At 61.4% G+C, this 224910-nt stretch carries 224 protein-coding genes, 1 tRNA gene, 1 other RNA gene, 3 pseudogenes and 2 riboswitches (1 of these 231 cut by a window edge); of the genes and pseudogenes, 138 read left to right on the top strand and 91 right to left on the bottom strand.

Annotated elements, in window-relative coordinates; genetic code table 11:
• Positions 1–24: 24 nt before the first annotated feature.
• The 14 genes from rnpB (at position 25) to nagE (ending at position 15697) form a co-directional block, all read left to right on the top strand.
• Positions 25–385, top strand: an RNA gene (rnpB, locus tag JNO51_RS16045) — RNase P RNA component class A.
• Between the two features lie 147 nt (positions 386–532).
• The gene (gene dusB / locus JNO51_RS16040) at positions 533–1549 is read left to right on the top strand and encodes a tRNA dihydrouridine synthase DusB (protein WP_215779285.1); all 1017 of its coding nucleotides are present in this window, start codon (positions 533–535) and stop codon (positions 1547–1549) included.
• Positions 1550–1570: 21 nt separating this feature from the next.
• The gene (fis, locus tag JNO51_RS16035) at positions 1571–1822 is read left to right on the top strand and encodes a DNA-binding transcriptional regulator Fis (protein WP_305798421.1); all 252 of its coding nucleotides are present in this window, start codon (positions 1571–1573) and stop codon (positions 1820–1822) included.
• Between the two features lie 69 nt (positions 1823–1891).
• Complete coding sequence (gene purH / locus JNO51_RS16030; protein ID WP_215779283.1) at positions 1892–3469, top strand: bifunctional phosphoribosylaminoimidazolecarboxamide formyltransferase/IMP cyclohydrolase; 1578 nt, start codon at positions 1892–1894, stop codon at positions 3467–3469.
• A gap of 123 nt (positions 3470–3592) precedes the next feature.
• On the top strand, positions 3593–4870 hold the full coding sequence (gene purD / locus JNO51_RS16025) for a phosphoribosylamine--glycine ligase (RefSeq protein WP_215779280.1): 1278 nt from the start codon (positions 3593–3595) through the stop codon (positions 4868–4870).
• Between the two features lie 262 nt (positions 4871–5132).
• Positions 5133–5786 (top strand): ABC transporter substrate-binding protein, encoded by a 654-nt coding sequence (locus JNO51_RS16020; RefSeq protein WP_215779277.1) that lies wholly within the window; start codon positions 5133–5135, stop codon positions 5784–5786.
• An 18-nt stretch (positions 5787–5804) separates the two neighbouring features.
• Positions 5805–6536 carry an ABC transporter substrate-binding protein gene (locus JNO51_RS16015; protein WP_215779275.1) on the top strand — a complete coding sequence of 244 codons (732 nt, stop codon included), beginning with the start codon at positions 5805–5807 and terminating at the stop codon, positions 6534–6536.
• A 162-nt stretch (positions 6537–6698) separates the two neighbouring features.
• The gene (gene tolQ / locus JNO51_RS16010; RefSeq protein WP_371822935.1) at positions 6699–7358 is read left to right on the top strand and encodes a protein TolQ; all 660 of its coding nucleotides are present in this window, start codon (positions 6699–6701) and stop codon (positions 7356–7358) included.
• A gap of 103 nt (positions 7359–7461) precedes the next feature.
• Entirely contained in the window at positions 7462–8322 is an 861-nt protein-coding gene (gene yedA / locus JNO51_RS16005; protein ID WP_215779270.1) for a drug/metabolite exporter YedA, read from the top strand.
• Between the two features lie 308 nt (positions 8323–8630).
• Positions 8631–9365: a GntR family transcriptional regulator gene (locus JNO51_RS16000; protein WP_215779269.1), complete on the top strand. Its 735-nt coding sequence runs from the start codon at positions 8631–8633 to the stop codon at positions 9363–9365.
• Positions 9362–10471: an N-acetylglucosamine-6-phosphate deacetylase gene (nagA, locus tag JNO51_RS15995; protein WP_215779266.1), complete on the top strand. Its 1110-nt coding sequence runs from the start codon at positions 9362–9364 to the stop codon at positions 10469–10471. The genes JNO51_RS16000 and nagA overlap by 4 nt, the downstream gene beginning before the upstream one ends.
• A complete protein-coding gene (locus JNO51_RS15990) occupies positions 10452–11474 on the top strand; it encodes an SIS domain-containing protein (RefSeq protein WP_252346119.1) in 1023 nt (340 codons plus the stop codon). Before nagA ends, JNO51_RS15990 begins: the two co-directional genes overlap by 20 nt.
• Positions 11475–11505: 31 nt before the next feature.
• The gene (ptsP, locus tag JNO51_RS15985; protein WP_215779264.1) at positions 11506–14016 is read left to right on the top strand and encodes a phosphoenolpyruvate--protein phosphotransferase; all 2511 of its coding nucleotides are present in this window, start codon (positions 11506–11508) and stop codon (positions 14014–14016) included.
• A 28-nt stretch (positions 14017–14044) separates the two neighbouring features.
• On the top strand, positions 14045–15697 hold the full coding sequence (gene nagE / locus JNO51_RS15980) for an N-acetylglucosamine-specific PTS transporter subunit IIBC (protein WP_252346118.1): 1653 nt from the start codon (positions 14045–14047) through the stop codon (positions 15695–15697).
• Positions 15698–15767: 70 nt separating this feature from the next.
• On the opposite strand, the gene JNO51_RS15975 is transcribed toward nagE, so the two are convergent.
• Positions 15768–16211 (bottom strand): Lrp/AsnC family transcriptional regulator, encoded by a 444-nt coding sequence (locus JNO51_RS15975; RefSeq protein WP_215779261.1) that lies wholly within the window; start codon positions 16209–16211, stop codon positions 15768–15770.
• 433 nt (positions 16212–16644) lie between these two features.
• Here JNO51_RS15975 and phoB point away from each other — a divergent pair, with 433 nt between their 5' ends.
• From phoB to tal, 3 genes are all read left to right on the top strand, one after another.
• Complete coding sequence (gene phoB / locus JNO51_RS15970; RefSeq protein ID WP_215779259.1) at positions 16645–17334, top strand: phosphate regulon transcriptional regulator PhoB; 690 nt, start codon at positions 16645–16647, stop codon at positions 17332–17334.
• 18 nt (positions 17335–17352) lie between these two features.
• Positions 17353–18681, top strand: a complete 1329-nt coding sequence (gene phoR / locus JNO51_RS15965) for a phosphate regulon sensor histidine kinase PhoR (RefSeq protein ID WP_215779256.1) — start codon at positions 17353–17355, stop codon at positions 18679–18681.
• 88 nt (positions 18682–18769) lie between these two features.
• Positions 18770–19828 carry a transaldolase gene (gene tal / locus JNO51_RS15960; protein ID WP_215779254.1) on the top strand — a complete coding sequence of 353 codons (1059 nt, stop codon included), beginning with the start codon at positions 18770–18772 and terminating at the stop codon, positions 19826–19828.
• A 72-nt stretch (positions 19829–19900) separates the two neighbouring features.
• Here tal and JNO51_RS15955 read toward each other — a convergent pair whose 3' ends face one another.
• Positions 19901–20428 carry a hemerythrin domain-containing protein gene (locus tag JNO51_RS15955; protein WP_215779252.1) on the bottom strand — a complete coding sequence of 176 codons (528 nt, stop codon included), beginning with the start codon at positions 20426–20428 and terminating at the stop codon, positions 19901–19903.
• Between the two features lie 171 nt (positions 20429–20599).
• Between JNO51_RS15955 and ampD the strand changes: the two genes are divergently transcribed.
• Positions 20600–21157: a 1,6-anhydro-N-acetylmuramyl-L-alanine amidase AmpD gene (ampD, locus tag JNO51_RS15950; protein WP_215779250.1), complete on the top strand. Its 558-nt coding sequence runs from the start codon at positions 20600–20602 to the stop codon at positions 21155–21157.
• 52 nt (positions 21158–21209) lie between these two features.
• Here the strand turns inward: ampD and JNO51_RS15945 are convergent, their stop codons facing one another.
• On the bottom strand, positions 21210–23069 hold the full coding sequence (locus JNO51_RS15945) for a potassium transporter Kup (protein ID WP_215779248.1): 1860 nt from the start codon (positions 23067–23069) through the stop codon (positions 21210–21212).
• A gap of 287 nt (positions 23070–23356) precedes the next feature.
• Between JNO51_RS15945 and JNO51_RS15940 the strand changes: the two genes are divergently transcribed.
• A complete protein-coding gene (locus JNO51_RS15940; protein ID WP_215779245.1) occupies positions 23357–25066 on the top strand; it encodes a proline--tRNA ligase in 1710 nt (569 codons plus the stop codon).
• A gap of 96 nt (positions 25067–25162) precedes the next feature.
• Here the strand turns inward: JNO51_RS15940 and JNO51_RS15935 are convergent, their stop codons facing one another.
• Complete coding sequence (locus JNO51_RS15935; protein WP_215779242.1) at positions 25163–25660, bottom strand: MarR family winged helix-turn-helix transcriptional regulator; 498 nt, start codon at positions 25658–25660, stop codon at positions 25163–25165.
• A 120-nt stretch (positions 25661–25780) separates the two neighbouring features.
• Between JNO51_RS15935 and guaD the strand changes: the two genes are divergently transcribed.
• Complete coding sequence (gene guaD / locus JNO51_RS15930; RefSeq protein ID WP_215779240.1) at positions 25781–27085, top strand: guanine deaminase; 1305 nt, start codon at positions 25781–25783, stop codon at positions 27083–27085.
• 3 nt (positions 27086–27088) lie between these two features.
• Here guaD and JNO51_RS15925 read toward each other — a convergent pair whose 3' ends face one another.
• The 3 genes from JNO51_RS15925 to JNO51_RS15915 are packed head-to-tail and all read right to left on the bottom strand — an operon-like array spanning position 27089 to position 28863.
• Positions 27089–27601, bottom strand: coding sequence for an RDD family protein (locus JNO51_RS15925; RefSeq protein WP_215779237.1), 513 nt, complete (start codon positions 27599–27601; stop codon positions 27089–27091).
• A gap of 13 nt (positions 27602–27614) precedes the next feature.
• The gene (locus JNO51_RS15920) at positions 27615–27989 is read right to left on the bottom strand and encodes a DUF3106 domain-containing protein (RefSeq protein ID WP_215779235.1); all 375 of its coding nucleotides are present in this window, start codon (positions 27987–27989) and stop codon (positions 27615–27617) included.
• The gene (locus JNO51_RS15915) at positions 27982–28863 is read right to left on the bottom strand and encodes a hypothetical protein (RefSeq protein ID WP_215779233.1); all 882 of its coding nucleotides are present in this window, start codon (positions 28861–28863) and stop codon (positions 27982–27984) included. The genes JNO51_RS15920 and JNO51_RS15915 overlap by 8 nt, the downstream gene beginning before the upstream one ends.
• Positions 28864–29096: 233 nt before the next feature.
• Between JNO51_RS15915 and ilvB the strand changes: the two genes are divergently transcribed.
• The 5 genes and pseudogenes from ilvB (at position 29097) to pssA (ending at position 34022) form a co-directional block, all read left to right on the top strand.
• Positions 29097–30857, top strand: a complete 1761-nt coding sequence (gene ilvB, locus JNO51_RS15910; protein ID WP_215779232.1) for a biosynthetic-type acetolactate synthase large subunit — start codon at positions 29097–29099, stop codon at positions 30855–30857.
• A gap of 9 nt (positions 30858–30866) precedes the next feature.
• Complete coding sequence (gene ilvN, locus JNO51_RS15905; RefSeq protein WP_215779231.1) at positions 30867–31358, top strand: acetolactate synthase small subunit; 492 nt, start codon at positions 30867–30869, stop codon at positions 31356–31358.
• A 46-nt stretch (positions 31359–31404) separates the two neighbouring features.
• On the top strand, positions 31405–32421 hold the full coding sequence (ilvC, locus tag JNO51_RS15900; RefSeq protein ID WP_215779224.1) for a ketol-acid reductoisomerase: 1017 nt from the start codon (positions 31405–31407) through the stop codon (positions 32419–32421).
• 176 nt (positions 32422–32597) lie between these two features.
• A pseudogene (locus JNO51_RS15895) lies at positions 32598–33236 on the top strand (phosphatidylserine decarboxylase); the annotation flags it as partial.
• An 18-nt stretch (positions 33237–33254) separates the two neighbouring features.
• The gene (gene pssA / locus JNO51_RS15890; RefSeq protein WP_371822852.1) at positions 33255–34022 is read left to right on the top strand and encodes a CDP-diacylglycerol--serine O-phosphatidyltransferase; all 768 of its coding nucleotides are present in this window, start codon (positions 33255–33257) and stop codon (positions 34020–34022) included.
• Between the two features lie 54 nt (positions 34023–34076).
• On the opposite strand, the gene thrS is transcribed toward pssA, so the two are convergent.
• Positions 34077–35315, bottom strand: a complete 1239-nt coding sequence (gene thrS, locus JNO51_RS15885; protein ID WP_215779219.1) for a threonine--tRNA ligase — start codon at positions 35313–35315, stop codon at positions 34077–34079.
• Positions 35316–35713: 398 nt separating this feature from the next.
• Here thrS and JNO51_RS15880 point away from each other — a divergent pair, with 398 nt between their 5' ends.
• Entirely contained in the window at positions 35714–37501 is a 1788-nt protein-coding gene (locus JNO51_RS15880) for a 2-isopropylmalate synthase (RefSeq protein WP_215779217.1), read from the top strand.
• A 104-nt stretch (positions 37502–37605) separates the two neighbouring features.
• On the opposite strand, the gene JNO51_RS15875 is transcribed toward JNO51_RS15880, so the two are convergent.
• Positions 37606–37752, bottom strand: a complete 147-nt coding sequence (locus JNO51_RS15875; RefSeq protein ID WP_215779215.1) for a hypothetical protein — start codon at positions 37750–37752, stop codon at positions 37606–37608.
• Between the two features lie 265 nt (positions 37753–38017).
• Here JNO51_RS15875 and JNO51_RS15870 point away from each other — a divergent pair, with 265 nt between their 5' ends.
• Positions 38018–39070: an FUSC family protein gene (locus tag JNO51_RS15870; protein WP_215779213.1), complete on the top strand. Its 1053-nt coding sequence runs from the start codon at positions 38018–38020 to the stop codon at positions 39068–39070.
• 15 nt (positions 39071–39085) lie between these two features.
• Here JNO51_RS15870 and JNO51_RS15865 read toward each other — a convergent pair whose 3' ends face one another.
• The gene (locus JNO51_RS15865) at positions 39086–39538 is read right to left on the bottom strand and encodes a hypothetical protein (protein ID WP_215779210.1); all 453 of its coding nucleotides are present in this window, start codon (positions 39536–39538) and stop codon (positions 39086–39088) included.
• Between the two features lie 90 nt (positions 39539–39628).
• Between JNO51_RS15865 and bioD the strand changes: the two genes are divergently transcribed.
• The 4 genes from bioD (at position 39629) to JNO51_RS15845 (ending at position 41761) form a co-directional block, all read left to right on the top strand.
• Complete coding sequence (gene bioD / locus JNO51_RS15860; protein WP_215779208.1) at positions 39629–40258, top strand: dethiobiotin synthase; 630 nt, start codon at positions 39629–39631, stop codon at positions 40256–40258.
• Between the two features lie 106 nt (positions 40259–40364).
• The gene (locus tag JNO51_RS15855; RefSeq protein WP_215779205.1) at positions 40365–40997 is read left to right on the top strand and encodes a class I SAM-dependent methyltransferase; all 633 of its coding nucleotides are present in this window, start codon (positions 40365–40367) and stop codon (positions 40995–40997) included.
• Positions 40998–41038: 41 nt separating this feature from the next.
• Positions 41039–41350: a cupin gene (locus JNO51_RS15850; protein ID WP_215779201.1), complete on the top strand. Its 312-nt coding sequence runs from the start codon at positions 41039–41041 to the stop codon at positions 41348–41350.
• A gap of 153 nt (positions 41351–41503) precedes the next feature.
• Positions 41504–41761 carry a hypothetical protein gene (locus tag JNO51_RS15845; protein WP_215779199.1) on the top strand — a complete coding sequence of 86 codons (258 nt, stop codon included), beginning with the start codon at positions 41504–41506 and terminating at the stop codon, positions 41759–41761.
• A gap of 131 nt (positions 41762–41892) precedes the next feature.
• On the opposite strand, the gene JNO51_RS15840 is transcribed toward JNO51_RS15845, so the two are convergent.
• Positions 41893–42426 carry a GNAT family N-acetyltransferase gene (locus tag JNO51_RS15840; protein WP_215779196.1) on the bottom strand — a complete coding sequence of 178 codons (534 nt, stop codon included), beginning with the start codon at positions 42424–42426 and terminating at the stop codon, positions 41893–41895.
• 64 nt (positions 42427–42490) lie between these two features.
• Complete coding sequence (locus JNO51_RS15835; RefSeq protein WP_215779194.1) at positions 42491–43354, bottom strand: GyrI-like domain-containing protein; 864 nt, start codon at positions 43352–43354, stop codon at positions 42491–42493.
• Between the two features lie 205 nt (positions 43355–43559).
• Between JNO51_RS15835 and JNO51_RS15830 the strand changes: the two genes are divergently transcribed.
• From JNO51_RS15830 to JNO51_RS15755, 16 genes are all read left to right on the top strand, one after another.
• The gene (locus tag JNO51_RS15830; RefSeq protein WP_215779192.1) at positions 43560–44141 is read left to right on the top strand and encodes an SCO family protein; all 582 of its coding nucleotides are present in this window, start codon (positions 43560–43562) and stop codon (positions 44139–44141) included.
• Positions 44142–44185: 44 nt separating this feature from the next.
• Complete coding sequence (locus tag JNO51_RS15825) at positions 44186–44947, top strand: flagellar brake protein (protein ID WP_215779190.1); 762 nt, start codon at positions 44186–44188, stop codon at positions 44945–44947.
• 154 nt (positions 44948–45101) lie between these two features.
• Positions 45102–45752: an ATP phosphoribosyltransferase gene (hisG, locus tag JNO51_RS15820; RefSeq protein ID WP_215779187.1), complete on the top strand. Its 651-nt coding sequence runs from the start codon at positions 45102–45104 to the stop codon at positions 45750–45752.
• 5 nt (positions 45753–45757) lie between these two features.
• Complete coding sequence (gene hisD, locus JNO51_RS15815; protein ID WP_215779184.1) at positions 45758–47059, top strand: histidinol dehydrogenase; 1302 nt, start codon at positions 45758–45760, stop codon at positions 47057–47059.
• Between the two features lie 60 nt (positions 47060–47119).
• Positions 47120–48190 (top strand): histidinol-phosphate transaminase, encoded by a 1071-nt coding sequence (gene hisC, locus JNO51_RS15810; protein ID WP_215779182.1) that lies wholly within the window; start codon positions 47120–47122, stop codon positions 48188–48190.
• Between the two features lie 3 nt (positions 48191–48193).
• Positions 48194–48787 carry an imidazoleglycerol-phosphate dehydratase HisB gene (gene hisB, locus JNO51_RS15805; RefSeq protein WP_215779179.1) on the top strand — a complete coding sequence of 198 codons (594 nt, stop codon included), beginning with the start codon at positions 48194–48196 and terminating at the stop codon, positions 48785–48787.
• Entirely contained in the window at positions 48787–49434 is a 648-nt protein-coding gene (gene hisH, locus JNO51_RS15800; protein ID WP_215782756.1) for an imidazole glycerol phosphate synthase subunit HisH, read from the top strand. The genes hisB and hisH overlap by 1 nt, the downstream gene beginning before the upstream one ends.
• 17 nt (positions 49435–49451) lie before the next feature.
• On the top strand, positions 49452–50201 hold the full coding sequence (gene hisA, locus JNO51_RS15795) for a 1-(5-phosphoribosyl)-5-[(5-phosphoribosylamino)methylideneamino]imidazole-4-carboxamide isomerase (protein ID WP_215779176.1): 750 nt from the start codon (positions 49452–49454) through the stop codon (positions 50199–50201).
• A 1-nt stretch (position 50202) separates the two neighbouring features.
• The gene (gene hisF, locus JNO51_RS15790; protein WP_215779174.1) at positions 50203–50970 is read left to right on the top strand and encodes an imidazole glycerol phosphate synthase subunit HisF; all 768 of its coding nucleotides are present in this window, start codon (positions 50203–50205) and stop codon (positions 50968–50970) included.
• 11 nt (positions 50971–50981) lie between these two features.
• Positions 50982–51368 (top strand): phosphoribosyl-AMP cyclohydrolase, encoded by a 387-nt coding sequence (gene hisI / locus JNO51_RS15785; RefSeq protein ID WP_215779172.1) that lies wholly within the window; start codon positions 50982–50984, stop codon positions 51366–51368.
• Positions 51369–51451: 83 nt separating this feature from the next.
• A complete protein-coding gene (locus JNO51_RS15780; protein WP_252346117.1) occupies positions 51452–51781 on the top strand; it encodes a phosphoribosyl-ATP diphosphatase in 330 nt (109 codons plus the stop codon).
• A gap of 31 nt (positions 51782–51812) precedes the next feature.
• Positions 51813–52145, top strand: a complete 333-nt coding sequence (locus tag JNO51_RS15775) for a histidine triad nucleotide-binding protein (protein ID WP_215779170.1) — start codon at positions 51813–51815, stop codon at positions 52143–52145.
• A gap of 1 nt (position 52146) precedes the next feature.
• Positions 52147–52356 carry a Sec-independent protein translocase subunit TatA gene (gene tatA, locus JNO51_RS15770; RefSeq protein WP_215779168.1) on the top strand — a complete coding sequence of 70 codons (210 nt, stop codon included), beginning with the start codon at positions 52147–52149 and terminating at the stop codon, positions 52354–52356.
• Between the two features lie 15 nt (positions 52357–52371).
• Entirely contained in the window at positions 52372–52875 is a 504-nt protein-coding gene (locus tag JNO51_RS15765; RefSeq protein WP_215779165.1) for a twin-arginine translocase TatA/TatE family subunit, read from the top strand.
• Entirely contained in the window at positions 52872–53600 is a 729-nt protein-coding gene (gene tatC, locus JNO51_RS15760; RefSeq protein WP_215779163.1) for a twin-arginine translocase subunit TatC, read from the top strand. Before JNO51_RS15765 ends, tatC begins: the two co-directional genes overlap by 4 nt.
• Complete coding sequence (locus tag JNO51_RS15755) at positions 53600–53932, top strand: DUF2069 domain-containing protein (RefSeq protein ID WP_215779160.1); 333 nt, start codon at positions 53600–53602, stop codon at positions 53930–53932. The genes tatC and JNO51_RS15755 overlap by 1 nt, the downstream gene beginning before the upstream one ends.
• Positions 53933–53946: 14 nt before the next feature.
• On the opposite strand, the gene JNO51_RS15750 is transcribed toward JNO51_RS15755, so the two are convergent.
• Positions 53947–54441 (bottom strand): hypothetical protein, encoded by a 495-nt coding sequence (locus JNO51_RS15750; RefSeq protein ID WP_215779159.1) that lies wholly within the window; start codon positions 54439–54441, stop codon positions 53947–53949.
• A gap of 55 nt (positions 54442–54496) precedes the next feature.
• Positions 54497–55327: a TatD family hydrolase gene (locus tag JNO51_RS15745; protein WP_215779158.1), complete on the bottom strand. Its 831-nt coding sequence runs from the start codon at positions 55325–55327 to the stop codon at positions 54497–54499.
• Between the two features lie 108 nt (positions 55328–55435).
• On the opposite strand from JNO51_RS15745, the gene JNO51_RS15740 reads away from it, so the two are divergent.
• The 3 genes from JNO51_RS15740 (at position 55436) to JNO51_RS15730 (ending at position 59497) form a co-directional block, all read left to right on the top strand.
• Positions 55436–56299, top strand: a complete 864-nt coding sequence (locus tag JNO51_RS15740) for a DUF6502 family protein (RefSeq protein ID WP_215779157.1) — start codon at positions 55436–55438, stop codon at positions 56297–56299.
• Entirely contained in the window at positions 56259–58193 is a 1935-nt protein-coding gene (locus JNO51_RS15735) for a FecR domain-containing protein (RefSeq protein WP_215779156.1), read from the top strand. Before JNO51_RS15740 ends, JNO51_RS15735 begins: the two co-directional genes overlap by 41 nt.
• Before the next feature lie 194 nt (positions 58194–58387).
• Positions 58388–59497 carry a tetratricopeptide repeat protein gene (locus JNO51_RS15730; protein ID WP_215779155.1) on the top strand — a complete coding sequence of 370 codons (1110 nt, stop codon included), beginning with the start codon at positions 58388–58390 and terminating at the stop codon, positions 59495–59497.
• An 8-nt stretch (positions 59498–59505) separates the two neighbouring features.
• On the opposite strand, the gene JNO51_RS15725 is transcribed toward JNO51_RS15730, so the two are convergent.
• On the bottom strand, positions 59506–59757 hold the full coding sequence (locus JNO51_RS15725) for a hypothetical protein (protein ID WP_215779154.1): 252 nt from the start codon (positions 59755–59757) through the stop codon (positions 59506–59508).
• Between the two features lie 1080 nt (positions 59758–60837).
• Between JNO51_RS15725 and yjeM the strand changes: the two genes are divergently transcribed.
• Positions 60838–62424 (top strand): glutamate/gamma-aminobutyrate family transporter YjeM, encoded by a 1587-nt coding sequence (gene yjeM / locus JNO51_RS15720; protein WP_215779153.1) that lies wholly within the window; start codon positions 60838–60840, stop codon positions 62422–62424.
• A gap of 212 nt (positions 62425–62636) precedes the next feature.
• Here yjeM and JNO51_RS15715 read toward each other — a convergent pair whose 3' ends face one another.
• On the bottom strand, positions 62637–62963 hold the full coding sequence (locus tag JNO51_RS15715; RefSeq protein ID WP_215779152.1) for a PAAR domain-containing protein: 327 nt from the start codon (positions 62961–62963) through the stop codon (positions 62637–62639).
• Positions 62964–63166: 203 nt separating this feature from the next.
• A riboswitch (cobalamin riboswitch) is annotated at positions 63167–63379 on the bottom strand.
• Positions 63380–63653: 274 nt separating this feature from the next.
• Here JNO51_RS15715 and JNO51_RS15710 point away from each other — a divergent pair.
• The 4 genes from JNO51_RS15710 (at position 63654) to JNO51_RS15695 (ending at position 66917) form a co-directional block, all read left to right on the top strand.
• A complete protein-coding gene (locus JNO51_RS15710) occupies positions 63654–65093 on the top strand; it encodes a cation:proton antiporter (RefSeq protein ID WP_215779151.1) in 1440 nt (479 codons plus the stop codon).
• 37 nt (positions 65094–65130) lie between these two features.
• The gene (locus tag JNO51_RS15705) at positions 65131–65601 is read left to right on the top strand and encodes a hypothetical protein (RefSeq protein ID WP_215779150.1); all 471 of its coding nucleotides are present in this window, start codon (positions 65131–65133) and stop codon (positions 65599–65601) included.
• Positions 65602–65736: 135 nt separating this feature from the next.
• Entirely contained in the window at positions 65737–66321 is a 585-nt protein-coding gene (gene bamE, locus JNO51_RS15700; RefSeq protein ID WP_215779149.1) for an outer membrane protein assembly factor BamE, read from the top strand.
• A 71-nt stretch (positions 66322–66392) separates the two neighbouring features.
• The gene (locus tag JNO51_RS15695; RefSeq protein WP_215779148.1) at positions 66393–66917 is read left to right on the top strand and encodes a cysteine hydrolase family protein; all 525 of its coding nucleotides are present in this window, start codon (positions 66393–66395) and stop codon (positions 66915–66917) included.
• An 86-nt stretch (positions 66918–67003) separates the two neighbouring features.
• Here the strand turns inward: JNO51_RS15695 and JNO51_RS15690 are convergent, their stop codons facing one another.
• Positions 67004–67732 (bottom strand): ABC transporter substrate-binding protein, encoded by a 729-nt coding sequence (locus tag JNO51_RS15690; protein WP_215779147.1) that lies wholly within the window; start codon positions 67730–67732, stop codon positions 67004–67006.
• A 160-nt stretch (positions 67733–67892) separates the two neighbouring features.
• Between JNO51_RS15690 and JNO51_RS15685 the strand changes: the two genes are divergently transcribed.
• The 5 genes from JNO51_RS15685 (at position 67893) to JNO51_RS15665 (ending at position 72942) form a co-directional block, all read left to right on the top strand.
• Complete coding sequence (locus tag JNO51_RS15685) at positions 67893–68588, top strand: SHOCT domain-containing protein (protein ID WP_215779146.1); 696 nt, start codon at positions 67893–67895, stop codon at positions 68586–68588.
• Positions 68588–69238, top strand: a complete 651-nt coding sequence (locus tag JNO51_RS15680; protein ID WP_215779145.1) for a hypothetical protein — start codon at positions 68588–68590, stop codon at positions 69236–69238. Before JNO51_RS15685 ends, JNO51_RS15680 begins: the two co-directional genes overlap by 1 nt.
• A gap of 261 nt (positions 69239–69499) precedes the next feature.
• Positions 69500–70108, top strand: a complete 609-nt coding sequence (locus tag JNO51_RS15675; protein WP_215779144.1) for an energy transducer TonB — start codon at positions 69500–69502, stop codon at positions 70106–70108.
• Between the two features lie 48 nt (positions 70109–70156).
• Positions 70157–72334: a TonB-dependent receptor gene (locus JNO51_RS15670; RefSeq protein ID WP_215779141.1), complete on the top strand. Its 2178-nt coding sequence runs from the start codon at positions 70157–70159 to the stop codon at positions 72332–72334.
• A 212-nt stretch (positions 72335–72546) separates the two neighbouring features.
• Positions 72547–72942, top strand: coding sequence for a DUF805 domain-containing protein (locus tag JNO51_RS15665; RefSeq protein WP_215779138.1), 396 nt, complete (start codon positions 72547–72549; stop codon positions 72940–72942).
• A gap of 300 nt (positions 72943–73242) precedes the next feature.
• Here the strand turns inward: JNO51_RS15665 and JNO51_RS15660 are convergent, their stop codons facing one another.
• Positions 73243–73656, bottom strand: a complete 414-nt coding sequence (locus JNO51_RS15660; protein ID WP_215779135.1) for a nuclear transport factor 2 family protein — start codon at positions 73654–73656, stop codon at positions 73243–73245.
• Positions 73657–73790: 134 nt separating this feature from the next.
• Between JNO51_RS15660 and JNO51_RS15655 the strand changes: the two genes are divergently transcribed.
• The 9 genes from JNO51_RS15655 to JNO51_RS15610 all read left to right on the top strand — a co-directional run bounded on the left by JNO51_RS15655 (position 73791) and on the right by JNO51_RS15610 (position 84128).
• Positions 73791–74636, top strand: coding sequence for a LysR substrate-binding domain-containing protein (locus JNO51_RS15655; protein ID WP_215779132.1), 846 nt, complete (start codon positions 73791–73793; stop codon positions 74634–74636).
• A 39-nt stretch (positions 74637–74675) separates the two neighbouring features.
• On the top strand, positions 74676–75767 hold the full coding sequence (locus JNO51_RS15650; RefSeq protein ID WP_215779129.1) for a hypothetical protein: 1092 nt from the start codon (positions 74676–74678) through the stop codon (positions 75765–75767).
• 118 nt (positions 75768–75885) lie between these two features.
• Positions 75886–76581, top strand: a complete 696-nt coding sequence (locus JNO51_RS15645) for a transcriptional regulator (protein WP_252346116.1) — start codon at positions 75886–75888, stop codon at positions 76579–76581.
• Positions 76582–76950: 369 nt separating this feature from the next.
• Positions 76951–78243, top strand: coding sequence for a pyridoxal-phosphate dependent enzyme (locus JNO51_RS15635; RefSeq protein ID WP_252346115.1), 1293 nt, complete (start codon positions 76951–76953; stop codon positions 78241–78243).
• A gap of 197 nt (positions 78244–78440) precedes the next feature.
• Positions 78441–79595 (top strand): hypothetical protein, encoded by a 1155-nt coding sequence (locus JNO51_RS15630; RefSeq protein WP_215779126.1) that lies wholly within the window; start codon positions 78441–78443, stop codon positions 79593–79595.
• Between the two features lie 720 nt (positions 79596–80315).
• Entirely contained in the window at positions 80316–81554 is a 1239-nt protein-coding gene (locus tag JNO51_RS15625) for a hypothetical protein (protein ID WP_215779122.1), read from the top strand.
• A 264-nt stretch (positions 81555–81818) separates the two neighbouring features.
• Positions 81819–82724 carry an Rpn family recombination-promoting nuclease/putative transposase gene (locus JNO51_RS15620; protein ID WP_215779119.1) on the top strand — a complete coding sequence of 302 codons (906 nt, stop codon included), beginning with the start codon at positions 81819–81821 and terminating at the stop codon, positions 82722–82724.
• Between the two features lie 430 nt (positions 82725–83154).
• Positions 83155–83418, top strand: a complete 264-nt coding sequence (locus JNO51_RS15615) for a hypothetical protein (protein WP_215779117.1) — start codon at positions 83155–83157, stop codon at positions 83416–83418.
• 122 nt (positions 83419–83540) lie between these two features.
• A complete protein-coding gene (locus JNO51_RS15610; RefSeq protein WP_215779113.1) occupies positions 83541–84128 on the top strand; it encodes a DUF429 domain-containing protein in 588 nt (195 codons plus the stop codon).
• A 36-nt stretch (positions 84129–84164) separates the two neighbouring features.
• Here JNO51_RS15610 and JNO51_RS15605 read toward each other — a convergent pair whose 3' ends face one another.
• The 14 genes and pseudogenes from JNO51_RS15605 to JNO51_RS15540 form a co-directional block, all read right to left on the bottom strand.
• Positions 84165–84812, bottom strand: coding sequence for a GIY-YIG nuclease family protein (locus JNO51_RS15605; RefSeq protein ID WP_215779110.1), 648 nt, complete (start codon positions 84810–84812; stop codon positions 84165–84167).
• 74 nt (positions 84813–84886) lie between these two features.
• Positions 84887–85822, bottom strand: coding sequence for an HNH endonuclease (locus JNO51_RS15600; RefSeq protein WP_215779107.1), 936 nt, complete (start codon positions 85820–85822; stop codon positions 84887–84889).
• Positions 85823–85968: 146 nt separating this feature from the next.
• Positions 85969–86223: pseudogene (locus JNO51_RS15595) on the bottom strand (integrase core domain-containing protein); the annotation flags it as partial.
• An 86-nt stretch (positions 86224–86309) separates the two neighbouring features.
• Positions 86310–86537 carry a hypothetical protein gene (locus JNO51_RS15590; protein WP_215779105.1) on the bottom strand — a complete coding sequence of 76 codons (228 nt, stop codon included), beginning with the start codon at positions 86535–86537 and terminating at the stop codon, positions 86310–86312.
• Positions 86538–86704: 167 nt separating this feature from the next.
• A complete protein-coding gene (locus JNO51_RS15585) occupies positions 86705–87205 on the bottom strand; it encodes a YMGG-like glycine zipper-containing protein (RefSeq protein ID WP_215779103.1) in 501 nt (166 codons plus the stop codon).
• Positions 87202–87603 carry a hypothetical protein gene (locus tag JNO51_RS15580; protein ID WP_215779100.1) on the bottom strand — a complete coding sequence of 134 codons (402 nt, stop codon included), beginning with the start codon at positions 87601–87603 and terminating at the stop codon, positions 87202–87204. The genes JNO51_RS15585 and JNO51_RS15580 overlap by 4 nt, the downstream gene beginning before the upstream one ends.
• A gap of 189 nt (positions 87604–87792) precedes the next feature.
• On the bottom strand, positions 87793–87996 hold the full coding sequence (locus JNO51_RS15575) for a hypothetical protein (RefSeq protein WP_215779097.1): 204 nt from the start codon (positions 87994–87996) through the stop codon (positions 87793–87795).
• An 87-nt stretch (positions 87997–88083) separates the two neighbouring features.
• Complete coding sequence (locus tag JNO51_RS15570; RefSeq protein ID WP_252346114.1) at positions 88084–89871, bottom strand: methyl-accepting chemotaxis protein; 1788 nt, start codon at positions 89869–89871, stop codon at positions 88084–88086.
• 152 nt (positions 89872–90023) lie between these two features.
• Positions 90024–91205: a response regulator gene (locus JNO51_RS15565; RefSeq protein WP_215779091.1), complete on the bottom strand. Its 1182-nt coding sequence runs from the start codon at positions 91203–91205 to the stop codon at positions 90024–90026.
• Positions 91206–91476: 271 nt separating this feature from the next.
• A complete protein-coding gene (locus tag JNO51_RS15560; RefSeq protein ID WP_215779089.1) occupies positions 91477–93090 on the bottom strand; it encodes a methyl-accepting chemotaxis protein in 1614 nt (537 codons plus the stop codon).
• Between the two features lie 117 nt (positions 93091–93207).
• Positions 93208–95391, bottom strand: a complete 2184-nt coding sequence (locus JNO51_RS15555) for a methyl-accepting chemotaxis protein (protein ID WP_215779086.1) — start codon at positions 95389–95391, stop codon at positions 93208–93210.
• A gap of 100 nt (positions 95392–95491) precedes the next feature.
• On the bottom strand, positions 95492–96955 hold the full coding sequence (locus tag JNO51_RS15550; protein ID WP_215779084.1) for a methyl-accepting chemotaxis protein: 1464 nt from the start codon (positions 96953–96955) through the stop codon (positions 95492–95494).
• Between the two features lie 177 nt (positions 96956–97132).
• A complete protein-coding gene (locus tag JNO51_RS15545; protein ID WP_215779081.1) occupies positions 97133–97573 on the bottom strand; it encodes a DUF3757 domain-containing protein in 441 nt (146 codons plus the stop codon).
• 173 nt (positions 97574–97746) lie between these two features.
• Positions 97747–98628 carry an EamA family transporter gene (locus JNO51_RS15540; RefSeq protein WP_215779078.1) on the bottom strand — a complete coding sequence of 294 codons (882 nt, stop codon included), beginning with the start codon at positions 98626–98628 and terminating at the stop codon, positions 97747–97749.
• 111 nt (positions 98629–98739) lie between these two features.
• On the opposite strand from JNO51_RS15540, the gene JNO51_RS15535 reads away from it, so the two are divergent.
• The 3 genes from JNO51_RS15535 (at position 98740) to JNO51_RS15525 (ending at position 100611) form a co-directional block, all read left to right on the top strand.
• Positions 98740–99261 (top strand): MarR family winged helix-turn-helix transcriptional regulator, encoded by a 522-nt coding sequence (locus JNO51_RS15535; protein ID WP_215779074.1) that lies wholly within the window; start codon positions 98740–98742, stop codon positions 99259–99261.
• 1 nt (position 99262) lies between these two features.
• The gene (locus tag JNO51_RS15530; protein ID WP_215779071.1) at positions 99263–100030 is read left to right on the top strand and encodes an alpha/beta fold hydrolase; all 768 of its coding nucleotides are present in this window, start codon (positions 99263–99265) and stop codon (positions 100028–100030) included.
• 410 nt (positions 100031–100440) lie between these two features.
• Positions 100441–100611 carry a hypothetical protein gene (locus JNO51_RS15525; RefSeq protein WP_215779067.1) on the top strand — a complete coding sequence of 57 codons (171 nt, stop codon included), beginning with the start codon at positions 100441–100443 and terminating at the stop codon, positions 100609–100611.
• Positions 100612–100701: 90 nt separating this feature from the next.
• Here the strand turns inward: JNO51_RS15525 and JNO51_RS15520 are convergent, their stop codons facing one another.
• Together JNO51_RS15520 and JNO51_RS15515 are read right to left on the bottom strand one after the other, a co-directional pair.
• Entirely contained in the window at positions 100702–101202 is a 501-nt protein-coding gene (locus JNO51_RS15520; protein WP_215779063.1) for a hypothetical protein, read from the bottom strand.
• 131 nt (positions 101203–101333) lie between these two features.
• The gene (locus JNO51_RS15515) at positions 101334–101957 is read right to left on the bottom strand and encodes a response regulator transcription factor (RefSeq protein ID WP_215779060.1); all 624 of its coding nucleotides are present in this window, start codon (positions 101955–101957) and stop codon (positions 101334–101336) included.
• 225 nt (positions 101958–102182) lie between these two features.
• Between JNO51_RS15515 and JNO51_RS15510 the strand changes: the two genes are divergently transcribed.
• From JNO51_RS15510 to JNO51_RS15495, 4 genes are all read left to right on the top strand, one after another.
• On the top strand, positions 102183–102833 hold the full coding sequence (locus JNO51_RS15510; protein ID WP_215779058.1) for a DUF2589 domain-containing protein: 651 nt from the start codon (positions 102183–102185) through the stop codon (positions 102831–102833).
• Between the two features lie 88 nt (positions 102834–102921).
• Entirely contained in the window at positions 102922–103515 is a 594-nt protein-coding gene (locus tag JNO51_RS15505) for a DUF2589 domain-containing protein (RefSeq protein WP_215779055.1), read from the top strand.
• Positions 103512–103961 carry a lysozyme gene (locus tag JNO51_RS15500; protein ID WP_215779052.1) on the top strand — a complete coding sequence of 150 codons (450 nt, stop codon included), beginning with the start codon at positions 103512–103514 and terminating at the stop codon, positions 103959–103961. Before JNO51_RS15505 ends, JNO51_RS15500 begins: the two co-directional genes overlap by 4 nt.
• A 15-nt stretch (positions 103962–103976) precedes the next feature.
• Positions 103977–104453, top strand: a complete 477-nt coding sequence (locus JNO51_RS15495) for a ribonuclease domain-containing protein (RefSeq protein ID WP_215779050.1) — start codon at positions 103977–103979, stop codon at positions 104451–104453.
• An 86-nt stretch (positions 104454–104539) separates the two neighbouring features.
• On the opposite strand, the gene JNO51_RS15490 is transcribed toward JNO51_RS15495, so the two are convergent.
• The 12 genes from JNO51_RS15490 to JNO51_RS15435 all read right to left on the bottom strand — a co-directional run bounded on the left by JNO51_RS15490 (position 104540) and on the right by JNO51_RS15435 (position 118923).
• Positions 104540–105340 carry an energy-coupling factor ABC transporter ATP-binding protein gene (locus JNO51_RS15490; protein WP_215779045.1) on the bottom strand — a complete coding sequence of 267 codons (801 nt, stop codon included), beginning with the start codon at positions 105338–105340 and terminating at the stop codon, positions 104540–104542.
• Positions 105333–106178 carry an energy-coupling factor ABC transporter ATP-binding protein gene (locus JNO51_RS15485; RefSeq protein ID WP_215779043.1) on the bottom strand — a complete coding sequence of 282 codons (846 nt, stop codon included), beginning with the start codon at positions 106176–106178 and terminating at the stop codon, positions 105333–105335. Before JNO51_RS15485 ends, JNO51_RS15490 begins: the two co-directional genes overlap by 8 nt.
• On the bottom strand, positions 106175–106942 hold the full coding sequence (locus tag JNO51_RS15480; RefSeq protein ID WP_215779041.1) for an energy-coupling factor transporter transmembrane protein EcfT: 768 nt from the start codon (positions 106940–106942) through the stop codon (positions 106175–106177). Before JNO51_RS15480 ends, JNO51_RS15485 begins: the two co-directional genes overlap by 4 nt.
• 21 nt (positions 106943–106963) lie before the next feature.
• On the bottom strand, positions 106964–107563 hold the full coding sequence (locus JNO51_RS15475; protein ID WP_215779039.1) for an ECF transporter S component: 600 nt from the start codon (positions 107561–107563) through the stop codon (positions 106964–106966).
• 53 nt (positions 107564–107616) lie between these two features.
• The gene (locus JNO51_RS15470; protein ID WP_215779037.1) at positions 107617–108360 is read right to left on the bottom strand and encodes a nucleoside phosphorylase; all 744 of its coding nucleotides are present in this window, start codon (positions 108358–108360) and stop codon (positions 107617–107619) included.
• A gap of 7 nt (positions 108361–108367) precedes the next feature.
• The gene (locus tag JNO51_RS15465; protein WP_215779035.1) at positions 108368–109066 is read right to left on the bottom strand and encodes a Crp/Fnr family transcriptional regulator; all 699 of its coding nucleotides are present in this window, start codon (positions 109064–109066) and stop codon (positions 108368–108370) included.
• A 729-nt stretch (positions 109067–109795) separates the two neighbouring features.
• Positions 109796–110737 (bottom strand): COG2958 family protein, encoded by a 942-nt coding sequence (locus tag JNO51_RS15460; protein WP_215779033.1) that lies wholly within the window; start codon positions 110735–110737, stop codon positions 109796–109798.
• Between the two features lie 34 nt (positions 110738–110771).
• The gene (locus JNO51_RS15455) at positions 110772–113810 is read right to left on the bottom strand and encodes a type I restriction endonuclease subunit R (protein WP_215779030.1); all 3039 of its coding nucleotides are present in this window, start codon (positions 113808–113810) and stop codon (positions 110772–110774) included.
• 35 nt (positions 113811–113845) lie between these two features.
• Entirely contained in the window at positions 113846–114448 is a 603-nt protein-coding gene (locus JNO51_RS15450; protein WP_215779028.1) for a hypothetical protein, read from the bottom strand.
• A gap of 16 nt (positions 114449–114464) precedes the next feature.
• Entirely contained in the window at positions 114465–115733 is a 1269-nt protein-coding gene (locus tag JNO51_RS15445; RefSeq protein ID WP_215779026.1) for a restriction endonuclease subunit S, read from the bottom strand.
• Positions 115733–117952 (bottom strand): class I SAM-dependent DNA methyltransferase, encoded by a 2220-nt coding sequence (locus JNO51_RS15440; RefSeq protein WP_215779024.1) that lies wholly within the window; start codon positions 117950–117952, stop codon positions 115733–115735. Before JNO51_RS15440 ends, JNO51_RS15445 begins: the two co-directional genes overlap by 1 nt.
• Before the next feature lie 65 nt (positions 117953–118017).
• Positions 118018–118923: a WYL domain-containing protein gene (locus JNO51_RS15435; RefSeq protein ID WP_215779021.1), complete on the bottom strand. Its 906-nt coding sequence runs from the start codon at positions 118921–118923 to the stop codon at positions 118018–118020.
• A 361-nt stretch (positions 118924–119284) separates the two neighbouring features.
• On the opposite strand from JNO51_RS15435, the gene JNO51_RS15430 reads away from it, so the two are divergent.
• Positions 119285–119794 (top strand): DDE-type integrase/transposase/recombinase, encoded by a 510-nt coding sequence (locus JNO51_RS15430; protein ID WP_215779018.1) that lies wholly within the window; start codon positions 119285–119287, stop codon positions 119792–119794.
• 198 nt (positions 119795–119992) lie between these two features.
• On the opposite strand, the gene JNO51_RS15425 is transcribed toward JNO51_RS15430, so the two are convergent.
• From JNO51_RS15425 to rsmI, 3 genes are all read right to left on the bottom strand, one after another.
• Positions 119993–120077 (bottom strand) — tRNA-Leu (locus tag JNO51_RS15425).
• Between the two features lie 234 nt (positions 120078–120311).
• Positions 120312–121385, bottom strand: coding sequence for a porin (locus tag JNO51_RS15420; RefSeq protein WP_215779016.1), 1074 nt, complete (start codon positions 121383–121385; stop codon positions 120312–120314).
• A 406-nt stretch (positions 121386–121791) separates the two neighbouring features.
• A complete protein-coding gene (gene rsmI / locus JNO51_RS15415) occupies positions 121792–122691 on the bottom strand; it encodes a 16S rRNA (cytidine(1402)-2'-O)-methyltransferase (protein WP_252346113.1) in 900 nt (299 codons plus the stop codon).
• Between rsmI and JNO51_RS15410 the strand changes: the two genes are divergently transcribed.
• Genes JNO51_RS15410 through JNO51_RS15395 form a run of 4 tightly spaced genes read left to right on the top strand, consistent with a single transcriptional unit; the run spans position 122686 to position 125419 of the window.
• Positions 122686–123858 carry a penicillin-binding protein activator gene (locus JNO51_RS15410; protein WP_215779011.1) on the top strand — a complete coding sequence of 391 codons (1173 nt, stop codon included), beginning with the start codon at positions 122686–122688 and terminating at the stop codon, positions 123856–123858. The two genes, rsmI and JNO51_RS15410, sit on opposite strands and share 6 nt — an antisense overlap.
• Complete coding sequence (locus tag JNO51_RS15405) at positions 123855–124193, top strand: YraN family protein (RefSeq protein WP_215779009.1); 339 nt, start codon at positions 123855–123857, stop codon at positions 124191–124193. Before JNO51_RS15410 ends, JNO51_RS15405 begins: the two co-directional genes overlap by 4 nt.
• Positions 124194–124214: 21 nt before the next feature.
• Positions 124215–124805, top strand: a complete 591-nt coding sequence (locus JNO51_RS15400) for a phosphoheptose isomerase (protein WP_215779006.1) — start codon at positions 124215–124217, stop codon at positions 124803–124805.
• Positions 124805–125419, top strand: coding sequence for a BON domain-containing protein (locus JNO51_RS15395; protein WP_215779004.1), 615 nt, complete (start codon positions 124805–124807; stop codon positions 125417–125419). Before JNO51_RS15400 ends, JNO51_RS15395 begins: the two co-directional genes overlap by 1 nt.
• A gap of 27 nt (positions 125420–125446) precedes the next feature.
• Here JNO51_RS15395 and JNO51_RS15390 read toward each other — a convergent pair whose 3' ends face one another.
• The 4 genes from JNO51_RS15390 to JNO51_RS15375 form a co-directional block, all read right to left on the bottom strand.
• Positions 125447–126658, bottom strand: coding sequence for an EAL domain-containing protein (locus JNO51_RS15390; protein ID WP_215779001.1), 1212 nt, complete (start codon positions 126656–126658; stop codon positions 125447–125449).
• Positions 126659–126874: 216 nt separating this feature from the next.
• Entirely contained in the window at positions 126875–127831 is a 957-nt protein-coding gene (locus JNO51_RS15385) for a Tim44 domain-containing protein (RefSeq protein WP_215778999.1), read from the bottom strand.
• Between the two features lie 55 nt (positions 127832–127886).
• Positions 127887–128627, bottom strand: coding sequence for a tRNA (N6-threonylcarbamoyladenosine(37)-N6)-methyltransferase TrmO (gene tsaA, locus JNO51_RS15380; protein ID WP_252346112.1), 741 nt, complete (start codon positions 128625–128627; stop codon positions 127887–127889).
• 37 nt (positions 128628–128664) lie between these two features.
• Positions 128665–129417, bottom strand: a complete 753-nt coding sequence (locus JNO51_RS15375) for a GNAT family N-acetyltransferase (protein WP_215778997.1) — start codon at positions 129415–129417, stop codon at positions 128665–128667.
• 223 nt (positions 129418–129640) lie between these two features.
• Between JNO51_RS15375 and JNO51_RS15370 the strand changes: the two genes are divergently transcribed.
• The 28 genes from JNO51_RS15370 to glmS all read left to right on the top strand — a co-directional run bounded on the left by JNO51_RS15370 (position 129641) and on the right by glmS (position 155644).
• A complete protein-coding gene (locus JNO51_RS15370; protein ID WP_215778995.1) occupies positions 129641–131629 on the top strand; it encodes a carbohydrate-binding protein in 1989 nt (662 codons plus the stop codon).
• 269 nt (positions 131630–131898) lie between these two features.
• Entirely contained in the window at positions 131899–132336 is a 438-nt protein-coding gene (gspG, locus tag JNO51_RS15365; protein ID WP_215778993.1) for a type II secretion system major pseudopilin GspG, read from the top strand.
• On the top strand, positions 132337–132786 hold the full coding sequence (locus JNO51_RS15360; RefSeq protein WP_215778990.1) for a lytic transglycosylase domain-containing protein: 450 nt from the start codon (positions 132337–132339) through the stop codon (positions 132784–132786).
• Between the two features lie 4 nt (positions 132787–132790).
• Entirely contained in the window at positions 132791–133987 is a 1197-nt protein-coding gene (locus JNO51_RS15355; protein ID WP_215778988.1) for a type II secretion system F family protein, read from the top strand.
• Positions 133987–135534, top strand: coding sequence for a GspE/PulE family protein (locus JNO51_RS15350; protein WP_215778977.1), 1548 nt, complete (start codon positions 133987–133989; stop codon positions 135532–135534). Before JNO51_RS15355 ends, JNO51_RS15350 begins: the two co-directional genes overlap by 1 nt.
• Positions 135515–136189: a hypothetical protein gene (locus JNO51_RS15345; RefSeq protein ID WP_215778974.1), complete on the top strand. Its 675-nt coding sequence runs from the start codon at positions 135515–135517 to the stop codon at positions 136187–136189. The genes JNO51_RS15350 and JNO51_RS15345 overlap by 20 nt, the downstream gene beginning before the upstream one ends.
• Positions 136186–136638 carry a hypothetical protein gene (locus JNO51_RS15340; protein WP_215778972.1) on the top strand — a complete coding sequence of 151 codons (453 nt, stop codon included), beginning with the start codon at positions 136186–136188 and terminating at the stop codon, positions 136636–136638. The genes JNO51_RS15345 and JNO51_RS15340 overlap by 4 nt, the downstream gene beginning before the upstream one ends.
• A complete protein-coding gene (locus JNO51_RS15335; RefSeq protein WP_215778969.1) occupies positions 136635–137132 on the top strand; it encodes a hypothetical protein in 498 nt (165 codons plus the stop codon). The genes JNO51_RS15340 and JNO51_RS15335 overlap by 4 nt, the downstream gene beginning before the upstream one ends.
• On the top strand, positions 137117–137623 hold the full coding sequence (locus JNO51_RS15330) for a hypothetical protein (RefSeq protein ID WP_215778967.1): 507 nt from the start codon (positions 137117–137119) through the stop codon (positions 137621–137623). The genes JNO51_RS15335 and JNO51_RS15330 overlap by 16 nt, the downstream gene beginning before the upstream one ends.
• A complete protein-coding gene (locus JNO51_RS15325; protein WP_215778965.1) occupies positions 137620–139611 on the top strand; it encodes a secretin N-terminal domain-containing protein in 1992 nt (663 codons plus the stop codon). Before JNO51_RS15330 ends, JNO51_RS15325 begins: the two co-directional genes overlap by 4 nt.
• Positions 139608–140063, top strand: a complete 456-nt coding sequence (locus tag JNO51_RS15320; protein ID WP_215778963.1) for a type II secretion system protein — start codon at positions 139608–139610, stop codon at positions 140061–140063. The genes JNO51_RS15325 and JNO51_RS15320 overlap by 4 nt, the downstream gene beginning before the upstream one ends.
• A gap of 2 nt (positions 140064–140065) precedes the next feature.
• Complete coding sequence (locus JNO51_RS15315; protein ID WP_252346244.1) at positions 140066–140440, top strand: type II secretion system protein; 375 nt, start codon at positions 140066–140068, stop codon at positions 140438–140440.
• Positions 140427–140909 carry a type II secretion system protein gene (locus tag JNO51_RS15310; RefSeq protein WP_215778960.1) on the top strand — a complete coding sequence of 161 codons (483 nt, stop codon included), beginning with the start codon at positions 140427–140429 and terminating at the stop codon, positions 140907–140909. The genes JNO51_RS15315 and JNO51_RS15310 overlap by 14 nt, the downstream gene beginning before the upstream one ends.
• Positions 140910–141017: 108 nt before the next feature.
• The gene (gene mnmG, locus JNO51_RS15305) at positions 141018–142910 is read left to right on the top strand and encodes a tRNA uridine-5-carboxymethylaminomethyl(34) synthesis enzyme MnmG (protein WP_215778958.1); all 1893 of its coding nucleotides are present in this window, start codon (positions 141018–141020) and stop codon (positions 142908–142910) included.
• A gap of 87 nt (positions 142911–142997) precedes the next feature.
• Entirely contained in the window at positions 142998–143624 is a 627-nt protein-coding gene (gene rsmG, locus JNO51_RS15300) for a 16S rRNA (guanine(527)-N(7))-methyltransferase RsmG (protein WP_215782750.1), read from the top strand.
• A complete protein-coding gene (locus tag JNO51_RS15295; RefSeq protein ID WP_215778956.1) occupies positions 143621–144412 on the top strand; it encodes a ParA family protein in 792 nt (263 codons plus the stop codon). Before rsmG ends, JNO51_RS15295 begins: the two co-directional genes overlap by 4 nt.
• 6 nt (positions 144413–144418) lie before the next feature.
• Complete coding sequence (locus JNO51_RS15290; RefSeq protein ID WP_215778953.1) at positions 144419–145264, top strand: ParB/RepB/Spo0J family partition protein; 846 nt, start codon at positions 144419–144421, stop codon at positions 145262–145264.
• A gap of 90 nt (positions 145265–145354) precedes the next feature.
• Positions 145355–145714: an ATP synthase subunit I gene (locus JNO51_RS15285; protein ID WP_215778951.1), complete on the top strand. Its 360-nt coding sequence runs from the start codon at positions 145355–145357 to the stop codon at positions 145712–145714.
• Positions 145715–145729: 15 nt separating this feature from the next.
• Positions 145730–146536 carry a F0F1 ATP synthase subunit A gene (gene atpB, locus JNO51_RS15280; RefSeq protein WP_215778949.1) on the top strand — a complete coding sequence of 269 codons (807 nt, stop codon included), beginning with the start codon at positions 145730–145732 and terminating at the stop codon, positions 146534–146536.
• 66 nt (positions 146537–146602) lie between these two features.
• Complete coding sequence (gene atpE, locus JNO51_RS15275) at positions 146603–146890, top strand: F0F1 ATP synthase subunit C (RefSeq protein WP_215778946.1); 288 nt, start codon at positions 146603–146605, stop codon at positions 146888–146890.
• A 48-nt stretch (positions 146891–146938) separates the two neighbouring features.
• A complete protein-coding gene (locus tag JNO51_RS15270; RefSeq protein ID WP_215778944.1) occupies positions 146939–147409 on the top strand; it encodes a F0F1 ATP synthase subunit B in 471 nt (156 codons plus the stop codon).
• 7 nt (positions 147410–147416) lie between these two features.
• Positions 147417–147953, top strand: coding sequence for a F0F1 ATP synthase subunit delta (locus JNO51_RS15265; RefSeq protein ID WP_215778941.1), 537 nt, complete (start codon positions 147417–147419; stop codon positions 147951–147953).
• Between the two features lie 8 nt (positions 147954–147961).
• Complete coding sequence (gene atpA, locus JNO51_RS15260; protein WP_215778939.1) at positions 147962–149506, top strand: F0F1 ATP synthase subunit alpha; 1545 nt, start codon at positions 147962–147964, stop codon at positions 149504–149506.
• Positions 149507–149552: 46 nt separating this feature from the next.
• Complete coding sequence (atpG, locus tag JNO51_RS15255; protein ID WP_215778937.1) at positions 149553–150419, top strand: F0F1 ATP synthase subunit gamma; 867 nt, start codon at positions 149553–149555, stop codon at positions 150417–150419.
• 39 nt (positions 150420–150458) lie between these two features.
• Positions 150459–151856 carry a F0F1 ATP synthase subunit beta gene (atpD, locus tag JNO51_RS15250; protein ID WP_215778935.1) on the top strand — a complete coding sequence of 466 codons (1398 nt, stop codon included), beginning with the start codon at positions 150459–150461 and terminating at the stop codon, positions 151854–151856.
• 11 nt (positions 151857–151867) lie between these two features.
• Positions 151868–152290, top strand: coding sequence for a F0F1 ATP synthase subunit epsilon (locus JNO51_RS15245; RefSeq protein WP_215778933.1), 423 nt, complete (start codon positions 151868–151870; stop codon positions 152288–152290).
• 102 nt (positions 152291–152392) lie between these two features.
• Positions 152393–153757 (top strand): bifunctional UDP-N-acetylglucosamine diphosphorylase/glucosamine-1-phosphate N-acetyltransferase GlmU, encoded by a 1365-nt coding sequence (gene glmU, locus JNO51_RS15240; protein WP_215778931.1) that lies wholly within the window; start codon positions 152393–152395, stop codon positions 153755–153757.
• 57 nt (positions 153758–153814) lie between these two features.
• A complete protein-coding gene (glmS, locus tag JNO51_RS15235; RefSeq protein ID WP_215778929.1) occupies positions 153815–155644 on the top strand; it encodes a glutamine--fructose-6-phosphate transaminase (isomerizing) in 1830 nt (609 codons plus the stop codon).
• 117 nt (positions 155645–155761) lie between these two features.
• On the opposite strand, the gene JNO51_RS15230 is transcribed toward glmS, so the two are convergent.
• Entirely contained in the window at positions 155762–157132 is a 1371-nt protein-coding gene (locus tag JNO51_RS15230; protein WP_215778927.1) for a TcdA/TcdB catalytic glycosyltransferase domain-containing protein, read from the bottom strand.
• A 394-nt stretch (positions 157133–157526) separates the two neighbouring features.
• Between JNO51_RS15230 and JNO51_RS15225 the strand changes: the two genes are divergently transcribed.
• Entirely contained in the window at positions 157527–157760 is a 234-nt protein-coding gene (locus JNO51_RS15225; protein ID WP_215778925.1) for a hypothetical protein, read from the top strand.
• A 72-nt stretch (positions 157761–157832) separates the two neighbouring features.
• On the opposite strand, the gene JNO51_RS15220 is transcribed toward JNO51_RS15225, so the two are convergent.
• The gene (locus JNO51_RS15220) at positions 157833–158303 is read right to left on the bottom strand and encodes a hypothetical protein (RefSeq protein WP_215778923.1); all 471 of its coding nucleotides are present in this window, start codon (positions 158301–158303) and stop codon (positions 157833–157835) included.
• Positions 158304–158650: 347 nt separating this feature from the next.
• On the opposite strand from JNO51_RS15220, the gene JNO51_RS17570 reads away from it, so the two are divergent.
• Positions 158651–158851 (top strand): bacteriocin, encoded by a 201-nt coding sequence (locus JNO51_RS17570; RefSeq protein ID WP_215778919.1) that lies wholly within the window; start codon positions 158651–158653, stop codon positions 158849–158851.
• A 91-nt stretch (positions 158852–158942) separates the two neighbouring features.
• On the opposite strand, the gene JNO51_RS15210 is transcribed toward JNO51_RS17570, so the two are convergent.
• On the bottom strand, positions 158943–159884 hold the full coding sequence (locus tag JNO51_RS15210; protein ID WP_215778917.1) for a hypothetical protein: 942 nt from the start codon (positions 159882–159884) through the stop codon (positions 158943–158945).
• A 218-nt stretch (positions 159885–160102) separates the two neighbouring features.
• On the opposite strand from JNO51_RS15210, the pseudogene JNO51_RS17435 reads away from it, so the two are divergent.
• The 3 genes and pseudogenes from JNO51_RS17435 to JNO51_RS15195 all read left to right on the top strand — a co-directional run.
• Positions 160103–160328: pseudogene (locus JNO51_RS17435) on the top strand (transposase); the annotation flags it as partial.
• Between the two features lie 75 nt (positions 160329–160403).
• On the top strand, positions 160404–161906 hold the full coding sequence (locus tag JNO51_RS15200) for a hypothetical protein (RefSeq protein WP_215778913.1): 1503 nt from the start codon (positions 160404–160406) through the stop codon (positions 161904–161906).
• A gap of 47 nt (positions 161907–161953) precedes the next feature.
• A riboswitch (yybP-ykoY riboswitch) is annotated at positions 161954–162125 on the top strand.
• 5 nt (positions 162126–162130) lie between these two features.
• Positions 162131–162721: a TMEM165/GDT1 family protein gene (locus JNO51_RS15195; protein WP_215778911.1), complete on the top strand. Its 591-nt coding sequence runs from the start codon at positions 162131–162133 to the stop codon at positions 162719–162721.
• Between the two features lie 4 nt (positions 162722–162725).
• Here the strand turns inward: JNO51_RS15195 and JNO51_RS15190 are convergent, their stop codons facing one another.
• From JNO51_RS15190 to JNO51_RS15180, 3 genes are all read right to left on the bottom strand, one after another.
• Positions 162726–163250, bottom strand: coding sequence for a GAF domain-containing protein (locus JNO51_RS15190; RefSeq protein WP_215778909.1), 525 nt, complete (start codon positions 163248–163250; stop codon positions 162726–162728).
• Positions 163251–163280: 30 nt separating this feature from the next.
• Positions 163281–163499 (bottom strand): hypothetical protein, encoded by a 219-nt coding sequence (locus JNO51_RS15185; RefSeq protein ID WP_215778907.1) that lies wholly within the window; start codon positions 163497–163499, stop codon positions 163281–163283.
• 128 nt (positions 163500–163627) lie between these two features.
• Positions 163628–165316 (bottom strand): GGDEF domain-containing protein, encoded by a 1689-nt coding sequence (locus JNO51_RS15180; RefSeq protein WP_215778904.1) that lies wholly within the window; start codon positions 165314–165316, stop codon positions 163628–163630.
• Positions 165317–165689: 373 nt separating this feature from the next.
• Here JNO51_RS15180 and JNO51_RS15175 point away from each other — a divergent pair, with 373 nt between their 5' ends.
• Positions 165690–170180 carry an EAL domain-containing protein gene (locus JNO51_RS15175; protein WP_215778894.1) on the top strand — a complete coding sequence of 1497 codons (4491 nt, stop codon included), beginning with the start codon at positions 165690–165692 and terminating at the stop codon, positions 170178–170180.
• Between the two features lie 20 nt (positions 170181–170200).
• Here the strand turns inward: JNO51_RS15175 and JNO51_RS15170 are convergent, their stop codons facing one another.
• The 3 genes from JNO51_RS15170 to JNO51_RS15160 all read right to left on the bottom strand — a co-directional run bounded on the left by JNO51_RS15170 (position 170201) and on the right by JNO51_RS15160 (position 173362).
• A complete protein-coding gene (locus JNO51_RS15170; RefSeq protein ID WP_215778891.1) occupies positions 170201–170938 on the bottom strand; it encodes an ABC transporter substrate-binding protein in 738 nt (245 codons plus the stop codon).
• Positions 170939–171034: 96 nt separating this feature from the next.
• Complete coding sequence (locus JNO51_RS15165; protein ID WP_215778887.1) at positions 171035–171403, bottom strand: cupin domain-containing protein; 369 nt, start codon at positions 171401–171403, stop codon at positions 171035–171037.
• Between the two features lie 81 nt (positions 171404–171484).
• Positions 171485–173362 (bottom strand): diguanylate cyclase, encoded by a 1878-nt coding sequence (locus JNO51_RS15160; protein ID WP_215778885.1) that lies wholly within the window; start codon positions 173360–173362, stop codon positions 171485–171487.
• Between the two features lie 189 nt (positions 173363–173551).
• Here JNO51_RS15160 and JNO51_RS15155 point away from each other — a divergent pair, with 189 nt between their 5' ends.
• From JNO51_RS15155 to JNO51_RS15145, 3 genes are read left to right on the top strand one after another with little or no spacing between them, the layout of a single operon-like run.
• The gene (locus JNO51_RS15155; protein ID WP_215778883.1) at positions 173552–173860 is read left to right on the top strand and encodes a cysteine-rich small domain-containing protein; all 309 of its coding nucleotides are present in this window, start codon (positions 173552–173554) and stop codon (positions 173858–173860) included.
• A 52-nt stretch (positions 173861–173912) separates the two neighbouring features.
• Complete coding sequence (locus tag JNO51_RS15150) at positions 173913–174398, top strand: GNAT family N-acetyltransferase (protein ID WP_215778880.1); 486 nt, start codon at positions 173913–173915, stop codon at positions 174396–174398.
• 3 nt (positions 174399–174401) lie between these two features.
• Positions 174402–174800, top strand: a complete 399-nt coding sequence (locus JNO51_RS15145; protein WP_215778878.1) for an OsmC family protein — start codon at positions 174402–174404, stop codon at positions 174798–174800.
• Between the two features lie 9 nt (positions 174801–174809).
• On the opposite strand, the gene JNO51_RS15140 is transcribed toward JNO51_RS15145, so the two are convergent.
• Both JNO51_RS15140 and JNO51_RS15135 read right to left on the bottom strand, forming a co-directional pair.
• Positions 174810–175352 (bottom strand): GNAT family N-acetyltransferase, encoded by a 543-nt coding sequence (locus JNO51_RS15140; protein WP_215778875.1) that lies wholly within the window; start codon positions 175350–175352, stop codon positions 174810–174812.
• A gap of 16 nt (positions 175353–175368) precedes the next feature.
• Complete coding sequence (locus JNO51_RS15135) at positions 175369–176844, bottom strand: PLP-dependent aminotransferase family protein (RefSeq protein ID WP_252346111.1); 1476 nt, start codon at positions 176842–176844, stop codon at positions 175369–175371.
• 80 nt (positions 176845–176924) lie between these two features.
• On the opposite strand from JNO51_RS15135, the gene JNO51_RS15130 reads away from it, so the two are divergent.
• Both JNO51_RS15130 and JNO51_RS15125 read left to right on the top strand, forming a co-directional pair.
• A complete protein-coding gene (locus JNO51_RS15130) occupies positions 176925–177314 on the top strand; it encodes a rhodanese-like domain-containing protein (RefSeq protein WP_215778873.1) in 390 nt (129 codons plus the stop codon).
• A gap of 2 nt (positions 177315–177316) precedes the next feature.
• Complete coding sequence (locus JNO51_RS15125) at positions 177317–178003, top strand: GNAT family N-acetyltransferase (protein WP_215778870.1); 687 nt, start codon at positions 177317–177319, stop codon at positions 178001–178003.
• A 64-nt stretch (positions 178004–178067) separates the two neighbouring features.
• Here the strand turns inward: JNO51_RS15125 and JNO51_RS15120 are convergent, their stop codons facing one another.
• From JNO51_RS15120 to pflB, 3 genes are all read right to left on the bottom strand, one after another.
• A complete protein-coding gene (locus tag JNO51_RS15120) occupies positions 178068–179270 on the bottom strand; it encodes an acetate/propionate family kinase (protein ID WP_215778868.1) in 1203 nt (400 codons plus the stop codon).
• 54 nt (positions 179271–179324) lie between these two features.
• Positions 179325–180077, bottom strand: a complete 753-nt coding sequence (gene pflA / locus JNO51_RS15115; RefSeq protein WP_215778866.1) for a pyruvate formate-lyase-activating protein — start codon at positions 180075–180077, stop codon at positions 179325–179327.
• Positions 180078–180145: 68 nt separating this feature from the next.
• The gene (gene pflB / locus JNO51_RS15110; protein ID WP_215778864.1) at positions 180146–182404 is read right to left on the bottom strand and encodes a formate C-acetyltransferase; all 2259 of its coding nucleotides are present in this window, start codon (positions 182402–182404) and stop codon (positions 180146–180148) included.
• 708 nt (positions 182405–183112) lie between these two features.
• Here pflB and JNO51_RS15105 point away from each other — a divergent pair.
• From JNO51_RS15105 to JNO51_RS15080, 6 genes are all read left to right on the top strand, one after another.
• Positions 183113–184423, top strand: coding sequence for an HAAAP family serine/threonine permease (locus JNO51_RS15105; protein WP_215778862.1), 1311 nt, complete (start codon positions 183113–183115; stop codon positions 184421–184423).
• 57 nt (positions 184424–184480) lie between these two features.
• Positions 184481–185878 carry an L-serine ammonia-lyase gene (locus tag JNO51_RS15100; RefSeq protein WP_215778860.1) on the top strand — a complete coding sequence of 466 codons (1398 nt, stop codon included), beginning with the start codon at positions 184481–184483 and terminating at the stop codon, positions 185876–185878.
• A gap of 103 nt (positions 185879–185981) precedes the next feature.
• Positions 185982–186680, top strand: coding sequence for an AzlC family ABC transporter permease (locus JNO51_RS15095; RefSeq protein WP_215778857.1), 699 nt, complete (start codon positions 185982–185984; stop codon positions 186678–186680).
• Positions 186677–187003 carry a branched-chain amino acid transporter permease gene (locus JNO51_RS15090; RefSeq protein ID WP_215778855.1) on the top strand — a complete coding sequence of 109 codons (327 nt, stop codon included), beginning with the start codon at positions 186677–186679 and terminating at the stop codon, positions 187001–187003. The genes JNO51_RS15095 and JNO51_RS15090 overlap by 4 nt, the downstream gene beginning before the upstream one ends.
• Before the next feature lie 210 nt (positions 187004–187213).
• Positions 187214–187597, top strand: a complete 384-nt coding sequence (locus tag JNO51_RS15085; protein WP_215778853.1) for a hypothetical protein — start codon at positions 187214–187216, stop codon at positions 187595–187597.
• Positions 187598–187761: 164 nt separating this feature from the next.
• Positions 187762–187962 (top strand): transposase, encoded by a 201-nt coding sequence (locus JNO51_RS15080; protein WP_215782748.1) that lies wholly within the window; start codon positions 187762–187764, stop codon positions 187960–187962.
• Positions 187963–188179: 217 nt separating this feature from the next.
• Here the strand turns inward: JNO51_RS15080 and JNO51_RS15075 are convergent, their stop codons facing one another.
• The 3 genes from JNO51_RS15075 to JNO51_RS15065 all read right to left on the bottom strand — a co-directional run bounded on the left by JNO51_RS15075 (position 188180) and on the right by JNO51_RS15065 (position 192553).
• Positions 188180–189994: a carbon starvation protein A gene (locus JNO51_RS15075; RefSeq protein ID WP_215778851.1), complete on the bottom strand. Its 1815-nt coding sequence runs from the start codon at positions 189992–189994 to the stop codon at positions 188180–188182.
• 121 nt (positions 189995–190115) lie between these two features.
• Entirely contained in the window at positions 190116–190838 is a 723-nt protein-coding gene (gene btsR / locus JNO51_RS15070) for a two-component system response regulator BtsR (protein WP_215778848.1), read from the bottom strand.
• The gene (locus JNO51_RS15065; RefSeq protein ID WP_252346110.1) at positions 190835–192553 is read right to left on the bottom strand and encodes a sensor histidine kinase; all 1719 of its coding nucleotides are present in this window, start codon (positions 192551–192553) and stop codon (positions 190835–190837) included. Before JNO51_RS15065 ends, btsR begins: the two co-directional genes overlap by 4 nt.
• A 137-nt stretch (positions 192554–192690) precedes the next feature.
• Between JNO51_RS15065 and JNO51_RS15060 the strand changes: the two genes are divergently transcribed.
• Together JNO51_RS15060 and JNO51_RS15055 are read left to right on the top strand one after the other, a co-directional pair.
• Positions 192691–193662: an endonuclease/exonuclease/phosphatase family protein gene (locus JNO51_RS15060; RefSeq protein ID WP_215778846.1), complete on the top strand. Its 972-nt coding sequence runs from the start codon at positions 192691–192693 to the stop codon at positions 193660–193662.
• 71 nt (positions 193663–193733) lie between these two features.
• Positions 193734–194750 (top strand): nucleoid-associated protein, encoded by a 1017-nt coding sequence (locus JNO51_RS15055; RefSeq protein WP_215778844.1) that lies wholly within the window; start codon positions 193734–193736, stop codon positions 194748–194750.
• A gap of 339 nt (positions 194751–195089) precedes the next feature.
• Here the strand turns inward: JNO51_RS15055 and JNO51_RS15050 are convergent, their stop codons facing one another.
• Both JNO51_RS15050 and JNO51_RS15045 read right to left on the bottom strand, forming a co-directional pair.
• Entirely contained in the window at positions 195090–196280 is a 1191-nt protein-coding gene (locus tag JNO51_RS15050; protein WP_215778841.1) for an amino acid aminotransferase, read from the bottom strand.
• Positions 196281–196359: 79 nt separating this feature from the next.
• On the bottom strand, positions 196360–197295 hold the full coding sequence (locus JNO51_RS15045) for a LysR substrate-binding domain-containing protein (RefSeq protein ID WP_215778838.1): 936 nt from the start codon (positions 197293–197295) through the stop codon (positions 196360–196362).
• Between the two features lie 109 nt (positions 197296–197404).
• Between JNO51_RS15045 and JNO51_RS15040 the strand changes: the two genes are divergently transcribed.
• A complete protein-coding gene (locus JNO51_RS15040; RefSeq protein ID WP_215778836.1) occupies positions 197405–198013 on the top strand; it encodes an FMN-dependent NADH-azoreductase in 609 nt (202 codons plus the stop codon).
• A 143-nt stretch (positions 198014–198156) separates the two neighbouring features.
• Here the strand turns inward: JNO51_RS15040 and JNO51_RS15035 are convergent, their stop codons facing one another.
• The 10 genes from JNO51_RS15035 to JNO51_RS14990 form a co-directional block, all read right to left on the bottom strand.
• Positions 198157–198681, bottom strand: coding sequence for a DUF2247 family protein (locus tag JNO51_RS15035; RefSeq protein ID WP_215778833.1), 525 nt, complete (start codon positions 198679–198681; stop codon positions 198157–198159).
• 65 nt (positions 198682–198746) lie between these two features.
• On the bottom strand, positions 198747–199214 hold the full coding sequence (locus JNO51_RS15030; RefSeq protein WP_215778831.1) for a hypothetical protein: 468 nt from the start codon (positions 199212–199214) through the stop codon (positions 198747–198749).
• A gap of 120 nt (positions 199215–199334) precedes the next feature.
• On the bottom strand, positions 199335–199748 hold the full coding sequence (locus JNO51_RS15025) for a hypothetical protein (RefSeq protein ID WP_215778829.1): 414 nt from the start codon (positions 199746–199748) through the stop codon (positions 199335–199337).
• Between the two features lie 128 nt (positions 199749–199876).
• Complete coding sequence (locus JNO51_RS15020) at positions 199877–200263, bottom strand: hypothetical protein (RefSeq protein WP_215778827.1); 387 nt, start codon at positions 200261–200263, stop codon at positions 199877–199879.
• A 137-nt stretch (positions 200264–200400) separates the two neighbouring features.
• Positions 200401–200787 (bottom strand): hypothetical protein, encoded by a 387-nt coding sequence (locus tag JNO51_RS15015; protein ID WP_215778825.1) that lies wholly within the window; start codon positions 200785–200787, stop codon positions 200401–200403.
• Between the two features lie 316 nt (positions 200788–201103).
• A complete protein-coding gene (locus tag JNO51_RS15010) occupies positions 201104–201490 on the bottom strand; it encodes a hypothetical protein (protein WP_215778823.1) in 387 nt (128 codons plus the stop codon).
• A gap of 1 nt (position 201491) precedes the next feature.
• Entirely contained in the window at positions 201492–203132 is a 1641-nt protein-coding gene (locus JNO51_RS15005; protein WP_215778821.1) for a hypothetical protein, read from the bottom strand.
• A 194-nt stretch (positions 203133–203326) separates the two neighbouring features.
• Positions 203327–204235, bottom strand: a complete 909-nt coding sequence (hemF, locus tag JNO51_RS15000) for an oxygen-dependent coproporphyrinogen oxidase (protein WP_215778819.1) — start codon at positions 204233–204235, stop codon at positions 203327–203329.
• Between the two features lie 57 nt (positions 204236–204292).
• The gene (locus JNO51_RS14995; RefSeq protein ID WP_215778817.1) at positions 204293–205654 is read right to left on the bottom strand and encodes an ATP-binding protein; all 1362 of its coding nucleotides are present in this window, start codon (positions 205652–205654) and stop codon (positions 204293–204295) included.
• Complete coding sequence (locus tag JNO51_RS14990; RefSeq protein WP_215778814.1) at positions 205651–206355, bottom strand: response regulator; 705 nt, start codon at positions 206353–206355, stop codon at positions 205651–205653. The genes JNO51_RS14995 and JNO51_RS14990 overlap by 4 nt, the downstream gene beginning before the upstream one ends.
• Before the next feature lie 140 nt (positions 206356–206495).
• Here JNO51_RS14990 and JNO51_RS14985 point away from each other — a divergent pair, with 140 nt between their 5' ends.
• Entirely contained in the window at positions 206496–208562 is a 2067-nt protein-coding gene (locus JNO51_RS14985; protein WP_215782746.1) for a carbon starvation CstA family protein, read from the top strand.
• Complete coding sequence (locus JNO51_RS14980; protein WP_215778812.1) at positions 208555–208752, top strand: CstA-like transporter-associated (seleno)protein; 198 nt, start codon at positions 208555–208557, stop codon at positions 208750–208752. The genes JNO51_RS14985 and JNO51_RS14980 overlap by 8 nt, the downstream gene beginning before the upstream one ends.
• A 64-nt stretch (positions 208753–208816) precedes the next feature.
• On the opposite strand, the gene JNO51_RS14975 is transcribed toward JNO51_RS14980, so the two are convergent.
• Complete coding sequence (locus tag JNO51_RS14975) at positions 208817–209302, bottom strand: GNAT family N-acetyltransferase (RefSeq protein WP_215778809.1); 486 nt, start codon at positions 209300–209302, stop codon at positions 208817–208819.
• Between the two features lie 82 nt (positions 209303–209384).
• Entirely contained in the window at positions 209385–210407 is a 1023-nt protein-coding gene (locus JNO51_RS14970; RefSeq protein ID WP_215778807.1) for a YeiH family putative sulfate export transporter, read from the bottom strand.
• Positions 210408–210503: 96 nt separating this feature from the next.
• Between JNO51_RS14970 and JNO51_RS14965 the strand changes: the two genes are divergently transcribed.
• A complete protein-coding gene (locus JNO51_RS14965) occupies positions 210504–211367 on the top strand; it encodes a LysR family transcriptional regulator (protein WP_215778805.1) in 864 nt (287 codons plus the stop codon).
• Between the two features lie 32 nt (positions 211368–211399).
• Here JNO51_RS14965 and JNO51_RS14960 read toward each other — a convergent pair whose 3' ends face one another.
• The 3 genes from JNO51_RS14960 to JNO51_RS14950 are packed head-to-tail and all read right to left on the bottom strand — an operon-like array spanning position 211400 to position 213451.
• A complete protein-coding gene (locus JNO51_RS14960; protein WP_215778802.1) occupies positions 211400–212335 on the bottom strand; it encodes a homoserine kinase in 936 nt (311 codons plus the stop codon).
• 10 nt (positions 212336–212345) lie between these two features.
• Entirely contained in the window at positions 212346–212702 is a 357-nt protein-coding gene (locus tag JNO51_RS14955; protein ID WP_252346109.1) for a DUF2782 domain-containing protein, read from the bottom strand.
• A 20-nt stretch (positions 212703–212722) separates the two neighbouring features.
• A complete protein-coding gene (locus JNO51_RS14950) occupies positions 212723–213451 on the bottom strand; it encodes a TIGR00730 family Rossman fold protein (RefSeq protein ID WP_215778798.1) in 729 nt (242 codons plus the stop codon).
• Between the two features lie 13 nt (positions 213452–213464).
• Here JNO51_RS14950 and polA point away from each other — a divergent pair, with 13 nt between their 5' ends.
• Positions 213465–216239 carry a DNA polymerase I gene (gene polA, locus JNO51_RS14945; protein ID WP_215778795.1) on the top strand — a complete coding sequence of 925 codons (2775 nt, stop codon included), beginning with the start codon at positions 213465–213467 and terminating at the stop codon, positions 216237–216239.
• Between the two features lie 69 nt (positions 216240–216308).
• Here the strand turns inward: polA and JNO51_RS14940 are convergent, their stop codons facing one another.
• The gene (locus JNO51_RS14940; protein WP_215778793.1) at positions 216309–217715 is read right to left on the bottom strand and encodes an amino acid permease; all 1407 of its coding nucleotides are present in this window, start codon (positions 217713–217715) and stop codon (positions 216309–216311) included.
• 646 nt (positions 217716–218361) lie between these two features.
• On the opposite strand from JNO51_RS14940, the gene JNO51_RS14935 reads away from it, so the two are divergent.
• The 5 genes from JNO51_RS14935 to JNO51_RS14915 are packed head-to-tail and all read left to right on the top strand — an operon-like array spanning position 218362 to position 221948.
• Entirely contained in the window at positions 218362–218940 is a 579-nt protein-coding gene (locus JNO51_RS14935; RefSeq protein ID WP_215782745.1) for a Tfp pilus assembly protein FimT/FimU, read from the top strand.
• A 6-nt stretch (positions 218941–218946) separates the two neighbouring features.
• Positions 218947–219357 carry a hypothetical protein gene (locus JNO51_RS14930; RefSeq protein WP_215778790.1) on the top strand — a complete coding sequence of 137 codons (411 nt, stop codon included), beginning with the start codon at positions 218947–218949 and terminating at the stop codon, positions 219355–219357.
• Positions 219354–220688, top strand: coding sequence for a pilus assembly protein (locus JNO51_RS14925; protein WP_215778788.1), 1335 nt, complete (start codon positions 219354–219356; stop codon positions 220686–220688). The genes JNO51_RS14930 and JNO51_RS14925 overlap by 4 nt, the downstream gene beginning before the upstream one ends.
• Complete coding sequence (locus tag JNO51_RS14920) at positions 220688–221116, top strand: prepilin-type N-terminal cleavage/methylation domain-containing protein (protein WP_252346243.1); 429 nt, start codon at positions 220688–220690, stop codon at positions 221114–221116. The genes JNO51_RS14925 and JNO51_RS14920 overlap by 1 nt, the downstream gene beginning before the upstream one ends.
• Positions 221117–221159: 43 nt before the next feature.
• Positions 221160–221948 carry a DUF1835 domain-containing protein gene (locus JNO51_RS14915; RefSeq protein WP_215778784.1) on the top strand — a complete coding sequence of 263 codons (789 nt, stop codon included), beginning with the start codon at positions 221160–221162 and terminating at the stop codon, positions 221946–221948.
• A 70-nt stretch (positions 221949–222018) separates the two neighbouring features.
• Here JNO51_RS14915 and JNO51_RS14910 read toward each other — a convergent pair whose 3' ends face one another.
• The 3 genes in view from JNO51_RS14910 to JNO51_RS14900 are tightly spaced (at most 13 nt apart) and all read right to left on the bottom strand, a layout consistent with a single transcriptional unit that may run on beyond the window.
• Positions 222019–223554: a DHA2 family efflux MFS transporter permease subunit gene (locus JNO51_RS14910; RefSeq protein ID WP_215778781.1), complete on the bottom strand. Its 1536-nt coding sequence runs from the start codon at positions 223552–223554 to the stop codon at positions 222019–222021.
• Positions 223555–223563: 9 nt separating this feature from the next.
• The gene (locus JNO51_RS14905; protein WP_215778779.1) at positions 223564–224709 is read right to left on the bottom strand and encodes an HlyD family efflux transporter periplasmic adaptor subunit; all 1146 of its coding nucleotides are present in this window, start codon (positions 224707–224709) and stop codon (positions 223564–223566) included.
• Between the two features lie 13 nt (positions 224710–224722).
• A protein-coding gene (locus JNO51_RS14900; protein ID WP_252346108.1) for an efflux transporter outer membrane subunit crosses the window boundary here: on the bottom strand, positions 224723–224910 show its 3' portion. It continues 1231 nt past the right edge of the window; the window shows 188 of its 1419 coding nt (coding positions 1232–1419); the start codon falls outside the window, past its right edge; it ends in the stop codon at positions 224723–224725.

Raw genomic sequence — 224910 nt, 5'->3', positions numbered from 1 at the left:
GGCTTGCTGTAGAATCCGCCGCGGGAAGTCAGACAGACAGTCGTCGCGTTCGCTGCTTGCAGCGGACGGGGAGGAAAGTCCGGGCTCCGCAGAGCAGGATGCCGGCTAACGGCCGGACGCCGTGAGGCGATGGAAAGTGGAACAGAGAGCTGAACCGCCGATGGCCCTTCGGGGATCAGGCAAGGGTGAAAAGGTGCGGTAAGAGCGCACCGCGGACGTGGCAACACGGACGGCAGGCTAAACCCCATCCGGAGCAAGACCAAATAGGGGCGCGCCAACGTGGCTCGCGTTGCGCCCGGGTAGGTTGCTTGAGCCTGCTGGTAACGGCAGGCCTAGATGAATGACTGTCCAACGACAGAACCCGGCTTATCGGCTGACTTCCCACCCTCCGTGCCGACCTGGCACACGCATGTCTCCACATGCGATTTCTTTCCGCTATCGATGCTGCCCAAAAAATAAGCAAAATGTTTTTTACCACAATGTAAAAAAGCATTACAATGGCCGCCCTTCAGCCGTAATACCTTTGTAAAACATGCTTATAGGACCTTACCGGTTAAAAAACCGCCTGATTGTCGCGCCCATGGCGGGCGTGACCGATCGTCCTTTCCGCATGCTTTGCAAAAAGATGGGGGCGGCGCTGGCGGTGTCGGAAATGATTACAGCCAACAAGGCCCTGTGGACCACGACCAAGACCCTGCGTCGTGCCGACCACAGCGGCGAGGCAGAACCGATTTCGGTGCAGATTGCCGGCTCCGACCCGGCGCAGATGGCCGAAGCGGCTCGCCTGAATGTGGCCCATGGCGCCCAGATCATCGATATCAACATGGGTTGCCCGGCCAAGAAGGTGTGCAATGTGGCGGCCGGCTCGGCCCTGTTGCGCGACGAGGCGCTGGTCGGACGCATTCTCGACAGCGTGGTGCGGGCCGTCGATGTGCCGGTGACGCTCAAGACGCGCACCGGCTGGTCGCGCGACCAGCGCAATGCCCTGCGCATTGCCCGCCTGGCAGAGGATTGCGGCATTGCCGCGCTGGCCATGCATGGCCGCACCCGGGAAGACATGTACCACGGCGAGGCCGAGTACGACACCATTCGCCAGGTCAAGGCGGCCGTCTCGATCCCGGTGATTGCCAACGGTGACATCGACTCGCCGCAGAAGGCCCGCCGGGTGCTGGAAGAGACCGGTGCCGATGCCATCATGATCGGCCGTGCGGCACAGGGACGCCCGTGGATCTTCCGCGAAATCCTGCACTACCTGGCGCATGGCGAGCTGTTGCCGGCCCCCAGGGTCGGGGAGATCCGCGACATCCTGCTGGCGCACCTCGACGATCTCTACGGGTTCTACGGCGAATACTCGGGCTGTCGCATCGCCCGCAAGCACATCGCCTGGACCACGCGCGGGTTGCGGGGGGCCAATGCGTTTCGCGAGGCCATGTATCAACTGGAAAGCACGTCCGAGCAACATGCCTGTGTCGCCGCCTATTTTGCCGGCCTGGCCGCCGACTCGGAACGACTGGTATACCAAGAACATTCCCTGCCCGGGCAGGATTGAAACCAACAAGAGCAAAAGTCGATGAAGACGCAAACCATCCAGGACAATGACCATATTTCGCAATCGGTGCGCCAGGCCATGGAACGCTATTTCCAGGACCTGGACGGCGAAACGCCGTCTGCCATCTACGATATGGTGTTGGCTTGTGTGGAAAAGCCCCTGCTGGAAGTTGTACTGATACACACGCAGGGAAACCAGACCAGGGCAGCGGAGTTGCTGGGATTGAACCGCAACACGCTGCGCAAGAAGATGAAATCCTATGATTTGATCTGAAGATAAAAAGGCCGCCCGACAGGGCGGCCTTTTGTTTGTCCCGTCCTTACTCATTTGGCGCAAAACATCATGAGCAAAATCGAACGTGCATTGATCAGTGTTTCCGACAAGAGCGGCATTGTGGCATTCGCCCGCGCATTGCATGCACAAGGTGTGCAGATCCTGTCGACCGGCGGCACCGCCAAACTGCTGGCAGAGGCCGGCATCGCCGTGACCGAGGTCTCCGACTACACCGGGTTCCCCGAAATGCTGGACGGCCGGGTCAAGACCCTGCATCCCAAGGTGCATGGCGGCATTCTCGGCCGCCGCGACTTGCCGGAGCATGTCGCCAAGATGACCGAGTACGGCATCGGCAACATCGATCTGGTCTGCGTCAATCTCTACCCGTTCGAAGCCACCATTGCCAAGAGTGATTGCACGCTGGAAGACGCCATCGAGAACATCGACATCGGCGGGCCGACCATGGTGCGTTCCGCCGCCAAGAACTGGGCACACGTCGCCGTGGTGACCGACGCGGCCGACTACCCGGCGCTGATCGACGAGCTGCAGGCAGGGCAGGGCAAGCTGTCGCGTCAGACCCGCTTTGCGCTGGCCAAAAAGGCCTTCACGCACACCGCCGCCTACGATGGCGCCATCTCCAATTACCTGACCGCGCTGGTCGATGCCGAACCCACCGGTGTGCTCGAGCGCTCGCTGTTCCCCAACCGCCTGAACATGCAGTTCGTCAAAGTGCAGGACATGCGCTACGGCGAAAACCCGCACCAGTCTGCCGCCTTCTACCGCGACCTGGATCCGGCCGCCGGTTCGATTGCCCACTATCGCCAGTTGCAGGGCAAGGAGCTGTCCTACAACAACATCGGTGATGCCGACGCTGCCTGGGAGGCGGTCAAGACCTTCGACCAGCCGGCCTGCGTCATCGTCAAGCATGCCAACCCCTGCGGCGTCGCCGTGGCGGATACCCCGCTGTCTGCCTATCGTCTGGCCTTTGCCACCGACAGCACCTCGGCCTTCGGCGGTATCATCGCCTTCAACCGCGAAGTCGATGCCGAAACCACCGAGGCGGTGACCGGGCAGTTCCTCGAAGTACTGATTGCCCCGTCCTTCACCGCCGAAGCCCGGGCGCTGATCGCCGCCAAGAAGAATGTGCGCGTGCTGGAAGTGCCGCTGCAGGAAGGCGCCAACCGCTTTGAGCTCAAGCGTGTCGGCGGTGGCCTGCTGGTGCAGACCCCGGACGTACGCAATGTGCTGCCGGCCGAATGGCGCCTGGTGACCCGTCGCCAGCCGAGCGAACAGGAAAAAGCCGATCTGCTGTTTGCCTGGCGCGTGGCAAAATTCGTCAAGTCCAATGCCATCGTGTTTGCCCGTGGCCAGCAGACTGCCGGGATCGGTGCCGGCCAGATGAGCCGCGTCGACTCCACCCGTATCGCGGCACGCAAGGCCCAGGATGCCGGGCTCTCCCTGATCGGCGCCGCAGCCGCTTCGGATGCCTTCTTCCCGTTCCGTGACGGCGTGGACGTCATTGCCGAACAGGGTATCCGCGCCATCATCCAGCCGGGTGGCTCGATGCGCGACGAAGAGGTCATCGCGGCAGCCGATGAGCATGACATCGCCATGGTTCTGACCGGCGTTCGGCACTTCCGCCACTGAGCTGGCGCAAATGACTGGTGACGACATGTTCTTGCACCAGTCGACCGCGTTATCATATTGTCATCGGGAGTGGCGTACGGTCGCCCTCCCGCTGACTGACCCGATTCGAGCAAGGAACACAGCATGAAAGTGATGGTTATCGGTAACGGTGGTCGTGAGCACGCCATGGCGTGGCGCATTGCCAAGTCGCGGCGCGTCTCCAAGGTCTTCGTCGCGCCGGGCAATGCCGGCACGGCCCTCAATCCGGATCTGACCAATGTCCCGATCACCGGCATCGACGAATTGGTCGCCTTTGCCAAAAGCGAGAAAGTCGAACTGACCGTGGTCGGTCCCGAAGCCCCGCTGGCCGCCGGCGTGGTCGACGCCTTCCGCGATGCCGGGCTGAAGATTTTCGGCCCGACACGCTTTGCTGCCCAGCTGGAAAGCTCCAAGGACTTTGCCAAAGCTTTCATGCAGCGCCACCGCATTCCGACGGCGGCGTATCAGACCTTTACCGATGCCGCTGCCGCCCGTGCCTATGTCGACGGACGCGGCGCGCCCATCGTCATCAAGGCCGACGGCCTGGCTGCCGGCAAGGGCGTGGTGGTCGCCATGACTCTCGACGAAGCCCATCAGGCCATCGACATGATGCTGCTGGACAATCGCATGGGGGATGCCGGTGCCCGTGTGGTGATCGAAGACTTCCTGCAGGGCGAAGAGGCCAGCTTCATTGTCATGGTGGATGGCGAGCATGTGCTGCCGCTGGCCACCAGTCAGGACCACAAGCGACTGCTCGACAACGATCAGGGCCCCAACACCGGCGGCATGGGCGCCTATAGCCCGGCACCGGTGGTGACCCCCGAGGTTCATGCCCGCGTGATGCGTGAAATCATCATGCCGACCGTACGCGGCATGAAGGCCGAAGGTCATCCCTATACCGGCTTTCTCTATGCCGGTCTGATGATCGACGCCAAGGGCAACCCCTACACCATCGAATTCAACTGCCGGCTGGGCGATCCGGAAACCCAGCCGATCATGGCGCGCCTCAAGACCGACCTGACCATCCTGCTGGAACATGGCGTGCGCGGTACCCTGGACAAGGTCGAGGCCGAATGGGATCGCCGTGTGGCCCTGGGGGTGGTGATGGCGGCCGCCGGCTACCCGGATGCGCCGCGCAAGGGCGACCTGATCGACGGCCTGCCTGCCGAGAGCGAAGACGGCATCGTGTTCCATGCCGGCAGCACCCTGGACGAGCAGGGCAGGGTGCTGACCCATGGCGGGCGCGTGCTGTGCGTGGTCGGGCTGGGCGACAGTGTGCGTATGGCGCAGTCGCGCGCCTATGCCCTGGTCGATCAGATTCACTTCTCCGGCGCCCAGCTGCGGCGTGATATCGGTGCCCGCGCCCTGCACCGGCGCCATTAAGTCGCCTGGCGCGCCGACAGCCGACCTGACGCAAGTCAGCGTCGGCTTTGTTTTGCGCCCTTAAAATAGCGCCGGGCGGACCGCCGCGTTGACCCCGGCGCGCGCCGTCGTACCCAATTCCTTCATGCACCTCAGGTGCTTGACTATATTAAACCCAAGATCCACCAGAATAAGGCGGGCAAACATGGGCACCCTGCTGCGGAAATGGGCCTGCTGTCTCGGTTTGACGACCGCATCGTTGAGCTGGGCACAGACGCCGACCATGCATCTGCTGACTGAGCAATATCCACCGTTCAATATGATGACCAGCGGTGGCCAGGTCGGCGGCATGTCGACCGAGGTGGTACGCGAACTGTTCAAGCGCGCCAAAATTCCCTATCAGATCGAACTTGAACCCTGGATCCGCGCCTTCAACACCGCCATCCTGGAAAACAATACCTGCGTCTACTCCACCACCCGCACCGACAACCGGGAACACCAGTTCAAATGGGTCGGCCCGCTGGTGGAAAACACCTGGGCATTGTATGGCGGCCCGGCCAGCCCGAAGGGCATCTTTGCCCTCGAGGATGCGCGGCGCTTTACGATTGGCGGGTATAGCGGCGATGCCGAATCACAGTACCTGATCGGGCTGGGCTTCAATGTCGAACTGACCCCGACCGACGACCTCAACCTGCGCAAGCTGGTGGCCGGCCGCATCGACTTCTGGGCCACCAGCAAGCCGCGCGGCACCTACCTGATCAACCAGCAGAAGCTCGGGCAGATCAAGCTGCTGCTGAGCTTCAACAATGTGTTCCTCTATCTGGCCTGCAACCAGAATGTGCCGGATACCACCATTCACCGTTTGAACGACATCCTGACCACCATGCAGCATGACGGTTTTTACGATCAGCTGCACAAGCGCTATTTGAATGAGTGACCCGGAGGGGGAGACGCCATGAGGCCCGTGCTGCTGCGCTGTCTGTTCTGCCTGATGCTGCCTGCGCTGGCCGTGGGCGCAGCCCGCGCCGGCGGGCTGCGTCTGCTGACCGAGGACTACCCCCCGTTCAATATGGCCCTGCCCAACGGCCAGGTCGGCGGACTGTCCACCGACATCGTGCGCGAGCTGTTCCAGCGCGCCAAACGGCCGTACACCATTCAGCTGCAACCCTGGATCCGCGCCTTCAACACCACCATTCTGGAGAACAATACCTGCGTGTACTCCACCACCCGCACCGACAACCGCGAACACCAGTTCAAATGGGTCGGTCCGCTGCTGGAGAACCCCTGGGTGCTGTATGCCGGCCCGTCCAGCCCGAAAGTCGGCCTGGATCTGGAAAGCGTGCGGCGCTACAAGATAGGCGGCTACAACGGCGATGCCGTGGCGCAATACCTGATTGCCCGCGGCTTCAACGTTGAACTCACGCCGACCGATGACCTCAACGCCCGCAAACTGATGGCCGGGCGCATCGACTTCTGGGCGACCGGCAAGTACCTCGGCAACTACCTGACCAAAAAAGAAAAACTGCCACAGCTCAGACCGGTGCTGGTGTTCAATACCGCCTTCATGTATCTGGCCTGCAACCCGCATGTCGACAACCAGCTCATCTTCCAGCTCAACAGCGTGCTGCAGGGCATGCAGCAGGACGGCAGCATGAGCCGCATCGCCCATGCTTATCTGGCCCCCTGAGTCGCGATGTCGGGGGCGACACATCGCGTTACAATCCATCTGCTCGGCCATGGAACTTGGGTGGCATAATACTGGTCAATACACATTCTTCATGAAATGATGCCAGGCTGTACCGTGCCTTCGCGCACGCGGCAACCTCGTCAAGGAAACCCTGTGCAACCGATTTCGTTTATCTCCCTGATCCTGAATGCCAGTCTGGTGGTCCAGCTGGTGATGGCTGGCCTGGTCCTGACCTCCATTCTGTCCTGGACACTGATTTTCAATAAAACCTTTGTGCTGAAGAGCGCACGTCGCGACAGCGACGAATTCGAGCGCCAGTTCTGGAGCGGCACCGATCTGAGCCGACTGTTCGAAGACGCCTCGCGCCGTCAGCACCGCAGCGGCATGGAGCGCATCTTCCAGGCTGGGTTTGCCGAGTTCCTCAAGCTGCGCGGCCGCAGCGGCACCGAACTGTCCGACATCATGGATGGCTCGCGCCGCGCCATGCGTGCCGCCGCTCAGCGTGAACTCGATACCCTGGATCGGCACAATTCCTTCCTGGCCACCGTCGGTTCGGTCAGCCCCTACGTCGGCCTGTTCGGCACCGTCTGGGGCATCATGCACGCCTTCATCGGTCTGGGTAACACCGGCCAGGCCACCCTGGCGACCGTCGCCCCGGGGATTGCCGAAGCCCTGGTGGCCACGGCCATCGGTCTGTTTGCAGCCATTCCTGCCGTGGTGGCCTACAACCGCTTCGCCACCGATGTCGATCGTCTGGCCACCCGCTTCGATGCCTATATGGAAGAGTTTTCCAACATCCTGCAGCGTCAGGCTACGCGCTGACAGCCCATCGGGATGCCCGGACCCGGGCACCCCGGCAAGAATCTCCTTGTCCTGAATGATTATCAACCAATAGAATGATCAGCCAACCCTTCTGGCTGATCTGATGACTTCCTCCAACCGTCTGCCCGTCCTGCTGTCCCTGCTGGCGCTGTATATCATCTGGGGCTCGACCTATTTCGCCATTCGCGTCGGCGTTCAATCCTGGCCCCCCTTCATGATGGCCGGCGTACGCTTTTTGCTGGCAGGACTGCTGATGTACGGTTGGCTGCGCTGGCGCGGCGCCCCCAACCCGAACCGGCGAGAACTGGCCGGTGCAGCGCTGTTGGGGTTTCTGATGCCGGCGATCGGCAATGGCCTGGTGACCATGGCCGAAACCCGCGTCTCCTCCGGTGTGGCGGCACTGATGGTGGCCACCGTACCACTGTTTACCACCCTGTTTGCCCGCCTGCTGGGACAGCCGACCCAGCTGCGCGAATGGCTGGCTCTGCTGCTGGGTTTCTGCGGCATCGTGCTGCTCAACTTTGGTGCCAACCTGGCCGCCAGTCCCTTTGGGGCCGTGTTGCTGATCCTGGCCTGTATCGGCTGGGCGCTCGGATCGGCGCTCAACAAGCGGGTGACCCAGCCCAAGGGCATGATGGCCAGTGCCATGATGATGCTGTGCGCCGGCCTGCAACTGCTGCTGGCCAGTGCGCTCACCGGCGAGCATCTGCAAACCATGCCGCCGCTGGCCGGCTGGCTGGCCATGCTCTATCTGGCCGTCTTCGGCTCGATCATCGCCTACAGCGCCTATATCTATCTGTTGGCCCATGTGCGGCCGTCGCTGGCCACCAGCTATGCCTACGTCAACCCGGTGATCGCCGTGCTGCTCGGCATGGGCCTGCTGAATGAGCAGGTCGGTGGCATGGAGGTTGCCGGCATGGCGGTGATCGTCTCGGCCGTGGTCATGCTGGCCTGGCGGCGTTAACCACCTGTCCCCTGCAACCAACAGGCCGACCCATGCCGGGTCGGCCTGTTGGTTTTTTTGTCCTTGTCCCCTCTGCCTGGCGTTTGCGATCTGCATCGCGCGGTCTGTGCTGACGCAAACGTTTGCGTACGACTTTAATACCACTTTTTGCTTGTCTATCTGCCACTCATTCAGCATCAACTGTTTAATATGAAGGCTTTTGCTGCCATGCAGCAAGTTGTTCTGACGCAATGTTTTAAAAAATTGGTATTGACGTGGTATTTAAGTGGTATTAATTTTCGGTGACACCAAACAGACGGAACGCGGAAATGGATAGTCGCTGGACGGCCCTGCAGTTGGACGAATCGGACAACACCCCGCTGTATCTGCAACTGGCTCGCAAGCTGGCCGAGGCCATCAATGCCGGCTGGTGGCAGGCCGACGAGGCCCTGCCCTCGGAGCGGACCCTGTGCGAGGCACTTGCCATTTCCCGTGTCACCGCGCGCAAGGCGCTGGATATCCTGCTGGACCAGGGTCTGATCAGTCGCCGCCACGGTTCCGGTACCTTCATCACACCCAAGCTGGAACAACCCCTGTCGCGCCTGAACGGCTTTACCGAAGTCCTCAAGGCCAAGGGTTTCAAGCCGGAATCACAATGGCTGATGCGGGTCAGAACCACGCCGTCTTCGGAAGAGATCATCAAGCTCGGGTTGTCACCCAATGCCGAAGTCAGCCGACTCAAGCGCAAACGCCTGGCCGACGGCGTGGTGATGGCGATCGAAATCAGTACCCTGCCTGCCAGCTGCCTGCCGGATCCGCTGCAAGTCGAAAGCTCACTCTATGCCTATCTCGACAGCCACGGCCACTCGGTGGTGCGCGCCCTGCAACACGTGCGGGCCATCAATGCCACCCCGGAGCTGGCCGCCCTGGCCGGCATTCCTGTCGGAGAAGCCATGCTGATGATGTCGCGTATCGGCTATGACGCCGCCAACAACGCCATCGAGCTGACCGATACCTACTGCCGCAATGATTACTACGACTTTGTCGCGGAGCTGAAGCGATGAGCAAGCTGCAACAACTCAGTGGTCGCATCCTGACCCCGGAAGGCTGGGTGTCCGGCACCCTGACCTTTGATGAAAAAATCCGTCATATCGAAGCCGGTCCGGTCGCTGCCGATGCCCCGACCATCCTGCCCGGCTTCATCGATACCCACGTCCATGGCGGCGGTGGTGCCGACACCATGCAGGGCGGCGATGCCGTGACCACGCTGGCTCGGCTGCATGCCCGCCATGGCACCACCTCGCTGCTGGCTACCACCATGACCGCGCCGGAGGCCGATATCCGCCACGCGCTCGAAGCGCTGGCCGCTGCCTGTCACACCCGCCCGAGCGGCGCCGCCCGCGTGCTCGGCGTGCACCTCGAAGGCCCGTATATCAACCGCGGCAAGCTGGGCGCCCAGCCTGACAATACCTGTCATGCCGCCCTGACCCAGTTCGACGCCTTCAACCAGATTGCCCCGATTCGTCTGGTCACCATCGCCCCGGAAATCCCCGGGCACCTGGACATCATCGCTGCCCTCAAGGCGCGCGGCGTGCGCGTTCAGCTTGGCCACACCCTGGGCAGCTATGAAGACGGCGTGGCTGCGCTGGCGCATGGTGCCAGTGGCTTTACCCATCTGTTCAACGCCATGACCGGCCTGCATCACCGCGAACCCGGCATGGTCGGCGCCGCGCTGGCTCATGCCGAATACGCCGAGCTGATTCCCGACCTGCTGCACATCCATCCAGGGGCCATGCATGCAGCCATCCGTGCCATCCCGCACCTGTTCTGCGTGACCGATTCCACGGCTGCCGCCGGCATGCCCGACGGCCAGTACCGTCTCGGTTCGCATACCGTGACCAAGTGCCTGGGCGGTGTTCGCCTGGCCGACGGCACCCTGGCCGGCAGCACGCTGACCATGGATCAGGCGCTGCGCAATCTGGTGTCCATCGGTCTGGAACTGGCGGATGCCTCGCACCGTCTGTCGCGTAACCCCGCCGATTACCTCGGCGTGAGTGACCGCGGACGCCTGGCCCGTGATTGCTGGGCCGACCTGAATGTATTGGATGCCGATCTCAATCTGACCCGGGTTTATGTTGAAGGAGAGTCCCTTGTCCTCGCTGATGCTTGAAGAAGCGCAGAGCGCCGCCGAAGCGGTTGCTGCGCAGCACATGTATGCCGACGAACGCCTGGCTATGCTCGGCCGCCTGCTGGTGCAGCAGCCGCCGCAACTGGCGCTGACCGTGGCGCGCGGCAGTTCTGACCATGCCGCCAACTACTTTGCCTACCTGGCCATGCAGCGCCAGGGGGTGCCGGTGGTCTCGCTGCCGATGTCGCTGGTCACGCTGCACCATGCCCCGCTGCACGTCAAAGGCGCGCTGGCCGTCGGCTTGTCGCAATCCGGCCAGAGTCCGGACCTGGTGGAAACCATGAGCGCGCTCGGGCGAGCCGGGGCCATCACCGTCGCCCTGGTCAACCAGCATGAGTCACCGCTGGCCGACTGCTGCGAATGGGTTGTTCCCCTGTGCGCCGGCCCGGAAAAAAGCGTCGCTGCCACCAAGAGCTACATCACCTCGCTGTCGGCTGTGGCGCGTCTGGTGGGGCACTGGCAGGGAGATGTCAATCTGCTGGCGGCCCTGGAAACCCTGCCGGAACGACTTGGCGATGCCTGCCGTCAGGACTGGTCCGCCGCCATCGACGTGCTGGCGCCCGCCGACCGCATTATGGTGGTGGGGCGCGGCCTCGGGTTTGCCGTGGCACTGGAGTCGGCGCTGAAGTTCAAGGAAACCTGCGCCCTGCAGGCAGAAGCCTTCAGCAGTGCCGAAATCAAGCATGGCCCGATGGCACTGATCGACGAAGGCTACCCGCTGCTGGTCTATGCGCCGCGCAGCCCGGAGCAGGCCGGTCTGATCGCCCTGGCTGGCGAAATGCGTGAGCGTGGTGCCAATGTATTGCTGGCCGCGCCGCAAGACGTGGCAGAACGACAGCTGACGCTGGCCACCGCCGATGACGAGGTCCTGGACCCGCTGCTGGCGATCCAGAGCTTTTACCTGATGGCAGCCCGGTTGTCGGAGGCTCGCGGCTTGAACCCCGACCAGCCGCGCCATCTTTCGAAAGTGACGCGTACCGTCTGACGGTCGCGTGCAGTCAAGACAGGAAAACATCATGATCCAAGCGCTCGAACTCAAGGCGCCGCTCTCCGGCAAGGCGCTCTCCCTCGACCAGGTGCCGGACCCGGTCTTTGCCGGCCGCATGATGGGCGACGGCCTGGCCATCGACCCGGCCAGCAGCACCCTGCTGGCACCCTGTGACGGCGTGGTGTCGCAGATCGCGCGCACCGGTCATGCCCTGACCCTGAGGGCAAGTAACGGCGCCGAGATCCTGATGCATATCGGCATCGACACCGTCAGTCTGCAAGGCCAGGGGTTCAAGCCGCTGGTGGCGCAGGGTGACAGCATCCGCTGTGGCCAGCCGCTGATCGAAGCCGACTTCGACTTCATCCGCGGCAAAGCCCCGTCGCTGGTGACGGTGGTGGTGATTGCCAACAGCGATGCCTTCGAGCCAGCCGCGCGTGCCGACGGCGAGCTCAGTGCCGGGCAGTCGATGTTCATGCGTATCGTGCCGCTGGGCATGGCCGCCGCCGAGCCGACCGTCGCGCGTGACGACCAGACCCTGCAAGGCCAGGCGCTGGTCGGTCATGGTGATGGCATCCATGCCCGTCCGGCGGCCATGATCCAGGCCGCGGCCAAGGCATTCAATGCGCGTGTCAGCCTGCGCTTCAATGGCCAGGAGGCCAATGCCCGCAGCGTGGTGGCCCTGATGGGCCTGGGCATCGGCAAGGGCGATCAGGTACAGGTGCTCGCCAGCGGCGAACAGGCAGCCGAGGCCCTGGCCGCGGTGATTGAGGCATTGCAGGCGCACAGCCCCAGTGCCCAGGCAGAGGCCGCCCCGGCTTCCGCCGCCGCCCCGGCCATGCTGGCCGATGGCAAGATCGGCGGCGTGCTGGCGGCCCCGGGCCTGGCCATTGGTCCGGTGGTGCAGTTTGCCGCTGCCGAGCCATGGGTCGAAGAACAGCCCGGCCTGCTGGCCGACGAATACCGCGCCCTGGCCAGGGCGCTGGCCACCGTGCGCAGCGAAATCATGGCGCAGATGCATGCTGCCCTGAAGCGCGGCGACAAGGCCCTGCAGGCCATCTTCGATGCCCACCTGGCCTTGCTGGACGACCCGGAGCTGATCGGTGCCGCCGAACGCAGCGTGGGGCAGGGCCAGAGTGCCGGCGTGGCGTTCCGCGACGCCGCTCGGGCTCAGCGCCAGATGCTGTCCGCCATGAACAACCCCCTGCTGGCTGAACGTGCCAATGATCTGAAAGATCTGGAGCGCCGCGTTCTGCTGGCCCTCAGCGGTGAAACCGCCGACAAGCCCAGCGTGCCGCCGCAGTCCATCCTGATCGCCGATGACCTGACGCCCTCCGATCTGGCCACCCTGCCGGCCGATGCCCTGGCCGGCGTCGTCCTGGCTCGCGGTGGTGCCACCTCGCATGTGGCCATTCTGGTGCGCGCGCGCGGTGTCCCGGCCATGGTGGCCGCGGGTCCGGCCGTGCTGGAAATTGCAAATGGCCGCGAAGTGCTGCTGGATGCCACGGCCTGCGTGCTCGACCCGAAGCCGGACAGCGCCAGCCTGCAGGCTGCCCGCGCCCAGATCGATGAGCGGCGCGCCATGCTGGCCAAGGTCCGTGAGGCAGCGTCGCAGCCGGCACAAACCCGTGACGGTCACCCGGTCGAGGTGGCGGCGAATATTGCCAATGAACGCGATGCCCGCGAAGCCGTGCGCTGCGGTGCCGACAGCGTCGGCCTGCTGCGCAGCGAATTTCTGTTCATCGAGCGCGAGGCGGCACCGACCCGCGAAGAACAGCATGCGGCCTATCAGGCGGTGCTGGATGCATTACAGGGTCGCAGCGCCATCATGCGCACCATCGACGTCGGCGGCGACAAGGAAGTGCCGTATCTGACCCTGCCACATGAAGACAATCCGGCGCTGGGACTGCGCGGCATCCGCAGCGGCTTTGCCCGTCCGGCGCTGCTCGACGACCAGCTGGCGGCCCTGCTGGCCACCCGGCCGGCCAGCAAGTTGCGCATCCTGCTGCCCATGGTGGCCGATGTCGACGATCTGCTGCGCGTCAAGATCCGGCTGGCGGAACTGGCTGCCGAGCTGGGGGTGAGCGAGTTGCCGCAACTCGGGGTGATGATCGAAGTCCCCTCGGCCGCCATGCTGGCCGACCAGCTGGCCGAACATGCCGATTTCCTGTCCATCGGCACCAACGACCTGACGCAATACACCCTGGCGCGTGATCGCTGCAATCCAGATCTGGCTGCCGGTCTCGACCACATGCATCCGGCGCTGTTGCGCCTGATCGCCCAGACCACCGCCGGCGCCGCCAGACATGGCCGCTGGGTCGGCGTGTGCGGTGCCATGGCTTCCGATCTGGAGGCCGCCCCGGTATTGCTGGGCCTCGGCGTGACCGAACTGTCGGTCAGCCCGGGGCTGGTACCTGAACTCAAGGCCAGGGTACGTGCCCTGGATCTGGAGATGTGCCGGCGTGAAGTGCAGCCCCTGCTGCAACTCACCTCGGCAGCGCAAGTCCGCGCGCGTGCGCGCGAAATCTGGCCGCAAGTGTAGGCGGCTTCTCAACACAGGAGAGAGTGTGATGTCGATGAATAAATTCGCTGGCATTCAGCAGCTGGGGCGTGCCCTCATGCTGCCGATTGCCGTGCTGCCGGTCGCGGGTTTGCTCCTGCGTCTCGGTCAGCCGGACTTGTTGAACATTGCCTGGCTGGCATCTGCCGGGGGGGCCATCTTTGACAACCTCGCGCTGATCTTCGCCATTGGCGTGGCAGTCGGGTTTGCCAAGGAAAACAACGGGACCGCCGGTCTGGCTGGGGTGGTCGGCTATCTGATCATCACCGCCGTCCTCAAGGCGCTGGATGACAAGATCAATATGGGCGTGCTCTCGGGCATCATCATGGGTCTGATTGCCGGTGGCCTGTACAACCGCTACAAGGACATCAAGCTGCCGCCTTACCTGGCCTTCTTCGGCGGCAAGCGCTTCGTGCCGATCGTCACCGGTCTGACCAGCGTGGTGCTCGGTCTGGTATTCAGCGTCATCTGGCCGCCGATCCAGGGCGGGATTGATGCCATCGGCCACTGGCTGATCAACGCCGGCAGCATCGGCCTGTTCGTCTATGGCGTGCTGAACCGTCTGCTGATCGTCACCGGGCTGCATCACATCCTCAACTCGCTGGTGTGGTTTGTCTTCGGCAGCTTCCCGGCCGCCGCCGGCAAGATCGCCACCGGCGACCTGAACCGCTTCTTTGCTGGTGACCCGACCGCCGGCGCCTTCATGACCGGTTTCTTCCCGGTGATGATGTTCGGTCTGCCGGCTGCCTGCCTGGCTATGTACCGTTGCGCCAAGACCGAGAACAAAAAGGCCGTGGCCGGTCTGCTGCTGTCGATGGCCCTGACCTCCTTCCTGACCGGCGTTACCGAGCCGGTGGAATTCGGTTTCATGTTCCTGGCGCCGGCCCTGTATGCCGTACACGCCGTCCTGACCGGTCTGTCGCTGGTGATTACCCACCTGCTGCACATCCGTCTCGGCTTCACCTTCTCGGCCGGTCTGTTCGACTACCTGCTGTCCAGCGGCAAGGGTGAGAACCCGCTGCTGATGCTGCCGGTGGGTGCGGTGTACTTCGTGGTCTACTACGTGGTGTTCACCTTTGCCATCCGCAAATTCAACCTGATGACCATGGGGCGTGAAGAAGATGCTCCGGTTGTCCCGGTGGCACAAACCAGCGGCAGCGACCGTGCACGTGGCTATATTGCCGCGCTGGGCGGCGCCGCCAACCTGAAGTCGGTCGATGCCTGCACCACCCGTCTGCGTCTGGAAGTCGCCGATGGTCAGGCGCTGGATGAGGCCGCCCTCAAGGCGCTGGGCTCGCGTGGTCTGATTCGCCCGGCACCGGGCAGTGTGCAGGTGGTCATCGGGCCGGAAGCCGACCTGATTGCCGATGAAATTCGTCAGGTGCTGCGTCAGTCGGCCAGTGCTCCGGCAGCGGCTGCGAGTACGCCAAATTTTGATCGCGCCCGCTGGACGGCAGCATTGGGCGGCGAAAGCAACGTTTTCAATGTCGAGCAGGTGGCCGGTACCCGCCTGCGCATCGAAGTGGCGGACAGCGGTCGCATCGATGAGACGGCACTGAAGGGATTGGGCGCGGTAGAAGTGGTGCCGTTCTCCAGTACCTTGCTGCACGTGGTCCTGGCCGGAGATGCCGAGCAGGCACTGGCCGCGCTGGGTCACAAATGATCAGATAAGGGACGACCTCTGATCCACTCCCCCGCAACCGGGCACCTCAGGGTGCCCGGTTTTTTTGCTGTTACTCCGTCTCCACCACATCCGGCATGCGCAGCGGCACCGGCACATCAATCACGATCGAGGTCTTGGTATCGCCGTACTGCATCAGCCGAGCGATCAGGGCCTGCAGGTCCGGCATGGAACGTACCGCCACCTTGAGCAGCAGCCCGCTGGTACCGGTGACCGAAAAGCATTCGAGGATTTCCGGCAGCGTCGCCAGCTGTTCCATCACGATGTAGTAGTCCTGATGCTTCACCGTCAGTTCGATCAGGCACTGGATCGGATAGCCGATCTTGGCTGGATTGATGCGCGCGTGATAGCCGGTGATCACGCCGGCATGCTCGAGTTTTTCCACCCGATCCGCCACGGCGGGCGCGGACAGGTTGACCCGCCGCGCCAGTTCGGCGTAGCTGATGCGTGCGTTTTCGTGCAGCGCAGTGAGGATTTTCTTGTCAAACTTGTCCATGGCTTCGAATCGAAGGTAAAACCTGATTATAAACGAGCATTCGAAATAATTGCCCCATTATTATCAGGGGAACCCCATTAATCTCTCACCGGGGCAGCCGTAGAATACGGGCCTTCAGCGGTGCTTTGCTCCGCTACCGGATCTGTTGCAGAAAACTGTCCTGTCCCGTTATGACTTTTTTCCCGCAACTGTCCTGGTGATCTCTTTGTCCCTGGTCACAAGTCATTGTCTTGTAATGTTGACGGCGACCCTTTATCCGAGCCTGTTTCCTTGACAGGCTCGTTTTTTTTGCCTTTTTTTGCTGCCAGACGTGGCGTATTCGGTCTCAATGACAAATAACTAGCAATAGGCACCGAAAACCCGAATACTTGTCATATTTCTGCAATTTTTAGTTTTTATCCTTGCCACAATTGCTTAACAAGGATGGACCTCAATGGCGGCAAATATTCTGCTGGTCGAAGACGAACCGGCAATTCAGGAGCTGATCGCTTTCAACCTGACTCAGGCCGGGCATCACGTGCTGCGTGCCAGCACGGCTGAAGCGGCGATTACCCTGGTCAGGAATGCTCTGCCGGATCTGGTCTTGCTCGACTGGATGCTGCCTGGTGCCTCGGGAATCGAAGTCGCCCGCAAATTGCGCAGCGACGAACGCACCCGCAGCGTACCGATCATCATGCTGACGGCCCGCTCCGATGAACAGGACAAGATCTCCGGCCTGGAGGCCGGCGCCGACGACTACATCACCAAGCCCTTCTCGCCACGCGAATTGCTGGCGCGCATCAAGGCCGTGCTGCGCCGTCGTGCCCCGCAGATGACCGATGATGCCGTCGAAGTGCAGGGCCTGCGTCTCGACCCGATCACCCACCGCGTGACCGGCAACGAGCAGCCCATTGATCTGGGACCGACCGAGTTCCGTCTGCTGCATTTCTTCATGACCCATGCCGAGCGGGTTCACTCCCGTGCCCAATTGCTGGATCATGTCTGGGGCGATCATGTGTTTGTCGAGGAGCGCACGGTGGATGTGCATATCCGTCGCCTGCGCAGTGCGCTGGAGGCAACCCGGCATGATCATCTGATCCAGACCGTGCGCGGCACGGGCTATCGTTTTTCCACACAGCGGTAAGGTTTCAGTGAGGCGGTTTTGCGCGAATTTCTGCAGCGGGTGTTGGGGTGGCTGGCCTGTATCGTGCTGGTCAGTGTCGGTTTCTGGCTGTTTTCCGGGCCGCAGGATGGCCTGATTGCCCTGGCGATCTGCCTGGGCGGCATGCTGGGCTTTCACCTGTTCCACGTCGCGCTCCTGCTGCGCTGGCTGAAAAACCCGATTGCCGCCCGCGTGCCGGATGGCCTGGGTGCCTGGCACACCGTCTTCATGACACTCTACCGCCAGGTGCGCACCCAGGATCAGAGCAAGCGCAAGCTGACCCATGTCCTCGAACGTTTCATCAATGCCGGCGAAGCCATGCCGGACGGCGTGATCGTGCTGGATGAAAATGATCGCATCGAATGGATGAATCCCACGGCCGTCGAGCATTTCGGTCTCGACCGCCAGCGCGATGTCGGCAACCTGCTGCTCAACCTGATCCGCCAGCCGTCGTTTCATGCCTACATGAAGGCCGACAACTTCAGCCAGCCGCTGGTCCTCAAGTATTCGCAACCGCGCGAGATCGTGCTGACCATCCAGCTGGTGCCGTTCGACTCCACCCGCAAGCTGATGCTGTCCCGCGACATCACCCAGCTGGAGATGGTGCATACCGTGCACCGCGATTTCGTTGCCAATGTCTCGCACGAGCTGCGCACCCCGCTGACCGTGATCGGCGGCTTTCTGGAAACCCTCAGCGACATGCCGGAAGACAATCCGGCCGCCCTGCGCCAGTTCCTGCCAATGATGATGGAACAGTCGCGCCGCATGCAGACCCTGGTGGAAGACCTGCTGACCCTGTCGCGACTGGAAAACAGCCCGGCGCCGCTGACCTCGGAAAAGGTCGATATGAACCAGATGCTGGAGACGCTGATGGTGGAAGCCGAAGGCCTGTCCCAGGGCCGCCACGAAGTCAGCCTGCAAAAGCAGACCGGCCTGTGGCTGTGGGGCAGCAGCCGTGAACTGCACTCTGCCTTCAGCAATCTGGTGTCCAATGCCATTCGCTACACCCCGGAAGGCGGCCGCATCTCGCTGTGCTGGCGCGAAGAAGCCGAGAGAGTGGTGTTCAGCGTCTCCGACACCGGCATCGGCATTCCCCGCGAGCACATCCCGCGCCTGACCGAGCGCTTCTACCGGGTTGACCGCGGCCGCTCGCGCGGCAACGGCGGCACCGGGCTGGGCCTGGCCATCGTCAAGCACGTCGTGGCACGCCATCATGCCAAGCTGGACATTCACAGCGAACCCGATATGGGCAGCACCTTCAGCGTGGCATTCGGCCGTGAGCGGATGGCCGAACCGGCAGCGCCTGACAACGCGGTCAACCAGGCCTGACAAGCACATCGTTTCATTTATAAATACTTGGCTTGCGCGCCGTCTGGCGCTACGATGCAGTTTTCCCCTCGCTTTATCGGATCACACCATGAATCGTTTGCAAGCCATCCGCCCATTTGGCCAGCGTATCTGGCTCGACAACCTCTCCCGCGAACTGCTTTTTTCCGGTGAACTGGCGCGCCTGATCAAACAGGACGGCATTGCTGGCGTGACCTCCAATCCGACCATTTTCCACAAGGCCATCAGCACCGATCCGCGCTACCGCGACGATCTGGTTGCCCTCAAGGCACGTGGCATGGGCGCGGAAAAAACATACGAAGAACTGGTGATTCCCGATGTGCGCACCGCCTGCGACATGATGTTGCCGGTGTACCAGCAAAGCGAGCGAGACGACGGCTACGTCAGCCTGGAGGTTTCGCCCCTGCTGGCCAACGACGTGGAAGGTACCCTGCAGTCGGCCCGCGACCTGTGGCAATCGGTCGGCCGTCCCAACCTGATGATCAAGATTCCGGCCACCCCGGCCGGGATCGAAGCCTTCGGCGTCCTGATCCGCGAAGGCATCAACGTCAACATCACCCTGCTGTTCAGCCTCAAGCAGGTCGAAGCCGTGTGGGATGCCTACATCGCCGGCCTGAGCGCGCGCCATGGCGATGGCCATGCACTGGCACACGTCAAGGCCGTGGCCAGCTTCTTCCTGTCGCGCGTCGATTCGCTGCTTGACCCGCAACTGCCGCCGGCCCTGCAGGGCAAGGGTGCCATCGCCCTGTCCAAGGCCGCCTATGCGCGCTATACCGAACGCTTCCACGGCGCCGAGTTCGCCGAGCTGGCGCGTGCCGGGGGCCGTCCGCAATACCTGCTGTGGGCCTCGACCGGCACCAAGAACCCGGCTTACTCCGATGTGCTGTATGTTGAAAGCCTGATCGGTGCCGAAACCATCAACACCGTGCCGGATGCCACGCTGGACAAGTTCCGCGACCATGGCGAAGCCGCCGCGACGCTGCGTCAGGAACCGGAAGCGGCCCGCGAAGTGCTGGCCGGCATCATGGCCGCCGGCATCGACCTGGATGCCGTGGGTGAAAAGCTGCAGCAAGATGGCCTGAAGATGTTCGTCGACTCCTTCAATGCCCTGATGGAACTGACGGCCTGAGACGGCCGCGCGCGTCACCGCAAAACAAAAGCCGCCCGGACAGGCGGCTTTTTTGTTGACCGGCGCGCGGGACTACAGCGACGGCGTGCGTTTGGCGGCCATATGCTTGCCGGCTTCACGCTTTTCCTCTTCGGTCATCACCTTGTCGGCGGTCGGAATCAGCCAGGCTTCCTCAATCGCGGCATGCATGCGGTACTGGCGCACGAACTCCTCGATCTCGATGCGGCTGATCACCGAGATATCGCCATTCTTCAATGCCAGCAGATCATCGCGGATGGCATTCCAGCGCGAATGCAGATAGCCGTGCTCGGCGCTCAGCTGCTCCAGCTTGGGCGGCGCCGACGGCACGCGTGCCTCGAGAATCGGAAACAGCTCGTCCTCTTCATCCGCATGGTGCGAGGGTCCGGCCACATCGAAATAGCGCACGATGGATTCGATGGTGGAACGCGCGGCGTCATCCACGCCATGCTCGCTGATATGCGGTACCAGCTTGTCCAGCAAATCACAGAAACGGCGGATCTGGTCATGACAGGCCAGCAGCATGTCCAGCGGTTGGTCAAAGGATGGCGCCGGGTGGGTCAGACTCTCGAGGGTCGGCATGATTCTTTCTCCAGCAATGCGTTTGGTATGCAGCAGTATGCAGCTATCGGCATGACCGTCATTCGATCTTGCTCAAGCCGGGTGTATTTATTTGGGATGTTCAGAATAGCACGAGCAGATCGGGGCAACTGCCCTAAAATAGGCAAATTCCTCCAAGCACGGTGATCAAGCATGCTGTCCCTCAACGCCGGGGGCTGGGTCGAACCCGCCCGCCACATCGTTTCGCCCAACTGCAATGACCGGCCGGCGGGCACGGCCATCGAACTGCTGGTGATCCACAACATCAGCCTGCCGCCCAACCAGTACGGCGGACCGGGCGTGGAGCAACTGTTCACCAACACCCTCGACCCGCAGGCCCACCCCTACTATGCCGACATTGCTCACCTGAAAGTCTCGGCCCACTTCTTTATCCGTCGCGATGGCCAGCTGCTGCAGTTCGTGCCGGTACAGTCGCGCGCCTGGCATGCCGGCGTCTCCAGCTGGCAGGGCAGGGAAGGCTGCAATGACTTCTCGCTGGGCATCGAACTGGAAGGCTCGGACTTCGAACCGTTCACCGAGGCGCAATACGCCTGCCTGAGCGAGCTGGCCAGCCTGTTGTTCACCTGCCTGCCCCTCAAGGCCGTCACTGGGCACGCCGACATCGCCCCGGGCCGCAAGACCGATCCCGGCCCATACTTCGACTGGTCGCGCCTCCGGGCCAGCTTGCCCATCGGCGCGCAACAGGCATGAAAAAAGGCCTGTGCATGGTGTGCACAGGCCTTCTGCAATACAGCGCAGAGGCTTACAGCTCGATCTGTGCCCCCAGCTCGACCACGCGGTTGGTCGGAATCTGGAAGAAATCGGTGGCGCGCAAGGCATTCTTGCTCATCCACAGGAACAGCTTTTCGCGCCAGCGTGGCATGCCCGGACGATCGGTCGAAATCAGCGTCTCGCGCGACAGGAAGAACGAGGTGTCCATCAGGTCGAACTCGAGATGGTGCTTCTTGCCGGCCTCGACAATATCGTCGATATCCGGGGTCTCCATGAAGCCGTAATGCGCGACCACGCGCCAGAAACTGTTCGACAGCTGGCTGATTTCCACCCGGTTGGTGACATAGGGAATGTCCTCGGTGCTGATGGTCATCAGCACCACACGCTCATGCAGCACCTTGTTGTGCTTGAGATTGTGCAGCAGGGCATGCGGCACACCATGGGTGGTCCCGGTCAGGAACACCGCCGTGCCCTGCACCCGGGTCGGCGGGTAGTGTTCGATGTTCTCAATGAATTCTTCCAGCGGCAGGGCATGCTCCTGAATGCGCTGGAACAGCAGCTCGCGCCCGAGCTTCCAGGTATTCATCACCAGGAACACGATCAGGCCGATCGTCAGTGGCAGCCAGCCGCCATGCAGCAGCTTGAGCAGGTTGGCGCTGAAGAAGGTGAAGTCCAGCACCATGAACACCCCGGTAATACCCAGCGCCAGCGGCAGCGGCCAGCGCCAGTTCACCCGTGCCACCACGAAGAACAGCAGGGTCGTGATCACCATGGTGCCGGTCACGGCAATGCCGTAGGCCGCCGCCAGGCTCTCGGAGGAGCCGAACGACACCGTGACCACCAGCACTGCCACCAGCAGCGCCCAGGTGACGAACGGCAGATAGATCTGGCCGATCTCGCGCGCCGAAGTATGCAGAATGGTCATGCGCGGGCAGTAGCCCAGCTGGATCGCCTGACGTGTCAGCGAGTAGGCGCCGGAAATCACCGCCTGCGAAGCAATCACCGTCGCCATGGTGGCCAGGATGATCAGCGGCAGCAGGGCCCACTTCGGCGCCAGAATGAAGAACGGATTGGCCACGGCTTCGGCATGACGCAGCAGCAGGGCGCCCTGGCCGAAATAATTCAGCACCAGCGCCGGCAGCACCAGGCAGAACCAGGCATGCTGGATCGGCTTGCGGCCGAAGTGGCCCATGTCGGCATACAGCGCCTCGCCACCGGTCAGCGCCAGCACCACCGCGCCCAGCGTCAGGAAGGCCCCGTAACCGTGCGTCAGCAGGAATTGCAGCCCATACCAGGGGTTGACCGCCGCCAGAACCTGCGGACTTTGCACGATGCTGTGCAGGCCGAGCAGACCGATCACCAGGAACCACACCACCATCACCGGGCCGAACAGGCGGCCGACACTGGCCGTGCCGAAGCGCTGCAGCAGGAACAGGCCGATCAGCACCGCCACCGCCATCGGCAGCACGAACTCCGCCATCGCCGGGCTCAGCACCTTCAGGCCCTCACTGGCCGACAACACCGATACCGCCGGCGTGATGATGGCATCGCCATAGAACAGCGCCGCGCCGAACAGGCCGAGCACCACGATGCGCTTCTTGGCATTGCCGTTCAGATAACGCCGCGCCAGCGCCATCAGCACCATGATGCCGCCTTCGCCATTGTTGTCGGCACGCAGAATGAAGGCCACATACTTGATGGTGACCACCAGCAGGATGGCCCAGAAGATCAGCGACAGAATACCCAGCGTATTGGCATGAGTCGGCGCCAGACTGGTGATCGAAAAGCAGACGCTCAGGGTATAAAGCGGGCTGGTACCGATGTCACCGTATACCACGCCGATGGCGCCCAGCGTCGTGGCCGCCATGCTGTTTTTATGATGTTGCTGCATGTTGATGATGAGTGTGATTTTTCAGTGATTGACGGGGTTGGCCGACGGCGCAGATCGTGTGCAGACAGGCCCAAGTCAGGACTGCAGAAGCATTTGGCATGCGCGCAGCTTACCTGAAGCGACTCCTTCACGGCAAAAATAAACCGGAAATCCCGTTGTTGGTATAGCGCATTTTGTCAGTCATAGGCGACACTGCCGGCGCGAAACAGCCTGGGGCCGAGGTTCCAACCGGCGCGGCAAAACGGTACAATCGACTATATTTTGCCGAATTTTCAAGGACGTTCTCCATGCGTGCTGCGCAGTTTTTCATTTCCACCCTCAAGGAAGCCCCGGCCGAAGCCGAACTTCCCAGCCACAAACTCATGTTGCGTGCCGGCCTGATCAAGCGCCTGGCTTCCGGTCTGTACTCCTGGATGCCGATGGGCCTGCGGGTATTGCGCAAGGTCGAAAACATTGTGCGTGAGGAAATGAACCGCGCCGGTTCCATCGAACTGCTGATGAACAACGTGCAGCCGGCCGAACTGTGGCAGGAGTCCGGCCGCTGGGAGTTCTATGGCAAGGAACTGCTGCGCATGAAGGACCGCCACGAGCGTGATTTCTGCTTCGGTCCGACCCACGAGGAAGTCATCACCGACATCGTGCGCAAGGAAATCAACAGCTACAAACAGCTGCCGAAAAACTTCTACCAGATCCAGACCAAGTTCCGCGACGAAGTGCGTCCGCGTTTCGGCGTCATGCGCTCGCGCGAATTCATCATGAAGGATGCCTATTCCTTCCATACCGATTTCGACAGCCTGGTCGAAACCTACAACACCATGTACCAGGCCTACAGCAACATCTTCCGCCGCCTGGGCCTGAAGTCGCGCGCCGTGGCCGCCGACACCGGCTCGATCGGCGGAACCGGCTCGCACGAGTTCCAGGTACTGGCCGATTCCGGCGAAGACCTGATCGCCTTCTGCCCGGACTCTGACTACGCCGCCAACATCGAGCTGGCAGAGGCCCTGGCCCCGGCTACCCCGCGTCCGGCTGCCGGCGCGGCCATGCAGTCGGTCAGCACCCCGGCCATCAAGACCATCGCCCAGCTGGTCGACTTCCTCAAGGTCGACATCCGCCAGACCGTCAAGGCCGTGGTGGTGGAAGGCGCCGAAGGCGAGCCGGTACTGATGCTGGTACGCGGTGACCACGAACTCAACGAGATCAAGGCCGAAAAGATTGCCGGCATCAAGAAGCCGCTGACCATGGCCAGTCCGGCCGCCATCCGCGACGCCTTCGGTGCCGAACCCGGCTCGTTGGGTCCGGTCGGCTTCAAGGGACGCGTCATCGCCGACCGTACCGTGGCCGCCATGGCCGACATGATCACCGGTGCCAACCGTGATGACGAGCACCTCACCGGCGTCAACTTTGGCCGCGACTGTGCCGAGCCGGAAGTCGCCGATCTGCGCAACGTGGTCGAAGGCGACCCGTCGCCGTGCGGCAAGGGCACACTGCAACTGTGCCGCGGCATCGAAGTCGGCCACATCTTCCAGCTGCGCACCAAGTATGCCGAACCGATGGGGTGCAACTTCCTCGACCGTGACGGCAAGCTCAAAGTGATGGAAATGGGCTGCTACGGTATTGGCATCACCCGTATCGTCGGCGCGGCCATTGAGCAGAACTTCGACGAGCGCGGCATCATCTGGTCCGACGCCATGGCACCGTTCAACGTGGTCATCGTGCCGATGGGCTATGGCCGCAGCGAACTGGTGCGCGAAGCTGCCGACAAGCTGCATGACGAACTGGCCGCCCTGGGCATCGACGTGCTGCTCGACGACCGCGACGAACGTCCGGGCGTGCTGCTGGCCGACTCCGAACTGCTGGGCATCCCGCACCGCGTGGTGATCGGCGAGCGCGGCCTGAAGGAAGGCAAGGTCGAGTACCAGGCCCGTCGTGACGACAGCGCCACCAGCATCGAGCTGGCGCAGATCGTCGCCCACCTGCGTGCCGCGATGACTCACTGACGCGGATCAAACGCCGGTATGGCAAAGTGTGGTGAAAATCACACCATATCAAGAAAAAAGCCCCGGATCGGGGCTTTTTTTCTGGCTCGCTGCGGCTTAGTCTTCCTGGGTAGACAGCAGTTTTTTCAGCAGACCGGCCAGCTGGGTACGCTCTTCCGGTGACAGGATCTCCACCAGCTCCGCCTCGGCCGCCAGATGATGACCGGCTGCCTCCTCAATGATCTTGAAGCCCTTTTCGGTCAGCGAGACATTCACACCACGGCGGTCATCCTGATCCGGCGTACGCTTCACCAGCCCGGCACTTTCCAGCCGATTGATGCGATTGGTCAGGGCGCCGGAGGAGATCAGCACCATCTCCTGCATCTGGTTGGGCGACAGCTGGTAAGGCTCTCCCTGGCGGCGCAGCGCGGCCAGGACGTCGAATTCACCGACGTTGATCGAGTAGCGTGCCAGATCCTGCAAGACCCGCCGGGTAATGAAATATTCCATCCGCACAATGCGGCCGATGACTTCCGTCGAGGAGGGGTCGAGATCCGGGCGGACACTTCGCCACAGGGCAACGATGCGGTCGATTTGATCTGCGTGGTCGAGCATGGCAGTGGAGTTCACAAGTGATTGGAAATGAGTGGAGATAAGGGTAACATGCACAGCTAATGAAATATCTTCATCTGAAGATATATAATCGCTGCATCACCGCCAGATTTGGGGAGTTCGATGAAAACGGCAATCCGTGGCGCGACCCTGACCTTCGTCGCCGATCCGTTCCTGCATGATGCCGAGCAGGCCATGCGCTATTGCCAGGACGGGCTGGTCCTGATGGAAGACGGTCTGATCGTGGCGCACGACCAGGCCGACAGACTGCTGCCGGCGCTGGACCCCTCGGTGGTCGTCATCCACTACCCGGATGCCCTGATCCTGCCGGGCTTCATCGACACCCATGTGCACTACGCCCAGATCGAGATGGTCGCCGCCTTCGGCGAGCAACTGATCGACTGGCTGCACCGCTACACCTTCTGCACCGAACAACGTTTCGCCGACCCCGACTACGCCCGCGGCGTGGCCGAACTGTTCCTCGACGAGCAATTGAGAAATGGCGTCACCACGAGCAGCGTGTTCTGTACCGTGCACCCGCAGTCCGTCGATGCTTTGTTCGAGGCGGCCGCGCGCCGCAACGTACGCCTGCTGGCCGGCAAGGTCTGCATGGACCGCAATGCGCCGGCCGAGCTGCTCGATTGCCCGCAGCGCGCCTATGACCACTCCAGGGCCCTGATCGAGCGCTGGCATGGACGAGGCCGCGCCGAGTATGTGATCACCCCGCGATTCGCGCCGACCTCCAGCCCGGCGCAGCTGGAAGCCCTGGGGGCGCTGGCCGCCGAATACCCTGACGTCGCCATCCAGTCCCACCTGTCGGAAAACCTGGCCGAAGTCGCCTGGATGCGCGAACTATTCCCCGAGTGCAGCAGCTATACCGATGTCTATCGCCGCTACGGCCTGCTGCGACCGCGCGCCATCTATGGCCACGGCATCCATCTGGCCGAAGACGAATACGCCATGCTGGCGGAAAGCGGCAGTGCGCTGGCGCATTGCCCCACCTCCAACTTTTTCCTCGGCTCCGGCTGTTTCAACATTCGCGAAGCCAAGCGGCGCGAGCGCCCGGTGGCCGTCGGTCTGGCTAGCGACCTCGGCGCCGGTACCAGCTTTTCCATGCTGCGTACCATGGGGGCTGCCTACCAGGCCGCCCAGCTCAACGGCTATCCGCTCACGGCACCGCAGGCCTTCTATCTGGCCACGCGCGGTGGCGCCGAAGCCCTCGGCCTCGGCCATCGGCTCGGTTCACTGGAAGCAGGGAAGGAGGCAGACCTGGTGGTGCTCAACCGCAAGCCGACCCCCTTCATCGACTTCCGCATGAGCCACGCCCGCGATCTGCAGGAGGCATTGTTCATTCTGATGACGCTGGGTGATGACCGGGCAGTCAGCGCCACCTGGGTTGCCGGCCAGCCGGTGTGGCAGGCCGGCTGAGACTCAGGCGCCGGGTATCGCGCGGCGCGGCTTGACCCGCAGCCGCGTGCCGCACAGGCGGTCATGCAGTGTCTGTCCCTGCGGGTCGAACCAGCGCCAGACAAACGGCACCGCACACCACAGCAAGGCCAGCCGCGCCGTATGCGGATTGCCGCCGCCCATACCGAGATAGGCCGCGATCGGCACCCCGACAATCAAAATCAGCGCCACGGCAAAGCGGAAAATCGCCAGCCGCCAGCCGAGGGCCTCGCCATCCGCCCGCGTCACCTGCAGACGCCAGGCTTTCATTGCCACCGTCTGCCCGCCGCGCACCCAGGACAAACCAAAGTAGGCAAACAGCACCGCCAGCAACGTCAATTGTTCCAGCGCCCGCAACCAGGCTGGCTGACCCAGCTTGACCATCGGCACGGTGAACAACGCCGAAGTGGTCAGCAACAAGGCCGTCATCAGCAGGCATTCATACAGCAGGCAGGCCAGCAGTCGTTTCAGGCCGGGGCGATCAGTCTGGTCGGTCATGTTGCATCCTGTATCAGGGAGCGCTGGCGCCGGGGGCCGCTGTCGCCTGCAGTTTCGCCAGGACATCAGCACGTTGTGCCGGCGTCATGGCCTGCAGGCTCAGCCAGTTCAGACGCGCCAGCGCCTGTTGTTCTTCGGGCAGTTCCGCCCAGCTCTTGAGTCGCCGCTGCAGCCGCTGCTGCGCGGCGGGCGACAGGCGGTCATATGCCGGCACCATGGCCAGCAGACGCTGCTTGTGCGCCGGGGCAAAACGGTTCCAGTCACTGCTGACCGGTGCCAGTACCGTCTGCTGGTGGGCGGTCAGCTCACTCCATTGCGGCGATACCGGCTGGGCGCCACAGAGGCCGGCCCAGAGCAGCCAGACCAGCAGCAGAGAACGCTTAATCATGGCTGGCCTCCGCAAAATGCGGATCCAGCAAGATGCCCAGCGGCACCTCACCGGACAGGATCTGCACATCCAGTTCTGCCGGATCACTGGCACTGCGCCACTGCTGCAGCCAGACTCCCCCCAGCGCCAGACTGCCCAGCAACGCCAGACCGGCCAGACGGGTCGCCAGCGGGTGACGCAGCGGCAGCAGACGCCAGCGAGGCAGCTTGCGCCGGCCTGGCACCGGCGCGGTCAGCGCCGGTCCGGCCTGTGTCGCCAACTCGGCCTGCCAGCCTGCCAGCGCCTGCAATGCCTGCCCGACCACCTGCTGGCGCTCGTCCGTTTCCGCCACCGCGTCCTTCAGCGCCAGAATCGTCGCCAGCATCGCCGTGGCGCGCGCCGCATCCTTGCGCACCCCGTAGCGGCTGCGAGCCAGGGCCCGTGCCGCCAGCCTGAGCGGCAGGCGCTCCACGGACAGCAGCCAGAACGCCTGACGCTGCGACGACGGCAGCAACCGCAACACTTCGCGCAGCAATGCCCGACCTTCCGGCAATTCATACCAGGGACCGGCATCGGCCGGCAGCTGCAAGGTTTCCAGCGGACCGGGCGTCAGCGGTTCCACACGCGGCGGAATCAGCCTGGCCAGCAGATCCGGCAACAGATGACTCATCGCCAGGCGAAATTTTGTCCGATGGATATTGCGCTGCAATAAACGCTGAAATACCGGATCAGACGTATCTTTGATGGCGTCATCATAGAACATCTGCCAGTCATCAAGCGTCTGCTGAACCACGTCTTGTCCGGCCCGCACATCGTCCAGTGCCAAAATCGCCTGTTGCCAGGCGCGCAGCACGACGTTTGCAACCGGGTGAGGCGTGGAAGGGGGAGTGGCCATTCTGAAGTGCATAAATAATGCCAACACAGCATCTTAACAGAGCTGAGTACGCAAAAACAGCACCGCAAAAATGCTTGAATTTACCGTGGCTTAGCCGTTTTTGCGACTGCACAAAATTGCTTGCCGCTGACTGGCAGATAAGATAAGGTCTTACGACAACTGCGGAATATTCTTTATACAGAATGTCCAAAGTGACATAACAACGGGACAAAAAACAGATTACAGAGGCGAAAATGCAGATCACGGGCGCGGAGATTGTAGTCCGATGCCTGCAGGAAGAAGGAGTCGAGTTTGTTTTCGGCTACCCCGGCGGCGCGGTGATTGAAATATATGATGCCATCTTCAAGCAGAATCATTTCCGGCATGTGCTGGTCAGGCACGAACAGGCAGCAGTACATGCAGCAGATGCCTATTCCCGTTCCAGCGAGAAGGTGGGTGTGGCCCTGGTAACTTCCGGCCCTGGCGCGACCAACGCCATTACCGGTATTGCCACGGCTTATATGGATTCCATTCCCCTGGTGGTGTTGTCAGGACAGGTGGCCACCCCGGCCATTGGCCTGGATGCCTTCCAGGAGGTCGACATGGTCGGCATTACCCGGCCATGCGTGAAGCACAATTTCCTGGTCAAGGACATTGCCGAACTGGCCGAAACCATCAAGAAGGCCTTTTACCTGGCCAAGTCCGGCCGGCCCGGCCCGGTGGTGGTGGATATCCCCAAGGACGTCACCCAGCAGCTCGGCGACTTCAGCTATCCGCAGAGCATGAGCATCCGCTCCTATGTGCCGGTGACCCGCGGCCACAGCGGCCAGATCAAGAAAGCCGTCAACCTGCTGGCCAGCGCCCAGCGTCCGCTGATCTACATCGGCGGAGGCGCGGTGCAGGGCAATGCCGCAGCCGAAGTGCGCGAGCTGGTGCAGTCGCTCGGCCTGCCGTGTACCAATACCCTGATGGGCCTCGGCGCCTATCCCGGCAGCGATCGCCAGTGCCTCGGCATGCTCGGCATGCACGGCACCTACGAAGCCAACATGGCCATGCAGTACTGTGATGTGCTGATCGCCGTCGGTGCACGATTCGACGACCGGGTGATCAGCGTGCCATCGCAGTTCCTGGCCCAGCCAAAGAAAATCATCCATATCGACGTCGACCCGTCGTCGATCGCCAAGCGCGTCAAGGTGGATATCCCCATCGTCGGCGACGTCAAGCTGGTGCTGCGCGACATGCTCGACCAGATCCGCCAGAGCGGGCTGGCACTCGATGCCACCGCCCTGCAGGCCTGGTGGAAGCAACTGGAGAGCTGGCGCAGCCACGAGTGTCTGAAGTACGCCCTGTCCGACACCCTCATCAAGCCGCAATTCGTCATGCAGAAGCTGTACGAGGTCACCGGCGGCGAAGCCTTCATCACCTCCGATGTCGGCCAGCACCAGATGTGGGCGGCACAGTACTACCACTTCGACCAGCCGCGCCGCTGGATCAACTCCGGGGGCCTCGGCACCATGGGCTTCGGTCTGCCGGCCGCCATGGGCGCCCAGCTGGCCAACCCGTATGCCACCGTGGCCTGTGTCACCGGCGACGCCTCGATCCAGATGAACATCCAGGAACTGTCGACCTGCAAGCAGTACCACATCCCGGTCAAGGTGGTGAACCTCAACAACCGCTACCTGGGCATGGTGCGGCAATGGCAGGAGATGTTCTACGGCAACCGCTACTCCGAAACCTATATGGATGCGCTGCCGGACTTCGTCAAACTGGCCGAGGCCTATGGCCATGTCGGCATGCGCGTCGAGCACCCTGGCGATGTCGAACCGGCGCTGCGCGAAGCCTTCGCCATGAAAGAACGGCTGGTGTTCCTCGACATCATCACCGACCAGTCGGAAAACGTGTTCCCGATGGTGCAGAACGGCAGGGGCCTGAACCAGATGGATCTGCCGCCGCACATGCGCGACGTGCAGAACGTCCCGTTTGAGAACAATCGTGACTACGGCAATATGTGTTGAGGCGGCACCATGCGACATATTCTTTCCATCTTGCTAGAGAATGAAGCGGGCGCACTGTCCCGCGTGGTCGGGCTGTTTTCTGCCCGGGCCTACAACATCGACTCGCTGACGGTCGCCACCACCGAAGACCCGACCCTGTCGCGCATGACCATCGTCACGCACGGCTCGGAAGACGTGATCGAACAGATCACCAAGCAGCTCAACAAGCTGATCGAAGTGGTCAAGGTGATCGACCTCAACGAATCGGACCATATCGAGCGCGAAATGATGCTCATCAAGGTGCGTTCCACCGGCAAGGAACGCGAGGAGATGAAGCGCATGGCGGATATCTTCCGCGGCCGCATCATCGACGTGACCGACAAGACCTACACCATCGAGCTGACCGGCACCAGTGAAAAACTGAATGCCTTTATCGAGGCCGTCGACCGTGCAGTGATCCTGGAAACGGTTCGCACCGGTGCTTCCGGCATCGGCCGTGGTGAGCGTATTTTGAAAATCTGAAGTGGCTGCAGTCAGGGCACACCAATAAAAACCAAGGACATCGAAAATGAAAGTTTTCTACGATAAAGACGCAGATCTCTCGATCATCAAGGGCAAGAAAGTCGCCATCATCGGTTATGGCTCGCAAGGCCATGCCCACGCGCAAAACCTGAAGGACTCCGGCGTCGACGTCGTGGTCGGCCTGCGCAAGGATGGCGCCTCGTGGAAAAAGGCCGAAGCGGCCGGCCACAAGGTCAAGGAAGTCGCCGAGGCAGTGAAGAAGGCCGACGTGATCATGATCCTGCTGCCGGACGAGTCGCAGCCGGACGTCTACTACAAGGACATCGAGCCGAACCTGAAGAAGGGCGCAGCCCTGGCCTTCGCCCACGGCTTCAACGTGCACTACAACCAGATCGTGCCGCGCGCCGACCTGGACGTGATCATGGTCGCGCCGAAAGGCCCGGGCCATACCGTGCGCTCCGAGTACGTCAAGGGTGGCGGCGTACCGAGCCTGATCGCCGTCTACCAGGACCAGTCCGGCAAGGCCCGTGACGTCGCCCTGTCCTATGCGGCCGCCAACGGCGGTACCAAGGGCGGCGTGATCGAAACCTCGTTCCGCGAAGAAACCGAAACCGACCTGTTCGGCGAACAGGCCGTCCTCTGTGGTGGCGCGGTCGAGCTGGTCAAGGCCGGTTTCGAGACCCTGGTCGAAGCCGGTTATGCCCCGGAAATGGCCTACTTCGAGTGCCTGCACGAACTCAAGCTGATCGTCGACCTGATGTACGAAGGCGGCATTGCCAACATGAACTACTCGGTCTCCAACAACGCCGAGTACGGTGAATACGTCACCGGTCCGGAAGTGGTCACCGAGGCCACCAAGGACGCCATGCGCAACGCCCTCAAGCGCATCCAGACCGGCGAATACGCCAAGATGTTCATCCTGGAAGGCAAGACCAACTACCCGTCCATGACCGCGCGTCGTCGCCTGAATGCCGCCCACCCGATCGAACAGGTCGGCAGCAAGCTGCGCGAAATGATGCCGTGGATCGCCAAGAACAAGCTGGTCGATCAAAGCAAGAACTGATCGTCGCGGCCTGACCCCGTTCCCTCGCGCCGTGCGGCGCGGGGGAATTTTCATTGTTGATCCTGTCGGCAGACCACCCCGGCGTGACCTGTGCGGTTTTCCCCGCAGCGCCGCGCTCGGCGTTATAATCCTTCGATTGTTTTCGGGCCCTGGCCCCATTGAATACTGGAGACTCGATGTCCGCGCATTACCCACACCCCCTGATTGCTCGCGAAGGCTGGCCTTTCCTGATCGGCTCGGTGCTTGTCGCCGCCGTCCTGACCCCGACGATTGGCTGGTGGTCGCTGCCGCTGTGGATCATCGCCCTGTTCGTGCTGCAGTTCTTCCGCGATCCGGCCCGCGAAGTGCCGGCCGATCCGCAGGCCGTGCTGTCGCCGGCCGACGGCCGCATCGTGGTGGTCGAGAAGGCCATCGACCCGTACCGCAACCAGGAAGCGCTGAAAATCAGCGTGTTCATGAACGTGTTCAACGTGCACTCCAACCGCAGCCCGGTCGATGGCACGGTGGAGAAGGTCGAATACCACTCGGGCTCCTTCCTCAATGCCGCGCTGGCCAAGGCCTCGCTGGAAAACGAGCGCAACGCCGTGCTGCTGAAAACCCCGCAGGGCACCGAGATCACCTTCGTGCAGATCGCCGGCCTGGTGGCCCGTCGCATCCTGTGCTACACCCGTGCCGGTGACCAGCTCAAGCGCGGCCAGCGCTATGGTTTCATCCGCTTCGGCTCGCGTGTCGACGTCTACCTGCCGCTGAGCGCCACCCCCTGTGTCGCCATCGGCGACAAGGTGTCGGCCACCTGCACCATTCTGGCCAAGCTGGCCTGATCGGACGCTGCCATGACCATTCCGGACATGCTGCCTGGCGGACGCGAAAAGCGTTCGCTGCGCCGCCAGGGCATCTACCTGCTGCCCAACTCGTTTACCCTCGCGGCGCTGTTCTCCGGCTTCTATGCCATCGTGCAGGCCATGAACCACAACTACGAGTATGCGGCGGTGGCCATCTTCCTCGCCATGATCCTGGATGGCATGGATGGCCGCGTGGCACGCCTGACCCACAGCCAGAGCGCCTTCGGCGCCGAGTTTGACAGCCTGTCAGACATGGTCAGCTTCGGCGTGGCCCCGGCCCTGGTGGCCTACGAGTGGCAACTGCGCGGCCTGGGCAAGGTCGGCTGGATGATCGCCTTCATCTACTGCGCCTCCGCGGCCCTGCGCTTGGCGCGCTTCAACACCATGATCGGCGTGGTCGACAAGCGCTGGTTCATCGGCCTGCCCAGCCCGGCCGCCGCCGCGCTGGTCGCCGGACTGGTGTGGATCTGCCTGTCCTACGGCTACGACACCCTGCCATACCTCGACTGGCTGACGCTCGGCTTCACCGCCTTTGCCGGCCTGTCCATGGTCAGCAACGTGCGCTTCTGGAGCTTCAAGGAAATCCACCTGCGCCGCAAAGTGCCTTTCTTCGCCCTGATGGTGCTGGTGCTGGTCATCCTGCTGCTGGTCGCCTCGCCGCCGCTGGTCCTGTTCGGCTTCTTCGTCTGCTACGGCCTGTCCGGCTATGTCGGTGCCGCCCTGCGCCGCCTGCGTCGCCAGCGCGAACAGCACACCTGAGTACGGCCTTGTACACGAAAAGCCGCCGGCACCATGCCGGCGGCTTTTTTTGCGTCAGTGCGCCCGTAACCATTCGACAATCGCCGCCGGGGCATGAGCGCCAAGCCGCTCGCCGCGGCACGAGCGCACCGCCAGCGTGCCGTCCGCCACCTCCTGATCGCCGATCACCAGCATCAGCGGAATACGTTGCAGACTGTGTTCGCGAACCCGCAGGGCGATGGTCTGAGCGCGCGCATCCAGCGCCACCCGCAGACCCTGTTGCTGCAACAAGGCCAGTACCCCGGCTGCATGCCCGGCATGCCGGGCGCTGATCGGCAGCAGCACCGCCTGCAGCGGCGCCAGCCAGCCAGGCAGCGTGCCGTCATGATGCTCCAGCAACACGGCCATGAAGCGCTCCAGCGAGCCGAACACCGCACGATGCAGCATCACCGGCCGCACCCGCTCGCCCTGGGCATCGATATAACCCAGATCAAACCGTTCCGGCAGGATCAAATCCACCTGCAGCGTCCCGCATTGCCAGTCGCGCCCGATGGCATCCGTCAGCACGAATTCCAGCTTGGGCCCGTAAAACGCGCCTTCACCCGGATTCATCTCGTAAGCCACGCCCAGCGCCTGCAGCGTGCCGGACAGGGCTGCCTCCAGACGGTCCCACAGCGCATCGCTGCCCATGCGCTGTGCCGGTCGCGTCGACAGCCTGATCCTGACCTGATCAAAGCCAAAATCCCGATACACCGCCAGCAACAGCTGGATCATTGCCTGACACTCGCCATCCATCTGCGCCAGCGTGCAGAAAATATGCGCGTCATCCTGGGTGAAATGGCGCAGGCGTTTCAGCCCCATCAGCGCACCAGACGGCTCGTAGCGATGCACCTTGCCGAATTCGGCCATGCGCAGCGGCAGATCACGCCAGCTCTTCAGCCCGTGGGCAAACAGCTGCACCGCCCCCGGACAGCTCATCGGCTTGAGTGCCATCTGCCGCTCGTCCTGCGTCAGGCTGGTAAACATGTGCTGGCGGAAATTGTCCCAGTGGCCCGACTGCTGCCACAGCGCCAGATCCATCAGATCCGGCGTATTGACCTCGACATAGCCGGCCGCCTGCTGATGTCGGCGCAAGTGATCGATCAACAAATTGAACAGCGTCCAGCCACGCGGGTGCCAGAACACCGCGCCGGGGGCCTGCGGCTGCAGATGAAACAGATCCAGCTGCTGGCCGAGCAGTCGGTGGTCGCGGGCATCGAGTTCGCTCGCCTCGACGGCGGCAACAGGGGAAACGGCGGGGGCGGGGACAACCATGATCGACTCCTTGTCAGTGATGTTCGGCTGACTCGCCGCAGGTCATCACCGGTCGGGAGGCAGCCATTTGGCTACCTCCACAACGTCTCAGGTAGCCGTGGTGGGGGTCTCGGTGGTGGTGGCCAGTACGCGCGACATCGCCTGGCTTGACGAGCAGGCCAGGGCGAGGACAGAGGACAGTTGGGCGCGGACGGGTTCCATGCATTTAGCCTGCGGGAGAAGCGCGGCTATGTCAATGGGGTTTTATACGCAGCGCCAGGATTAAGAATTGGACTATATGTCCAATATTGAGCGGTGTGACAGAATTTACCACAGAAAATTAGCCATCATGCAGAGCAACATTTGACGTAATGTCGGATAAACGGCAGTCTGAAGTCACATAAGCAGCGGAGTGAAACATGCAATTGGACATCGAGCGACTGATCGAAGATTTTGGTGGACCCGGCCCCCTGGCCGAAGCCCTGAGCCGAACCTTTCCCGATGAGCCGGTTTCCCGTGCTGCAATCTACAAATGGAGAGAGCGTGGCAGCCTGCCGCTCGCCCAGCTCAACAAGCTGGCGCAATGGGCGGCCAATCAAGGCAGAACCTTTAATTACAACGACTATCTGGCTGTCTCGCCGGTGTCGGCTGCAACAGGGAGAAACCACAAGATGGGCGATCGTCTGATCATTTTCGACACCACCTTGCGCGACGGCGAACAAAGCCCGGGCGCTTCCATGACCCGCGAGGAAAAAATCCGCATCGCGCGCCAGCTGGAGCGGCTCGGGGTGGACGTGATCGAGGCCGGCTTTGCCGCCGCCAGTCCGGGCGATGCCCAGGCCATCCACGCCATCGCCGAGCAGGTGCGCGATTCGACCGTCTGTTCGCTGGCGCGCGCCAACGACAATGACGTGCGCGCCGCCGGCGAGGCCATTCGCCCGGCCAACCGCGGCCGCATCCACACCTTCATCGCCACCAGCCCGATCCACATGGAGAAAAAGCTGCGCATGAGCCCCGACCAGGTGGTCGAGGCCGCGGTCCGGGCAGTCAAACAGGCGCGCAACTACACCGACGATGTCGAGTTCTCCGCCGAAGACGCCGTGCGCTCCGACATGGACTTCCTGGTCCGCATCTTTGATGCGGTGATCCAGGCCGGTGCCCGCACCATCAACGTACCCGATACCGTCGGCTACTCCATCCCCTCGCTGTGGTACCAGCGCATGCACACCCTGATCGAGCGCGTCCCCGGCGCCGACAAGGTGGTGTGGTCCACCCACTGCCACAACGACCTCGGCATGGCCGTGGCCAACTCGCTGGCCGCGGTCGAAGCGGGTGCCCGTCAGGTCGAGTGCACCATCAACGGCCTGGGCGAGCGCGCCGGCAATGCCAGCCTGGAAGAAGTGGTCATGGCGGTCAAAACCCGCAGCGACCTGTTCGGCCTGCAAACCGCCATCGACAGCAGCCAGATCGTGCCGACCTCCAAGCTGGTGTCCACCATCACCGGCTACCCGGTACAGCCGAACAAGGCCATCGTCGGCGCCAATGCCTTTGCCCACGAATCCGGCATCCACCAGGACGGCGTACTCAAGCACCGCGAAACCTACGAAATCATGTCGGCCGAAAGCGTTGGCTGGAGCGCCAACCGCCTGACGCTCGGCAAGTTGTCCGGCCGCAACGCCTTCAAGACCAAACTGGCTGAACTCGGCATCGAGCCGGGCAGCGAAGAGGCCCTCAACGCCGCCTTCGCCCGCTTCAAGGATCTGGCCGACAAGAAGCGCGAAGTATTCGACGAAGACCTGTATGCCCTGTTGTCCGACGGCATCGGTGCCGTCGAGCGCGAAGACTTCAAGTTCGTCTCGCTCAAGGTCAGCACCGAAACCGGCGAAGAGCCGCGCGCCGAAATCGTCTTTGCCGAAGGCGGCGAAGAAAAGCGCGCCGTCAGCAGCGGTTCCGGCCCGGTCGATGCCGCCTTCAAGGCCATCGAATCGGTGGTCAACAGCGGTACCGAACTGCAGCTGTACTCGGTCAACGCCATCACCAAGGGCACCGAGTCGCAGGGTGAAGTCACCGTGCGTCTGGCGCGCGACGGTACCATCGTCAACGGCCAGGGTGCCGACACCGACATCATCGTCGCCTCGGCCAAGGCCTATCTGTCGGCCCTCAACAAAATCCACGGCAAGGAGAACTGGCTCAACCCCCAGCAATAATTGCCACCTTCCCGCACCCTGTCGCTCCCGTCCCGTTGTCGGCGGGGTGCCGAGAAATCCCAGGTCCACAAGACCGACCCTTCATGCCTGCGCGTTATCGCGCGTCAGGCAAAACCGCCGACCCACAAGGTCGGCGGTTTGCATTCGTACTGCGCCTGGTCCACTGCCTTCTGGCAATAGAAAAACAACCGGGCTTCAGCTTCGGCGGCGGCTTGCTGGCCGGTGCTGTCCGAGAAGGCAGTCGATGACATGCGCAGACTCATGGCTAAATAAAGGCAGTAGATCATGCCGTATGGGTAATGCCAGTGCGTTCAAGCTGGATGGTGTGCGAATGGCACAGGTCTCTGGGCGAGTGTCGTGCGCCTGAGAGGCTGAGCTAGCCATTTGCTTTGACAGGAGAAAACCGCTGGCGCCAGATCGGCCATTACCGTCCTGAGTTGTTCTGGATCAGAGCATGCCAGCACAAAGCTGGCTATATTAGGTATTGCTAACAATCGCACAATCCGAAGGTTATCCGTGTCGTCCCTGATTTCTCCCGTGACGCAACGCCTCGACAAGGTGTTTCGCGGCACCTCCATACTGGCCGCCATCTTGTGCCTGCTGCCGTTCTTCCTGCTGGCCGAATACTGCCATGACGAAGGCTGGCAACAGGCTTCCGTCGTCACCATCTCGGCGCTGATCGTCTATCGCGAGACCCACTCCGGCCCGCTGCTGGTACTGGTACACGGCCTGGCCATGATCGGCGGCTTTCTGGCACTGTTTCTGGCCATTCCGCACCCCTGGCTGTTCGTCGCACTGTGCGCCGGCCTGGGCATCTTCCTGCTCGGCCTGACCGGCTGGGATCGTGTATTGCGCAGCTTCGGTACCTGGACCTTCATCCCCGTGCTGTATAGCGCCATCGAAAATGGCGGGCACTGGCAAGGCAACGGTCGCTGGGCCCAGGCCGTGCACTGGGTTCCCTATCTGGCCTGGGGGTTGCTGCCGGTACTGCTGCTCAGCCTGTTGCACCGCAGCCTGACACGACAGCCCGGCGTGTCGCTGTGGCGCCACCTTGGCCGCTGGCATCATCTGGAAAGAAAACTGGGTAATGGCATCGACGCCACCCTGCCGGCACTGGCCGCTGCACTGGCCGTCGGGCTGTGTGCCTGGCTGTTCGAGCGTCATGCCATTCCGCAAGGGCAGTGGTTTATCTGGTCAGCCGCCAGCGTCATCACCGGCGAGCTGCACAGCACCTCGAAAAAGATCCGCGACCGGGTGTTCGGGGCACTGGTCGGCGTGCCGAGCGGCATCGTGCTCGGGCTGTTCATCGTGCCGCACAGCAGTTTCTGGATCAATCTGGCCGGCCTGCTGACCCTGGTCACCATCGTTGCCTTCCGCGAATACCGCCCGGCCTTTGCCGCCCGCTGTGCAGGCCACTCGCTGATCATCACCCTGTTCGGCGGCAGCCTGCTGCTGGAAAGCTCGCGCCTGCTCAATGTGGTGGCGGGCGGCGTGATCGGCATCGCCATCTTCTACGCCATGCATCTCGCCCTGCGCCGGACCACGGCGCGTCAGCCGCGCACCATCTGAGCCGCTTCCTGCCCCTCAGTCGACCAACAGATAGACCGGGTCGGCCAGCAGCTTGCGATACATCGCCATGCGATGCCAGTGAATGGCCCACAGGATCATGGCCGGAAACACCACGTACAGCTGATAACCCGGCACCAGAAACAACAGGAACAACGTGACGGTGCCCATCGTCACGCCAAAGGCACCATTGCCCGGCAGATTGCGCGCACGCAGCTCTTTTTGCAGCCCGAGCGACAGCATGATGATGTACACCATGAACCACAGAATGCCGACCAGCGGCAGCAGAGATGCCCAGACCGTGATTGGCGGGAAAGGACGGCGCGACGGGTCAATCACCCGCATGGTGCGCTGCAGGGTGCGGTAATACAGCAGGTTGGCACACAGCGCGATCAGCAGGATCGCCAGCGTGCTCCACAGGGCCGGGCCATTCAGGCTATGCAGGTTGTTGATCAGGTCTTCCGGTTTCATCGTCTTCATTCAGGGCAGGGGTGGCCGACTTGCGGTACAGCCGATAATGAGTCATAACAACGCACTTTGGTTCCAGCATGAGGCGGCACTATGACCCAAGGGTATTTCATTACCGGCACCGATACTGAAGTTGGCAAGACCTATTCTACCGTCAAATTGATTCAGCTTTGGCAAAGTCAGGGCCTGCACGTCGGTGCCATGAAGCCGGTGGCCTCCGGCTGCGAGGTGGCGGCGGACGGGCGCTGGCTCAACGACGACGTCAGCCGGCTGAGCGCCGCGACCGGCCAGACCGACCTCGACCTGATGAACCCCTATCGTTTCCTGCCGCCCATCTCGCCGCATCTGGCCGCGCGTCAGGCAGGCGTCGAGATCAGCCTGCCGACCATCGTCGCACACTACCAGCGGCTGGCGGCCCAGTACGAGCGCATGGCCGTGGAAGGGGCCGGCGGCTGGTACGCCCCCCTGACCGACCAGCTATTCATGGCCGATCTGGCCCGCGCCCTGCAACTGCCGGTCATTCTGGTGGTGGGCATGCGCCTTGGCTGCATCAACCATGCCCTGCTCACCGCCCAGGCCATTCAGGCCAGTGGCCTGACCCTGGCCGGCTGGGTGGCCAACCGAGTGGTGCCGGACATGGCGGCCTATGCCGAAAACCTGGCCACCCTGGACCAGCAACTGCCCGCGCCGCGTCTGCTCGAACTACCCTACGCCCCGGAATAAACGATGAAACGACGGAAACGACGGGGTCAGGTCTTGTATTTTGCGTCCTGATGCAAAATACAAGACCTGACCCCGTCGTTTCGCTGACCCCTTGAGGAATCGATCCATGTGCCCGTCAAACGCGCTGTCTTTCGATGACAAAGCCAAAACCTGGGACGACGACCCGGTCAAAGTGGCGCGAGCCAACGCCATTGCCCAGTCCATTCGCGAGCAGGTCTCCCTGAACACCCGGATGTCCGCGCTGGAGTTCGGCTGCGGTACCGGCCTGCTCGGCTTCGCCCTGAAGGACGACCTGGGGCCGCTCAGCCTGGCCGACACCTCGCCGGGCATGCTGGCCGTGCTGCAGGACAAGATCCAGGCCAGCGGCCGGCAGGACATGCACGTCTGCCTGGTAGAGGCGGGTCAGCCGGCCTTGCCGCCAGCGAGTGTCGATCTGATTTTTACCGCCATGACCCTGCACCACATCGAGGACACCGATAAGGTGCTGCAGCAGATGTATACCATGCTGAAACAGCCCGGCTATTTGTGCGTGGCCGACCTCGATGCCGAGGACGGCTCGTTTCACGGACCGGATTTCAGCGGCCACAAGGGATTCGATCGAAGCCAGCTGGCCGAACGGGCAAAGCAGGTCGGGTTTGAGACCGTCCGTTTCACCACGGTCTTCGTGATGAACAAGGGAACCGGGCCGGGACAGACAAGCTTCCCGGTCTTTCTGATGGTAGCGGGCAAGACCGTCTGACAGAGTCGACGGCGCTCGACAACGGCACGAAAGAGAGAGTCATGCGCATCATTCGCAGTAAGACGTTCACGGCCAGCCGGCCCTGGGGCGCCGAAGAAATTGCCAACATGGGCGGGATCACCACGCGCCTGCACTGGACAGACCAACCTTACAAGTGGCATGTCAATGATGGTGAAGAAGTCTTTGCCGTGCTGGATGGCATCGTCGACATGCACTATCGCGAAGAGGGTGAAGAGCGGGTCGTGACCTTGCTGGCAGGTGATGTGTTCTATGCCGGCATCGGCTGCGAGCATGTGGCTCATCCCCGTGGCGAGGCGAGGATTCTGGTGGTGGAAAAGGCTGGCAGTGTCTGAGTGGTGTGAGCTTGTCTGACCGTTCTGGCTTGTGTATCTGTCGGGGCATTGAGTAGTGTGCTGTCTGCGGCGTTTGCCGTAACGGGCGCGGGCCCTTGGGTGCTAGCACACCCCCGGGCCCGCTAACCACACACACTCACGCAAGGAGTTTGTATGGCTGCGTATGATGGTAATTCACCCCTGGTCTATCCACCAAGTCGTCAGCAGCGCGATCTGCAGTTGTTGCAGCTGGTTTCCCGGCTTTGCCCCCCGCGTGACAGCCTGCCCGAGCAGGGCCTGTGCCGTCTGATTGTCGATAGCCGCCTGGCCTGGGCGGTCGAGGCGATCGACGGTCAGTCGTCATGGCTGTACCTGCCCAGTGCAGCGCGGGCACGGCAGGTGGCGGGTTGTACGATTCTCTCGCTGGATTAACCACTGTTCTCGGAGGCCGGGGGCCGCAAGGTCCCCGGAGGGGTTGCTTGCAACCAGAACGGGGTCAGGTCTTTCATTTTGCATCCTGACGCAAAATGAAAGACCTGACCCCTTTTGTGTGTGTCGGCGGTTTACAGGGTTTTGTAGTAAATGGCGGTGCCGTTGTACTGGCCGTTTGAGCTCAGGGCAAAGCCGGGGATGACGCCCGCACGGGTAAAACCGCATTTGGCATAGAGCGCTTCCGAGACATCCCCTTGCCGTGTGTCCAGCACCAGCAGCCGCAGGCCGAGTGCTCTGGCCTGGGCTTCGGCTGCGGCCATCAGTTGTGTGCCGATTCCGGCCGAGCGGCAGTCGGTTCTGACCATCAGTTTCTCGATTTCCCCGCGGTGCTGGCCGTTCTGCTTTTTGCACAGACCGATTTGCACACTGCCGACAATGTCACCGGCCTGCCGCGCCACCAGCAGACGACCATCCTGGCTGCGCAGCCGCTGATCGACGCCGCGCCAGTAGTCCAGCGCCACTTGCCTGTCCAGCGGGGCGATGAAGCCGACCGAGGCGCCGCCTGCCACGCTGTCGGTGAGCAAGTCGCTCAGCGCCTGGAGGATCTCTCCACAGGTGGGGAGATCCTGAATGGTCAGGGTATCTGGGCGGGCGGAATGAGGCATGATGGTTTTCCTTGGCGGGGAGCTGTCAGTGTATCCGGTGGCAGGCGGGCTGGCGACGCCTCGCTCAGGCCAGCGGCAGGTAGATGTCGGTGATCAGGGCGGCCTCCGGGGTATCCGGCAGCAGGTTGACGTAGTGGAAGAACAGCGGAAAGTCGCGCAGTTCTTCCCCGCTGGCCGGCAACCAGTCGCGATACAGCGGATAGATGCTTTCGCCGATGCGCTCATGCGCACCGAGATGGCGCACCCGGGCGCAGCGTCCGCCCGGGATGACTTTTTCGATCACGCCCTGCGGGTTGGCCGGCACCGTCTGGCGGATTTCGCCGGCGATATCGAAACGAAACTGACTGGGCTCGGTGGTATCGGGATTGTCGTAGGCAATGCCGAAGGTACGGCAGTCATCCTTGGGCGACAGGCCTGACTGTTTGCGCCATTCGATAAAGCTGGCCACGGCATGATTCAGTTGCTCGGTCGGACCGCGATGCGCCTTGACGGCAATCGGCGTGCGGGCGAAATCGACAATATCGACTTTCACGGGGTGGTTCCTTTCTGGCAGGCGGAAGCGGTAAACCTCGTGCCAGTGCGCCCAGTCGGGGGCCTTCCTGAATTCGGACGGTGACTGGCCAAAAGTCTGGCGAAAGGCACGGGCAAAGGATTCCGGCGTTTCAAATCCGGCATGCAGGGCAATATCGATCACCTTTTCCTGTGGTGCGAACACCAGGCGATAGGAAGCCTGCTTCAGGCGGCGCAGCAGGATGTAGCGCGCCACATTGATGCCGAGGTAGTCGGCAAACTGCCGGTGAAAGTGAAATTTGGAGAAATGGGCGATCTGGCACAGCTGCCCCACGCTCAGCGGTTCGTCCAGGTGCTGGTCGATGTAGTCGAGGACCTTGTTGAAACGCGTCTGGTAGGCCTGCAGTCGGTCGTTCATTTTTTCTCCGGGGTTCACCGTCCGCACTATGCGGCATCCCGTGCCCACAAGCCTGTCCAAAATTGCTGCCTTGCCGGCCAGACCCCGCACAAAGGGCAGGGTTTTTCTTGCCGCTGTCCTGCATCGTGAGTATCCTGATGCGCTCGCGTGTCGCGCTGTGCGCGACACTGTTGCTGGTGGATGACTGTCTGATGGTTGTGTGCTGATGCCCCTGTTACGTCGTTTGCTGCTGCTGGTCCTGCTCGTCGGGCTGGCCGCCTGTCAAAAGCCGATCAAGCTTGATCTCAAAGGCTCCGATCTGACCGGAACCCAGGTGGGTGGCGATTTCTCGCTGACGGATCAGCAAGGCAAGCCGCGCCGCCTGTCCGAATTCCAGGGCAAGGTGGTGGCGCTGTTTTTCGGCTACACACATTGTCCCGATGTCTGTCCGACAACCCTGCTAGAATATGCCAATGTGTATAAAAAACTCGGCAAAGATGGCGATAAACTGCAAGTGATCTTTGTTTCCGTCGATCCCGAGCGGGATACACAGGCCGTACTGGCAGGCTATGTGCCGCATTTCAACCCGACTTTTGTCGGTCTGACCGGCACGCCGGCCCAGGTTGCCGATGTCATGAAAGCCTACAAGGTGGTGGCGCAGAAAGTCCCGACGCCCGGTGGGGGTTATTCAGTCGATCACAGTGCCGGATCCTATCTGCTGGATGCCAGCGGGCAGGTGCGGGTTTACGAGCCTTATGGCACACCGGTTGCCGATGTGGTGCATGATATTCAGCAACTGTTACGCTAGAATCGTCTTATAGCTAGATACAATATTCATTGAAGGTTTGCACTGTGAGTCAAGAAAACCAGCCCAGCGTTTCAGGTGCCGGCCAGACCCTCGATCTGGCCAAGTACACGCTTGCTTCGCAGGTTGAAATCGTTCATCACCTCAAGGCCATTGCCAAGAGCGGTTTCATGGTGACCGTGTTCTCGAACAAGGGCAAAACCTTCATCCTTACCCGTCTGCTGGAAGTCGATACCAAGAAGCAGACCATGATCTTCGACTGGGGCAGCGACGAAGCCACCAACAAGCAGTTGCTGGCCAGCGAGCGCAATGTGTTTGTCTGCTCGCCCGACGGCGTCAAGACCCAGTTCATCACCGGTCAGGTGCACCAGATCAGCTACGAGGGCAAGCCGGCCTTCGAAGTGTCGCTGCCGGAGCAGGTCATCAAGTTGCAGCGGCGCGAGTTCTTCCGCATCCGCACCCCGGTCGGCAATCCGCTGATCTGTACCATCAATGATTTCCCCGGCGCCCCGGTCGAACTGGCGGTGTTTGACATCAGCCTGGGCGGCATGGCGCTGTGGCTGCCGGATCTGACCATGGCCGGTTTTGACATCGGCACCCAGTACCTCGACTGCCATCTGGATCTCAAGCCTTTCGGGCGGCTCAACTGCGTGCTGGAAGTGCGCCATCGTCTGCCCCTGCAGATGCGCAACGGTCAGGACGCCCTGCGCGTGGGCTGTAATTTCGTCGGTCTGCCGACCCAGATGGAAAACCTGATCCAGCGTTACGTCGGCCAGCTCGAGCGCGAACGTCGCGCGATGATGCGCTGACCGCCGCACCCCGACAAAGCAGTAATTTCCCGCCGCCGGCTTTTCGGTTATTCTGTCTGAATAACTCCATTCATGTGTCCGGCGGATCTGCATTCCCCCAAGCATCTGAATTTGAATTAATCTTTGGCAACTGGCCTGACAGACAACATTCATCATGACGCTGACCATTGCCCTGTCCAAAGGGCGTATTTTCGAAGAGACCCTGCCTCTGCTGGCGGCTGCCGGCATTACCCCGGCGGAAGACCCCGAAGCCTCGCGCAAGCTGATCATCGGCACCAACCATGCGGATGTGCGCCTGGTGATCGTGCGCGCTTCCGACGTCCCGACCTATGTGCAATATGGCGCGGCCGATCTGGGCATTGCCGGACGCGACGTGCTGATCGAACATGGGGGGGCCGGCCTGTACCAGCCGCTGGATCTGAACATCGCCCGCTGCCGCATGATGGTGGCAGTGCAGGACGGTTTTGATTATGACGAAGCGGTGAAACATGGTGCACGCCTGAAAGTCGCCACCAAATATCCGAAAATCGCCCGTGAGCATTTTGCCCGCAAGGGCGTGCACGTCGACATCATCAAACTGTACGGCTCAATGGAGCTGGCACCGCTGGTCGGTCTGGCCGACGCCATCGTCGATCTGGTGTCCACCGGCAACACGCTCAAGGCCAACCATCTGTCGGCGGTTGAACACATTCTGGATATCAGCTCGCGCCTGGTGGTCAACCAGGCGGCGCTCAAACTCAAATACGACACCATCCAGCCGGTGCTGGACGCTTTTGCCGCGGCGACTGCCGGCAAGCAGGAATGATGGCCATGTTGCATCTGGATACTTCCCGACAAGACTTTGCCGAACGTCTGGCGGCCCTGCTGGCCTTTGAAACCGCGCAGGATCCGGCGGTAGATCAGGGGGTGGCGGCGATCTGCGCCGAGGTGCAGCGCCGTGGCGATGCGGCGGTGATCGAATACACCAATCGCTTCGACCGGCTGTCGGCGCAGTCGATGGCGGATCTGACCCTCAGCCGCGAACAGCTGGCGGCAGCGCATGCCCGCCTGCCGCAGGCACAGCGCGAGGCGCTGGAGGCCGCGGCCGCACGCGTGCGCCGCTATCACGAACATCAGCGCCAGTCGTCCTGGTCCTACGAGGAAGAGGACGGCACGCTGCTCGGCCAGCAGGTCACGCCGCTGGACCGGGTCGGCATCTACGTGCCGGGCGGCAAGGCGGCCTATCCCAGCTCGGTGCTGATGAATGCCATGCCGGCCAAGGTAGCCGGCGTGGGCGAAATCATCATGGTGGTGCCGACGCCGGGCGGGGAACGCAATGACCTGGTGCTGGCGGCGGCCTATATCGCCGGTGTCGACCGGGTGTTTACCGTGGGTGGCGCCCAGGCGGTGGCGGCGCTGGCCTATGGCACCGAAACCGTGCCGCAGGTGGACAAAATCACCGGTCCGGGCAATGCCTGGGTCGCGGCCGCCAAGCGACGGGTGTTCGGCGTGGTCGGCATCGACATGGTCGCCGGTCCGTCGGAAATCCTGGTGATTTGCGACGGGGAAACCGATCCGGACTGGATTGCCATGGATCTGTTCAGCCAGGCCGAGCACGACGAAATTGCCCAGGCCATCCTGCTGACGCCCTCGGCCGAATTCATTGCCCGGGTCGAGGCCAGCATGGCGCGGCTGATGGCCGACATGCCGCGGCGCGACATCATCGAGGCATCGCTGTCCGGCCGTGGCGCACTGATCAAGGTGCGCGATCTGGCTGAAGCCTGCGAGATCGCCAACCGCATTGCGCCGGAACACCTGGAGCTGTCAGTGGCCGATCCGGAAGCCTGGCTGCCGCAGTTGCGCCATGCCGGGGCGATTTTCCTCGGCCGCTTCACCTCGGAGAGTCTGGGCGACTATTGCGCCGGGCCGAACCACGTGTTGCCGACCTCGCGTACCGCCCGTTTTGCCAGTCCGCTGGGGGTGTATGACTTCCAGAAGCGCAGCAGCCTGATCCGCGTTTCCGCGGCCGGCGCCGCGCGTCTGGGGCCGATTGCCTCGACCCTGGCCCATGGCGAGGGCCTGACCGCCCATGCCCGGGCTGCCGAACTGCGCATGCCGTCCGCCGACGCATAATGGTTTTATGACATATAATCAGGCAGATAAGCCTTCGCCCGTACGGGTATGAGCCAAGACATGAAACGTTCCGCCGAACACCTGATCCGACCGGAAATTCTCGACATGCCGGCCTACCATGTGGCCGACGCCGCCGGCTACATCAAGCTGGATGCCATGGAGAATCCTTTCCGTCTGCCGGAGGCGTTGCGTAACGAGCTGGGTCGTCGCCTGTCGGACGTGCTGATCAACCGCTACCCGGACCCCTCCGGCAGCGGTCTCAAGGCGCAGCTGGCCGAGGCCTTCGGGATTCCCCCCGAGGCGGAAGTGCTGCTCGGCAATGGGTCGGACGAAATCATCACCCTGATCTGCCAGGCGCTGGCGCGCCCCGGTGCCTGCCTGATGGCCTTCGAGCCGTCCTTCGTCATGTACCGGCTCAATGCGCAGTTTTCCCGGGTCGGCTATGTCGGCATCCCGCTCAACGAGGATTTCTCGCTCGACCTGCCGCGCACCCTGGACGCCATCCGCCAGCACCAGCCGGCGGTGATCTTCATTTCCTACCCCAACAACCCGACCGGCAACCGTTTTGCCCGTGCCGACATCGAGCGCATCCTGGAGGCCGCCACCGGGCTGGTGGTGCTGGACGAGGCCTATCAGGCCTTTGCCGACGACTCGTTCATGGCGCTGGCCGGCAAGCTGGAGCACCTGCTGGTAATGCGCACCCTGTCGAAGATCGGTCTGGCCGGCATCCGCCTGGGCTATGCCGCCTCGACGCCGGCCTGGATCGAGGCCATCAACAAGGTGCGGCCACCGTATAACGTCAATGTGCTGACCCAGGAAACCGCGCGCTTCCTGCTGGCACATCGCGAAGTGTTTGACGGTCAGGCCCGTGACCTGCGCCGCGAGCGTGCCCGCATGGCCGAGCGGCTCGCCCATTTTGCCGGCCTGCAGGCCTTCGACAGTCAGGCCAATTTCATTACCGTGCGCGTGGCCGATGCCGACGAGCTGCATGGTTTTCTCAAGCAGGCCGGCCTGCTGGTGAAGAATCTGCACGGCAGCCATCCGCTGCTGGCGCAATGTCTGCGCATCACCATTGGTGCGCCCGAGGAAAACGACGCGGTCCTGGCCGCCCTGACAGCCTACTTCGAATAAATCATGCGAACCGCTACCGTTACCCGCAATACCCTGGAAACCCGGATCACCGTGACGCTCGATCTGGATGGCACCGGCCAGGCCGAACTCCAGACCGGCGTGCCGTTTCTCGATCACATGCTGGACCAGATCGCACGCCACGGCCTGATCGACCTGAGCATCCTTGCCGAAGGCGATCTGCACATCGACGCCCACCACACCGTCGAGGATATCGGCATCACCCTGGGGCAGGCCTTTGCCCGCGCCATCGGCGACAAGAAGGGCATCCGCCGCTATGGCCATGCCTATGTGCCGCTGGACGAGGCGCTGTCGCGCGTGGTGATCGACCTGTCCGGTCGTCCCGGTCTGACTTACGAAGTCAGCTATACCCGCGCCGCCATCGGCCAGTTCGATGTCGACCTGTTTGCCGAGTTTTTCCATGGCTTCGTCAACCACGCCATGGTGACGCTGCACATCGACAACCTGCGTGGCGTCAATGCTCACCACCAGGCGGAAACCATCTTCAAGGCTTTTGGCCGTGCGCTGCGCATGGCCTGTGAAGCCGACGAGCGCATGGCCGGCATCACGCCCTCGACCAAGGGGACGCTGACAGCATGATCAATGTCGCCGTAATCGACTATGGCATGGGCAACCTGCATTCGGTGGTGAAATCGATCGAGGCGGTCAACGATGGCCGCGCCCGCATTCAACTGACTGCCGATCCGCACGCCGTGCTGAAAGCCGACAAGGTGGTGTTCCCCGGTCAGGGCGCCATGCCGGACTGCATGCGCGAACTGCGCGCCCACGGTCTGGCCGAGGCCGTGCTGGAGGCCACGCGCAACAAGCCGTTTTTCGGCATTTGCGTCGGCGCCCAGCTGCTGTTCGACTCAAGCGAAGAGGGCGATACCCCGGGGCTGGGGCTGTTCCCCGGCACGGTCAGGCGCTTTGCCGCCGGCCAGACCGATGCGCACGGCGATCGCCTCAAGGTACCGCACATGGGCTGGAACCGGGTGTTCCAGTGCCAGCCGCACCCGTTGTTTGCCGGCATTGCCGATGGCGAGCGCTTCTATTTCGTCCACAGCTACCATTTCGCGCCGCAGGATCCGGCGCTGACCCTGGCCGAGAGTGAGTACCCGGGGCGCTTTTCCTGCATCGTCGGCCGCGAGAACATTTTTGCCACGCAGTTTCACACCGAGAAGAGTCATGCCGCCGGGCTTCAGCTGATGAAGAATTTCCTGGCCTGGGATGGCACTGTTCAACCCTAACGAAATCAAGACTTACCATGCTGCTCATACCCGCAATTGACCTCAAGGATGGTCAGTGTGTCCGCCTCAAGCAGGGCCTGATGGATCAGGCCACGGTGTTTTCCGAAGACCCGGTCGAAGTCGCCGTCCATTGGCGTGACCAGGGGGCCCGGCGCCTGCATCTGGTGGATCTGAATGGTGCGTTTGCCGGCAAGCCGAAGAACCTGGCGGTGATTCGCGACATCCTGGCCGAAGTTGGTTCCGACATGCCGGTGCAGTTGGGCGGTGGCATCCGCGATCTGGATACCATCGAAAAGTACCTCGACATGGGCCTGCAATACGTGATCATCGGCACCGCCGCGGTCAAGACGCCCGGCTTCCTGCGCGATGCCTGCGATGCCTTCCCCGACCAGGTGATTGTCGGCCTGGATGCCAAGGACGGCATGGTGGCGATCGACGGCTGGGCCAAGATCACCAGCCACAACGTGATCGAGCTGGCCAAGCGTTTCGAGGACTATGGCGTGGTGTCGGTGATCTACACCGATATCGGCCGCGACGGCATGCTCACCGGGGTGAATATCGACGCCACGGTCAAGCTGGCCCAGGCACTGCGTGTGCCGGTAATCGCTTCCGGTGGCCTGACCAACCTGGATGATGTGCGCCAGCTGGTAGCGGTAGAAGGTGAGGGCATCGAAGGCGCCATCACCGGCCGCGCCATCTACGAAGGCAGCCTGCCGTTTGCCGAAGCCCAGGCGCTGGCGGACGAACTGTCCGACCAGGAAGCCTGACATGGCACTGGCCAAACGCATCATTCCCTGCCTCGACGTCACCGCCGGCCGCGTGGTCAAGGGGGTCAACTTTGTTGGCCTGCGCGATGCCGGCGACCCGGTCGAGATCGCCCGTCGCTACAACGAACAGGGCGCCGACGAACTGACCTTCCTCGACATCACCGCCAGCTCGGACCAGCGTGACCTGATTCTGCACGTGATCGAGTCGGTGGCCGATCAGGTCTTCATTCCGCTGACCGTGGGCGGCGGCGTGCGCCAGGTAGCGGACATCCGCCGCCTGCTCAATGTCGGTGCCGACAAGGTCAGCATCAACACCACCGCTGTCACCAACCCCGGGCTGGTGGAAGAAGCCGCCGGCCGTTTCGGTTCGCAGTGCATCGTGGTCGCCATTGATGCCAAGGCCACCGGACCGGACAACGACCGCTGGGAGGTGTTTACCCATGGCGGTCGCACCCCGACCGGGCTGGATGCGGTCGAGTGGGCGCTGAAAATGCAGCAGCTCGGCGCCGGCGAAATCCTGCTCACCAGCATGGATCGCGACGGCACCCGGGTCGGCTTCAACCTGCCGCTTACCCGCGCGGTTTCCGACGCGGTATCGATTCCGGTGATCGCCTCCGGTGGCGTCGGCAATCTGCAGCATCTGGTCGAGGGCGTCAGCGAGGGGCATGCCGATGCCGTGCTGGCCGCCAGCATCTTCCATTTCGGTGAATACACGGTACGCGATGCCAAGCTGGCCATGCAGGCCGCCGGCATCGAGGTCCGCCTGTGACGGGAACCCCCATGTGGCTGGATGAAGTGAAATGGGACGAGGCCGGCCTGGTGCCGGCCATCGCCCAGGATGAACAGAGCGGGCGTATCCTGATGATGGCCTGGATGGACCGCGAAGCCCTGCAGCTGACGGCCGAGACCGGTCTGGCGCACTACTACAGCCGCTCGCGCCGGCGCCAGTGGCAAAAAGGCGAGGAGTCCGGCCATGTGCAGCACGTCAGCGAACTGCGCCTGGATTGCGATGGTGACGTGATTGTCATGCAGATCCGGCAAGATGGCGGTATTGCCTGCCATACCGGACGTGAGAGCTGTTTCTACCGCCGATTTGCCGATGGCGCCTGGCAGGTGGTCGACCCGATCCTCAAGGATCCGGCGGCGATTTATACCCGCAACACATAAAACGGATGGCGAGCCGATGGCCGGCAGCGTTAGAATGGGCGCTGTCGCCGGCACCCGGCCGGCCGTGCCGCACAAGGAATGACATGATCAATACCGAAGTGTTGAAGTCGATTGCCGATACGCTGGAAGCGCGACGCGAGGCCAGTTCGCAAACTTCCTACGTGGCATCGCTGTTTCACAAGGGTGAAGACGCCATTCTGAAAAAGGTCGCTGAAGAGGCCGCCGAAACCCTGCTGGCTTCGAAAGATGGCGACAAGCTGCATATCGTGCGCGAAGTCGCCGACCTGTGGTTCCACACCATGGTGCTGCTGGCCTTTCACGGCCTGCGTCCCGAAGACATCCTGATGGAGCTGCACCGTCGCGAAGGCATTTCCGGCCTGGACGAAAAGGCTTCGCGGCCGCAGCAACCCTGATTCCCATCCCTGATTGCCCCGGAGAAGGCTGATGACTGATTGCATCTTCTGCAAGATCGCTGCTGGAGAGATTCCGGCCAACAAACTCTACGAAGACGACGACGTGGTCGCCTTCCACGATATCCGGCCGATCGCCCCGGTGCATTTCATGATCATCCCCAAGCGCCACGTCGAATCGCTGGCGCATTGCCAGCCCGAACACCAGGAGGTGCTGGGCAAGATTCTGCTGCTCGCGCCGAAACTCGCGGCCGAACAGGGTCTGTCAGCCGGTTTCAAGACCGGTATCAATACCGGACGTGGCGGCGGGCAGGAAGTATTCCACCTGCACGTACATGTCTTTGGTCACAAGTCGCAAGGAAACTGACATGGGTTCTTTTAGCATTTTTCACTGGCTGATCGTTTTGCTGATTGTGGTGCTGGTGTTCGGCACCAAGAAGCTGCCGAATATCGGCAAGGATCTGGGTGGCGCGGTACGCGGCTTCAAAGAGGGCATGAAGGGCGAGGCCGAGAAGCAGGCTGCCGCCGATGCCGAGAAGACCGGGCGCGTCATCGAAGGCGAAGCCGACAAGAAATAAGCCGCTGGGGATACCGTGTTCGACTTCAGTTTTGGTGAAATCCTGCTGACCTCCGTGGTGGCGCTGGTGGTGCTCGGTCCCGAGCGCCTGCCGGCCGTGGCCCGCACCCTGGGGGCGCTGGTGGCGCGCGCCCAGCGCTTTGTCGCCAGCGTCAAGGCCGACATCGGCGAGCACACCGAGCTGTCCACCCTGGTGTCGCTGAAACAGGAAGTGCAGAACACGGCCTATGCCTTCAAGGAACAGCTGACGGCCGAGGTCGACGAGGTCAGCCAGACCATCCATCAGGCCCGCCAGGAAACCGTCGAAGCCCTTGAGGCCGCCAAAGCGGAGATCGTCGCGCCGCCGGCTGATGACCTGACGCCGATGTCTGCGGCCAGCGTGGTCGTACCGACCCCGGTGCCGGCCGGCGAGCCGCCCGCCGCACAGAACGAGCCTGAGCGCCCCCCCGTTGATGACAACCAGCTTGACCTGTTTGCCGAACTGACCCCGACGCCAGCCCGGCAAGAACCTCCCCGATGACCGAACAACCGCTGCTGACCCACCTGCTGGAACTGCGCACCCGACTGGTGCGTGCCCTGATCGGCTTCTTCCTGGTCTTCCTCGGCCTGTTCCACTGGTCCGGGGCCATCTACCACCTGCTGGCCAGACCCCTGCTGCAACACCTGCCGGCCGGCAGCAACATGATTGCCATCGAAGTCACCGCCCCCTTCTTCGTGCCGATGAAGGTCACCATGCTGGTGGCGCTGCTGATCTCGCTGCCCAATACCCTGTACCAGATCTGGGCCTTCGTGGCCCCCGGCCTGTACAGCCATGAAAAAAGACTGATCCTGCCGCTGGTCGTGTCCAGCGTGCTGCTGTTCTGCCTCGGCATGGCCTTCGCCTACTTCCTGGTGTTCCCGCTGGTGTTTACCTTCATGGCCGCCGTCACCCCCAGTGGCGTGTCGATGATGACCGATATCGACAAATACCTGTCCTTCGTGCTGGGCATGTTCGTCTCGTTCGGCGCGGCCTTCGAAGTGCCGGTGGTCGTGGTGCTGCTGGTGCGCATCGGCGTGCTGACCATCGACAAGCTGCGTACCGCGCGGCCCTACGTCATCGTCGGCGCCTTCGTGGTGGCCGCCATCGTCACCCCGCCGGATGTGCTGTCGCAGACCATGCTGGCCGTTCCCCTGTGGCTGCTCTATGAAGTGGGCATCATCGCCGCGCAACTGATGGAACGTCAGCGCGCCCGGAGCGCCAGCTGATGCGCCGGCTCTGGCACTGGCTGGCCATCGGCACGCTGATTGCCCTGATCCTGCTGTCGCTGGGGTGGGAATTGTGGCTGGCGCCGCTGCGGCCGGGCGGCTCGATGCTGGCGCTCAAGGCAGTGCTGCTGCTGGCGCCGCTGTTCGGCATCCTGCGCGGGCGGCTCTACACCTTCCAGTGGTCCAGCATGTTCATCCTGCTGTTTTTCACCGAAGGCATCATGCGCGGCTGGGCCGATCACGGCCTGTCACAGCAGCTGGCCTGGGGCGAGACCGCCCTGAGCGTGCTGTTCTTCGTCGCGGTGATCGGTTTTATCCGCAGCCGACAATAACCGGCAGGCAGCGCCTAATCCAGATCGCCGTCGTGATCCGACAAATAGGCCCGCAGGGCGCGGCGTACCGCCAGCAGATGCTGGGCACCCGGTGGCAGGTCGCGCAGAGAAATCACGTCCAGGGCGATCAGCACATCAATCACGTCTTCAATAATGCGCACCGTGTTGCGGTCTGACTCCGTCAGCGTCAACAGCGCCTCGTCCTCGCTGGTCTCCACCGTCTCGATCAGCTCATCCAGCTGCTTGTGCGGAATCAACTGACCATGATCGGTCACCACCGTCTTGCCCGACAGGGTCTTGTTGCGCACCAGCAGGTCGATCAGGCTGGACAACAGCATGCGGTGGGCATCATCCGAGGCATTGAGCAAGGCTGCCGTCAGCTCCGGATCGGACGCTTGCAGAAAATGCAGCACCCGGATGTCACTCAGTGGCAGATAGGGGCGATCACTGCCCTTTTTCAGGAAAAGTGCCTCGACGTCACCCTGGGGGGTCAATTGAACGAATGGCATGATGATGTGGGATCGCAGGGTATGATTATTTAGATATCATAGAATCCAGCATAGACTATTTATCTGCCGGACAAGATGAAATCTGCGCGGGGCAATGCAGCCCCCCCAGGCTGGCGGGAGTCAGCCGCAGCGCCTGCTGCACATTCGCGCTGGTCTGCCGCGCCATCTCCTCAGGCGTCGCTGCGCGCAGCGACGCCAGCTCGGCGGCATAGCGCGCCAGATTGGCCGGCTCATTGGGCTGATCCTGCGCCCAGGCCGGACGAATATCCGGCGCATCCGTCTCCAGCACCAGACAGTCAGCCGGCAGGGTGGCGGCCAGCCGGCGAATGCGTTGCGAACCCTGATAAGTCATGGCCCCGCCGAAACCCAGCTTGAAGCCCAGCGCGACAAAAGCCTCGGCCTGCTGCTGACTGCCATTGAAGGCATGGGCAATTCCGCCACCCACCGCATACTGCCGCAGGTACTTCAGCACCCGATCCTGTGCCTTGCGCACATGCAGAATCACCGGCAAATCATAGCGACGCGCCAACTTCAGCTGCTCGATGAACAGCGCCTCCTGCCGCGGCAGATCCTGGTCCGGCAACCAGTGGTCCAGACCGATCTCGCCCACCGCCACCGGCCGATGCCGTTGCAGCTGCGCTTCAAGCTGCGCCAGATGATCATCCAGATGTTCACGGCAGTACATCGGGTGCAAACCCAGCGCAATCAGGCAGCCATAGCGCTGACGCATGGCCAGCGTGGCTTCGAACAACCGGCTGGACACCGCCGGGACGACAATCTGACCGACCCCGGCCGTCAGCGCGGTTTGCACCACCTGGTCGCGACGCGCGTCAAACACCACATCGTCCAGATGGCAGTGGCTATCGATCAGCAGGGCAGGGGACATAGGGAATGTGGCTGAAATGCTGCGGCGTGGGAAATTTACCCATTTTTTATGGGCATGGTTACCTATTCATGCTACGCTATCAGTTGTAATAGATCCAGATGGTTTTCCATGAATACCAGTGCCAGCCCGCCCGCCAAAATGCTGCAAGCGCTCCGCTATCTGCTGGAGCCCTTGGTGCGTCTGCTGCTCAACCATGGCATGGCCTATCCCTCGCTGGCAGAGCTGCTCAAGCGCGTCTATGTCGATGTCGCCGAACGCGATTTTGCCCTGCCCGGCAAACCCCAGACCGACAGCCGCATCAGCATTCTGACCGGCGTGCACCGCAAGGATGTCAAACGCCTGCGGGAAACCGACGATGCCCCGCTCAACCTGACCAAGCACAGCCATGTCTCGCTGCAGGCCCAGTTACTGGCCAAGTGGACCGGTGAAACGCGCTTCCTCGATGCCCAGGGCCGGCCGCGCCCATTGCCGCGCCAGGCCACCACGCACGAAGCGCCGACCTTTGAGGGCATGGTCTACGACATCAGCAAGGATGTGCGCGCCAGAGTGTTCCTTGACGAATGGCAGCGCGTCGGTCTGGTGCAGATCGATCAGGACGATAGGGTGCACCTGAACGTCGAGGCCTTGCTGCAATCGCCGGCGCTGGAAGAAAAAATGGATTTCTTCGGCCGCAACATCCATGACCACCTGGCGGCCGTGGTCAGCAACCTCGAAGGCCAGCAGGCCCCCTATATGGACCGCTGCGTGTTCTACCACGGCCTGAGTCCCGAACAGGTTCAGCAACTGAAGCAGCGGGCAGAGCAGATGAGCATGGATGCCCTGCTGGAAATCAACCGCATGGCACAGGAAATGGTCATGCAAAACCACAGCCAGCCAGCCGGTGCAGACAGCACCCCGCCACAACGCATGCATTTTGGTGCCTACTTCTATCATGCCGAAGACAAGCCTGCTGCGAATCCGCCTTCGGCCTGAGCTCCTGCTGCTCGCCGCCCTGAGCCTGACCCCGCTGACGGGTTGGGCCGCCGCCGTTTGTCGCTTCGACGCGCATGGCCAGCAAGTGGCGCCACTGCCGACCCCGCCCGGCCAGACACCACCCCCGACCCCCTGGGGAGGCATGGGCGGCACCGGTGTGCAAACCGCCACGGCCCAGCCCGAACCGAAAAACGGCTGGGGCGGCCTGGGGGGCACCGGCATCCAGCAGCCCGCCACGCCGGGCCAGCGCACCGTCGCGAAAAACCTGCTGCCGGACCACGAAGGCTGGGGCGGCCTGGGCGGCACCGGCATTCAGCCGCAATCAGCCAAGCCGGCCACCAGCACAGCGGACAACCAGCCCGCCGGTCACGAGGGCTGGGGCGGCCTCGGCGGCACCGGGCTGCAAACCGCCCCGATCGCGGCTCAGCCCAGGCTGGCCGGCTACATCCTGTATCGCCATGGCAAGGTGCTGGCACAGCAACCGGGCCTGCCGGCACGCGAGCTGACACGCGGCGATGCCGTGTGCGAAGGCGATGCCATCATGACCGCGGAAAATGACGGGCTGCTGCAGATCCGCATGGCCGATCAGGGCTCGGTGATGCTGTATTCCGGTTCGAAACTGCATATCAATACCTTCAACCTGCCGGAGAAAATCGACGGCAGCGAACGCCTGGCCATGACCCTGGAGCAGGGGGGCATGCGTGCCATGACCGGTGACATCGGCCATCTCAACAAGCAGAACTACCTGATCCGGACGCCGAGCGCCGAGGTCCACATCCGCGGCACCGACCACGAGCTGTTCCAGGTACCGGCCGCCGTCGGCCGCTTCAGCAGCGTGGCCCCCGGCACCTACGACCATGTGATCAGTGGCGGCACCACCCTGCTCAACCCGGCGGGCAGCGTGCGCATCGAACCCACCCAGTCCGGTTTTGCCCCGCTTGACCAGGGCGCGCCGAAGACCATCGAAGTGCTGCCGGAAGTGTTGCGCAACCTGCCGCTGCGCGGCCTGGCCCCGGCCAAGACCAGCGAGGGCAGCAGCGACAATGCCGCTGGCAGCGGCGTCACCACACCCACCGACCCGCTGTCGACGGCCTTGCCCAACCGCATCGTCAGCAACAGCGTTGTCCTTGACCTGTCGGTCGAGCCGCAAGACAGTCCGGCCAATTCGGCCTATGTCGGCGTGACCGTGGCCGATGGCCAGATCCAGCGCGGCCATCTGCAGGTCGACGAAGACAACAGCTGGCAGATCGGCGTCGATCCGCGCTCCGGACTGCCCCTGTATGTGGTGCAGAATGATGGATCGCTGCTGTTTTTTGTCGATGACGATACCCAACAGCCGGTGCAGTACCAGATCTATACCACAACGGACGGCGCCAAAATTTACTGGGGCGTTTACTTCGGTGGCGGCGCCAGCGATGCCAATGGCGACTGGCAATATGCCGACCTGCACCAGTTTGCTTTTGCGCCCGGCGGGGCAACGCCCGGCTCAGCCATCACCGCCATGAGCGGACAGACCGGCAGCTACACCATGGTTCCCGGCATGCCGGGGCCGGTGGATGAGAACGGCAAGATGGGCGGACAAATCAACAGCCTGACCGCCAACGTCACCTTTGGTGCCAACCCGACCATTGACCACTACGCCATCAATGTGACCGATGGCCAGGGCCGGATCTGGGACGCCAACAGTGGCGCGGCGGTATCGCTGCAAACCTTCCAGAGCAGCGGCATCGCGCTGAACGGCAGCTGCACCGGTTGCCAGAGCCCGACCATCAGCAACGGCTCGGCGGCGGGCGTCTTGATCGGCCCCCAGGCCGGTGGCATGATCAGCCACTATGGCTTGCAGACTAATCAGAATGAGTCCGTCTCCGGGGTGGGGATATTAAAAAAACCCTGACACTGTTTGCCCTGTGCGGTAGCGTCTTTCCGCTGATTGCCCGGGCTGCCGACGAGTGCGCGAATGCGGCGCAGGCGGGCCAGCTGGCGCTCAACCGCGGCGATGCCGCCGCCGCGCTGGCCGTACTGCAGCCGGCAGAAGCCGGATGTGCCGGTCGCGGCCGCTTTGACCACCTGCTCGGCTTTACCCTGCTGGTGAGCGGGCGCGCCGCCGACGCCTCCTGGGTACTGGAACGTGCCGCCGCGGCCAACCCGAACAGCGGCGCCGCCTGGCTCGACCTGGCCGACGCCTACCTCCAGACCGGCGATACCCTGCGTGCCGATACCGCCCTGCAGCACGCCCGTGCCCTGCAACCCCCGCCCGTCGCCCAGCGCAAGATCGACACCCTGCAGGCCGCACTCGACAAGATCCGCCACCCCTGGTCGCTGTCCTACACCGTGCGCCAGGAAATCGGCTGGGACTCCAACGTCAACTCCGCCACCGACCAACTGTCGATCGTGGCCCCCGGCTTCTCGCCCCTGCCGATCAAACTTGACCCGGATGCCCGCGCCTCGGCCAGCAGCTACGCCGACCTGGAGCTGGGCGGTGCCCTCACCGGGGCGCTGAATGACGACTGGACCTTCTATCTGCTGCCGCGCGTCAAGACACGCCACTACGAACCGCTGCGCCAGTTCGACCGCACTTTCTACAACCTGCAGAGCGGCGTATCACGCCGGGTAGGCAGTGGCTTGCTGCTGGGCATGCTGCAAGGCGAGCAACAACAAATGGCGGGCCGCGACTATCTGCGCAGCGAGGGCGGCATCCTCGAATGGCGTCAGCCGGTCGGCCGCAGCGCCTTGCTCAGCCTGACCTCGCAGTACACCAGTACCCGTTATGCCGATCGCAGCATGCGCAATTACGATAGTAACGTTGCACTGGCCGGACTGGCCTGGAAACAGGGATGGACACCGCAGGTCAACTGGAGCGTCGCCGCTTACCGCGGCGAGGATGATGGCGTGAACAATCGTGCCGGTGGCGGGCGCCGCATGGTGATTCTGTCCGGTGCCCTCAATGTGAAATGGCTGGCGGGGCTGGAGAGCGCCCTGACACTGACCCACGAAAGCGATGACTATCGGCAGAAAGACCCGGCCTTCCTGGTGACCCGGTCAGAAAGCATCTGGAACTACACCGCCAGTCTGAGCTGGCCATGGAACAAGCATTTTTCCTCCACCGTCAGCTACAGCCATATCCGTGATGACGCGAATATCGTGCTCTATGGCAGCAAACGGGATCTGGTCAGTCTGAGTGTGCGCGGCGACTTCTGAACCCGGCGCTACTGCCGTGGCTCATGCCGCTGACTGACATGCGTCCAGAACGCGGAGTGCGAATGTTTGACGATGCGCGACCAGCGCTGCAAGGTGCGCTCATGCCGGCCGTGGCTGGTGTGCAGGCTCGACAGCTTCAGCCAGCGTTGCGACTGCTCCTGCGTCGGACGTATCGCCCGACGCATGGCCAGCATGCTCAGCCAGGCCAGTGCCAACACCAGTCCCCATAGCCCCGCTTGCCATAGCCACCACCGCTCCATTGCCGTCACCCTGATTGAACAAGACAAAGATCATAGCCCCTTGTTGCCATGTCGTCCAAGTAATCAATGCCATAGGCATGACGTGCCGTCGCCAGCGGCTTTGCCGGCGCCCATGCCACGCGGGTCGGCGCCCGATCGGGTTAAATTGTTAATTTGTCTTTAGAAATCAGACGCGTAGTGCTAGAATTGCCGCCCTGGTGAAGCGCCGTCAGGGGCTTTATCAGACTGATTTGTGCAAGGCGTTGTTTTTGCGGTTGTTTGCCAGCAGTGTTGTCGCCCCGCATCGGGCGATGTGCATTCTGCAGTGCCATCCTCTGACGTCGGCAGGATCGACACAGAAACCGGCTGTCCGGGACTGTCCGATCCGCCGTCACATTGCAGCCGGCCATGCCAGCTGTCTGTCATATCAGCAAGAGGTAATGTTCCGTAACACAGGCTTTGCACCCCACGCCGGGTGCGGCGCGTGCCTGCCCGTCATTCAGGCGGGAAATCAGTGCTCAGCCAGACAGGACAAGATGATATTTATCGCGAATTCAGCGAACTAGCGCACTCTGAAAAGATTGCGGATAGATTGCCAGCTTATACCCGATAAACAGAAATCATGCCCTCCTGGTGCATTAACGCAGCATATGTATGAGATGACATGTCAAATAGTGGTTTTTTTGATAAACGACAACGTCTTGTCATTTTGTGCATGAGCATAATGTGCGCGAGCCTCCAGGACGAACAATAAAAACAGGGGTTGGCGGGTCTGACAGGCAGTTCGTGGATGGTTGTCTGTCATATCGCTGATCTTTGCCAGACCTGGATGGCCGTGTACTACACCTGAAACGCCTGATTGACCTGCCAGAGATGTCACAGTCTCTGGACCCGAAAGGGGCGCCGGCCTGCGGTCCGGCAGGCGATGCCAAGGCAGATCAGGCGTCATTGCCCACAAGGCAATAGCTCGTAGTTAGAACCGGTTTCGAACTGTTCCGCCGGATAAGCAGCAAACGGAACGCGCTCGAAATCCACTCAGGGAGATGTATCGTGTCAGCAAAGACTCCAGCTCATAAAATTACATTGGTTGGATTCGTCCTCATGTTCTTTACCTCGGTACTTGGTTTCTCCAACGTATCGCGCGGTATTTTCTACATGGGTCAATCCTCGATTCTGTTCTATGTATTCACCGGCTTCTCGTTCTTCCTGCCGTACTCCATCATCTGTGCCGAGATGGGTGCCAGCTTCAAGAGCGAAAAGGGCGGTATCTTCTCGTGGATCGAGAAGAGCGTTGGCGGCAGCTTCGGCCGCAAACTCGGCTTCATCACCATCTTCATGTGGTGGTTCTCCTACGTGGTATGGATGATGAACGTGGCCTCGATGATCACGATTCCGTTGTCCTATGCCATGTCGCCGTTCATTGATGGCGGCTTCAGCCACGCCACCAGCCTGGTCAAGGAAGCCCTTGGCCCGATCGGCATGGGCGTGATCGGTATGATCGTGATCTCGTTCGTCACCTACCTGATCACCCTCGGCGTCACCAAGCTGGCCAAACTGGCCTCCATCGGTGGTATCGCCGTGATGTCGCTGAACGTGATCCTGCTGGTTTGTGCCTTCATCATCCTGGCAGCCCACGGCTTCCATCCGGCCAGCTCCTACAGCTGGGCTGACATGACCACCGTACCGAAATTCTCCAAGTACGCTGGTGATGGCATCACCGGTCTGGTTGGCCTGTTCGGCTTCGCCGTGTACGCCATCTTCGCCTACGGTGGCGTGGAAGCCGTCGGTGGTCTGGTCGACAAACTGGAAAACCCGGAACGCAACGTCAAGCGCGGTCTGCTGATCGGCGCCGGCGTCGGCATCTTCGTCTACTGCTTCGGTATCTTCGCTGCGACCTGGTTCATCGACCGCAACTCGCCGCAAGTCCTGCATGACGTCATGAAGACCAGCCAGGGTGGTACCGGCCTGTTCTACGCCGGTAACGCCGTGTACTACTTCATGTACACCCTGGGCGCGACCCTGGCCAGCAGCCTGGGCGCTGCCGCCAGCACCTGCAACACCATGGGTAACGTCTTCGCCGCCTACACCGGCGTGTCGATGTTCTGCGCCCTGACCGGTGCCTTCTTCGTGCTGATCTACGCCCCGCTGAAGCAAATGATCGAAGGCGTGCCGCAAGGCATCTTCCCGGCCAGCTGGAGCAAGGAAAACCAGAACGGCATGCCGACCGTGGCACTGCGCTGGCAACTGGGTCTGGTGATCGTGCTGATCGCCCTGGGTACCTTCGGTGGTGACGCCGTGGCCGACCTGATCCAGAACCTGGTGACCCTGACCAACGTGACCATGACCGTACCGGTGATCTTCATCATCTACGCTTACATTCACTACCTGCGTAACGATGCTGTAGAAAAGCCGATCCGCATCTTCCGTTCCAACGGTTCGGGCATCTTCATGGCCTGGTGCGCCATGCTGACCATCGGCTTCGCCAACCTGTTCACCGTGGCCTCCCCGCTGTATCACGCCTACCTGGGTGAAGACGTCGGTGCCAACATGAAAGAAGGCATGATGTCCATCATCGGTGTGGTGGTCTTCGCACTGATCGGCTGGTTCATGGTTGCTCGCTACGAACGCCATGTTGCCCAAGGCAAGCTGCCGATGCCGGAAGCCAAGGCAGAACTGGGCGGCAAGTAAGCCCACAAGCAGAACAGGCGACGCCCTGCGTCGCCTGCCATCCCGAAAAAAGCCGTTCATCTGACGATGAACGGCTTTTTCATCGAACGGGGTCAGGTCTTGTATTTTGCATCCCGGCGCAAAATGCACATCGAACAGAACGGGGTCAGGTCTTGTATTTTGCATCCCGATGCAAAATACAAGACCTGACCCCGTTCTCTCGCTGCTGCGACTCAGGCCACCTTGCCCGGCAGATAATCCGGATCCAGGAACCCCGCTACCGACTTGTCCGACGGCATCACTGCACAACAAGACTGCGGACTGGAAATAATGTAATCGCCATTGGCCAGCGCACTGCCGACAATCGCCGCCGGCCGACCGGCCAGCAGCAACAGACTGCCGGCACCCGAAATGATCACCGTCTCCGAACCATCCGGATAACGCACCGTATCGCCCACCCGGGCAATCAACTCCATCTCCGAAGTGGCCGTCACCACCTCGCCCCCATAACGGGTTTTCGAACCGATCGTCGCGACCAGATAAGATTGCTGTTGCTTCATGATAGCTATGCTCACAAGGGTGTTTCCCCCCACCGGGGAGACAAGCGGCCACGGACACACCGCGCCGAACCAGGCGAGAACACCACCACGGGGACAGAGCAGACAAGGCGCAGACAGGCAGGCCGACACACGGCTGCAGGCAGAGCACCACTCCCCACCCCGGGGACGGATCTCGCGGGACCTCCGCACTCCCAGACAGGGGGCAGAGCACCCAGGAATCAGGCCGGTCTTCTGGCTTGCCTTCCACCTCGGCGACCGGCCTTCCCGGACAGACAACATCCAGTGGCATGGTGATCGCGTCGTCAGGCCTACAGCAGCGGGGGCTGCGCCGGCATGGCTGCAACAGCAGCGGCACCGGCTTCCCGTTTCACCCCGTTCCGAAAGGAACACAGGGCACCTGAATCCAGGGCGCCATGATCCCGCCGGGCGGAAAACACGTCAAACGATAAAAAATCAGCATGTTGTGCGCGCTTCGCAACACCCCCCGCACGGGGTCAGGTCTTGTATTTTGCATCGAAACGCAAAATACAAGACCTGACCCCGTTCTGTGCGCCGGGGCATTCAGAATCGCGACTCAATTGATCGAAAGGGGGTCAGATTGCTTTAACCCTCATGCCAGCAGGGTAGGGCGGTGCTACCATCCGCGACGAGCGCAGGGAGAAGCCCGCATTGAACGTCGGAGGGCGCTGTATGAAAAGAGTTTTTTGGCATGTACTGGGTTATGGCACCGTGCTGGTGCTGTCTGTCAGCCTGCTGTTGTGGATCCTCAGTCAGGGCCCGCAAGGCACCCCCGTCTGGCTCAGCCAGGCCGCCAACGAGTCCGACGACTGGCTGGCCTCCCTGCAAGGCACACTCGGCCACAACGCCACCCTGCCACTGGTCGGCCTGCTGATGCAGATCCTGATCATCCTGACCTTCTCCCGTCTGTGCGCCTTTGGCCTGCGAGCCATCGGCCAGCCGCCGGTCATCGGCGAAATGCTCGCCGGCATCCTGCTCGGCAAATCGGTTTTTGCCCAACTCTGGCCGCAGGGCTTTCACTTCGTGTTTCCCGAAAGCGCCATGCCGCAGCTGTACTTCTTCAGTCAGATCGGCCTGATCTTCTTCATGTTCGTGGTCGGCCTCGACCTGCGCCTGTCCAGCCTGCGCCAGCGCGCCGGCACCGCCATCGTCGTCTCCCACGCCAGCATCCTGCTGCCCTTCCTGCTCGGCACCCTGCTGTCGTTCTGGCTCTATCGCGACTATGGTCCGCGCCACGTGGCCTTCTCGTCCTTTGCCCTGTTCATCGGCATCGCCATGAGCATCACCGCCTTCCCGGTACTGGCGCGCATCATCCACGACAAGGGACTGAGCGGCACGCCGGTCGGCACCCTGTCCGTTGCCTGCGCCGCCGTCGATGACGTGACCGCCTGGTGCCTGCTCGCCGGCGTGCTGGGCATCGTCAAGGCCGGCAGCCTGCACCACGCCGTCATCGTCCTGCTGGCCTCGACCCTGTACGTCGTGCTGATGATCAAACTGATCCGGCCCCTGGCCCACCGCCTGCTGTGGCCCGCCACCCAGAGCGGCACCTTCACCAGCGCCCAGCTCGCCTTCGTCTTCTGCGTCGGCCTCGGCTCGGCCCTGCTGGCCGAAGTCATCGGCATCCACGCCCTGTTCGGCGCCTTCCTCGCCGGCGTCATCATGCCGCACGAACTCACCTTCCAGACCAGCCTGAGCGCGAAAATCGAAGACCTCACCGCCGTGGTGCTGCTGCCGATCTTCTTCGCCTACACCGGCATCCGCGCCGAAATCGGCCTGCTCGACAGCTGGCATGCCTGGCTGGTCTGCGGCGGCATCATCCTGGTCGCCACCGTCGGCAAAGTCCTCGGTGCCGCACTCGCCGCCCACTGGACCGGTGTCCGGTGGCGCCAGTCCTGGGCACTGGGCGTACTGATGAACACCCGTGGCCTGATGGAACTGGTGGTGCTCAACATCGGCTACGACATCGGCATCCTGACCCCCACCATCTTCGCCATGATGGTGGTCATGGCCCTGGTCACCACCTTCATGACCTGCCCGCTGCTCGGCCTGCTGCTGCCCACGCTGCAACCCAAGACCGCCATGCGCTACAACCCCGCTCCCGAACGCGCCTGACCCGTCAAAAAAACGGCACACATGCCATAATCCAGCCATGTGTGCCGCCATCGAATACGACCAGCAACGTTACTACTACAAAGACAGCCCGCGTCTGCCGGTACTGCGCCGCGACGGCAGCCTCCTCTGGGTCCAGTGGGGCCTGCCGCACGGCGCCGACATCAGGGGCGTGCCGGCCGGCGCCTGCGCCCGGCGCGAAAGTCTGCTGGCCGGCAAATGGACCCGCCTCAAACCGCGCCCGGTCAAAATCCCCTGCAGTGCCTTCATGGAGCGCGACAACAAGCGCGCCGAACACTGGTTTGCCATCGACGGCCAGCTGGCCATCCAGGGCGCCCTGATCCTGCTCGACAACCCCATCCAGACCCGTAGTAACGGAGATCAGCGCGCCATCGTCTACGTCGTCACCGAGCCTGCCCTGGGCGGAGTGGCTGCCATCCACGAGCGCCAGCCGCGGCTGATTCCTCTTCAGGCCGACATGCTGGAACGGCTCAGCACCCAACGCACTTAACCTATCGCAATCAATCAGACACAATCCGTCACAATGCATGTATTTGTAAATTATAATGTCATGCCGCGTCGATACCCGAGTGGTGTCAGCGCCGGGATTGATCCTAGATAGAGATAAAGTGACTAAAAAATGAAGATGACTGGCTTCGTAGCAAGTGCTTTCCTGTTGGCACTCCTGACCGGCTGTGCCGGTACCGACTTCAAGCGTCCCGGCACGGCCGACCTGGCCCTGGGCAAGTCCACCATGGCGGATGTCACCCGTGTCATGGGCAGCCCGCGCCAAACCGGCGAAATCCTCAAGAATGAGCAGAAAGTCCAGATGGCACAGTATGCCTATGCCGTCTCCGGCGGTACCGGGCATCGGCCCGGTGTCATTCCGGCGCGCTCGATGACCTTCTCGACCTTCCAGGATGTGTTGGTGGGTGAAGAATTCATCGGCTCGTTTGCCGAAGATGCCACCGACTTTGACGACAGCAAAGTCAGCGCCATTCAGAAGGGCAAGACCACCCGAGATCAAGTCACCGCCCTGCTCGGCAAACCGAGTGGCCAGGCGCTGTACCCGCTGATCAAACTCAAGACCGGCAATGCGGCCATCTACCACTACGTCCAGGTCAGTGGCACGGTCTTCAGCCTCAAACAGTATCAAAAGCTGCTGATTGTCACCTTTGACGAGAACAACATCGTCAACGACGTCGAGTACGTGAGCAACGGCACGCTGTAACAGCATGAAGCCCGGGGACGGGCAGCCTGATGCCCGTCCCACCTCCCAGCCCATGAAGAAAGCCAAGCCCCATGCCCGATACCGCCTTGCTCATCATTGACGTCCAGAACGGCGTGGTCGACGCCGAGCCGCGCGCCGCGCGCCTCGACCAGGTGCTCGACAAACTCAACCTCGCCAGCGCCAAAGCCCGCCAGCGCGGCTACCCGGTCATCTTCATCCAGCACGAAGAACCCGGCCTGGAACGCGGCAGCGACGCCTGGCAACTGCACCCCGGTCTGGTCCAGCAGGCGGGAGACCATTACCTCGGCAAGACCTATGGCGACAGCTTCTGCGACACCGGCCTGGCAGCATTGCTTGAACAGCATGGCGTCCGCCAACTGTGGATCGGCGGCTGCGCCACCGACTTCTGCATCGACAGCACCCTGCGCAACGCCGTATCACGCGGCTACGAAGTCCACGTCATCAGCGATGCCCACACCACACTCAGTGCCTTCGCCCTGACAGGCGAACAAGTCATCGACCACTTCAACGCCGCCTGGCGCGCCACCAGCGCCACCCCCAAGCCCCTGCACGTCGTACCGGCAGAGCGCCTGTAAAGCAAACACCGAACAAAACACCGGGGTCAGGTCTTTCATTTTGCATCAAGACGCAACATGAAAGACCTGACCCCGCATCGGATCACTCAAGGTTTATAGCCGTAGGCGTCGTAAATCCGCCGCACCGCACCGCGCTTGTACATCGCCTGCAGCCGCTGGTTCAGATCGGCAATCAGTGCATCCGGCATGTCCCTCTGGCAGGCCAGATACATCTCGGTCCGGTTGAAGGTCAGCACCGGCTCAATCCGGTCCTGCAAGCCCTGCCGGCGCAACCAGTACTGGCCGATCAGCTTGCCGGTAGCCCAGAAATCGATCCGCTCCAGCATCAGCTTGCGCGGGTTCAGATCATCACTATTGGCCACATCCACATTGAAACCGCGTTCGGTCAGCCAGTCGACAATCGCATCGCCCTTGTAACTGCCAATGCGCGAATTGCGCAGCGCATCCGTCAGGGTAGGGTGGCTGGACTGCTTGATGGCAAACAACACCCAGTCGTTATAAACCAGCGGACCGACCCACTTGTACAGCGCCTCGCGCTCCGGCGTGCGCGACATCGAATACACACAGGTATTCGGCTGAATCCGCGCCATCAGAATCGCGCGAGACCAGGGATACAGCCCCACACTGAAATCGATGCCGGCTGATTGCAGCAACTGGCGCACGATCTCGGTCGACACCCCGCTGACCTGACCCTTGTCATCCAGCATGTTGTAAGGCGGATAAGTTTCTGTCGCCAGCGTCAGCCGCTCCGCGGCCAGCACGGGCAGACCCGACAGCAGGCAGCACATCAGCCCGCACCGCAGCCAAAAATTCATGACATCATCACCAAAACAATCGCAGGATTCATGTATATACCATTGCGGCCCGCCAGGGCAGTGCAGACGAATAAAAACAAGATGATATGTATTGCCGTAAATCAAAGCCCGACAGAGGCGCTCTGCTAGCCTTGAACTGTCCACCACACAGGAGCAAGCCATGCGACAGAGCACCATGCTGCGCTTGATGAAACTGCTTTGCCTGTTCGGCCTGCTGGCCGGACTGACGGGCTGTGCCACCACCCAGGATGAAGAGTCGTTTGACGCCTCCGTGACACGCAACTACCAGATCCTGCTGAAAAACGTGCAGAACTCGGTCAAATACGACCCGTACTCCAATGCCATCCACTACGACATCAACCAGATACAGGCCTACTACAACAGCTACCTGAATGCCGTCAGCAACGAAACCGGCCTGATGGGGATCTGGGGCCCCATGACCGTTGCCTATCCCGAGAACTACATCAACACCACCGACCGCTACGTCGCCGCCGACTATGCCCAGGCCAACGGTGGCACGCTGGCCGCCGCCCGGCTGTTTGCCGCCAACAACGGCTGGGTCATTACCCGCGCCGGCTACAACGTCGATGGTAAAGGCTATGCCGGCTACGAAGTGCCGATCCTGTTCATCGGCAGCATCGGCTGGCGTGGCGAAAAGTGGTACCCCATGGCCACCGTTTTCAATATCACCTACAAGAGCCAGCATGGCGTGCAGGACAATGCCGTTGCCGCCCCGGCCGGCAAGACCAGCAGCAATGCCGACAAACTCAAGAGCCTGTACGAACTCTACAAGAGCGGCGTCCTGACCAAGAAAGAATACGAACAAAAGAAGAAGCAATTACTGGAGAGCTACTAATGCGCCGGCGCTGCCGCCCCGCGGCCATCCTCATGGCCTGCCTGCTGCTCGGCGGCTGCGCCAGCATGAGCGTCGACCAGGCCGTCAACCAGTCCTTCGACCGGTTTGTCGGTACCGTTAGTGACAACCTGAGATACAACCCGGCCACCGAAGGCGTCAGCTACGACGAAAGCACCCTCGACCTCGCCTACCGGCAAATGCTGTACAGCGCCCGCCAGCTCAGCAACGAAGACAGCCTGCGCGGGCGCGGCACCGGCCAGAACGACCAAACCTTCACCCGCCAGATTGCCGCCGCTCTCGACCCGGCCTACGCCCGACAACACCCGGTACTGGTCAACGCCGCCGCCCGACACCTCGATCAAACCGGCTGGGCCGTCCTGCGTGCCGGCCCCTGCGACACCCGGCAACAACCCGCCACCATGCCAGTCGCCATCCTGACCTGGATCGAAAACCCGGCGGCCAGCGGCTGGCAGACCATCCTCGCCCCCACTCGCCTTATCAAGCTGCCACTTCCCCCCGACATCGGCAGCGGCAACAAACCCGACCTGCAGGCCGCCCGACAAGCCCTGGAAGCCCTGCACGACGAAGGCGTCCTCGACGACGACGAATACGCCGCCAAACTGCGCACCCTGAACAAAACCAAACCCTGAGAGGGCGTCGCCACACGCGGCGCCTAGAACGGGGTCCGAGAACGGGGTCAGGTCTTGTATTTTGCGTCGGGATGCAAAATACAAGACCTGACCCCGTTCTCGCGCCGACACATCTGCACACACAGCGCGACAATTTGTCACATTCCACAAAATATGTATTTGTTCTAATTTCCCTGCCTGACGCGTAACAATAATGAATATCGCATGGGCAGGCCCAACACCTTACAAGCCGCGGCCTGGCCATCCCCCCCAGGCCGGCGCTTGCACTACCTCCTTCTGCTGTCAGCACTGCTGCATCTGCTGCTGATCGCCACCCTGAGCCGGCCGCATGCCGCAGGCGGGCAGGGCAGCGCCAGCAGCGCGCCGCTGAGCATCCGCCTGCAAACCCGGGTCCGGCCGCAAACCGTCGCGCCCAGCCCGCCGCCGCCCCGGTCCCGTGCCGCCACCCCGCCGGCCCGGCCCGCCCGGCACAGCGCACATCCCCCTGCCGTCAGCGTCACCCCGGTACGGCGTGCCAGCGCCGAGGCCAACCGCGCATCCCCCGCGCCCGCCGCGCCGAGCGCCCCGGCAGCCAGCCCTGCCGACCTGGCCGACGACCAGCCCCCGGCCTACCGCATGCTGGCCCAGCCACCCTACCCACTGTGGTCACGCAGCCACCGCGAGCAGGGCACCGTCCTGCTGCGCGTGCGCGTCAGCCGCAACGGCCAGGCCCTGCAGGTCGAACTCGCCCGCAGCAGCGGCTTTCCCCGGCTCGACAACGCCGCCCTGGCGGCCGTACACGACTGGCAATTTTTTCCGGCACGCCGCCATGGACAACCCGTCGACGACGAGGTCATGGTGCCCGTGCAGTTTTCCCTGCAGCGCCCCTGAGCGCTGCCAATAACAAGGGCCCAAGGCCCAATGATGTGGAGAGAGTGAATGACAACAACAAAACCATTACCCCTGGCCGTCAGCCTGGCGCTGGCCTGCCTGACCCAGAGCGGCAGCTGGGCGGCCGACAGCACCACCCTGCCCACCGTGCACGTCGAAGACAGCGCCATTGACCAGCAAGGCCAGACAGTCAAAGCCGACAAACTCAACCAGCACCAGGCACAGAGCCCGGACGCCAGCCAGCTGCTGCGCGATCTGCCCGGCATCAGCCTGCACCCTGCCGGCGGCTTCTCCGCCCTGCCAGTCCAACACGGCCTGGCCGACGACCGCCTGCAGGTACAGCACAACGGCGTGGCCCTGAACGCCTCCTGCCCCAACCACATGAACTCGCCGCTGTCCTACGTGAACCCGCACCAGGTCAGCAACGCCACCGCCTACCCGGCCACCGCACCGGTCAGCCTGGGCGGCGACAACATCGGCGGCGTCATCGTCATGAACCCGGTCGCCCCGCTGTTCTCCGACAGCAGCGCCACCGTCAGCCAGGGTGAGCTCGGCGCCTGGTGGCAGAGCAACGGCAACGGCTACGGCAGCCATGCCAGCGCCCAGGTCGCCAACGACCACCTCAGCCTGGGTTATAGCGGTAGCACCGCCCGCGCCGACAACTACATCGCCGCGCGCAACTTCAAGGCCGCCGGCCCGGCTGCCAGCGGACAGAACTGGCTCAACGGCGACACCGTTGGTTCCTCCGCCTACCAGGTCACCAACCAGTCGCTGACCCTGGCCGGCCGCCAGGCACGCAGCCAGTGGGACCTGACCATCAGCAGCCAGCACAGCCCCTACGAAGGCTTCCCCAACCAGCGCATGGACATGACCAACAACCATGCCGAACAATTTGTCCTGCACCTGCAACAGCAATACGACTGGGGTGAGCTGGACGCCCGGCTGTACAACCAGTACGTGCGCCACAGCATGCAGTTCGGCGACGACAAGCAATATCAATATGGCAGCGCCCCCGGCATGCCGATGGAAACCGCCAGCCATACCCAGGGCCTCAACCTGCAGGCCAGCCTGCCGGTCGGTCTCGACGACACTGTCAAACTCGGCGGCGAATGGCAGCACTACCGTCTGGACGACTGGTGGCCGCCCTCCGGGACCGGCGGGATGTCCCCGAACACCTTCTGGAACATCAACAACGGCCAGCGCAACCGTCTCGATGCCTTTGCCCAGTGGCAACACCAGTTCAACCCCGCCTGGCAGAGCGACCTTGGCCTGCGCTACAGCACCGTCAACAGCAATGCCGGCAACGTGCAAGGCTACAATACCGGCATTGCCTATATCGGCCATGCCAACGCCTTCAACACTCAGCCGCACCAACAGATCGACCGCAACATCGACCTGTCCGCCGCGCTGCGCTACCAGCCCGACAACCGTGCCAACTACGAACTGGCCTATGCCCGCAAGACCCGTTCCCCCAACCTGTACGAGCGCTACACCTGGTCAAGCTTTGCCATGGCGGCGGTGATGAACAACTTCGTCGGCGATGGTAACGGCTACGTCGGCAACCTCAACCTCAAACCCGAAGTGGCCCACAACCTCGGCTTCACCGCCAACTGGCATGACGCTGAACAACGCCGCTGGCAACTGCGCCTGGCCCCGTTCTACAGCTACGTCGAAAACTACATCGACGCCCGCCGCATCAGCAGCACCAGCACCAACCAGTTCATCACCCTGCAATACATCAACCAGAATGCCGAACTCTACGGCATGGACCTCAGCGCCGAACTGACCCTGGCCGACCATGCGGCCTACGGCCAGTGGCGTCTGAACGGCAAGCTCGACTACACCCGTGGCAAAAACCTGAGCACTGGCGACAACCTGTACAACATCATGCCGTTCAACGGCCTGTTCAGCCTCGAACAACGCCTGGCCGGCTGGCAAAACACACTGGAATGGCAAGTGGTGAGCGCCAAGCGCAATGTCTCGGCCGTGCGCAATGAAATCCAGACCCCGGGCTATGGCCTGCTCAACCTGCATACCCGCTACCAGTGGCGCCATCTCACCCTGGACATGGGCATCGACAACCTGCTCAACCACTTCTATACCCAACCGCTCGGCGGTGCCTACACCGGGCAGGGTGCGACCATGGGGATCAACAACATCCCCTGGGGTGTCGGCGTGCCCGGACCGGCCCGATCGCTGTATACCGCGGTGAAGTACACGTTCTGAGTAGGGTGCATTCGCCTCCGGCAATGCACCGATGGTGCCTTCGCCCCCGGCAATACACCCATGCCATGCCCCGACGGAGAACGGCGCAATGAACGATTGCGCCGTTCTCCGATGAGGTGTGATGGGTGGTTTACTGGTAATATGTCAAATGAATTATGCGCCAGCCAAGAGCGCCGACAGCACCTCACCCCCACCTTCACTCGGAGAACAAGATGTATCAACCCATGGACAACACTAACCCTCTTACCAAGCCCAAGCGGCTATCCACCCTGCTGTTTACCTTCCAGGGCAGATTAAACCGGGGACAGCTGCTCATCCGCCTGCTCGGTCTGGCCGCATTCAACCTGCTGATGTACGGCATCATCTTCGCGCTTGGGCACCTGGCTGGCAGTGACACCCTGGTGTGGGGACTCATGACCCTGGTCGCGGTCCCCTCCATCCTGGCCTCCCTCAGCCTGCATGTCCGACGCTGGCATGATCTGGATCGATCCGGCTGGCACGTTGTCCTGAACCTGATCCCCTATGTCGGCGGGCTGGTGTTTCTATACATCCTGCTGGCACCAGGCAGCGATGGCGACAACCACTACGGCAAACTCAAGCACGCCTGAAGACCCATGCCATGCCCCGGCGGCGAACGGCGCAATGAACGATTGCGCCCTACAATCGTAGGGTGCATTCGCGTAGGGTGCATTCGCCGAAGGCAATGCGCCGATGCAATGCACCGATGGTGCCTTCGCCCCCGGCAATACACCCATGCCATGCCCCGGCGGCGAACGGCGCAATGAACGAATGCGCCCTACACCGGTAGGGTGCATTCGCCTCCGGCAATGCACCGATGCAATGCACCGATGCAATGCACCGATGCAATGCGCCAATGCATGCACCCATGCCAATGCACCCATCCCGCCTCAAGCCTCCCCGGCCAGCTGAAAGCGATCCCCCAGATCCCCCCGGATCGGGTACGTGTCATACACGATCACCATCTGCCCGATCAGCCCGTCCGGGTCGAAATCAAACACATCCACACAATCAAAACTGACCTCACAGCCATCCTTCAACACCCAGTCATAACGAAAATAAGCCATGGCGCGCGGTGCCCCCTGCACACTCAGACCAATATCCCGCAGCGTGATACGGCTATTGCCCGAGGCCGCCGCCAACTGACGATAAAACGGCGCCGGACTCACCCAGCCCAGCAGCGGTGAGTAAATCCGCGCCTGTGGCGCAAACAACGCCAGCACCGCGTCGACATTGCCGAGAGCCAGCTCGCGCAGGTAGTCTTTCAGTACCCCGGCAAGCCGGGCCGGATCGAGTGCAGACATAGACAGACTCCTTGTTCAACCGAAAGCCCCAGCCTAGCCAAGCCGCCATGCCCGCGAAATCGAAAAAAACACAAGGGGGCCATGCAGACCCTGCATACCCCCTTGGCGAACTGCTCAAGCCCATGCCCTCGACGATGAGCCTGCAAGCCTTCCTCGCCGTAGCCCGGCTCGGCAGCCTGTCACGCGCCGCCAGCCAGCTCTACCGCACCCAGGGCGCCGTCAGCCGGCAAATCCAGCAACTCGAACAACACTACCAGCGCAGCCTGTTTCTGCGCAGCCCCGAAGGCATGCACCTGACCGCCGATGGTGAAGCCCTCCTGCCACTGGCACAACGGGCCCTGAGCGAACTGGCCGCCTTTGCCGTACTCAGCAGCCAGCAACAGGAAATCCTGCGCCTGCGTTTACCCTCCACCCTGGCCCTGCGCTGGTTCCTGCCGCGCCAGGCCAGCCTGCAACAACAACTGCCCGGTCTTCGCCTCGACATCACGACCTCCGTGCACGACCAGCCCGACTTCAGCCAGCGCGAACCCGACGCCATGATCGTACGCGGCCACGGCCAATGGCCCGGCCTGCACGCCCAGCGCCTGTTCGCCGAACACCTCACCCCAATGTGCAGCCCCGACCTGGCGCGCGACCTGAAACAACCCGCCGACCTGCAGCCACACTGCCTGATCCACGCCGACGCCGACCACCATGAATGGCAAACCTGGTGGCAGCAATTCGGTAGCGGCACACTGCCCGGGCAGAGCCTGATCTTCGACAGCCTCGACAGCGCCACCAGCGCCGCTGCCCTTGGCTACGGCATCGCCCTCGGCGACCCGCGCCTGTCGCAAGAAGCCCTTGCCCGCGGCGAACTCGTCATGCCCTTTGCCACCCTCGCCACCCGCGACCAGCACTACTACCTGGTCATCCCCGAAGCACGCCGAGACCAGCCCGGACTGCAACAACTGAGTGCCGCCCTGCAAAGTCTGGCCGGGTAAGACAGGGCAGGGGAGACACAGCAGAAAGCCACATCAACCATGATGAAAAATATTGCCCGACACACCCTCTATGGCTGGCGACTGTGGGAATACGTCGAACGAGAGCGCCACAGGATCGGCACCCGCCAGGTCGAACGCTGGCATCTGAGCGACATGCACTCGCAACGCCGTATCAACTACCTGGCACGCTGGCTGGCCAGCCATGTGGCGAAACAATGCCGCAACGGCCACGTCACCGTCAGCTCACAGTGGATAGACCAATACCCTCAGGCACACAGCCACTACCAGCTGCCGGGCAGCCCGGCACCCCACACCGTCAGCGTCGAACTGGCCGACTTGTTGCTGCTGGTGCAGGTCGTCAACCAACAACAAACCACCATCAGCGAACGCGCCGCGCTATTGCAGGCCAAATGCTGCCAACTGCCCGATGCCCTGGATCCGCCCCATGACACCTCCACCCTGAAAGAACGCAACCTGCTGGAGGCCTGCTGCGCCCCCCTGCGCGTGACCAGAGACAGCAGCAGCACCGCCGCCCCGATCAACCCGGCACACGCGCAATACGATCTCGGCGCCACACCACAAACCCCCGGACTCAAACCCTATGCCCGCTACCTGTTGATCCCGCTTGGCAAACTGCCCCGCACCTTGCCCTACCAGCTCCTCTGGCCCAGCCAACTGCATGCCGGGCAAGGACCGATGCTGCATCTGGCCGAAGCCATCCTGGCCATGACCGGACTCGGCCTGCCCACCCACTATGCCGGACACCCCCTGAACCCCCCGGGCGCGGCGACCGACTGGGACCACCTGGTCCGCGACCTGATCCAGTACTGCACCCGGCAACCCAACCTCAATCGCTTTGCCAGCCAGACCCAACGCACCATCCCGCGCGAGGTCTACGCCCGTTACGACCTCGGCCAGATCTCCCCCTTGCGCACCATCGTCCGCGCATTGCTCAGCAAAGGACTGCAGATGAGCGGCCTGGAGCGCTGGCTGCAAATGACGGCAATACCTGCCGGTCCGCGCCTGCCGCCGCCGGTTCCGACACCTGACAGCGAAGCCCCCAGCGGCGGATTCACCGTCCTCACCGTGCGGATCCAGGTCGATGGCCCGCTGAGCCCCCGCGCAGACTGATTGCTGCACGACACCTTTGCCCCACGCCCGGCCCGACAAAAATCAACACAATGTTGAAATATCAACAAATGGTTGATATCCTGAACAGCATGTCGAGCAACGCAGAACAGGATGCCTTGTGAGTGAGCCCAGGCAGGAAACCCAGGCCGAACGGCAACTGGTCTTCAGCGTACTGAAAGCCGCACTGCAAGCCATGGGCAGCGTCGTGGGCAAGCATACCGAGCTGGTACTGCACGACCTGAGCCAACCGGAAAAATCGGTCGTCGCCATCGTCAACGGCCACGTCACAGGCCGCCGCATCGGCAGCCCGGTGCTGGCAGGCCTGCACCATGACCAGGGCTTCGCCGCAGTACAGCAAGCCCCCGACCCGCAGGCACCCGGCCAGCCCGTCGTGACCCCGGCCTATGACACCACCGGCGCCAACGGCAAAACCCTGCGCAGCGCCACCGCCGTCTACCGTGATGCCCAGGGCCAGCCCTTTGCCAGCCTGTGCATCAACGCCGACCTCAGCGGCATCCGCACCGCCCAGGCCTGCCTGGCCCAACTGCTGGGCGATGCCCCGCAGGCAGAGCCAAGCACCGACGAACCGGCCGATATGGCGCTGATGATGAACGACATCATCCAGAGCGCACTGGGCGAAGCCTGCGGCAGCGGCCGACCGATGAACAAACAAGCCAAGCTGGCTGCCGTCCGGCAAATGCAGGAGCGCGGCCTGTTCATCGTCAAAGGCGGCATCGAAAAAGCCGCCGCCGCCCTCGGCGTCACGCGCTACACCATCTACAACTATCTGGAAGCCATCCGCCGCCCAGAGTAATGCCGCCGCCAACGGCACATCCGCCAACGGTGCATTCACGTAGGGCGCATCCATGTAGGGTGCATTCGCCGGAGGCAATGCGCCAATGCAATGCACCGAAGCAATGCACCGAAGCAATGCACCGAAGCAATGCACCGAAGCAATACCGGATGACGGCGCAATTGAAGATTGCGCCCTACGGATTGCCCGTGCCGCCGCCAACGGCACATCCGCCAACGGTGCATTCACGTAGGGTGCATTCACGTAGGGTGCATTCGCCGGAGGCAATGCACCGAAGCAATGCACCGAAGCAATGCACCGAAGCAATGCACCGAAGCAATACCGGATGACGGCGCAATTGAAGATTGCGCCCTACAAGGAAGGACCGACATGCCGGCAACCGATATCCAGCGCTATCCCAGCGAGCGGCCGTTCCCCTTTGCCCGTGCCGTGGCAGCGGGGGATTTTCTGTTTCTCTCCGGCCAGGTCGCCATGAGCGCCAGCGGCGAACCCCTGCCGGGCGACGTGGCCAGCCAGACCCACCACATCATGCAAGCCATCCAGCGCACCCTGCAGCATTGCGGGACCGACCTGGATGCCGTGGTCAAAGTCAGCGTCTGGCTCTCCGACATGCAACACTTCGCTGCCTTCAACCAGGCCTACCGCCACTACTTTCCCCGCGGATTGCCGGCCAGATCCGTCGTCAGCAGCCGACTGGCCTTCGACCTGGATGTCGAAATCGAAGTCCAGGCCTACCACCCCGCACCACGGAGCACCCCCATGCCGCTGCACATCGCCACCCCGCACTACGCATCACGCCCCTTGAGCGAAGCCGCCGGACGCACGGTCTGGCTCAAACTCGAAGCCCTGCAACCCCCGGGCTCGTTCAAACTGCGCGGCATCGGCCACGCCTGCCAAACCTACCGTGCCCGTGGTGCACAACGCTTTATCTCCTCCTCCGGCGGCAATGCCGGCCTGGCTGTCGCCTATGCCGGACGGCAACTGGGCGTCCCCGTCACCGTCGTGGTACCGCAAACCACCAGCGAACGCGCCAAACAACTACTGCGCCAGGAAAACGCCCAAGTCATCGTGCATGGCGCCTCTTGGCAAGAAGCCAACGAACACGCCCAATCCCTGCTCGGCGAACACGACGCCTTCCTGCACCCCTTCGACGACCCGCTGCTGTGGCAAGGCCATGCCACGATGATCGATGAAGTCGCACAAAGCGGCCTGCGCCCCGATGCCATCGTGCTGTCGGTTGGCGGTGGCGGACTCCTGTGTGGCGTCATCGAAGGCCTGCAGCGCAACGGCTGGCAGGACATCCCCGTACTGGCCGTCGAAACCGAAGGCACCGCCAGCTTGCATGCCGCCCTCCAGGCCGGCGAACACATCGCCCTGGAACAAATCAGCGGCATCGCCACCTCACTGGGCGCCAAACGCGTCTGCGACCGGGCCTGGCAATACACCCAAACCCACCCCATCCAGAGCCTGGTCGTCAGCGATGACAGCGCCCTCAGCGCTTGCCGGCAATTCCTCGACGACCACCGCCTGCTGGTCGAACCCGCCTGCGGCGCCAGCCTCGCCGTCGCCTACCAAAACCACCCGGCCCTGCAACCCTACCAACACCTGCTGATCATCGTCTGCGGCGGCGCCACCGCCAGCATCGAACAAATCCGCCAATAGGCAAAACAACGGGGTCAGGTCTTGTATTTTGCGTCTTGATGCAAAATACAAGACCTGACCCCGTTCTGAGCGACCATCCCGCCCTTATTTTCGACAGCCTTCCGCGGTCTGTGTGACAATCAGTTAAGGCTAATGTATTTCATTAACCCAGCCTGCAAGCCTTCCCTCATTGCCACCTTGCGCTGAAGAAAACGACCATGCAAAAACTACTGCATCGCTTGACCAAACCGCTGATTGGCCTGCTCGGACTGTTGATGCTGAGCGGCGGCGCCCAGGCCGACGCCACCCTGACGGCCGACCTGCTGCGTACCTTTGCCCGCTGTGACAGCAGCTTCTTTACCCAACTGGCCAACACCCCGGATCTGGCCAGCCTGGGGCCGCTCGACACCCAGCCGGGCTTCGCCAACTTCAAAGTCGCCAACCCCAAGGCACTGGAAGACAAAAGCAACCAGCTGGCATTCTCCCGACCGATCCAGATCAATGGCCTGACCATCCAGTCCTACTATGACCACTACAACAATCTGGGCTGGGATGGCCGCTACTGGACCTGGGGCTTCGTCCTCAAAGGCTCGCAACAAGACATCCTCAAGGCCCTGCCGGCAGAGATCCGTGCCATGCTGCATCGGGACAAAGGCGGTGACTGGGTGCGTGCCGAGCGCATCAAACTCGACGACACCCCGCGCGCCTGGCAGCCGATCAACGACGAGGCCTCCGGCACCGTCCCCGCACATGGTACCGCCGAGCGAGTGCTGAGCCTGGGACCTATTTCCGATAACTCGTCCGATGTGGCCTTGCTCTGCTCTCTGCAAGGCTTTCCGGATCAAGCATTGCTGCAAGCCATCCGACCGGATGGCGCGAAATGGCTGTTTGACCCCGCCTACCAGGAAAAGAAAAAACAGCTGGTCAGCGAGTTTCTTGATACCTACGAGCCATTTTCCAGCGAAGTCTTCAATAAGTCCGAGCAGGCCCTGCGCGATGAGGCCCATGCCTTCATCGAGAAACAAAAAGCCGCCTATGCCGCGGCGCATGTAGAACGCCCGGCCGCATTCTGGACCGAATACGAAGCGGCAGAGCTCCAGCTGAGCCGGGAGATGAGCCCGCCCACCAGAGCCAGCGCGCTGGTCAAGATCCTGATCGGCGCCTACATGATGCATTATGGCGACCTCGAGGATCTGCAAGCCGTGGTCCAGGCCGAAGAACCCAGGTGGACGCGGCTGATCATGAACGGCATTGTGAGCCAGGATGCCTACTTCGGTACCAAGTCCAGCGGCTATGTGGCTGTCTATGAGCGCCGGCAGGATGAACTGATGAAGCCGCTGGCCGAACGCTACGGCAAGATGCTGGCGCCATGACCGGCCAGGCCTCCACGTAAGGTGCATTCGCTACGTAGGATGCATTCGCCAAAGGCAATGCATCAATGCAATGCATCAATGCAATGATGTGAACGGCGCACTTGAAGCGTGCACCCTACGTAGGATGCATTCGCCGAATGGCAATGCATCAATGCAATGCATCAATGCAATGATGTGAACGGCGCACTTGAAGCGTGCACCCTACGTAGGATGCATTCGCCGAAGGCAATGCATCAATGCAATGCACCAATGCAATGCACCACACGATGAAGACGGCGCAGGGCCGCCTCCACGTAGGCATTCGTCGACTTCCTGCTTACCCAACTGCGCCAACCTGATCCCCTGCGCTGAGCAAGACACCTCGCGCAGAGGGGCAAGTCAATCCCGTTCCGCTTCAAATGGCGGACGCAGAATGCGTCTCTCCAACCTTCTGGCCTGCCCGAATGATGTGCCCATCCCCAGCCCGGCGCATGGCATGAACAAGGCTGAGGATTTTTAATGGTCTGGCGAAACAGCTATCAGAAAAAACTTGTATTACCTGTGAATATTACGTATAGCAAGTTCATATAACGAACAGAAACCGTTGATTTTCTTAAAGCAGATCAAAAACTTAACGCCAGGAGAAATTCCATGCAAATGGCTTCACTTTGGATGCGTGCAGTATTGATCACCGTGCTGACACTCGGTACCTCAGTTTGCCCCGTCTGGGCAAAAGACACCGTGAGTCCGGCCATCGCCTTCGGCGCTTCCGCGGCAGTCAGCCCGATTCTGGATGACATCAAGGCCAAATTGCAGACCATCATCTCCGAAGCCCAATCGGCTGGCACCGCCGTGAGCTTTCGCGTGGCATCCGACGCCCAGTTACTACTGCAGAATCTCAATAACATGGCCAGCGAGCTGGAAGGCAAAACCTTCAAAGATCTGAACCAGACACAGACCAATGCCATTGCCAACCTGTCGGCGGCGACCTCCGCGGCACAGCGAGAACTGGCGCAGAACCTCGACAAACTGGACATGGCCATTAAAGATGCCGGTGCTGAACTGTCGCGCGTGCCCGGGGTCTCCAAACGCCCGTTCCTCTTCCATGTCCGTCCCGCCTACATCCTCAAGGGCAGCGGCAGTTTCGAACTGGAACTCGCCGGATCGCTGCTCAACAGCAGCGAAGCCAGTCTCACCTTTGACAAAGTCAGCTGCCAACTGCGCAGCGGCACAGAAATGAACGCGCACTTCTCCTGCCCGTCCGACGTGTTCAAAGCCGCCAGTGATGGCTGGGCGCAGGGCCAACTGACACTGATCAAGCGCAACCTGGCCCTCTTCAAAAAGCGCTACACCTATCAAGTCGCGGTCCGTGCCATCGACCCGGTACTCGGGCACTACTCCCTGTCCGTGACACGACAGATCGACAGCACCAACATCGTCGCCAGAACCGCCACCAACAGCCATCAGAATGGGCATTGCGAGGGTGATCGTGCGGTGAGATGGACCTATTCACCCGGGGCGGGGTGCCAGGTGGATGTCAGCTCCGTGCTGGTTCAGGAAGGCCACTCCAGCCAGTCCAGCTATGGCGGAGTCGACAACCTGTCCGCGACCGGATTCCAGGTTTACGGCACCGTGCGCAACAATGGCCACTGCGTCGGATTCATTAAAGACGGCAGAGGGAGTCTGGGCGTGACGGTGAACTGGAAGGATTTGTGCCCGGTGCATACCGAGGTGGACGATCCGGCGGCACAGGGCGAGATTCTCTGGGCCGACCAGCACGTCTTCACCTTGCCGGCCAATACCAGCAAATTCACCCTGAAGCTGACCCAGGCCAATGGCGCAGAACGCATCGTGACCAACACCATCGATGCCGGCTGGTATACCGCCCACTATGATCCGGTGACCAGGATCCTGGTGATCAGACCGAGAGCGCTGGATGAGGCACTCAGTGGCGAGAGCCTGAACGCCGCGCCACATTAACCCCCGACAACCCATCCGCAAATGCAGGGGACGCCGTGGACGACGGTACCCCCTGCAGCCTGCGGCATCATTCGGCGTGGAGCGGGGAGGGCAAACGGGACACCTGTGCGGGATGTCCTGTCATGATCAGTACCCTGTCACCGCAAAGCCCTGCCCCCGGTTTCCACCGCACTGGACCCGCGTCACCCACCACGCCAGCTTCCCAAACCCGCTGCACCGCCCTTAGCGTTGTCGGTTTCAGTCATCACACAGGGACGCGACGGCATGACCTCTCCCACGCCGCACGACTTGTTGTTCAAACAGTTTCTGCACGACCCGGACACCGCCCGCGACTTTCTGCGCTTTCATCTGCCGCCCAACCTGCAGCGGCTGTGCGATCTCGACAGCCTGCGGCTCGCCCCCGGCAGCTTCGTCGAGCCAGGCCTGCGCAGCCATTGCTGTGACGTGCTCTATGCCCTGCAGACCGCCGGGCAGGCAGGCTATGTCTACGCGCTGATCGAACACCAGTCGACGCCTGACCGCTGGATGGCGTTTCGCCTGATGCGGTACAGCCTGGCCGCCATGCAGCAGCATCTGGAGCAACGACCACGCCATTTGCCGCTGGTCATCCCCATGTTGTTCTACCACGGTCGCCGCAGCCCCTATCCCTTCAGTACCCGATGGCTTGACCTGTTTGCGGAACCTGAGACCGCCACCGCACTCTATCAACAACCGTTTCCGTTGATCGATGTCACCGTCATCGACGACGACACCATCCTCCGGCACCGCCGCATGGCGCTGCTGGAGCTGGTGCAGAAACACAGCCGCCAGCGCGACAAGCTGATGCTGGTCAGACAGCTCGGGCAGTTGCTCAGGCAGGGGTGGCATACCCACGATCAGCTGCAGGCGTTGTTGAAATACCTGCTGAGTCTGAGCAAGGGTGGGCTGGCGAAAGACATTGTGCAAACCCTGGTGCAGGAAGCACCTCAACAGGAGAGAGACATCATGACGGCTGCAGATGAATTGAGACTGGAAGGGATGGAGCTGGGGATGCAGCAAGGGATGGAGAAGGGTCGGAACGAAACCCGTCTGGAGATGGCACTGGCCATGCTGAAAGACGGGTTAGACCTGGCAACCGTATTGCGTTACAGCGGGCTGAGCCCACAGGATTTGCAACCCCACCTGCAATAAACCCGGTTGGAAATGACATCGGCGCATTGCATCGGCGCATTGCATTGGCGCATTGCATTGGCGCATTGCATTGGCGCATTGCATCGGCGCATTGCATCGGCGCATTGCATTGGCGCATTGCCTTCGGCGAATGCACCCTACGCGAATGCACCCTACGCGAATGTGTCCTACGTGGACGTGTACTACGTGGACGTGTCCTACGGTAGGGCGCAATCTTGAATTGCGCCGTCCACCACGTGCTGCCCACATCGCGCCGCCCCTTGTTGTCCCGCAAGACACGCCATGCTGTCTGACCGCGCAAACTTGCCGATCTGTCATCGCTTTCGCTAGGGTATGTGACGCGGCACGTGTGCCGTGAAAAGGCGCGGGCCCTGGGGTGGTGGAACACCCCCGAGCCCGCTAACCAAACCAACTCGGAATAGGAGTCAGTATGGCTGCCAAGCATGGTAATTCACCCCTGTCCCACTTCACAAATCGCCGTTCTCATCCGTCGTCGTTCATGCCGCTGTTTGAGCTGGTTTCCGAGCTGTGCCCACCACGTGAAGCGCTGTCCCAGCCGGGCATGTGCCGCCTGATCGTCGATGGCCGGCTCGACTGGTCCCTGGCCAGGGTCAATGGCCAGAGCTGGCTGTATCTGCCGCAGGCGGTGCCGATGCGGCAATTGGCGGGTTGCACGGTGTTGTTGGCGGAGTAGGGCATTCAACTGGAGGCCGGGGGGTGTTAAGCCCCCCGGGGGGATGGGGAAAGTCCTGGTCTGGTCAGGCAGATTTGGATTAGCCTAATCGGCTTATTTCACCTAAAGTGTGGAGCACCACGATGTTTCTCGGTTTTGATCCGGGCGGGGCGGGGAAATTCGGCTGGGCTTGTTTGTCTGTGAGCGAGTCGGGCTCATTGGTTGATATTAAAACTGGCGTTTCATCCAGTGCTCAGAGCGCACTCAAGGGAGCGGTTGGTGGCTCAGAGATGGTCCCTGTCGGGGTTGGTATTGATGCGCCCTTATACTGGGTGACCGAAGGGGATCGCCGTGCCGATGCGCAGATCCGCCAGCGCGTTTGTGCCACCGGAGGACAGTCTGGCACGGTCGCCCACGTAAATTCTTTGCGTGGGGCGTGTTTGGTTCAAGGCGTGATGGTTGCCAAGCAAATCGCCATGCAGTGGCCCCGCACCCTGATCACCGAAGCTCATCCTAAAGCGCTTCTGCAGCTTTATCCCGCGGCCAAATTATTTCTGGATCGCCACTTTAATGCCCCTGCGTCAGAGCATGAGCGCGATGCGGTGCTTGCGGCATTTGCTGCGTGGTGTGCCGCCAACGCTCAGAGCGGTTGGCGCAATTTGTTATCGGAGGAAACCTCACAGGTGTTTGTCCCTGGGGGGCATGATGTGGGGTATTGGTTTCCTTGTTAGGGGGGCGTAGGCGATGGTGTGGTGGGTGATGCGTTATCAGCCTTCTACAGGTTGTTGTTCAAACTGGAGGGACTCCAATCGAATCCGACGCTCATCGAGTAGCTCATCTTCAAACATCCAGTAGTCCGAGCCACTCACCGAGGTTGATTTATACCCCATCTGTTGCAGTGCCTTTAGCGCCGCGGCCGAAAGGCTCATGACCTCACCTTGGAAGATGATTTTGTTGTCCTCCGCCACCGTTGCGGTGATGGTTTCATCCCGGGATAACACCAGAACATCGCCAACCTTAATGCCCAGGGCCGCTAGGTTGATGCGAGAGCGACGTTGCTCCTTGGCCTTTTCCATGGCTTTCACTTCCACCGGATCAATATCGGCTTTACCGGGGGTGATTTCCGTGAAGTTGCCGATGCTTAGTGCCAGAACGACCTTTTCTGGTTCAAGCTTGAAGAATTCGCGTTTGGGGTTAACCCGGTGCTCTGAGAATAACTGATGCAGTGTTTTTTCGATTTTCTCTAGCTTGATGTCATCCGGTATCTCTGCTGCAAAATGGCACTCAAAGGGCAGCGGAATGCCGGTGTGGCTGCTGAGATTGGCAATACGCGATTCGACGCTGTCGGTGGTTAGACCAATCTTGACTAAGCCTGGCATGGCTTCATTGGTCAGGACGTAGATGATTTTAGGCATATGAATGAGTTAGTTATTCACCAAGAGAACGTAAAGACCCTTGGCCTTTTCTAGTCTGTCTTAACGACAAATTACTAAGGCTGTTTAAACACGAAAGATCGGTGATAGTTGAGAAAGACCGCTTGTTGCGGACTAAATTTCCCAACGTTGACCGTCTCCGAAAGGCCCCACTGTGCCAGCACACGACGTTCCAGCCGTGGCGAGATCAGTAAATCCCCCTCATCGGTGAAAGAGATAAAACCCTTATCGAACAGGTGGTCGATGTGCGGTGCCAGCAGCAGCCCATTGCAGCCACTGAGCTTCTCTTCATCCGTACTGTCTTTCCAAGGTTTGATATGGCTGGCACGTAAATGCTGAAGATCCGTCACGCCGGTCATTCGGCAGCCCTTCTCATTGAGCCGCACATTGTTTTTGAATATCCCTTGCCCACGACGCGACTTAATCAGCTGCGTCTTGGCGGTTGCCCCGATGTCCGTCCGCCCGTGGATGGCTTCTTCTGCTTGATCTTCCAGCTGTTCCGTCTCGTCTGTGGCTGGTTGTATCGCCGCAAGCGTCATTGAAAAATCGGTACCAATCAGATCAATCAGTGCTGCCGCCAAAGGCTCGGGCACCGTGGTGAGGTAGACCGCCTGCAAGCCATTGCCATTCGCTTGCAACGGCGCATATTTGGCCGGCAGTAGAGGCGCCAGTAGCTGCATATGGTCTTTGGGACGAATCGGGGACGGTAAAGGCTTGAAGGCCACCGGCACCAGCCAGCCTTCTTCTGACCAACTGCTACCTGCCTTGCCGAAGGCCGGCTTGGGTGCAGTCTCGGCACGACCTTGGGCGATCCCGATGGCTTTGATTCTGGTATCGCAGAAGGAGAAGATCACGTCCCCCTCGTGCACGTCCTGCATGTAGTCGTAATACTGATTCCGGACGCCATTCGTTTTGACTTTGGGCGACCACAAGAACCCGCCAGAGACTTCGTGCTGATATGTTTGGTTTTGGTTGACCCACCAATAGCGCATAGCTTGCCTGTGTGGTTAACAGTTACCTGCGCGATTATCATAATGCAAATAGATGTTTTATTGGTTTTGATTTGTGGGGGCGTGGGGCTTGGGTTGGGGAGCGTTTTCGTGGATTTGCCCCCGTATAACAGGACACTGACCAACGCTTAAGTCGATGAAACCGCCAGGCGTCGAAACTCTCGCGGAGATCGGTATTTCAACGCGCTATGCGGGTGAAACTCGTTGTAGTGCTCAATGGCAATCGCCAGATTCCGGTAAGCCGTTTGAGCGTCCGGTTTCGGCATATGGCCGACGTAGTCCCGCTTCAACGTCTAGACCATGCTTGCTGCCATGCCCTTACTCTGCGGGCTACAAAACGGCGTGGTCAACGGATTGAGGCCGATTTCGCGCGCCATGCGACGCTGGATCCGGTTGCAGCGCCGTTTGTCTTGCTTTTCGCTCTCGGCACCGCCGTTGCCAAAGATGGGTGTTTTGCGCCGCGAGCGGCTCATGGACCGTCATCCTTTTGGATTTCAAAGCTGTCCAGTTGTCGCCGCTCTTGCATGGTACGACCGTGGTGGCGGCGGGCGTGACCACACATCCAGCAACTGCATGGCTTGGGGGTGGCTGCGGCCAGGCCGATTTGCTGCGGGCTCATGTCGTGCTGCCACCAGTGGCGGCGCTGTTGTTTGATGGTCGCCATTTTGGCCCGGCGATAGGCGATGCCTCGGGACATGGGGTACCCGCTATCAGTGACGATTGATTTCGGCAGACTAACAGAAGGGTGCGACAGGAGGTGTCGCAAGTAGTGACCGATCGAAGGGCGAGCTAACAGAAGGGGGTCAGGTCTTTCATTTTGCACGCAGCGCAAAACGAAAGACCTGCCCCCCTTTCAGCCCCCCCTCACCACCCCGGCGGCGGTGGCGGGGTCATCGCCCGCGGCGGCTGGCTGTGCTGGGCACTTTCAAAGTGGCCGTAAATCGGCACTTTCTCGCCCTTGGCATACATGCACTGGGTATAAGCCTGGTCGTAGCGGTGCTGGGTGACGTGGCCGGACTGGTCGCCGGCGCCGCTGCCGGCCAGGGTACCGCCCAGCAGGCCGATGCCGGCACCGACCCCGGCGCCCTGGTGGTTGCCGCCGATCAGTGCCCCGGCGGCCGCGCCAATCAGCGTGCCGACGGCGGCGCTGGTCAGGGCGCTGTCGGTGGCGTTTTGCTGCGCCTGGCTGCCGTGGTTCTGGTATTGCGCGTACTGGCGGCAGTTCAGGTCGTCGGCCTGGAACTGGTCAAAGGTTTTGCCCTGGCCGGGCAGGGCCATGACCGAGGGGCCTTCCGGGTAGGTGGCGCAGGCGCTCAGGCTCAGTGCCAGCGGGATCAGGGCGAGGGTGATGAGGGCGGTTTTCATGGGGTGCCGACTCCTTGCGGCGGGGTAGCGGGGACGGTTTGCCAGGGCACGGTGCAGCGCGGCACATAGGGGTAGTAGCCCCTGGGCTTGGCGCAGTAGTACCAGCTGGGCGTGGCGGGCTGGGTATTGGCCACCGGCTGTTGCTGCACATAGGCCGGTGGGGCCACCGGCACCACCACGGTGGGCGGTGGGTAGTAGTACACCGGCGGCGCGACATAGACCGGCGGGGCAACGTAGACCGGGTGGTGCCAGTAGTGGTAGCGGGGGTAGTAGCCCAGGCCGATGCCGATGTCGACATGGGCGGCCAGCGCCGGGCCGGTCAGCAGCAGGCTCAGCAGGGCCAGGCAGGGGCGGGCAAAGCGTGTCATGGTGTCACCTCGCTCATCAGTCAGATTCATCTGATGGCTTTATGACGCAAAGTCATTGCCCGCTTGTGTGCGATGGCGGCAAAGCGTGTGGCAATGTGTATGACAGCCGTGTTGGCAAAACACGGCCATCAATGGTGACAACAGTCATACGAACGGGGTCAGGTCTTGTATTTTGCATCAGGACGCAAAATACAAGACCTGACCCCGTGTTTGTGGGGCTTAGTCGGGCTGTGAGGCCAGGCGGTGGCGGTAGCCCTGCATGACCGACAGGGTGGATTCGTGCCAGTGCAGGCCTTTGGCGATGAGTTCTGCCCCGGGTGGGGTCAGGGCGGCGATGATATGCGCGGGCGGGTCTTCGTGCGGGGCGAGGTGGCCATCGCAGATGCGGAAGTACCAGGCTTTGGCTTCGTCAGTCAGGGTCATGGGCGCTTCTCCGGCGGGGTTTCTGCCAGATATAGCCAGCCTGGGCGGTGCTTGCAACCCGTCTGTCAGCAGGGTTATCTGCGTCGGCTAGTTCAGGAGTTTCACCGGGTCAAAGCCAATACGCATGCCGCCCCAGTGGCGCTGGCCGACGCTGACCGGCAGGACGATTTCCGAGACCACTTCGCCGGTGTCGCGGCAGAAGGTTTGCAGCAGGAAGGGGGCGGTGTTGCGTGCCGCCTTGAGGCTGACCGGGTCGTCGTAGCGGCGTTTGTCGCGGCTGTATTTCAGGTCGTGTTCCAGGTTGCCGGTTTGTGGCTGGCAGGCGTCGCTCATATAGGTGGGGGCGTAGCCGTTTTGGTCGAGCAGGCCGCAGTAGATGACGGCCGGGGTGTCGCGTACGCAGGCGTCGTAGCTGGCGCGCAGGGTCTGTTCCACGTGCTGGTCGTAGGCGGTGTGGAATTTGGCCGGCTGGCTGCCGGGGATGGGGCGGTATTGCTGGTCGAAGACCTGGATGCCCTGGGCCAGGCACTGGTTCAGGTAGGTTTGGACCTCGTCGCGGGCTTTTTTGGCGCGGTTGACCATGTCGTCGAAGGGGCCTTCGCCCACCACAAAGCGCGAGACCAGTTCCTGTACCGATTCGGTGTCGCTGGCCAGCGAGCTGGCGACTTGTTCGGTCTCGACCAGGCGTTCGCGGACTTCTTGTCCCAGGCTGTGGATGCGCGCGACTTCACCGTTGATCTGGCGGTTGGCGCCGGCCAGCTGGTCGAGGGTTTGTACCATATTGTCCAGGCTGTCGGCGGTTTGCTGGAAGTCGCCGATCATGTGCGAGAACTGTTGCGAGGCGCGGCCGACCACCTCGCGGGCTTCGACGGTGCCGTGGCGGATGTCGTCGGTCTCGACTTCGGTGTTGGCGACCAGTTGCAGCATGTTGTCGATGTTGCCGGAGATTTCGTTGGAGGCGGATTTGACGCGTTCGGCCAGTTTGCGCACTTCGTCGGCCACCACGGCAAAGCCGCGGCCTTGTTCGCCGGCGCGCGCGGCTTCGATGGCGGCGTTGAGCGCCAGCAGGTTGGTCTGGTCGGAGATGTCTTTGATCAGGTCAACGATGGATTTGATGCTGGCGGAGCGGGTGCTCAGGTCTTCGACGGTGAGGTGGAAGTGGCTGACCTGTTCGCTGATGTGACTGATGCGTGCCGAGACCTGGTTGAGTTCGTCGAAGGAGGCTCTGGCCAGTTGCAGGTTGGACTGGGTGGTGCTGGAGATGCCGTGGGCGTGCTGGCTCAGGTCGTCAATGCCCTGGGTGGAGCTGTCGCTGATCTGGTGGACCTGGGTGGCACTTTGCTCCTGCTGGTGGGCCAGTCGGGTGGTGGTTTGGACGTTGCGCCCGGTGCGGGCGGTGTCGACGGCCAGGCGGATGCTCATCAGCCGTACCTGGCTGATGATTTCGCGCATTTTGGTGACGAAGCGGTTGTAGGACTCGGAGAGCTGGCGGATTTCGTCGTGGGTGATGGCCGGGATGTCTTGCGACAGGTCGCCCTGGCCGGCGCCGATGTCGTCGAAGATGCGGATGATCATGCGCAGTGGCCGCACGATGAGGAAGCGCAGGTACCAGATCTGGAACACGATGGCGATGAGCGAGAACAGCCAGAAGCCGGCGCTCCACCACAGCAGGGTGCTGAGTGAGCCGGCCATGCTTTGTTGGGTGGCGGCGCTGGCGCTGCCGCTTTGCAGGACCTGGCGGATGCTGTCGAGTTGCAGGTAGAGGTAGATCAGCAGGCAGAGCTGCAGCAGGCTGATGAGCAGAAAACTGCCGAGTTTGCGGCCCAGGCTGTGCCAGAAGGTGCGTTCTACCCAGTCATAGAGTTGTCTGAGCATGCCCATGTTTTTCCCTGTGATGGTGTTTATTTATGTTTTATGCCAAAAACATATCACAGCTTCCTGCTGTCCCGGTAGTCCGGGGGCAGGGTTGGGCAGGGCGGCTGTGCAGCAGGTTTGACCGAGATCAGGGGTGGTGTGGCGTGCGGTGTTCAGTGTACCGGGCTGCCTTGCCGGGCGGGGGTCTCGCTGGTGTGCAGTTCGCACAGGGTGAGGGTGAAGCGCAGGTCCTGGCAGGCGTTGCGTGAGCGGGCGCTGGCGGCGAAGCGGGTGTGGAAGGCATCCATCGGGCCGTCGCTGGCCAGTTTGGCCAGGTCGTTCAGCAGGGCGTCGCGCTCCGGCATCGGGCCTTGCCGGGTGACGGTCAGGACGATCAGCCGGTCGCCGTGGTGCCAGCCGTGGTAGGTGCTGCTGTGCAGCAGCGGGTGGCTGCCACTGCCCAGGCGTTCGCTGTTGCTGGCGAGGCTGTGGCGTTGCCGGCCGTCCTGGCCGACCAGCAGTACCACGTCCATGTCGCCGTTCCACAGGGTCAGGGTGTGTTGGGCGGGCTGGATGTGGCACAGCAGGAAGCGCACCGGGCGGGTATGGCCGAAGCGTTCGATGTAGTGCTGGTTGAGTCGCTGCAGCAGTTGTTCCGGTTCGAGCTGCTGGTTGATCAGCTGGTGGAAGCCTTCGATCAGGCTGTAGGCGCAGATGGCGGTGGACAGGCCGTCTTGCTGGAAGTCGGCCAGCAGCAGGTATTCATCGCCATGCCGGGTGTGGCGCAGGCTGACGACGTCGCGGCAGAAGCGGCTCTGGCTGCAGTGGTATTGCTGCAGGCGGGAGGCCTGCTGCGGGTCGTGGGCCGACAGGCGCTGGATCAGTTCGGCGGCCAGGGTTTGTTCGGATTCGTTTTCGTCGAAGTAGTCGGCCAGCCGCTTTGAGTCGGCGTTGATCTGCGGGTAGGCGCGGATGATGCGGGCAAAGACGTTGACTTTGGCCAGCAGCAGGGCGGGCTGGATGGGTTTGACCAGAAAGTCGTCGGCGCCGGCGTGGTAGCCCTCGAGGATGATTTGCGGGCTGCGCGCCTCGCCCATCAGCAGCACCGGGATCCAGTAGCGGGTGGTGCTGTCGCGCAGGTGGCTGAGCGCGGCGATGCCGCCGATGCCCGGCATGACCAGGTCCATCAGGATCAGGTCGGGGCGGTAGCGTTTGCAGAAGGCAATGGCCTCTTCGCCTGAGTGCACGTAGTGCACGTCATGACCGGCTTGTTCCAGCAGGGTGGTCAGTGTTTCGCACTGGGCCCGGCTGTCATCCGCCAGCAGGATGAAGAGTCTGCGTTTGTTGAGGTTCAAGGGTCGGCATCCACGGGGCGCAGGGGCAGGGCCATGCGCTTCTTTCAGGCTATGCAAGGAGTGTGGCCGAGGCAAGAAATATCGGTCAATGGCTTTTATCTTGGGGTATTTGACGCTTATCAAGCGGCAGCTTCGGCCAAACGCGTAACAACGGGGTCAGGTCTTGTATTTTGCATCAGGATGCAAAATACAAGACCTGACCCCGTCGGTGCAAGACCTGACCCCGTCGGTGGAGCGACCCCGTCGGTGGACCCCGTCGGGGAGGGGTGGCTCAGACCTTGAAGGCGGCGAGGGTCTGGTTCTGGCGTTGTACCAGGGCATCCAGTTGCCGGGCGCTGTCGGCGGTCTGGCTGGCGGCGGCGCTGGATTGTTCGGCCATTTGCGCGGTTTGTTCGACGCGCATGGCGATGTTGTTGCTGGCAATGCCCTGTTGCTGAATGGCCGCCGAGATTTCGCTGATGCTGCCGGAGGCGCTGTTGACGTTCTCGCCGATATGGCCGATGGCGCTGTTGGCTTCGTCGGCGCGCGCCACGCCGGTGTCGACCAGGCCGCCGGCGGTTTCCATCTGGCTGGTGGCCTGTTTGGATTTGTCGATCATCGAGCTGATGGTGGTGGAGATGTCCAGGGTGGCGCGGGCGGTGCGTTCGGCCAGTTTGCGGACTTCGTCGGCCACCACGGCAAAGCCGCGGCCTTGTTCGCCGGCGCGTGCGGCTTCGATGGCGGCATTCAGGGCCAGCAGGTTGGTCTGGTCGGCAATGTCGCGGATGGTGCCGATGACCGAGCCGACTTGTGCGCTGTCGGCTTCCAGCTGGCGAATGCTGTCGACCGATTCTTTGACCACGCTGGAGATCTGGTGGATGTCGGTGATGGTCTGGTGGATGGTGCGCGAGCCGTTGTCGACCAGGGTGCGGGCATGTTCGGCGCCTTCGCGGGTTTCTTGTGCCTGGGCGGCGACGTGGTTGATGCTGACGGTCATTTCTTCGATGGTGGCGGCCATATTGGCGGAGGCTTCGCTCTGCGCGGTGGCGGCGGCGGAGACCTGGGTCGAGGTTTCCATCAGTTGCCGCGAGGCGGTGCCGACGTCTTTGGCGACGTCCAGCAGGGTGCGCACGCTGTTCTGCAGCTTGTCCAGCAGCTGGTTGAAGGCGCGGTTGGCCTGTCCGACTTCATCCTGGCTCTTGACCTCGGCGCGGATGCGGAAGTCGAGGGTTTCGCTGACCTGGGTCAGGTTGTGGCTGAGCTGGGCAAAACCCTGGCTGATGGCTCGGTAGATGGTGGCGGAGAGGAAGCCGACCACCAACAGGGCCAGGCCGATGCTGAGCAGGGACAGCAGGCGCGCGAGGGAGTAGGCGTCCTGGTTGTCGCTGGCCAGCCTGGCTGCGTTGTCTGTGTTGAATTTGTAGTGATCATCCAGTGCCTTGCTCATCGCTGCGGCGACCTGGCTGGCATTGTTGAGTGTGGCGACGGCCTTGTCGTGCTGGCCGGCGCGTTCGGCGTCAATGATGCTTTGCACGACGGGGCGGTAGGCGGCCATGGCGCTCTTGACGGCCTCGAGCAGCTGGCGGTCGGTATCGTTGGAAAGGTTGTTGGCCTGGTAATCGGCGATGGCATCGTCAAATTTTTTGTTGGCGGCGTCGATGGCGGCGATGTTCTTGTCTTTCTCTGCCTGGGTCGGCACCAGCAGCAGATTGCGTACGGCGACGCGGATGCTGGTCAGGGCTTCTTCGGATTTCTTGATGTCACTGAAGCTGGGAAAGGTGTTGTCCATCACATACTGTAAGCGCGACTGCGACTGGCTGAGATTCCACAGGCCGAAGCTGCCGACGGCGATCAGGGCCAGCATCGCCAGGCTCAGGGTGATGAGCAGTTTTTTGGAAATGGTCATGAGAGGTCCCCGTTGGTCTTGCGTGCGCCGATGTCGTGGTCAAATTTTGCCGACGCTGCATATGATGTATAGATGGGCGCTGGCGGAATGCCAATTGGCTGATTCACTGTTTTTTACTTACTCGTCTGCCACCTTGAACAGCGCCAGGTTGCCGCGCATCTTTTCTGCCTGTGTGCTGAGTCTGGCGGCGGAGGCGGCGCTGTCGACGGCGGTGCGGGCGGTTTGTTCGGCGCTTTCGGCAATGGTGGCCACTTCATCGGCCACTTCGTTGCTGTGGGCGGTTTGTTCGGCAATCGCCTGATCGATTTCGGCCACGACCGCCAGCACTTCGGCGGCGCTGTCGCGGATCCGTGCTACGGCATTGCCGGCATCGGCCACGTGTTCCACGCCTTGTTCCACACTGCTCACCATATCGCGCATGGCGTCGGCCACGATACGCGAGTTTTGCTGGATGTCGCTGATCACGCCATCGATTTCGTTCGTCGACTGGGCGGTGCGGTCGGCGAGTTTGCGGACTTCGTCGGCCACTACGGCAAAGCCGCGTCCGGCTTCGCCGGCGCGTGCGGCTTCGATGGCGGCATTCAGGGCCAGCAGATTGGTTTGCTGGGCCAGTTCATTGATGACGCCGACCATGCCGGAAATGGCGTCGGTTGAGCGCTGCAGTTGGGTGATGCGTTCGGCGGCGGTGCTGACCATGGCCGAGATCATGCGGATTTCGCTGACGGTCTGGTGGATCACGCTGTCGCTGGTGTCGGCGATGTCGGAGGACTGGCGGGTCAGTTCGCTGGCCTGGCGGGCGCGTTCGGCAATGGTGGCGATGTTCTGGGCGATGAGCGCCAGTTCGCTGCGCATGTGCTGCGCGGTCTGGCTGCCGTGTTCGGCCGAGGCTTGCAGCTGGGTGGCGGCGTGTTGCATCTGTTCGGCGGCGCTGGTCACGGGCTGCAGGTCGGCGGACAGGTCTTGCAGTTTGTGTTGCAGGACGTCGAACAGCTGGTTCAGGGCGCGGATGGTGCGTTCGGCCTTGCTCTGGCCGCGGGATTCGACCCGCAGGGTGAAGTCGCGTTGTTCGGCTGCCCGCAGGATGGTGCGCTCGACGGCGCGCAGGTCGAGCAGTTCCAGATAGGCGCGGTATTGGCGGTAGAAGAACAGCAGCAGGCCCAGATAGAGCAGCAGCATCAGGCCGGCAGCCTGCCACAGCCGGGTCTGATAGGCGGCGTGGATGGGCGCAAGCAGGCTGTCGAGCAGGGCGGGCGACAGGTAGTAGTAGAGTACCCAGGGGCTGTCGCTGTGGATGTTGAGCGTGCGGGTGTACAGGTGCGGGCCGGCGGTCTCGGGGTGTTTCAGCAGCTGGCCCATTTCCGGGTTGCGCCGGTCGTAGATGCGGATGTTGTAGGCGGCATTGACCAGGGCAAAGGGGGACAGTTGCTGCGGCATGCTCAGCCCGGCCTGACGGGCGGCTGCGCGGTCTTTGTCGGTGAGGATCAGGTAGGGGACGCCGACCAGGGCGGCTTCGTACAGATTGCTGCGCGAGATCACCGAGATGACGCCACTGAGGGTCTGGTCTCCGGCATGGTAGAAGGGCACGGAATACAGGAAGCCGTTGGCATCCAGCACGCTGCAGTTTTTGATTGAGTAGTACTGCTCGTTGTCGCAGGTGCGCATCAGGGGGGAGGCGAAGGCCGGAATGTCGTCCGGGGTCTTGAAGTCAAAGCGCGGGTAGTGCTGGCGGATCAGGGCGATCTGCTGCGGGAAGTAGGCGTATTCGAAATCTTCCAGTTCTTCCGGCTTGTCCGGGTCCTTGGCTTCGCTGGCGGCCTCGGCTTCTTTTTTGCTCGGGTCCATGCGCAGGGTATCGAACATGAAGAAGGGCACCTGGCCCTTCTTGTCATCCAGTCCGTTCAGTACGGCATAGACTTCCGATACATGGGTGTTGCTGGCCAGGTTGTTGAAGATCTGCTGCACGGTGTAGAAGCCATCCGCGGAGAATCGTCCCAGCTCGACGGCGTTTTTCTGGTCGCCCTGGCGGTTTTCTCCGCTGATGGCGCGCACGCTGGGCAGCAGCGAGATGGTGCGGGCGTTCTGGTACATGGCATTGAACATGCCTTCCAGCTGGGTTTGCTTGGCGGTCAGGTCGCGGTCAAGGCGCTCGGCGATGATGGCCTGTTCTTCCGTGGCGCGGCGCTCCTGGTAGTCGCGCTGCAGCAGCCAGCTCACCAGCAGGGAGAGCAGGCCGATCAGCAGGGTGGCCAGCAGGCAGCGAACGATCAGAAAGCGCCGGGGGGTGCGGGAGCGGGCGGTCATCACGGGGGTCCTTGGTGGAAGCCTGAGTGTTCTATCTATTTGTTCTATTGTTTATTGATATTAATTCCTGATTAAATATTTGCTTGTTATTTTCATCCCGTCAGAACAGCTCGACTTTGCCGTGGGCATCGTCCTGTTCGCCTTCTTCGGTCGGGTAGCCGATGCGGAAGCCGCCCCAGTGGCGTCCCTGGATCATGATCGGCACCGACAGGTCGTGCATCACTTCGCCGGTATCGCGTTTGTAGGTCTGGATCAGCACGGTCTGTTCGTGTTTGCCGCAGCGTGAGCCGGTGCGGTCGTTGAAGATTCGTTTGCTGCGGTTGGCCTGCAGGTCTTTGTCGCGGTTGCCGGTCAGTGGGGCGCTGTAGCGGCGGTTGTGGGTCGGCACATAGCCGCGCAGGTCGGTGGCGATGGCGTAGGCGGCTTCGGGGTGGGCCGTGAGGAAGGCTTCCTGGATCGGCGGCAGCAGTTCGTCGGTCAGGCGGTCGAAGCGCGAGTGGTATTTTTGCGGCCAGGTGTCGGGGATGGGCTCGTAGTGGTCGGAGAACAGATCCTGCAGGCTGATGCGGCCGTCCTTGACCGCCTGGTTGAGCGTGGCCTCGACCTGGTCGGCGGTGGCACGGGCGGCACGGTAGTAGTGGGTATGGTTGACGTCCATGTCGTAGTCGACCATCAGCTTGAAGGCTTTTTCCCCGGGGGTGTCGCACAGGGTGACGGCATGGCCGAGCTCGGTCTGGAAGCGGCCCATCTGGGCATAGTTGTCCTGGGCCAGGCTGGCGATGCGGCTGGCGGATTCGGCCGCCGAGCTGGCGCCGCTGGCCATGGCCGAGACCTGGGCGGAGGTGTCGATGGCGTCGCTGAGAATGGTCGACAGCTGGCCGCCGATGGTTTCCGCCACACCGGAGACCTGGTTGGCTTCCTGCGCCAGGGCCTCGATGTTTTCGACCGAGGCGATGGTCTGCTGCTGTACGTTTTCGATGATGCGGGTGATGGTGGCGGAGGAGTCGCCGGCCAGGGTGGCCAGTTTGCGTACTTCATCGGCGACCACGGCAAAGCCGCGTCCGGCCTCGCCGGCGCGCGCGGCCTCGATGGCGGCGTTGAGGGCCAGCAGGTTGGTCTGGTTGGCGATCTGCTGGATGGTGGCCGAGGCGGTGAGCACGGCGCGCACCTGGTCGGCCAGCGCCTTGAGCATGTCTTCCGACTGGCGGGTCTGCTGCGCCATGCCCCCCATGCGCGTCACTACCTGGCTGAGTGCCTCGACGCCGGAGGCGGCGCGGCTGCGCGTGCGCTCGGCGGCATCGGTGGCGGTCTGGGCGCTCTGTGCGACCTGGCTGACCAACTGGTGAATGGCCAGCGACTCGTCGGAGATGGTGTTGGATTGCTGCGCCACCTGGTCGGAGTCTTGTTTCAGGAGGGTGAGGTTGTGGCAGACATGCGCCAGGCTGACGCCCATGTCGTGCAGCGTGCCCATGAAGGAGTTGGCGCGCACGCTGCCGCTCTCTGGCGCTTCCGTGCCCGGGGCAAGGGTTTCAACGGTATTGGTCTTGGTTTTGAAGGGCCACATGTATTGTTCTCGTGATGTGGGCGCGTTGGGCCAGGGTTGATCTGCACGTTGTCACCATGACGCTGCACATGCGTACAGGTCTTTTTATGTATAGAGCATTCCTGGAAACCGGGGGTCAGGTCTTGTATTTTGCGTGGCAATGCAAAATACAAGACCTGACCCCCGGTGGTGTTGCGGTTATCGGCCGGCTGGCTGGCTCAGGGTGAAGCGGCACTGGCTGGCGAGCGGGGTGCGGCATTCGAAGTAGCGCAGGCCGAACGGTCCTTGTTGTGCCTGCCAGTCGTTGAGGTCGGTCAGCATGACCGTGGGTTCGGTGTCCTGGGGTTTGTAGCGCAGGTCGACGGGGCCGTTGGCGGTGCGGTAGCTGCACTTGCCGAATTTGCCTGTCGGCCGCGCGGCGTCGGCATCATCGGGGTAGAAGGTGGCCGATTCGAAGGTCTGGATGGCGCCGGAAATGCCCGGGGCGGCGATGCCCAGCCATTCGCCGCTGCCGGCGGTGGGGGCGGTGTAGGTCGCGCCCCGTACGGTGATGCGATGGCTGTCGGGGCAGCTTTCGCTGCGCTGGGCATAGGCGGCGGCACTGCTGGCCAGCAGGCACAGTAACAGGGTTTTTTGCATGGACGATTTCCTTTTCAGCATGGCGCCGGCGCCGCTTGCTCAGGGAGTGGCAAGCGGTCGGCGTGGGGGCTAGAGGCTGGCGGCAGGGGGAAGTTCGCGGGGGCGGGCGGCCGGGGCGGGATATCAGACAATCCTGACAGGCGGGGTGCGGTCATCGAGGCCGGGCAGCGGCTTCAGCGGGGTGCCGCGGGGGCGATCATGCTGCGCTGGACGACCAGTACGCTGCCGAGCACGGTCAGCATGCCGAGCAGTGACTGTGGCGACAGCGCCTGGCCCAGCAGTACCCAGCCGAGGAGGACGGCGGTCAGCGGGCTGAGCAGGCCGAGCGAGCTGACGGCGACCGGCGACAATCGGGTGATGCCGCGGAACCACAGCCAGTAGGCGAGCAGGGCGCCGATGCTCGACAGGTAGAGGTAGGCGGCGATTTGCAGGCTGCTCAGTGTCGGCAGGGGCGGGTCGTAGTGCAGTACCAGCGGGGTCAGCATCAGGCCGCCGAGCAGCAACTGCCAGCCGGTCAGGGCGCTGACCGGGGCGGGCAGTGCCCAGCGGCGGGTCAGGTAGGTGCCGCAGGCCATGAGCAGGGCGCCGGCTGCCGCGGCCAGCATGCCGGGGCCATCCCAGTGTGAGCCGGGGGAGAGTAGCAGGGCCGCCATGCCGAGTACGCCGAGCACGCTGGCGCCGAGGGCCAGGCGGCTGGGGGGGCGTCGTTCGCATTGCCAGATCAGGGCCATGACCAGCAAGGGCTGGCAGGCGCCGACCACGGCGGCCAGGCCGCCGGGCAGGCGATAGGCGGCGATGAACAGCAGGGGCTGGAAGGCACCGATATTCAGCGCCGACAGGATGAGCAGGCGGAGCCAGTGTCCGGGGGCGGGGCGCCAGCCGGTGGCGAGGATCAGCAGCAGGCCGGCGGGCAGGACGCGCAGCAGGGCGGCGGTGAATGGCCGGTCTGGCGGCAGCAGTTGGCTGGTGACGATGTAGGTGGTGCCCCAGATGACGGGCGGCAGGGCGGTGAGCCAGACGTCAGCCCAGCGGGGCGCGTGGTCGGTGTGGTGCATGGGCAATCCCTTTGCTTCGGCTTATAATCGTGTCGGCATAGCTTGAATTCAAGATAACAGTTGTCTTGAATTCAAGGCAAATTAATCTTGAATTCAAGATAAAGGTGCGGCATGGATGTGACAGGGCAGGGGGATGCGGTGGACCGGATTCTGGCGCAGTGGGGCCAGGAGCGGCCGGATCTGGATGTCAGTCCGATGGGGATGATCGGGCGGTTGGGACGCTGTGCTGCGCTGGTGTCGCAGCGGCTGGAGCCGGTGTTCGAGCGTTTCGGCCTGTCTGGCTGGGAGTTTGATGTGCTGGCGACCTTGCGGCGCAGCGGGGCGCCTTACTGTCTGGCGCCGACGGCTTTGTTTTCTTCGCTGATGGTGACCTCGGGCACCATGACGCACCGGCTGAAGGTGCTGGAGGGCAAGGGCTGGGTTGTGCGCGAGGCGAGCAGTGAGGATGCGCGCAGTACGCTGGTGCGGCTCAGTGCCGCGGGGCTGGCGCTGATTGACCGGGCGGTCGAGGCGCATGTGGCCAATGAGCATGCCCTGCTGGCGGGGTTGAGTGCGCGCAGTCAGGCGGGTTTGAACAAGCGGCTGGCAGAGTTGCTGGCTTTTCTGGAGCAGGCGGAATCAGGACGGCAGTGAGATGAAGACATTCCGGTGGGAAGCGGCGCAATGCACGTTGCGCTATCACGATTTGCCCGGCGCAGGCCGGCCCTTGTTGTTTGTGCATGGCCTGGGCTGTGCGGCCTCCTGTGATTATCCGCAGGTGGCGGCACAGGCGGTGCTGGCGGACCGGCGTCGTCTTTTGCCCGATCTGCCTGGTTCGGGCTTCAGTGATGCCCCGGCAGGGCTGGCTTACCGTACGACGGATCATGCCCGGGCGCTGGCGGCGCTGGTGACGTCGCTCGGGCTGGAAGCGCTGGATGTGTATGGCCACAGCATGGGCGGCGCGGTGGCGATCGAGTTGGCGAGTCTGTTGCCGGCGCAGGTGCGGCATCTGGTGTTGAGTGAGCCGAATTTCGACGCTGGCGGCGGGATGTTCAGCCGGGCGATTGCCGAGTATTCGGAGGCCGAGTATGTGGCGCGCGGCCATGAGGTGATGGTGCGGGCGGCGGCGACTGGCGGGGCCGGGACCTGGGCAGCGTCGCTGCGGCATTCGTCGCCGCTGGCGGTGCATCGTTCGGCCTGCTCGCTGGTGGCCGGGGTCGAGCCCTCCTGGCGGACGCTGCTGTTGCAGTTGCCCATGCCGCGCACGGTGATTTTTGGTGAGCTGTCGCTGCCGGATGCCGATCTGGACTGGTTGCCGGCGCATGGGGTGGCGAGTGTGGTGTTGCCACAGGCGGGGCATTCGATGGCCTGGGAGCAGCCGGCGGGTCTGGCGGCACTGATCGCGCAGTCCCTGAGTCGTTGACCGGCCTGAAAGCGCGCAGCGACTGACGTGCTTGCCACATAGGCTGCGACATGGTTTTGTATATATCAGCACTTTGTGATGGATGTTTTGGGTGCCTGTGCCACGGCGGGCGGGCTGTATTAGCGCAGGCGCCGACCCCAGGTATTGGCACCCGGCCCGCAGGCCGACGCTGAGGCGAAGTTCAGGCTGGACAATCAGTACTCATGAGGCTTTGCCCGGTTTGTTGCGCTGCAAAATTCCATGGGCGTTTCCCGGGTTGTCTGCCTGATGTCTTGCGGCCTGTTACCCGGCTGCATTCATGCATTTCGGGTTTTTTGCCGGTCTTTTCGGCCGGCCCGCGGTGCATGGTCAGGGCGGGTCGGGCGTGGCATGCTGGTCTCGATGATTATTACTTCAGGACACGGACCATCATGAAAACATTGCAAATTTTCCAGACGAGCAGCGGGTTGTGGAGTGGCAAGATTCTGGGCGCCGACGGCCATGAAATCATTCGCATCGCCGGCCTCGAATCGCCGCAGGAAGTGGAATCTGCGCTGCAGGCCAACGGTTTCGAAGCTCAGCACGTTATCGTCGAGGCCTGAGCGACACACAGTCAGAACCGGGGTCAGGTCTTGCTTTTTGCGTTCAATGCAAAAAGCAAGACCTGACCCCGGTTTTTTGCTGTTGACGGATTAGTCGACCTCAGCCAGGGCAAACAGCATGGGGGGCGGTTGGTGGGGCAGATGCGGGTGTTGGTAAAAGCTCATGAATTTGTATGAGCTATAGAGGTTGTTCTTGCCGAAGTCCGAGTAGGCAATGAACAGGATCCATTTCTTGCCCGGTTGCCGGTTCATTTCTGCGGCGCGGGTGCTCAGATTCAGGTCGTAGAGTTTGTTGTAGTCCTCCTGGAAAGCCTGGTTGAAGCTGCGGCCGGCAAAGATACCGGCATTGGTGGCCGATTCGACTTTGGTCTCGACGTAGTACAGGTTGTTGCCATGCAGGAAGGCAATGTCCGTGCGTTGTCCGGCCACCGCCTGATAGTTGAATTCCCGGACGACCTGGCAGCCTTGCTGGCTGAGACTGTTGCAGAGGAACCAGTGGGCGATGATTTCCCATTGGGCGCCTTGTCCCACCGCATTCACCATCTGGTGCTCTTCCTGTGCGGCGATCATCAAGAATTGGTCGTGATTCATGTTGTTTCTCCTTGACTGGTTGATGGGCAACGTGTGTTGCCTTGTCAGCCTGGCGCATGCCTTGTCCTGAATCGATGTGTCTGATGGATGGGGCCGCCGTCAGGGGGAGAAGGGCCGGGGTTGTCGGTGGCTCATGCCTGCAGTCGCTCCACCAGGACGGCAGCTTCGGTGCGGTTGTGTACGCCGAGCAGGCGGAAGATGGCATAGAGGTGATTCTTGACGGTGCCCTCTGCCAGTGAGAGCTGACGACAGATCTGTTTGTTGGACGCGCCCTGGGCCAGTAGGGCCAGGATTTGTGATTGTCGCAAGGTGAGTCGTGAGTGGACCGGGGGCTGGCTGCGGGGATGGCCGGTGACGTCCGGTTCGCCGGAGGTGGCCAGTTCCATGGGGATGAAGGCCAGGCCGCTGTGGACATGCCGGATCGCCTGGTACAGGCGTTCCGGCATCATTTTTTTCGGGGCGATGCCGGCGGCGCCGTGGCGCAGCAGGCGGATGGCGTCTTCCATGTTGGCTTTGTGCACTGTGATCAGGATCGGGCAGCCGGGGTATTGCTGTTGCAGGCGTTCGATCCAGTGCTGGCAAGGGGCCTGGTCGAAGTCTTCATCCAGCAGGATGACCGATGGGGAGGCGTGGGTCTCGGTGATGGCTTCTGCTTGCTGGATGGGGGTGATGCTGAGTTCTGGGGCCAGGATGGCCATGCTGTGTATGAGTCCGGTCAGATAAAGCGGGGTGCTGTCCAGCGCCAATACCTTCATGATGTGGCTCCAATAATTATGATGAATGGGTTGTTTTAAGGGTTTTGATATTGGAGCAATGCTCAGTCATTAATACATATGACGAATGAATTATGACTTGTCGTATGAGTCGTAAGGCGCAGGCTGGTCATCCGAAGGGTGCATGGGTCCGTGTTGGCAAGCGATTTAGCTTGATAGGGCGAGATGGTTCTCGCGCTTTTAATCACTTGTTAAGGAGAACGTACCATGGATCCGAATTTTATCGGCTCGGTGTTGAATGCTTTGCCGCTGGACAAAATGATCGGGGGCCCGCTGCAGGCGATGATCACGGCGCAGGTGCAGGCCAGCAAAGCCTATGCAGATTTTCTGCTGACGGTGTGTATCCAGGAGGGCAAGGCGGTCGCCGTGCAATTCGATTACGACGAGACCATCGTTGATTCGGAGGGCAATGCCAAGGGGATTCTGCAGAAAACCATGCGTATCCCGCTGATGGCGGCGGTGGTGCACCCGATCATTTGTATCGAGGAAGGCACGATTGATTTCGAGCTGGAAATCTCGCAGAGCGAGGCGTCCAGTTCGACGACCGATGCCGAGGCTTCGCTGGAGGCCCGTATTGGCTGGGGTCCGTTCAGTGTGTCGATCAAGGGGCGTGTGTCGCACAAGTCGGAGCAGACGCGCAAGACCGATACCCGCGCCAAGTACTCGATTCACACGCTGGTCAAGCGTCAGCCGATGCCGGAAGCCCTGAGCCGTGTCATTGACTTCCTCACCGATGCTGCGACCAAGCCGGTGCTGGCGCCGTCTCAGGACGCGAGCAAGCCCAAGCCCCTGCCGGACACCCCGCAAAGTGGTCTGGTCGGCGTGAAAGAAGCCGAGCAGAAGAAGAAGGTCGGCTAAGTGACGCCCCCCCCGGAACGGTGGCCCGTCCCGGGGGGCGCGGGGTACCGCCGCGCAGGCGGCGGTCCTTTCATTGGGGAGAAAGTCTATGTGGCCATTTTCCAGAAAGCGCGGTGAGGCTTCGTCGGGCGGCGGCGCCGAGCCGCCGTCCACACCGCCAGCACGCCAGGGTCCGGAGAGTCCGTCCGCCGAGTCTGCCGTCGGTCTGCAGGAAATTACCCGGGGGTTGTTGAATGCCGCTGCGGCAGCCAATCAGATGGTTGCTCATCAGTATATGCGGTTGCTGGATCAGTTTTTTGATGTTGAGGACGATGGCTCGCTCAGTGCCAAGACGGTTCAGTTGGTGCTGGATGAGCAGCACGAGATGACGGTGCCGCTGGTGACCTTGATGTCGCCCAGAGGCATGGCGATGGAGCGCATGAAGGTGAATCTGGCGGTGCGCACCGATGCGGTGGACAGTCTGCCGGCAGAGGAGGGGGCCGGGCAGGATCGCACCAGTCAGTTCCGGGTTTCGATGGCGCCGATTTCGCCGCAGGAGGCCGGTGTGCGCGATTCTCGTTTCATGAATATCGAGATTGAGTTCGTGGCGCAACAGCCTCCCGAGGGGATGATGCGACTGGTGGATGAGTACACCAACCGCGTCTTGCCGCAGGCGCTGGCAGCGAAAGGAGAGGGCGCATGAAGCTGCCGGAAAGAACGGGCGCGGCCGGGATCGGCCTGATCAAGCAGTTTGAGGGGCTGCGCCTGAGCAAATATCGCGATGCGGTCGGTTTGTGGACCATCGGTTATGGCCATCTGATTGGCCAGAGCGAGCGGTTTGACCGTCCGCTGTCGAGGGGCGAGGCGGACAGTCTGCTGCGTGCCGATTTGCGCTCGGCGGAGCGTGCGGTGCGTCAGCTGGTGCGTTATGGCGGCCTGACGCAGTCGCAGTTCGATGCGCTGGTGTCTTTTGTGTTCAATCTGGGCGCCGGCAGGCTGCGACAGTCGACGCTGTTGCGTTATCTGAATGTCGGCAATGTGCCGCATGCTGCCGAGCAGTTCATGGTGTGGGACAAGGCAGGCGGCAAGGTGTTGCCCGGGCTGACGCGCCGTCGCCATGCTGAACGCAGCCTGTTTCTGGAAGCATAGAAAGGAGAAGGGATCATGACTCATGTCTATCGTTTTGTGGCCAGCTTGCTGCTGTCGCTGTGCCTGATTTCCGGTGCCTGGGCGGAGCGCTGCCAGCAGGTGGTGGAGACACTGAACGCTTCGCTGTCAACGCCGGTGGTGAAGACGGATCAGCTGGCCGAGGTGCTGAATTCGCTTCGAACCCGCGGGGTGCTGCCCAAGCGCTATCTGAGCAAGCAGGCTGCCCGGGAGGTGTATGGCTGGCAAGACGGCCCTGTACTCTGGGAGGGTGGGTTCAGTACCTTGCGCGGCAGGATGCTGGGGGGATATGGCTTCAGGAATTCTGCCGGCCTGCTGCCCCGGGAGGTGTCCTGGCAAGTGGCTGATCTGGACTATCTGCATCTGGGTCAGCGCGGCGCCAAGCGTCTGATCTATGCCGAAGGAGAGCCGCGGCGTTACCTGACGGTGGATCACTATCGCAGCTTCGTGCTGATTCCGCCCTGCCAGGACTGAGCGACACACCATCGAAACCGGGGTCAGGTCTTGCTTTTTGCGTTCAATGCAAAAAGCAAGACCTGACCCCGGTTTTTGTTGGCGGGTTATCGCGCCTGTTTCGTCTGGACGAATTCGTCGACGGTCAGGATGGTGCCCGGCAGGCCCATGCGGGTGGAGAGCTGGGTGACATGCGGTGGTTCGAGGTGGGACTGCTGCAGGATGGTGTCCTGGCCGTACACTTCGCGGGTGGTGCCGTCGAGCAGGACTTTGCCCTGGGCGAAGACCAGGGTGCGCTCGAAGGTTTCGGCCACGAAGTCCATGTCGTGGATGATGGTGAGTACCAGTTTGCCCTGGGCGACCAGCTGGCGAATGATGGCCTTGATGCGCTCCTTGCCGGCATGGTCCTGGGCGATGGTCGGTTCATCGAAGATGATGATGTCGGTGTTCATGGCCACGATCGAGGCGATGCTGATCAGTTTGCGCTCGGACAGGCTGAGGTCGTAGGGGTTGTCGGCGACCTTGTCTTCGAGGCCGACCAGCTGCAGGGCGCGTTCGGCGCTGTCGCGGGCTTCCTGCGGGCTCTGGCCGATGTTGAGCGGGCCGAACATGACTTCGTCGATGACCTTGTTTTTGAAGATCTGGTCGTTGGGGTTCTGGAACACCAGGCCGATGTGGCGCGCCAGGCCGGCCACGGTGGCTTCGCGGGTGTTGATGCCGTTGATCAGCACGTCGCCGCTCACTGGTTTGAGCAGGCCCTTGAGCAGTTTGACGAAGGTGGTCTTGCCGGCGCCGTTCTGGCCGATGATGGCCGTGGAGCGCTGGTCGAAGCTCAGCGTGATGTCGTTGAGGATGTTTTCGCCGGCGGTGTAGTGAAACACCAGGTTGCGGATTTCGATCTTATTCATGCAGGTTCACCACTTGCTCGTAGGCGTCGTCCAGGGTCATGGGGTAGAGCCCGGTCTGCGGGTGGCGCAGGCCCAGTCCGCGGCAGATCTGGGCAAAGACCGGCGCGGCAATGCCATAGTCGGCCAGATCGTCGCGCGAGAACACGCGCTCCGGGGTGTCGAAGTCGATCAGGCGGCCCTGGTCGAGCAGCATGACGCGGTCGGAGTAGCGGGCGATTTTTTCCATCTTGTGTTCGACCATCAGCACGGTCATGCCGCGGCGGCTGAGGGCCTGGATGGCCTGGAACACTTCTTCCGAGCCTTGCGGGTCGAGCTGCGAGGTCGGTTCGTCCAGAATGATGATGTCCGGTTCCATGGCGATGATGCTGGCAATGGCCATGCGTTGCATCTGGCCGCCGGACAGGTCGAAGGGGTTGCGTTTGCCGAAGCGCGTGATGCCCAGCAGGGCCATGGCATTGTCAATGCGTTCCGGCATGGCTTCGCGTGGCACGCCGAGGTTTTCCAGGCCGAAGGCCAGTTCCTCGTAGACGGTCATTTTCGAGCCGCTGACCTGGGTGAAGGGGTTCTGGAAGACCAGACCGACCTTGCGCGCCAGTTCGCTGATCTCGGTGTCTTCGACCTTGAGGCCGTCGACGGTGACGCTGCCGCCATAGGCGCCCTTGTAGAAGTGCGGCACCAGGCCGGTCAGTGCCTGGCACAGGGTGGATTTGCCGGCGAGGTTGCGGCCGACGATGCCGATGAACTCGCCCTTGTTGATCTCGAACGAGATGTCGTTGAGGGCCAGCTCCTGGGTCAGCGGGTAGCGGTATTTCAGGCCTTCGACCACGATTTTTTTCATGCCATCACCCTCCAGACGATGGCGGCCAGCATGGCGAGCACCAGTCCGATCTTCAGCAGGCGGTCGACGCCGCTGCGCTGTTCTTCATTGAGAAAGGTTTTTTGCGCCCGCGAGCTGAAGGCCCGGACTTCCAGGGCCAGTGAGCGTTCGCGCGTGCTGATCAGCGAGTTCATGACCACCGGGCCGATCAGCGGCAGGAAGGCCTTGATGCGGACCAGCAGGCTGCCTTCGGTTTCCATGCCGCGCGAGCGTTGGGCATCGGTGATGGTCTCCATGGTGGCGGTCATCTGCGGGATGATTTGCAGCACGGAGGACAGGACATAGCCGAGGTGGGGCGACAGACCTTGCCGTACCAGGGATTCGATCAGGTCGGAGGGGCGCGTGGTCAGTACCAGGATGGCAAAGGCGCACAGGATGTTGACTACCCGGATACAGATGGCGGCCGAGAACAGCAGGCCTTCGCGGTAGAAGTGCATGCCGGCGAAGGTGAATTGCAGTTCGCGGTTCTCCGAGTGGAACATCCCCTGGATGATGACCACCGAGATCAGCACCAGCATGCTGAAGCCGATGAGCGGGATGACCTTGCGCATGACGCGGGCCTGCAGCAGGAGCAGCAGGCTGATGGCCAGCATGACCAGTCCGGGACGGAAGCCCGGCAGGATCGCCGGGATCAGGATGGCCGCCAGGATGTAGATCAGCTTGGTGATCGAATCTACCTTGTGGACGAAGGTCCTGTGGTCCTGGTAAAGGCTGAGTGCTTTCAAGATAGTCGCCCCCCGGGCTAGTTAGAGCTTTTCGGTCTGGCTGTCGTGACGGAACAGGATGGTCAGTTTTTGCGGCAGACCCTTGAAGATCCCGTAGGCCACCATCACCGTGGCGATCTTGTCCGGTACGTCGACGATGAATTCATCCACCGCAGAGGCCATCCATACCGGGAAGTGATGGGCCACCATCGAGGCATAGACCAGGTCGCCCCAGACGTTGCCGGTCTGGCCGCCCCAGAAGGCAATGTTGATCGGGGTGGAGATCACGGTGGCGACCACGGCGGCGACCAGGCCGACGACGATGGTGCTGCCGATGTTCTTGATGCGTCCCTTGTGGGCCATGACGCCGACGGCCAGACCGATACCGATGCTGGTGAGGGCGTAGATGAACGAGATCGGATCCATGGTTAGGCCATAGATGATGTTATTGATGGCGCCGCAGATGGCGCCGACCACCGGGCCGGCCAGCATGGCGGCCAGTACGGTGCCGATGGCGTCCAGCCAGAGTGGCAGTTTAAGCAGGCCGGCAAACAGTTTGCCGATGTAGTTGATGCCGACCGCTGCCGGGATCAGTACCAGCGCGGATGTTGAGAGTTTGAGGCTCCACATGCTGTTTTTCATTCGAGGTCTCCTGTGTGTGTGGCTTGCCCGTGCCAGGCACGGACGGTCGTTGCTCAGTGTGCCGCCAGGCTGGCAATGGCCTCCAGCGTGGTGAGGATTTCATTGCGTTCGCCCTGGGCGGTGCGGCCTTCGCCATCGACATAGTCGTTGATGCCGGCCTCGATATTGTCTTGTTGTTCGACCACCACGTTCAGGATGGAGGCGGCGCGCAGGCCGCGCAGACGCGCGATGACCAGCAGGGCCGAGGTTTCCATGTCGGCGGCCAGGACGCCGTGCTGGCGCCAGTGTTCGCGCGAGCGGTCTTCGTGGTCGGTGTAGAAGCTGTCGTGGCTGTGGATCAGGCCGCAGTGGCTGGTGAAGCCCTGGCGGCGGGCGCTGTCGAGCATGGCTTGCAGCAGCGTGGTGTCGGGGACGGCGGGGAAGTTGTCGCTGATATAGGCACGCGAGGCACCGTCATCGCGCACGGCGCCGCAGGCAATCACCAGGTCGCCCAGGCGCATGTCGGGCTGCAGGGCACCACAGCTGCCGATGCGGATCAGGGTATGCACGCCGATCTGGCGCAGTTCTTCGACGGCGATGCCGGCCGAGGCGCCGCCGATGCCGGTGGAGACGACCATCACCGGTACGCCTTTGTAAGTCCCGCGGCAGCTTTTGTATTCGCGGTTAAAGGCGATGTCCACCGGGTTGTCGAGAAACGCCTTGACCCGCTCGACCCGCTGGGGGTCGCCCGGCAGGATGGCATAGGGGGCGGCGTCTTCGCGCCCGCAGCGGATATGTGGCTGTTTCGTGTCCGACATGGTGGCCTCACTTTCTTTCATAAAAGTCGTAGGTTTTCTTTTCTGATTCATGTTGCAGCGCGCTGACGTCGCGGAAGATCACTTGATGACCTTCGATGGCGATCAGTCCCTCTTCGCGCAGGCTCTTCAGGATCCGGTTGATGCTGCGTGTGGCCACACCCATCAGCTCAGCCAGTTCCTCCCGATCGAGGTTGACCCGGTCCGCCCTGGCCGCAGCGGCCAGCAGAAACTGGCAGATGCGCTGGCGCAGCGGGTACAGCGTGTCGGCACCGGCTTTTTCGCTCAGCATGTAGATCTGGTTGCACAGGCTGCGCGTGAATGATTCGCTCAGGTGCCGGTCCAGATTCAGCCAGCGTAAAAAGGGCTCGCGACGCAATCTCAGCAGCACGACATCGGAAATCGCCTCGACGAAGCAGCTGTAGGGGCGCTGATCGAAGATTTCGTGCTCGCCGATGTAGTTGCCCTGCTGGTAAATGGCCAGGGTGTACTTGCGGCCGTTTTCGGTCATGACGTAAATCCGTACCAGGCCGCTGACAACAATATAAAGACTGTCGTAGACCTGACCCTGATTCAGCAGGAACTCCCCCTTGCGGCTGCGTACCACGACGAACTCTTTCAGGACTTCGTAGGGGCAGCCTTTCAGCAACTGGTAGATGCCTTTTTCCTGCTCGATGACCGAGATGACCTGGTCAATATTTCTGGCCATGAATCCCACTTTCTTTCTCCCTGCAATGATACAAGTTCCGGTTTTTGCATAAAGGACAACTGGGTAGCACCACCAAGGAATAAATCGACATTTGAGTAAAATATCAAATGTTTTCGGGACATTTGTCCCGAGCGCTGTCATGGCACGGTCACAATCGGCGGTGAGGCACCTGGGCGAGGGGGCTGACGGTATTGTCGGACATTTTGCCGGGAGGGAGCTGGAGATAGCGCAAGAAAGCACCTCATGCACGGTGCATTCACGTAGGACACATCCGCGTAGGATGCATTCACGTAGGATGCATTCGCCGAAGGCAATGCATCAATGCAATGCGCCGATGCGGCAATTGGCGGGTTGTACGGTGTGCTGGTGGCGTAGGGCATTCATCTGGAGGCCGGGGGGAAGCGCCCCGGGGATGTCGTGCCGGCTCAAAATGGACAACAAAAAACCCGCAGAGCCAATGCTTGTGCGGGTTTCTGTGTTCTTGCTGGTGCCAGGGCCGGACCGGACTGTTGATTTAAGTCTTTTAAAAACAGTGAATTGAATTCGTGTTTTTAAAATGTACCCCCTCATGTACCCCTTACACTTTGCTTAAAATTTAGACAAATCGCGGGCGTGTTTGGGACTCAAACCAGGGCAAAATGCCTTACTCAGGGCATCTCTGGCAATGCAAATGTGTTGCAAAATTACCGCATGTTATCGTTTCAAGATCGGATCCTATGCAGGCAAAAATCAGTCTGTCTCCTCATGGAAATCCCAGTCTGATAAACGCGCCTCTCCTGTCTGATAGAACTGCTTCACAAGCTTCAGGTACTCCAGAAAGTCTTTGTTCTCCATGGCTAGACGGTTGGCCATATCCCAGTCGATTTCGTCTCGCTCACGGGCAGGAATCAAGACCTGGCTTTCAGCGGGATTCTCAACGTCCAACTTAATGAGACCAATGCCGTGTGCTGCAAACAGCATTCTCAGTTCCTTAAGTGTGTCCTGGCCCACGATTTCTGCTGATACCAGATAGCCGAAATTGGTCCACGAAGAGTTGGATACAGCCTGAAAAAAGCATTCGCGCACGTTCGAACGATTGAGTAACAGCTTCGCTTCGAATGACCACAACTTGGTACGTTTATCTGCGTATTGATTAACGCAGTCCCGTACCTCCTGGTGCCACTCCGCACCCAAGTCTTCCATACCAACCACATCCGGATACAACCAGCGGTTACCGTTCGGCCCACGCTTGTTCGATGAACGCTTCTCATTGATGCGTTTAGAATAGATCCCTAGCTCTTCCCACAGATAACGCGAGAGCAGCGGGTACAGGGTGTGCTCGCCAAACTTTGCGTCGTTGGCATCTGCTACGGCTATGCTGGTGGTACTCTCCGCGGCTGCGATTTCGGCATCGTCGGTCATTGCCGAGTAATAGTATTTACGAGGTCGACCCTCGGTTGTTTTTAGCTCGGGATGCTGTTTTTGTAAGCGCGGACGCTGCGAACTGATCTCGGCAACTAGTTGCTGCATCAACTCTGCATCGGTACTGATGGATTTGCTTGTTTGCTTCTTTGCCTGGCATTCCCCTGGAAATGTCGAGAAAATCCACTCAGCAATCTGCCGTGCCGTCAGCTTCTCCTCAGGTCGTTCTTTTAAGTAATTAACGACGGTTTTCGCCAGATTTAATGCCATAACACTCTCCAGCCATATTCACTATTGCTGATCATTAATGGGTACTGCTTGCAGACCTGATCTGCTGATACACTGCTCGCATCAAATGGCTTGCCGCGATATTTTTGAAAGCTTCATCATTCATCAAACGCACGAAAATCTCCTCGTTACCATCCATGCGTTCAATAAATAAGTTCTCGAGCTGTTTGTTGAACACTGGTTCGAAGTTTTCGATACTGTTGGCCATGACCGCTTGGCGCAAATGCTCATTGGCCACAGCGGTTTCACGGACTTGATCAAAGAAGAGCTGATCGGCTGGGGTGAATTCTGTTCCGAAGCGCTCATTGAGCTTGCCAACCAAGGTCGAAAGCTGCACATCCTCGTCTGCTTGACCTGTGCCCACATCGGTCGGGCCTTCAAGCGCATCCGCCTCGCCCGCCTTGAGATCAATTGCCCCCTCGCTGATTTTTTGCAGGCGGTAGTATTTGAGCTCGACGTCATCGTCGACCTGCACCGTCCGGTTGTCCGTCGTGCGCGGCAGCTTGGTCAGCAGGAAACGGGCATAGGTGTATAGCTTTTCGTGATCGGAGTCCTGGTAAGGCACGATCTGAGAAACAAAGCTGTACAGATTGCGGAAGCTGACCAGCTGCCCCTTGAACAGGTTCTGGTCTTCTTCCCCGAGCTTCTTGAATCGCTCAATCGCCAGATCGAGTAAGCCATTCAATTTCTTGTGCTCGCCGCCTGTGGGGTTCAGCCGGTTGCGGAACCAGATTTCGCACCAAGCACTGACCTCGGCTTCGGTATAGATTTTCCAGTTGGCTAGTGCGTGCGCAAGCGTGTTGAGCTGTTGTGGGTCGGTATCGTCGCCCTTGTCTGTCGCTTCGTAATACGGCTTGAAGGCGGTGTAAATGTCTGCCGGCTCGTTTACAAAATCGAGTACGAACGTGTCGGTCTTGCCTCGTGTCGTTCGGTTCAGGCGCGAGAGTGTCTGTACCGCCTGGATGCCAGACAAGCGCTTGTCGACATACATGCTGTGCAACAGCGGCTGGTCAAAACCCGTCTGGTACTTCTCGGCCACCAGCAAGACTTGGTATTCCTCAGTGTTGAACTTCTCCGGCAGCTCGGATTCCTTGATGCCGTTGTTCATGCTCACTTCGGTGTATTTCTTGTCAGCGAACTCTTTGAGCGTGATCTCGCCCGAAAAAGCTACTAGCGATTTGACGTCGGTGTAGCCCTTGTCCTTGATGTACTTGTCGAACCCCAGCTTGTAGCGCACGGCGTGCTCGCGCGAGCCGGTCACCACCATCGCTTTAGCTCGACCGCCAATCTTGTGGCGGGTATGGGTACGGAAGTGCTCAACGATCACTTCGATCTTCTGCGCGATCTCGTAGTCGTGAAACTCGACGAACCGCGCCAGTGCGCGGGCGGCCTTGCGGCGCGGCACCTCTGGATCTGCCTCCACCTTCTGGATCAGCTTGTAGTAGCGCTTGTAGCAGGTGTAGTGGGCCAGCACGTCGTGAATGAAGCCTTCCTCGATGGCCTGCCGCATGCTGTAGTGGTGAAAAGGTGCTTTACCGTTGGGGCCAGGTTCATTGAAAACAGCCAGTGTCTTGAACTTGGGCGTAGCGGTGAAAGCAAAGAAACTCAAGTTGGGTTGTTTGGCTCGCTTGAGTTGTTCGCGTAGCAGCTCCTTCTTTGCCTCTTCGCTCAAGGCATCGTCATCCATGTCCAACAACTGCTCGGCAATCGCGGATTCAATGCCGTCCTTGTTCAGGATCTTGCGCAACTCCATTGCGGTTTCACCGCTTTGCGAGCTGTGCGCCTCGTCCACGATCACCGCGAAGCGCTTGCCAGCCGTCGAGATGGCCACCCCTTTGCCGTTGGCCTCCATCGTGCGAATGGCTTGGGTGATGAACGGGAACTTCTGGATGGTGGAAATGATGATCGGCACGCCATCGGCCAGCGCCTTGGCCAACTGTTGTGTGTTTTCGTCGATCTTTTGCACCACGCCCAGCTTGTGCTCAAACTGAAAGATCGTGTCTTGTAGCTGTTGATCCAGCACGCGCCGGTCGGTGATTACCACCACCGAATGAAAGATCTTCTCGTTCTTGGCATCGTGCAGGCTGGAGAGGCGGTGCGCCAGCCACGCAATCGAGTTCGATTTGCCTGAGCCAGCGGAATGCTGGATCAAGTAGTTGTGCCCCGAACCATGCGCCTGCGCGTGGTCGGTCAGTGCGCGCACTGCATCCAGCTGGTGGTAGCGCGGGAAGATCATCGTCTCTTTGCGGTGGCGCTTGATACCCTTTTCAGTAACGACCGTCTTTTCCTCGACATCCAAATGGATGAAACGGGCCAAGATGTCCATCAGGCTGTCACGGGTCAACACCTTGTGCCACAGGTAGGTGGTGCGCACATCGCCCGCTGCAGGCGGGTTGCCCGCGCCGTGGTCATGCCCCAGGTTGAAGGGCAGAAAAAACGTGTCCTTGCCTTCCAGCTTGGTGGTCATGAACACCTGCTCGGTATCCACGGCGAAATGCACCAAGCAACGCTGCTTGAAAGCGAACAACAATTCCTTGGGGTCTCGCTCAAAGCGATATTGGTACTTTGCGTTTTCCACGTTCCATCGCGTGGCCGACATCGGGTTCTTGAGCTCCAGCGTGGCCACGGGCAAACCATTCACCGCCAACACCACATCGGGGATGGCCCCGCTCTTGGTGTTCACCTGCCGCACGACGGTCAAGCGGTTGTCGTCGTAGCGTTCAGTACTCGCGGGGTCTAGCCCAGTGTTGGGTGCAAAGTAGGCCAATCGCACCGTTTTGCCCACGCATTTAAAACCCCCGCGCAAAATTGCTAGGGCTCCCTTGACAGCGAGCTCTTTCACCAAGCTGTCCAATAGCATCGCGGGCGCTTTGGCTGCGTCCAGCTGGGTCAGGCGCGTCCATATCTTGGGTTGCGTCTTCTGCACAAAGGCAACGACATCTGCTGGAAACAGTGCCGCTTCCGGGTCGTAGGTGTTGGGATCACCTTTTTCGTAGCCGCCTTGGCTTACCAGTGCGTGCTCGATGTCGTTTTCGAAGTCGATTTCTTTGTGCATCTTTCTCACCCTTTAAATGCGTCGGATTCGGCCTGTTAGCGAATCACCTCGATATTGCTGTTGTCCAAATCCGCCAGCGCCATGCCATTGAGGTCGGCATAGCGGTAGTGGCGTATCGTGTGATCGCGCTGCAGGTACTTGCCATCCGCATCCAGATATGGCGTCGGGTCGGGATGGTTGCTCAGCACATACTTGGTCGCGTGAATTGCGTAGCGCTTGGTTGTGTACGCATTGATGGTGGCGTGTAGCGCCTTGAGCCAATCCACACTGGCTTTCAACTGGTCTGGTACGTCGTGCGGAATGCTCTCTGACTTGAACTCAAGGCAGTACACATACAGCTTGCCTTTGCGCAGGTTGAACACCACGAAGTCACAGCGCTTTGACCAGGGCTTGGCGGTATCGTCCAGAAAGTGAAACAGCGGCAACGATGAGCCGTTCTTCTTGGTGTCCAGCTTGATCACCAAGGTCTCGCCCGTGGTTTGCAAGCTAACCTTGTATTCGATGGGCTTGTTGCCGCTTTGGCCGAAAACCTTCTCCTTCAACACTACCTCACTGGCGCTTGCTTGCGGCTCGCCGTAATGGTTGGTATTTAGATAGGACTTCAGGCAGTTGAAGTAGCCTTGTGCGTTCAACGCCATTGGGGGCTGCCTCCGTTCATGAGGCAATCCCTTCGGCGATATGTGGAATCGCAAAATCACGCACGTCAATCTTCCCGGTGACGGCGTTAGTTATCAGCGCGCTACGATACTCGGTCAACCGATCGATGACGGTTTGCGCTTTTCTGCATTGAGCATCAATTGCCGCAGCAGCTTTATCGAGATGATTGACGATTTCTGCTTGCGTTTCTTCAGGCGGCAACGCAATTTCAAAATCCCCAAGTGTTTGCGTAGTTAGCTGATTAATTGTTGATGTGAGAAATCGGCCAGACTGGAATTTGAACAGGGTTGAATTGAGAACGTAATACAAGAATCGAGCATGTCTAGACCGCAAAACTGTCATGAATGCACCGAAGGCTTGATTGCTTACTTCCTCGGTTAGTAGTGCGCACTTTCCAATAAGCGCGCGACTCCCATTTCGCGAGCAAATCAGGATGTCGTCGGCTTTTGTTATGACCTTCTTTGGTATGTCGCAACTGACATAGACACAGTCGTCAAGGGATATTTTTCCTTCTTGGACGTTGGAGGAACGCAGAACGAGGGTGCCACCATCACTTACGACGTCATCTGGCGAATAAGTTAACCCAAGGATCAAATCCCCCAAAAATTTGACCCTTGTTTCCTTCCAATCTTGCGGAATTGAGCCTAGCCACTCAACCTTCGACTCCTTCATCGCCACGGACGGATCAAGCCCCTTGGTGACGGCATGGCTGATAAGCGCTGTGCGCTTTTCGGCCAGCTTGTCGAGCAGCGTTTTTTTCTTTGCGATCAGGGCATCAATTTGTGAGGTTTTGAAATCGAGGAAACGGGCGATGGCTTGTTGTTCGTCATGCCTTGGTAGAGCAAACGGAATTGCACCGAGATCTTGTTGGGTCATACTCGGTAATGCTGTGCTAGTCGCATATTTCAGGAAGTTGATGGTCAAAGCACAGTAATACAAATACTTTGCTGAAACATCGTTAGCAACTTCCGTATAGAACATCGTATCAACGGTCCAGAATGGGCCATTGATGTATAGTGGCCTATCAATAGTCCCTTTTCTTCCAAGCAATACGGACTCACCGTTGTACAAATAGGCGCTCGCTTTTGCAAACTCGCCACCAGATCCAATGACTGGAAAGCCATCATCTGCTACGACTTCCTTATAGTCTTTGCCATTCTGAATTCTCGCCATGAATTTCAGACGGCGAACAGTCCAATGCTCAGGAATCGAGCCTATTGTCTTGATGCCAGTCGGCTTGTAATGTTCATAGGCGCTGTAAGCCATCAGACCACCTCACTCAGCATGGCCATGATCTCTTTTTCCAGTTGGCTGATTTCGCCAGCAATTTCATCCAGCGGGCGCGGTGGCTGATAGACGTAGAAATGCCGGGTCAGCGGGATTTCGTAGCCCACCTTGGTCTTGCTGTGGTCGATCCAGGCATCTGGCACGTGCGGCAGGACTTCAGCCTTGAGGTAGTCCTCGCAGTGGTCTTTCACCAGCGCCAACAACTTGTCGTGGCCGGTTTCGTTGTCGTAGCCCAGTGGCAGCGGCAATTCAATGTCATTCGGCAGGGCCACGATTTCGGTATCGCGTAGATCGGCATCCGGTTCCGGGTTGCCCTTTGCATCCAGACAGATGTCTGCCTTGGGGTCGCGCTCCGACAGCGCCGCCAAAATCGCTTTCTTCACTGGCGCAGGAACCTTGTTGGGTAGCTTTTTCAGGGCGGCTTCGAGCACGGCTTCGAAAGCAGGACGATTGCGGTACAGCGTTTCACTGTCCATGCCTTGCAGGGCAGCCTTGATGGCTGCCTGTGTTTCTTGGCCTGCCGCGACTTCCGCGCGATAGGCTGCATCGTCTTTACGCTTCTTGCTGCTTGCCAAATTGATAAAGGCGCTCTGCTCATCCAGCTTGGCAATGCGCTCTGCGCTGGCTTGGAAGTTCAGCCGCAGCGGGCGCTCAACGGTGATCTTCAAAAAGCCAAATTCGCGGTTCTCGAAGAGCTTGCTGCAAACCCGGCGCTCGGGCTTTCCGTCCACCAGCACTTCGCTTTCCGCATCGTGGTCGTGCTCGGCGTACAGGCGCACCAGTTCCCTGATGTGGTCATCCGAGAGCTTGTTGCGCTTATTGCCCAGGCTCTTGTCCATCTTCTTGAAATGGCGGGTGCCGTCGATCAACTGCACCTTGCCTTGGCGGTGCGCGGGCTTCTTGTTGGTGACGATCCAGACGTAGGTGTAGATGCCGGTGTTGTAGAACATCTGGTCAGGCAGGGCGACGATGGCGTCCAGCATGTCGCGTTCGATGATCCAGCGGCGGATGTTGGACTCGCCCGATCCGGCGTCACCCGTGAACAGGGGCGAGCCATTGAAAACGATGGCGATTTTGGAGCCGTCGCCACCGACGTTCTTGCCATCGACCAGCTTGGGCGGCTGGTGCATCTTGGAGATCATGTGCTGCAAGAAGAGCAGCGAGCCATCGTTGATGCGTGGCAAACCCGCGCCGAAACGGCCAGCAAAGCCTTGCTGTTCGTATTCCTCGCGCACGAAGTCTTCTTCCGGCTTCCACTCCACCCCAAAGGGTGGGTTGGCCAGCATGTAGTGGAATTTCTTGTCTGGGTGGCCGTCGTGCGGCACAAAGCCGTTGGTCTTGTTCTTGGCGTCCTTGATGCCCAGAGTGTCGCCGTAGATCAGGTTGTTGATCGGCTCGTCCTTGATCAGAAGGTCAGAGCAGCAGATGGCATAGGACTCGGGGTTGTATTCTTGGCCGAACAATTCGATGTTGGCCTGGGGATTCTTGGCCATCGCGGCTTTTTCAGATTCAGACAGCATGCCGCCCGTGCCCGCAGTTGGGTCGTAGACACTTCGGTAGATGCCCGGCTCGAAGATGCCATCTTCTCCCGTGAAGACCAGCTCAACCATCAGGCGAATGACTTCACGAGGGGTGAAGTGATCCCCTGCCTCTTCGTTGGCTTGCTCGTTAAACTTGCGCACCAGCTCTTCGAACAGGTACCCCATCTGCAAATTACTGATGGCCTTGGGGGAGAGGTTGATATCTGCCGAGCAGAACTCCTTGATGATCAGGTACAGGCGATTGGCCTCGTCCAGCTTGGCGATCTCCGTTTCAAACTCGAACTTGTCGAAGATGTCGCGTGCACGAGGCGAGAAGCCCTGGATGTAGGCGATCAAGTTGCCCGCGATATTAGGCGCATCGCCCAACAGCTTCTCGAATGTAAAGCCACTGGTGTTGAACAACTCTTGTTTGCGGTCGGTAGCTGCGATTCGAGAAAGCGCTTTTTCGAGGGCCGGGCCTGTGATGCCTTTGTCTTCGAGGCGTTTCTTTTCGGCTAGAACCTTCTGCTTGTTTTCTGCCAGCACCAAATCAAAGCGGCGCAGCACAATCAGCGGCAGCATAACACGACGGTACTGTGGCGGGCGATAGGGGCCTCGCAGCTTATTTGCGATACTCCAGATAAAGCCGACAAGGTTTTGGTGCTGTGCGTTTTGCATTCAAATTCCTATGATTTTTCGTATTCTTTAAATCGCCTGTTTTTCTCGACTATTCATCGTGACCATCAACAGGTGCGAGGTGCATATCCAGGAGCCAGTACGGCAGTACGAACATTGTCTAGAACTTGACGCTCCTTGAGAAAAAGCCGATATTCATGTCCCCGCAAGCGGTGTCCCTGCGAACAATCCACCCCCCATTTTCTCAACGTGTACCCCGCCGTCGCCGCACGCAGCGTTAGCCGCAGCACACCGTTTTCCATCCCATAATCCATCTCGGTAATTTCCGGATACGGCTGATCAGGGTGCGGTACCAACTCAAGCTCGATTGTCCGATTCCATTCCGTGTCCTGATCACTCTGCTCATGCGCGGCGATCGGCTGCCCGACTAATACTTGCGGTTGTGTAACCCGTGTCAGTACAAAATCCCGAAATTCATGCGATTTGCGGTCAAATGCACGCACATGCCAGCGCAGACCGGTATCGATCAATGCAAAAGGCACGATTTCGCGTTGGGTTAAGCCGCTGGTGAGCGAGTGGTACTGCATGGAGAGTGGGCAGCCGAGGTACATGGCGCGGGTGATGGCCGCCAGCGTATTCAGGTCTGGTTTGGCCAGTAGGGCCGGGCCATCGGAGATGATCCAGGTTTTAGGCTGTGGCTCGGCGTTGTCGCCAATGCCTTGGGTCAGCCAAGCTAGGACGCGCTCGGTGTCGTAGGAAAACAGAGGGCTGAAGTGGTTGCCGATCAGATAGGTCTTGGCTTTGGCGTCGTATTGGATGTTGCCGGCTGCCAGGGCCTTGTACAGACCGATATCACGTGTGGCCGCTGCCTCTTGCATGCCAAAGCGGGTCACTAGGTCTTGCCGGCGGATGCAGCCCATAAACCGTAGACGCAGCTCGATAAAGGCCAGCCGGTCGCGCTGTGCTTGCGTGAGCGATTCGATCGAATGGTCTTGCTGCAAGGTCTGAGGCATCTGCGTCGTTATTCTTTAATATGCTGTAAAGCTGTTTAGTCCCTAGATGCTACGCAAAATGATGACCATCAGCAAGTATTACGTATGGGTAAAATGAATAAATTTGATATGGCTCAGTGGACAATGGGGTCAACTAACCGGCTGGCATTGAATGAATGCAGAGGGGGGAGGTCATGGCCGGTCGCTGGCTGGCAGCGAGATACCAGAGGGGGAGACCGGTAGAGAAGAGATAGGGTTAGTGCGGGCTTACCGATTCAAATTCAAACAGCTCACCAGCAGGGACGTCCAGCGTCTCCGCCAGCTTGCAAATATTGATCAGGGCGATGTTCCGTTGCCCGCGCCCAAGCTCCAGCAGCACTTGGTGGCACCGATCAAGGCGATGATCGAGGAGAACCACTCGTTTGGTTACCGCACGGTGGCGGGGCTGCTAGGCTTCAACAAGAACACTGTGCAACGCATCTTCCAGCTCAAGGGCTGGCAGGTGAAGAAACGCCCGGTAGGCTTTCGTCCTCGCGTCCAGGCACTGCCTTCGGTGGCAGAGCGTCCAAATGAACGCTGGTCCACCGACCTGTGCCGTATTTGGGCGGGAAAGGATGGCTGGAGTCACTTGGCGCTGGTGATTGACTGCTGCACCCGGGAATTGCTTCGCTGGCATTTATCGCGCAGTGGCAAGTCGCAAACGGCGGAGTCGGCCCTGGAGCATGCGCTGATTAACCGTTTTGGGTGCCTGGGGCACGTCCCCGAGCGATTCCTGCTGCGAAGCGACAATGGTCTGGTCTTCACCAGTCGGCGATATACGGCACTGGTGAAAAGCTACGGCCTGCAGCAAGCGTTCATCACACCATCGATGATGTATCAATTAGCCGCCTGACCTGTACAGAAAGTGCTGGGTCATTACAAGGAGGTAATCGTAGGAAAACTAGAGAAAACAGCTGTTGTTCTGCGCCGCTGTGTGCGGGAGTTTTTTGGCTAACTGCCCCGCCAGTGCCCCATGATGCCGTTTTAGGCAACAAAAAAGCGCCTTGCGGCGCTGTTTGTTTTCTTGCAGAAGCCTTATCTGGTAAGGCTTTGGTGCCCAGGGCCGGACTCGAACCGGCACACCTTGCGGCGGGGGATTTTGAGTCCCCTGCGTCTACCAATTTCGCCACCTGGGCAAGAGTCGGCAATCTTAACGAATCACGGGCCGCTTGTAAATCATTGTGCTGCGTTTGGCTTTTTCTCTGCGGCGACCGGAGAAAAAAAGATGCCGCCAGGATGGCCCCTGGCGGCGCAGCTTGCTCAGTGCTCAGTGAAAGGAATGCCGGTGATGAACACCGGGTAAAACAACTCAGCGGGCGGGCGACCTCCTGCCGGGGAGCAGCGGTCAGGAGGTCGGCGCCCGTGGCCGATCAGAAGCTCTTCATCAGACCGATGTCAGTCATGACGCGGCTGCCGCTGGTCTGGCCGTTGGCATAGGACAGGGCGCCATCGCGGCTGTTCATGACTTCGATGAAGGCCGTGGTGGTCTTGCTCAGGCCGTAGTGCACGAAGGCATCAATGAACTTGCCCTTCTTCAGATCCGTCGGGGTGTGGCCGCTGTAGGACTGTACGCCGTACTGCATGCCCAGCTGGGCAGCGCCCAGGGTGTAGTACGCATACAGTGCGGTGCTGTTGACGGTGTTGCCGTTCAGGTTGCTGTGTTGCCATTCGACGGCCAGCTGCAGGGCATCTGCCGGCTTGATCATGGCGGTCAGGTGGCTTTGTGCCAGCGTGCCGACGTCGGTGCCGTTGGTGGCCCAGGCCATCTGGCTGCTGGTTTGCAGGTTGTTGGACACGGTGTAGGCACCGGACACACCCCAGAAGCCGTTATCGTAATTGACGTTGACCGTGGTGTTGTGTTGGGCGGCCTTGGTGCCGGTTGCGGCGCCGGCGTTTTCGCTGGTGCCGTATTGCAGAGAGGCATTCAGGTTACCGAAGCTCGGCAGATCGTAGCGGATCATGTTGTGGCCTTCGGTGTTGCCGAACCAGCCCTGAATCTGATCCGGGCCAACCACGTAGGTGTTGTCGTACAGACCATCCTGGAAGTTGCCGTAGTTGGTACCCATCACCAGGGTACCCAGGGTGTTGCTCTTCAGGCCGACATAGGTGTCGTTGGAGGCCAGGGTTCCCGGGCGGGAGCCGCTCTGGTCATCCACCTGATTGCCGGTCGGCGAGAAGCGGTTGGACAGCAGCCAGATGGCGCTCAGGCCATTGCCCAGGTTTTCGGTGCCCTTGAAGTTCAGGTTGCCGCGACCGGCGATATTGGTCGAGGAGACGTTTTCCTTGGCGGAGTAGCCCCAGGCTTTGTTGGCATTGCCGTTGAAGTTGACGACGCCGACGCGCATGTCGCCGAAAACGGTAACGCCGTCGTCCGCCATGGCAACCGCCGAGGCGCCGAGGGTAGCAGTGGCCAGTACAGCCAGAGTGATCTTGTTCAGTTTCATTGCGATTCCCTTGTTAGAGTCGGGGCCGCCGCGTTCGGGGTGTACCGCGCGGCGGCCGTCTCCACCTCCCTGTGGTGGGTGAGGGCATCTTAAGTGGCCGTCAGTTTGTTGTTGTAAAACTACAGTCTGAAATATGACCTTGATCAGAAAGCACTTTTTTCGCTGCGTTGCAGCAAACTGGGTAATTGTTTGAAATGTAAAGAATTTGTAAATTATTGTGTGTTTCAAAAAAACGACATGTTTTTTTACAAAGGCGCGGATGTTGTAAAAATACATGCTGAATACCGCACTACTGTAGTGGGTTATTGGAAACGTGCGGGCACGGGGGGCGAGGGGGCTGGCGCGTTGGCCGGAGGGTGGGGCTAGGCAATAAAAAACGCGCCGGTTGGCGCGTCGGGATGGTAGGTCAGTGGCGGTCTGTTTTTAGGCTAAGTGCGTAGTCATACAGGGTTTTTTTGTTGGCGCCGGTCAGTTGGGCGGCCAGGGCGGCGGCCTGTTTGGTCGGCAGCTCGGCCGCGAGGATCTGCAGGGTGTGCCGTACTTCGGGCGCCAGGCCCTCCTCCGCTTCTTCTGCCGCGGCAGCATCAATGATCAGTACAAACTCGCCACGCTGCTGGTTGCTGTCGCTCTGGACGAAGGCCAGCATGTCGCCGGCCGGCAGGGTGCGCAGGGTTTCGAAGGTCTTGGTCAGTTCACGCGCCAGGAACAGGCGGCGTTCGGTACCCAGTTCGGCGACGATATCCTGCAGGGTGTCGATGATGCGGTGCGGTGCTTCGTAGCAGACGACGCTGTAGCTTGCCTCTCGCCACTGGGCCAGGGTTCGGCGTCGCTCGCCGGACTTGGGCGGCAGGAAGCCATGGAACAGGAAGGACGGTGTGGTCAGGCCGCTGGCCGACAGGGCGGTAATGACGGCGCTGGCGCCGGGCAGCGGACAGACCGGCAGTCCGGCGCCACGCACAGCTTCGACCAGGCGTGCGCCGGGGTCGGAGATGGCCGGGGTGCCGGCATCGGAGACCTGGACGACTTTCAGGCCTTCGCGCAGCCAGCCGATGACCTGCTCGGCCATGGCGCGCTCATTGTGTTCGCGCAGGCTGACCAGCCTCGGGGCGTGCAGGCCGTAGGCTTTCAGCAGCTGGCCGGTGACCCGGGTGTCTTCGGCACACACGACATCGGCGGCCGTCAGCGCGGCGATGCCGCGGGCGCTGATATCGGCCAGATTTCCAATGGGCGTGGCCAGAACATATAATGTGCCGGGTAGGAAAGAATCCCCGGAAGACTCAATCAAGCGAGCGAACGAAGTATGCAAAAACTGGCTCCACTGATGGTTGGTGCACTGGCAGCATGGCTGGGCGTCGCCCATGCGCAAGTTCCCGACTATATCATCCAAAGCAATGCTGCGCCGCTCAAACCCTTGAGTGTTCCCCTGTCTGCACCGGCGTCCCCGGTCCGGACGACGGTCTTGCCGGCCGCGCCGGCGGCCCCGGCGGCGGTTCCTGTCGCGCCGGCCGTACCGGCAGCGCCTGCCGCCAAATCCCCCGCGCCGGCCGCGCGGGCCCCGCTGAAGATCGGGGTATTGCTGCCGACCGGGTCGGCGACGTTTGGCGAGGCGGCCCAGGTGGTGCAGGCCGGCATGAATGCTGCTGCGGCGACCGATGGTCAGGCGGAGCTGGTGTTTGTCGATGAGCAGTCGGACGACTTGTCGGCGCGGTATCGCGCCCTGGTGCAGTCTGGTGTCCGGGTGGTGGTTGGCCCGCTGACCCGGCCGGGGATTGCCCGTATCGCCAGCCAGGTGACGGTGCCGACGCTGGCTCTGAACGGTTTTGATGCCGGGCTGAAGGTGGCGCCGCGGTTGTATGGCCTGTCGCTGGTGGTGGAAGGCGAGGCGCGGCAGATGGTGAGCGTGATGCGCGATGACGGGCGCAGCAAGCCGCTGGTGGTCAGTACGGCCGATCCCTTGTCGCATCGGCTGGCCCAGGCGTTTGTGGATGAGTGGCAGAAGCGGACCGGTGCCGCACCGGCTCAGCTCGACTGGCCGTTTTCGGCGCCCATGACCGAGAGCCTGGCGCAGGCCGATGCGGTGTTCATTGCCATGACGCCGCCGGAAGCCTCGGCGCTGAAAGCCGCGTTGCCGTCCAATCTGTCGGTCTATGCGACGTCGCAGCTGAATACCCGCAAGCCGGATGCCTCGCTGGCCGGCATCCGCTTTATCGACATGCCCTGGTTCCTGATGCCGGAGCAGGAGCAGGTCAAGCGTTATCCGCGTCCGTCGGCGGCACTGACCATGCAGACCGAACGGCTGTATGCCCTGGGGATTGATGCTTACCGCCTGGCGCTGTTGCTGGCTGCCGGCAAGAACACCCCGGCCACGCTGAAGTTGTCCGGTGTGACCGGTGATTTGCAACTGGGCAGTGATCACCAGTTCGGACGTGTATTACCGATGGCGATCATGATGCCGGATAATAACGGGCAATGAACCCGATCGGCCGGGATGCCGAGAACCGGGCGCTGTCCTGGTTGTTGCGTCACGGGCTGGTATTGGTAGAGCGTAATTGGCGCTGTCGTGGCGGCGAGCTGGATCTGGTGATGACCGATGCCGGTGTCTGGGTATTTGTCGAGGTCCGGCATCGCAGCAGCCAGCAGTTCGGTGGCGCCGCCGAGAGTCTGACCCCGGGCAAGCTGGCGCGTCTGCAGCACGCGGCGCAGCGTTATATGCAGCTCAAGGGATTGTGGAATGTCCCTTGTCGTTTCGATGCCGTGTTGTCCGCCGCGGACGGCAGGCTGAACTGGATAAAGAATTTTTTGGCGTGAGTGCACGCAAGAAGGAATCACATGGATCTGATCGAACGTGTCAACGGACACTTTCTGGATAGCATTACCGCCAAGCAGGAAGCCATGGCGGTGTTGGCCCCTCAGGTGGCGGCCGCGGCCGAACGCATGATGCAGTGCTTCATGGCCGAGGGCAAGATCCTGTCCTGCGGCAATGGCGGATCGGCGGCCGACGCGCAGCATTTCGCCGCCGAGATGGTGGGGCGTTTCGAGAAGGAGCGCATGGGGCTGCCGGCGATTTCGCTGGCCACGGATACCTCGGCCCTGACGGCCATCGGTAACGACTACGACTTCGACATGGTGTTCTCCAAGCAGGTCCGTGCCCTGGGGCATGCCAACGATATCCTGCTGGCCATCTCGACGTCGGGCAATTCGGCCAACGTGATCGAGGCCATCGGTGCGGCGCACGAGCGCGGCATGTCGGTGATTGCCCTGACCGGCCGCGATGGCGGCAAGATCGGCGAGCTGCTGTCGCCGGACGATATCCTGCTGAATGTGCCGGTGATGCGTACCTGCCGCATTCAGGAAGTCCATATTCTGTTGATCCACGCGATGTGTGATGTGGTGGATTACATGCTGCTGGGAGCGGAGTGATGAGTAAGCGGACCTTGCTGAGTCTGTTGCTGGCGTCGGCGCTGGGCACCTCGCTCAGCGGTTGTCTGCCGCTGGTGGCCGGAGGGGTGGCGGGTACCGCCATGGTGGCGACCGATCGTCGCACCAGTGGCGCCTATGTGGATGACCAGTCGATCGAGCTGAAGGCGACGTCGCAGCTGGGGCAGAAATTCCCCAAGGCGCATGTGAACGTCAACAGTTTCAACCGTACGGCACTGATGACCGGTGAAGTGGCCTCGGACGATGAGCGCACGAAGGTCGAGATGCTGGTGCGTGCGTTGCCGGGGGTCAAGCGGGTGGAGAACTACACCGTGGTGGCCGAGCCGTCGACCTTTGGTCAGCGCAATAACGATACCTGGATCACCACCAAGGTGCGCAGTCGTCTGATCAGTGGCGAGGGCAATTATTCTTCGCAGGCGATCAAGCTGGTGACAGAACGCGGTGTGGTGTACATGCTGGGTCTGGTGACCCGTGCCGAAGGCGACGCGGCCGCGGCGGTGGTCAGCCAGACTGCCGGTGTGCAGAAGGTGGTGACACTGTTCGAGTACCTGAATGCCGTGCCGGCGCCTGCCGGCGCGACGCCGGCAGCGCAGTAGGCGCCGCCGGGTATTTTCTCTCTGCCGTCATCCGGGTTCGTAGCCGGATGACGGTGCCAGCATGTCGGTGCACAGCACGTGCATCGATTCATCGATTTCAATCGCCATCGACAAGGTGACACAGGTGCGCGTGTCCGTCATCGACAGATAAGGCTCGCTCATGTACAGCACGCCGGGCTGATCAATGGCGTGCTGGAAATAGGCACGGCGAGACCAGACGGCGCCGGTGGTATCGGCCAGCGGGGCAAATTTCGGGTTGGTGCTTTGCGAGGCGGCCTGTTTAGTGTTGAGGTTACGCCCGAGCTGGCGTCCCTCGCTGTCGAGCAGGAAGCAGCGCAGTACGTTGGGCATGGACAGCATCGGCCGTGCCGCCTCGTCGAATGGGGTATTCTGCATCAGCAGGATGGCACTTTGCACGAAGGACTGGCGTGCCAGTTCCAGCTGGCGGCGGGTGATCTTGCGCTTGAGCAGATCGCGTACCATCAGTTCGTCCCAGCGGGCATCGATGCGTGGCGTGATCAGGTCGTCGTGTTCCGGCTTGAGGCCGGGGCGGGCGACGTAGTCGCCTTGCACCAGATCGCAGCCGGACTCCAGGGCCACCAGCACATCGCTGTCGTTTTCGATGCCTTCCTGGATGACCAGTGCACCAGATTCGTGCATCAGATGCACCAGCCTGCACACCAGGTTGCGGATGCGCGGATTGCTGGCTGCGCTGCGCAGCAGATGGCGGTCGAACTTGACCAGATCGGGTTCCATTTCGCAGATGCGGTCCAGGTGGGAATGGCCGACCCCGAAGTCATCGATGGCGATCAGAAAGCCCTGCTTGCGCAGGCGGCGGATGCATTGCTGCAGCATGTCGTCGCCCCCCAGGGTATGTTCCTGCACTTCCAGCACCACGCTTTGCGGCGCCAGCCCGTTGGCGGTGATGGCCTCGGCAACGGCTTCGGCGCGTGCCAGATTCATCAGCGACGCCGGGTGCACATTGAGGAACAACCACAGCGGGTCGGTCAGGGGCGGCACATTGGCGGCATGGGTACGCAGCATGGCCAGGTCGAGCTGGTGACAGGCTTCCGGGCTGTCCATCAGTTCGAAGGCCTGGGCCGGCATCACCGGCCGGCCGGCATGCTTGCCGCGCAGTAGCGCCTCGATGCCGACACTGCGCCGGTGTGCCAGGCTGTAAATCGGTTGGTAGTGGCTGCTGAGTGCCAGCCCGGCGTGTTCTGTCGGCGCCTGTGACATGCGAAATCTCCCGAAAAACGACTCGGGGCTGTCTGATGGCAGCCCTCGCTGAAACATATCCTTTGCCGCTTCAGCAAGCAAGGCTCATTCCAGCCTGTAAGCAAGGACGGGGTCAGGTCTTTCATTTTGCATCCGGATGCAAAATGAAAGACCTGACCCCGATAAAAAAACACCGCCCGGTTGCCGGGGCGGTGTTTTGTCTGTGTGTGCCGTTGCTTAGTTTTGCTGAATGCCGGCCACCATCCATTTGCCGGAGGTACCGGCATCCTTGATGAAGTGCCAGGTTTCCGAGAACGGTACTGGGGCCGCGTTGACTTCTTCGCTCACCAGGCCGAAGTAGCGCACGCTGGCGATGTAGCGGCCGTTTTCTTCGCTGGCTTCGACCAGTTGGCAATCCAGGTCGGTGAAGTCGGCGGTCATCGGGTTGTTGGCGATGTCGTGGCGCAGCTCTTCGAACAGCTCCGGTGTCATGTAGCGGCGCACTTCGTCCAGCGAGTCTGGCGTGTTCAGGCTCTGCAGGTGCAGGAAGGTGGCCTTGACCTGACGCAGGAAGTACGGGGTTTCGGTGCCATCCGGCAGTCGGCTCGGCACGGCCGGGCCTGCCGAGGGGGCGGCGCCTTGTTGCGGGAAGCCGGAGCCGATGGCCGGGATCGGGTCGAAGCGGTTGTCGTTCGGCATGCTCGGCGGCGGTGCCTGCGGACGCATGGCTTGCGGCGCATGTTCCGGGCTGGCCATGCGGCGACGGAACCAGATCAGGCCGGCCAGGAAGACGGCGCCCAGTGCCAGAATCAGCATCCACGGGGTGCCCGGCTGTTGCGGGGCTTCTGCCGGGGCTGGCGCGGCGCTCGGCGCCGAAGCGGTGGCCGGGGCGGCGGCATGCGCCTGGTTGTTGGTGGCCGAGCCGATCATGTAACCGGCGGCAGCACCGGCCACCCCGGCGGCCACGGCGGTTCCGACCCCGACGCCCTTCTTCTGCGGCTGGGCCGGCGCCTGAGCCGGCACCTGCTGTTGCGGTGCCGCCGGCTGGGCGGGTTTCTGGTAGGTTTGTGTCGGTGCAGCACGGCGCATGCCGGCGCTGCGGCCCTTGCCCATCCGGGCGGCTTCAGCTAGCGGCGACAGCAGCAGCGAGACCACGGAGAAGGCGAGAATGATCGTCTTCGCACGAGAATTCATATCTTAGGTTTCCTAAGTGAGATGTCAGCATGCCATGAGACACTGGCATAAAGGGTTAGTTCTGGGTCAGGGCCTGAATTTCAAGTACCTCGACCTGTCCGAGGGCGACACGGAAGCGTACGTCGACCTGGCAAAGGCGTACGCCATATACCCGCATCGGGTCATCCTGATAGGCCGGGCGCGGATCCTGCGCCAGTACCTCGTTCACCAGTTGGCGAAAATCCGCCGGCAAGTCGCTGTGGCTGGCCAGGTCGGCGAGGGCCTGTTCATGCCAGCTGACGGGGAGTTGCGGCGGCGGACCATCGACGAAACCGCTGCGTGCGTCCGGGCGTGATTCGACGAAGGGGATGTAGGGCTTGATATCCAGAATGGGCGTGCCGTCCAGCAAGTCGGCGCCGCGCAGCTGCAGGCGCACGCCCTGGTCGCATTCGATGCCGGCCAGTTCGACCAGCGACAGGCCGATCGGGTTCGGGCGATGGGTAGAGCGGCTGGCGAAGACACCGACGCGGGCATTGCCGCCCAGGCGCGGCGGCCGGATCAGCGGTGTCCAGCCACGGGCAGCCGTTTCGTGAAAAACGAACTGCAGCCAGAGATGCGAAAAGGCGTGCAGGCCGCGTACGCAGTCGGGGTGATCGTAGGGGGGCAGCAGCACCAGCTCGGAGCGGGCGGAAGGGGCCAGCGAACTCTGGCGCGGAATGCCGAATTTCTCTTTATAGGGGGCGCGGATCAGCCCGATGGGCTCGAAGGAGTAGTGCATCGCCGCATTATAGAAGAGAGCCGGGGTCAGGTCTTTCATTTTGCTGCAAAAAACAAGACCTGACCCCGGCTTTGGATTACTTGCTGCCGAAGTGTTTGTCGTAGCGTTTGCTGAGGCGGTTCATCGACAGCAGCATGAAGAAGTCGGCGCAGTTGAAGTCCGGGTCCCAGGCGGGTTCGCCGCAGACGAAGGCGCCGGCGCGCAGGTAGCCCTTGATCAGGGCCGGCATCGGTGCCGGGGCGGCGTCGTCGAGTACGCGGTCAAGCGGCAGTGGCAGCAGCGGGAAGACGCGCCATTCGGCCGGTGCCAGGTGGCTGCCTTCCAGTTGGCGGTACAGGCTGACGGCCTGGTGGCCGCCATCGGCCAGGCTGACGCTGGCGCAGCCGGCCAGGTATTCGCAGCCATGCTTGCGGACATAGTCGGCCAGGCCGGCCCACAGCAGGGTGATGACGCCGCCGGTGCGGAAGTCTTTGTGCACGCAGGAGCGGCCGACTTCGATCAGGCTGGGGCGCAGATGCTCGAGCCGGGCGATGTTGAATTCATGTTCCGAGTACAGGCTGGGGGCGCGGGCGGCGGCTTGCGGTGTCAGCATGCGATAGGTGCCGACCACCATGCCGCTGGCCTGATCTTCGACGATCAGGTGTTCGCAGTAGTCATCGTACTCATCGCAGTCGAGTCCCAGATCGGCCGAAGCCAGTTGGGCACCCATTTCTCCGGCAAACACATCGAAACGCAGCTTCTGTACGCGACGCAGGTCTTCGGCGCCTTGCGCCAGGCGCAGGGCCAGTTTGCTTTCACGACGGGGGGCGAGGTTCTGATTCAGTTGCATGGTTGGCTCCATTGGCTCCAGTGGCTTCTCGTGGAACCCATGCTAAGCAGCGTGTTTGAAGTTTGTATGTAGTTCACGTGACTTTCGGATGACAGTGGCGGATTCGGACTGCCCTGATTCGGCGTGATAGCCCGGGTCAGTAAGGTGGGGGCCACGGGATTGCGCCGGTGGCTTTTGTGAGAGACCGGTATCGCCACTTCATGATCACACCGAAAGGATCAGTATGAATCTCAAGAAAAGTGTTTTGGCTCTGGCCTGCTGCGCTGCCCTGGCGGCACAGGCTGCTCATGCCATCTCGGCGCCTCCGGGCTGGCCGACCAGTCAGATTGCCATGGGTACTGTGGTAAACGGCGGGCAGGAGTCGGCGGCGCTGTCGGTCAGGCCGGTGTTCGGCTTCTTTACCTATGCCGGACAGGATGGTGCGGGTGACCATGATGTGGTGATCCGCCACGACCAGAAGGTCGACAACATCATGAATGAAGTTCGCACCCTGTCTGACCGCATGCAGGCGCCGGCGATGCCGACTTTTGTGTTTTATACCGTTGATGGCAGTTCGGGGGATGACAGTCTCAAGCGTGATATCTCCAATGGTACGCTCACCATTCACTACCAGAATCTGATCAGCTTGCTGCAGCAGCTCGAGGGCTATCGTGACACCGCCCATCCGGTACCGGCCACGGTCTTGCTCAATCCGGATTTTCTCGGTGAATTGCACAAGCAGTGTGCTCAGTACTACTGCCCGGTGCCGCTCAATACGCCGATTGATGTCAAGGGTGAGCTGACCAAGGCGCTGCAGGCGCTGAATCTGGACGTCGCGATTCCGGCGGATTTGCTGGGTGAGCACCAGAGTTTCCCGGAGTACGTTCAGTCGATTAACTGGTTGATGCACCAGTTCGGACCGCACATTACTTTTGGCTGGCAGGACAATGTCTGGGCTGGCGATCCGACCGGTCACGGCTGGGTTCACCAGGCGACTTCGCAGCCATCCATCATTGCCCCGCACATCAGCGGCGAGGTGTCCTTCCTGCAAAGCATGAAGCTGGTAACCGGCAACAAGGATCGTGATCCGCAATACATCGCTTTCGACAAGTGGGAGCGCGATGTCTTTGATTCGGAGATGGCAGGCTTGGGGGTGAGTAATGGTTATCTGTACAACGCCCGTGACATGGGTGTGTATATGAACTATGTCAGCGGTGTCGCTTCTGGCCTGGGCAAGTTGCCGGTGATGTTGTGGCAGATTCCGGGCGGGCACCTGCAGACTGCCGGTGATGTCGATCAGCGCTACGATCATGGCTCGGCCGAGCCGGACTTCATTCTCGGCAACCCGCAACTGGCGGCTGGTCTGAGCAATGTCGCCAACTATATCAATGATCAGGCCATGCCGGCTGGCATCTATGGCTCTTCGGCAACCACGGTGCAGGCTTATCTGCAGGCGGATCTGGCCAACGACCCCAATAGCCTGAGCCATGATCACCTGGATCTGCTGCGTCAGGCCAATGTGTTCTCGGTGCTGTGGGGGGGTGGTAACACGACCGGGGTGGCCGGTCTCAAGCCATCGCAGGATGACAATGGCTGGCTGTTTGCGCGCATCAAGGCGCACGGGCTGAACAATGGTGAGGGTTGCCAGTCGGGCTGCGATCAGCCGATCGTGCCGACCCATGGTCAGGATCAAAACCCGGGTGGCAATCAGGGCAGTGGCCAGAGTGGTGATCAGGGTGGCACTTCCGCACCGGTCAGTCCCTGCGGCGATGTGATCGGTGCCAGCGGTCTGCCGGTGTGGTGTGCCGGTCAGGATCACTACAACGCGGGTGCTACGGTCGAGTATCAGAATGCGACCTGGCAAGCCAAGTGGTGGGCCAATCAGGGCGATCAGCCGGGTGTGGCTGACGTCTGGCAGCGTACCGGTGGTCAGGCGCCTGCTGGCGACAGCAACTGGTCGGCCGACAAGACTTATGACACCGCGGGCACTGAGGTGAGCTACAACGGCGCAATCTATCAGAACCAGTGGTGGACCAAGGGTGATATTCCGGGTCAGTCGGCGGTTTGGAAGCAGATCGGTGGTCAGGCTCCGGCTGCAGATCTCAGCTGGTCTGCCGACAAGACCTATGACACGCCGGGGACCGAGGTGAGCTATAACGGTGCCTCCTATCAGAACCAGTGGTGGACCAAGGGCGATATCCCGGGTCAGTCCGCCGTCTGGAAGCGGATGTAAGTTTTTTGTCGAACGCCGTCAGTCATCTGACGGCGTTTTTCTTGAGTTCTGACGGTTCGGATTCCTCTGATTCAGCAGGTTGGCGCTGATCGTTATCTTGTCATGCATGCCCGCAGCGCTGTTTGCTGCGCGGCAATACACCCAATCAACCGTGTCGGTGCCTGGCGCCGGCCATCATCACCCGAATGCCCCCAGTTTTGTCCTGTCCGTGTGCCGCTGGCCGCAGGCATGTCCGGCATCGCGGTGATCGCCGTTATCAAGAGGATAGGATGAAACACAAGCTGCCCCGTCAAATGCCCCGCCTGCAAGCGGGCTTTTCTTTGCTGGAACTGTTGGTGGTGATTCTGATCATCGCGCTGTTGACCAGTGTGATTGGCCCGCGTCTGTTCCAGCAGGTCAGTAATGCCCGTGTGCGTACCGCACAGAGTCAGATGAAGACCTTGCAGGATGCGCTGGTGCGCTACCGCCTGGATACCGGTGCCTACCCGGATGCCGATCAGGGTTTGCAGGCGCTGCAGGTGGCACCGACCGGCGTGAGTGGCTGGATGGGGCCGTATTTGCAGGAAGCGATTCCGGCTGATCCTTGGGGACATCCGTACATCTGGCGCAATCCGGGCCAGTCCAGCGAGGTGGAGGTGGCCTCGCTGGGGAGCGATGGCAAGCCGGGTGGCAGCGGGGAAGCCGCCGACCTGGTTCAGGGGTTTTAAATGAGACGGGCATTGACCTGGCTGTTGCTGGCACTGGGGTTGGGACTGGCGAGCCAGCCAAGCCTGGCCTGGTGCTGGAAAGAGGCGGGTAGCCGCTACCAGATTGACCCGCGTCTGCTGTGGGCGATAGCCAAGGTCGAGTCGGGTTTCAATCCGCGTGCGGTCAACCGCAATCGTGACGGCAGTGTGGATATCGGCCTGATGCAGGTTAACAGTCGCCATCTGGCTGAGTTGAAGAAGTATGGCTACACCGAGCGCGAGCTGATGGAGAACCCGTGTGCGGCGGTCATGGCCGGCAGCTGGATTCTGGCAGGCATGATCCAGCATTACGGTTACAACTGGCGCGCAGTCGGTGCCTATAACGCTGGCACGGCACCGGATCGCGACAGTTTGCGCAACCGCTATGCGCAAAAGGTCTGGCAGACCTATCAGCAGTCTTTGGCAGGGTGATCTCATGCCTTCCTTCGAATTTACCGTGTTGCAGGATGGCACCGCCGTCAGGCGCACGGTGCAGGCCGATGATCTGGCCAGTGCACGGCGCCATCTCAATGCGGCCGGGGTGGTGGTGCTCAATGCGCCGACGGTTCAGCCGACGGCCCGGCGACAGTCCGGTCGGTCTCGTCGTCAGGTCTTCCCCTTGTGGTTGTTCTGCCGCGAGCTGGCGGCATTGCTGGAGGCGGGGCTGACCAGTGCCGAGGCGCTGGGGGTGCTGTGGCAGAAGGCAGATCAGCCCGGGGTGCGTTCGGCGCTGGGGCAGATCTGTCAGCGTTTGCGCGAGGGGCGCACGCTGTCTCAGGCGATGGCGGAGGCGCCGGCGATTTTCCCCGAGCTGCTGGTCGCCGTTGTGGGGGCCAGCGAGCAGACCGGCCAACTGGCCTCGGCGCTGCGTCGCTTCATTGACTATCAGGGACGGGTGGATCAGCTGCGGCGTCAGTTGCTCAGTGCGCTGATGTATCCGTCGATTGTGCTGCTGGTCGGCATGGCGGTGGTGCTGTTCATGCTGTTGTTGGTGATCCCGGGATTTGCCTCTCTGTTGTCTTCGCTGCGCGGCCCCATGCCGCTGACCACGCGTCTGATGCTGGACTGGGCGCAGTTGCTCTCGCTGCATGGCACGGTGATCCGGCTGGCCATTGCGGGGGTGGTGGGGGGGCTGGGCTGGTCAGTGTTCAGTCGTCAGGGGCGGGGCGGCTGGCTCGGCCTGCTGACACGTCTGCCTCGGCTGCAAACCTTTCTGACGTTGTTCGAGCTGACCCGGTTTTACAGTGCCTTCGGGCTGGTGTTGCAGGGCGGGATGCCGATCCCGCAGGCCCTGCAGTTGGCCGGTACCTTGTTGGGCGATACCCGGCAGCAGGTGCTGAAGCGAGTGAGTCAGGCGCTGTCGGGCGGCGCGGCCTTGTCGGATGCGCTGGTACAGCATGGCATGACGACGCCGGTGGCCGAGCATCTGTTGCGGGTCGGTGAGCATACCGGCGAGATCGGCACCATGTGTGAGCACATCGTGCGCTTTCATGATGAGCAGCTGGCGCGGGTACACGAGTTGGCGGCCAAGGTGCTGGGGCCGCTGGTGATGTTGATTGTCGGGGTGATGGTGGGCGGATTGGTGGTGATGCTGTATTTGCCGATTTTTGATCTTGCGGGAGGACTGGGCTGATGAAGCCGTCGCAACAACAACAGGCAGCCATGCTGGGTTTGTGCTGGCTGGCGGCCACTCAGGTCGAACAGGCCGAGTGGCGTTTTGACCTGCTGCCGCTGGCCGAGGCATGGCAGCGCAGACTGTTGCCGCTGGTGCTGGAGGGCGAGCTGCTGCTAGTGCTGGCCGAACCGCGCGATGTGCCGGCACGCCAGTGGGCGGCGGTCCAGCCGGTGAGCTGGCAGTTGGCGGCCACTGAGCCGGGGCTGGTCGAGACGGTGCTGGCGCAGGCCGGTGAGCAGGCGCGTACGCTGCAGGACGTGAATTGGGGGCAGCACGGCGAGGAGGGCGAGACCAGCGTGCTGGAAATTTCTCGCCAGGGGTTGGATCGCGAGAGTAATCCGGTGATCCGGCTGATCGACTCCACGTTGTTTGATGCCCTCAAGACCGGTGCCAGTGATGTGCATATCGAGTCGCAACAGCAAGGCTTGTTGATTCGTTACCGCATTGACGGTTTGCTGCAGCATGCCGGTCAGATCCAGGGGCAGGAGCTGGCCTCCCAGGCCATTTCGCGCCTGAAAATTTTATCCGGCCTGGACATCGGCGAACGCCGCGTGCCGCAGGACGGGCGTTTCAGTACCCGGATCGAAGGCAGCAGTCTGGATATCCGGGTGTCGATCATCCCCAGTATCTGGGGGGAGGACGCGGTACTGCGTCTGCTGGATACCAGCCAGATGGCGGATCGCCTGACGCTGGCGCAGCTGGGTGTCAGCCAGGATTCTGCGGCTGCGCTGCGCATGCTGACGGCTCGGCCGCATGGCATGACGCTGATTACCGGGCCGACCGGTTCGGGCAAGACCACCACGCTGTATGCCGCCCTGGGTGAGCTCAATCAGCAGGATGAAAAGATCATCACCATTGAAGACCCGGTGGAGTATCAACTGGCCGGGGCCATGCAGATTCCGGTCAACGAACGCAAGGGTCTGACTTTTGCCCGCGGTTTGCGCGCCGTGATGCGTCATGACCCGGACACCATTCTGGTCGGGGAGATCCGTGACGGTGAAACCGCCTCGATTGCCATTCAGTCGGCGCTGACCGGGCACCGGGTGTTGTCGTCGATCCACGCTAATGGCGTGTTCAGTGTGATCGAACGTTTCCGTTTCTTTGCCGTCGAGTCGCACAGCCTGTCCGAGGCACTCAATGGTGTGCTGGCACAGCGCCTGGTGCGGCGCCTGTGCGGACAGTGTGCGCAGCCGGCGGTGTTGTCTACCGAATGGCAGGCCCGTCTGGGGCCGGTCGATGCCGAGTGGGCGGGTGCCGGCTGTCGCCAGCCGGTCGGTTGCGAGGCTTGTCAGGGTACGGGCTACAAGGGGCGTATGGCGCTGCTGGAAACGCTGGCGCTGGATATGCCGCTGCGTACGGCGCTGGCGCAGGGTCTGAGCCCGAGTGAGTTGATGGCGCGTTGTACCCCCGGGCTGTACCGGCCGATGCGGCTGGATGCGCTGATGGCGGTGTCGCAGGGGCTGACCACGCTGGAGGAGGTGTCCCGTGTCCTTGACCTTGGCTGAGTACAGGATGTGGCTGGATGGCACGCAAGCGCGTTGCTGGCAGCGGCCCCATCCGCTGGCAGCGTGGCAGATGCAGTCGTTTGTCGGGACGCCCGAGGCGGCGCTGGCCGAGCTGCTGGATGGCGCGCGCGGGCGCGTTTCCTTGCGGCTGGGCGGCTCGCTGGCACCCACGGTGTGTTTGCCCTGGCTTGACGGGCTGCATCAACCGGGTGACTGGCAGGGTTATGCGCGTCAGTGGCTGTCACGGCATTTTGGTGGTGAGCCGGAGGATTGGCTGGCCTGTTGGCAATGGCAGCCCGCCGGGCGCAATACGCTGGCTTGTGGGGTGCGGCTGGCCCATTGGCAGGTGTGGCGAGCGCTGTTGCAGCGGTTGTCCTTGCTGTCTGTCCGGCCGGTGTGGCCTTTGCTGGCCCAGCGGCATCGCCCCCCCCGGCAGGTGACGCAGACCTTGTTGCTGCGGGATGGCGATGTGTTGCAGTGGTTGTTGCATGAGCAGGGGCAGTGGCAGCAGGGCGGCATATTGCGCGTGGAGGCCGGACTGGCGCGGCAGGCTGTGCTGGATCGGCTGGCCGAACTGTCGATTCCTCTGGTCCTGCCGCGCTGGTTCAGTCTGGATGATACGGCCAGCCAGCCTTTTGTCTGGAGTGAGTCATGAGTGGTTTTTCTTTTTTGCCGACCCGCAGGCGCTGGCCCTGGCTGGTGCTGCCGGTGTTGCTCAGTTATGCCTGTCTGACGCCGCTGCTGCAGTCATGGCAGCAGGCGCAACAGGACCTGGCCGACAGTCAGGCGCGGTTGCAAAGCAGGGTGAACCGGGACAGCCGGGTGGCGGTCCCGGCGCGGGATGCCATGGATCCGGCTTTGTGGCTGGTGCTTCGGCTGGAGCAAAGCTGGCCGGGGGGGCTGAGCCTGTTGCGGCTGGAATCGGACAGCGGCAGTCGCAAGATGCAGCTGACGCTGCGCAGCGCCACGCTGGCAGAGGTGATGGACTGGATTAATACCCTGCGCAAGCAGGGGCTGCACGTAAGCATGTTGAGTCAACAGTCGCTGATTACCACGCCGGGAGATCCGGCTCGCCTGGAAATCCGGCTGGAGGTGGCGATATGAGCGGGTGGAAAGGGAATATGCGCCATGGCTGGCTGTATTGCCGCCTGGCGCGCTGGCCGGCGCTGTTGCTGTGCCTGTTGCTGTCTTTGTCGGCCCTGGGGGTGGCCCGGCTGCTGCAAGTGCAACAGCAGCAGTGGCAGCAACAGCAGGCCAGAGTGGATAGCCAGTTACGGCAGTTGCTGGCGGCCGAAGCGCGTGACCGGGCGGCCCTGGCGCGCAGGCAGGTGTCGCTGGAGGCACGTCATGCCCGGCTGATGGCGCTGCTGGATCAGCCGGATCTGGCGGGGATGCAAATTCGCATCGGCAATGATCGTACGGTGGATATCGGCCTGAGCAACGGTTATCTGCCGCTGCGTCAGACGCTGCTGGCTTTGCAGGCGCTGCCCTGTGCACAGATCCGCCATCTGACCCTGACGCGTGACGATGGTCACAGTGGGGCGATCAGGGCCTCGGTGAAACTGGATATGGGAGCAGATACATGCACCGCGGATTGAAGTGGCTGGGCGCGATATCGCTGCTGCTGGCGGCAGCCAGCCAATGGTGGCCTGGCTTGGGTAACGAACCGGTGTCGCCGATAGCGAGATCGGGGGGCGGGACGGGTCAAAAGCGGGCTGCAACCTTGCCGCCGCTGGCTTCTGCTCCTGCCGTAGATTTGTTTGCCGCGCCTCAGGGGGCGGCGGCACAGCAGGCTGTCGTGCCCGCTCCGGCGATGCGCCAGGAGGTGCCGGATCCGCCGCTGCCCTTTGAGGTGGGGGGCACCTGGCAGAATCGTGAGGCCAGTGCCGCTGCCGCCGATGCCCTGGTGGTGTTCCTGCAGTCCGGAGGCAAGACCGTGGCGGTTTGCCAGAGCTGTCGTGACCCGGCGGTGAGTCGGCCTGGAACGATATTGGCCGGCCAGTACCGACTGGAGCAGGTGGCCGCAGGAAAGATCGAATTCACCCGTTTGTCGGATGGCAAACACAAATTCTTGGAGTGGATGCCATGAAGCAGATGAACAAACCGCCTTTCCCGACTCGTCAGGGGATGGTCAGCGTGATGATGCTGAGCCTGTTGTTGGCCGGCTGTTCGGTTGACCGGGCTTTGATGGCCAGCAAAACCCTCTACCAGGAGGGCGATCTGGAGGGGGCGCTGACTCGGATTGAGCAGACCATGAAGGCCGAACCAGACAATATGCAGTTGCGGGCGGAACACGAGCGTCTGTTGGCGCAGTATGACGCGCAGAAACTGGCTCTGGCAGACAAGGCGCTGGCTGCCGGTGATATGACTGCGGCCGGTCAGGGCTATCGCTCGGTATTGCAGCATGACCCGGCCAGTTATCGGGCCGAGCAGGGGCTGAAGGCCATCGACAATCGGCAGCTGCACCAGCAATGGATGGCGCAGGCGCGCAGCCTGGCGGCACAGGATCCGGGGGCGGCGCTCGACTGGCTGGGCAAGATTCTGGCTGAAGAGCCGACCTGGCAGGAGGCACTGGATTTTCGCGAGTCGCTGATGCGCACCGCAGGGCAGGGGCAACTTAGCAGCAATGTCCCGGCGGCGCTGAAAAAACCGGTCAGTTTGTCGTTTCGTAACCAGAGCCTGAATACCGTGTTTGATGCCATCAGCCGCATGACGGGGTTGAATTTCATTTTTGACAGTGATGTCTCGCCGGGGCTGCGCGCCACGATTACCACGCAGAAGAGCACGGCCTGGGATGCCATCAATCTGTTGCTGGCGACCAGCAAGCTGAGCAAAAAGCTGCTCAACAGCAATACCTTGCTGATTTATCCGTCTCGACCGGAGAAGGAACGCGAATATCAGGATCTGGGTGTCCGCACCTATTACCTGTCCAATGCCGATCCCAAGCAGGTACTCAATACGCTCAAGCAAGTGCTTAAGCCGCGGGATATTGCCATCGACGAGCGGCTCAATGCGGTGGTGCTGCGCGATGTACCTTCCGTGTTGGCCGCGGCGGACCGCATGGTGCAATCGCTGGATCTGCCGCAGTCGGAGGTGACGCTGGATGTGGAGGTGCTGGAAGTGAGCGACACGCTGGCGCGCAATCTGGGCATCAACTATCCGGGCTCGGTGGGTATCGGATTTGCCAATAGCGGCACCGATGGCAGTACCTCGCTGAGCGGCCAGACCACCATCGAGAAGCTGCGTCACCTCAATGGCAGCGGCATCGGTGTCAGCATGGGCAGCAATGGTGTGGTGGGGGGCATCAATCTGAGTGAAACCAATGACAAGGTGCATACCCTGGCCAATCCGAAGATTCGGGTGAAGAACCATCAGAAGGCGACGATCAAGATCGGCGAGAAGCTGCCGATCGTGACCTCGACCCTGACCACCGCCGGCAGCAGCAGTTCGGTGTCGTATCAGGATGTGGGCCTGACGCTGAACGTTGAACCGAGTATCAGTCTCGGCCAGGAGGTCAGCGTGAATGTGTCGCTGGAAGTCAGTGATGTGATCGGCCAGCCGACCACCATGTCGGACGGCACCATGGTCTATCGCCTGGGGAACCGTTCGGCCTCGACGGTGCTGTCGACCCGCGACAATGTCACGCAGGTGCTGGGCGGTCTGATCAAGCGGGATGACTCGGTCAAGGATGTCGGTCTGCCTTTCCTGAGCGAAATTCCGCTGCTCAAGAGCCTGTTCGGCAGTCATGACAGCAATGATCTGAATTCGCAGATCGTGCTGCTGATTACGCCGCACATTGTGCGCCAGTTCTCGCCGCCGCCGGCTGCACTGACCCGTTTCAGTATCGGGCCTGAGAACCGGATCGGCGATCCGCTGCAGCTGGGAGAAAATGCCGGACAGGTGTCGGTCAGAGCCAATGGCGCCAGCGTTACGGATGATACGCCGGGTGTCAGCGCCCCCCGTCGCAATGATCCGCCGCCCCCGCCCCCGCCTGAGAGCGTGGCCGGTGACGGCCCCGCGCCAATGCCTTTCTTCCGCGGACCGATGCCGGTGACGCCGCCGGACGACAAGCGATGAAGCGTCAGCGCGGTTTTACCCTGATTGAGGTGGTGGTGACGGTGGCGTTGCTGGGGCTGCTGGCCAGTGCGGCCATGCCGATGCTGGCCCAGGCCACACAGCGCCGGCAGGAACGCGAGCTGCGTGATGCGCTGCATGCGATGCGTCAGGCCATCGACGACTACAAGAAGGCCGTGGACCAGGGGCAGATCGAGCATCAGGCCGATGACAGCGGTTATCCGCCTTCGCTGCAGGTGCTGGTTGACGGGGTGGTGGACAAGAAGCGGGTCGATGGCCGCAAGCTCTATTTTCTGCGGCGGATTCCACAGGATCCGATGAGTGATTGCCCGACATGTGCTGCCGAGGAGCAATGGCAGATTCGTCCCTATCAGCCCGATGGTCACGATGTGTTTGATGTCAGCAGCAAGAGTGAACGCACCGGTTTTAACGGTGTGCCGTACAAGGAGTGGTAGTGATGAGATCCCGGCGCTTCATGCGCGGCTTTACCCTGATCGAGTTGCTGGTGGTGCTGAGCATCATTGCCTTGCTCACGACACTGGTGACGCCGCGTTATATCAACGAGCAGCAGCGGGCGCGCGAGACGGTGCTGCGCAACAATCTGCAGGCAATGCGCGATGCGCTGGAGCAGTATCGCGCTGATCTGGGCAAGCCGGCGGACACGCTGCAGGCGCTGGTCGAGCATCGTTATCTGCGGAGCTTGCCGAGCGATCCGCTGACGGGACATACCGATGACTGGAAGCTGGACAATGACGAGCAGGGCGGCATTCGTGATGTGCACAGCAGTGCGCCGGGCAAGGCGCTGGACGGGTCCAGTTATGCCAGCTGGTAAGGCTCAGCGCGGCTACGTGCTGCTGGGGCTGCTGGTGGCGCTGATGGTGCTGGGGATGATGCTGCAGTATCGCGTGCATGACCTGTCGGCCGAGATCCAGCGCGAGCATGAGCAGTCCCTGCTGGAGACCGGTGATGCCATCGCCGATGCGCTTGGTCGCTATGCCGCCGATCATCAGGGGCTTTACCCCACCCGACTGGCGCAGCTGGTGGACGATGACAGTGACGGGCTGAAGGTCCGCCATTATCTGCGCCGGTTGTCGCCCGACCCGATGACCGGGTCCGGTGAGTGGGGGCTGCAGCGTGGCCCCGGTGACGGGATTACCGCTGTCTTCAGCCAGTCGACACTGACGCCATTCAAACAGGATGGCTTTGATAGTGACCACGAGGGCTTCAGGCAGAAAAGCAGCTATCAGGAGTGGGTGTTTGCCGCGCGTCAGGTGGTTGCACCAGCACCTGCCTCGCCGTAAAACCGCGTCCGGACTGGACGCGGTCGGTCTGTTGTAAAATCAAAAGCTTAAAATCGGACGGATTTTGACGTAAAATAATACGTTTTAGTTGAATTCCGTGAGCAGGCCATGATTTATCCGACGCGCTTTGACGTGATTGTGGTGGGCGGCGGCCATGCCGGCACCGAGGCAGCCCTTGCCGCGGCGCGCATGGGGCGCCAGACCTTGCTGTTGAGCCACAATATCGAATCGCTGGGCCAGATGTCGTGCAATCCGTCCATCGGCGGCATTGGCAAGGGGCATCTGGTGCGCGAGGTCGATGCGCTGGGCGGTGCCATGGCGCTGGCCACCGACATGGGCGGCATCCAGTTCCGCACCCTGAACGCCTCCAAGGGGCCGGCGGTGCGCGCCACCCGTGCCCAGGCCGATCGCGTGCTGTACAAGGCCGCCATCCGTCACATGCTGGAGAACCAGCCCAATCTGATGTTGTTCCAGCAGCCGGTGGATGACCTGCTGCTGGCCGGGGAACGTGTCATCGGGGTGAAAACCGCGATTGGTGTCGAGTTCCACGGCAGTACCGTAGTGCTGACCGCCGGCACTTTCCTCGCCGGCAAGATCCATGTTGGCCTGTCCAATTACACCGGTGGCCGTGCCGGTGACCAGGCGGCCTCGGTGCTGGGCGAAAAGCTGCGCGAGCTCAGCCTGCCGGTTGGCCGTCTCAAGACCGGTACCCCGCCGCGTATCGATGGCCGCAGCATCGATTTTTCCCGCATGGAAGAACAGCCGGGCGATACGCCCGAGCCGGTGTTCTCGGTGCGCGGCAACCGCGCCATGCACCCGCGTCAGCTGCCGTGCTGGATTACCCACACCACCTTGCAGACCCACGAGATCATCCGCTCCGGTTTTGATCGCAGCCCGATGTTTACCGGGGTGATTGAGGGGGTCGGGCCGCGCTATTGTCCGTCGATTGAAGACAAGATCAACCGCTTCGCCGACAAGGACAGCCACCAGATCTTCCTCGAGCCGGAAGGGCTCGATACCCACGAATACTATCCGAACGGCATTTCGACCAGTCTGCCGTTCGATATCCAGCTGGCCGCGGTGCGCAGCATCCCGGGCATGGAGAATGCCCACATCCTGCGCCCGGGCTACGCCATCGAATATGACTACTTCGATCCGCGCGGGCTGAAGTCCACCTTCGAGACCAAGGCGATTCAGGGTCTGTTCTTCGCCGGGCAGATCAATGGCACCACCGGTTATGAAGAAGCGGCCGCGCAGGGGCTGTTCGCCGGCATGAATGCGGCGCTGCTGGCCAGCGGGCAGGAGGGCTGGTGTCCGCGCCGTGATGAGGCCTATCTCGGTGTGCTGGTGGATGATCTGATCACCAAGGGGGTCAGCGAGCCATATCGCATGTTCACCAGCCGCGCGGAATTCCGTCTGCAGCTGCGCGAGGACAATGCTGACCTGCGTCTGACTGAAGCCGGCCGTCGTTTTGGCCTGGTGGGGGATGCGCAGTGGGAGGCTTTCTGCCGCAAACGTGATGCGGTCGAGGCCGAGAAGGCGCGCCTGAAGGCGACCTGGGTGCATCCGGCGCGCAGTGATCAGGCCGTGTTGACGGCCTTGCTCGGCCGGCCGATCGAGCGCGAGTACAACCTGCAGGATTTGCTCAAGCGGCCGGACGTGACGTATGCCGCCTTGATGACGCTGCCGGAGGCCGGGGGCGGTGTCGATGACGATGTGGTTGCCGAGCAGGTGGAAATTCAGGTCAAATATCAAGGCTATATCGATCGGCAGAACGATGAGCTGGCGCGGCGCGATAATCTGGACCAGGTGCGTCTGCCGGCCGAGCTGGATTATGCGCTGGTGTCGGGGCTGTCGAAGGAAGTTCAGCAGAAGCTCAACAGCCAGCGGCCGGAAACGCTTGGCCAGGCCTCGCGCATCCAGGGGGTCACCCCGGCCGCCGTGGCCTTGTTGATGGTGCATCTGAAGCGTGGCTTTGCCGACAGCAAAAAAACAGCCTGAATGACGGTGATTCAGCCGTTGTTCCCGGCGCAGGGCCTGGTTTGCCTGCGCCATACTGATGACTCGTGATCACGAGGGGTGACCAAAATAAATACAATCAGCGAACTGTCTCTGGGGCTGGAGCATATCGGGCTTGAACTGAGCGCGCGCCAACTGGCCTCGCTCGATGCCTATCTGGCGCTGCTGGCCAAATGGAACCAGACCTATAACCTGACCGCCGTGCGCGAAACCGCGCGCATGGTGAGTTATCACCTGCTCGACAGCCTGACGCTGGTGCCGCATCTGCAGGGCGGAACCCGTCTGCTGGACGTCGGCTCGGGCGGCGGCATGCCCGGTATTCCGGCGGCGATTGCCCGGCCGGATCTGCAGGTGGTGGTGTTGGACGCCAACCACAAAAAGACGACTTTCTTGCGTCAGGCGGCAATCGAGTTGAAACTGCCCAATGTCGAAGTCGTCACCGAGCGCGTCGAGCTGTTCCAGCCGGAGCAGAAGTTCGACCGCATCACCAGCCGGGCTTTCGCCGAGCTGGGCGAATTCGTCAAGCTGACACGCCATTTGCTGGCAGAAGACGGCCAGTTCGTGGCGATGAAGGGGGTCTACCCGTATGAGGAGATCGCCCAATTGCCTGCCGACATCACGGTCAGCGAAGTGGTGCCGGTCAGCGTGCCCGGCCTGGATGCCGAGCGCCATCTGGTGAGAATGGTGAAGCAATGAACAGCCGCATCATCGCGGTCGCCAATCAAAAGGGCGGCGTCGGCAAGACCACCACGGTGGTCAACCTGGCGGCCAGCCTGGCAGAACTCGGACGCCGGGTGCTGATCGTCGACCTCGATCCGCAGGGCAATGCCACCATGGGTAGCGGCATCGCCAAGCAGAATCTCAATCACAGTGTCTACCATGTGCTGCTCGGCCATGCCGATGCCCGCGACGTGCGCCAGCACGCCCGTGAGGGCGGCTACGATGTGTTGCCGGCCAACCGCGATCTGGCCGGTGCCGAGATCGAGCTGGTGCAGGAGCTGGCGCGCGAGCAGCGGCTGAAGAATGCGCTGGCGCAGGTGGACGATCTGTACGACTACATTCTCATCGACTGTCCGCCGTCCCTGAACCTGCTGACGCTCAATGGCCTGGTGGCCGCCGATTCGGTGCTGATTCCGATGGTCTGCGAGTATTACGCGCTCGAAGGCCTGTCCGATCTGGTCGGCACGCTGCGCAAGGTGCGTGCCGCGGTCAATCCGCGCATCGAGATTCTCGGTCTGTTGCGCACCATGTTCGATGCGCGCAGCAATCTGTCGCAACAGGTGGCCGACCAGCTGGCCCAGCATTTCCGCAACAAGGTGTTCGAGACGGTCATCCCGCGCAATATCCGGCTGGCCGAGGCGCCCAGTCACGGCCTGCCCGGTCTGGTCTATGACCGCAATGCCCGCGGCGCCCAGGCCTATTTAACGTTGGCGGGTGAATTGCTCACCCGTCTTGAATCTGAACCCGCACAAGCGACCCACTAAAACATCATGGTCAAACTCAAAGGACTCGGACGCGGCCTCGATGCGCTGCTTTCCGTTGCCGAAACGGCGGAAGATCGCCTGCAGACGCTCGCCATCGATCTGATCCGCCCGGGCAAGTATCAGCCGCGCACGCGCATGAATGAAGAAGCGCTGAATGATCTGGCGGAATCCATCCGTTCGCAGGGTGTCATCCAGCCGGTGGTGGTGCGTGAAATTGGCTTTGGCGAGTATGAGCTGATTGCCGGTGAGCGCCGCTGGCGTGCCGCGCGCATTGCCGGTCTGGCTGAAGTGCCGGCGGTGATCAAGACCGTGCCGGACGAAGCCGCGCTGGCGATGGCGCTGATCGAAAATATCCAGCGTCAGGAGTTGGATGCAATTGAAGAGGCGCAGGGCATCCAGCGGCTGATTAATGAATTTGGCATGAGCCACGAAACGGCAGCCCAGGCCTTAGGACGTTCGCGTAGCGCAGTGTCCAATCTGTTGCGCTTGTTGTCGCTGCCCGAGGTGATTCAATCCCTTTTGCATGAAGGCAAGCTGGAGATGGGGCACGCCCGTGCCTTGCTCACCTTGCCCTTGCCGCGGCAGCTGAAGCTGGCGGAAGAGACGGTGCGGCAAGGCTTGTCGGTGCGCGAAGTCGAGCGCCGTGCCCAGCAGGACGACCGTCCGGCGGCGGTTCGGCCGCCGCAGGACCCGGATGTCAAGCGGCTGTGCGAACAGCTGGCCGAGCATCTGGGCGCCGGGGTGGACATCCGCCACGGAAAGGGCGGAAAGGGCAAAATTACAATTGAATATTCTTCTCTGGCGGCTTTGGAAGGGATATTAGAAAAACTGCAAGTAAAATCAATGGAATGAAGTTTTATTACAAGCAGTTTCGAGCGGCCGCTTGGTTGACTGATGTTTCATGCCAAGCCTATAATCGTGCGATTTTTCGCAAAATCGGACATGAATAATCCAGAAGTAGGGCGGGTGCTAAGCCTGCAGGTCCGGCTGATCCTGGCCGCCGTGGCGGTCAGTGCCATCCTTGGGGGGATGCGCATCGGGGTCATGGTGTCAACGTTGCTGGGGGGATTGTCGGCGTTGATTCCGGCCTGGGTTTACAGCCGGATTGCCTATTCCAGACGTCGCGTGGCGCCCAGCATTCTGATGCGCGCGCATTTCCGCGGCGAGGCAGTCAAGTTCATGCTGACTGTCGTCATGTTCGGCAGCGTGCTGGTGTTTTACAAGAATTTATCCGTAGCCGGCTTGTTCTGCGGATACCTTGCTGCGGTATCCGGCTATTGGTTCGGGCTTCTAATTAAATAAACAGAGAAAAGCGCAATGGCAAGCAACGCATCTGAGTATATCAAGCACCATTTGACGTTCTGGAATTCCGCTGAAGGGTTCTCGAGCGTCCACATCGATACCTTCTCCGTTTCCCTGTTCCTCGGCTTCGTCTTCGCCATCATCATGGCCATGGTGGCACGCAATGCCAAAATGGAGAATCCGGGCCGTCTGCAACTGTTTGTCGAATCGCTGATCGAGATGATCGACACGCAGGTCAAGGACGTGTTTCATGCCAAGAGCAAGCTGGTCGCCCCGCTGGCGCTGACCATCTTCTGCTGGATCTTCCTGATGAACCTGATGGACATGCTGCCGGTCGACCTGGTGCCGATGATCGCTCAGGCGATTGGTCACTACGGCTTCGGTCTCGAGCCCGAGCATGTCTACTTCCGCGTGGTGCCGTCGGCTGACGTCAACGCCACCTTCGCCATGTCGTTGTCGGTGCTGTTCCTGATCTTTGCGTTTTCCATCAAGCACAAGGGTCTGGGCGGCTACGGCAAGGAACTGCTGACTGCGCCGTTCCATGCCTCCGGTGCCCTGGGCACCATCATCCTGGCCCCGATCAACTTTATCTTCCAGTTGATCGAACTGCTGGCCAAGCCGATTTCGCTGTCGTTGCGGTTGTTCGGCAACATGTACGCCGGCGAACTGATCTTCATCCTGATCGCGCTCCTGCCGTGGTGGTGCCAATGGGCTCTGGGGGGCCCGTGGGTCATCTTCCACATCCTGATCATTACGCTGCAGGCGTTCGTGTTCATGATGCTGACTGTCGTGTATCTGAGCCTGGCAGTCGAAAGCCACTGATTTTAGTCGTACAGCTTTAAAAATTTTTCCCAACCATACGTGTTTTAAAAGTTCTAGGAGAATTAAATGGAAGCATTCGTTTCTCAGATTCAGTCGATGACCGCTCTGGCAGCTGCCCTGATCATTGGCCTGGGCGCCCTCGGTACCGCCATCGGCTTCGCCATTCTGGGCGGCAAATTCCTGGAGTCTTCCGCACGTCAACCGGAAATGATCCCGGTTCTGCAAACCAAGCTGTTCATTATCGCTGGTCTGCTTGACGCGGTATCGATGATCGGTGTCGGTGTGGCCCTGCTGTACACCTTCAACAACCCGTTCCTGTCCGCTGCCCTGGCTGCCCTGAAGCACGCCGCCTGATCGGTCTGAAAAACGGTTGTTGTAGATACTCGACTGGAGGAAAACAGGGTGGAATTTAACATCACATTACTGGGTCAGGCGCTGACGTTCGCCGTCTTGGTATGGTTCACCATGAAGTTTGTTTGGCCTCCGCTTACCAACATGATGGATGCCCGCGCCAAGCGCATCGCCGACGGTTTGTCTGCCGCCGAGCGTGGCAAGCAGGATCTGGAAGCCGCCGAAAAGCGCGTCGCCGATGAGCTGAAGAAAGCTCGTCAGCAGGCAACCGAGATCCTGCACGCTGCTGAAAAGCGCGCGCACCAGATCGTCGATGAAGCTGCCGATGCGGCCCGCGCCGAAAGCGCCCGCATCGTGGCCGATGCCAAGACCGAGATTGATCAGGAAGTGATGCGTACCAAGGAAACACTGCGACTGCAAGTGGCCGAACTGGCCGTGGCAGGCGCGCAGCAGATCCTGCGTCGCGAGATCGATCCGGCCAAGCACGCCGATCTGCTTGCCTCCATCAAAGCGGAGTTTTAATACACTCATGGCAGAACTCATTACCGTCGCAAGGCCCTACGCCGAAGCGGTATTCAGCCTGGCCAGCGAGCAGAAGCGCCTTGACGCATGGCTCGAGGCGCTGCAGTGGCTGGCTGCCATGGTGAACAACCCGGACGTGGCCAACGTGGTCACCAACCCGAAACATACCGCACAAGAGGTTGAGGCATTGTTCCTGGGTGTGCTGGGTGACCGTGCCGACGACAGCGTGAAGCGCTTCGTCGAAACGCTCATCGAGAACAGCCGGCTCATGCTGCTGCCGGAAATTGCCAGACAGTACGAAGCGCTCAAGGCCGAAGCCGAAGGCGCCATCGAAGCCCGTGTACAGACCGCCTTCCCGCTGACCGATGCCCAGGCATCCGATCTGGTGGCCAGCCTGTCGAAGCGTTACGGCAAGACCGTGCGCCTCGACGTCAAGGTCGAGCCCGAACTGATCGGTGGTGCCCGTGTCCTGGTCGGCGACGACGTCATTGACGCGTCGGTCCGCGGCAAACTGTACGCCCTGGCGGCAAGCCTCAAGAATTAGGAGAGATCATGCAGTTGAACCCCTCTGAGATCAGCGATCTGATCAAAGCCAAGATCCAGAATCTGTCGGTTGGCGCAGAGACCCGTACCCTGGGTACGGTCATCTCCGTGACCGACGGTATCGTCCGGATCCACGGCCTGGCGGACGTGATGCAGGGCGAAATGCTCGAGTTCCCGGGCAACACCTTTGGCCTCGCCATGAACCTGGAGCGTGACTCCGTAGGCGCCGTAATTCTGGGCGAATACGAGCACATCTCCGAAGGCGACGAAGTCAAGTGTACCGGCCGCATCCTGGAAGTCCCGGTAGGTCGCGAACTGATCGGTCGTGTCGTGAACGCCCTGGGCCAGCCGATTGACGGCAAGGGCCCGATCGGCGCCAGCGAATTCTCGCCGATCGAAAAGATTGCCCCGGGCGTGATTGCCCGTCAGTCCGTGTCGCAGCCGATGCAGACCGGCCTGAAGGCCATCGACTCGATGGTACCGGTTGGCCGTGGTCAGCGTGAGCTGATCATTGGTGACCGCCAGACCGGCAAGACCGCCGTGGCCCTGGATGCCATCATCAACCAGAAAGGTACCGGCGTAGTCTGCATCTACGTGGCGATCGGCCAGAAGGCCTCCTCGATCGCCAACGTGGTACGCAAGCTGGAAGAACACGGCGCACTGGCCCACACCATCGTGGTGGCCGCGACCGCTTCCGAAGCCGCTGCCCTGCAATACATTGCACCGTACTCCGGCTGCACCATGGGCGAATACTTCCGCGACCGCGGCGAAGATGCGCTGATCGTATACGACGACCTGTCCAAGCAGGCCGTTGCCTATCGTCAGATCTCGCTGCTGCTGCGCCGCCCGCCGGGCCGTGAAGCCTACCCTGGCGACGTGTTCTATTTGCACTCCCGCCTGCTGGAACGTGCTTCGCGCATCAACGAAGACGACGTGGCCAAGCGCACCAACGGTGCCGTGACCGGCAAGACCGGCTCGCTGACCGCGCTGCCGATCATCGAAACCCAGGCCGGCGACGTTTCCGCGTTCGTACCGACCAACGTGATTTCGATTACCGACGGCCAGATCTTCCTGGAAACCGACCTCTTCAACGCAGGTATCCGTCCGGCCATCAACGCCGGTATCTCGGTATCTCGCGTCGGTGGTGCGGCCCAGACCAAGGTCATCAAGAAGCTCGGCGGCGGTATCCGTCTGGCCCTGGCCCAGTATCGCGAACTGGCTGCGTTCTCGCAGTTTGCTTCCGACCTGGACGAGGCCACCCGCAAGCAGCTGCTGCATGGTGAAATCGTCACCGAACTGATGAAGCAGAACCAGTACGCCACCCTGTCGACCGCCGAAATGGCGCTGACCCTGTGGGCTGTGAACAAGGGCTACTACGAAGATGTGCCGGTCAAGAAGGCACTGGAATTCGAAGCCGCGTTCCTGGCAGACGTACGCGCCAACCATGGCGACCTGCTGGCCGCAGTGGACCGCACCGGTGAACTGACCGGCGAGCAGGAACAGGTTCTGGTCAAGGCGATGGAATCCTTCAAAGCCGGCTTCAGCTATAACTGACCTTTTGACTGACTCACACTAACGAGACATACGAAAGGTTCAGGATATGGCAGTCGGCAAAGAGATTCTCACCAAGATCCGCAGCGTGCAAAACACGCAGAAGATCACTCGCGCGATGCAGATGGTGTCGACCTCCAAGATGCGCAAGACGCAGGAACGCATGCGCACTGCCCGTCCTTACGCCGAAAAGGTGCGCACCGTCATGGGCCACCTGGCCATGGCCAACATGACCGACGTGCTGCACCCGATGCTGGTGCAGCGCCCGGTCAAGCGTGCCGGGGTGATCCTGATCACCTCCGACAAGGGCCTGTGCGGCGGCCTGAACGTCAACACCCTGAAGCGATTCTTCGCCCAGGTGAAGTCGTTGACCGACGAGGGCATCGAGGTAGACGTGTGCTGCCTGGGACAGAAAGGTCTGGCAGCTTGCCAGCGTGCAGGTCTGAACATCGCGGCCAGCGCCACCCAGCTGGGTGACGTGCCGAAGATGGAACACCTGATCGGTCCCCTGCGTGTGCTGTTCGAGAAATATGCGGCAGGCGAACTGGATGTCATCCACGTGGTGTACTCCAAGTTCATCAACACCATGAAGCAGGAGCCGGTGGACGAGCAGCTGGTCCCGGTCAAGCCGAAGCAGATGGTGGTGGAAAGCGGTCCGTCGTGGGATTACCTCTACGAACCGGATGCACTCGCAGTACTGGAAGTGCTGGTGCGTCGTTACCTGGAATCGGTGGTTTACCAGGCTCTGGCCGAGAACATGGCATCAGAGCAGGCCGCGCGCATGGTCGCGATGAAGGCCGCTACCGACAACGCGGGTAACGCCATCAAGCAACTGCGCCTTGTGTACAACAAGTCGCGCCAGGCAGCGATTACCACCGAACTGTCCGAAATCGTGGCCGGTGCCGCCGCGGTCTGACGCGCGCGCCGTAACAGTTTATAAGTTTAGGAACCGATAATGAGCCAAGGCAAAATCGTACAAATCATTGGCGCCGTCGTCGACGTGGAGTTTCCGCGCGACGCCATGCCAAAGGTTTATGATGCCCTGAAGCTGGTAGACCACGACCTGACCCTGGAAGTCCAGCAACAGCTGGGTGACGGCGTCGTGCGTACCATCGCCATGGGCAGCTCCGACGGTCTGAAGCGTGGACTGGCAGTAACCAACACCGGCGCGGCCATCACCGTACCGGTTGGCAATGCCACCCTGGGCCGCATCATGGACGTACTGGGCAACCCGGTTGACGAAGCCGGTCCGGTTGCTTCCGAAGAAACCCGCGCCATTCACCAGTCCGCACCGAAGTTCGACGAACTGTCGAGCTCGACCGAACTGCTGGAAACCGGCATCAAGGTGATTGACCTGCTGTGCCCGTTCGCCAAGGGCGGTAAGGTCGGTCTGTTCGGCGGTGCCGGTGTGGGCAAGACCGTCAACATGATGGAACTGATCAACAACATCGCCAAGGCACACTCGGGTCTGTCCGTGTTTGCCGGCGTGGGTGAGCGTACCCGTGAGGGCAACGACTTCTACCACGAAATGAAGGACTCCAACGTCCTCGACAAGGTAGCGATGGTGTACGGTCAGATGAACGAGCCGCCGGGCAACCGTCTGCGCGTCGCCCTGACCGGCCTGACCATGGCCGAGTACTTCCGCGACCAGAAGGACGCTTCCGGCAAGGGCCGTGACGTACTGCTGTTCATCGACAACATTTATCGCTACACCCTGGCCGGTACCGAAGTTTCCGCCCTGCTGGGTCGTATGCCGTCCGCCGTGGGCTACCAGCCGACGCTGGCCGAAGAAATGGGTCGACTGCAAGAGCGTATTACCTCGACCCGTACCGGCTCGATCACCTCCATCCAGGCCGTTTACGTGCCTGCCGATGACTTGACCGACCCGTCCCCGGCCACCACCTTCGCCCACCTGGACGCTACCGTGGTGCTGTCGCGTGACATCGCCTCGCTGGGTATCTATCCGGCCGTCGATCCGCTCGACTCCACCTCGCGTCAGCTGGATCCGCTGGTTGTCGGCGAAGAGCACTACACCGTTGCCCGCGGCGTGCAGTCCACCCTGCAACGCTACAAGGAACTGCGTGACATCATCGCGATTCTGGGCATGGACGAACTGTCGCCGGAAGACAAGCTGATCGTGGCTCGCGCCCGTAAGATCCAGCGCTTCCTGTCGCAGCCGTTCCACGTGGCCGAAGTGTTCACCGGCTCCCCGGGCAAGTACGTGTCCCTCAAGGACACCATCAAGGGCTTCAAGGCTATTCTCGCCGGCGAGTACGACCATCTTCCGGAACAGGCATTCTACATGCTGGGTTCCATTGAAGAGGCGGTTGAAAGAGCCAAGACCCTTAACTAAGGAGAGGGCTCATGTCCAAGATGCAGGTAGAAGTGGTCAGCTCCGAACAGCTCATCTTTTCCGGTGAGGCCGAATTTCTGGTCGCGCCGGCACAAGAGGGTGAAATCGGTGTGTACCCGCGCCACATTCCGCTGCTGACCACCATCCGGCCAGGCATTCTTCGCCTGACCGTACCGGGCAGCAAGGAAGAAGTCCTGGTGGCGGTCTCCGGTGGCGTCATGGAAGTGCAGCCGGAAATCGTTACGGTCCTGGCAGATACCGCCATCCGTGGCGAAGACCTCGACGAAGCGCGCGCCAATGAGGCCAAGCGCAACGCCGAAGATGCGCTGAAGAAAGCCAGCGACGACCAGTCGACCGCGCGTGCTCACGCCGCGCTGGCGACGGCCATCGCCGAGCTCAAGGCGCTGGACTACCTTCGCAAGCGTCACCATTAAGACCACTGTCTGACAGAGGTCTAAAAGGAAAAGCACGATTCGTGTATAGTAGGCTGTCCCTCAGGGGGCAGCCTTTTCCTATTTTTTACTCTGAACAATCCTATGCAACGTCCAAGCGTCGTGATTCTCGCTGCCGGCAAAGGCAAGCGCATGTATTCCACCCTGCCCAAAGTCCTGCACCCGATTGCCGGCGAACCGATGCTGGCCCATGTTATCCGCACCGCGCGCGCCCTCAATCCCGAGCGCCTGGTCGTGGTGTATGGCCACGGCGGCGACCAGGTGCGCGCCCGCATCACCGACAGCGACATCCTCTGGGTTGAGCAGACAGAACAACTCGGCACCGGCCACGCCCTCAAGATGGCCCTGCCCGCACTGCCGGACGAAGGCACCACACTCGTGCTGTACGGCGACGTGCCGCTGACCCGACCGGAAACCCTGCACGACCTGCTCAGCGCCGCCGGCGACAGCATGGCGGTCCTGACCGACATCGTCGCCAACCCGGCCGGCTATGGCCGCATTGTGCGCGACCAGGACGGCAGCCCGGTTGCCATTGTCGAAGACAAGGACTGCAACCCGGCCCAGCGCGAGATCAACGAAATCAACACCGGCATCCTGGCCCTGCCCAACCGCTGCCTGGCCGGCTGGCTCGGCCGTCTCGGCAACCAGAATGCCCAGGGCGAGTACTACCTGACCGATGTGCTCGGCATGGCCCACGGCGATGGTCTGAAAGTCGGCAGTGCGGTGGTACCGCACTCCTACGAAGCCGCCGGCGTCAACAACAAGGTCCAGCTGGCCGAACTGGAACGCATCTACCAGGGCAACCGCGCCCTGGCCCTGATGCAGGCCGGCGTCACCCTGCTCGACCCGGCACGCATCGACATTCGCGGCGAGCTGCAGCACGGCATGGATGTCACCATCGACGTCAACTGTGTGTTCGAAGGCCAGGTGACCCTGGGTGACAACGTCCGCATCGGTTCGCACTGTGTGCTGAAGAACGTCACCGTCGCCGCCGGCACCCAGATTGCCCCCTTCAGCGTGCTGGAAGACGCCGTGGTCGGTGCCGACTGCAAGATCGGCCCCTACGCCCGCCTGCGCCCGGGTGCCGAACTGGCCGATCAGGTCCACATCGGCAACTTTGTCGAGGTCAAAAAGAGCCACATTGGCCTTGGCAGCAAGGTCAACCATCTGACCTATATCGGCGACGCCAGCATCGGCAGCAAGGTTAACGTCGGCGCCGGCTGCGTGACCGTCAACTACAATGGCGTAGACAAATTCCGTACCGTGGTTGAGGACAACGTCTTCGTCGGCTCCGGTACCCTGATGGTCGCGCCGGTCACCCTGGAGCAGGGCGCCACCGTCGGCGCCGGCTCGGTGATCACCAAGACCGCCCCGGCTGGTGAACTGACCGTGGCCCGTGCCCGTCAGGTCACCATCCCCGGCTGGCAGCGCCCGAAAAAGAAAAGCTGAATCACGGATAATCGCGCCTTCGACAGCGAAGGACTGTTTGAGCAAGGATAAAGAGACATGTGTGGAATCGTAGGCGCCATCGCCGACCATAACGTTGTGCCCCTGCTGGTTGAAGGGCTGAAGCGCCTGGAATACCGCGGCTACGACTCGGCCGGCATCGCCGTGCTGAGCAACGGTGCCATCGAGCGCGTGCGCCGGGTCGGCCGCGTGGCCGAAATGGAAAATGCCGCGGCCGAACAGCAACTGCAAGGTTTTCTGGGCATTGGCCACACCCGCTGGGCGACGCATGGCGGCGTGACCGAACCCAATGCTCACCCGCATGTGTCGCATGGCCAGATCGCCGTGGTCCATAACGGCATCATCGAAAACCACGAAGCTCAGCGCGAACGCCTCAAGGCCCTGGGTTATGTCTTTGAGTCGCAGACCGACACCGAAGTCATTGCCCACCTGGTGCACCACACCCTGCAACAGACCGGCAATCTGTTCGATGCCGTGCAGCTGGCAGTGCGCGAACTGATCGGCGCCTACGCCATCGGCGTGGTCTCGCTGGCGCAGCCGGACGAACTGGTGTGCGCGCGCATGGGCTGCCCGCTGCTGATCGGCCTGGGCGAAGGCCAAAACTACATCGCCTCCGATGTCTCTGCCATCCTGTCCGCCACCCGGCGCGTGATCTTCATGGAAGACGGCGATCTGGCCCACCTGACCCGCCACAGCGTCAAGGTCATCGATGCTGCCGGTCAGCCGGTCGAACGCAAGATCCACGTCTCCGACGTTTCGCTGTCCTCGCTGGAGCTTGGCCCCTACAGCCACTTCATGCAGAAGGAAATCCACGAACAGCCCAAGGCCCTGTCCGATACCATCGAAGCCGTGCTGGAAACCGGCTTCAGCCCGGCACTGTTCGGCGAACACGCCGCCAGCATCCTCGGCCAGCTTGAAGGCGTCAAAATTCTCGCCTGCGGCACCAGCTACTACGCCGGCCTGACCGCCAAATACTGGATCGAAAGCATTGCCGGCATCCTGTGCGACGTCGAAATCGCCAGCGAATACCGCTACCGCGAAGCCTGGTGCCACCCTAACCACCTGGTGGTCACCATCTCGCAATCCGGCGAAACCCTCGACACCATGGAAGCGCTCAAGTACGCCAAGCAGCTGGGCGCCCGCCATGCCCTGTCGATCTGCAACGTGCAGGAAAGCGCCATTCCCCGTTCCTCCGATCTGGTGTTCTATACCCGTGCCGGCGCCGAAATCGGCGTCGCCTCGACCAAGGCCTTCACCACCCAGCTGGTCGCCCTGTTCACCCTGGCCGTGACCCTGGGCAAACAGCGCGGTCGCGTCGATGCCGCCGCCGAAGCTGCCTATCTGGAAGACCTGCGCCACCTGCCGGGCAGTGTGCAGCATGCCCTCAACCTCGAACCGCAGATCAAGGCATGGTCCGAGCGCTTCGCGCCCAAGAACGACGCCCTGTTCCTCGGCCGCGGCCTGCACTACCCGATCGCCCTTGAAGGCGCGCTCAAGCTCAAGGAAATCTCCTACATCCATGCCGAAGCCTACCCGGCCGGCGAGCTCAAGCACGGCCCGCTGGCCCTGGTCGACCAGAACATGCCAGTGGTGGTGATCGCCCCCAACGACACCTTGCTGGAAAAGGTCAAATCCAATATGCAGGAAGTGCGTGCCCGCGGTGGTGAGCTGTTCGTGTTTGCCGACCTCGACAGTCACTTCAGCGAATCCGAAGGCGTCCACGTCATCCGCACCCCGCGTCACGTCGGCGTGCTGTCCCCGGTGGTGCATGCCATTCCGGTCCAGATGCTCGCCTACCACGTGGCCCTGGCGCGCGGCACCGACGTCGACAAGCCGCGTAACCTGGCCAAGAGCGTGACGGTGGAGTAAGCGCCAGACAGTCATCAAAAAGGGACCCCGATGAACAGACCCCAAAGGTTGGACACCCGTCCAACCTTTGGGGTCTGTTCACAGGCAGTCCTTTTTTGTTGCGCCGCCCGGCGCCGGTCACATCCACGATGAACGCATGTGCTCCGGGGTATAGGCGGTCTGTTCGGTGCAGGCAATCCCCAGGCTGTCCAGCCGCAGTACATAAGACATCGCCAGCGGGCTGACCCGCTGATCCAGATCCAGCACGCTGTAAGCCATGCCCAGCAGCACCTCCAGCATCATGACCGGGCCGGTCAGGAACAGGGTGACATGATCCTGCTCCTGCAAGGCGTCGTAACGATAGTCACGCAACCGCGCCAGATAATGGTGTGCCGGCAGATCCGGCTGTGGCCCGTGCTCCAGTCGATAACGGAACAGAAAGCGATAGCGCCGCTTGATCTCGCGCAGCAGGATGCGCACCAGTCTCGAGCCGGGCAGGGCCGCCAGCAGATTGTTGTTGAACTGCCCGCAGGAGGCCATGGCGGCCATGGCCAGCAGATGCTCACGGGCATGGATGCGGGGGGCGGGCAGGGGGGTGCCATCCCAGCGCCCGGCCAGGTGGTGCAGGCTGGCCAGCAGATGCGGTGCCTGCGCCTGCAGGGCTTGCCGATAGCAGTCATCCGCGTCCGGGGCAGCAGGGCCTGCCGGCCTGAGCGACTGACGCCGTTGCAGGAACAGTTCGGCCCGGACAATCGACTGAATGTTGCCGTTGGCCTGATCCGACAGGGGGCCGAAGACGCCGTCCAGCGAGGGCAGGGTGTCCACGTCGACATACACGCCGCCATGCCGGTAGAGCAGCAACAGCCGCAGGATGTCAGCCGCCGCTGCCGCATTGGCGCGCAGACAGAGCTCCTGATGATAAATCCGCGCAAAGAACGGCTCGAAAAACAAACCGCGCTCCTGGCGGATATCCCGCAGCACATACTGACACTGCAGCGCTGCCAGGCGTTGTTGCGACAAGAGCAGATCCGCCTGCAGCCTGGCGGATTCGCGCGGCGCCAGTTGGGCGCAGGCACCGATCAGCGCCTGATCAAAGGTCTTCCCCTGCATCATTCCGGCATCGATCAGGCGCTTGAAGTGATCCTGGTATTGAATCCACTCCGCTGCCGGCGTATCGGTACGCAGCGGATAGAGCGCATGGAACAGCCGGCGGTAGTGGTTGAACAGCAAAAAATGGCTGTCGTAATAAATACGCACGCTGCCCTTGCCCTGCAGGGCTTCCTTCCAGACGTCGATATAGGCCAGGGCGGCGGGCGGCAGACAGCCAATCCAGATGAAGAAAACGTCCTGCAGCAACTGGCTGCCTGGTGGCGGACCGGGATGCGCCCGGGCCTCATCGCGCAGTATGGCGATAATTTCCCGCTCTGCGCCGCAAGCGAGCAAGGCTTCGAAGCGAAGGGCCAGTGCCGCAGCCCGTTTTTTCTGATCATGGCAGTGGAATCGTGGCAAGTTGATCTCCTTGTGCCATACCCGACAGGGAAAGATCCTCAGGCATGGTCGATCACTGCACCACCGCGTGCAAACAGCGGCAATGTCTGCCTGATTTGGACGCAGGCCGTGCGATGGATGGGCTGCATAGTCAATCGCCGATCATGCGTGGCGGCAAGTGCAGGTGATCGTCATGAAGAAAGGTGCAAGCATTGGTCGATTGCCATGATTTAGCCAATCGGTACGGGACCCGCGCCGTGTCTTTTTCCGGGCCTTAAACCGGAATAATCCCCACCCTGTGCGCTGAACCAAGTCTGCCGGCTGTCTCTCCTATCAGCAGGCATTCCAGCAGCACTGAATGCCTGTCTCTCAGCGCAGCATGCTGCCTGAGCTTAACCTTGTGAAGGAGCAGAACATGAAACAAGTGACATGCAAGCAAATGCGGTTTATCTCCGACGATGCCTTGCGGCAGGTGTCTGGTGGTTTGGCGGCATCGCAGGGGGTTCAGCACCGTCTGCGTCGCAGCCCCAACTGCGTGGCGGGTGCCTACAACGTGAACCAGGGCTACGGCTCCGGCCACAATGCGGGCGGCTATGGTGGGGATGGCGAGAGTGACTACTCGGCGCCGGGCGGGGACGACGACGACTAACCCCCTGTCTGGCGCAACGGCTGGGGATGATGCCCGGGCAGCATACGCTGCCCGGGCATTTTGTTGGCAATCTCAGGCATGGCGAACCGGCAGGGAAGCCAGAAAGGCATCGGCCGAGGCCGGAAACAGTCCTTCAATTTGCGCGAGGTCGCGATCGCCGGAAAGCAGGCCCGGCCGGTCATTCAGGGTCTCGACCCGGAACAGTGCCATGCCGCGACAGAAACGGCCATCCGCCGAGCTGAATCGCCGGTCATACAGGACATGCAGACGCCCCGGCTGCGCGGGCGCCGCGACACCAAACAGATCATGGCGGTTTTGCCAGGAGGGCGTACCCACATCCAGTTGATCCGCCAGCCTGCTGAAACCGGCAATCAGCGAGGGGATGTCGGCGGTTTTCAAGGCATCGGACGAAATCGCCCGCTTGTCCCTGCGTCCGCCCGGGTCCTGAATGTTCTGCTGATCGCGATAGACCGGTGGTTTATCGCTGCTCCATGTCAGGCCGCACAGGGAGTAGGCCCAGGCGTAAGCCAGGCTGCACAGCATGAGGACTGCGCAGGTGATGACCCTGCACCTGGGTGGGTAATGTTCATGTTTTATCCAATAAAAACCCGAATTTGCGGAAATTTAATATCTATATGTATTTGGTGATTATTGTTTGAATGGCTGTCCATACTCCAAGGTGGGCAGATTATGTCAAGCGCCCTTTCGTTCGTTGCCGTATTGAGTGGTTTTATTTTTAATTGAAATTTAATTGATGAAATCAGAAAAAGCTGCCATGCCAGGGGAGGAACAAAGCAGGTTGCCCGCTTTCATAGCTGAGCGCTCGGTGATGGATGGGTGCATATTCTTGTTAACTTCATTTTGTTTTTATACATATTAAGGAGATAAACATGAAACAAGTGATTTGCCATCAAATGCGGGTTATCAGCGAAGAGGAGTTGGCGCAGGTGTATGGGGGAGGTATTGAGGCTGGAGGTTTGGCTGATCGAATCAAGAATGGTGCTCAGAGAGTCCTCAGTGGCAGTGCAGGGTGCGTCGCAGGGGCTCAGCGCGCTGCGCAAGGAAGGAGTCCTGGCCGATACCCGGGGTAGCGCAACGAGACTCAAGTCATCCGCCGGACAATGCCTGTCATGACGGAGACGCTCAGGAGCGTCACTTCTCCTGAGCGTTTGTTTTTGCAGATCAGGGGACCAGCGCCGCAAGAAACGCATCGGTCCTGGCTGGGGACAGCGCGTCGATCTGATCGATATCGGCACCTGTGGCCGACAGGTAGCGATGACGTGCCGGGTTGTAGATGAGTCGCACCGCATGCTGTTGCTGGCCCTGCTGGCTTTGCAGGGTACTGGTCAGGGTGATGGAGGGCATGCCTGCCGTGCTTGCATCACCATCGGTGGCAGAGACTTGCATTCGGGTGTTGATCTGGCGGCAGGGAGATGGCTGTCCGGTCTTGCATGGCCCATCCGGCGGCATCAGTGAACTGATGAAGTGCTGCGCCAGCAGCAAGCGCTGATTGCGCAGACTCAAGGCGACCAGGCCGGTATCGCTGCGTTGGTAGCCCCGCGTGGTGGTGCCGGTTTTGTTGAAGCTGAACAGCGAGATCGGACCATACAGTGTCTGATCTTCATAGCTCACCTTGCCGCCAGGGGGGGACACCACCACTGGCAATGGGCGCCCTTGCGGGATGACGCGGTTGAGGGTGGGGTCATAGCGCAGCGGCTGAATGGCCAGTACCTGCACAGGCTGATGGCCCTGCGTTTCGAAGCGGAAAACCAGCGCGCCCTGGTGAAAGCGCTCCGAGTCTGGCTCCTGAAAGCGCAGATACTCGACGATCTCCAGCCGGCCCGCCCCACCGGGCACGGCAACACCCAGCAAGTCACGCGGTGATTGCCATTGCGGCGTGCCTTCATATTGCGCCTTGCCCAGGTCGCGGGTACCGGGTACCAGGTCTGGCATGGTGGCCTTCTGATAGGCGAGATAAGAGGGCTCCTGTTTGTTTTTCTGCGGCAGATAACGGCTGGGGGGCTCCGCTTGCCAGCGATAACCATCACTGTGATAGAACCAGTAATATCCCATGCCGATAAAAATAAGAGTGCCGATTATTATCGTGCGCTGTTTGTTTGCCATGGCAATATTTTATTCGTGGTCAATTTGAATAAACAAAAAGTAAAACTGTCTGATTAAATAACGGAATATTGACCATGGCTATTTATATTCGTTCCTGATGGGGCGCTGTCAAAAATCAGGGGGATAAAATATCGCCGAGCGGAAAATGATCAGGGTTGCTGTTTCAAATGGCTTCGTTGCACAAATCACGGCCCGGGCAGACGGGGCAGGATGATGGCATGAGCAAGCCCGTCTCGCCAAAGGACAAGACCACGAACTGGAAAGCCGACAACGCAGCGCTCAAAGCGCACGGTTGGCCAGATGATCTGGCCGGACCGTGACATGAACTGGCCCGGCAGTCCGCCAGGTCAGCGTGGCCGTAGGCAGACCTTCAGTGATGTCGCCATTCCGTTCTGCCTGACAACCAAATGCCTGTTCAACCTTGCGCTGCGCCAAGCCCTGGGCTGGTGCACGCCGCCCCTCAACAAATTGCCATTCCGGTCGATATTATGCATAAGTAATTCAAATTAAAATTTCGATATGACGATTGTTTCGCCCCTGAGTACCCCTCCTGCCACCGCCTCCTGGCCGCCGTCCTATGTCGCGCCGGCCAGCGCATCCGGCAGCAGTGATTCTCCCTCGACCGTGGTGACGCTGGGGGCGGTCGCCGATCCGGATGTGGTGACTTACACGCCCTCGCTCAGCCCGACCTTGCCCGCCGTCGTCTGGCAGCGAGATGAGCACGATGCCCTGTCCGCCCTGCTGGCGCAGAACTTCCGCCTGAGTTCGCAGAAAGACCGCTTCCAGGGGCTGGGCGCAGCCGTGATGCAGCGGCTGGGCAATGACACCAGCAATGATGCCCAGAGCATCCGTCTGGCGGTGCCCTTGCCGGTCGAGAGTACGGCCCTGTTCACCCGGCAAGGCAGTCTGCATGTCAAAACCGTCGGCGGCGGCGAGGTGATGGTGACCCTCAGCCAGCAGAATGACCGGCTTGGGGTGGAAATCGTCAGCCACAATGCCATCAGTGATCAGGAGCGCGAGGCACTGGCCGGGCTGGCGCAAGGCTTTCAGCAAGCGCTGGATGGTCTGTCGGAAGAGCCGCCAAGGCTGGCGATGACCGGGTTGCTGCAGTACGACAGCCAGCTGCTCAGCGCGGTGGACTTTCAGGCGGATCTGAAACCCTCCGGCACCGCCCATATGCGCTACAGCTTCCATGTCGATCAACAGACCCGCAGCCTGACGATCGAGGGTACCGCCGGCAAGGTGCAGCTCAACGTCAACACCCGGGACCTGCGCCTGTGGGGCAGCCAGTCGCAGCAGGCAGCGACCGTCGATCACTATCTGCAGCAGTTCGATCAGGCCGGTCAGCGCGGCCATGCCGATGAAGAACTGATCAACTGGCTGAAGGTCGGCTTCACCCAGCTCAATCATCAGGACAGCCAGGCAACCGAGACCCGCCACCCCTCGACGCTGAATGAAGACGATCACGCCCTGTTGAGCGGTCTCGCCGACTTTTCCCTGGCGATCAACGCCACCCCGGTCCAGCCCAACGCCAGGCGCATGGACGAGTGGCAGACCTTCTCCTACCAGGCCTCGCAACAGACCGAGATCGATGACAAAAACCCGGCCGAACGTCAGGTGGTGCAAAACCAGCAGACGCAGCTCAGCGCCAGCTTCCATACTGCCGTGCCCGGGGTGCCGCTCGATTTCAAGCATGGCGACTACGTCTATAACCAGATTCAGGACAGCGCCAGCACCCGTACTGCCTTCGGCTACCACAAGGCACAGCTGGCCTATGCGACCGTCGAAAAAGCCGCCAGCCAGCGCACCCGGCAGCAAACCTATCTGGCGGCACAGAAAGTCAGCGATACCACACGGGAGAAACCCGGCCACCTGCACGTTGACCTGATGCCCCTGCTGAGTCCGGATCACCATGCTGACCAACTGAAAACCGAAGCCGAGCGGCAGGCCGAGCATGCGCAGCGACTGATCCAGGCTCATGGCCTGATCCAGTTGCCGGTGCTGTCTTCGCAGCTGGTGTGATGTCCGCAGAAATAGCGATGCAAAATAAACGATTAGCTGATAATATGACGCTCGTCATTGGGGAGTAGCCGCCCTCCGTCAGCGAGAGGGACTTGCATCAACAGACTTGCCGCATGCGGCATGGTGCAAGTGATCCGGGATTTGGCAAGACCTTTGATCGCATCGCCGCCGTCAGGCCGGGGTGAGCATGCGATCATTGTCTGTTTGCCGGCCCGGATTTTTTTATGCTGCAATCTTTTCTTGTTTCGACCAGTCTGGTGGCCCTGGCAGAAGTGGGTGACAAAACCCAGTTGCTGTCGCTGATCCTGGCCGCGCGTTATCGCAAACCCCTGCCCATCATGCTGGGTGTCCTGGTGGCCACCCTGGTCAATCACGCCTGTGCCGGCGGCGTCGGCGCCTTGTTGGCCGATCTGCTGAATCCCAAAATCCTCAACTGGCTCATTGTGGCATCGTTCGTGCTGATGTCGGGCTGGATCCTGATTCCCGACAAACTGGACGAGGACGAAGTCAGCCTGCCCAAGCGCGCCATGGGGGTGTTTGCCACCACGGTCGTGGTGTTCTTCCTGGCAGAAATGGGCGACAAGACCCAGGTGGTGACCATCGCCCTGGCGGCACGCTATCAGGATTACTTCAGCGTGGTGGCCGGCACCACCATCGGCATGATGCTGGCCAATGTCCCGGTCATCTATCTGGGCAGCCGGTTTGCCGAGCGTCTGCCGACCCGGAAAGTACACTTGCTGGCTGCGGCCATCTTCGTCGTACTCGGTCTGTTGGCCCTGCATCATGCCGTGACCACCACCCCGCTGTGGGGCTGAGGCGTCAGCCGGTGCCGGCCACCTCGGGCGGCACCAGACGGCTTTGCAGCATGTCTTCCGCCATCAGGCGCGCCACCTTGCGCAAATGTACCTTGTCCTCCCAGGACAAGTGCTTGGGCTTGAAGTCCAGCAGGCAGAGCGTGCCGAACGGCTTGTCTGGCTGAAGCGCCAGCGGCGTGCCGATGTAGTAGCGCACCCTGGGCTCCTGGCATACCAGGGTGTGATCGCTGAAGCGGGGGTCCTGCAGGGTATCCGGGACTTCAAACACATTGCCGTCGGCCAGGGTCTGATGGCAGAAGCTGAAGGTCTCCGGAATAAAGATCTCCACCAGCTCGCGGTGGCGCTTCACCCACTGCTGTTCGGCATGGATGACGGTGATCATCGCCTTGTAAACATCAAAGCGGGTGCGACAGTAGGCCGCCAGAATATCAATGCGGTCTTCCGGTTCAATATCGGTAAACAACAACTCACGCAGGACGTTCATGCTGGAACTCGGCTCGGACAGGGCGCCAGGTGGATGATAGATCATGGCGCCAGACCTGCATGGCCGGAGACAGGCTCAAAGACCGCTGCCCAGATCGCACAATACCTGGTAGCGACGATCCAGCCAGGCAAGAAAACGTGCGCCGAAGGCGCTGACCCGACAGCCGCCACAGCCATTGGATTCGATGAACTGACTGGCACACAGGGCCGGATGACTGAACGCCTTGAAATCGAGCGGGTTGTGCTGCAGCTGCCGCAGCGCTGCGATATCCGACTGGCTCAAGCGCCTTTCCATGACTTCCTCCAAACCACATCTGGGGTGGCTGAGACCGAACTACACTAGTTCTAGTCGCTGCGCTGCGAAATGCAACAAGAAAATGGGGTGATGCAGCGCAAAAGACACAAGATATGGTCCGAGCAGTGTCACGGCCGTTGCGGCAGCGGGCGCAGTCCGTCTTCATCCTGCAACCAGAGCGCTGCGCCGCCCTGTGCCTTGGCCTGATACATCGCCTGATCCGCCCGCTGAACCAGCTGCTCGCTGCCGGCCGTCCGGTCGGAATAAAAGGCCACGCCGATGCTGGCATTGACCGTCAGCGTACGCGTCCCGGCCTGACGCACCAGATGGATACGGTGGCGCAGCGCATGCAACTGCGGCTGCAATTCCGCCAGTGTCGCGCCGTGTGTCAGCAGCAAGGCAAACTCGTCACCGCCCCAGCGCGCCACCAGATCCCCGGGCTGGCACACCGACTGCAGCTGCTGAGCCACTTCGCACAGCACCAGATCACCAGCCTCATGGCCCAGGGCATCATTGATCTGCTTGAAGCCATTCAGATCGATGAAAGCCAGCGCCAGCCCTGTGCCGGTCTGTAGCTGCCGCTGCAACTGCTCGGCAAACAAGGTCCGGTTGGCCAGGCCGGTCAGTCCGTCGAAGAACGCCAGCATGCGTAGCTTGCGCTCGGCCTCCTTGATGCGGCTGATATCCGTCAGCACCCACACCGAATGGGCGCCACTGTCATTGGCGGCCAGCCGCGTGACCGAAACCAGCACCGGCAGGGGCGGGCGGTCCGGCCGCCAGATTCGCAGCTCCCCCTGCCAGTCCTGTCCGTCGGCCAGCATGGCCTGCAGATCACCGGCACTCAGGGCGCGATCGACCCCGGGCAACAAAAAATGCGGTGCCATCCCCGGCAACTGCTCGCACATGCCCGCCAGCGCCGGATTGACATACAGCCACTGCATATCGGCATCGGCAATGGCAATCCCTTCCGAACTGTGCTCCACCGCCAGCTGCGACAACTGCAGCTGCGTCTTCAGCTGCTTGTGCTCGGTCATGTCGATCACCGTGCCCCACAGATGATCGATCTGGCCATTGGCCAGCTGGTGAATATGATTGCGCTCCAGCAAATGGCGAACCTGCCCGTCCGGCCGCACGATGCGATACTCGATATCAAACGGCTGGCCCCCCTGCATCAGCCGGTTCAGATCCTCGCGTACCCGCTGGCGGTCCTCCGGGTGGACACAGCGGAAATACCCTTCTTCGGTCGGCACGAAATCACGCGGGTCCGTACCGAAAATATCGTGCACCGCCTGGCTCCACTCCAGCCGCCCGCTCTCGCTGTGCAACACCCAGGAGCCGATGCCGGCGTCACTTTCCGCACTCTGCAGCAGCTTGGCGGCCAGATAGTACTGCGGGTGATCGGGGAACTGATCCTGAGGACGCCGCAGCACCAGCAGCACCGCGTGCTGCTGCGGCAGGGCACTGGCCGTGATCACCAGCGGCAGGAGCTGATCCGCCGCGGCCTGCCAGTCATGCTGTCCCAGACTGCCGCTGGCGCAGGAGTCTTGCGCCAGCATCAGCGCACGCCAAACCGGGGCTTGCAGAATATTGCCCTGTGGCAGCCATTGCAGGATGGGGGTGCCGATCAAACCTGCCGGCGCATCCGGATGCAAAAAGCGGCAGCGGGCGTTGGCATGGCGGATGATGCCGTGCGCGTCTACCACCAGCACGGCATCCGGCAGGGCCTCCAGCCAACGGCGCGCGCGCAGCCCGCCCGGGAGGACCAGACCAAGGACCAGCAGCAACAGCAGGCTGGTCACGGCAAGCAAGAAAACCAAGACATGACTCCAGATCAGCGAGCAAACCACCTCCCCGTCCATCGTCTGGCTGCGGTCGCGAAGGGGGTGTATGAGAGTTGCATAAAGAATAGCAAACAAACACGTCGCCCGTGTGACGGAGACAGGCAAGCTGGCAGTCCGACGACAGTCTTTGGAGACATTATCCGTAAATGCCAAAATCGCTTATCATTCACCATGACAATGGCCTAATAAGAGGTGGCATGGTGAAAGGGTGGCGGTGAAAGGTCGCGCAGTCACGGAGGGAAGCTCCGCCGCAAGTCGGTGGCAACAGCGGTGGTCGCATTGGCTGGAACGACTGCGCCTGGCGGGCCGCGCCACGCGCCGTCTGGTGCACTGGGCCGATTTTCACGCCATGCGTGCTGCGATCAGCCAACTGCTGCTGCACGGCGAGGATGAGCCGGCTTTGCTGGCCCAGATCGTCGACAGCGCAGTCCGCATCGGCGGCTTGCAGCTGGCCTTCATTGCCCAGCCGAATGCGGACGGCGACTTTCGCATCCTGGCCGCCAGCGGCGATCTGACCTGCCTGGACGTGCTGACCGGTGGTGAGCAGGACGAGTCACCCACCCGGCAGGCCTGGCAGCGCGGCGACATGGTGTTGCTGGCCAGTCTGGCCGCGCTGCGGCCACTCGCCCCCTGGCAGCGCCAGGCCCTGCAACAGGGCATCCGCGCCGGCGTCGCCTTGCCCATTCACAAAAATGGTCAGCCCTGGGCCATCCTGGGGCTGTTCCACCCACATGAAGCGCTGGGCGACGATGCCGCCATCCGGCAGGCGATGAGCCAGTTTGCTGCCGACCTGGGCATGGGGCTGGACCGGCTGGATGCCCGTCTGCTGCAGCAGGCCCTGCTGGACAACACGCGCGTCGGCATCGCCCTGGTCCGCTCCCGTATCATCGAACGCAGCAATGCCAACTGCGCGCGCATGCTCGGCTACACGCTGCCGCAACTGGTCGGCCAGTCCGTGCGCGCCATTTACCCGGATGAGCATGAATATCGCCGCGTTGGCGAGGCCTATCACCAGATGCAGCGAGACGGGCGGGTCAGTCTGCATGGCGTGCGCTATGCCCGTTGCGACGGCGACGTCCTGCTGTGCGATGTGACCGGCGTGCGTTTGCAGGGGAGCAGCGACGAGTGGTCGGTCTGGACCATCGAGGATGTCACCCGGCGCGAACAACAGGCGCGGCGCATGCAGACCCTGGTGCAGTTCAATGCCTGGCTGGCCGAGATCAACCGCCAGGGCAGCCTGTGCGACAGTGAGCAGGCGCTGTTTGCCGCCGTCTGCCAGGCAGGGGTCAGTCAGGGCGGCATGATGCTGGCCTGGATCGGTCGTCCTGACCCGGATAACGGTCGCTTCAGCGTGCTGGCGGCAGAAGGGCAGGTCGACTATCTGGCCAATGTGCATATTTCTGCCCTGGCCGGTGTCATCGGTGGCAATGGCCCGACCGGCATCGCCTGGCGCGAGGCCCGTCCGGTATTCGCCGCCCGCTACCATCATCCCGAACTGCAATCGCCCTGGCTGGCCATGGCCCAGCGCCACCGCTTCGGCGCCTTTGCCGCCCTGCCGATCCTGGTCCAGGGCGAGCCCAGTGCTGTCCTGACCGTCTATTGCCAGTACGAAGACGTCTTCGATCACGACAGCCAGCATGTGCTGCAGGCGCTGGCCAGCAGCATCGGCCATGGCCTGCACGAAATCTGGCAACGCCACCGCATCATCAGCCTGCAACACCTCTACCGCGCCCTGATGAGTGAAGGCGACGTCGTGCTGCAGGCGCGCAGCGCCAGCGAAATGCTGCTGCGCACCTGTGAAAAACTGATCGATGGGACACAGTTCCATGCCGTCTGGGTGGGGCGTCCCAATATCGATGGACGCTTCGAGGTTCTGGCCAGCGCCGGCTGCGGCACCGTGGAGCTGCCACAGGTCGAATTGCCGCTGATGCCGCAACAGGGTTGCCCGCTGGTCCTGCGCGCCTGGCGCAGTGCACAGCTGGTGGTGAACAACGATCACCTGGATGACCCGCTGCTGGCCCCCTGGCGTGAATTCAACCAGCGCCACGGATGGCATGCCGCACTGGCAGCGCCGGTCTGGCGCGCCGGCCAGTGCTGGGCGGTGCTGATGTTTGTCTCGCCGCAGCGCGACGTCTTTGACGAGCAAACCATCGAACTGTGCCAATTTGTTGCCGCCCTGCTCGGTCATGGTCTGGACGAAATGGACCTCAAGCAGCGCCTGAGCCTGATGCAGCGCGAAGAGGCCCACCGCGCACGTCACGATGCCCTGACCGGACTGCCCAACCGTTATGCACTGGAACAGCATCTGGAACATGCCATCGCCCTGGCCCGGCGCCAGGGCACTCTGGTCGCCGTCGGCATGATCGACCTGGATGATTTCAAACCAGTCAACGACACCTGGGGGCACGAGGCCGGCGACCGCTTGCTGCAAGAACTGTCACAACGCCTGAAAAAGGCCTTGCGCAGTGCCGACATGCTGGCCCGCCTGGGCGGGGACGAGTTCCTGCTGGTCATCGAGGGCCTGGACGAGCAGCAACTGCAGCAACAACTGCAGCGCGTCTGCGAACGGCTGCATCAGGGGGTGGAGCAGGGCTTCGAGGTCATGCCGGGACAACTGGCCTCGGTGGGAATGAGCATGGGGCTGGCGGTGTTCCCGCGCGATGCCCTGGACCCGGATCTGCTGATGCGCCAGGCCGATGTCGCCATGTATCAGGCCAAGCTGCACAAGCATGAGCGCAGCCGCTGGTGGTGCCAGGCCGGCGAGGTCAGCGATGCCGCCATGGTGGACCAGGTGTTTGACCCTTATGGCGCTGAGGCAGCCGTCTTGCTGCAGCGCCTGCATGCCCCCCTTGAACAGGTCATCCACGAATTCTCCGCCGCCTTTTTCCGCCAGGGACATGCCGGACTGCCGATTGCGGATATCCTCACCAGCCTGGACGAGAGCATGTTGCAGCATCTGCGTCAGGCTCAGGCGCAGCATTGCCGCTACCTGCTGGCACCCGATACCACCCGCGAAGGGATCATCCAGCGCGGCCAGCAGATCGGCGGCGTCCATGCCCTGGTCGGGGTCTCCAGCACCCTGCTGACGCAAAGCCGGGCACTGTTCCGCCAGAAGCTGGGCGAACAACTCAATCGCAGTCTGTTGTCGGCGCGCGAACGCTACCGGGTGCTCCTGGCCGCCGATGCCCGGATGCAGGACGATCTGCAGGCCGAGCTGGAAGGCGCGCAGTCCGTACAGGATGCCTACCAGGTCCTGCTGTCCCGCCCCCTGCCGCCGGAGGACGTGCAGCCGGTCGAAGCCTGGCACAGCGAGCTGGAGGCCATCGGCCAGTTGCCGGGTGTGCTGGCCTGCCAGCTGCTGCGTCCCAATGCACAGGGGATTTTCCAGGTCGAAGCCAGTGCCGGCGACATGGCCGAGCCCATCCGTGAGATTCTGGCCACGCCGGGCATGCAGCCGGTCTTCGATACGCGCGAGCAGGCGGGTCGTGGCGTGATTCCGCTGGCCTGGCGCAGTGGCAACCCGGAAACCTGTGCCGTCTATGGCCGCGACCCGCGCACCGCCACCTGGCACCCGGTACTGGACCGCGTCCCGATTCGCAGCATGGTGGTGATCCCGATTCGCGATGGTAGCGGTGATGCGGCCCATGTGCTGGCGATCCAGGGCCGCATGCCCAATCAGTTCGAGTCGCGCTCGATGCAACAGTTTGCCGCCGGTCTGCAACAACGCCTGTGCACCATCTGGCAACGCTTCAGCCCGGTCGGCCAGGCCGCCGGCATCGAAGAAACCGCCGCCCGCCGCTACCGCGAACAACTGTTTGCCGGCGGACTGGAAATGTTCATGCAGCCGATCGTCTGCCTGCGCAGCGGCAAACTGCGCAAGGTTGAGGCGCTGGCACGGCTGCGCATGCCGGACGGCTCCCTGGTGGCCCCCGGCGTCTTCCTGCCCTTGCTGAGCAATGTCGAGTTTGATCGCCTGTTCCGCCTGGGGCTGGATCAGGCTCTGTACTGGCTGGTGAACTGGGAGGCGCAGGGCCTGACGCTGGAGGTGACCGTCAACCTGCCGCCACACACCCTGCTGGATCCGGCCTGCGTCGCCTGGGTAGAAGAGGCGCTGAACCGCTACGGCATTGCGCCGGAGCGTCTGCACCTGGAGTTGCTGGAGAACCAGAGCATCGACTTCGCCAGTCAGAACCAGGCCATTGCCCGGCTCAACGAGCTTGGTGTGCATCTGGCCATGGACGATCTGGGCTCCGGCTACAGCAGTCTGCAACGCTTGTCCGCCTTGCTGTTCCGGACCATCAAGAGCGATCAGGCGCTGCTGGCACGTGCGCAGGATAATCCGGTTCAGACCCTGAGTCTGCTCGGCGCCATCATCCAGATGGGACGCGATTTCGACTGCGAGGTGGTGGTCGAAGGGCTGGAAGACGAGACCATGGTGGAGGCGGCGGCCCTGCTCGGCGCACACTACGGCCAGGGCTATGCCCTGGCCAGACCGATGCCGGCCGAGGAACTGCTGCGCTGGCAGCAGCACTTCGTGCTCCCGGTGCAGCATGGCCAGATCCAGTCCGAAATGGGCGCCCTGGCGTATCTGTGGTTAGTGATGCACAGCGAAGGCTGCCATCCGCCGCAGCATCTCAATTGCTGCCCGCTGGGACGTTTCCTCGATACCCTCGGACCGGATGCCGATGTGGCGCACTACTGGCACAGCGCCATCCATCAGGGCGAGGGCCGTCAGGAAGCCGCGCAGCGCCTGATGACCTGGCTGGCCGCGCGTATCCGGCAGCGTCATGCTCCCATGCCCGCCTTGCAGCCAGACCTTTTGCCTTCAAACGCAGGGTGAATCACTTGTTCAGCGGGTCCCTAGCGGTAATTGTTCAGAATGCGCTCGTACTCGCCATTGCCCTGAATGATCTTCAGCCCCTGATTGAAGGTCTCGCACAGTGACTGGCTGCGACAGGCCAGCTGATACGTGGTGGGCGGGAACAAATGGAAGATGTCGACCGGTTGCGGTTTTTCGTGAAATTGCAGCGCCTGTTTGCGATCCATCCACTGAAAAATGCGCCGGTCGCTCACCACCACATCGATGGCGCCGCGATAGAGCAGGCGGTTCTGGTTGATCTGATCGGCGGTCTCGGCATAGTGCGGATTGCGCCAGGCCAGGGCACGAAACTCGCTGCCCAGATAATGGGTGGCATTGGGAAATGCCAGGATATTCAGTCCTTCCAGATCATGGATCTGTGCCAGCTTCAGCTGACGCTGCTTCAGCGCGATGGCCACATCCTCGTAAGCGACATAGGTATTGGAGAAAAAGGCATGCACGCCAGACTGGCGTCCCAGCGTGGCGACTGCCTCGATCTCGCTTTGCTCCAGCGCACTGGGCAGCCTGGGCTGAGACAGATACTGCGGCGTGACCGCAATGCCCCGGGCGGCAAACGCGGCACGGATGATATCCACCTCGATGCCATTATTGCTGTCCACCATCACATAAGGCTCAAGCGACTCGCCGAAGGCCACCCGAATGGCCGTGCCGGCACCCGCCGGCAGGCAGGTCCCCAGCCACAGCCACGAGCAGAGAAGAGCACGCACCGCAGACCGCATGAATGAGCTCCCGATTCGTTCTTCACTTCATCATAGAACAAGCCATCATGCCTGCGAGGGCAGGGAAATGCTATATGGATTTATTGGGAAGATAATTTATTTATTTGAACTTTCGAACACTGCATAAGTTTTGCAGGCGGGCTGCAACACCTGCCAGACCCCTTCAAAACCTGCCGGAATCACGAAGTGGTCACCGGCATGCAGTTCGATACTGTGCCCCAGATGATCGGTCAGGCGGACATGCCCTTCCAGCAGGGTGCAGAACTCATGCTCCGAGTATTTGACGCGCCAGCTGCCCAGCCCGCCGCGCCAGATGCCGGCATGAAACTGACCACTCGGATCCGAATAGTGATGGGCGACTTGTTGCTGGCAGGCCCCTTCGATGCGACGATCATCTGCCGCGGTGAATGACTCTTCAGCAACAGCATGCCGCTGGAACACAATGATGTCTTTGGTCTGTTTCATGCGATGCTCCCTGTCTGTTTAATTGTTTAAACAGATTGTCATGGTTTATGACGAACTGCAAGCAGGGAGAACGGTGGCCAATCAGCCCAGAGCGACCCTGGCCCGACCGGCCTCCTTGGCCTGATACAGCGCCTTGTCGGCACGTGACAGCAGGGTATCGAAGCGGCGGTCTTCCGCCGTAAGCGTGGCCACCCCGATCGAGCAGGAAAAATGAATGCGTTCCTGGTATTCCGGCACCGGGACCGCCATGTCGAGAATGCGCGCCAGCAGACGCTGTGCGACCTCTCCCGCCTCGGCCAGCGGGGTGTGCGGCAACAGAATGGCAAACTCCTCCCCGCCCAGTCGCCCCATCAGGTCTTCCTTGCGCAACAGCGGCGCCGATTCGCGGCACAGCGTGCGCAGCACATCGTCGCCCGTCGAATGACCATAGCGGTCATTGATGGCCTTGAAATGATCCAGATCCAGCATCAGCACCGACAAAGGCTGTGGATAACGCCGTGCGCGGGCAACCTCCTTTTCCAGCGCCTGCAGGAAATTGCCCCGGTTGGCGATGCCGGTCAGGCTGTCGAGCCGGGCCTCGCGCAACAACGCGGCCTCCAGTTTCTTGCGTTCCGTCACGTCGCGTGCCGAGGCCCAGATCAGCGACTGACCATCAATCTGCACCGCCGTGGTGGTGATTTCGGCATCCCACAGTGAGCCGTCGACATGGCGCATGGTGGTTTGCAGGATCAGCGGCTGTTCACGGTGATTCTGCAGCAGTTTGAGCACCTTCGACTGATCCAGATTGGCCGACCAGTCCCAGATGCGCGTACCCTGAATCGCCTCACTGCTGCTGGCCCCGATCTGCTTGAGAAAACCGTCGCTGACTTCCAGAAAATTGCCCTGCCGGTCCAGCACCACCGTGCCGTCGGCACCATGCCGCAACAGCATCTGGTAGTGCTCACTCTTCAGCCGCAGCGCCTCCATCGTCTCGTGGTGCAGCAGCAACTGGCCGGTGAGATCGCTGACGCGGTCGATCATGGCAAAGTCTTCTTGCCCAGGCACGCAGGGATGAGGGTGATAAATGGCAAAGGCCCCCAGCAGGCGCTCGCCGCTCAGAATCGGCTGCGACCAGCAACTGCCGAGCGCATATTGCACCGCCAGCTCACGAAAATTGACCCAGTAAGGATGCTGCGCGAGATCGCTGGCGATCACCCGCTGGTGTGAGTAGGCGGCACTGCCGCAAGAGCCGACCCCCGGTCCGATCGCCACCCCCTCGATGGCGGCCAGATAGCCGGCCGGCAGACTGGGGGCCGAGAGCAGATGCAGATGCTTCCCCTGGCGATCCGGCGCCATGATCGAGCACATCACCCCGGGATGCTCGGCCTCAATCCCCTGCAGCAGCGTATCCAGCACCGTCACCAGCGGTGTATTGGCGCTGGCCAGATGCAATACCCGATTATGCAGCGCCAGCTGATGTTCGGCGGCTTGCAGACGGTTTTCCTGCTGCATGTGCCGCAACTCTGCCCCCAGACGCACACACAGCTCGGTCAGCAGGGTTTGCAGCCAGTCGGGCAGCGCAGTGGCGCCGGCAAAACCGAGGAACAGATGCCCGTCGCACAGACCCTCGGCATTCAGCAGCGGAAAACCATGATAGCTGTCGCACCCCTCGACCTGGCCCTGAGGGAAGGACGCGGCTAGACCGCTGACCAGCGCCAGCGGCTGACCGCGATAGACCAGCTCGCAGGGACGCCCGGCCAGCAGAAAACTGTCGCCATTGGCCGGACTGGCCGCCACCACCCGTACCCGCGTCACCGGTTGATCGATGGCGCGCGTCACCATCACCCGCTGCGCCTGCAGCGTCTGCGCCAGCCATGGCACCACCGTGCGCAGATAATCAGCCCCAACCGGCGCATAGCTGATACGCCACAGCGCTTGCTGCAGCGTCGACGGATTCAGGGCGTCGATGACAGTTTGCATGCTCGTTCACTATCGTTAATTCATACCAATTTATAGCTCGAAATGACCTTGGAATCATGTAGAAATGGATCAGGTTCCCACCCCGGAGACAGCGGCAGGCGATCCAGATCAAATGCAGGGCGCATCACGGCGCCAGCGCCGTCAGCACGGCGTTAGAATCCTCCCATGACCCCTTGAAAGCCGTGCCTCATGTCCCATCCTGTGTCGCCCCACAGCACCACCTATTACATGGGCTTTACCCATCAACAGTGCGAATACCTGCCCTGCCACCAGGGCGTGAAGCAGGAGTTCAACTGCCTGTTCTGCTACTGTCCGCTGGTCAACCTGCAATGTCCCGGCCCCTTCCGCATCTACCATGACCGTCAGGGTGTCGGTCGCAAGGATTGCAGCGATTGCAAACTGCCGCACAACGGCTATGCCCGCTCCTGGCAACTGATGCAGAAATGGTTGCAAGACCCGCAACCCTGGGACGGATTGCCGCGCGACAGCAAATCCTGAACGATGCTGATGTAATATGACTGGGTGATCACACTCATTCTCCGGAGGCCGCATGTCCCTGAACATCCGCCCGGCGCACATCGAAGACGCCGCCCTGATTCTCGGTTTCATCCGCGAACTGGCCATCTACGAAAAAGCCGAACATGAAGTCGTGGCCACCCAGGCCGACATCGAACGCACGCTGTTCGCCCACGATGGTCCGGCCCATGCGCTGATCGTCGAGTCGGACGGTATCCACATCGGCTTTGCCGTCTACTTCTACAGCTACTCCACCTGGCTGGGACGCAAGGGGCTGTATCTGGAAGATCTGTACATCTCGCCCGCCCACCGCGGCAATGGCGCCGGCAAGCAAGTGCTGCGCTATCTGGCGCAACTGGCCGTGTCGCAGCGGTGCGGGCGTTTCGAGTGGAGTGTGCTGGACTGGAACGAACCGGCGATCCGCTTTTACCAATCCATCGGTGCCGCACCACAGGATGAATGGGTCCGCTACCGCATGGCCGGGGATGGCCTGAAGCGCTTTGCCCTGGGAGAGGAATGAGGCATGGCCAGCGTCACCCATCTGCAGGACAACACCTTTCTGGCCCGTGACCGCCATGGCCACGCCGTGCTGATCGATGCCGACGCCCATGGCGCCCCCTGTCCCACCGAACTGCTGGTGATGGCCCTGGGGGCCTGCTGCAGCACCGATCTGGTCAACGGCCTGAGCGAGGCGGGCGGGCAGGTCGAGTCCTGTCAGCTGACCACGCACGAAACCCTGCGCGAGGCCGAGCCAAGGATCTACACCGACATCGAACTGGTCTTCGACATCCGCGCGCAGGGGGTGGACGAGGCGCTGGTCAGCCAGGTGCTGGCGGCGGCACTGCAGCGGCAGTGCCATGTCTGCCTGATGCTCGGCGGCAGCATCCGCCTGAGCACCCGCTTTACCCTCAACGCCGGCTGATCCGACCGTTCAGGGCTGCCGCTCGTCGGCCAGCAGCCCGTACTTCAGATCGTCATACCACTGATCGTGCAGCCGGAATTGCGCCCGCAGCCGGCCTTCCAGCCGGAAACCCAGCTTTTCCAGCAAACGCGCCGAGGCCTGATTGCCGCCGGTGACCGTGGCCGATACCTTGTGGACGCCACAGTCGTCGAAGGCAAACTGCACCACCCGGCGCGTGGCCTCCTGCGCCAGCCCCTGGCCCTGGCTGTCCGGCATGAACATATAGCCCAGCTCGGCCGGACCCTGCGGCGCGAACTCCAGCCGGAAGCCATGCAGGCCGATCGGCTCGCCGCTGTCGCGCAGGCGTACCACCAGCGTCAGCCATTGTCCGCAAGACGGTTGCCAGAGCGGCACCCGCTCCGCCAGGCGCCGATCGCACTCCGCATCATCACGCACGGCATCGATATAGTGCATGACCTGCGGCAGGCGGTTGATCCGCAGATAAAAATCCCGGTCCTGCAGGCTGATCTGCCGCATGACCAGGCGCTCGGTGACCAGTTCTATCGGATCCATCTTGTCTCCTGATGATTTAAGACCCGCGTGCCAGACGGTCAATCACGCTGACGCCACGGCGAATAGCCTGCTCGGCCACCCCGGCATAGCCAATCACCAGCCCCGGGGCAGGCGGCGTGCCGCGATAGTGCCGGCCCAGCCCGGCCAGCCAGATTCCCTGTGCCGCGGCCTGACGACACAGCGCCGCCTCGTCCAGTCCGGCCGGCAGGGTGGCCAGCAAATGCATGCCGGCATGACCGGACGACCATTGCCACTCACTGGCGACCGTTTCCGCCACCGCCCGGCGCAGCACCAGCTGGCGCTCCTGATAAAGCTCGCGCATGCGGCGGATGTGCCGGGCGAACAGACCACTGTCGATAAATTCGGCCAGTGCGCCCTGCAGCGGGTAGTGGCCTTCCGGACACAGCCGGGTATTGGCGGCGCGAAAGGCATCGACCAGCCCGGGCGGCACCACCAGATAGCCGGTCCGCAGACCCGGATACATCACCTTGCTCAGCGTGCCGAGATAGATCACCCGCTGGTCACTGGCCAGTCCCTGCAGCGCCGGCAGCGGTGCTGAGCTATAACGAAACTCACTGTCATAGTCATCCTCGATGACCCAGGCGCCGTGCAGCTGGGCATGGGCCAGCAGGCTCAACCGCCGCGCCAGCGGCATGGTGACCCCGCAGGGATACTGATATGACGGTGTGGTATAGATCAGGCGCGGAGCACGCGGGTCGTCAATCTGCTGCGGATTGAGCCCGTGCGCATCGACCGGCGCGGCCACACTGCTCAGACCCGCCATCTCGAAAGCCGCCCGCGCCCCCTGGTAGCCAGGCTCCTCCAGCCAGACCACCTCGCCGGGACTGGCCAGCAGCAGCGCACACAATGACAGCGAATGCTGCGTGCCATGGGTGATCAGAATCTGCTCCGGGGAGCAGTGCACCGCGCGTGACATTTGCAGATAGTCGGCCAGGGCACGTCGCAGCGCCAGCAGACCGCCGCCGGCCTGATAGTTCAGATCCTGCAAGGGGGTCAGCCGCTGGTGGCGTGCCAGCAACTGCTGCCATTGCCGGTGTGGAAACGCCCGCATCTCCGGGATGCAGGGCACAAACGCGCCCTGATAGTCATCCTCGCGCAGCGTCAGCGCCGCCAGCGACTGCCCGCGGGCCGACAGGCCGGGATGATGGCTGGCAGGGCGGGGCGCCACGGCAGGGGCCTGGAACAGCGAACTGACAAACGTGCCGGCGCCATGACGCGTTTCCAGATAGCCCTCGGCCAGCAGCTGCTCATAAGCATCCAGCACCGTATTGCGACCGAGTTGCAGACTGCGCGCCAGATCACGGCTGGCCGGCAAACGGCTGTCGGCCGTCAGCTTGCCCTCGCTGATCCATTGTCGCAGCCAGCGTGCCAATTGACGTGCCAGCCCCTCCTTGCTCTGGCGCTGCAGCACGGTGGCCAGCGCCTCACTGATCCAGGCAGACTGCAAAGTGGCTCCCTCCGGTAATGTCATGGTGGCTCTTCTACAGAACCTGTACAGATTTATATCATGACTACATGGAGAACTGGCTGACAATCCATCGGGAGAAAACCATGATGACGCAAATCGCTTTTTACCAGGCCAAGCTGGCTTACGAGACCGACAGCTGGGATGTGTTCGAATCCCTGCAGCGCGGCGAACCGCTGTTGCTGATCGATGGCCGCTCGCCCGAGGCCTTTGCCCGCGAAAGCATCCCGGGCGCCCTCAACCTGCCCCATCGCCGCATCAGCGCCGAAACCACCGCCCAACTGCCGCGCGACCATCTGCTGGTCGCCTTCTGCGATGGCATCGGTTGCAATGGCTCCACCCGCACCGCCCTCAAACTGGCTGAGCTGGGATTCCGGGTCAAGGAACTGCAGGGCGGCATCGACTGGTGGAAGCGGGATGGTTATGCCACCACCGCCACCCCTGGCCGTCAGGTTCAATGCGGTTGCGAGGGTTGAGCATGCGCTACGACGATCTGGGACGCCCGCTGGGCGAAGAAGTCCCCGGCTGGCAGGGGGCACAGTCACCCGAGCGGCTTACCCTGTCGGGCCGGTTATGCCGGCTCGAACCCTTCCGCGTGGCGCAGCATGGTGCCGGACTGCGTGCCGCCCTGGCGCCGGATCTTGCCGGCTGGGCCTATCTGACCCCGCCGCCACAGAGCGATGCCGAATGGGATCAATGGTTGCAGGGCTGTGAACAAAGCCAGGACCCGCTGCGTTTTGCCATCATTGAGCAGGCCAGCAACCAGGTGGTCGGTACCGCATCCTATCTGCGCATCAACCCGCCTGATGGCTCGATCGAAGTCGGCTGGCTGCACTTTTCGCCACAGATGAAGCGACAGCCGATCGCCACCGAGGCCATGTATCTGATGATGCGCCAGGCCTTTGCCTGGGGGTACCGCCGCTACGAATGGAAGTGCAATCAGCTCAACGCCGCCTCAATGCGGGCGGCCGAACGACTGGGCTTCACCTACGAAGGGACCTTCCGCCAGGCTCGGGTCAATTGGGGCCTCAATCGCGATACCGCCTGGTTCAGCCTGCTGGACCATGAATGGCCGGCCGTCCGCGCCGCACTGGAAGCCTGGCTGGCACCGGACAATTTTGCTGCCGACGGCCAGCAGCGCCGCCGCTTGCAGAGCCTGCGCTGACACCTCGCCAAAGAAAAAGCCGGAAGCAAATGCTTCCGGCTTTTTTTGTCTGTGCAGACGTTGATCAGGCGTGGATGCCGGCCAGTTCGGCGGTATCGCGCGCGATCATGCACTCTTCATTGGTGTTGACCACCACGGCGACCGGGCTGCCGGCCGCGGTGATCACCCCGGCCTTGCCACGGATGGCGGCTTCATTGGCGGCTTCGTCGATCTTGAAGCCGAAGATGCTCAGGTGAGCCAGGGTCTTGGCACGCAGCAGCGAAGAGTTCTCGCCGATCCCGCCGGTGAAGACCAGGGCATCCAGACGCTGCAGCGAGGTGGCCAGACCACCGACCAGACGGGCCAGGCGATGCGCGAACATGTCCAGCGCCAGGATGGCGTCTGCGTTACCTGCCGCAGCCGCTTCTTCCAGCGCGCGACAGTCGCTCGACACACCGGAAATGCCCAGCAGGCCACTCTGCTTGTTCAGCAGCGTATCGATGCCGTCCAGATCCAGGTTTTCGCGGCGGGCGATGTAGGTGACGGCAGCCGGGTCGATGTCACCGGAACGGGTGCCCATGATCAGGCCTTCCAGTGGGGTCATGCCCATGGTGGTGTCGACACACTGGCCGTTGCGCACCGCGGTGGCCGAGGCGCCATTGCCCAGGTGGCAGATGATGATGCCGTGTTCGGCCGGATCCAGATCCAGCACGCGGATGGTTTCACCGGTCACATAGCGGCAGCTGGTGCCGTGCATGCCGTAGCGGCGCACGTGATAGTCGGTGTAGAAGCGCTTGGCGACGGCGTAGCGATAGACCGCCGGCTGCATGGTCTGATGGAAGGCGGTATCGAACACCACCACCTGCTTCAGTTGCGGGAAGGCCTTCTGGGCCGCGCGGATACCGACCAGGTGACCCGGGTTATGCAGCGGAGCCAGTTCACAGCATTCCTCGATCCCGGCCAGCACTTCTTCGGTGACCAGCGCCGAAGCGGTGAAGCGCTCGCCGCCATGCACGATGCGGTGGCCGATCGCGGCCACCTTGGACAGCAGATCACGTTCCGCCAGGTAGCGGGTCAGCACTTCCATGGCTTCGGCATGACGACCGCCATTCAGGCTTTGCGTCGACTTGCCTTCTTCGCCCTTGATGATGATGCGCGAATCTTCCAACCCCAGGCATTCGGCCAGGCCGGACAGGATCGGATCGGTCGAGCCGACCGGTTGCAGGGCAAACTTCAGCGAGGAGCTGCCGCAGTTGATGACCAGAATCAGTGGAGTAGCCGTCGTCATTTTTAGGTACCTACGAAGCGTTGAGTTGGGTGATCAGAGTGGAATCAACAGGGCTCAGGTGACTTTCAGTCCCTGAGCTGCAAACAGTGCCCGGGCCCTGGCGATCTGCTCGGCCGTCGGTACCGGTGTATCTTTCAGTTCATAGTTCATGCCGAGCTGCGCCCATTTGTCCATGCCCAACTGGTGGAACGGCAGCACTTCAACGCGCTCGACCGTCGGCCCCAGATCGGCGACAAAGCGCGCCAGACGCTCGATATCGGCGTCGCCATCGGTCAGGCCGGGCACCAGCACATAGCGGATCCACATCTTCTTGCCCAGGCGCTGCAGGCGGCGGGCAAAATCCAGGGTCGGCTGCAGCGGCTGGCCGGTCAGCGCCTGATAGCGCTCAGGGTCGCTGTGCTTGATGTCGAGCATGACCAGATCGACATTTTCCAGCCAGGCATCATCGATGTTCTCGTGCAGGAAGCCCTGGGTATCCAGTGCCGTGTGCAGGCCGAACTGCTGCTTGATGGCCGTGAACAGGGCGCCGACGAACTCGGCCTGCATCAGTGGCTCGCCACCGGAAACCGTTACGCCGCCGGCGAACTTGAGGAATTTGGCATACGGTGCCACTTCCGCCAGAGCCTGCTCCACCGTGACCTGGCGCCCATGATGCAGCTTCCAGGTGTCGGGATTATGGCAATACAGGCAGCGGAACTGACAGCCGGAGGTAAAGAAGACGAAGCGCATGCCCGGTCCATCGACACCGGCACCGCTTTCGGTCGAATGCAAATAGCCGATGGGCGGCGTTGGGGAGGATGTACTCATGACAGCTTCCGAAACAGACGTCTATGACAAAAAGCCGGGGCAGGAAGCCCCGGCCATCTACAACAATATTACATCTTGGCGTGGAAAGTGCGGTTGATCACATCCAGCTGCTGCTCGCGCGTCAGCTTGATGAAGTTCACCGCATAGCCGGACACGCGGATGGTCAGCTGCGGATACAGCTCCGGATGTTCCATCGCGTCGAGCAGGGTTTCACGCTTGAACACGTTCACGTTCACATGGAAGCCACCGGCAGCGGTGAAGCCGTCCAGGCAGTTCGACATGTTGGCAATGCGTTCTTCTGCCGTGTGACCCAGTGCATCCGGGGTTGCCGAAGCGGTCCAGCTGATGCCGTCCAGCGCAGCTTCGTACGGCAGCTTGGCCACCGAAGCACCTGCCGCCACAAAGCCCTTCACGTCACGACCGTTCATCGGGTTGGCACCCGGCGCAAACGGTTCGCCGGCGCGGCGGCCGCACGGGGTGTTACCGGTCTTCTTGCCATACACCACGTTGGAGGTGATGGTCAGTACCGACTGGGTCGGCATGGCATTGCGATAGAAGTACGGTTGCGCCTTGATCTTGTTCATGAAGGTTTCGGTCAGCCATACCGCGATGCTGTCCGCACGGTCATCGTTGTTGCCGTAGGCCGGATACTCGCCTTCGATCTTGTAATCGACGGCCAGGCCATCTTCGTTGCGGATGATGTGAACCTTGGCATGCTTCACGGCCGAGATCGAGTCGGCAGCCACCGACAGACCGGCGATACCGCAGGCCATGGTGCGCAGGATGTCGCGGTCATGCAGCGCCATCTCGATACGCTCGTAAGCGTACTTGTCGTGCATGTAATGAATGCAGTTCAGCGCCTTGACGTAGGTGGCGGCCAGCCAGTCCATCATCAGGTCGAACTTCGGCATCAGTTCTTCATAGGTCAGCACATCGCCCTTGATCGGTTCGAAACCGCGGGCAACCACGGCGCCGGACTTCTCGTCCACCCCACCGTTGATGGCGTACAGCATGGCCTTGGCCAGGTTGGCACGGGCACCGAAGAACTGCATCTGCTTGCCGATACGCATGGCCGACACGCAGCAGGCGATACCGTAGTCATCACCCCAGTGCGGGCGCATCAGATCGTCGTTTTCGTACTGGATCGAGCTGGTGTCGATCGAGACCTTGGAGCAGAAGTCCTTGAAGCCTTGCGGCAGCTCGGTCGACCACAGCACGGTCAGGTTCGGCTCCGGTGCCGGGCCCAGGTTGTACAGGGTGTTCAGGAAACGGAAGCTGCTCTTCGAGACCAGCGGACGGCCATCTTCGCCCATGCCGCCGATACTTTCGGTCACCCAGGTCGGATCGCCGGAGAACAGTTGATCGTATTCCGGGGTACGCAGGAAGCGCACGATACGCAGCTTGATCACCAGATCATCGATCATTTCCTGCGCTTGCTGTTCGGTGAGGACACCGGCTTCCAGGTCACGCTGGATGTAAACGTCGAGGAAGGTCGACACGCGGCCGAACGACATGGCGGCACCGTTTTGCTCCTTGACGGCAGCCAGGTAGGCGAAATACACCCACTGGATGGCTTCGCGGGCATTGGCAGCCGGGCGGCCGATGTCATAGCCGTACTTGGCGGCCATTTCCTTCAGCTCTTCCAGGGCGCGGAATTGTTCCGACAGCTCTTCGCGCTGACGCAGGATGTCGTCATTGAAGACGGCGTCGTTCAGTTCCTTGAACAGGCGCTGACGATCCGACTTCAGGAAGTCGATGCCGTACAGGGCAACACGGCGATAGTCGCCGATGATACGGCCGCGGCCATAGGCATCCGGCAGACCGGTGATCACGCCCGACTTGCGGCACGCCATGATTTCCGGGGTGTAGACATCAAACACACCCTGGTTGTGGCTCTTGCGATGGTGAGTCCAGATGTCCTTGATGATCGGGTCGAGATGGAAGCCGAAAGCTTCCAGACCGTTTTCGACCATGCGCAGACCGCCGTTCGGCATGATGGCGCGCTTGAGCGGGGCATCGGTCTGCAGACCGACGATCAGTTCGCTTTGCTGGTCAATGTAGCCAGCGTCATGTGCCGTGATGCTGGAGGCGCGGTCAGCCGAAACATCCAGCACGCCGCGTGCACGTTCTTCCTTCAGCAACTCACCCAGCTTGTCCCACAGCGCCTTGGTGCGCTCGGTGGCCGGAGCCAGGAAATCGGCATTGCCTTCATACGGGGTGTAGTTGAGTTGAATGAAGTTACGTACGTCGACCGAAGTCTGCCAGTTGCCAGAGACAAAACTGTGCCAGGGGTCGGCGTCAATCGCGTTGCGAGTCAGGGCTTCCATTACCGCCTCCAATTTCGATTTCGAAACAAAATGTCATCTTACGAACTCAATATAAATTCGAAAACGAACATTGTGTTTGATTTGGGTCAAGCAAATGCCAAGCGTGTGGCATTTCTTGTGAGATCCGAACACGGATTTTCGTTTGTGCTGGCCGGGTCGGCCAGGCATGAACATATTGAAATGACAGGGTTTATGTCGCTTTTGGTGATATCGATCCATCGGAACGGACACCAGAAAAGGCGCCATGTTCGATTCGTCCTTCGGGGGCGATGTATCGTGCAAAAACGCGACAGGAAATTGTGCAATGCGACAACCCGCCATGGCCAAATTCTCGCCGATTTCGGCTTTGTAAGGCGAGGGATATTTCGTTTTTATTCGATTTCGAACTTTGACGGCGGCGCGAATACAACATGCCACGACAAACTATGCGTCATGAACATAGGGTCATACTCTACAAGTTGCGAATTTATATAGTGTTTTTTGCTGCGCTTGCAGCACTTTTATAGTTTGATAACCGTCAAAAGACACTTTGATAATTGCATTCGTTTGTGAACGTACTGGCTAGAATGACGCCAAGCTTTGAAGTAAAGATTTCCCCATGCACCGGGACAATCAGCGATAAGGCACGGCAGTCATTCTGACCGACAGGAGCGAAGATTCCGCGGCAGGGCTGTGACAGGGAGTGACTTCGCTCAGGAGAGGACAAGCATGTCCCGTACGACAACACAGACGCTGACCCCCGCCCGGTCCCGACGCGCCGCTGGCGCATGGACACGCCATGACACCACCTGGATGCTGGGCCTGTACGGCACCGCCATTGGTGCCGGCACCCTGTTCCTGCCCATCAATGCCGGCATCGGCGGCTTGTGGCCATTGCTCTTCATGTGCCTGCTGGCCTTGCCACTGACCTATTTCGCCCACCGCGGCCTGAGCCGCTTCGTGCTGTCCGGCTCGACCCGCGACGGCGACATCACCGAAGTGGTGGAAGAACACTTCGGCCTGACCGCCGGCAAGCTGATCACCCTGCTGTACTTCTTCGCCATCTACCCGATCCTGCTGGTCTACAGTGTGGCCATCACCAATACCGTACTGTCCTTCCTCAACCACCAGCTGGGCATCGATGTCGGCAGCGGCCTGTCCACCCGCGCCGTGTTCTCGCTGGCACTGATCCTCGGCCTGATGTCGGTCGTGCGCCTGGGGGGCGCCTTCATCGTCAAGGCCATGAGCATCCTGGTCTACCCCTTTGTCTGCGCGCTGATGCTGCTGGCCCTCTATCTGATCCCGAACTGGAGCACTGCCGTCATCACCCAGTCCGGCAGCCTGGGCGATGCCCTCGGCCATGGCAGCTTCTGGCACACCCTGTGGCTGGTGATCCCGGTGATGGTGTTCTCCTTCAACCACTCGCCGATCATCTCGTCCTTCGCCGTCGACCAGAAACGCCTGCACCACGACAACCCGGATGCCGCCGCCAACCGCACCCTGCTGCGCGCCCACCTGCTGATGGTGCTGTCGGTCATGCTGTTCGTGTTCAGCTGCGTCTTCAGCCTGACCCCGGCCGACCTGATGATGGCCAAGGAACAGAATATTTCCATCCTGTCCTACCTGGCCAACCACTTCCAGAATCCGATGATCGCCTGGATGGCCCCGCTGATCGCCATGATTGCCATCAGCAAGTCCTTCCTCGGCCATTATCTCGGCGCCAAGGAGGGCATGAACGGCCTGATGCTCAAGGCCCTGCGCCAGCGTGGCAAGACGGTGTCACCGGCCCGGCTCGATCGTTACACCGCCATCTTCATGATCATCACCTGCTGGGCCGTGGCGACCTTCAACCCCAGCATACTCGGCATGATCGAGACCCTGGGCGGCCCGGTGATTGCCCTGCTGCTGTTCCTGATGCCGATGTACGCCATCCGCAAGGTACCGGCCATGCGCCGTTACGCCGGCCAGCCCAGTAACGTTTTTGTGGTGGTGATCGGACTGATCGCCATCTCGGCTATTTTTTACAAACTGTTTGTCTGAGTCCGGCAGCCCCGTCCAGCCGGACGGGGGCCGGCGAGTCATTAAAGGATCCGCATCATGTTCAGCATGGTAGACATCTACAAGATTGGCGTCGGCCCCTCCAGCTCTCATACGGTTGGCCCGATGAAAGCCGGCTTCGAATTTCTGGCGGCATTGCGTGCCACCGGACGCTTCGCCGACATCACCCGACTGCATGTCGAATGCCATGGCTCGCTGGCACTGACCGGCAAGGGGCACTGCACCGACAGCGCCATCATCATGGGTCTGACCGGCAGCCTGCCGGAAAACGTCGACATCGACAGCATCCCGCGCGTGGTGGCCGAAGTCGGTCGCACCGGCTCGATGCTGCTCGGCCCGGAACAACGCCGTGTCAACTTTGCGCTCGACTTCATCCCCGACAATCTGCCGCTGCACGAAAACGGCATGCAGATCCATGCCTTTGCCGGTGACAGCAAGGTCCTGTCCAAGACCTACTACTCTATCGGCGGCGGCTTCATCGTCGAGGCCGAGCACTTCAACCAGAGCCTGTGCAGCAGCATCCAGGTGCCGCACCACTTCCACAACGCCCAGGAAATGATCGACATGTGCAATGCCAGCGGCCTGTCGATTGCCGCCCTGGTGATGGAAAACGAACTGGCCGTGCACAGCGAGGCCGAGCTGCGTGCGCACTTCCGCCATGTCTGGCAAGTGATGGAAAGCAGCATGGAGCGCGGCATGCGCACCGAAGGCAATATGCCCGGCCCGATGCATATCCCGCGTCGTGCCCCGTCGCTGTACCGCATGCTGGGCAGCAACCTCAATCTGGCCAACGACCCGATGAGCGTGCTCGACTGGGTCAATATGTACGCCATGGCCATGGCCGAAGAAAACGCGGCCGGCGGCCGCGTGGTGACCGCGCCGACCAACGGCGCCTGCGGGGTGGTGCCGGCCGTGCTGGCCTACTACAACCGCTTCATCACCCCGCTGGATGAAGACAGTGCCCTGCGCTACTTCCTCTCCTCCGGCGCCATCGGCTGCCTGTTCAAGCTCAACGCCTCCATCTCCGGCGCCGAAGTCGGCTGCCAGGGCGAAATCGGCGTGGCCTGCTCGATGGCCGCCGCCGGTCTGACTGAACTGATGGGCGGCAGCCCGGAACAGGTCGGCATGGCGGCAGAAATCGCCATGGAGCACAACCTGGGCCTGACCTGCGACCCGGTCGGCGGTCAGGTGCAGATCCCCTGCGTCGAACGCAATGCCATTGCCGCCGTCAAGGCCATCAATGCTGCGCGCATGGCCCTGCATCGCTCCAGCCGTCCCAAGGTCTCGCTCGACAAGGTGATTGCCGCCATGTACGAAACCGGCAAGGACATGAACTCGAAATACCGCGAAACCTCCTGCGGTGGCCTGGCCCGCCAGCTGGTGCCGGACGAGATGATCATCCCGATCCAGCCTGTACGCGAACCGGCTGCCGTTTGAGTCAGCCCCCCACAAAACCCCGGGCTAAAGCTCGGGGTTTTGCTTTGTTGACACATCAGACCATTGGTATAGTCGATTATCATTCTCGATCGCCAGGCCTGATATGTCGCTACCTGATGCCGCTTCACCCGGCCCGTCGCTGGGCGCCTTCACCCTCTCGATCCCCATCGCCATGGGCTATGTCCCGCTCGGCATGGTGTATGGCTTCCTGTTCGTCAAAGCCGGTGCCGCCTGGTGGCTGGCCACCCTGGCCAGCGTGCTGGTGTTTGCCGGTGCGGCCCAGTACATGGCCATCCCCCTCCTGGCCGCCGGCGTGCCGATCAGCACCCTGGCCTTTGCCACCCTGGTGATCAATCTGCGCCACCTCTTCTACGGCCTGTCGCTGCTGGACCACATGCCGCGCGGACGTGCGGCTCGCGCCTATCTGGCCTGGGCGCTGACCGACGAGACCTACTCGGTACTGACCAGCCTGCCGGCCCGCACCGCCGATCGCAAACTGGTCGGCATCGCCCTGCTCAACCATGGCTGGTGGGTGCTGGGTGCCACCCTGGGCGCACTGATCGGAGCCCGGGCGCAGATCAGCCTCAAGGGGCTGGACTTCACTGTTGCCGCGCTGTTTGCCATGCTGGCCATCGAGCAATGGCGCTCGACCCGTCAACCGCTGCCCATCCTCTGTGCCGTCGCCAGCTACGCCCTGGCGCAGTGGTGGCTGCCGGCACAGGCACTGGCCGTGGCCATCGGCCTGTGCCTGCTGGCCGCCATCGTGCAAGCCGAACTCGCCACCCGCAGGAGTGCCGCATGATCGACCCGAGCTACGCTGTTCCCGCCATCATCGCCATGGGGCTGGTGACCTTTGCCCTGCGCGCCTTGCCCTTTGTCGCCGCACCACTGCTGCGCCGCTACCCGGAGATCGACCGCCTCGGCCGCTTCCTGCCGCCGGCCATCATGACCCTGCTGGTGCTGCATACCCTGCATGGCAGCGCCCACGACAATCCGCAATCCGGCCCTTGGGCGGAAATCGTCTCGGCGGCGCTGGTGATGGTGGTGCAGTACCGCTGGAAGCATCCCTTGCTGAGCATTGCGGCGGGGACGGTGTTGTATGTGGTGTGGCGCAATCTGGGGTGAGTGGATCGAAGCCGTAGAACGAGCAGACCGGCTTTGTTGCATAAATCGGCGGAGGATTGAGCTTCCCCTTTCCCCAGGCGGATTTATGCAACAAAGCCCATGCAGTATGGAAGAGTGGCCGTAGATGGCTGGCAGTTGGAAATTAAACCACCGCGAGCGGCTGGGGAGCTTCCAACGGTTATTCGTGCGAGATATTTAGGGTCTAATTGAATGGATATTGAAATTTCAAATCCTATTAAAATGCAATTCGATTTGCAAGAAGTCGATGATCACCTCCCGTCGTTGAAATTTGCTGTGGGTTTAATTACAAGCAAATTTGGCTTTGATTTGAATGTGAAAACTGGTGTTTGGATTGAGTGCCAAAGCTTTGATAATTTTGTTAAAGAGCTGGGTGCTGGTCGGCGAGCATCCTTAATTGATATTGAAAATAATTTCATGCTCGAAATTGATTTTAGCTCACACCGGTTAAATTGGTCGCTTAAAAAAAATGGACTTGATGGTGGCGAGGTAATGGTCTCAGGACAGGAATCATTAACGGTAGATGCTTGCAGTGCCATATACAATTCATTTTTCAACTATCCAAAGTGGTGGTAGTTAATTTTGTGATGTTATTTCTGCAAACTCCGCGGTCACATCTGGTAAAACGGCAAATGCTGCAACCCCTCTTGGGTGGCTTTGTTGCACAAATCACGGCCCGATACGGCGGGGTAGAATGACGGCATGAGCAAGCCCACCCCGCCAAAGTACAAAACCACGAACTGGAAAGCCTACAACGCAGCGTTCAAAGCGCGCTGTTCATTGATGATCTGGCTGGACCGTGGCATGAACTGGCAGGGCAGTCCGCTCGGCAAGCGCGGGCGTATGCAGACCTCAGCGATGCCGCCATTCAGTTCTGCCTGACGATCAAATGCCTGTCTAATTTTGCACTCCGACAAGCGGTGGGCATGGTGCGAAGCTAGCTCAGCCTGGTGGGGCTGGATTGGCCAACGCCGCCCAGATCAGCCACAGCGGGCAGGCCGGGCGCGGGGATAACGACAACTGACGTCATGATCAGCGCGCCCTGAATCTGGGCGGCAGCGATTGACCTCCTCCTGTCATCGCCGCACACATCGCGCAAAAACGGGGGCCGGTAGAACACCGGCCCCCGTGGCATTGAACGCGAGTGGTTGATTCGCCTCAGGCGCGGGCAGCGGCCTCTTGCTGTTGCAGACGAACCCCCTTCGGATCACGGGCCAGCAGTTGCTTCCACTTGCCCAGTGCCGAGATCAGGATCACCACACCCAGCACCAGCATGATGGCCGAGATGGTGGCGTTGAACACGCTGTAGCCCTTGGCTGCCGGGTTCAGATACACATGGCTGATCATCCAGAAGCCGGCGTAGTTGACCGTGACGTACAGGTAGGCCAGCGGGACCAGGCAGGTCAGCATGTAGCCGCGGTTGTGCGACAAACGCAGGATGATGGTGGCACCGATGATCAGGCCGATCGAGGCCATCAGCTGGTTCGATACCCCGAACAGTGCCCATACCGAGTTGATGTCGCCCGACATCAGCAGATAGCCCCACAGGGCGCAGGCCAGCACGCTGGCGCCGATGGCACCGGGCATCCAGTCAATCTTCTTCAGCGGGGCGTAGAAATCGCCGCCGAAGTCCTGAATCAGATAACGCGCTACACGGGTACCGGAGTCGACCGCGGTCAGGATGAATACCGCTTCGAACATCACCACGAACTGGAAGAAGTACGAGGCCAGCCTGGAGAACCACGGAATGCTGGTGAAGATCGACGACATGCCGACGGCCAGTGTGACGGCACCACCGGTACGGCCGGTCAGATCCAGGCCGATTTCCTGGCTCAGGCGCGGCAGGTCAACCACTTGCATGCCCAGGTGAGAGAAGGCAGCCGGGGTGGCGTTGATGGCGAAGTAGTCGGCCGGGTGCAGCGACGTGGCGGCGATCAGGGCCATCACACCGACGACACACTCGGCCAGCATGGCGCCAAAGCCGACCGGCAGCAGGTCCTTCCAGTTATCCACCAGCTTGGGAGTGGTACCGGAGCCGATGAAGGCGTGGAAACCCGAGATGGCACCGCAGGCGATGGTGATCGAGATGAACGGCCAGACCGGACCGCTGATCACCGGGCCACCACCATGGATGAACTGGGTCAGGGCCGGGAACTGGATGGTCGGGTTGATGAACACCACCCCCACCACCAGGGCGCCAAACACACCGATCTTCATGAAGCTCGACAGGTAGCCGCGCGGGGTCAGCAGCATCCACACCGGCAGGGCGGTGGCGAAGAAGGCGTAGATCGGCAGGGCCAGCGACACGGTCTGGGCATGCAGCGTCAGCCAGTCACCCAGCAGCGTCCCCTGAATATGCGGGCCGATCAGCACACAGGCCAGGATGGCAGCGATGCCGACATAGGTGGCGATCTTGCTGCTGCCGAAGAACTTCTCGTACAGGCCGAGGCAGATGGCGATCGGAATGGTCATGAACACCGCAAAGGTGCCCCAGGCATTACGTTCCAGCGCGTGCACCACCACCATCGACAGACCGGCCATGGTAATGGTGATGATGAACAGCATGGCCAGACCGGTGCACCAGCCGGCCACCGGGCCGAGTTCGCTCTTGGCCACTTCCGACAGCGACTTGCCCTGATGCTTCATCGAGGCAAACAGTACCACGGTGTCGTGTACGGCCCCGCCGATGACGGCGCCGATCAGCAGCCAGAGGAAGCCCGGCAGGTAGCCGAACTGGGCGGCCAGGACCGGGCCGACCAGCGGGCCGGCGGCGGCGATGGCGGCAAAGTGCTGGCCGAAGTTGACCCATTTCTTGGTCGGGACATAGTTCTTGCCGTCTTCCAGCAGATGGGACGGCGTGGCTTGATTGTTTTCACAACCCAGCACCTTGCGCGTGAAGAACACACCGTAGAAACGGTAGCAGATGGCAAGGATGCAGAGGGTCGCGATGACGAAGGTAATCGCGTGATTCATGATCGGTCTCCCTGGATGATCTCAGGGGTCACTGTAAGACGATCAAAATCCAGCTCAAGCAGTTCCTGACCAAGCGGTCATTGCCCGGGGCTGAGCGGTCGGATTCGGCCGCCAAGCGGTTTCAGTCAGCGATGCCGACGCGCTGCTTGAGCGGCTTGAGATAGCGGCGGCTGACCGGGACCAGATGGCCGTTGCGCGCCAGAATGTCGGCGGCACCGGCTTCGCCCAGGCGGATTTCTGCCACGGCATCCAGGTTGACCAGGTACTGGCGGTGACAGCGCACCAGCGGCGATTTCTCTTCCAGTGTGCGCAGGGTCAGTTCGGTGAAGTGCTCCTGGCCGGCATGGTCGACCACGAACACCCCGCTGACGCGCGAGCCGACGTATTCGATGTCCGGCAGCTTGAGCAGCAGGATCTTGCCGGCCCCTTGGCAGGGCACATAGCTCAGGGTTTGTCCCGGGGTCAGCAGGTTGAGGGGCTGGTGCGCGCCTTGCTCGCGCCGCAGCCTTTCGAGGGTCTTGGCCAGTCGTGCCGGTTCGGCCGGCTTGAGCAGGTAGTCGAAGGCATTTTCCTCGAAGGCTTTCAGGGCGTACTCATCGTAGGCGGTGAGGAACACGATGTGCGGCATGTGCTCCGGGTCGAGCATGGCCAGCATCTCCAGCCCGCTGATGCGCGGCATCTGGATGTCGAGGAACACCACATCCGGCTTGAGGCGGTGAATGGCGGCAATGGCCTCGATGGCGTTGCTGCACTCGCCCATGACCGTGATGTCTGGCGCCTGGTCCAGCAGCAGGCGCAGTTCCTCGCGCGCCAGCGGTTCATCGTCCACGATCAGCACGTTCATGCCACAGCCTCCCTCTGCAAGGGCAAGTGAATATCCACACGGGTGGTGCGGTCTGGCTCGCACTGTACCGACAGCCCGTAACGTTCGCCAAAGCGCGCCTTGATGCGCCGGTCGACCAGGTTCATGCCCAGACCGTCCTTGCTGATGCTGGGTTTGTACAGGCCGGCGTTGTCCTCGACCCAGATCAGCAGGCCGTCGTTCTGCAGGGCCGAGCCGATTTCGATTCGCCCCTGACCCAGCAGCTGGGCGGTGCCGTGCTTGACGGCATTCTCGACAATCGGCTGCAGCGAGAAGGCCGGCAGCAGGCTGTTGAGTGTGTCCGGTTCGAAGACAAAGACCACCTGCAGCTTGTCGGCAAAACGGGCCTGCTGGATTTTCAGGTAGGCATTGACGTGCTCGATTTCGTCGGCCAGCGTCACTTCCTCGGTCTGACGCTTGAGGTTTTTGCGGAAGAAGGTCGACAGGTGCTGGACCAGTTGCCGCGCCTGCTCCGGGTCGCGCCGGATCACTGCCGACAGGGTGTTGAGGGCGTTGAACAGGAAGTGTGGGTTGACCTGGGCATGCAGCAGCTTGAGTTCGGTCTGCGCCAGCAGCTGGTGCTGGGCATCGAAGCGACCGGCCAGGATCTGGGTCGACAGCAGGCGGGCGATGCCTTCGCCCAGAGTCAGGTTGATCGCCGAGATCAGTTTGTTCTTGGGCTCATACAGCTTGATCGTGCCGATGACGCGATCGCTCTCGCCCCGCAACGGAATCACCAGGGTGGAGCCCAGCCGGCAGTGTGGCGAGATCGAGCACTGGTAGGGGGTTTCCGCGCCGTCGGCAAACACCACGCGGTTTTCGCTGATGGCGCGGTGGGTATGCGGTGAGGTGATGGGCTGGCCGGTCAGGTGGTGGTCGTCGCCGATGCCGATGAAGGCCAGCAGCTTGTCGCGGTCGGTGATGGCCACAGCGCCGACGCCCAGTTCTTCGTAGATGATGCGTGCCACCCGCAGGCTGTTTTCGGCATTGAAGCCCTGGCGCAGCACGCCCTCGGCGCGCGCGGCGATCTTCAGGGCCTTGCTGGAGAAGCTGCTGGAGTATTTTTCGATGATCACCCGGCGGTCGAGCAAAATGCGCATGAACATGCCGGCACCCAGCGAGTTGGCAATGGTCATGGGCAGGGCGATGTGCTTGACCAGGTCGAGGGCGGCGGCAAAGGGATGGGCCAGCAGCAGGATGATCAGCATCTGCATGATTTCGGCGCAGAAGGCGGTACCGGCCACCACCAGCGGGTTAAACAGGCGCTCGCGCTGGCCGCGCCGGTTCAGATAGCTGTGCACCATCCCGCCCAGCAGGCCTTCGGCGACGGTGGAGACCATGCAGGCAAAGGCCGAGAAGCCGCCAAGGGTGTAGCGGTGGATGCCGCCGGTCAGGCCGACGGCAAAGCCGACCAGCGGTCCGCCCATGATGCCGCCCAGTACGGCGCCGGTGGCGCGGGTGTTGGCAATCGAATCGTTGATGTGAAAGCCGAAGTAGGTGCCCATGATGCAGAAGGCGGAGAACACCAGGTAGCACACCACCTTGTAGGGCAGGCGGAAGGTGCCGGCCGCCAGTGGCGCGAACAGGGGGGTCTTGCTCATCAGGTAGGCAATGACCAGATAGACGCACATCTGCTGCATCAGCAGCAGGATCTCGGTGAGTTGATAAGCGATCATGCCGACGATGGGGTCTTCCATTGGGGGTAGCTCATGTCGTCATGGTAGCACCGAATGCCCATACAGCAGATGTGGATGGAGGTTGCCGCGCGCCCTGTTGTACTGCGCCCTCCCTGTCTAGTCTGTCGGGCTGATTCTCTCTCCAGGAGCAGCAGCCCATGCAGCATGGCAAGGTCGATCCGGTACTGGCCCGTGGTTTATGTTGTCTGAAGCAGCGCATTGCGGCGGCGGCGATTCCATCCTCGCGTATTGATGAAACCCTCAATCTGGCTACCTGGAATATCCGCGAGTTTGGCCAGCGAGCGCGCAGCGAGGCTGCCATTCACTATCTGGCCGAAATCATGGGGCAGTTCGATCTGATTTCGCTGATCGAGTTGAAAGAGGACCTGTCGGATCTGCAGCGGGTACTGGCCATCCTCGGTCCGGACTGGCGTGTGGTCTATTCAGGCGTGGTGCCGGATCCGGGCGGTAATGGCGAGCGTTTTGCCTTTGTCTATGACCGGCGTGCCGTCACCTTCAATGGCCTGGCTGCGGTGGCGATTCCGCCGCGCCAGCGCCGGGGCCGCGAATATGTCCTGGCTGAGGGGATGTGGTGGCGCCTGCCCTATCTGGCCTCGTTTCGTTCCGGCAATTTCGATTTCGTGGTGATGGCGGTGCATATCCGCTGGGGCGAGCACGAGGCAGACCGCCTGGGCGAGCTGTCCATGCTGGCGCAGTGGCTTGACGATTTTCGCCGCTCGGAGCAGTCGGTCGACGAGGACCTGATCGTGCTGGGCGACTTCAACATTCCCTCGCGCGACAGTCCGCTGTTTGCCGCGCTGACCCGCTACGGCCTGCAGGTGCCGCAGGCGATGATTGGTGACGGCTTCGGCAGCAATCTGGCGCGCGACAAGCGTTATGACCAGATCCTGCAATACCCCTCCGCGGTGTATCCGGACAGTTTTGCCGACCGGGGCGGGGTGCTGGATTTTCATCTGGGCGACGCGTTCATCAACGAGCTGTTTGATCCAGCGCACTTCGGCCCGATGAGCAAGGCGCGCTATACCCGCGAGCTGTCCGATCATCTGCCTGTGTGGATCCAGATTCGCACCGACAACGATGCGGCCCAGTTGCAGCAGCTGATCCGCTGAGGAATGGCAGTTGCCAAGCGCTCGCCCGGCAGGAATAATCCGGCATCGATTTCTGGCAGGGAGCAAGCAGCATGTTGATCGAACAGGCAAATGTGCAGTGTCTGGCGGTACACCGGGTAGGCAACCAGTCGCGCGGTGAGGTGCTGCAGTTGTCCGACCGCACGCCGGCCGTGGATGAGGCGGTCTCGGGACTGTTGCTCAATGGCTATCTCAAGGGCATCGTCTCGGACAAGAAGAAGTACCAGTTCTTTCACGAAACCGATCTCAAGCTGAACGAGATTTATCACTACTCGCGCCAGTTCTTTCATGGCGAGCTGGATTTTCTCGAGGTGTCACAGCGCATTGCGCGCCACCTGTATGCCCGCTCGACCCACCCCAACATCAGCGCCGGTGACTTGTTCGTCATCCTGTTCGACGGGCTGTCGGACGGTGAGCGCAATGTGCGTGGTCTGGGGGTGTTCAAGGCCGAGATCCGCGAGGATTTTCTCAGTGTGGTCGAGTCGGGGGATGTGTTCGATATCCGCCACGCCAGCGGCATCAACCCGCGGCTGATCGACAAGGGGGCGCTGATACTGGAGCACGGGCCGATCGTCTACGCCATCGATCGCCAGGGGCAGCAGACCAAGTTCTGGCTGGATGATTTTCTCAAGGCCATGCGCGTGCCGGATGCGGTGTCCAAGAGCCGCATGGTGGCCACCGCCGTGCAGCAGATCAGCAGTGATATCGAAGATCCGGTGCAGCAGGCGGAATTCCGCGAGGCGTGCCTGGAGTTGTGCGAAGAGAGCCAGACGGTATCGCCGGGACAGGTGATGGCTGTGGCCGGCAAGTTCGTGCCGCGCGAGCAGGCGGCGCATGCCTTTGATGCGGCGGCCGAGTCCTGCGGCTTTGTGCGGGATGATCACGATGCCCTGCCGGCGCAGGGCATGGCCAAGCGGCTGGAGCGGACGCTGTCGAAGTACGGCGTCGGCCATGGCATCAGCTTGTTGCTGCCGGCCGGTATCACGCTGAAAAACATTCATTCCAGTGCAGACGGGGAAGGGGAGATGACACTGACGCTCAAGCTGCGCAAGCGTGAGCTGGCAGACTGAGCTGTTTCAGTCCGGAATCAGTGACTGCAACAGGATGATCAGCAATAGCAGCAGCCAGAACCCATGCGGGGTCAGTCTGCTCAGTCGTGATGGCGGCGGCTCGGGTCTGGGGGTGAAGCAACTGGAACCGTCCGGCAGTGTGACGCGTCGCCAGTTCGTGGCAGATGACTGCCTTTCCCGTAAAGGCGTGGGAAGTTGTTTGTGATAGGACTTGCCCATGGCCTTTCCATCAGAACGATCATGCAAAAATCCTGACGGAAAGTGAGGCGTTTGGCGCTCAGCCGCCTCCGAAATAACAAAGCCCTGCAGCAAGCTGCAGGGCTTTTGTATGTCGGTCGTTCAGACAGACTGGATCACTTCGGCAAAGGCCTGGGCCACGCGCTCGGCGTTGCCGCGATTCAGTCCGGCGACGCACATGCGGCCGGAACCGACCAGGTAGACTGCATGCTTTTCGCGCAGGCGCTCGATCTGTGGCGGTGTCAGGCCGGTGTAGCTGAACATGCCTTTCTGCGTCAGCAGATACTGGAAGTCATGACCGGGCAGCTCGTGACTCAGCACATCGAACAGCACCTGGCGCATGGCCTTGATGCGGCCGCGCATGCCGGCCAGCTCGTTTTCCCACTGTGCACGCAAGCCGGTATCGCTCAGCACGCCGGCGATCAGCTGGCTGCCATGGGTCGGCGGGCTGGAGTAGTTGCGCCGTACCGTGGCCTGCAACTGGCCCAGCACCCGGCGGGCTTCTTCTTCGCTGGCGCAGACCACCGACAGACCGCCACAGCGCTCGCCATAGAGCGAGAAGATCTTGGAGAAAGAGTTGGCCACCAGGAAGGAGGCACCACGCGCCAGCAGAGTACGAATGGCATAGGCGTCTTCTTCCAGCCCGTCACCAAAGCCCTGATAGGCGATGTCGAGGAAGGGGACCAGTTCGTGCTCAAGCAGCAGATCGATCACCTGGTCCCACTGGGCCGGGCTCAGGTCAGTGCCGGTCGGGTTGTGGCAGCAGGGGTGCAGCAGCACGATGCTGTGTGCCGGCAGACTGGCCAGGCAGTCGAGCATGGCCTCGAACTTGACCCGGCTGCCCTGGGCGTCGAAGTAGGGGTAACGGCCTACCTTGAAACCGGCGCCTTCAAACACGGCCACATGGTTGTCCCAGGTCGGGTCGCTGACCCAGACGCCGGCTTCGGGGAAGGTGCGCTTGAGGAAGTCGGCGCCGATCTTCAGCGCGCCGGAGCCACCCAGGGTCTGGATGGTGGCGATCCGGGCGAATGGCGCATTCGGGCCAAACAGCAGCGGCTGCAGAGCCTGGCGGTAATTGGCGGCGCCTTCCATCGGCAGATAGCTGCAGGGCGTCGGATTTTGCTGCAGTTTGGCCTCGACGGCACTGACGGCGGCCAGACGTGGCAGGCGGCCTTCCTCATCGTAGTAGAGGCCGATGCCCAGATTGACCTTGTCGCTGCGTTCATCCTTCAGGAAGGCCTGCAGCAGGCCGAGAATCGGATCGCCAGGGTAGGATTCGACGTGTTCAAACAAGGGAATTCTCCAATGTAGTTGTCAGGTATTCGTATGGTTATCCGCTGACTATACCGCCTGCCCGAGGCCCCTTCCAGTGCTATTCCCGGATCACCCGTGCCTGATAGAAGCCCTGGCTCTGGCCTGGCGTTTCGTTCAGCAGGAAGTCGATCAGCAACCGCAGGGCGGGGATCAGCCCGCGCCTTGAGGGGTAGACCAGATGCAGGATGCCCCAGGGCGACTGGCAATCCGGCAGCAGCGCCTGCAGCCGTCCGTCCTGCAGATAGGGCTGGCAGACCAGGCTGGGCAGCAGGGCGACGCCGACCCCCTGAGCCGCCGCTTCGGCCAGGACCACCAGATCGTCGGTCATCAGGCGCGGGGCATCGATCTGCAGCCGGACTTCATGACCATCACCATCCAGCAGCACCCACAGGCCTCGGCCATCCGGACGGCTCATGGTCAGGCAGGGGTAGCGCAGCAGCTCGCCCGGCATGCGCGGGGTGCCCAGCTCTGCCAGCAAGGCCGGGCTGGCAACCATCAGCATGCGGCTGGTACTCAGGGGGCGAGCAACCTGATTGGCGCTGTCTTCGATCACATTGCGCACGCGCAGTGCCAGATCAATGCCTTCTTCGATCAGATCGACGCGGCGGTTGGTGGCTTCCAGCTGAATGCGTACCTGGGGATGGGCGGCCAGAAAGCGTGGCAGGATGGGGGCCAGCAGGGTTTTGGCCAGCAGTTCCGGACAGCTGATGCGCAACAGTCCGCGCGGCTCGGCCTGCACACGGGCGATGGTTTCTTCTGCGGCTTCGGCTTCGGCCAGCACCGCCTGGCAGTGCTGGTAGTACTGACTGCCAATCTCGGTCAGCGCCAGGTGACGGGTGGTGCGATGCAGCAGTCGGGTGCCCAGGCGTTCTTCCAGTTCGGCAATGCGCCGTGAAAGTCGCGACTTGGGAATGCCCAGGGCGCGGCCGGCGGCCATGAAGCCGCCGTGTTCGACCACTTTGGCAAAGTAGAACAGATCATTCAGGTCTTGCATGTAGATTGTCCTGTTTTTGGAACAATGAATCTGATTTTAGCTATCTATTCATGATTGTCCCAGCAATATACGATTCAGCCATACAAACAACTTGTGAAGGAAACCCATCATGAAAATCCTGCATATCGATGCCAGCATCCTCGGTGACAAGTCGGTGTCGCGTGAACTGAGCGCCGCCATGGTGGCCGCTGTTCGTGCCCGTCATCCGCAAGCCAGCGTGGCCTACCGCGATGTGGTGGCTCAGCCGATCGCTCACTTGTCGGGTGAAATCTTCGGTGCTGCCTTTGCCCCCGAATCCGACTGGACCCCGACCCAGCGTGCCGAACGTGCGCTGACCGACAGCCTGATCGATGAGTTCCTGGCTGCCGATGTGGTGGTGATTGCTGCGCCGATGTACAACTTCTCGATTCCTTCGCAACTGAAGAGCTGGATTGACCGCATCTCTGCCGTGGGCCGTACCTTCAAGTACACCGAAAACGGTCCGGTGGGTCTGGCTGTGAACAAGAAGGTGCTGATCGCCTCCTCGCGCGGTGGTGTCTACACCAATGAGCAAGGTCAGCTGATGGACTTCCAGGAAGATTACCTGCGTACCGTGATGGGCTTCCTCGGCAGCGCCGACGTGCAGATCGTGCGCGCCGAAGCGGTCAACATGGGCGAAGACAAGCGCGCCACCGCGCTGCATGCCGCCCACGAGGCGATTGCTGCGCTGAAGCTGTAACGGTTCTGATCGTCCGCCGCGGTGCTCGCGAAGTGTGCCGCGATGGGTGAAATGAAGAAAAGGGTGCATGGCCTGTGGGGCATGCACCCTTTTGTCGCTATTTGCTAAGGCATCGGCGTTGACGCCTGGCATTCGCTTTTTTTTCAGGATGCCTTTCCTGATGGCGTATGCATCCATTCGGACTGAGCATGAGTCAGGAAGCGTTGCCAGTTGTCCATCATGCGCTGATGATTCTGTGCCGGAGAGTGATTGTTGGGCAAATACCCGCCAGTGACAGGCATGTAGCGGACAAAAGACGCCATTTCCTGTGGGTAATCAAAGTCAGCATAGATGGTCTCTACCGTGCCGAGAGGGTCCGGGTCGGTCAACCTGTTTTCATAGACCCAGGCCAGACTGAGGAATAGCCATTGTTTTTTAATCTCGCTTTCTTGTCTGGTTTCCCGTTGCGCCAGCTGAGCCGCTAGTTCGGACACTTGCCAGACATGATTCTTATCCACCTTGGCTAATGACAAGATCACAGGGTCGCCAGTGTGCTGCTGGATTTTGGCCGCTTCGACCAGGTCACGCCAGGTCAGTAAGGCTCGCTGGTAGCCGCAGAGCAGGGCCGCCCAACTCAGGCGGGTTTTTTGTTCGGCGAAATGCAGAGGGATGGTGATCGACAAGCACATGTGAATTCAGCCTCCCTCTGGGTTCTTGGCTAAATATAATTGGCAATAAAACTGCCAGTGGATATCTAACGATATATTTTCCAACCTGTTTCTTTGCAGCATTGGCGGACGAAGTCTTCCTCTCCGACTACATAGAGTAATTTGTCGAATGAGTCCGGTCGAATAATGCAAAACCTTAACGGGTGGTCCCCGAAAATGACACTGTCCATGTGGTCTAGTCTTGATTCGGGATGTTGAATTTCCTCGATGGATTCTTGGTTTGAGCTGAAGGTATTGATTTCAAAATCACTTTTGTTGAGAAAGTCCAATGCCCAGCCGTAATGAGCCTGATGACAATTTGCATTATTCATTGCGGTCGATAAGTTGATTGCATCTTGGCCAAGTATCTGTTTGTCATCTAGCGTGGCATAGATCCATTTTTTTCCTTGAAGAATTTCTTTATTGCTATTTTGTGTGAGGTTGATTGTTTTATTTATGTCAGCTCTTATTAGATTTGCGCAATGGAGAGTATTAAATTTAATAACTGTTTCCATGTATACCTCTTTGGTTGTTATTCTATCCAATATTCTGCATGTTTTGCTGGATAAGTATCATTGTTTTGCCGTCACTCCTGCACCATGATGTCAGTAAACGTCATGATGCAAGGGGCCGCTTTAGGTTGAAGTGTTTATGTAATCAAAAAATTGCTCATTGACAGGTTGGTTCAATGCTTCCCAGTGGGCAAGATCAAATTTTTCAGCGGCCAATCTAAGTTTTTCTGTGCCACATAGATACAATATATCCCAAGCAAGATCTTCATTTCTTTCAAGGTTAGGGTCTGCTTTACTTCTAACTAGAAGTGCCATCACTTCATCGGTGCTGAGTTTTTCAAATTCATGCAAGCATTGCATTGGTGCTATCAAATCTAAACCCATGGCGTTATATATAAAATCTATGACGGCCAACGCCCATTTTTCTTGATTGCTCCCATATTGCCCGCCAAAAACATTGGAAAGTGCTCCATTGTGGCAAAAATCATCCAGTACTGCAAAAATTAATTGCTTTTGGGTGGAGTGGTTGACCGCCATTTTGTGCATTGCTGTAGGTGTCTCAATTATGAATGTCGTAGCGGAAATAAAGAGTTGGTTGTCGTCGTTAATGTGCAGAATAGACGTTACCCTTGGCGATGTCCCTTTTGCATGAAATGTCGCATTTCTTAATCGAATTCATGCTCAAGCCGAAAGCAGACCTCGTGATAGATCTCGCAAGCTTCAGGCTCAAAATCACTGACGCGCTCGGCAAAACTGGCAGCATAAAATTCAATGGGCTGGCATTCTATCCCTGTTGTACCTGCTTGCTGGATGATCCAGTGGCGTGATGGTCGGGGATCAATGATCTCAAACAGGCACATAGGTATAGGCAGGATGTAGTACCGGTGTGGCAGCTGCAGCATCACCCCAAAGGGCGGGGATAGATGCCAGCTCATGCCTAATACGGTATGAACCGTACCAACCTCTTGGTAATACTGATGTGTGCTGTTGGCCAGACCAAGTTCTTGTTTCTGTTTTGGGGTGAGTTCTGAGGCGATGCATCTGACTTTCATTTCATGATGCCTTTCCTGTCGGCGTCTCCATCCCTCCCGTCAGGGCGCATAGATGAGCTGTGACGGGGGAAATGGCGAGTGTAAAAAAGGAGGCATGGCCCATAGGGTCAAGCTCCCTGATGAAATGGCAGCCAGTTTTAGTCGAACTCGTGTTCTAACTTTACCCTCAACGCTTGATAAATGGCCATATACTCTGGCTCCAAGTCTGTCAAGTAATCGTGAAAGAACTCGATAAATAACTCTTTGGGCCCGATGTAAATATTGTGCTCTCCGCATTTTCTGGCAATCCAATAGCGAGAAGGTCTGTCGTCTATCACTTCAAATAAGCAGATTGGTGCATTCAGTATGTATTCTGAACCAGGAACATCAATAAATACGCCACCAGGTTGGTTGGTGTTATAGGAAATAGCAAAAACCGTGTAAATCTTACCAGGTTCAAGTTGATACCATTCCTGAGGCCAGTCCAGCCCGGTGACCGCCTTTTGTTCAGGAGTTAGTGTTGTTGTTTTGCAGAGAACTTTCATTTTAAGGTGTCCGAATGATCATGCTCTTAGGTTCAACTAATTGCTTTGTGACTTGATTCCAGTAAGCATGAATCTCGAATTGTGTGCCATCTTTGGCTGTGTAGCTTGGGCTACTTACTTTACGCCAGTCGCTTGCTCTTCCTCCATGTTCTGCAATCAATCGCTCAATGATTCGAATAGGCCTATCAGGCGTATGCCCTGCGATTGGACTCCCCCCGTCCTGCGTCGTTCTGCTGACTGAGCTTCTCGGCCAGGGGGATAAATCGCTGAGACAATACCTATGGCCATGCCCTTTATGTGTCAAATATAACCAGTGTTAATCAAATTCGTGCTCTAGCCGAATGCATACCTCGCGATATATTTCGCAAGCCGCGGGCTCAAAATCACTGACGCGCTCGGCAAAGCCTTCGGTATAAAACTCAATTGGCTTGCACTCTATTCCTGTCGTGCTGGCTTGGCGGAAAATCCAGTGACGAGATGGGCGGGCGTCAATGATCTCAAAAAGGCATTGAGGTACGGGTAAAATATATAGTTCAGTAGGTAAAAGCAGCATGACGCCTATCGGGGGCGATAAATTCCAGCTCATACCTAACACGGTGTGAACTGAATCGACCTCTAAGTAGTATCGATTGCTATTTTCTGCCAGGCCGAGTTCGCGCCTTTGCGCGGCGTTCAGCTCAGAGGCTATGCATCTCACTTTCATTTCAAGGTGTCCTTATCACAATACTTTTTGGTTCGACCAGTTTCCCTAGTACGTCATTTCGGTAGGCATGAATTTCAAACTGTGTGCCATCAGAGGCTCTATAGACTTTACTGGTGACTTTGCTCCAATCTGAAGCACGTCCTCCATGTTCTGCTGCTAATCTAGGTGCGGCATTAAGTGGGTCATTTGCATTTTTCCCAAGAATTGATCTCCCCCCCGTCGCTCTCAATTCAGCCAACTGTGCCTCACTGGCCAGCTGCTTGGCCAGCTTGGGCGCAGTAGCGGCGCTTTCAGCTCTGGCTGCCGGCTTGGTTGCCAGCTGCTTGGCCACCTTCGGCAGCATCCCCGCCACTGGCTCGGCGCGGGCTGACGCCACCCCCTGCCCCTGGCTGCCTTTCTGCTCCATCTCCAGACGTTGCTTCTCATAGCGGCTGCGGCCCGGGCTGGCGGCGCCCTCATGAATGACTCCGCTACTACTGAAGCCCGAGGAGCGCGTGCCGATGACATGAACGGTGCCCAGTGTCGGTAAGTCGCGTTTGACGCGCCGGTGGCTGCCTTCCGCCCAACTGGCCAGCATGTCGCGGTGAAAACGCACGCCTCGTTGCACACGCTCGTCATGGGGCAGGCGCCGGCCGAATGCCTCAAGGACCTGGTCGGCCTGCTGATAGCCCTGATCAATCTGTGAATAGCGCAGTGAGCTTTCGCTGATTGCCAGCAACAGGCTGTCAGGTGCCTGCTGGCGCAGGGTGCTCATCTGCGCGATGGCCTGCTGATACTCGCTGTGGTGGCGGTTCAGGGTGGTCAGGATGTCGGCGATGATGCGCATGGCCGGACGTTGGTCGCCGGCGGCCAGACGTGACTGTGCCCAGCGTTCGCCCTCGGCGAGCTGGCCGGCGGCAAGCAGGGTCGCCAGGTAGTGGCTGAAGGCGCTGACGATGGTGCTGCGCTCGCTGGACTCCAGTGCCTGGAGCAGCGGGGCATGCCACTGAGCGGGGTCGCCGGCCACGATCGTATCGGGTTGGCGATAACGCCATTGCGCCAGGGCCAGGATACCGCCCTGGTCGGTGCCTGGTGGCAGTGTGTTCATCAGGGTTTCGGCCTGATGCAGGATGGCACCGGCTTCGCCCGGTGTGCCATTGGCCCAGAGCAGCATGTAGAGCATTTCCATATCGGCAGCGAGCGCCGGGGCTTCAGGCATGGCTCGCAGCCGGTTGAGCAATGCGCTGGCCTGTTCGCGGGTTACGACGGTGGCCTGGGTTTCTCGCCAGGCGCCCAGCACCCACGGGTTGGGGTAGCGTTGGCTCAGTTGCTGCAGGAAGGGGACGCTGCGGGGGCGGGCATGGCGCTGCTCGGCCAGGGTGAAGTAGCGTGCATAGACGCGTGAAAACGGGATCTCCTGGGGGGCGAGGGCATCGAGCAGGTTTTCGAAGGCGGGCAGTGCGCGTTCCGGCTGTGCGGATTTGGCCAGGGTCAGTGCGTGCTGGTAGGCCGCCTGCCAGTTGCTGTGCTGCTCGGTGATACGCTGGTCGTGGGCGGCGAAGATCTCATGCAGGGGGGCGAGCGAGGGGGCCGGTTGGGCCTGGGCGTTGCCGAGGCTCAGGCAGAGGCTGGCAGACAGGAGAAGGACAGATCGCCAATTCATGTACGGCACTCCATGGGCTGTGTCGGAGTAGCTCCGACCGAGTGCCAGGAGGCCGGTTCAGCGCGGGAGGGTGGCCATTGGGGTGATTGCCGTAACGGGTAAAAACGGCTAGGTGCTTGTCAAACGGGTAGGGCTGGCGTGGGCGGTATGGTGGCCCGGCAGGCGCCGGGCCGAAAGATCGGTCAGTGGGTGGCTTACACCCAGTCGCGCACTGGCAGGAAGTGCTGGTAAAGCGCCGCTTCGGGCGAGCCCGGTTCGGGCTGGTAGCCGTATTCCCAGCGTACCAGCGGCGGCATGGACATCAGGATGGATTCAGTGCGCCCGCCGCTTTGCAGGCCGAACAGGGTGCCCCGGTCCCAGACCAGGTTGAATTCGACGTAGCGGCCGCGACGGTAAAGCTGGAACTGGCGTTCGCGTTCGCTCCACGGGGTGCGCTTGCGTCGCTCGACGATCGGCAGGTAGGCATCGAGATAACCATTGCCGACGGCCTGCATCAGGGCAAAGCAGCGCTCGAAGCCGCCTTCGTTCAGGTCGTCGAAGAACAGGCCACCGATGCCGCGCGCTTCCTGGCGGTGTTTCAGATAGAAGTAGTCATCGCACCATTTCTTGTAGGCCGGGTAGACCTCGCTGCCGAAGGGCTGGCACAGGTCACGCGCGACGGTATGCCAGTGCACGGCGTCTTCTTCGAAGCCGTAGTAGGGGGTCAGGTCGAAGCCGCCGCCAAACCACCAGACCGGCTCGGCATCGTCGCGTTCGGCGATGAAGAAGCGCACGTTGGCGTGGCTGGTGGGGACATAGGGGTTGTGCGGATGGATGACCAGCGACACGCCCATGGCCTGGAAGCGACAGCCGACCAGTTCGGGGCGGTGAGCGGTCGCCGAAGGCGGCAGCTTGTTGCCGGCCACGTGGGAGAAATTGACCCCGGCCTGCTCGAAGACCTTGCCCTGGCTGAGGACCCGGCTTTCTCCGCCGCCGCCTTCGGCGCGTTGCCAGCTGTCGCGCTCAAAACGGGCGCCGCCATCGGCTTGTTCCAGTGCCTGGCAAATCCTGTTCTGCAGGTCGAGCAGATAGGTTTTGACCTGGTCGGTGTGCGGGCTGGGCATGGCGGTTCCTTGCTACGGTGATGAAGGTGTCATTTTACCCCGAGCGGGGGCTCGGCTCTACAGGGTGTCTTCCTGCTGGCCGTGCTCGGGGATGTTGAGGACGAAGCGTGCACCGCCCTGCGGGCTGTCTGTGACGAAGACGCTGCCCCCATGCTGTCCGGCGATCAGACGCACGAAGGACAGACCAAGTCCGTAATTGCCGCTGTGGGGCTCGCGTTCATTGTTCAGGCGGTGGAAGGGGTCGAAGACCCGCTCGCGTTCGGCCAGCGGGATGCCGGGGCCGTCATCGTCGACGGTGACGCTCAGCCAGCCATCCTGTTTGCTGATGCTGAGCCGGATGCAGGTGTTGGCAAAGCGTACGGCGTTGACCAGCAAGTTGCGGGTGGCAATGTACATCAGTTTGCGGTCGAACTCGGCCTCGGTCTGTGGGCAATCCAGGGTCATCGTCACGCCTTCCGGTACCAGGGGACGCACCAGGCCCAGCAGGTCGCCGAACCATTCGGCCAGTTCGGTATGCTCGCGTTGCAGAATGATCTGCCCCTGGTCGAGCTGGGCATAGCTCATGCTGGCATTGACCAGGTCGTCCAGCTCCTGCATGTCGTGCTCCATGCCCTCCCGGTACTTTGCACGCTCGCTGTCATTGTCGGCCTCTTCCAGCATGGTGAGGCCGAAGCGCAGGCGGGCGATGGGGGTGCGCAGTTCATGCGATACGGCGTGGCTGAGTGCCTGGTGGGCGTTCATCTGACCTTCCAGGCGTTCGGCCATGCTGTTGAGACCGGCGGAGAGCGGTGTCAGCAGCCAGGTTTTGGCCCTGGGGGCGCGGGCGGTCAGTTCGCCGGCCGCCAGCCGTTCGGCCGTGCCGCGGATTTCGACCAGGTCGTTCCACAGCGGGCGGAGGAAGACGAAGACCAACAGGCCGAAGCCCAGTCCGGTCAGGCTCCACCACAGCGCCTTGGCGTGGGTGCCGTCGGTCAGCAGCGAGTCGCTGTCGGGCACGGCAAAGTTCAGCGGACCGAAGACCAGGATTTGCTGGCTGTTGCCGACTCGTGCGTACAGCAGGTTGCTGTCCTGGTCAAAGCGCATGACGCCGCGCTGCAGGTCCTGGCGCAGTCCGTCGTCGACGTCCTGCAGATGCCGGAGGTCGGTCAGCACCATCTTGTAGCTGAAGCCGTGGCTCAGTCTGGACAGCGTGCCGGGCCAGTCCTGTTCGGGCTGATCGAGCAGCTCGCGCTGCACCATCTGGACGGTGCCGCGCATGAAGCTGCGGGCGTTGTCTTCGTCAACGCCGCTGTAGAGCTGGTCGATGACCACGCCGACGGTGCTGATGATCAGCACCAGGGCCAGCAGGGTGCTCAGGTAATAGCGGAAGAACAAGGTGGCCAGCGACGGATGCAGCAGTCCGCGCAGAAAGTGCTTCATGCCAGCTCCCAGTCGCTCTTGGAGAACAGGTAGCCTTTGCCGCGCACGGTCTTGATGCGTGTCGGCGCCATCGGGTCATCCAGCAGTTTTTTTCGCAGGCGCGAGATGCGGGCATCGATGGAGCGGTCGTTGCCATCAAAGCCGATGCCGCGCAGCTGGCCGAGGATGTCATCGCGCGACAGAATGCTGCCGGCATGACTGGCCAGCATCCACAGCAGGTCGAATTCAGCGGTGGTCAGTTCGAGATGCTGAGTGCCCAGCCGGGCAGAACGAGTGCCGCGGTTGATGCTGAACTGGCCGAAGGACAGCTGATCCATCCGGGTGCCGGATTTGCCGGTGTCGGCGCGGCGCAGCAGGGCCCGCACCCGCGCCAGCAGCTTGCGCGGTTCGACCGGCTTGGCGAGGTAGTCGTCGGCGCCCAGTTCCAGACCAAGAATTTCATCAATCTCGTCGTTGCGGGCAGTCATCATCAGAATGCGGCCGGCATAGTAGGGGCGCAGGTCGCGGCAGATTTCAAAACCGCCTTTGCCGGGCAGCATCAGGTCGAGGATCACCAGATCGGGCTGGACTTCCATGATCGCGGCCTCGGCCTCGTCACCTTTGCCACAGGTGCTGACCCGGTAGCCGTTTTTGCCGAGGAAGGCGGCAATCAGTTCTGCCAGTCGGGCATCGTCTTCGACCAGATATACGTGTTCACTCATGGCGCTGCTCTTGGTGGGTTGTTTTGGCTGCTTTGCACTTGTCATTAAAGTGAACGCGATGAACAATGGGGCGATAAAAACAATTCTCAATCACGCCGTTTCATGGTCTCGTTCACAATAATTACAGGGAAACTATCATGATGCCACGTTACAAAGAAAAAGTGCTCTGGCTGATTGTCGCGCTGGTGGGCGCGATGGCCTTTGCCACGCTGGCCTTGCAGCGCGGAGAGCCGGTCAGCGCTGTCTGGCTGGTGGTGGCGGCACTGTCGGTCTATGCCATTGCCTACCGTTTCTATAGCCGATTTATCGCTCAGCGCGTATTGCAACTTGAACCCAATCGCATGACGCCGGCCGAGCGTCACAATGACGGACTGGATTATGTGCCGACCAATCAGTGGGTCGTGTTCGGCCACCACTTCGCGGCCATTGCCGGAGCCGGCCCGCTGGTGGGGCCGGTGCTGGCGGCTCAGATGGGGTTTCTGCCCGGTACGCTGTGGATTCTGATCGGGGTGATGCTGGCCGGTGCGGTGCAGGACATGCTGATCCTGTTCCTGTCAGTACGGCGCGATGGCAAGTCGCTGGGCGACATGATTCGCCAGGAGCTGGGTCCGGTGCCGGGCATCATCGCCTCTTTCGGCATTCTGATGATCATGGTGATCCTGCTGGCGGTGCTGGCGCTGGTGGTGGTCAAGGCGCTGACTAACAGTCCCTGGGGCACCTTCACCATTGCAGCCACCATCCCGATTGCCCTGTTGATGGGGCTTTACTCGCGCTTTGTCCGTCCGGGCCGGATCGGTGAGGTGTCGCTGGTCGGTCTGCTGCTGCTGTTGCTGGCCATCTGGTTCGGCGGCCATGTGGCCCAGGACCCGACGCTGGGGCCGCTGTTTACCCTGAATGGCACCACGCTGGCCTGGTGGATGATCGGCTACGGCTTCGTGGCCTCGGTGCTGCCGGTATGGCTGTTGCTGGCGCCGCGCGATTATCTGTCGACCTTCCTCAAGCTGGGCACCATCATTGGTCTGGCCATCGGTATTCTGCTGGTGGCGCCGCAGCTGCAGATGCCGGCGGTCACCCGTTTTGTCGACGGTACCGGCCCGGTATTCGCCGGCAGTTTGTTCCCCTTCCTGTTCATCACGATTGCCTGCGGTGCGGTATCGGGCTTCCATTCGCTGATTGCTTCCGGCACCACGCCGAAGTTGCTGGAAAATGAATCGCAGATTCGTCTGGTGGGCTATGGTGCCATGCTGATGGAGAGCCTGGTGGCGATCATGGCGCTGATTGCCGCCTGCGTGCTGGACCCGGCGGTGTACTTCGCCATGAACAGTCCGGCGGCGCTGATCGGTCACAGTGCGGCCGAGGCGGCGCAGGCGATTTCCGCCTGGGGCTTTGTGGTGACGCCGGATGCCCTGAGCCAGATGGCGCACGATGTCGGTGAAACGACCATTTTGTCGCGTGCCGGCGGGGCGCCGACGCTGGCGGTGGGGATGGCCCATATTCTGTCGCGGGTACTGGGCGGACAGGCGATGATGGCGTTCTGGTATCACTTTGCCATTCTGTTCGAGGCGTTGTTCATTCTGACCACGGTGGATGCCGGTACACGGGTGACGCGTTTCATGATTCAGGATCTTGGCGGCCTGGTGTATGCCCCGATGGCCAATACCGAGTCATGGCTGGCCAATCTGGTGGCCACCGGGCTGGCAGTCAGCTTCTGGGGCTATTTCCTGTATCAGGGGGTGATTGACCCGCTGGGCGGTATCAATACCCTGTGGCCGTTGTTCGGGATTGCCAATCAGATGCTGGCGGGGATTGCGCTGATTCTGGCCAGTGTGGTGCTGATCAAGATGGGGCGGGCACGTTTTGCCTGGGTCGCCTTGCTGCCGACCGCGGTGTTGCTGGCAGTGACGCTGACGGCGGGCTGGCAGAAGTTGTTCAGTGCCAATCCCAAGATCAGCTTCCTGGCGCATGCCGACAAGTTTTCGGCGGCGCTGGCACAGGGCAAGGTGCTGGCGCCGGCCAAGTCGCTGGCCGAGATGCAGCGGGTGGTTTTCAATGACTATGTCGATGCCACGTTGACCGCCCTGTTTGTGCTGGTGGTGCTGTCGATGGCGCTGTTTGCCCTGCGGGTGGCGCGTCAGTCGCTGGCGGTGAAATGGCCGACGGCACGGGAGACCCCGGCGGTGTATCGTCAGGAGGCTTCCGGTGGCTGAGCGCTGGCGTCATGCCTGGACCTGGCTTTGTCAGATGGCGCTGCTGATGGTGGGCGTGCCGGACTATGAGGCCTATCTGGCGCGGCGCCATCAGGCCGGTAGCCGCCAGCCGCCGCTGAGCCGCGGCGAGTTCGTGCGCCGTTGTGCCGAGCGCCGGCTCGCCGGTCGCGGGCCGGGCAAGTGTTGTTGAGTTGAGCCGGGCTGTCCGTACCCGCCGCCAGTCCTGTGACTGGCGGCTTTGTTTTGTGCGTCGCCTACAGGTCGGCCACCATCAGCCAGTAGCCGCGGGCACGGATGTCGCGCTGGCTGAAGCCGCAGCGGGTGTAGAGGCGAATGGCCGGGTTTTCCGGGTGGACGGTCAGGGCAACCTGACGAATGCCTTGCTCGCGCGCGCTTTGCAGTGCTGCCAGCATCAATGACTGGCCGTAGCCGCGGTGCTGATGGGCCGGCAGCAGGGCGATGCCCAGTTGCGGGACGTCGTCGGCGACATAGGCCAGGCCCTGTCGGTCGGGCACCAGGCGCATCCAGCAGGCGCCGACGGGTTCAGTTTCGCCGGGCAGTTCGCCGACGACACCGATGTCCCCTGCGCGGCCCCAGCCTTCGGCGTAGAGGCGGACGCCCGGAAGTTCGAGGACTTCGCGCGGGCGCAGCGGCGCCGGGGGCGGGTCCCACAGGGCGACGTGCAGCCAATCCCAGAGGCGGTTCTGATCGGTCGTCAGCAATGGTCGGATACTGAGCATATTGGGTTTTCCGTGCATGAAATTTATTTCAAATGAATAAAATAACGCACCGGCGCTCCCTTGGCCAGTCTCTGCCCGCGGCTTAACCCAGTAGTCGGGTGATGCCGATATTGATCAGGGCGCCACCGGCAATCAGATAGACAAACAGGACGCCAGCCAACAGCAGCGGCTTGACCCCGGCGCGGCGCATGGCGGAGACATGGGTGGTCAGGCCGAGGGCGGCCATGGCCATGGCCAGCAGCAGGTTGTCGATGAACAGGATGGCGTGATCGAACTGGCGCGGGAATTGCGGCAGCGAGTGCAGCGCCGTCATGACGACGAACAGCACCGCGAACCAGGGAATCGTGATCTTGCCGCTGTGACCCTGTGCGCTTTCACTGCGGGCCATCCAGGCCGACAGGCCGATCAGGAAGGGGGCCAGCAGCATGACGCGGATCATCTTGACGATGACGGCGGCGCTTTCGGCATCCGGCGAGGCGGCACGGGCGGCGGCGACGACCTGAGCGACTTCGTGGATGGTCGAGCCGGTGTAGACGCCAAAGTTGTGGGCATTGCTGCCGAACCATTGCAGTGCCAGCGGGTAGAGCAGGGGGTAGAGGAACATCGAAGCGGTGCCGAACACCACGACGGTGGCGACCGCGACGGCCACTTTTTCGGCGCTGCCGCGTACCACTGGTTCGGTGGCCAGGACGGCAGCGGCACCGCAGATGGAACTGCCGGCCCCAATCAGGATGGCGCTTTTCTTGTCCAGCCCGAACAGCCGGGTGCCCAGCCAGATCGCCAGGGCAAAGGTGCTGCTCAGCACCAGCAGGTCGATCAGCAGGCCGCTGGTGCCGACATTGGCAATGTCCTGCAGGGTCAGGCGACAGCCATAGAGAATGATGCCCAGCCGCAGCAATTGCTGCTTGCCGAAGGTGACGCCGTGATGGCTGTGGTCGGCCAGTTTCGGATAGAGGGTATTGCCGAGCAGCATGCCGCCGACAATGGCCAGGGTCAGTGCCGACAGGCCCAGATGGCTGAAGAAGGGCTGGCTGGCCAGATACAGCGAGGCCCCTGCCAGCAGCAGGATCAGTGCCAGGCCGGGGATCATATTCTTGTTAATCATAACGATAGTCCTGATGCTTATATGGATTGGACTTTACTTGACGTCGTTAAATCAGTAAAACGAATAAAATTACTTAAACTGATTAATAAAATTACTATGTCACTGCGTTTGAGCTTGCGTGAGCTGGAGGTGTTTGTCGCTATCTGTGAGTCGCTGACGGTGACGCGGGCGGCAGAAAGACTGGCGATGACCCAGTCGGCGGCGAGTCAGTCCTTGTCTTCGCTGGAGTCGGCGCTGGGGACGGTGTTGTTTGATCGGGTCGGACGTCGTCTGGTGGCCAATGAGCATGGCAGGTTGCTGTTGCCGCGGGCTCGCGCCATTCTGGATCTGGGGCATGAGGCCCAGACCCTGTTTTCCGGGACGGCGGCGCATTTGCGTCTGGGGGCCAGTACCACGATTGCGAATTATCTGCTGCCGCAACAGATTGCGACCTTTCGCCGCGAGCATCCGGCGGTACGGCTGGAACTGATGGTCGGCAATACGGACGAGATCGTGGCTGCGGTGGCGGCGTTCCAGGTGGATGTCGGGCTGATTGAGGGACCATGCCATCACCCGGAGCTGCTGGTGCAGGTCTGGCGTGACGATGAGTTACTGGTGGTGGTGGGGCCGCAGCATCCGTTTGCTGTGGCCATGCCGGACTGGCAGACCCTGGCGCAGGCAGAGTGGATTTTGCGCGAGCCCGGTTCGGGCACCCGGCAGGAGGTGGAGCGTCTGCTGTTGCCGCAGTTGGGCACGTTTGCGGTGGCGATGGAGCTGGGGGATTCGGAGGCGATCAAGCATTCGGTGGCGGCGGGGCTGGGGGTGAGCTGTCTGCCGCGCAGGGTGGTGGCCGGCGAGCTGGCGCGGGGCGAACTGGTGGCTCTGCCTCTGCCTGTCCTGACACGCAAGCTGTATCGGGTCATGCATCGGGACAAGGTGATGACGCGCGGCATGTCGCAGTTTCTGGCGCAATTGGCGTAGTTCTGACGGCCTCCGCAGACGGAGGCCGCCGTTCAGAGCCAGAAGTCTGTGCGTTGACGATGGGCCAGCAGCAACTGGCGGAAAACGTCGGGGTCCTTGGTGTAGGTCAGGCTGCCGGGCATGGGGTGGTGCAGGTCCAGCAGGCGTGAGACCCAGAAGCGCAGTGCTGCCGCGCGCAGCATCAGCGGCCAGGCGCTGCTTTCGGCTGCGCTGAAGGGACGCACGCTCTGATAGCCCTGCAGGAAGGCTCGCGCCAGTCCGGCGTCGATGCTGCCGTCGGGCAGGCGAGCCCAGTCGTTCACGGCGATGGCGACATCGTAGATGAGCACATCATTGCAGGCGTAGTAGAAGTCGATGAAGCCGGCAATGCGGTCACCGTCCATGAGGACGTTGTCCTTGAACAGGTCGGCATGAATCACGCCACGCGGCAGCGGACTCTGGCGCAGCCCGGCCTGTCGGGCGATTTCGTCGCGCAGCAGCTCGGCGTCGGCAGGAGCCATCAGCGGGTAGAGGGTGTCGGCGGTGCGTTGCCACCAGGCCGGTCCGCGCGGGTTGTCCATCTGCAGTTTGAAGGTGGCGGCGGCACGGTGCTGGCTGGCCAGCATGTCACCGACCGCCCGGCACTGGACGGCACTGGGCGTCTCGACGTCCCGGCCGTTCAGACAGGTGACCAGGCAGGCCGGCTTGCCGGCCAGCATCGAGGTCAGCCGGTCTTGCTGGTCCAGCAGCGGTGCCGGGCAGGCGACGCCATGACGGGCCAGGTGGCTCATCAGCTCCAGGTAGAACGGCAGTTCCGCCAGTTTGAGGGTTTCAAACAGGGTCAGGACGTAGCGGCCGTGCGTGGTATGCACGAAGTAATTGGTGTTGGTGACGCCGGCGGCGATGCCCTCGAACGAGACCAGCTGCAGATTGTATTGTCCGAGCCAGTCACGCAGCGCCGCTTCCTCTACAACGGTAAAAACCGACATGCAACCCCCGTCAGAAGCGGAACAGAACCCAGCGCGGGATGATGATGCGGCGGTTGGGGTCGACCTGGCGCAGATTGCCGCTGCCGTCTTCGTCCACCAGATAGTAGGGCACCCCGATCGACGGGGTGACCTTCACCATATAGAGCTTGCCATTGAGGCGGTACTCTTCGATCTTGTCCTGGCCGCGCTGGATGATGGTGATTTCCGGCTCAGGCTGGGCGCTTTGATCATCGCCGACCTGCGGGGGCGGCGGCGCATCGCTTTTCGACGCCTGGCTGACGGTGGGCGGGGTCGGGGCAGGGGTGTCGGCGGCGTGAGCCAGCACGGGCATCAGCAGCAGGGGCAGCAGCAACAGCTTGTTTTTCATCTTGATCATCCAGATTGGTTTTACAGATTGAGCAACTGTTCGCGCTCTTCCGGCAGCGCTTCGAAACCGCGGGTTTCGTAATGTTTGAAAATGGTCTCGACAATGGTTTCCGGGTCGTCGATCAGCTGGATCAGATCCAGGTCTTCCGGATTGATCATTTTTTCGCTCACCATGCGATCCTTGACCCAGTCGATCAGCCCCTGCCAGAACTCGCTGCAGCACAGGATGATGGGGATGCGCCGGCTCTTGCCGGTCTGCACCAGGGTCAGCGCCTCGAAGGTTTCATCCAGCGTGCCGAAGCCGCCGGGCATGACCACATAGGCAATGGCGTGCTTGACGAACATGACCTTGCGCGAGAAGAAGTGATTGAAGCGCAGGCCGAGATCCTGGTATTCGTTGGGTTTTTGTTCATGCGGCAAGACGATGTTCAAGCCGACCGAGGGGCTTTTGCCATAAAATGCTCCCTTGTTGGCGGCTTCCATGATGCCCGGGCCGCCGCCGGACAATACCGAGAACCCGGCATCCGACAACAGACGGGCGACTTCTTCGGTCTTTTTGTAGTACGGATGGTCGCGCGGGGTGCGTGCACTGCCAAAGATACTGACGGCGGGGGTAATCCCTTGCAGTTCCTCTGCCGACTCGACAAACTCCGACAATATTTTCAATACATGCCAGGCTTCGCGTGAGCGGAATCGCTGCATCATGGCGTAACGGTCACTCGCTTGCGGTAACTTGTCGGACAAACTCATTTTCGTTGCCTTTATGAAAACATTGTTATTGATTGACGGCTCTTCTTATCTGTACCGCGCCTTTCACGCGATGCCCGATTTGCGTTCGAGGGAGGGGCTGCCGACAGGGGCGATCTACGGCATGGTCAATATGCTGCGACGCCTGGAAAAAGAAGTCGAGTTCGATTATAGCGCGTGCATATTTGACGCAAAAGGCAAGACCTTCCGCGACGACATGTACCCCGACTATAAGGCCAATCGGCCTTCTATGCCCGAAGATCTTGCCGCGCAAGTGGCGGCGGTGCACGAGGTAGTGCGTGCGGCGGGCTGGCCGATGCTGGTGGTGCCCGGGGTGGAGGCGGACGATGTGATCGGTACGCTGGCCCGTCAGGCCGAGGCGGCCGGCATGCGGGTGGTGATCTCGACTGGCGACAAGGACATCGCGCAGCTGGTGACCCCGCTGGTCACGCTGGTCAATACCATGACCAACGAGAAGCTGGATATCCCCGGGGTGCAGGAGAAGTTTGGCGTGCCGCCGGAGCGCATCATCGACTATCTGACGCTGATCGGCGACAAGGTCGATAATGTGCCGGGCGTGGAGAAGTGCGGCCCGAAGACGGCGCTGAAATGGCTGCAGGCTTATGGCACGCTCGACGGGGTGGTGGCGCATGCGGACGAGATCGGCGGCGTGGTCGGCGACAAGTTGCGTGAGGCCCTGCCGCATCTGCCGTTGTCGCGTGAGCTGATCACCATCAAGTGCGATGTTGATCTGCAGACGGACTTGCCCGCCGGGCTGGATAGCTTGTTGCACGGGCAGCCGAACAAGCCGGCGCTGGCCGAGTTGTTCCGCCGCTTCGGTTTCAACAGCTGGTTACGCGAGATCGAGGGCCAGGCGGAGACGCCGGCCCCGGTGCCACAGGCCACGCTGCAGGAAACCGCGGACCTGTTCGGCAGTCCGGACGACCCGGCTCCGGTCGTGGTCCCGCGTCCCGCCGCGCCGCTCGAACGTCATTACCACACCATCCTGACCCAGGACGAACTGGATGCCTGGCTGCTGACATTGCAACAGGCCGAGGTGGTGTCGCTGGATACCGAGACCACCAGCCTGGACCAGCTGTCTGCCCGCATTGTCGGCATCAGTTTTGCCGTGACCCCGGGGGAAGCGGCCTATCTGCCGCTGGCGCACCGCGCCGCCGGGGTGGCGCAACAGCTGGATCGCGATGCCACGCTGGCCAGGCTCAAGCCCTGGCTGGAGGATGCCGGCAAGAAGAAGCTGGGGCAAAACCTCAAGTACGACCGTCATGTGTTTCTGAATCACGGCATCCGGCTGGCCGGCGTTGTGGATGACACCATGCTGGCTTCTTACGTCATCGAGAGCCATCTGACGCACAATATGGATGATCTGGCCGAGCGCCATCTGGGCGAGCAGACCATCCATTACGAGGACATCTGCGGCAAGGGTGCCAAGCAGATCGGCTTCGATGAAGTCGATCTGGAGACCGCCACCCGCTATGCGGCAGAGGATGCCGATATCACCCTGCGGCTGGACGCGGCGCTCAAGCCGCTGATGGACAGCCGTCAGGCTGATGTCTATCGCCGCATCGAGTTGCCGGTGGCCGAGGTGCTGTTCGACATGGAGCGTACCGGGGTGCTGATCGACCGGCAGAAGCTGGCTGAGCTGAGTCATCAGTTCGGCAGCCGCATGCTTGAGCTGGAGAGCCAGGCTTATGCGCTGGCGGGCCAGCCCTTCAATCTGAATTCCCCCAAGCAGCTGCAGGAAATCCTGTTCGGCAAGCTCGGCATCAGCACCAAGGGGGTGCGCAAGACGCCTTCCGGCGGTTTTTCGACCGATGAGTCGGTGCTGGAAACGCTGGCGCTGGATCATCCGCTGCCCAAGTGTCTGCTGGAATACCGTGGTCTGGCCAAGCTGAAGTCTACCTATACCGATAAGCTGCCGCAGTTGATCCGCGCCGATACCGGCCGGGTGCATACCACCTATGCGCAGGCGGTGGCGGTCACCGGGCGGCTGGCCAGTTCGGATCCCAATCTGCAGAACATCCCGATTCGTTCGGCGGAAGGGCGGCGCGTGCGCGAGGCCTTCATTGCACCCCCGGGGCATGTGATTGTCAGTGCCGACTATTCGCAGATCGAGTTGCGCATCATGGCGCATGTCTCCGGCGACGAGGGCATGCTCAAGGCCTTTGCCGATGGCGAGGACATTCACCGCGCCACGGCCGCCCAGGTATTCGGTGTGGCGCTGGATCAGGTCAGCAGCGAACAGCGCCGTTACGCAAAGAGCATCAACTTCGGGCTGATTTACGGCATGAGCGCCTTTGGGCTGGCCAGTCAGCTGGAGATCGAACGCAGCGCCGCACAGCAGTTCATCGATCGCTATTTCATGCAGTATCCGCGGGTGGCGGAGTATATGCAGCGTACCCGCGAGCAGGCCAAGCAGCAGGGCTATGTCGAGACGGTCTTCGGGCGACGGCTGTATTTGCCGGATATCCGTTCGAGCAATCCGGGACGGCGCAGCGGGGCGGAGCGCGCGGCGATCAATGCGCCGATGCAGGGCAGTGCCGCCGATCTGATCAAGCTGGCGATGATTGCCGTGCAGAACTGGCTCAGGCAGGACGGGCTGTCCACGCGCCTGGTCATGCAGGTGCATGATGAACTGGTGCTGGAGGTGCCGGAAAGCGAGCAGGCGCTGGTGTGCGAGAAGTTGCCGCAACTGATGGCGGCGGCGGCCGATTTGTCGGTGCCCTTGCTGGCGGAGGTCGGGGTCGGGCCCAACTGGGAAGCGGCGCACTGAGGCAGGGCGGAAACCAAAAAGCCACCGATGATGAAATCGGTGGCTTTTTTGATGGCAGCGAAGGACAGGTCAGGCGCCGGCGCCTTGCTGTGCCAGCAGCGAGCGGCTGCGGGCATAGCCGAAGTACACCACCAGACCGATCAGCAGCCAGACCACGAAGCAAAGCCAGGTCAGGCTGGCCAGTTGCACCATCAGGAACACGCAGAACACGATGGCCAGGACCGGGATGTAGGGCACGCCCGGGCAATGGAACTTGCGTGGCAGATCGGGCTCTCGCTTGCGCAGGATGATCACGGCGATGGAAATCAGCGAGAAGGCGGCCAGGGTGCCGATATTGGCCAGTTCGGCCAGGGTGCCCAGCGGGACCAGCGCGCCGAGGATGGCGATGATGGTGCCGATGATCCAGGTGGCGCGGTAGGGGGTGCGATGCTTCGGATGCACCTCGGAGAACACTTTGGGCAGCAGACCGTCACGCGACATGGCGAAGGTGATGCGGGTCTGGCCGTAGGTCATCACCAGGATGACGGTGGTCATGCCCAGGATGGCGCCGATATTCACCAGACCGGCGACCCAGTTCAGCCCTGCCACTTCCAGTGCCTTGGAAACCGGGTGGTCGATGCCGGCGAAGTCCGGGTAGTGCACGATGCCGGTCATGATGGCAGCGACGATCACATAAAGGATGGAGCAGATGCCCAGCGACAGGATCACGGCACGCGGCAGATCACGCTCCGGGTTCTTGACCTCTTCGGCGGCACAGGTCACGGCGTCGAAGCCAAGGAAGCTGAAGAACACCACGGCGGCACCGTGGAACACGCCGTTCAGACCATAGGGCAGCATCGGCTGCCAGTTGACCGGCTTGACGTGCCAGACGCCAAGGGCAATGAACAGCAACACCACGGAGACCTTGATGACCACCATGATGTTGTTGACACGCTTGGACTCCTTGATCCCGAAGGCCAGCAGGGCGGTCACCGCCATGGCAATCACGAAGGCCGGCAGGTTGAACAGGCTGTGTACGCCGGGCCGGGCGCCATAGGCCCCGGTCAGCGCATCCGGCAGGTGCAGGCCGAAGCCGGCGATCAGGTTCTGGAAATAGCCTGACCAGCCGACCGTGACGGTGGCTGAGGCCAGCAGGTATTCCAGCAGCAGGTCCCAGCCGATGATCCAGGCTACCAGCTCACCCAGTGTGGCGTAGGCATAGGTATAGGTGGAGCCGGAGACCGGCAGCATCGAGGCGAATTCGGCATAGCACAGGGCGGCGAAACCACAGGCCAGGGCGCCGATCACGAAGGACAACATCAGGCCCGGGCCGGCGATCAGGGCGCCGGTACCGGTCAGCACGAAAATACCGGTGCCGATGATGGCACCGATCCCCAGCATGGTCAGGTCGAAGACCCCCAGTTCCTTTTTCAGGGCCTGGGTGGTTTTACTGAAGTCCAGCATGTCCTGCACATTTTTCTTGCGCATCAAACTCATTGCATCTGTCCCTGGTCAGCCAGCCGTCCTGTCCATCGGGTTGTCTTGTCCCTGTGGGCAGGTATTGTTTTTCATCAGCAGGACGCTGTGAGGGCGACGGCTGGCGATTAGCTAAAAAAATTCGCCGACCCGCACTCTGGGGTGCGGTGACGGCAAGACGAAAGGTTTTAACTGTCGCGTAACAAAAAAGCAACAGAAATCCCTGCCAACTCCGTACTTTGGCGGATGGGTTCAGTGGATTGTTCGCCGCGGGCGATGCCAAATGATTGGTGTTATTACAAGGGCATCGGTGCGTGTTGTTGTCTGGCAGATTTGTGCAATGCGGTAATACCAACGTCAGACACGATCTGAACACAGACAAATCAGACAGCTGTTGATGCAGCACAAGTTACGGGGCAAATGGTTTAGCGATCTCTGATGTGGCTGTCTGACCGGTGTTCACTCGTTGCGCTTTTGCGACAAAACAGCATGTTTTTCTCGAAACAGGTGTTTGAAATAGTGGAATCAACGGAATAAGCATTTCTGATAGAGAAAACGCTGAGTCCTGTTCCGGCGGTTGTCGAGCGCATGTCTGGCGTGACTTCCCTGTCGGGCGCCGTGTCGCCTGTCGTAGCCTCGTGCCGGAGTGCATTGTCGGGAGCGTGTGATGGCGAGGTATTGTCGCGGGGTGACCCTGATCGAGATGTTGCTGGTCATGGCTTTGATGTCGGCCATGTATGCGATGGCGGGGCAGGTTCTGGCGCGGTTGTCCGGGCAGGTCAGGCTGGAGGCCAGTGCGCTGCATGTCTGGAGTGTGTTGGGGCTGGCGCGCAGCGAGGCGCTCTACAGCAACCAGCCGGTGCATGTCTGTGCCTTGCTGATGCGCCGCAACAGCCGGCTCAACAGCTGCCGCGCTCAGCATGGGGCAGAGGGGGAAGCAGAAACCCTGCGTGATGGACTGCTGGTGTTTGCGGACTGGCCGTCGGCGGGCAGTCTGGACAGGCAGCGACCTGCACTGCTGGGGCAATACGATGCCAGGGAGGATCTGCGGGACGGGCAGGTATTGGCGGGTATCCGGCTCAGCGGGCATCAACAGATGGTGAGCGTGCAGCCGACAGGCCGCTATCAGGGCGGGCAGCCCTGCCTGCAGCTGAGTGACCCGCGCAGCGCAGGCTCCCAGATGATCATGGTGACGAGCGGGCTGGGGTTGCCGCAATGGCTTCCCGGCCAGTCTTGCGCGAGGTAGCGGCCGATGAGACGAGATCAGGGGATGGCCTTGCTCGACAGTATATTGGCCATGTGGGCGCTGGCTGTGGGGCTCACCGCTGCCGGACCGGTGCTGCAGCAGACGCGCCATGCGATGGCTGATCATGCGCGGCTGACTCGTGTGCATTGGTGTGCACACAATGTGGCCGAGCGCCTGCTGCAGGCGACAAGGACAGATTTCTCCAGTCAGGGCAAGCGGCCGCTGGCACCGGCATGGTCTCCGGATTGTGTTGAGTTTTATGCGGAAGTCATGAAGCACCGGGGCGGCGGCGATGGGGCCGCGCATCTCGACCTGGGGTTTGCTACCTTGCGTCCATCGCCCAGGCCCCATCAGCAGAAGGTGCCGCAGCACATTCCGTTTTCGGCCAGATGGCTGCTGCCGGTGCCGATGCCATGATGCGCGGGTTTAGCCTGCCGGCGCTGCTGCTGGCCATGCTGCTCGGCAGCAGCTGCATCATGCTGGCGCTGACCCGCTACCAGAGCGTGCGACAAGCGGTCCGTCAACTGCAGCAACCGGTGGCCGAGCATCAGGCGATGCGCATTCTGCTGGCTGAATTAGCTCAGGATCTGCAGCAGCATGGCCAGGCAGGCTGTTGGCAAATGGCCCCTCCCGGGCAGACGGGTGACGAATTGTCTCTTGCCTGGGGCGGGCCGGCCTGGCCGATCTGGCATCTTGAAGTGGATCACGAAAGTGGTCAGCTGCAGCACCTCATGCTCAATGAGCAGCATGTTCCCGCTGGTGGCTTGCCCACCCTGCTGTTGGCCAGTTGTACCCGGCTGGATCGCTTGCAGGAAGGACGGGATTTCAGCGTGCAGACCCGGGGGCTGCTGGTGCGGCTGGCTTTGCTGCCGGGGCGGCGCGTGCCGCTGAGCGGTTCGGGGGGGCATCACGTGCCATCTCTGATGCTGATGCCGCTGGTGGAGCGGCGCTATCGCCTGCGGGACGGCATGCTGTGGCGGGATGAGCAGCAGCCACTGCTGCCCCTGCGCGGCTTCTCGTTCCGGCAGGATCAGAACATGTGGCAACTGAAACTTTTGCCGGCTGATGCCAGTCAGCCCGTCTGGCCTTTGGTTGTGGCGTCGCGGCAGCGCGGTATGGCGATGTTGCTGGTGATGGTGCTGATGCTGGCCGGATTGCTGCTGCTGGGCAGTGTGCAGCGGCTGCTGCTCGACGAAGGGCGTCAGATCAACCAGCAGCGGCATTGGCTGCAAAGTCTGTATCTGGCCGAGTATGGCCTGCAGGTGGCCGAGCAGCAGGTACATGGTCTGGCAAGGTTGCCCGGCTATCAGGGCTGGTTTCGGGAGGGGTGCCAGTTTGCGACGAGTGCGCTTGAATGGCGCAAGGGGCTGTGCCTGCCGGCGCAACCGGGCACGACACTTCAGCCGGCATGGCAACGTCGCCATCCCTCTCTCACCCATCCCCGGCTGTTGGGACAGGGGCAGCCCTTTCTGGCCCCTTGCAACCGGCAGGCATGCCGCTCTGTCTCGTTACCGGTCTGGTTCGCCGGCACGCGGCAGGAGACGTCGTATTGTCCTGCCGACCCGCGTATCGGGCCGATCCGCCCCTCGCCCTGCTACCTGGTCGAGTTGCTCGATGCAGAGTTTCGCGGCGGCCTGTTCCGCATCACGGTACGCGCCTGGGGGCACAACAGCCGCAGCAGCACCACACTGCAGAGCTACTATGTGGCACAGGGGGCCGGCGAGCGGTTGAGCTGGCGCCGTCTGTGATGGTGTGCCATGGGCATCAGCGCGGCATGAGCCTGGTGGAGTTGCTGCTGGTGCTTGCCTTGATGCTGGTGTTGGCCGGCTCCGCCATGGGGGTCTGGCGTGCGCAGGTGATTCGTGTCGGGCAGGCAGAAGCGCGGCTGGCGATGATGCAGAGCGCTCGTTATCTGGAGCAGTTGTATGTTCGTCATCAACGCTATGGTCTTGCGCGGGAGGGATCGACCTGGGCACGGCTGCCCGAGCGACATTTGCGCTATTACTATCTGGATTTCGGGGCCCGGCAGGAAGAGATTCCCGGGCGCTATCGCCTGATTGCCCGTCCTCGCTACTTCTGGCTGGGGGATGAGTTTCTGGCGATGGATCAGGATGGGTTGATTGTGGTCTGCCGGCCGGTGGCGGGGGCTCAGTCAGAGGACTGTCAGCCGCGCTGAGTGTTTCCGGAATGCGCTGATGGCATCCGGGGAGACTGGCTGTATGCTGATTTTCAATATCAAGTGGAGCGTGCGCAACATGCGTGGAATCTGTCATGTCTGCCCGGCCGGGGACGCCGAGCTGCGGGTCCGGGCCCTGGTAGGAGAAGAGCGGGTGTTGGCCCTGGTAGATGATCTGGCCATCGGGCCGCTGGCCGACATCGATCAGTCATCGCCGCAAGCGCGGGTGGCCTTCTGGCAAAACCTGTTTGCCGTATCGCCGCTGGACATCGATTGGCAGTGCGAGCTGCAACGCGATGGCCAGCGGCTGTCTGCGCTGGCGCATGAGGCCGGAGAGGTGGTGATCTGGCATGGCACGCATGCCAGCGAATGGCTCATGAATCTCCGCGTGCATCATTGGCTGCAGGCCTCGCCGGTGCCTGTCAGCGAGGTCTGTGTCGGCGAAACGGGGGCCGAACCGCTGGCGCTCGCCATGCTGGGGGATGCGGGCTGGGCGGCACTACCGACTCGGCGCCGTCTGATTGCCGCCGAAGAGCGCCAGGTGCGCGCTCGTGAGTGGGGGGAGTGGCGGGAGGCTGGCCGGGGTGTGCGTGACTGGCTGGCGGGGAGTCTGCAGGAGCGCCCGCTGAGCTGTCATGACGACTACCTGGTCTCCCTGGCCGGTGCCGCTGCCCGGCCCTTGCCGCGGCTGCTCGGCCAGGCCATGGCTGAAACCGGCCGGTCGGATACATTTTGTTTGTGGCGAGTCAGCTGCTTGCTGGCCGATGGGCGTTTGCGGCTGTTGCAAGGCAATCTGGCGCAGTGGCAGCAGGCCATCGTCCAGGCCGGATAAAAAAAAGCGGCAGGGGAAAACCCCTGCCGAAGGTAGTCATCTCTCTCTCGATGGTCGATGACTCAATCAATCAATGTGCGCCGCTGCTGTCAGCACTGCCGGGCTTGAACGGCGGTTTGGCAAACCACACCACCACCGTCAGTGCAATGAACAGCCAGCCGGAGAACCAGAACACTTCATTCGAGCCGAGCAGATAGCCTTGCCGGGTGGTTTCCTGTGCCGTCATGGCCGCCTGCTGCTGGCTGGAAAGCCCGAGATTGCCCAGCCAGCCAAACCACTGGTTGGCGGTCTGGTCAAACACGCTGATGTGCTGGGTGAGAATCTCGTGGTGGGTGGCCTCGCGACGATCCCACATGGTGGTGGTGATCGAGGCGCCAATACTGCCGGCCAGTACGCGCATGAAGTTGGACAGGCTGGATGCGCTGGCAATCTGGTCTGGTCTCAATCCCGCCAGCGAAATGGTGGTCAGCGGCATGAAGAAGCAGGCCACGCCAATCCCCTGGACAAACTGTGGCCATACCACGTAGCCGAAGTCCATGTTGGGGGCGAAAGTACTGCGCCAGAAGAAGCAGCCTGCATAGACCAGGAAGCTCAGTGTCACCAGGGCCCGCATGTCGACGCGATGGGCGTTTTTGCCGATCACGGGCGACAGGATCACCGGCAGGATGCCGATCGGGGCGGCGGCGAGGCCGGCCCAGGTGGCGGTGTAGCCCAGCTGGGTCTGCAGTACCAGCGGCAACAGCACGATGGTGCCGAAGTAGATCAGGTAGCCCACCGAGACGCCGGTCACGCCCACCGTGAAGTTGCGTGACTTGAACAGCGACAGATCGACAATCGGATGATCATCGGTCAGCTCCCAGATCACCAGAAAGGTCAGTGCCACCACGGCGACCACGGCGAGAATCACGATCTCGGTGGAGTTGAACCAGTCCAGTTCCTTGCCCTGATCCAGCATCACCTGCAGGCTGCCCACACCAACCGCCAGCAGCATCAGGCCGACACGGTCGATGGGCAGGTTGATGGTCGGGGTTTCCCGGTCATGCAGCTGTTTCCACGATACCCAGATGGCAAAGGCGCCGACCGGAATGTTGATGAAGAAGATCCATCCCCAGTGCCAGTTGTCGCTGATCACGCCGCCGAGAATCGGGCCGAAGATCGGTGCCACGATGACGGTCATGGACCACAGTGCAAGCGCCATGCCCTTCTTCTCGTTGGGGTAGCAGGCCAGCAGCAGGCTTTGTGACAGCGGAATCATCGGCCCTGCCACCGCGCCTTGCAGCACGCGGAAGAAGATCAGCATGTTCAGGCTGACGGAAATGCCGCACAGCCAGGAGGCGATCACGAACAGCGTGGTCGAGGCCAGGAACAGCTTGACCTCGCCGAAGCGCTTGGCCAGCCAGCCGGTCAGCGGGATCGAGATGGCGTTGGCCACCCCGAATGAGGTGATTACCCAGGTTCCCTGGGAGGTCGCCGCGCCGAGGTTGCCGGAAATGGTCGGCAGTGCCACGTTGGCAATCGTGGTGTCCAGCACCTGCATGAATGTGGCCAGCGACATGGCCAGCGTAATCCAGAACAGGCGCGCACCGTGCAGTGGTGGGTTCGGCATTGCCGTTCCTTACTGGGCGTTGGCTGCAAGCAGTTGCTTGATCAGCGCATCAGCCTGCTTGAGATCCGGGGTCAGGACGCGGGTTTCCTGCGGCGAGGTGGTCGCCGGCGTTTCCGGCAGGACCGGGCCAGACTGATCGCGTGTCGAGACTTCGACGTTCATCGACAGGCCGACACGCAGCGGATGCTCGCGCAGTTCCTTCGGGTCCAGGGCAATACGCACCGGAACACGCTGTACCACCTTGATCCAGTTGCCGGTGGCGTTCTGTGCCGGCAACAGGGAGAAGGCGCTACCGGTACCGGCCGACAGGCCGGCCACCTTGCCGTGATAGGTGAAGCGGCTGCCATACAGGTCAGAGGTCAGTTCCACCTGTTGCCCGATGCGGATTTTGTCCAGCTGCACTTCCTTGAAGTTGGCATCGACCCAGACATTTTCCAGCGGCACGATGGCCATCAGCGGCGAGCCGGCGGCAACACGCTGACCCAGTTGTACATTGCGGCGGGCGATGAAACCGGCCACCGGTGCCTTCACCTGGGTGCGGTGCAGCGCCAGCCAGGCTTCGCGCAGGGTATTGGCGGCGGCCTGAACGCGCGGTTGCTGTTCGATACGGTCATTGCCCAGCAGGTCGTTGGTGCCTTGATGTTGTTCGATGCTGGCATCCAGGGCGGCCTGGGCAGCGGCGACAGCGTCACGGGCATGCGACAGTTCTTCCTGGGAGATGGCCTCGGTGCCGGCCAGCATCTGGCGGCGCTTCAGGTCTTCCTGAGCGCGGGCCAGATCGGTTTTGCGAGCGGCGATCTGTGCTTCGAGCTGGCGCGAGCTGGTCATCAGCTGGCGTGTCTCACGTACCGCCTGGATGAAGGCCTGACGCGCCTTGTCGAAGTTGATCTGGGCATCATTGACATCCAGCTGAACCACGGTCTGGCCGGCCTCGACACGGTCAGTATCTTCGCTGCTGATCTTGACGACAGTGCCACCGATTTCCGGTGTCAATTGCATCATGTGGCCGGAGACGTACGCGTCATCGGTGCTTTCTTCAAAGCGCAATACGGTGCCCCAGTACACGCCATAGACAATGGCGACGGCGGCAAACACACCGCTGGCGATGATCAGGTTACGCTTGCGACTCTGGGCTTTTTTCTGTTGTGCATCCATCTTGATTCAATCCTTAGCGGGTAGCGGGGGAGGCGGTCATGCCGCCGCCCATGGCGGTGTTCAGGTTGGCCCAGGCCAGTCTGGCGGCGGCTTGCGCTTCCAGATGCGTCCCTTCCTGCACCAGCAGGTTGTCCTGACTGTCGAGTACTTCCAGCTTGCCGGCCATGCCGGCGTTCATGCGCAGCTGCATGGCGGCCGCCA

Source organism: Paludibacterium sp. B53371 (assembly GCF_018802765.1).
Lineage (GTDB): Bacteria > Pseudomonadota > Gammaproteobacteria > Burkholderiales > Chromobacteriaceae > Paludibacterium.
This window is presented reverse-complemented; position numbering and strand designations above follow the sequence as displayed.

Excerpts from the sequence above, each read along its gene's own strand:
- dusB (WP_215779285.1), top strand. The coding sequence starts at position 533 with ATGCTTATAGGACCTTACCGGTTAAAAAACCGCCTGATTGTCGCGCCC.
- fis (WP_305798421.1), top strand. The coding sequence starts at position 1,571 with ATGAAGACGCAAACCATCCAGGACAATGACCATATTTCGCAATCGGTG.
- purH (WP_215779283.1), top strand. The coding sequence starts at position 1,892 with ATGAGCAAAATCGAACGTGCATTGATCAGTGTTTCCGACAAGAGCGGC.
- purD (WP_215779280.1), top strand. The coding sequence starts at position 3,593 with ATGAAAGTGATGGTTATCGGTAACGGTGGTCGTGAGCACGCCATGGCG.
- JNO51_RS16020 (WP_215779277.1), top strand. The coding sequence starts at position 5,133 with ATGCATCTGCTGACTGAGCAATATCCACCGTTCAATATGATGACCAGC.
- JNO51_RS16015 (WP_215779275.1), top strand. The coding sequence starts at position 5,805 with ATGAGGCCCGTGCTGCTGCGCTGTCTGTTCTGCCTGATGCTGCCTGCG.
- yedA (WP_215779270.1), top strand. The coding sequence starts at position 7,462 with ATGACTTCCTCCAACCGTCTGCCCGTCCTGCTGTCCCTGCTGGCGCTG.
- JNO51_RS16000 (WP_215779269.1), top strand. The coding sequence starts at position 8,631 with ATGGATAGTCGCTGGACGGCCCTGCAGTTGGACGAATCGGACAACACC.
- nagA (WP_215779266.1), top strand. The coding sequence starts at position 9,362 with ATGAGCAAGCTGCAACAACTCAGTGGTCGCATCCTGACCCCGGAAGGC.
- ptsP (WP_215779264.1), top strand. The coding sequence starts at position 11,506 with ATGATCCAAGCGCTCGAACTCAAGGCGCCGCTCTCCGGCAAGGCGCTC.
- nagE (WP_252346118.1), top strand. The coding sequence starts at position 14,045 with ATGTCGATGAATAAATTCGCTGGCATTCAGCAGCTGGGGCGTGCCCTC.
- JNO51_RS15975 (WP_215779261.1), bottom strand. The coding sequence starts at position 16,211 with ATGGACAAGTTTGACAAGAAAATCCTCACTGCGCTGCACGAAAACGCA.
- phoB (WP_215779259.1), top strand. The coding sequence starts at position 16,645 with ATGGCGGCAAATATTCTGCTGGTCGAAGACGAACCGGCAATTCAGGAG.
- tal (WP_215779254.1), top strand. The coding sequence starts at position 18,770 with ATGAATCGTTTGCAAGCCATCCGCCCATTTGGCCAGCGTATCTGGCTC.
- JNO51_RS15955 (WP_215779252.1), bottom strand. The coding sequence starts at position 20,428 with ATGCCGACCCTCGAGAGTCTGACCCACCCGGCGCCATCCTTTGACCAA.
- ampD (WP_215779250.1), top strand. The coding sequence starts at position 20,600 with ATGCTGTCCCTCAACGCCGGGGGCTGGGTCGAACCCGCCCGCCACATC.
- JNO51_RS15945 (WP_215779248.1), bottom strand. The coding sequence starts at position 23,069 with ATGCAGCAACATCATAAAAACAGCATGGCGGCCACGACGCTGGGCGCC.
- JNO51_RS15940 (WP_215779245.1), top strand. The coding sequence starts at position 23,357 with ATGCGTGCTGCGCAGTTTTTCATTTCCACCCTCAAGGAAGCCCCGGCC.
- JNO51_RS15935 (WP_215779242.1), bottom strand. The coding sequence starts at position 25,660 with ATGCTCGACCACGCAGATCAAATCGACCGCATCGTTGCCCTGTGGCGA.
- guaD (WP_215779240.1), top strand. The coding sequence starts at position 25,781 with ATGAAAACGGCAATCCGTGGCGCGACCCTGACCTTCGTCGCCGATCCG.
- JNO51_RS15925 (WP_215779237.1), bottom strand. The coding sequence starts at position 27,601 with ATGACCGACCAGACTGATCGCCCCGGCCTGAAACGACTGCTGGCCTGC.
- JNO51_RS15920 (WP_215779235.1), bottom strand. The coding sequence starts at position 27,989 with ATGATTAAGCGTTCTCTGCTGCTGGTCTGGCTGCTCTGGGCCGGCCTC.
- JNO51_RS15915 (WP_215779233.1), bottom strand. The coding sequence starts at position 28,863 with ATGGCCACTCCCCCTTCCACGCCTCACCCGGTTGCAAACGTCGTGCTG.
- ilvB (WP_215779232.1), top strand. The coding sequence starts at position 29,097 with ATGCAGATCACGGGCGCGGAGATTGTAGTCCGATGCCTGCAGGAAGAA.
- ilvN (WP_215779231.1), top strand. The coding sequence starts at position 30,867 with ATGCGACATATTCTTTCCATCTTGCTAGAGAATGAAGCGGGCGCACTG.
- ilvC (WP_215779224.1), top strand. The coding sequence starts at position 31,405 with ATGAAAGTTTTCTACGATAAAGACGCAGATCTCTCGATCATCAAGGGC.
- pssA (WP_371822852.1), top strand. The coding sequence starts at position 33,255 with ATGACCATTCCGGACATGCTGCCTGGCGGACGCGAAAAGCGTTCGCTG.
- thrS (WP_215779219.1), bottom strand. The coding sequence starts at position 35,315 with ATGGTTGTCCCCGCCCCCGCCGTTTCCCCTGTTGCCGCCGTCGAGGCG.
- JNO51_RS15880 (WP_215779217.1), top strand. The coding sequence starts at position 35,714 with ATGCAATTGGACATCGAGCGACTGATCGAAGATTTTGGTGGACCCGGC.
- JNO51_RS15875 (WP_215779215.1), bottom strand. The coding sequence starts at position 37,752 with ATGTCATCGACTGCCTTCTCGGACAGCACCGGCCAGCAAGCCGCCGCC.
- JNO51_RS15865 (WP_215779210.1), bottom strand. The coding sequence starts at position 39,538 with ATGAAACCGGAAGACCTGATCAACAACCTGCATAGCCTGAATGGCCCG.
- bioD (WP_215779208.1), top strand. The coding sequence starts at position 39,629 with ATGACCCAAGGGTATTTCATTACCGGCACCGATACTGAAGTTGGCAAG.
- JNO51_RS15855 (WP_215779205.1), top strand. The coding sequence starts at position 40,365 with ATGTGCCCGTCAAACGCGCTGTCTTTCGATGACAAAGCCAAAACCTGG.
- JNO51_RS15850 (WP_215779201.1), top strand. The coding sequence starts at position 41,039 with ATGCGCATCATTCGCAGTAAGACGTTCACGGCCAGCCGGCCCTGGGGC.
- JNO51_RS15845 (WP_215779199.1), top strand. The coding sequence starts at position 41,504 with ATGGCTGCGTATGATGGTAATTCACCCCTGGTCTATCCACCAAGTCGT.
- JNO51_RS15840 (WP_215779196.1), bottom strand. The coding sequence starts at position 42,426 with ATGCCTCATTCCGCCCGCCCAGATACCCTGACCATTCAGGATCTCCCC.
- JNO51_RS15835 (WP_215779194.1), bottom strand. The coding sequence starts at position 43,354 with ATGAACGACCGACTGCAGGCCTACCAGACGCGTTTCAACAAGGTCCTC.
- JNO51_RS15830 (WP_215779192.1), top strand. The coding sequence starts at position 43,560 with ATGCCCCTGTTACGTCGTTTGCTGCTGCTGGTCCTGCTCGTCGGGCTG.
- hisG (WP_215779187.1), top strand. The coding sequence starts at position 45,102 with ATGACGCTGACCATTGCCCTGTCCAAAGGGCGTATTTTCGAAGAGACC.
- hisD (WP_215779184.1), top strand. The coding sequence starts at position 45,758 with ATGTTGCATCTGGATACTTCCCGACAAGACTTTGCCGAACGTCTGGCG.
- hisC (WP_215779182.1), top strand. The coding sequence starts at position 47,120 with ATGAAACGTTCCGCCGAACACCTGATCCGACCGGAAATTCTCGACATG.
- hisB (WP_215779179.1), top strand. The coding sequence starts at position 48,194 with ATGCGAACCGCTACCGTTACCCGCAATACCCTGGAAACCCGGATCACC.
- hisA (WP_215779176.1), top strand. The coding sequence starts at position 49,452 with ATGCTGCTCATACCCGCAATTGACCTCAAGGATGGTCAGTGTGTCCGC.
- hisF (WP_215779174.1), top strand. The coding sequence starts at position 50,203 with ATGGCACTGGCCAAACGCATCATTCCCTGCCTCGACGTCACCGCCGGC.
- hisI (WP_215779172.1), top strand. The coding sequence starts at position 50,982 with ATGTGGCTGGATGAAGTGAAATGGGACGAGGCCGGCCTGGTGCCGGCC.
- JNO51_RS15780 (WP_252346117.1), top strand. The coding sequence starts at position 51,452 with ATGATCAATACCGAAGTGTTGAAGTCGATTGCCGATACGCTGGAAGCG.
- JNO51_RS15775 (WP_215779170.1), top strand. The coding sequence starts at position 51,813 with ATGACTGATTGCATCTTCTGCAAGATCGCTGCTGGAGAGATTCCGGCC.
- tatA (WP_215779168.1), top strand. The coding sequence starts at position 52,147 with ATGGGTTCTTTTAGCATTTTTCACTGGCTGATCGTTTTGCTGATTGTG.
- tatC (WP_215779163.1), top strand. The coding sequence starts at position 52,872 with ATGACCGAACAACCGCTGCTGACCCACCTGCTGGAACTGCGCACCCGA.
- JNO51_RS15755 (WP_215779160.1), top strand. The coding sequence starts at position 53,600 with ATGCGCCGGCTCTGGCACTGGCTGGCCATCGGCACGCTGATTGCCCTG.
- JNO51_RS15750 (WP_215779159.1), bottom strand. The coding sequence starts at position 54,441 with ATGCCATTCGTTCAATTGACCCCCCAGGGTGACGTCGAGGCACTTTTC.
- JNO51_RS15745 (WP_215779158.1), bottom strand. The coding sequence starts at position 55,327 with ATGTCCCCTGCCCTGCTGATCGATAGCCACTGCCATCTGGACGATGTG.
- JNO51_RS15740 (WP_215779157.1), top strand. The coding sequence starts at position 55,436 with ATGAATACCAGTGCCAGCCCGCCCGCCAAAATGCTGCAAGCGCTCCGC.
- JNO51_RS15735 (WP_215779156.1), top strand. The coding sequence starts at position 56,259 with ATGCCGAAGACAAGCCTGCTGCGAATCCGCCTTCGGCCTGAGCTCCTG.
- JNO51_RS15725 (WP_215779154.1), bottom strand. The coding sequence starts at position 59,757 with ATGGAGCGGTGGTGGCTATGGCAAGCGGGGCTATGGGGACTGGTGTTG.
- yjeM (WP_215779153.1), top strand. The coding sequence starts at position 60,838 with ATGTTCTTTACCTCGGTACTTGGTTTCTCCAACGTATCGCGCGGTATT.
- JNO51_RS15715 (WP_215779152.1), bottom strand. The coding sequence starts at position 62,963 with ATGAAGCAACAGCAATCTTATCTGGTCGCGACGATCGGTTCGAAAACC.
- JNO51_RS15710 (WP_215779151.1), top strand. The coding sequence starts at position 63,654 with ATGAAAAGAGTTTTTTGGCATGTACTGGGTTATGGCACCGTGCTGGTG.
- JNO51_RS15705 (WP_215779150.1), top strand. The coding sequence starts at position 65,131 with ATGTGTGCCGCCATCGAATACGACCAGCAACGTTACTACTACAAAGAC.
- bamE (WP_215779149.1), top strand. The coding sequence starts at position 65,737 with ATGACTGGCTTCGTAGCAAGTGCTTTCCTGTTGGCACTCCTGACCGGC.
- JNO51_RS15695 (WP_215779148.1), top strand. The coding sequence starts at position 66,393 with ATGCCCGATACCGCCTTGCTCATCATTGACGTCCAGAACGGCGTGGTC.
- JNO51_RS15690 (WP_215779147.1), bottom strand. The coding sequence starts at position 67,732 with ATGAATTTTTGGCTGCGGTGCGGGCTGATGTGCTGCCTGCTGTCGGGT.
- JNO51_RS15685 (WP_215779146.1), top strand. The coding sequence starts at position 67,893 with ATGCGACAGAGCACCATGCTGCGCTTGATGAAACTGCTTTGCCTGTTC.
- JNO51_RS15680 (WP_215779145.1), top strand. The coding sequence starts at position 68,588 with ATGCGCCGGCGCTGCCGCCCCGCGGCCATCCTCATGGCCTGCCTGCTG.
- JNO51_RS15670 (WP_215779141.1), top strand. The coding sequence starts at position 70,157 with ATGACAACAACAAAACCATTACCCCTGGCCGTCAGCCTGGCGCTGGCC.
- JNO51_RS15665 (WP_215779138.1), top strand. The coding sequence starts at position 72,547 with ATGTATCAACCCATGGACAACACTAACCCTCTTACCAAGCCCAAGCGG.
- JNO51_RS15660 (WP_215779135.1), bottom strand. The coding sequence starts at position 73,656 with ATGTCTGCACTCGATCCGGCCCGGCTTGCCGGGGTACTGAAAGACTAC.
- JNO51_RS15655 (WP_215779132.1), top strand. The coding sequence starts at position 73,791 with ATGAGCCTGCAAGCCTTCCTCGCCGTAGCCCGGCTCGGCAGCCTGTCA.
- JNO51_RS15650 (WP_215779129.1), top strand. The coding sequence starts at position 74,676 with ATGATGAAAAATATTGCCCGACACACCCTCTATGGCTGGCGACTGTGG.
- JNO51_RS15635 (WP_252346115.1), top strand. The coding sequence starts at position 76,951 with ATGCCGGCAACCGATATCCAGCGCTATCCCAGCGAGCGGCCGTTCCCC.
- JNO51_RS15630 (WP_215779126.1), top strand. The coding sequence starts at position 78,441 with ATGCAAAAACTACTGCATCGCTTGACCAAACCGCTGATTGGCCTGCTC.
- JNO51_RS15620 (WP_215779119.1), top strand. The coding sequence starts at position 81,819 with ATGACCTCTCCCACGCCGCACGACTTGTTGTTCAAACAGTTTCTGCAC.
- JNO51_RS15615 (WP_215779117.1), top strand. The coding sequence starts at position 83,155 with ATGGCTGCCAAGCATGGTAATTCACCCCTGTCCCACTTCACAAATCGC.
- JNO51_RS15610 (WP_215779113.1), top strand. The coding sequence starts at position 83,541 with ATGTTTCTCGGTTTTGATCCGGGCGGGGCGGGGAAATTCGGCTGGGCT.
- JNO51_RS15605 (WP_215779110.1), bottom strand. The coding sequence starts at position 84,812 with ATGCCTAAAATCATCTACGTCCTGACCAATGAAGCCATGCCAGGCTTA.
- JNO51_RS15600 (WP_215779107.1), bottom strand. The coding sequence starts at position 85,822 with ATGCGCTATTGGTGGGTCAACCAAAACCAAACATATCAGCACGAAGTC.
- JNO51_RS15590 (WP_215779105.1), bottom strand. The coding sequence starts at position 86,537 with ATGTCCCGAGGCATCGCCTATCGCCGGGCCAAAATGGCGACCATCAAA.
- JNO51_RS15585 (WP_215779103.1), bottom strand. The coding sequence starts at position 87,205 with ATGAAAACCGCCCTCATCACCCTCGCCCTGATCCCGCTGGCACTGAGC.
- JNO51_RS15580 (WP_215779100.1), bottom strand. The coding sequence starts at position 87,603 with ATGAATCTGACTGATGAGCGAGGTGACACCATGACACGCTTTGCCCGC.
- JNO51_RS15575 (WP_215779097.1), bottom strand. The coding sequence starts at position 87,996 with ATGACCCTGACTGACGAAGCCAAAGCCTGGTACTTCCGCATCTGCGAT.
- JNO51_RS15570 (WP_252346114.1), bottom strand. The coding sequence starts at position 89,871 with ATGCTCAGACAACTCTATGACTGGGTAGAACGCACCTTCTGGCACAGC.
- JNO51_RS15560 (WP_215779089.1), bottom strand. The coding sequence starts at position 93,090 with ATGACCATTTCCAAAAAACTGCTCATCACCCTGAGCCTGGCGATGCTG.
- JNO51_RS15555 (WP_215779086.1), bottom strand. The coding sequence starts at position 95,391 with ATGACCGCCCGCTCCCGCACCCCCCGGCGCTTTCTGATCGTTCGCTGC.
- JNO51_RS15550 (WP_215779084.1), bottom strand. The coding sequence starts at position 96,955 with ATGTGGCCCTTCAAAACCAAGACCAATACCGTTGAAACCCTTGCCCCG.
- JNO51_RS15545 (WP_215779081.1), bottom strand. The coding sequence starts at position 97,573 with ATGCAAAAAACCCTGTTACTGTGCCTGCTGGCCAGCAGTGCCGCCGCC.
- JNO51_RS15540 (WP_215779078.1), bottom strand. The coding sequence starts at position 98,628 with ATGCACCACACCGACCACGCGCCCCGCTGGGCTGACGTCTGGCTCACC.
- JNO51_RS15535 (WP_215779074.1), top strand. The coding sequence starts at position 98,740 with ATGGATGTGACAGGGCAGGGGGATGCGGTGGACCGGATTCTGGCGCAG.
- JNO51_RS15530 (WP_215779071.1), top strand. The coding sequence starts at position 99,263 with ATGAAGACATTCCGGTGGGAAGCGGCGCAATGCACGTTGCGCTATCAC.
- JNO51_RS15525 (WP_215779067.1), top strand. The coding sequence starts at position 100,441 with ATGAAAACATTGCAAATTTTCCAGACGAGCAGCGGGTTGTGGAGTGGC.
- JNO51_RS15520 (WP_215779063.1), bottom strand. The coding sequence starts at position 101,202 with ATGAATCACGACCAATTCTTGATGATCGCCGCACAGGAAGAGCACCAG.
- JNO51_RS15515 (WP_215779060.1), bottom strand. The coding sequence starts at position 101,957 with ATGAAGGTATTGGCGCTGGACAGCACCCCGCTTTATCTGACCGGACTC.
- JNO51_RS15510 (WP_215779058.1), top strand. The coding sequence starts at position 102,183 with ATGGATCCGAATTTTATCGGCTCGGTGTTGAATGCTTTGCCGCTGGAC.
- JNO51_RS15505 (WP_215779055.1), top strand. The coding sequence starts at position 102,922 with ATGTGGCCATTTTCCAGAAAGCGCGGTGAGGCTTCGTCGGGCGGCGGC.
- JNO51_RS15500 (WP_215779052.1), top strand. The coding sequence starts at position 103,512 with ATGAAGCTGCCGGAAAGAACGGGCGCGGCCGGGATCGGCCTGATCAAG.
- JNO51_RS15495 (WP_215779050.1), top strand. The coding sequence starts at position 103,977 with ATGACTCATGTCTATCGTTTTGTGGCCAGCTTGCTGCTGTCGCTGTGC.
- JNO51_RS15490 (WP_215779045.1), bottom strand. The coding sequence starts at position 105,340 with ATGAATAAGATCGAAATCCGCAACCTGGTGTTTCACTACACCGCCGGC.
- JNO51_RS15485 (WP_215779043.1), bottom strand. The coding sequence starts at position 106,178 with ATGAAAAAAATCGTGGTCGAAGGCCTGAAATACCGCTACCCGCTGACC.
- JNO51_RS15475 (WP_215779039.1), bottom strand. The coding sequence starts at position 107,563 with ATGAAAAACAGCATGTGGAGCCTCAAACTCTCAACATCCGCGCTGGTA.
- JNO51_RS15470 (WP_215779037.1), bottom strand. The coding sequence starts at position 108,360 with ATGTCGGACACGAAACAGCCACATATCCGCTGCGGGCGCGAAGACGCC.
- JNO51_RS15465 (WP_215779035.1), bottom strand. The coding sequence starts at position 109,066 with ATGGCCAGAAATATTGACCAGGTCATCTCGGTCATCGAGCAGGAAAAA.
- JNO51_RS15460 (WP_215779033.1), bottom strand. The coding sequence starts at position 110,737 with ATGGCATTAAATCTGGCGAAAACCGTCGTTAATTACTTAAAAGAACGA.
- JNO51_RS15455 (WP_215779030.1), bottom strand. The coding sequence starts at position 113,810 with ATGCACAAAGAAATCGACTTCGAAAACGACATCGAGCACGCACTGGTA.
- JNO51_RS15450 (WP_215779028.1), bottom strand. The coding sequence starts at position 114,448 with ATGGCGTTGAACGCACAAGGCTACTTCAACTGCCTGAAGTCCTATCTA.
- JNO51_RS15445 (WP_215779026.1), bottom strand. The coding sequence starts at position 115,733 with ATGGCTTACAGCGCCTATGAACATTACAAGCCGACTGGCATCAAGACA.
- JNO51_RS15440 (WP_215779024.1), bottom strand. The coding sequence starts at position 117,952 with ATGCAAAACGCACAGCACCAAAACCTTGTCGGCTTTATCTGGAGTATC.
- JNO51_RS15435 (WP_215779021.1), bottom strand. The coding sequence starts at position 118,923 with ATGCCTCAGACCTTGCAGCAAGACCATTCGATCGAATCGCTCACGCAA.
- JNO51_RS15420 (WP_215779016.1), bottom strand. The coding sequence starts at position 121,385 with ATGAAACTGAACAAGATCACTCTGGCTGTACTGGCCACTGCTACCCTC.
- JNO51_RS15410 (WP_215779011.1), top strand. The coding sequence starts at position 122,686 with ATGCAAAAACTGGCTCCACTGATGGTTGGTGCACTGGCAGCATGGCTG.
- JNO51_RS15405 (WP_215779009.1), top strand. The coding sequence starts at position 123,855 with ATGAACCCGATCGGCCGGGATGCCGAGAACCGGGCGCTGTCCTGGTTG.
- JNO51_RS15400 (WP_215779006.1), top strand. The coding sequence starts at position 124,215 with ATGGATCTGATCGAACGTGTCAACGGACACTTTCTGGATAGCATTACC.
- JNO51_RS15395 (WP_215779004.1), top strand. The coding sequence starts at position 124,805 with ATGAGTAAGCGGACCTTGCTGAGTCTGTTGCTGGCGTCGGCGCTGGGC.
- JNO51_RS15390 (WP_215779001.1), bottom strand. The coding sequence starts at position 126,658 with ATGTCACAGGCGCCGACAGAACACGCCGGGCTGGCACTCAGCAGCCAC.
- JNO51_RS15385 (WP_215778999.1), bottom strand. The coding sequence starts at position 127,831 with ATGAATTCTCGTGCGAAGACGATCATTCTCGCCTTCTCCGTGGTCTCG.
- tsaA (WP_252346112.1), bottom strand. The coding sequence starts at position 128,627 with ATGAAAGACCTGACCCCGGCTCTCTTCTATAATGCGGCGATGCACTAC.
- JNO51_RS15375 (WP_215778997.1), bottom strand. The coding sequence starts at position 129,417 with ATGCAACTGAATCAGAACCTCGCCCCCCGTCGTGAAAGCAAACTGGCC.
- JNO51_RS15370 (WP_215778995.1), top strand. The coding sequence starts at position 129,641 with ATGAATCTCAAGAAAAGTGTTTTGGCTCTGGCCTGCTGCGCTGCCCTG.
- gspG (WP_215778993.1), top strand. The coding sequence starts at position 131,899 with ATGAAACACAAGCTGCCCCGTCAAATGCCCCGCCTGCAAGCGGGCTTT.
- JNO51_RS15360 (WP_215778990.1), top strand. The coding sequence starts at position 132,337 with ATGAGACGGGCATTGACCTGGCTGTTGCTGGCACTGGGGTTGGGACTG.
- JNO51_RS15355 (WP_215778988.1), top strand. The coding sequence starts at position 132,791 with ATGCCTTCCTTCGAATTTACCGTGTTGCAGGATGGCACCGCCGTCAGG.
- JNO51_RS15350 (WP_215778977.1), top strand. The coding sequence starts at position 133,987 with ATGAAGCCGTCGCAACAACAACAGGCAGCCATGCTGGGTTTGTGCTGG.
- JNO51_RS15340 (WP_215778972.1), top strand. The coding sequence starts at position 136,186 with ATGAGTGGTTTTTCTTTTTTGCCGACCCGCAGGCGCTGGCCCTGGCTG.
- JNO51_RS15335 (WP_215778969.1), top strand. The coding sequence starts at position 136,635 with ATGAGCGGGTGGAAAGGGAATATGCGCCATGGCTGGCTGTATTGCCGC.
- JNO51_RS15330 (WP_215778967.1), top strand. The coding sequence starts at position 137,117 with ATGCACCGCGGATTGAAGTGGCTGGGCGCGATATCGCTGCTGCTGGCG.
- JNO51_RS15325 (WP_215778965.1), top strand. The coding sequence starts at position 137,620 with ATGAAGCAGATGAACAAACCGCCTTTCCCGACTCGTCAGGGGATGGTC.
- JNO51_RS15320 (WP_215778963.1), top strand. The coding sequence starts at position 139,608 with ATGAAGCGTCAGCGCGGTTTTACCCTGATTGAGGTGGTGGTGACGGTG.
- JNO51_RS15315 (WP_252346244.1), top strand. The coding sequence starts at position 140,066 with ATGAGATCCCGGCGCTTCATGCGCGGCTTTACCCTGATCGAGTTGCTG.
- JNO51_RS15310 (WP_215778960.1), top strand. The coding sequence starts at position 140,427 with ATGCCAGCTGGTAAGGCTCAGCGCGGCTACGTGCTGCTGGGGCTGCTG.
- mnmG (WP_215778958.1), top strand. The coding sequence starts at position 141,018 with ATGATTTATCCGACGCGCTTTGACGTGATTGTGGTGGGCGGCGGCCAT.
- JNO51_RS15295 (WP_215778956.1), top strand. The coding sequence starts at position 143,621 with ATGAACAGCCGCATCATCGCGGTCGCCAATCAAAAGGGCGGCGTCGGC.
- JNO51_RS15290 (WP_215778953.1), top strand. The coding sequence starts at position 144,419 with ATGGTCAAACTCAAAGGACTCGGACGCGGCCTCGATGCGCTGCTTTCC.
- JNO51_RS15285 (WP_215778951.1), top strand. The coding sequence starts at position 145,355 with ATGAATAATCCAGAAGTAGGGCGGGTGCTAAGCCTGCAGGTCCGGCTG.
- atpB (WP_215778949.1), top strand. The coding sequence starts at position 145,730 with ATGGCAAGCAACGCATCTGAGTATATCAAGCACCATTTGACGTTCTGG.
- atpE (WP_215778946.1), top strand. The coding sequence starts at position 146,603 with ATGGAAGCATTCGTTTCTCAGATTCAGTCGATGACCGCTCTGGCAGCT.
- JNO51_RS15265 (WP_215778941.1), top strand. The coding sequence starts at position 147,417 with ATGGCAGAACTCATTACCGTCGCAAGGCCCTACGCCGAAGCGGTATTC.
- atpA (WP_215778939.1), top strand. The coding sequence starts at position 147,962 with ATGCAGTTGAACCCCTCTGAGATCAGCGATCTGATCAAAGCCAAGATC.
- atpG (WP_215778937.1), top strand. The coding sequence starts at position 149,553 with ATGGCAGTCGGCAAAGAGATTCTCACCAAGATCCGCAGCGTGCAAAAC.
- atpD (WP_215778935.1), top strand. The coding sequence starts at position 150,459 with ATGAGCCAAGGCAAAATCGTACAAATCATTGGCGCCGTCGTCGACGTG.
- JNO51_RS15245 (WP_215778933.1), top strand. The coding sequence starts at position 151,868 with ATGTCCAAGATGCAGGTAGAAGTGGTCAGCTCCGAACAGCTCATCTTT.
- glmU (WP_215778931.1), top strand. The coding sequence starts at position 152,393 with ATGCAACGTCCAAGCGTCGTGATTCTCGCTGCCGGCAAAGGCAAGCGC.
- glmS (WP_215778929.1), top strand. The coding sequence starts at position 153,815 with ATGTGTGGAATCGTAGGCGCCATCGCCGACCATAACGTTGTGCCCCTG.
- JNO51_RS15225 (WP_215778925.1), top strand. The coding sequence starts at position 157,527 with ATGAAACAAGTGACATGCAAGCAAATGCGGTTTATCTCCGACGATGCC.
- JNO51_RS15220 (WP_215778923.1), bottom strand. The coding sequence starts at position 158,303 with ATGCTGTGCAGCCTGGCTTACGCCTGGGCCTACTCCCTGTGCGGCCTG.
- JNO51_RS17570 (WP_215778919.1), top strand. The coding sequence starts at position 158,651 with ATGAAACAAGTGATTTGCCATCAAATGCGGGTTATCAGCGAAGAGGAG.
- JNO51_RS15210 (WP_215778917.1), bottom strand. The coding sequence starts at position 159,884 with ATGGCAAACAAACAGCGCACGATAATAATCGGCACTCTTATTTTTATC.
- JNO51_RS15200 (WP_215778913.1), top strand. The coding sequence starts at position 160,404 with ATGACGATTGTTTCGCCCCTGAGTACCCCTCCTGCCACCGCCTCCTGG.
- JNO51_RS15195 (WP_215778911.1), top strand. The coding sequence starts at position 162,131 with ATGCTGCAATCTTTTCTTGTTTCGACCAGTCTGGTGGCCCTGGCAGAA.
- JNO51_RS15190 (WP_215778909.1), bottom strand. The coding sequence starts at position 163,250 with ATGATCTATCATCCACCTGGCGCCCTGTCCGAGCCGAGTTCCAGCATG.
- JNO51_RS15185 (WP_215778907.1), bottom strand. The coding sequence starts at position 163,499 with ATGGAAAGGCGCTTGAGCCAGTCGGATATCGCAGCGCTGCGGCAGCTG.
- JNO51_RS15175 (WP_215778894.1), top strand. The coding sequence starts at position 165,690 with ATGCGTGCTGCGATCAGCCAACTGCTGCTGCACGGCGAGGATGAGCCG.
- JNO51_RS15170 (WP_215778891.1), bottom strand. The coding sequence starts at position 170,938 with ATGCGGTCTGCGGTGCGTGCTCTTCTCTGCTCGTGGCTGTGGCTGGGG.
- JNO51_RS15165 (WP_215778887.1), bottom strand. The coding sequence starts at position 171,403 with ATGAAACAGACCAAAGACATCATTGTGTTCCAGCGGCATGCTGTTGCT.
- JNO51_RS15160 (WP_215778885.1), bottom strand. The coding sequence starts at position 173,362 with ATGCAAACTGTCATCGACGCCCTGAATCCGTCGACGCTGCAGCAAGCG.
- JNO51_RS15155 (WP_215778883.1), top strand. The coding sequence starts at position 173,552 with ATGTCCCATCCTGTGTCGCCCCACAGCACCACCTATTACATGGGCTTT.
- JNO51_RS15150 (WP_215778880.1), top strand. The coding sequence starts at position 173,913 with ATGTCCCTGAACATCCGCCCGGCGCACATCGAAGACGCCGCCCTGATT.
- JNO51_RS15145 (WP_215778878.1), top strand. The coding sequence starts at position 174,402 with ATGGCCAGCGTCACCCATCTGCAGGACAACACCTTTCTGGCCCGTGAC.
- JNO51_RS15140 (WP_215778875.1), bottom strand. The coding sequence starts at position 175,352 with ATGGATCCGATAGAACTGGTCACCGAGCGCCTGGTCATGCGGCAGATC.
- JNO51_RS15135 (WP_252346111.1), bottom strand. The coding sequence starts at position 176,844 with ATGACATTACCGGAGGGAGCCACTTTGCAGTCTGCCTGGATCAGTGAG.
- JNO51_RS15130 (WP_215778873.1), top strand. The coding sequence starts at position 176,925 with ATGATGACGCAAATCGCTTTTTACCAGGCCAAGCTGGCTTACGAGACC.
- JNO51_RS15125 (WP_215778870.1), top strand. The coding sequence starts at position 177,317 with ATGCGCTACGACGATCTGGGACGCCCGCTGGGCGAAGAAGTCCCCGGC.
- JNO51_RS15120 (WP_215778868.1), bottom strand. The coding sequence starts at position 179,270 with ATGACGACGGCTACTCCACTGATTCTGGTCATCAACTGCGGCAGCTCC.
- pflA (WP_215778866.1), bottom strand. The coding sequence starts at position 180,077 with ATGAGTACATCCTCCCCAACGCCGCCCATCGGCTATTTGCATTCGACC.
- pflB (WP_215778864.1), bottom strand. The coding sequence starts at position 182,404 with ATGGAAGCCCTGACTCGCAACGCGATTGACGCCGACCCCTGGCACAGT.
- JNO51_RS15105 (WP_215778862.1), top strand. The coding sequence starts at position 183,113 with ATGTCCCGTACGACAACACAGACGCTGACCCCCGCCCGGTCCCGACGC.
- JNO51_RS15100 (WP_215778860.1), top strand. The coding sequence starts at position 184,481 with ATGTTCAGCATGGTAGACATCTACAAGATTGGCGTCGGCCCCTCCAGC.
- JNO51_RS15095 (WP_215778857.1), top strand. The coding sequence starts at position 185,982 with ATGTCGCTACCTGATGCCGCTTCACCCGGCCCGTCGCTGGGCGCCTTC.
- JNO51_RS15090 (WP_215778855.1), top strand. The coding sequence starts at position 186,677 with ATGATCGACCCGAGCTACGCTGTTCCCGCCATCATCGCCATGGGGCTG.
- JNO51_RS15085 (WP_215778853.1), top strand. The coding sequence starts at position 187,214 with ATGGATATTGAAATTTCAAATCCTATTAAAATGCAATTCGATTTGCAA.
- JNO51_RS15075 (WP_215778851.1), bottom strand. The coding sequence starts at position 189,994 with ATGAATCACGCGATTACCTTCGTCATCGCGACCCTCTGCATCCTTGCC.
- btsR (WP_215778848.1), bottom strand. The coding sequence starts at position 190,838 with ATGAACGTGCTGATCGTGGACGATGAACCGCTGGCGCGCGAGGAACTG.
- JNO51_RS15065 (WP_252346110.1), bottom strand. The coding sequence starts at position 192,553 with ATGGAAGACCCCATCGTCGGCATGATCGCTTATCAACTCACCGAGATC.
- JNO51_RS15060 (WP_215778846.1), top strand. The coding sequence starts at position 192,691 with ATGCAGCATGGCAAGGTCGATCCGGTACTGGCCCGTGGTTTATGTTGT.
- JNO51_RS15055 (WP_215778844.1), top strand. The coding sequence starts at position 193,734 with ATGTTGATCGAACAGGCAAATGTGCAGTGTCTGGCGGTACACCGGGTA.
- JNO51_RS15045 (WP_215778838.1), bottom strand. The coding sequence starts at position 197,295 with ATGCAAGACCTGAATGATCTGTTCTACTTTGCCAAAGTGGTCGAACAC.
- JNO51_RS15040 (WP_215778836.1), top strand. The coding sequence starts at position 197,405 with ATGAAAATCCTGCATATCGATGCCAGCATCCTCGGTGACAAGTCGGTG.
- JNO51_RS15035 (WP_215778833.1), bottom strand. The coding sequence starts at position 198,681 with ATGTGCTTGTCGATCACCATCCCTCTGCATTTCGCCGAACAAAAAACC.
- JNO51_RS15030 (WP_215778831.1), bottom strand. The coding sequence starts at position 199,214 with ATGGAAACAGTTATTAAATTTAATACTCTCCATTGCGCAAATCTAATA.
- JNO51_RS15025 (WP_215778829.1), bottom strand. The coding sequence starts at position 199,748 with ATGGCGGTCAACCACTCCACCCAAAAGCAATTAATTTTTGCAGTACTG.
- JNO51_RS15020 (WP_215778827.1), bottom strand. The coding sequence starts at position 200,263 with ATGAAAGTCAGATGCATCGCCTCAGAACTCACCCCAAAACAGAAACAA.
- JNO51_RS15015 (WP_215778825.1), bottom strand. The coding sequence starts at position 200,787 with ATGAAAGTTCTCTGCAAAACAACAACACTAACTCCTGAACAAAAGGCG.
- JNO51_RS15010 (WP_215778823.1), bottom strand. The coding sequence starts at position 201,490 with ATGAAAGTGAGATGCATAGCCTCTGAGCTGAACGCCGCGCAAAGGCGC.
- JNO51_RS15005 (WP_215778821.1), bottom strand. The coding sequence starts at position 203,132 with ATGAATTGGCGATCTGTCCTTCTCCTGTCTGCCAGCCTCTGCCTGAGC.
- hemF (WP_215778819.1), bottom strand. The coding sequence starts at position 204,235 with ATGCCCAGCCCGCACACCGACCAGGTCAAAACCTATCTGCTCGACCTG.
- JNO51_RS14995 (WP_215778817.1), bottom strand. The coding sequence starts at position 205,654 with ATGAAGCACTTTCTGCGCGGACTGCTGCATCCGTCGCTGGCCACCTTG.
- JNO51_RS14990 (WP_215778814.1), bottom strand. The coding sequence starts at position 206,355 with ATGAGTGAACACGTATATCTGGTCGAAGACGATGCCCGACTGGCAGAA.
- JNO51_RS14985 (WP_215782746.1), top strand. The coding sequence starts at position 206,496 with ATGCCACGTTACAAAGAAAAAGTGCTCTGGCTGATTGTCGCGCTGGTG.
- JNO51_RS14975 (WP_215778809.1), bottom strand. The coding sequence starts at position 209,302 with ATGCTCAGTATCCGACCATTGCTGACGACCGATCAGAACCGCCTCTGG.
- JNO51_RS14970 (WP_215778807.1), bottom strand. The coding sequence starts at position 210,407 with ATGATTAACAAGAATATGATCCCCGGCCTGGCACTGATCCTGCTGCTG.
- JNO51_RS14965 (WP_215778805.1), top strand. The coding sequence starts at position 210,504 with ATGTCACTGCGTTTGAGCTTGCGTGAGCTGGAGGTGTTTGTCGCTATC.
- JNO51_RS14960 (WP_215778802.1), bottom strand. The coding sequence starts at position 212,335 with ATGTCGGTTTTTACCGTTGTAGAGGAAGCGGCGCTGCGTGACTGGCTC.
- JNO51_RS14955 (WP_252346109.1), bottom strand. The coding sequence starts at position 212,702 with ATGAAAAACAAGCTGTTGCTGCTGCCCCTGCTGCTGATGCCCGTGCTG.
- JNO51_RS14950 (WP_215778798.1), bottom strand. The coding sequence starts at position 213,451 with ATGAGTTTGTCCGACAAGTTACCGCAAGCGAGTGACCGTTACGCCATG.
- polA (WP_215778795.1), top strand. The coding sequence starts at position 213,465 with ATGAAAACATTGTTATTGATTGACGGCTCTTCTTATCTGTACCGCGCC.
- JNO51_RS14940 (WP_215778793.1), bottom strand. The coding sequence starts at position 217,715 with ATGAGTTTGATGCGCAAGAAAAATGTGCAGGACATGCTGGACTTCAGT.
- JNO51_RS14935 (WP_215782745.1), top strand. The coding sequence starts at position 218,362 with ATGGCGAGGTATTGTCGCGGGGTGACCCTGATCGAGATGTTGCTGGTC.
- JNO51_RS14930 (WP_215778790.1), top strand. The coding sequence starts at position 218,947 with ATGAGACGAGATCAGGGGATGGCCTTGCTCGACAGTATATTGGCCATG.
- JNO51_RS14925 (WP_215778788.1), top strand. The coding sequence starts at position 219,354 with ATGATGCGCGGGTTTAGCCTGCCGGCGCTGCTGCTGGCCATGCTGCTC.
- JNO51_RS14920 (WP_252346243.1), top strand. The coding sequence starts at position 220,688 with ATGGTGTGCCATGGGCATCAGCGCGGCATGAGCCTGGTGGAGTTGCTG.
- JNO51_RS14915 (WP_215778784.1), top strand. The coding sequence starts at position 221,160 with ATGCTGATTTTCAATATCAAGTGGAGCGTGCGCAACATGCGTGGAATC.
- JNO51_RS14910 (WP_215778781.1), bottom strand. The coding sequence starts at position 223,554 with ATGCCGAACCCACCACTGCACGGTGCGCGCCTGTTCTGGATTACGCTG.
- JNO51_RS14905 (WP_215778779.1), bottom strand. The coding sequence starts at position 224,709 with ATGGATGCACAACAGAAAAAAGCCCAGAGTCGCAAGCGTAACCTGATC.